Annotated in this window: 220 protein-coding genes, 2 tRNA genes and 1 pseudogene (2 of these 223 only partly in view); 129 read left to right on the top strand and 94 right to left on the bottom strand. The window is 63.6% G+C overall.

The window, feature by feature from the left end:
- The 16 genes from K5607_RS05110 to K5607_RS05035 all read left to right on the top strand — a co-directional run.
- On the top strand, positions 1 to 177 hold the 3' end of the coding sequence (locus K5607_RS05110; RefSeq protein ID WP_221048398.1) for a CmpA/NrtA family ABC transporter substrate-binding protein. 1,086 nt of this gene lie to the left of the window's left edge; only the last 177 of its 1,263 coding nucleotides appear in the window; its start codon lies beyond the left edge, outside the window; it ends in the stop codon at positions 175 to 177.
- A 650-nt stretch (positions 178 to 827) separates the two neighbouring features.
- Complete coding sequence (locus tag K5607_RS05105) at positions 828 to 2,111, top strand: CmpA/NrtA family ABC transporter substrate-binding protein (RefSeq protein WP_221048397.1); 1,284 nt, start codon at positions 828 to 830, stop codon at positions 2,109 to 2,111.
- Between the two features lie 34 nt (positions 2,112 to 2,145).
- Entirely contained in the window at positions 2,146 to 3,051 is a 906-nt protein-coding gene (ntrB, locus tag K5607_RS05100) for a nitrate ABC transporter permease (protein ID WP_221048396.1), read from the top strand.
- 211 nt (positions 3,052 to 3,262) lie between these two features.
- On the top strand, positions 3,263 to 4,054 hold the full coding sequence (locus tag K5607_RS05095) for an ABC transporter ATP-binding protein (RefSeq protein ID WP_221048395.1): 792 nt from the start codon (positions 3,263 to 3,265) through the stop codon (positions 4,052 to 4,054).
- A gap of 42 nt (positions 4,055 to 4,096) precedes the next feature.
- A complete protein-coding gene (locus K5607_RS05090) occupies positions 4,097 to 5,449 on the top strand; it encodes an alginate export family protein (protein WP_221048394.1) in 1,353 nt (450 codons plus the stop codon).
- A gap of 256 nt (positions 5,450 to 5,705) precedes the next feature.
- Positions 5,706 to 6,980 carry a nitrate/nitrite transporter gene (locus tag K5607_RS05085; protein ID WP_054774849.1) on the top strand — a complete coding sequence of 425 codons (1,275 nt, stop codon included), beginning with the start codon at positions 5,706 to 5,708 and terminating at the stop codon, positions 6,978 to 6,980.
- A gap of 229 nt (positions 6,981 to 7,209) precedes the next feature.
- Positions 7,210 to 8,904 carry a bifunctional protein-serine/threonine kinase/phosphatase gene (locus K5607_RS05080; RefSeq protein ID WP_246598957.1) on the top strand — a complete coding sequence of 565 codons (1,695 nt, stop codon included), beginning with the start codon at positions 7,210 to 7,212 and terminating at the stop codon, positions 8,902 to 8,904.
- 730 nt (positions 8,905 to 9,634) lie between these two features.
- Positions 9,635 to 12,070 (top strand): nitrite reductase large subunit NirB, encoded by a 2,436-nt coding sequence (gene nirB, locus K5607_RS05075; protein WP_221048392.1) that lies wholly within the window; start codon positions 9,635 to 9,637, stop codon positions 12,068 to 12,070.
- A 9-nt stretch (positions 12,071 to 12,079) separates the two neighbouring features.
- The gene (locus K5607_RS05070) at positions 12,080 to 12,568 is read left to right on the top strand and encodes a hypothetical protein (RefSeq protein WP_221048391.1); all 489 of its coding nucleotides are present in this window, start codon (positions 12,080 to 12,082) and stop codon (positions 12,566 to 12,568) included.
- Between the two features lie 60 nt (positions 12,569 to 12,628).
- Entirely contained in the window at positions 12,629 to 12,940 is a 312-nt protein-coding gene (nirD, locus tag K5607_RS05065) for a nitrite reductase small subunit NirD (protein ID WP_221048390.1), read from the top strand.
- A 19-nt stretch (positions 12,941 to 12,959) separates the two neighbouring features.
- A complete protein-coding gene (locus K5607_RS05060; RefSeq protein ID WP_221048389.1) occupies positions 12,960 to 15,725 on the top strand; it encodes a nitrate reductase in 2,766 nt (921 codons plus the stop codon).
- A gap of 6 nt (positions 15,726 to 15,731) precedes the next feature.
- Positions 15,732 to 16,307 (top strand): ANTAR domain-containing response regulator, encoded by a 576-nt coding sequence (locus K5607_RS05055; RefSeq protein ID WP_054774900.1) that lies wholly within the window; start codon positions 15,732 to 15,734, stop codon positions 16,305 to 16,307.
- 350 nt (positions 16,308 to 16,657) lie between these two features.
- On the top strand, positions 16,658 to 18,694 hold the full coding sequence (locus tag K5607_RS05050) for a methyl-accepting chemotaxis protein (protein ID WP_221048388.1): 2,037 nt from the start codon (positions 16,658 to 16,660) through the stop codon (positions 18,692 to 18,694).
- A gap of 2 nt (positions 18,695 to 18,696) precedes the next feature.
- Entirely contained in the window at positions 18,697 to 19,623 is a 927-nt protein-coding gene (locus K5607_RS05045) for a nitrate- and nitrite sensing domain-containing protein (RefSeq protein WP_221048387.1), read from the top strand.
- Positions 19,624 to 19,836: 213 nt separating this feature from the next.
- The gene (locus K5607_RS05040; RefSeq protein ID WP_246598956.1) at positions 19,837 to 22,419 is read left to right on the top strand and encodes a chemotaxis protein CheW; all 2,583 of its coding nucleotides are present in this window, start codon (positions 19,837 to 19,839) and stop codon (positions 22,417 to 22,419) included.
- 200 nt (positions 22,420 to 22,619) lie between these two features.
- On the top strand, positions 22,620 to 22,838 hold the full coding sequence (locus tag K5607_RS05035; protein ID WP_054773931.1) for a Nif11-like leader peptide family natural product precursor: 219 nt from the start codon (positions 22,620 to 22,622) through the stop codon (positions 22,836 to 22,838).
- A 148-nt stretch (positions 22,839 to 22,986) separates the two neighbouring features.
- On the opposite strand, the gene ftsH is transcribed toward K5607_RS05035, so the two are convergent.
- Positions 22,987 to 24,924, bottom strand: coding sequence for an ATP-dependent zinc metalloprotease FtsH (gene ftsH, locus K5607_RS05030; RefSeq protein ID WP_425515789.1), 1,938 nt, complete (start codon positions 24,922 to 24,924; stop codon positions 22,987 to 22,989).
- Between the two features lie 174 nt (positions 24,925 to 25,098).
- Positions 25,099 to 25,878: a bacterial ammonia monooxygenase, subunit AmoC gene (amoC, locus tag K5607_RS05025; protein ID WP_221047484.1), complete on the bottom strand. Its 780-nt coding sequence runs from the start codon at positions 25,876 to 25,878 to the stop codon at positions 25,099 to 25,101.
- Between the two features lie 321 nt (positions 25,879 to 26,199).
- On the opposite strand from amoC, the gene K5607_RS05020 reads away from it, so the two are divergent.
- Positions 26,200 to 26,616, top strand: coding sequence for a hypothetical protein (locus tag K5607_RS05020; RefSeq protein WP_221048386.1), 417 nt, complete (start codon positions 26,200 to 26,202; stop codon positions 26,614 to 26,616).
- A gap of 909 nt (positions 26,617 to 27,525) precedes the next feature.
- On the opposite strand, the gene K5607_RS05015 is transcribed toward K5607_RS05020, so the two are convergent.
- Together K5607_RS05015 and K5607_RS05010 are read right to left on the bottom strand one after the other, a co-directional pair.
- Positions 27,526 to 28,158: a hypothetical protein gene (locus tag K5607_RS05015; protein ID WP_156302741.1), complete on the bottom strand. Its 633-nt coding sequence runs from the start codon at positions 28,156 to 28,158 to the stop codon at positions 27,526 to 27,528.
- 9 nt (positions 28,159 to 28,167) lie between these two features.
- Positions 28,168 to 28,695 carry a helix-turn-helix domain-containing protein gene (locus K5607_RS05010; RefSeq protein ID WP_156302742.1) on the bottom strand — a complete coding sequence of 176 codons (528 nt, stop codon included), beginning with the start codon at positions 28,693 to 28,695 and terminating at the stop codon, positions 28,168 to 28,170.
- A 218-nt stretch (positions 28,696 to 28,913) separates the two neighbouring features.
- Between K5607_RS05010 and K5607_RS05005 the strand changes: the two genes are divergently transcribed.
- Together K5607_RS05005 and K5607_RS05000 are read left to right on the top strand one after the other, a co-directional pair.
- On the top strand, positions 28,914 to 29,198 hold the full coding sequence (locus K5607_RS05005; RefSeq protein WP_173586067.1) for a DNA-binding protein: 285 nt from the start codon (positions 28,914 to 28,916) through the stop codon (positions 29,196 to 29,198).
- 44 nt (positions 29,199 to 29,242) lie between these two features.
- Positions 29,243 to 29,761, top strand: a complete 519-nt coding sequence (locus K5607_RS05000) for a hypothetical protein (protein WP_221048385.1) — start codon at positions 29,243 to 29,245, stop codon at positions 29,759 to 29,761.
- Here K5607_RS05000 and K5607_RS04995 read toward each other — a convergent pair.
- Positions 29,742 to 30,089: a hypothetical protein gene (locus K5607_RS04995; RefSeq protein ID WP_221048384.1), complete on the bottom strand. Its 348-nt coding sequence runs from the start codon at positions 30,087 to 30,089 to the stop codon at positions 29,742 to 29,744. The two genes, K5607_RS05000 and K5607_RS04995, sit on opposite strands and share 20 nt — an antisense overlap.
- Before the next feature lie 102 nt (positions 30,090 to 30,191).
- Here K5607_RS04995 and K5607_RS04990 point away from each other — a divergent pair, with 102 nt between their 5' ends.
- The 49 genes and pseudogenes from K5607_RS04990 to K5607_RS04750 all read left to right on the top strand — a co-directional run bounded on the left by K5607_RS04990 (position 30,192) and on the right by K5607_RS04750 (position 64,163).
- The gene (locus K5607_RS04990; protein WP_221048383.1) at positions 30,192 to 32,240 is read left to right on the top strand and encodes a Mu transposase C-terminal domain-containing protein; all 2,049 of its coding nucleotides are present in this window, start codon (positions 30,192 to 30,194) and stop codon (positions 32,238 to 32,240) included.
- A gap of 46 nt (positions 32,241 to 32,286) precedes the next feature.
- Entirely contained in the window at positions 32,287 to 33,015 is a 729-nt protein-coding gene (locus K5607_RS04985; protein ID WP_054774301.1) for an AAA family ATPase, read from the top strand.
- On the top strand, positions 33,015 to 33,344 hold the full coding sequence (locus K5607_RS04980; protein ID WP_156302784.1) for a VVA0879 family protein: 330 nt from the start codon (positions 33,015 to 33,017) through the stop codon (positions 33,342 to 33,344). Before K5607_RS04985 ends, K5607_RS04980 begins: the two co-directional genes overlap by 1 nt.
- Positions 33,344 to 33,712 (top strand): hypothetical protein, encoded by a 369-nt coding sequence (locus tag K5607_RS04975; protein WP_221048382.1) that lies wholly within the window; start codon positions 33,344 to 33,346, stop codon positions 33,710 to 33,712. Before K5607_RS04980 ends, K5607_RS04975 begins: the two co-directional genes overlap by 1 nt.
- Positions 33,705 to 34,022, top strand: a complete 318-nt coding sequence (locus tag K5607_RS04970; protein ID WP_221048381.1) for a hypothetical protein — start codon at positions 33,705 to 33,707, stop codon at positions 34,020 to 34,022. Before K5607_RS04975 ends, K5607_RS04970 begins: the two co-directional genes overlap by 8 nt.
- Complete coding sequence (locus K5607_RS04965; protein WP_054774304.1) at positions 34,015 to 34,284, top strand: hypothetical protein; 270 nt, start codon at positions 34,015 to 34,017, stop codon at positions 34,282 to 34,284. Before K5607_RS04970 ends, K5607_RS04965 begins: the two co-directional genes overlap by 8 nt.
- Positions 34,281 to 34,601, top strand: a complete 321-nt coding sequence (locus tag K5607_RS04960; RefSeq protein ID WP_054774305.1) for a hypothetical protein — start codon at positions 34,281 to 34,283, stop codon at positions 34,599 to 34,601. Before K5607_RS04965 ends, K5607_RS04960 begins: the two co-directional genes overlap by 4 nt.
- Before the next feature lie 112 nt (positions 34,602 to 34,713).
- On the top strand, positions 34,714 to 35,025 hold the full coding sequence (locus K5607_RS04955; RefSeq protein ID WP_054774306.1) for a hypothetical protein: 312 nt from the start codon (positions 34,714 to 34,716) through the stop codon (positions 35,023 to 35,025).
- Positions 35,025 to 35,357 carry a hypothetical protein gene (locus tag K5607_RS04950; RefSeq protein ID WP_221048380.1) on the top strand — a complete coding sequence of 111 codons (333 nt, stop codon included), beginning with the start codon at positions 35,025 to 35,027 and terminating at the stop codon, positions 35,355 to 35,357. Before K5607_RS04955 ends, K5607_RS04950 begins: the two co-directional genes overlap by 1 nt.
- 14 nt (positions 35,358 to 35,371) lie before the next feature.
- Positions 35,372 to 35,986: a DUF3164 family protein gene (locus K5607_RS04945; RefSeq protein ID WP_054774702.1), complete on the top strand. Its 615-nt coding sequence runs from the start codon at positions 35,372 to 35,374 to the stop codon at positions 35,984 to 35,986.
- Positions 35,983 to 36,174 carry a hypothetical protein gene (locus tag K5607_RS04940; protein ID WP_054774701.1) on the top strand — a complete coding sequence of 64 codons (192 nt, stop codon included), beginning with the start codon at positions 35,983 to 35,985 and terminating at the stop codon, positions 36,172 to 36,174. Before K5607_RS04945 ends, K5607_RS04940 begins: the two co-directional genes overlap by 4 nt.
- Before the next feature lie 46 nt (positions 36,175 to 36,220).
- Entirely contained in the window at positions 36,221 to 36,496 is a 276-nt protein-coding gene (locus tag K5607_RS04935) for an HU family DNA-binding protein (RefSeq protein WP_054774700.1), read from the top strand.
- Between the two features lie 164 nt (positions 36,497 to 36,660).
- Positions 36,661 to 36,828: a hypothetical protein gene (locus tag K5607_RS04930; RefSeq protein ID WP_156302904.1), complete on the top strand. Its 168-nt coding sequence runs from the start codon at positions 36,661 to 36,663 to the stop codon at positions 36,826 to 36,828.
- Between the two features lie 58 nt (positions 36,829 to 36,886).
- Complete coding sequence (locus tag K5607_RS04925) at positions 36,887 to 37,042, top strand: hypothetical protein (RefSeq protein WP_156302903.1); 156 nt, start codon at positions 36,887 to 36,889, stop codon at positions 37,040 to 37,042.
- Between the two features lie 6 nt (positions 37,043 to 37,048).
- Positions 37,049 to 37,732, top strand: coding sequence for a DUF2786 domain-containing protein (locus tag K5607_RS04920; protein ID WP_221048379.1), 684 nt, complete (start codon positions 37,049 to 37,051; stop codon positions 37,730 to 37,732).
- Complete coding sequence (locus tag K5607_RS04915; RefSeq protein WP_343222974.1) at positions 37,632 to 37,970, top strand: DUF3850 domain-containing protein; 339 nt, start codon at positions 37,632 to 37,634, stop codon at positions 37,968 to 37,970. The genes K5607_RS04920 and K5607_RS04915 overlap by 101 nt, the downstream gene beginning before the upstream one ends.
- On the top strand, positions 37,967 to 38,404 hold the full coding sequence (locus K5607_RS04910; RefSeq protein ID WP_054774893.1) for a regulatory protein GemA: 438 nt from the start codon (positions 37,967 to 37,969) through the stop codon (positions 38,402 to 38,404). Before K5607_RS04915 ends, K5607_RS04910 begins: the two co-directional genes overlap by 4 nt.
- Positions 38,404 to 38,610: a hypothetical protein gene (locus K5607_RS04905; protein WP_221048377.1), complete on the top strand. Its 207-nt coding sequence runs from the start codon at positions 38,404 to 38,406 to the stop codon at positions 38,608 to 38,610. Before K5607_RS04910 ends, K5607_RS04905 begins: the two co-directional genes overlap by 1 nt.
- Positions 38,607 to 39,197: a hypothetical protein gene (locus K5607_RS04900; RefSeq protein WP_221048376.1), complete on the top strand. Its 591-nt coding sequence runs from the start codon at positions 38,607 to 38,609 to the stop codon at positions 39,195 to 39,197. Before K5607_RS04905 ends, K5607_RS04900 begins: the two co-directional genes overlap by 4 nt.
- Positions 39,190 to 39,594: a hypothetical protein gene (locus K5607_RS04895; protein WP_221048375.1), complete on the top strand. Its 405-nt coding sequence runs from the start codon at positions 39,190 to 39,192 to the stop codon at positions 39,592 to 39,594. Before K5607_RS04900 ends, K5607_RS04895 begins: the two co-directional genes overlap by 8 nt.
- Before the next feature lie 75 nt (positions 39,595 to 39,669).
- Positions 39,670 to 40,287, top strand: coding sequence for a hypothetical protein (locus tag K5607_RS04890; RefSeq protein WP_221048374.1), 618 nt, complete (start codon positions 39,670 to 39,672; stop codon positions 40,285 to 40,287).
- 10 nt (positions 40,288 to 40,297) lie between these two features.
- Positions 40,298 to 40,915, top strand: coding sequence for a hypothetical protein (locus tag K5607_RS04885; protein WP_221048373.1), 618 nt, complete (start codon positions 40,298 to 40,300; stop codon positions 40,913 to 40,915).
- Between the two features lie 144 nt (positions 40,916 to 41,059).
- On the top strand, positions 41,060 to 41,620 hold the full coding sequence (locus K5607_RS04880) for a lysozyme family protein (RefSeq protein ID WP_221048372.1): 561 nt from the start codon (positions 41,060 to 41,062) through the stop codon (positions 41,618 to 41,620).
- Positions 41,617 to 41,796, top strand: coding sequence for a hypothetical protein (locus K5607_RS04875; protein ID WP_221048371.1), 180 nt, complete (start codon positions 41,617 to 41,619; stop codon positions 41,794 to 41,796). Before K5607_RS04880 ends, K5607_RS04875 begins: the two co-directional genes overlap by 4 nt.
- On the top strand, positions 41,796 to 41,960 hold the full coding sequence (locus tag K5607_RS04870) for a hypothetical protein (protein ID WP_221048370.1): 165 nt from the start codon (positions 41,796 to 41,798) through the stop codon (positions 41,958 to 41,960). The genes K5607_RS04875 and K5607_RS04870 overlap by 1 nt, the downstream gene beginning before the upstream one ends.
- A complete protein-coding gene (locus tag K5607_RS04865) occupies positions 41,954 to 42,154 on the top strand; it encodes a hypothetical protein (RefSeq protein WP_054774884.1) in 201 nt (66 codons plus the stop codon). The genes K5607_RS04870 and K5607_RS04865 overlap by 7 nt, the downstream gene beginning before the upstream one ends.
- Before the next feature lie 13 nt (positions 42,155 to 42,167).
- A complete protein-coding gene (locus K5607_RS04860; RefSeq protein ID WP_221048369.1) occupies positions 42,168 to 42,533 on the top strand; it encodes a hypothetical protein in 366 nt (121 codons plus the stop codon).
- Entirely contained in the window at positions 42,530 to 42,826 is a 297-nt protein-coding gene (locus K5607_RS04855) for a hypothetical protein (RefSeq protein ID WP_054774886.1), read from the top strand. The genes K5607_RS04860 and K5607_RS04855 overlap by 4 nt, the downstream gene beginning before the upstream one ends.
- Positions 42,827 to 43,321 carry a DUF1804 family protein gene (locus K5607_RS04850; protein WP_221048368.1) on the top strand — a complete coding sequence of 165 codons (495 nt, stop codon included), beginning with the start codon at positions 42,827 to 42,829 and terminating at the stop codon, positions 43,319 to 43,321.
- A 158-nt stretch (positions 43,322 to 43,479) separates the two neighbouring features.
- The gene (locus K5607_RS04845) at positions 43,480 to 43,764 is read left to right on the top strand and encodes a hypothetical protein (protein ID WP_221048367.1); all 285 of its coding nucleotides are present in this window, start codon (positions 43,480 to 43,482) and stop codon (positions 43,762 to 43,764) included.
- Positions 43,754 to 45,403, top strand: coding sequence for a phage terminase large subunit (gene terL / locus K5607_RS04840; protein ID WP_246598955.1), 1,650 nt, complete (start codon positions 43,754 to 43,756; stop codon positions 45,401 to 45,403). Before K5607_RS04845 ends, terL begins: the two co-directional genes overlap by 11 nt.
- Positions 45,404 to 45,405: 2 nt before the next feature.
- Positions 45,406 to 46,998 (top strand): DUF935 domain-containing protein, encoded by a 1,593-nt coding sequence (locus tag K5607_RS04835; RefSeq protein ID WP_221048365.1) that lies wholly within the window; start codon positions 45,406 to 45,408, stop codon positions 46,996 to 46,998.
- Positions 46,998 to 48,266, top strand: a complete 1,269-nt coding sequence (locus K5607_RS04830; RefSeq protein WP_054774666.1) for a phage head morphogenesis protein — start codon at positions 46,998 to 47,000, stop codon at positions 48,264 to 48,266. The genes K5607_RS04835 and K5607_RS04830 overlap by 1 nt, the downstream gene beginning before the upstream one ends.
- A 111-nt stretch (positions 48,267 to 48,377) precedes the next feature.
- Complete coding sequence (locus K5607_RS04825; protein ID WP_221048364.1) at positions 48,378 to 48,911, top strand: phage virion morphogenesis protein; 534 nt, start codon at positions 48,378 to 48,380, stop codon at positions 48,909 to 48,911.
- A 224-nt stretch (positions 48,912 to 49,135) separates the two neighbouring features.
- A complete protein-coding gene (locus tag K5607_RS04820) occupies positions 49,136 to 50,209 on the top strand; it encodes a phage protease (protein WP_221048363.1) in 1,074 nt (357 codons plus the stop codon).
- 32 nt (positions 50,210 to 50,241) lie between these two features.
- Positions 50,242 to 50,640 (top strand): hypothetical protein, encoded by a 399-nt coding sequence (locus K5607_RS04815; RefSeq protein WP_054774473.1) that lies wholly within the window; start codon positions 50,242 to 50,244, stop codon positions 50,638 to 50,640.
- A 41-nt stretch (positions 50,641 to 50,681) separates the two neighbouring features.
- Entirely contained in the window at positions 50,682 to 51,722 is a 1,041-nt protein-coding gene (locus tag K5607_RS04810; protein ID WP_221048362.1) for a Mu-like prophage major head subunit gpT family protein, read from the top strand.
- A 72-nt stretch (positions 51,723 to 51,794) separates the two neighbouring features.
- A complete protein-coding gene (locus tag K5607_RS04805; protein WP_221048361.1) occupies positions 51,795 to 52,010 on the top strand; it encodes an HI1506-related protein in 216 nt (71 codons plus the stop codon).
- 3 nt (positions 52,011 to 52,013) lie between these two features.
- Positions 52,014 to 52,421, top strand: a complete 408-nt coding sequence (locus K5607_RS04800) for a gp436 family protein (protein ID WP_054774474.1) — start codon at positions 52,014 to 52,016, stop codon at positions 52,419 to 52,421.
- Between the two features lie 4 nt (positions 52,422 to 52,425).
- Entirely contained in the window at positions 52,426 to 52,857 is a 432-nt protein-coding gene (locus tag K5607_RS04795) for a phage tail terminator protein (RefSeq protein WP_221048360.1), read from the top strand.
- Positions 52,850 to 53,089, top strand: a complete 240-nt coding sequence (locus K5607_RS04790; protein ID WP_054774685.1) for a hypothetical protein — start codon at positions 52,850 to 52,852, stop codon at positions 53,087 to 53,089. Before K5607_RS04795 ends, K5607_RS04790 begins: the two co-directional genes overlap by 8 nt.
- A gap of 189 nt (positions 53,090 to 53,278) precedes the next feature.
- On the top strand, positions 53,279 to 54,247 hold the full coding sequence (locus tag K5607_RS04785) for a phage tail tube protein (RefSeq protein WP_054774684.1): 969 nt from the start codon (positions 53,279 to 53,281) through the stop codon (positions 54,245 to 54,247).
- A gap of 64 nt (positions 54,248 to 54,311) precedes the next feature.
- Positions 54,312 to 54,692 (top strand): phage tail assembly chaperone, encoded by a 381-nt coding sequence (locus K5607_RS04780; RefSeq protein WP_054774683.1) that lies wholly within the window; start codon positions 54,312 to 54,314, stop codon positions 54,690 to 54,692.
- 107 nt (positions 54,693 to 54,799) lie between these two features.
- Positions 54,800 to 55,027: pseudogene (locus K5607_RS04775) on the top strand (DUF1799 domain-containing protein); the annotation flags it as partial.
- A 38-nt stretch (positions 55,028 to 55,065) separates the two neighbouring features.
- On the top strand, positions 55,066 to 59,784 hold the full coding sequence (locus K5607_RS04770; protein ID WP_221048359.1) for a tape measure protein: 4,719 nt from the start codon (positions 55,066 to 55,068) through the stop codon (positions 59,782 to 59,784).
- Positions 59,784 to 61,316 carry a hypothetical protein gene (locus tag K5607_RS04765; RefSeq protein ID WP_221048358.1) on the top strand — a complete coding sequence of 511 codons (1,533 nt, stop codon included), beginning with the start codon at positions 59,784 to 59,786 and terminating at the stop codon, positions 61,314 to 61,316. Before K5607_RS04770 ends, K5607_RS04765 begins: the two co-directional genes overlap by 1 nt.
- A gap of 3 nt (positions 61,317 to 61,319) precedes the next feature.
- Complete coding sequence (locus K5607_RS04760) at positions 61,320 to 62,183, top strand: hypothetical protein (RefSeq protein ID WP_054773224.1); 864 nt, start codon at positions 61,320 to 61,322, stop codon at positions 62,181 to 62,183.
- Positions 62,180 to 63,454, top strand: coding sequence for a phage tail protein (locus tag K5607_RS04755; protein ID WP_054773223.1), 1,275 nt, complete (start codon positions 62,180 to 62,182; stop codon positions 63,452 to 63,454). Before K5607_RS04760 ends, K5607_RS04755 begins: the two co-directional genes overlap by 4 nt.
- 13 nt (positions 63,455 to 63,467) lie before the next feature.
- A complete protein-coding gene (locus K5607_RS04750) occupies positions 63,468 to 64,163 on the top strand; it encodes a DUF4376 domain-containing protein (protein WP_054773222.1) in 696 nt (231 codons plus the stop codon).
- 187 nt (positions 64,164 to 64,350) lie between these two features.
- On the opposite strand, the gene K5607_RS04745 is transcribed toward K5607_RS04750, so the two are convergent.
- Positions 64,351 to 64,426 (bottom strand) — tRNA-Lys (locus K5607_RS04745).
- A gap of 178 nt (positions 64,427 to 64,604) precedes the next feature.
- Here K5607_RS04745 and K5607_RS04740 point away from each other — a divergent pair.
- On the top strand, positions 64,605 to 65,024 hold the full coding sequence (locus tag K5607_RS04740) for a hypothetical protein (RefSeq protein ID WP_054773221.1): 420 nt from the start codon (positions 64,605 to 64,607) through the stop codon (positions 65,022 to 65,024).
- Between the two features lie 52 nt (positions 65,025 to 65,076).
- Here the strand turns inward: K5607_RS04740 and rluB are convergent, their stop codons facing one another.
- Genes rluB through K5607_RS04720 form a run of 4 tightly spaced genes read right to left on the bottom strand, consistent with a single transcriptional unit; the run spans position 65,077 to position 68,190 of the window.
- Positions 65,077 to 66,015: a 23S rRNA pseudouridine(2605) synthase RluB gene (gene rluB, locus K5607_RS04735; protein ID WP_221048357.1), complete on the bottom strand. Its 939-nt coding sequence runs from the start codon at positions 66,013 to 66,015 to the stop codon at positions 65,077 to 65,079.
- Complete coding sequence (gene scpB, locus K5607_RS04730) at positions 65,957 to 66,676, bottom strand: SMC-Scp complex subunit ScpB (protein ID WP_082411438.1); 720 nt, start codon at positions 66,674 to 66,676, stop codon at positions 65,957 to 65,959. The genes rluB and scpB overlap by 59 nt, the downstream gene beginning before the upstream one ends.
- 7 nt (positions 66,677 to 66,683) lie before the next feature.
- On the bottom strand, positions 66,684 to 67,496 hold the full coding sequence (locus tag K5607_RS04725) for a segregation and condensation protein A (RefSeq protein WP_221048356.1): 813 nt from the start codon (positions 67,494 to 67,496) through the stop codon (positions 66,684 to 66,686).
- A 28-nt stretch (positions 67,497 to 67,524) separates the two neighbouring features.
- Positions 67,525 to 68,190 carry a site-2 protease family protein gene (locus K5607_RS04720; protein WP_054773226.1) on the bottom strand — a complete coding sequence of 222 codons (666 nt, stop codon included), beginning with the start codon at positions 68,188 to 68,190 and terminating at the stop codon, positions 67,525 to 67,527.
- Positions 68,191 to 68,406: 216 nt separating this feature from the next.
- Here K5607_RS04720 and K5607_RS04715 point away from each other — a divergent pair, with 216 nt between their 5' ends.
- Entirely contained in the window at positions 68,407 to 68,784 is a 378-nt protein-coding gene (locus K5607_RS04715) for a hypothetical protein (RefSeq protein WP_156302353.1), read from the top strand.
- Here the strand turns inward: K5607_RS04715 and K5607_RS04710 are convergent.
- The 6 genes from K5607_RS04710 to tsaB form a co-directional block, all read right to left on the bottom strand.
- Positions 68,774 to 69,625 carry a hypothetical protein gene (locus tag K5607_RS04710; RefSeq protein ID WP_054773218.1) on the bottom strand — a complete coding sequence of 284 codons (852 nt, stop codon included), beginning with the start codon at positions 69,623 to 69,625 and terminating at the stop codon, positions 68,774 to 68,776. The genes K5607_RS04715 and K5607_RS04710 overlap by 11 nt on opposite strands.
- Before the next feature lie 5 nt (positions 69,626 to 69,630).
- Positions 69,631 to 70,716 carry a toxic anion resistance protein gene (locus tag K5607_RS04705; RefSeq protein ID WP_054773217.1) on the bottom strand — a complete coding sequence of 362 codons (1,086 nt, stop codon included), beginning with the start codon at positions 70,714 to 70,716 and terminating at the stop codon, positions 69,631 to 69,633.
- A gap of 12 nt (positions 70,717 to 70,728) precedes the next feature.
- The gene (locus tag K5607_RS04700; RefSeq protein ID WP_221048355.1) at positions 70,729 to 71,418 is read right to left on the bottom strand and encodes a hypothetical protein; all 690 of its coding nucleotides are present in this window, start codon (positions 71,416 to 71,418) and stop codon (positions 70,729 to 70,731) included.
- The gene (locus K5607_RS04695) at positions 71,405 to 72,700 is read right to left on the bottom strand and encodes a hypothetical protein (protein WP_221048354.1); all 1,296 of its coding nucleotides are present in this window, start codon (positions 72,698 to 72,700) and stop codon (positions 71,405 to 71,407) included. Before K5607_RS04695 ends, K5607_RS04700 begins: the two co-directional genes overlap by 14 nt.
- Before the next feature lie 126 nt (positions 72,701 to 72,826).
- Complete coding sequence (locus tag K5607_RS04690) at positions 72,827 to 73,444, bottom strand: L-threonylcarbamoyladenylate synthase (RefSeq protein WP_221048353.1); 618 nt, start codon at positions 73,442 to 73,444, stop codon at positions 72,827 to 72,829.
- A 10-nt stretch (positions 73,445 to 73,454) separates the two neighbouring features.
- Complete coding sequence (gene tsaB / locus K5607_RS04685) at positions 73,455 to 74,141, bottom strand: tRNA (adenosine(37)-N6)-threonylcarbamoyltransferase complex dimerization subunit type 1 TsaB (protein WP_221048352.1); 687 nt, start codon at positions 74,139 to 74,141, stop codon at positions 73,455 to 73,457.
- Positions 74,142 to 74,291: 150 nt separating this feature from the next.
- Here tsaB and K5607_RS04680 point away from each other — a divergent pair, with 150 nt between their 5' ends.
- The 3 genes from K5607_RS04680 to K5607_RS04670 all read left to right on the top strand — a co-directional run bounded on the left by K5607_RS04680 (position 74,292) and on the right by K5607_RS04670 (position 77,267).
- Complete coding sequence (locus K5607_RS04680) at positions 74,292 to 74,621, top strand: ASCH domain-containing protein (protein ID WP_054774563.1); 330 nt, start codon at positions 74,292 to 74,294, stop codon at positions 74,619 to 74,621.
- A 137-nt stretch (positions 74,622 to 74,758) separates the two neighbouring features.
- The gene (gene lgt / locus K5607_RS04675; protein WP_221048351.1) at positions 74,759 to 75,568 is read left to right on the top strand and encodes a prolipoprotein diacylglyceryl transferase; all 810 of its coding nucleotides are present in this window, start codon (positions 74,759 to 74,761) and stop codon (positions 75,566 to 75,568) included.
- Between the two features lie 61 nt (positions 75,569 to 75,629).
- Positions 75,630 to 77,267: a SagB/ThcOx family dehydrogenase gene (locus K5607_RS04670; protein ID WP_221048350.1), complete on the top strand. Its 1,638-nt coding sequence runs from the start codon at positions 75,630 to 75,632 to the stop codon at positions 77,265 to 77,267.
- Positions 77,268 to 77,275: 8 nt separating this feature from the next.
- Here K5607_RS04670 and cydB read toward each other — a convergent pair whose 3' ends face one another.
- Positions 77,276 to 78,292 (bottom strand): cytochrome d ubiquinol oxidase subunit II, encoded by a 1,017-nt coding sequence (gene cydB, locus K5607_RS04665; protein WP_221048349.1) that lies wholly within the window; start codon positions 78,290 to 78,292, stop codon positions 77,276 to 77,278.
- On the bottom strand, positions 78,282 to 79,712 hold the full coding sequence (locus K5607_RS04660; protein ID WP_221048348.1) for a cytochrome ubiquinol oxidase subunit I: 1,431 nt from the start codon (positions 79,710 to 79,712) through the stop codon (positions 78,282 to 78,284). The genes cydB and K5607_RS04660 overlap by 11 nt, the downstream gene beginning before the upstream one ends.
- A gap of 319 nt (positions 79,713 to 80,031) precedes the next feature.
- On the opposite strand from K5607_RS04660, the gene K5607_RS04655 reads away from it, so the two are divergent.
- The gene (locus K5607_RS04655; RefSeq protein WP_221048347.1) at positions 80,032 to 80,403 is read left to right on the top strand and encodes a hypothetical protein; all 372 of its coding nucleotides are present in this window, start codon (positions 80,032 to 80,034) and stop codon (positions 80,401 to 80,403) included.
- A gap of 129 nt (positions 80,404 to 80,532) precedes the next feature.
- Here K5607_RS04655 and K5607_RS04650 read toward each other — a convergent pair whose 3' ends face one another.
- Positions 80,533 to 81,384, bottom strand: coding sequence for a GNAT family N-acetyltransferase (locus K5607_RS04650; protein ID WP_054774344.1), 852 nt, complete (start codon positions 81,382 to 81,384; stop codon positions 80,533 to 80,535).
- Between the two features lie 288 nt (positions 81,385 to 81,672).
- Between K5607_RS04650 and K5607_RS04645 the strand changes: the two genes are divergently transcribed.
- Complete coding sequence (locus K5607_RS04645) at positions 81,673 to 82,179, top strand: YybH family protein (RefSeq protein WP_221048346.1); 507 nt, start codon at positions 81,673 to 81,675, stop codon at positions 82,177 to 82,179.
- Between the two features lie 65 nt (positions 82,180 to 82,244).
- Here K5607_RS04645 and K5607_RS04640 read toward each other — a convergent pair whose 3' ends face one another.
- Positions 82,245 to 84,308: a multicopper oxidase family protein gene (locus K5607_RS04640; protein ID WP_221048345.1), complete on the bottom strand. Its 2,064-nt coding sequence runs from the start codon at positions 84,306 to 84,308 to the stop codon at positions 82,245 to 82,247.
- A 110-nt stretch (positions 84,309 to 84,418) separates the two neighbouring features.
- Positions 84,419 to 86,563: a metallophosphoesterase family protein gene (locus K5607_RS04635; protein ID WP_054774091.1), complete on the bottom strand. Its 2,145-nt coding sequence runs from the start codon at positions 86,561 to 86,563 to the stop codon at positions 84,419 to 84,421.
- Between the two features lie 531 nt (positions 86,564 to 87,094).
- On the opposite strand from K5607_RS04635, the gene K5607_RS04630 reads away from it, so the two are divergent.
- The 4 genes from K5607_RS04630 to K5607_RS04615 all read left to right on the top strand — a co-directional run bounded on the left by K5607_RS04630 (position 87,095) and on the right by K5607_RS04615 (position 91,566).
- Positions 87,095 to 89,128, top strand: a complete 2,034-nt coding sequence (locus tag K5607_RS04630) for a sensor domain-containing diguanylate cyclase (RefSeq protein WP_221048344.1) — start codon at positions 87,095 to 87,097, stop codon at positions 89,126 to 89,128.
- Between the two features lie 79 nt (positions 89,129 to 89,207).
- Positions 89,208 to 90,257 carry a DUF2817 domain-containing protein gene (locus tag K5607_RS04625; RefSeq protein WP_221048343.1) on the top strand — a complete coding sequence of 350 codons (1,050 nt, stop codon included), beginning with the start codon at positions 89,208 to 89,210 and terminating at the stop codon, positions 90,255 to 90,257.
- Positions 90,247 to 91,044, top strand: coding sequence for an alpha/beta fold hydrolase (locus tag K5607_RS04620; protein ID WP_221048342.1), 798 nt, complete (start codon positions 90,247 to 90,249; stop codon positions 91,042 to 91,044). The genes K5607_RS04625 and K5607_RS04620 overlap by 11 nt, the downstream gene beginning before the upstream one ends.
- A 120-nt stretch (positions 91,045 to 91,164) precedes the next feature.
- On the top strand, positions 91,165 to 91,566 hold the full coding sequence (locus K5607_RS04615) for a hypothetical protein (RefSeq protein ID WP_054774757.1): 402 nt from the start codon (positions 91,165 to 91,167) through the stop codon (positions 91,564 to 91,566).
- Between the two features lie 73 nt (positions 91,567 to 91,639).
- Here K5607_RS04615 and K5607_RS04610 read toward each other — a convergent pair whose 3' ends face one another.
- Positions 91,640 to 93,625: a RiPP maturation radical SAM C-methyltransferase gene (locus K5607_RS04610; protein ID WP_221048341.1), complete on the bottom strand. Its 1,986-nt coding sequence runs from the start codon at positions 93,623 to 93,625 to the stop codon at positions 91,640 to 91,642.
- A gap of 371 nt (positions 93,626 to 93,996) precedes the next feature.
- Here K5607_RS04610 and K5607_RS04605 point away from each other — a divergent pair, with 371 nt between their 5' ends.
- Positions 93,997 to 94,518, top strand: coding sequence for a copper resistance protein NlpE N-terminal domain-containing protein (locus K5607_RS04605; RefSeq protein WP_246598954.1), 522 nt, complete (start codon positions 93,997 to 93,999; stop codon positions 94,516 to 94,518).
- A gap of 128 nt (positions 94,519 to 94,646) precedes the next feature.
- Positions 94,647 to 95,321: a transaldolase family protein gene (locus K5607_RS04600; protein ID WP_054772554.1), complete on the top strand. Its 675-nt coding sequence runs from the start codon at positions 94,647 to 94,649 to the stop codon at positions 95,319 to 95,321.
- A gap of 120 nt (positions 95,322 to 95,441) precedes the next feature.
- On the opposite strand, the gene K5607_RS04595 is transcribed toward K5607_RS04600, so the two are convergent.
- The 6 genes from K5607_RS04595 to K5607_RS04570 all read right to left on the bottom strand — a co-directional run bounded on the left by K5607_RS04595 (position 95,442) and on the right by K5607_RS04570 (position 101,255).
- Positions 95,442 to 96,482 (bottom strand): PD40 domain-containing protein, encoded by a 1,041-nt coding sequence (locus K5607_RS04595; RefSeq protein ID WP_054772555.1) that lies wholly within the window; start codon positions 96,480 to 96,482, stop codon positions 95,442 to 95,444.
- 434 nt (positions 96,483 to 96,916) lie between these two features.
- On the bottom strand, positions 96,917 to 97,486 hold the full coding sequence (locus K5607_RS04590) for a hypothetical protein (RefSeq protein WP_221048340.1): 570 nt from the start codon (positions 97,484 to 97,486) through the stop codon (positions 96,917 to 96,919).
- 272 nt (positions 97,487 to 97,758) lie between these two features.
- On the bottom strand, positions 97,759 to 98,028 hold the full coding sequence (locus K5607_RS04585) for a hypothetical protein (protein ID WP_221048339.1): 270 nt from the start codon (positions 98,026 to 98,028) through the stop codon (positions 97,759 to 97,761).
- A gap of 121 nt (positions 98,029 to 98,149) precedes the next feature.
- Positions 98,150 to 98,392 (bottom strand): DUF2442 domain-containing protein, encoded by a 243-nt coding sequence (locus K5607_RS04580; RefSeq protein WP_054772558.1) that lies wholly within the window; start codon positions 98,390 to 98,392, stop codon positions 98,150 to 98,152.
- Positions 98,393 to 98,498: 106 nt separating this feature from the next.
- Positions 98,499 to 100,583, bottom strand: a complete 2,085-nt coding sequence (gene uvrB / locus K5607_RS04575) for an excinuclease ABC subunit UvrB (protein ID WP_221048338.1) — start codon at positions 100,581 to 100,583, stop codon at positions 98,499 to 98,501.
- A 102-nt stretch (positions 100,584 to 100,685) separates the two neighbouring features.
- Positions 100,686 to 101,255, bottom strand: coding sequence for a DUF3782 domain-containing protein (locus tag K5607_RS04570; protein ID WP_054772559.1), 570 nt, complete (start codon positions 101,253 to 101,255; stop codon positions 100,686 to 100,688).
- Between the two features lie 117 nt (positions 101,256 to 101,372).
- Here K5607_RS04570 and K5607_RS04565 point away from each other — a divergent pair, with 117 nt between their 5' ends.
- Complete coding sequence (locus K5607_RS04565) at positions 101,373 to 102,551, top strand: pyridoxal phosphate-dependent aminotransferase (protein ID WP_054772560.1); 1,179 nt, start codon at positions 101,373 to 101,375, stop codon at positions 102,549 to 102,551.
- A gap of 239 nt (positions 102,552 to 102,790) precedes the next feature.
- Here the strand turns inward: K5607_RS04565 and K5607_RS04560 are convergent, their stop codons facing one another.
- The 17 genes from K5607_RS04560 to K5607_RS04480 form a co-directional block, all read right to left on the bottom strand.
- Positions 102,791 to 104,377 (bottom strand): B12-binding domain-containing radical SAM protein, encoded by a 1,587-nt coding sequence (locus tag K5607_RS04560; protein ID WP_221048337.1) that lies wholly within the window; start codon positions 104,375 to 104,377, stop codon positions 102,791 to 102,793.
- Positions 104,370 to 105,398 carry a 6-hydroxymethylpterin diphosphokinase MptE-like protein gene (locus K5607_RS04555; protein WP_221048336.1) on the bottom strand — a complete coding sequence of 343 codons (1,029 nt, stop codon included), beginning with the start codon at positions 105,396 to 105,398 and terminating at the stop codon, positions 104,370 to 104,372. Before K5607_RS04555 ends, K5607_RS04560 begins: the two co-directional genes overlap by 8 nt.
- 1 nt (position 105,399) lies before the next feature.
- Positions 105,400 to 105,576, bottom strand: a complete 177-nt coding sequence (locus K5607_RS04550; RefSeq protein WP_221048335.1) for a hypothetical protein — start codon at positions 105,574 to 105,576, stop codon at positions 105,400 to 105,402.
- Between the two features lie 104 nt (positions 105,577 to 105,680).
- Entirely contained in the window at positions 105,681 to 106,361 is a 681-nt protein-coding gene (locus K5607_RS04545; protein WP_221048334.1) for an acylneuraminate cytidylyltransferase family protein, read from the bottom strand.
- A gap of 288 nt (positions 106,362 to 106,649) precedes the next feature.
- Positions 106,650 to 109,544, bottom strand: coding sequence for a VCBS domain-containing protein (locus K5607_RS04540; RefSeq protein WP_221048333.1), 2,895 nt, complete (start codon positions 109,542 to 109,544; stop codon positions 106,650 to 106,652).
- 175 nt (positions 109,545 to 109,719) lie between these two features.
- Positions 109,720 to 110,430, bottom strand: a complete 711-nt coding sequence (locus tag K5607_RS04535; protein WP_054772568.1) for a helix-turn-helix transcriptional regulator — start codon at positions 110,428 to 110,430, stop codon at positions 109,720 to 109,722.
- Between the two features lie 537 nt (positions 110,431 to 110,967).
- Positions 110,968 to 112,323, bottom strand: a complete 1,356-nt coding sequence (locus tag K5607_RS04530; RefSeq protein WP_054772569.1) for a TolC family protein — start codon at positions 112,321 to 112,323, stop codon at positions 110,968 to 110,970.
- A 4-nt stretch (positions 112,324 to 112,327) separates the two neighbouring features.
- Positions 112,328 to 113,659 (bottom strand): HlyD family type I secretion periplasmic adaptor subunit, encoded by a 1,332-nt coding sequence (locus K5607_RS04525; RefSeq protein WP_221048332.1) that lies wholly within the window; start codon positions 113,657 to 113,659, stop codon positions 112,328 to 112,330.
- Between the two features lie 27 nt (positions 113,660 to 113,686).
- Positions 113,687 to 115,411: a type I secretion system permease/ATPase gene (locus tag K5607_RS04520; protein WP_221048331.1), complete on the bottom strand. Its 1,725-nt coding sequence runs from the start codon at positions 115,409 to 115,411 to the stop codon at positions 113,687 to 113,689.
- A 248-nt stretch (positions 115,412 to 115,659) separates the two neighbouring features.
- On the bottom strand, positions 115,660 to 116,712 hold the full coding sequence (locus K5607_RS04515) for a nucleotidyltransferase family protein (RefSeq protein WP_246598953.1): 1,053 nt from the start codon (positions 116,710 to 116,712) through the stop codon (positions 115,660 to 115,662).
- Positions 116,709 to 117,380: an acetyltransferase gene (locus tag K5607_RS04510; protein ID WP_221048330.1), complete on the bottom strand. Its 672-nt coding sequence runs from the start codon at positions 117,378 to 117,380 to the stop codon at positions 116,709 to 116,711. The genes K5607_RS04515 and K5607_RS04510 overlap by 4 nt, the downstream gene beginning before the upstream one ends.
- Complete coding sequence (gene neuB, locus K5607_RS04505) at positions 117,377 to 118,450, bottom strand: N-acetylneuraminate synthase (protein ID WP_221048329.1); 1,074 nt, start codon at positions 118,448 to 118,450, stop codon at positions 117,377 to 117,379. The genes K5607_RS04510 and neuB overlap by 4 nt, the downstream gene beginning before the upstream one ends.
- Positions 118,447 to 119,670 carry a UDP-N-acetylglucosamine 2-epimerase gene (neuC, locus tag K5607_RS04500; RefSeq protein ID WP_221048328.1) on the bottom strand — a complete coding sequence of 408 codons (1,224 nt, stop codon included), beginning with the start codon at positions 119,668 to 119,670 and terminating at the stop codon, positions 118,447 to 118,449. Before neuC ends, neuB begins: the two co-directional genes overlap by 4 nt.
- Positions 119,667 to 120,839, bottom strand: a complete 1,173-nt coding sequence (locus K5607_RS04495) for a LegC family aminotransferase (protein ID WP_246598952.1) — start codon at positions 120,837 to 120,839, stop codon at positions 119,667 to 119,669. The genes neuC and K5607_RS04495 overlap by 4 nt, the downstream gene beginning before the upstream one ends.
- Positions 120,836 to 121,189, bottom strand: coding sequence for a hypothetical protein (locus K5607_RS04490; RefSeq protein ID WP_054773821.1), 354 nt, complete (start codon positions 121,187 to 121,189; stop codon positions 120,836 to 120,838). The genes K5607_RS04495 and K5607_RS04490 overlap by 4 nt, the downstream gene beginning before the upstream one ends.
- A complete protein-coding gene (locus K5607_RS04485) occupies positions 121,186 to 121,467 on the bottom strand; it encodes a nucleotidyltransferase family protein (protein ID WP_054773820.1) in 282 nt (93 codons plus the stop codon). The genes K5607_RS04490 and K5607_RS04485 overlap by 4 nt, the downstream gene beginning before the upstream one ends.
- 10 nt (positions 121,468 to 121,477) lie before the next feature.
- Positions 121,478 to 122,401: a GDP-mannose 4,6-dehydratase gene (locus tag K5607_RS04480; protein ID WP_246598951.1), complete on the bottom strand. Its 924-nt coding sequence runs from the start codon at positions 122,399 to 122,401 to the stop codon at positions 121,478 to 121,480.
- A gap of 197 nt (positions 122,402 to 122,598) precedes the next feature.
- On the opposite strand from K5607_RS04480, the gene K5607_RS04475 reads away from it, so the two are divergent.
- Positions 122,599 to 125,109 carry a 6-hydroxymethylpterin diphosphokinase MptE-like protein gene (locus tag K5607_RS04475; RefSeq protein WP_221048327.1) on the top strand — a complete coding sequence of 837 codons (2,511 nt, stop codon included), beginning with the start codon at positions 122,599 to 122,601 and terminating at the stop codon, positions 125,107 to 125,109.
- Here K5607_RS04475 and K5607_RS04470 read toward each other — a convergent pair.
- The 3 genes from K5607_RS04470 to K5607_RS04460 form a co-directional block, all read right to left on the bottom strand.
- Positions 125,106 to 125,876, bottom strand: a complete 771-nt coding sequence (locus tag K5607_RS04470) for a hydroxypyruvate isomerase family protein (protein ID WP_173586106.1) — start codon at positions 125,874 to 125,876, stop codon at positions 125,106 to 125,108. The two genes, K5607_RS04475 and K5607_RS04470, sit on opposite strands and share 4 nt — an antisense overlap.
- The gene (locus K5607_RS04465) at positions 125,870 to 126,769 is read right to left on the bottom strand and encodes an NAD(P)-dependent oxidoreductase (RefSeq protein WP_221048326.1); all 900 of its coding nucleotides are present in this window, start codon (positions 126,767 to 126,769) and stop codon (positions 125,870 to 125,872) included. The genes K5607_RS04470 and K5607_RS04465 overlap by 7 nt, the downstream gene beginning before the upstream one ends.
- Before the next feature lie 72 nt (positions 126,770 to 126,841).
- On the bottom strand, positions 126,842 to 127,696 hold the full coding sequence (locus K5607_RS04460; protein WP_221048325.1) for a sulfotransferase: 855 nt from the start codon (positions 127,694 to 127,696) through the stop codon (positions 126,842 to 126,844).
- Between the two features lie 24 nt (positions 127,697 to 127,720).
- On the opposite strand from K5607_RS04460, the gene K5607_RS04455 reads away from it, so the two are divergent.
- Positions 127,721 to 128,881, top strand: a complete 1,161-nt coding sequence (locus K5607_RS04455) for a glycosyltransferase (protein ID WP_221048324.1) — start codon at positions 127,721 to 127,723, stop codon at positions 128,879 to 128,881.
- A 69-nt stretch (positions 128,882 to 128,950) separates the two neighbouring features.
- Here the strand turns inward: K5607_RS04455 and K5607_RS04450 are convergent, their stop codons facing one another.
- The 5 genes from K5607_RS04450 to K5607_RS04430 all read right to left on the bottom strand — a co-directional run bounded on the left by K5607_RS04450 (position 128,951) and on the right by K5607_RS04430 (position 133,972).
- Positions 128,951 to 130,276 carry a replication-associated recombination protein A gene (locus K5607_RS04450; RefSeq protein ID WP_221048323.1) on the bottom strand — a complete coding sequence of 442 codons (1,326 nt, stop codon included), beginning with the start codon at positions 130,274 to 130,276 and terminating at the stop codon, positions 128,951 to 128,953.
- A gap of 13 nt (positions 130,277 to 130,289) precedes the next feature.
- Positions 130,290 to 130,595, bottom strand: a complete 306-nt coding sequence (locus K5607_RS04445; RefSeq protein WP_054773803.1) for a type II toxin-antitoxin system RelE/ParE family toxin — start codon at positions 130,593 to 130,595, stop codon at positions 130,290 to 130,292.
- Complete coding sequence (locus K5607_RS04440) at positions 130,592 to 130,816, bottom strand: addiction module protein (RefSeq protein ID WP_054773804.1); 225 nt, start codon at positions 130,814 to 130,816, stop codon at positions 130,592 to 130,594. Before K5607_RS04440 ends, K5607_RS04445 begins: the two co-directional genes overlap by 4 nt.
- Positions 130,817 to 130,841: 25 nt before the next feature.
- Complete coding sequence (lolA, locus tag K5607_RS04435; protein ID WP_054773805.1) at positions 130,842 to 131,459, bottom strand: outer membrane lipoprotein periplasmic chaperone LolA; 618 nt, start codon at positions 131,457 to 131,459, stop codon at positions 130,842 to 130,844.
- A 134-nt stretch (positions 131,460 to 131,593) separates the two neighbouring features.
- Positions 131,594 to 133,972 (bottom strand): DNA translocase FtsK, encoded by a 2,379-nt coding sequence (locus K5607_RS04430; RefSeq protein ID WP_246598950.1) that lies wholly within the window; start codon positions 133,970 to 133,972, stop codon positions 131,594 to 131,596.
- Positions 133,973 to 134,121: 149 nt separating this feature from the next.
- On the opposite strand from K5607_RS04430, the gene trxB reads away from it, so the two are divergent.
- The 4 genes from trxB to infA are packed head-to-tail and all read left to right on the top strand — an operon-like array spanning position 134,122 to position 136,817.
- Complete coding sequence (trxB, locus tag K5607_RS04425; RefSeq protein WP_221048322.1) at positions 134,122 to 135,081, top strand: thioredoxin-disulfide reductase; 960 nt, start codon at positions 134,122 to 134,124, stop codon at positions 135,079 to 135,081.
- A gap of 30 nt (positions 135,082 to 135,111) precedes the next feature.
- Positions 135,112 to 135,837, top strand: a complete 726-nt coding sequence (gene aat, locus K5607_RS04420) for a leucyl/phenylalanyl-tRNA--protein transferase (RefSeq protein WP_054772631.1) — start codon at positions 135,112 to 135,114, stop codon at positions 135,835 to 135,837.
- A complete protein-coding gene (locus K5607_RS04415) occupies positions 135,806 to 136,561 on the top strand; it encodes an arginyltransferase (RefSeq protein ID WP_054772630.1) in 756 nt (251 codons plus the stop codon). The genes aat and K5607_RS04415 overlap by 32 nt, the downstream gene beginning before the upstream one ends.
- Positions 136,562 to 136,598: 37 nt before the next feature.
- The gene (gene infA, locus K5607_RS04410) at positions 136,599 to 136,817 is read left to right on the top strand and encodes a translation initiation factor IF-1 (protein ID WP_054772629.1); all 219 of its coding nucleotides are present in this window, start codon (positions 136,599 to 136,601) and stop codon (positions 136,815 to 136,817) included.
- 10 nt (positions 136,818 to 136,827) lie between these two features.
- Here the strand turns inward: infA and clpA are convergent, their stop codons facing one another.
- From clpA to K5607_RS04395, 3 genes are all read right to left on the bottom strand, one after another.
- Positions 136,828 to 139,110: an ATP-dependent Clp protease ATP-binding subunit ClpA gene (gene clpA / locus K5607_RS04405; protein WP_221048321.1), complete on the bottom strand. Its 2,283-nt coding sequence runs from the start codon at positions 139,108 to 139,110 to the stop codon at positions 136,828 to 136,830.
- A 17-nt stretch (positions 139,111 to 139,127) separates the two neighbouring features.
- The gene (clpS, locus tag K5607_RS04400; RefSeq protein WP_054772628.1) at positions 139,128 to 139,448 is read right to left on the bottom strand and encodes an ATP-dependent Clp protease adapter ClpS; all 321 of its coding nucleotides are present in this window, start codon (positions 139,446 to 139,448) and stop codon (positions 139,128 to 139,130) included.
- 85 nt (positions 139,449 to 139,533) lie between these two features.
- Complete coding sequence (locus K5607_RS04395) at positions 139,534 to 140,286, bottom strand: elongation factor-1 alpha (RefSeq protein ID WP_221048320.1); 753 nt, start codon at positions 140,284 to 140,286, stop codon at positions 139,534 to 139,536.
- 160 nt (positions 140,287 to 140,446) lie between these two features.
- Here K5607_RS04395 and K5607_RS04390 point away from each other — a divergent pair, with 160 nt between their 5' ends.
- From K5607_RS04390 to K5607_RS04375, 4 genes are all read left to right on the top strand, one after another.
- Positions 140,447 to 140,914, top strand: a complete 468-nt coding sequence (locus tag K5607_RS04390) for an NUDIX hydrolase (protein WP_221048319.1) — start codon at positions 140,447 to 140,449, stop codon at positions 140,912 to 140,914.
- 5 nt (positions 140,915 to 140,919) lie between these two features.
- Positions 140,920 to 142,014 (top strand): tRNA 2-thiouridine(34) synthase MnmA, encoded by a 1,095-nt coding sequence (gene mnmA, locus K5607_RS04385; RefSeq protein ID WP_221048318.1) that lies wholly within the window; start codon positions 140,920 to 140,922, stop codon positions 142,012 to 142,014.
- Positions 142,015 to 142,073: 59 nt separating this feature from the next.
- A complete protein-coding gene (gene purB, locus K5607_RS04380) occupies positions 142,074 to 143,435 on the top strand; it encodes an adenylosuccinate lyase (protein ID WP_221048317.1) in 1,362 nt (453 codons plus the stop codon).
- 168 nt (positions 143,436 to 143,603) lie between these two features.
- Entirely contained in the window at positions 143,604 to 143,921 is a 318-nt protein-coding gene (locus K5607_RS04375; protein ID WP_054772627.1) for a hypothetical protein, read from the top strand.
- Between the two features lie 84 nt (positions 143,922 to 144,005).
- Here K5607_RS04375 and K5607_RS04370 read toward each other — a convergent pair.
- The 19 genes from K5607_RS04370 to K5607_RS04280 form a co-directional block, all read right to left on the bottom strand.
- Positions 144,006 to 144,090: transfer RNA gene (locus tag K5607_RS04370), tRNA-Leu, on the bottom strand.
- 47 nt (positions 144,091 to 144,137) lie between these two features.
- Positions 144,138 to 144,479 (bottom strand): preprotein translocase subunit SecG, encoded by a 342-nt coding sequence (secG, locus tag K5607_RS04365; protein WP_054772626.1) that lies wholly within the window; start codon positions 144,477 to 144,479, stop codon positions 144,138 to 144,140.
- Between the two features lie 4 nt (positions 144,480 to 144,483).
- Positions 144,484 to 145,236 (bottom strand): triose-phosphate isomerase, encoded by a 753-nt coding sequence (tpiA, locus tag K5607_RS04360; protein WP_054772625.1) that lies wholly within the window; start codon positions 145,234 to 145,236, stop codon positions 144,484 to 144,486.
- Between the two features lie 78 nt (positions 145,237 to 145,314).
- A complete protein-coding gene (waaA, locus tag K5607_RS04355; RefSeq protein ID WP_221048316.1) occupies positions 145,315 to 146,580 on the bottom strand; it encodes a lipid IV(A) 3-deoxy-D-manno-octulosonic acid transferase in 1,266 nt (421 codons plus the stop codon).
- A gap of 14 nt (positions 146,581 to 146,594) precedes the next feature.
- Complete coding sequence (rfaD, locus tag K5607_RS04350; RefSeq protein WP_054772624.1) at positions 146,595 to 147,545, bottom strand: ADP-glyceromanno-heptose 6-epimerase; 951 nt, start codon at positions 147,543 to 147,545, stop codon at positions 146,595 to 146,597.
- 36 nt (positions 147,546 to 147,581) lie between these two features.
- Complete coding sequence (gene rplI / locus K5607_RS04345; RefSeq protein ID WP_054772623.1) at positions 147,582 to 148,028, bottom strand: 50S ribosomal protein L9; 447 nt, start codon at positions 148,026 to 148,028, stop codon at positions 147,582 to 147,584.
- A 59-nt stretch (positions 148,029 to 148,087) separates the two neighbouring features.
- Entirely contained in the window at positions 148,088 to 148,999 is a 912-nt protein-coding gene (locus tag K5607_RS04340) for a hypothetical protein (RefSeq protein WP_221048315.1), read from the bottom strand.
- 42 nt (positions 149,000 to 149,041) lie between these two features.
- On the bottom strand, positions 149,042 to 149,272 hold the full coding sequence (gene rpsR, locus K5607_RS04335; RefSeq protein ID WP_054772621.1) for a 30S ribosomal protein S18: 231 nt from the start codon (positions 149,270 to 149,272) through the stop codon (positions 149,042 to 149,044).
- A gap of 26 nt (positions 149,273 to 149,298) precedes the next feature.
- The gene (gene rpsF, locus K5607_RS04330; protein ID WP_054772620.1) at positions 149,299 to 149,706 is read right to left on the bottom strand and encodes a 30S ribosomal protein S6; all 408 of its coding nucleotides are present in this window, start codon (positions 149,704 to 149,706) and stop codon (positions 149,299 to 149,301) included.
- Between the two features lie 166 nt (positions 149,707 to 149,872).
- The gene (locus K5607_RS04325) at positions 149,873 to 151,192 is read right to left on the bottom strand and encodes a flagellar hook-length control protein FliK (RefSeq protein WP_221048314.1); all 1,320 of its coding nucleotides are present in this window, start codon (positions 151,190 to 151,192) and stop codon (positions 149,873 to 149,875) included.
- A gap of 63 nt (positions 151,193 to 151,255) precedes the next feature.
- Positions 151,256 to 151,708, bottom strand: a complete 453-nt coding sequence (gene fliJ, locus K5607_RS04320) for a flagellar export protein FliJ (RefSeq protein WP_054772617.1) — start codon at positions 151,706 to 151,708, stop codon at positions 151,256 to 151,258.
- Between the two features lie 52 nt (positions 151,709 to 151,760).
- Positions 151,761 to 153,125, bottom strand: a complete 1,365-nt coding sequence (gene fliI, locus K5607_RS04315) for a flagellar protein export ATPase FliI (RefSeq protein ID WP_425515788.1) — start codon at positions 153,123 to 153,125, stop codon at positions 151,761 to 151,763.
- Positions 153,122 to 153,871 carry a flagellar assembly protein FliH gene (locus tag K5607_RS04310; RefSeq protein ID WP_082411310.1) on the bottom strand — a complete coding sequence of 250 codons (750 nt, stop codon included), beginning with the start codon at positions 153,869 to 153,871 and terminating at the stop codon, positions 153,122 to 153,124. The genes fliI and K5607_RS04310 overlap by 4 nt, the downstream gene beginning before the upstream one ends.
- Positions 153,858 to 154,868 (bottom strand): flagellar motor switch protein FliG, encoded by a 1,011-nt coding sequence (fliG, locus tag K5607_RS04305; protein WP_054772615.1) that lies wholly within the window; start codon positions 154,866 to 154,868, stop codon positions 153,858 to 153,860. Before fliG ends, K5607_RS04310 begins: the two co-directional genes overlap by 14 nt.
- Positions 154,861 to 156,447: a flagellar basal-body MS-ring/collar protein FliF gene (fliF, locus tag K5607_RS04300; RefSeq protein WP_246598949.1), complete on the bottom strand. Its 1,587-nt coding sequence runs from the start codon at positions 156,445 to 156,447 to the stop codon at positions 154,861 to 154,863. The genes fliG and fliF overlap by 8 nt, the downstream gene beginning before the upstream one ends.
- 158 nt (positions 156,448 to 156,605) lie before the next feature.
- Positions 156,606 to 156,917: a flagellar hook-basal body complex protein FliE gene (gene fliE / locus K5607_RS04295; RefSeq protein ID WP_054773753.1), complete on the bottom strand. Its 312-nt coding sequence runs from the start codon at positions 156,915 to 156,917 to the stop codon at positions 156,606 to 156,608.
- A gap of 64 nt (positions 156,918 to 156,981) precedes the next feature.
- Positions 156,982 to 158,349 (bottom strand): sigma-54-dependent transcriptional regulator, encoded by a 1,368-nt coding sequence (locus K5607_RS04290; RefSeq protein ID WP_054773754.1) that lies wholly within the window; start codon positions 158,347 to 158,349, stop codon positions 156,982 to 156,984.
- A gap of 11 nt (positions 158,350 to 158,360) precedes the next feature.
- Entirely contained in the window at positions 158,361 to 159,566 is a 1,206-nt protein-coding gene (locus K5607_RS04285; protein ID WP_221048312.1) for a sensor histidine kinase, read from the bottom strand.
- 14 nt (positions 159,567 to 159,580) lie between these two features.
- A complete protein-coding gene (locus tag K5607_RS04280; RefSeq protein ID WP_221048311.1) occupies positions 159,581 to 160,990 on the bottom strand; it encodes a sigma-54 dependent transcriptional regulator in 1,410 nt (469 codons plus the stop codon).
- A gap of 195 nt (positions 160,991 to 161,185) precedes the next feature.
- On the opposite strand from K5607_RS04280, the gene K5607_RS04275 reads away from it, so the two are divergent.
- The 4 genes from K5607_RS04275 to K5607_RS04260 all read left to right on the top strand — a co-directional run bounded on the left by K5607_RS04275 (position 161,186) and on the right by K5607_RS04260 (position 166,558).
- The gene (locus K5607_RS04275; protein WP_221048310.1) at positions 161,186 to 162,436 is read left to right on the top strand and encodes an HlyC/CorC family transporter; all 1,251 of its coding nucleotides are present in this window, start codon (positions 161,186 to 161,188) and stop codon (positions 162,434 to 162,436) included.
- 127 nt (positions 162,437 to 162,563) lie between these two features.
- Positions 162,564 to 163,175, top strand: coding sequence for an FHA domain-containing protein (locus K5607_RS04270; protein WP_221048309.1), 612 nt, complete (start codon positions 162,564 to 162,566; stop codon positions 163,173 to 163,175).
- Between the two features lie 2 nt (positions 163,176 to 163,177).
- Positions 163,178 to 163,570, top strand: coding sequence for a PilZ domain-containing protein (locus K5607_RS04265; RefSeq protein WP_221048308.1), 393 nt, complete (start codon positions 163,178 to 163,180; stop codon positions 163,568 to 163,570).
- A gap of 24 nt (positions 163,571 to 163,594) precedes the next feature.
- The gene (locus tag K5607_RS04260) at positions 163,595 to 166,558 is read left to right on the top strand and encodes a mechanosensitive ion channel domain-containing protein (RefSeq protein ID WP_221048307.1); all 2,964 of its coding nucleotides are present in this window, start codon (positions 163,595 to 163,597) and stop codon (positions 166,556 to 166,558) included.
- A 37-nt stretch (positions 166,559 to 166,595) separates the two neighbouring features.
- Here K5607_RS04260 and radA read toward each other — a convergent pair whose 3' ends face one another.
- Positions 166,596 to 167,957, bottom strand: a complete 1,362-nt coding sequence (gene radA, locus K5607_RS04255) for a DNA repair protein RadA (RefSeq protein ID WP_221048306.1) — start codon at positions 167,955 to 167,957, stop codon at positions 166,596 to 166,598.
- Between the two features lie 35 nt (positions 167,958 to 167,992).
- Entirely contained in the window at positions 167,993 to 168,697 is a 705-nt protein-coding gene (gene budA / locus K5607_RS04250) for an acetolactate decarboxylase (RefSeq protein ID WP_054774465.1), read from the bottom strand.
- Positions 168,698 to 168,878: 181 nt separating this feature from the next.
- Between budA and K5607_RS04245 the strand changes: the two genes are divergently transcribed.
- Together K5607_RS04245 and K5607_RS04240 are read left to right on the top strand one after the other, a co-directional pair.
- Entirely contained in the window at positions 168,879 to 169,940 is a 1,062-nt protein-coding gene (locus K5607_RS04245; RefSeq protein ID WP_221048305.1) for a nitrate- and nitrite sensing domain-containing protein, read from the top strand.
- Positions 169,941 to 169,995: 55 nt separating this feature from the next.
- Positions 169,996 to 170,364: a DUF167 domain-containing protein gene (locus K5607_RS04240; protein ID WP_246598948.1), complete on the top strand. Its 369-nt coding sequence runs from the start codon at positions 169,996 to 169,998 to the stop codon at positions 170,362 to 170,364.
- A 37-nt stretch (positions 170,365 to 170,401) separates the two neighbouring features.
- On the opposite strand, the gene K5607_RS04235 is transcribed toward K5607_RS04240, so the two are convergent.
- On the bottom strand, positions 170,402 to 171,337 hold the full coding sequence (locus K5607_RS04235) for an alpha/beta fold hydrolase (protein ID WP_221048304.1): 936 nt from the start codon (positions 171,335 to 171,337) through the stop codon (positions 170,402 to 170,404).
- A gap of 134 nt (positions 171,338 to 171,471) precedes the next feature.
- On the opposite strand from K5607_RS04235, the gene K5607_RS04230 reads away from it, so the two are divergent.
- The 6 genes from K5607_RS04230 to sufT all read left to right on the top strand — a co-directional run bounded on the left by K5607_RS04230 (position 171,472) and on the right by sufT (position 176,564).
- Positions 171,472 to 172,416 (top strand): Nudix family hydrolase, encoded by a 945-nt coding sequence (locus tag K5607_RS04230; protein ID WP_221048303.1) that lies wholly within the window; start codon positions 171,472 to 171,474, stop codon positions 172,414 to 172,416.
- 118 nt (positions 172,417 to 172,534) lie between these two features.
- Positions 172,535 to 173,869 (top strand): TRZ/ATZ family hydrolase, encoded by a 1,335-nt coding sequence (locus K5607_RS04225; protein ID WP_221048302.1) that lies wholly within the window; start codon positions 172,535 to 172,537, stop codon positions 173,867 to 173,869.
- On the top strand, positions 173,866 to 174,567 hold the full coding sequence (gene ubiG / locus K5607_RS04220; RefSeq protein WP_221048301.1) for a bifunctional 2-polyprenyl-6-hydroxyphenol methylase/3-demethylubiquinol 3-O-methyltransferase UbiG: 702 nt from the start codon (positions 173,866 to 173,868) through the stop codon (positions 174,565 to 174,567). The genes K5607_RS04225 and ubiG overlap by 4 nt, the downstream gene beginning before the upstream one ends.
- 4 nt (positions 174,568 to 174,571) lie before the next feature.
- Entirely contained in the window at positions 174,572 to 175,249 is a 678-nt protein-coding gene (gene gph / locus K5607_RS04215) for a phosphoglycolate phosphatase (protein WP_221048300.1), read from the top strand.
- Positions 175,246 to 175,995, top strand: coding sequence for an SDR family NAD(P)-dependent oxidoreductase (locus tag K5607_RS04210; protein ID WP_221048299.1), 750 nt, complete (start codon positions 175,246 to 175,248; stop codon positions 175,993 to 175,995). The genes gph and K5607_RS04210 overlap by 4 nt, the downstream gene beginning before the upstream one ends.
- Before the next feature lie 8 nt (positions 175,996 to 176,003).
- A complete protein-coding gene (sufT, locus tag K5607_RS04205; protein ID WP_054773743.1) occupies positions 176,004 to 176,564 on the top strand; it encodes a putative Fe-S cluster assembly protein SufT in 561 nt (186 codons plus the stop codon).
- Positions 176,565 to 176,677: 113 nt separating this feature from the next.
- On the opposite strand, the gene K5607_RS04200 is transcribed toward sufT, so the two are convergent.
- From K5607_RS04200 to K5607_RS04185, 4 genes are all read right to left on the bottom strand, one after another.
- Positions 176,678 to 177,226: an REP-associated tyrosine transposase gene (locus tag K5607_RS04200; RefSeq protein WP_221048875.1), complete on the bottom strand. Its 549-nt coding sequence runs from the start codon at positions 177,224 to 177,226 to the stop codon at positions 176,678 to 176,680.
- Positions 177,227 to 177,459: 233 nt separating this feature from the next.
- Positions 177,460 to 178,056, bottom strand: coding sequence for a hypothetical protein (locus K5607_RS04195; RefSeq protein WP_156302505.1), 597 nt, complete (start codon positions 178,054 to 178,056; stop codon positions 177,460 to 177,462).
- 726 nt (positions 178,057 to 178,782) lie between these two features.
- Entirely contained in the window at positions 178,783 to 180,942 is a 2,160-nt protein-coding gene (locus K5607_RS04190; protein WP_221048298.1) for a methyl-accepting chemotaxis protein, read from the bottom strand.
- A 128-nt stretch (positions 180,943 to 181,070) separates the two neighbouring features.
- Positions 181,071 to 181,358, bottom strand: a complete 288-nt coding sequence (locus tag K5607_RS04185; protein WP_221048297.1) for a hypothetical protein — start codon at positions 181,356 to 181,358, stop codon at positions 181,071 to 181,073.
- Between K5607_RS04185 and K5607_RS04180 the strand changes: the two genes are divergently transcribed.
- From K5607_RS04180 to recN, 9 genes are all read left to right on the top strand, one after another.
- Positions 181,339 to 181,869 (top strand): GbsR/MarR family transcriptional regulator, encoded by a 531-nt coding sequence (locus K5607_RS04180; protein WP_054773744.1) that lies wholly within the window; start codon positions 181,339 to 181,341, stop codon positions 181,867 to 181,869. The two genes, K5607_RS04185 and K5607_RS04180, sit on opposite strands and share 20 nt — an antisense overlap.
- A 196-nt stretch (positions 181,870 to 182,065) precedes the next feature.
- The gene (locus K5607_RS04175; RefSeq protein ID WP_054773745.1) at positions 182,066 to 182,602 is read left to right on the top strand and encodes a hypothetical protein; all 537 of its coding nucleotides are present in this window, start codon (positions 182,066 to 182,068) and stop codon (positions 182,600 to 182,602) included.
- Positions 182,590 to 183,870 (top strand): SDR family oxidoreductase, encoded by a 1,281-nt coding sequence (locus K5607_RS04170; RefSeq protein WP_221048296.1) that lies wholly within the window; start codon positions 182,590 to 182,592, stop codon positions 183,868 to 183,870. Before K5607_RS04175 ends, K5607_RS04170 begins: the two co-directional genes overlap by 13 nt.
- Positions 183,870 to 184,343, top strand: coding sequence for a DUF2269 family protein (locus K5607_RS04165; RefSeq protein WP_221048295.1), 474 nt, complete (start codon positions 183,870 to 183,872; stop codon positions 184,341 to 184,343). The genes K5607_RS04170 and K5607_RS04165 overlap by 1 nt, the downstream gene beginning before the upstream one ends.
- A 12-nt stretch (positions 184,344 to 184,355) precedes the next feature.
- Positions 184,356 to 184,967, top strand: a complete 612-nt coding sequence (locus K5607_RS04160) for a DUF4166 domain-containing protein (RefSeq protein ID WP_221048294.1) — start codon at positions 184,356 to 184,358, stop codon at positions 184,965 to 184,967.
- A 224-nt stretch (positions 184,968 to 185,191) separates the two neighbouring features.
- Entirely contained in the window at positions 185,192 to 186,067 is an 876-nt protein-coding gene (locus tag K5607_RS04155) for a GGDEF domain-containing protein (RefSeq protein WP_162232323.1), read from the top strand.
- A gap of 331 nt (positions 186,068 to 186,398) precedes the next feature.
- Complete coding sequence (gene bfr, locus K5607_RS04150; protein ID WP_054773122.1) at positions 186,399 to 186,863, top strand: bacterioferritin; 465 nt, start codon at positions 186,399 to 186,401, stop codon at positions 186,861 to 186,863.
- 16 nt (positions 186,864 to 186,879) lie between these two features.
- Complete coding sequence (locus K5607_RS04145; protein WP_221048293.1) at positions 186,880 to 187,770, top strand: NAD(+)/NADH kinase; 891 nt, start codon at positions 186,880 to 186,882, stop codon at positions 187,768 to 187,770.
- A gap of 54 nt (positions 187,771 to 187,824) precedes the next feature.
- Entirely contained in the window at positions 187,825 to 189,495 is a 1,671-nt protein-coding gene (recN, locus tag K5607_RS04140; RefSeq protein ID WP_221048292.1) for a DNA repair protein RecN, read from the top strand.
- Between the two features lie 15 nt (positions 189,496 to 189,510).
- On the opposite strand, the gene ppk2 is transcribed toward recN, so the two are convergent.
- A complete protein-coding gene (gene ppk2, locus K5607_RS04135; protein ID WP_054773121.1) occupies positions 189,511 to 190,533 on the bottom strand; it encodes a polyphosphate kinase 2 in 1,023 nt (340 codons plus the stop codon).
- Positions 190,534 to 190,753: 220 nt separating this feature from the next.
- Between ppk2 and K5607_RS04130 the strand changes: the two genes are divergently transcribed.
- The gene (locus K5607_RS04130; protein WP_221048291.1) at positions 190,754 to 191,959 is read left to right on the top strand and encodes an acyltransferase family protein; all 1,206 of its coding nucleotides are present in this window, start codon (positions 190,754 to 190,756) and stop codon (positions 191,957 to 191,959) included.
- 103 nt (positions 191,960 to 192,062) lie between these two features.
- Here the strand turns inward: K5607_RS04130 and K5607_RS04125 are convergent, their stop codons facing one another.
- The 4 genes from K5607_RS04125 to K5607_RS04110 form a co-directional block, all read right to left on the bottom strand.
- Entirely contained in the window at positions 192,063 to 193,082 is a 1,020-nt protein-coding gene (locus K5607_RS04125) for an alpha/beta hydrolase family protein (RefSeq protein WP_054773119.1), read from the bottom strand.
- A 183-nt stretch (positions 193,083 to 193,265) separates the two neighbouring features.
- Positions 193,266 to 194,273, bottom strand: coding sequence for a dihydroorotate dehydrogenase-like protein (locus K5607_RS04120; protein WP_054773125.1), 1,008 nt, complete (start codon positions 194,271 to 194,273; stop codon positions 193,266 to 193,268).
- 11 nt (positions 194,274 to 194,284) lie between these two features.
- Positions 194,285 to 197,965, bottom strand: a complete 3,681-nt coding sequence (nifJ, locus tag K5607_RS04115; protein ID WP_221048290.1) for a pyruvate:ferredoxin (flavodoxin) oxidoreductase — start codon at positions 197,963 to 197,965, stop codon at positions 194,285 to 194,287.
- A gap of 3 nt (positions 197,966 to 197,968) precedes the next feature.
- A complete protein-coding gene (locus tag K5607_RS04110) occupies positions 197,969 to 199,609 on the bottom strand; it encodes an NAD(P)-binding protein (protein ID WP_221048289.1) in 1,641 nt (546 codons plus the stop codon).
- Between the two features lie 253 nt (positions 199,610 to 199,862).
- On the opposite strand from K5607_RS04110, the gene K5607_RS04105 reads away from it, so the two are divergent.
- Positions 199,863 to 201,107, top strand: a complete 1,245-nt coding sequence (locus tag K5607_RS04105; RefSeq protein WP_221048288.1) for a response regulator — start codon at positions 199,863 to 199,865, stop codon at positions 201,105 to 201,107.
- A gap of 125 nt (positions 201,108 to 201,232) precedes the next feature.
- On the opposite strand, the gene ppdK is transcribed toward K5607_RS04105, so the two are convergent.
- The 3 genes from ppdK to K5607_RS04090 all read right to left on the bottom strand — a co-directional run bounded on the left by ppdK (position 201,233) and on the right by K5607_RS04090 (position 209,098).
- Entirely contained in the window at positions 201,233 to 203,953 is a 2,721-nt protein-coding gene (gene ppdK, locus K5607_RS04100; protein WP_221048287.1) for a pyruvate, phosphate dikinase, read from the bottom strand.
- Positions 203,954 to 204,141: 188 nt separating this feature from the next.
- Entirely contained in the window at positions 204,142 to 206,292 is a 2,151-nt protein-coding gene (locus tag K5607_RS04095; RefSeq protein ID WP_221048286.1) for a sodium-translocating pyrophosphatase, read from the bottom strand.
- 124 nt (positions 206,293 to 206,416) lie between these two features.
- Entirely contained in the window at positions 206,417 to 209,098 is a 2,682-nt protein-coding gene (locus K5607_RS04090; RefSeq protein ID WP_221048285.1) for a bifunctional acetate--CoA ligase family protein/GNAT family N-acetyltransferase, read from the bottom strand.
- A gap of 129 nt (positions 209,099 to 209,227) precedes the next feature.
- Between K5607_RS04090 and K5607_RS04085 the strand changes: the two genes are divergently transcribed.
- From K5607_RS04085 to K5607_RS04060, 6 genes are all read left to right on the top strand, one after another.
- Positions 209,228 to 210,148 (top strand): histone deacetylase family protein, encoded by a 921-nt coding sequence (locus K5607_RS04085; RefSeq protein ID WP_054773434.1) that lies wholly within the window; start codon positions 209,228 to 209,230, stop codon positions 210,146 to 210,148.
- Between the two features lie 194 nt (positions 210,149 to 210,342).
- Positions 210,343 to 212,139: an NAD(P)H-dependent oxidoreductase subunit E gene (locus K5607_RS04080; protein ID WP_221048284.1), complete on the top strand. Its 1,797-nt coding sequence runs from the start codon at positions 210,343 to 210,345 to the stop codon at positions 212,137 to 212,139.
- Complete coding sequence (locus tag K5607_RS04075; protein ID WP_054773433.1) at positions 212,136 to 212,852, top strand: 2Fe-2S iron-sulfur cluster-binding protein; 717 nt, start codon at positions 212,136 to 212,138, stop codon at positions 212,850 to 212,852. Before K5607_RS04080 ends, K5607_RS04075 begins: the two co-directional genes overlap by 4 nt.
- 1 nt (position 212,853) lies before the next feature.
- On the top strand, positions 212,854 to 213,405 hold the full coding sequence (locus K5607_RS04070) for an NADH-quinone oxidoreductase subunit B family protein (protein ID WP_281427736.1): 552 nt from the start codon (positions 212,854 to 212,856) through the stop codon (positions 213,403 to 213,405).
- A 105-nt stretch (positions 213,406 to 213,510) separates the two neighbouring features.
- Positions 213,511 to 214,977, top strand: coding sequence for a Ni/Fe hydrogenase subunit alpha (locus K5607_RS04065; protein ID WP_221048283.1), 1,467 nt, complete (start codon positions 213,511 to 213,513; stop codon positions 214,975 to 214,977).
- Positions 214,978 to 215,048: 71 nt separating this feature from the next.
- A complete protein-coding gene (locus K5607_RS04060) occupies positions 215,049 to 215,543 on the top strand; it encodes a hydrogenase maturation protease (protein ID WP_054773432.1) in 495 nt (164 codons plus the stop codon).
- 16 nt (positions 215,544 to 215,559) lie between these two features.
- On the opposite strand, the gene K5607_RS04055 is transcribed toward K5607_RS04060, so the two are convergent.
- Genes K5607_RS04055 through K5607_RS04040 form a run of 4 tightly spaced genes read right to left on the bottom strand, consistent with a single transcriptional unit; the run spans position 215,560 to position 221,113 of the window.
- Positions 215,560 to 218,178, bottom strand: a complete 2,619-nt coding sequence (locus tag K5607_RS04055; protein ID WP_221048282.1) for a putative bifunctional diguanylate cyclase/phosphodiesterase — start codon at positions 218,176 to 218,178, stop codon at positions 215,560 to 215,562.
- A complete protein-coding gene (locus K5607_RS04050) occupies positions 218,175 to 218,639 on the bottom strand; it encodes a hydrogenase maturation protease (protein ID WP_221048281.1) in 465 nt (154 codons plus the stop codon). Before K5607_RS04050 ends, K5607_RS04055 begins: the two co-directional genes overlap by 4 nt.
- Positions 218,640 to 218,643: 4 nt before the next feature.
- The gene (locus tag K5607_RS04045) at positions 218,644 to 220,170 is read right to left on the bottom strand and encodes a nickel-dependent hydrogenase large subunit (RefSeq protein ID WP_221048280.1); all 1,527 of its coding nucleotides are present in this window, start codon (positions 220,168 to 220,170) and stop codon (positions 218,644 to 218,646) included.
- Position 220,171: 1 nt separating this feature from the next.
- Positions 220,172 to 221,113: an NADH-quinone oxidoreductase subunit B family protein gene (locus K5607_RS04040; RefSeq protein ID WP_054774049.1), complete on the bottom strand. Its 942-nt coding sequence runs from the start codon at positions 221,111 to 221,113 to the stop codon at positions 220,172 to 220,174.
- A gap of 318 nt (positions 221,114 to 221,431) precedes the next feature.
- Here K5607_RS04040 and K5607_RS04035 point away from each other — a divergent pair, with 318 nt between their 5' ends.
- The 8 genes from K5607_RS04035 to K5607_RS04000 form a co-directional block, all read left to right on the top strand.
- Entirely contained in the window at positions 221,432 to 222,502 is a 1,071-nt protein-coding gene (locus K5607_RS04035) for a hydrogenase small subunit (RefSeq protein WP_221048279.1), read from the top strand.
- A gap of 88 nt (positions 222,503 to 222,590) precedes the next feature.
- Positions 222,591 to 224,378, top strand: coding sequence for a nickel-dependent hydrogenase large subunit (locus tag K5607_RS04030; protein ID WP_221048278.1), 1,788 nt, complete (start codon positions 222,591 to 222,593; stop codon positions 224,376 to 224,378).
- A gap of 251 nt (positions 224,379 to 224,629) precedes the next feature.
- Complete coding sequence (locus K5607_RS04025; protein ID WP_221048277.1) at positions 224,630 to 225,202, top strand: HupE/UreJ family protein; 573 nt, start codon at positions 224,630 to 224,632, stop codon at positions 225,200 to 225,202.
- Positions 225,203 to 225,293: 91 nt separating this feature from the next.
- Positions 225,294 to 225,974 carry a Ni/Fe-hydrogenase, b-type cytochrome subunit gene (gene cybH, locus K5607_RS04020; RefSeq protein ID WP_054774753.1) on the top strand — a complete coding sequence of 227 codons (681 nt, stop codon included), beginning with the start codon at positions 225,294 to 225,296 and terminating at the stop codon, positions 225,972 to 225,974.
- Positions 225,975 to 226,077: 103 nt separating this feature from the next.
- Positions 226,078 to 226,671 (top strand): HyaD/HybD family hydrogenase maturation endopeptidase, encoded by a 594-nt coding sequence (locus K5607_RS04015; protein WP_221048276.1) that lies wholly within the window; start codon positions 226,078 to 226,080, stop codon positions 226,669 to 226,671.
- A 2-nt stretch (positions 226,672 to 226,673) separates the two neighbouring features.
- Entirely contained in the window at positions 226,674 to 226,982 is a 309-nt protein-coding gene (locus tag K5607_RS04010; protein WP_221048275.1) for a HypC/HybG/HupF family hydrogenase formation chaperone, read from the top strand.
- Positions 226,979 to 227,818 carry a hydrogenase expression/formation protein gene (locus K5607_RS04005; RefSeq protein ID WP_221048274.1) on the top strand — a complete coding sequence of 280 codons (840 nt, stop codon included), beginning with the start codon at positions 226,979 to 226,981 and terminating at the stop codon, positions 227,816 to 227,818. The genes K5607_RS04010 and K5607_RS04005 overlap by 4 nt, the downstream gene beginning before the upstream one ends.
- 19 nt (positions 227,819 to 227,837) lie before the next feature.
- On the top strand, positions 227,838 to 228,129 hold the 5' portion of the coding sequence (locus tag K5607_RS04000) for a YybH family protein (RefSeq protein ID WP_054775056.1). 179 nt of this gene lie beyond the right edge of the window; only the first 292 of its 471 coding nucleotides appear in the window; the start codon lies at positions 227,838 to 227,840; its stop codon lies beyond the right edge, outside the window.

The following is a 228,129-nucleotide window of genomic DNA, read 5'->3' as shown; positions in this document are numbered from 1 at the left end:
GCCGCGGCGAAACTGGGCCTGCCGTGCCCGCCGCCGGACCACAACGCCGCCGGAGCCCACGACCAACCCTGGTTGTTGGCCACCGCCACCCACAGTTTCGACATGGGGCCGGACCGCTTCTTCGACGGCAGCGTGTTCGAACCCTCCTCCGCCCCGATGCCGGCGAAACGGCCTTAATCCCGCCACGACGGGGCAAGGACGCCCTTTCCCCTTCCGTCCCCGGCCGCCATGCCGGGAACCCCAGTCCAACTCGCGCTCCCCTTACCGCCTAAGACACGGCCTACTCGCCCATCGCTCCGGCCAGCACTGTTCGTTCCCGGTGCGCCGTGCACCCGGATGGGCGACAAAACCTCGAAATGTCCGGCATAACGCGGCCCAATGCGCTTTGCAGCGAACGCAACAATCGTCACGGCGGCATCGCCCCCTGCCCGGCCCCAGCGGGCGGGCGCCGCCGAGACACGACGTTCCGCACGCACGCCGCACCGACGCTATTTCCGCTGGCGTGGCAAGCGGTTGAGCGGAATCCGGCGCCATATCCTGCCCCATGGGAGCGCCCTTCCGGCATCGGTTCCCCTTGTACGGATTGCGACAACGGCGCCGCCGTTGTCGTAATCCTCTCCGACAACCAAACCGTGTCCCGCCCCTGCTCGCCGGTTTGCCGGCGTGCCGAATGCCGGTTGGCATATCGCATGCTTGGTAATCGGCAAAGCACTCGCAGGCCAATGGCGGCCGGCGGGACTTGGACAAAGGCGTCCGACAACGGCCAGCGCAACCGCGCTGCCGTTGGCGGACGCTTTTTTTTGTGCGCGTTTTTTCGAGGACTTGCCATGAGCGACAGCAACGACACCCCAACCAGCACCGACGGCCCGCAATCGCCTTCCCGGCGCAAATTTTTCCAGACCAGTGGTACCGTGCTGGGCGCTTCCGCCCTGCTGGGCCTGGCCCCCTTAAGCCTCAGTCCGGGCGTTTGGGCCGCCGGCAGCGACGCGCCGGAAAAAACCGAAGTCAAAGTGGGCTTCATTCCGCTGACCGACTGCGCTTCCGTGGTGATGGCGGCGGAACTGGGCCTGGACAAGAAATACGGCATCAAGATCGTCCCCAGCAAGGAAGCCTCCTGGGCCGGCGTGCGCGACAAGCTGGTCAACGGCGAGTTGGACGCCGCCCACGTGCTGTACGGCCTGGTGTACGGCGTGCACCTCGGCATCGGCGGGCCGAAGAAGGACATGGCGGTGCTGATGACCCTCAACAACAACGGCCAGGCCATCACCCTGGCCGACCAGGTCAACCAGAAAGGCGTCACCGACGGCGAATCCCTCGCCACCCTGCTCAAGGGCGAACCGCGCCAATACACGTTCGCCCAGACCTTCCCCACCGGCACCCACGCCATGTGGCTGAACTACTGGCTGGCGGCCTACGGCATCAATCCCATCAAGGACGTGAAAACCGTGGTGGTGCCGCCGCCGCAGATGGTGGCCAACATGCGCGTCGGCAACATGGACGGCTTTTGCGTGGGCGAACCGTGGAACGCCCGCGCCATCTACGACAAGATCGGCTTCACCGCCGCCACCACCCAGGACATCTGGAAGGATCACCCGGAAAAAGTGCTGGGCGCCACCGCCGACTGGGTCAAGGCCAACCCCAACACCGCCCGCGCCCTGCTCATGGCGGTGCTGGAAGCCTCCCAGTACATCGACGATCCGAAGAACCGCCCGCAAGTGGCCAAGCTCATCGCCGGCAAGGCCTACGTCAACGCGCCGGAAGAAGTCATCGAGGGCCGCATGCTGGGCCATTACGACAACGGCATCGGCAAGAGCTGGGAAGACCCCAACTACATGAAGTTCCACAACGGCGGGACAGTCAACTTCCCCTATCTGTCCGACGGCATGTGGTTCCTCACCCAGCACCGCCGCTGGGGCCTGTTGGACAAGGACCCGGACTACCTGGCGGTGGCCAAGCAGATCAACCAGATCGATTTGTACAAGGAGGCCGCCGCCCAACTCAAAGTGCCGCTGCCGGCCAGCCCCATGCGCAGCTCCACCCTGATCGACGGCGTGAAGTGGGACGGCTCCAACCCGGCCGCCTACGCCGCCGGCTTCGCCGTCAAAGCCTGATTCGCCACGGCCTGTTATGAGTGAGGAAACCGCTATGAACGCAGTCATTGTTCCCGAATCCGCCACGACGCCGCTGGTGATCGCCGTCGAAACGGCGGCGATCAAGGCCCCGGCGTCCGTCGACCCAGCCGCTCCATCGGACGCCTTGCCCGGGCGGCTGTCCCAGGCCGTGGAAAACGCCGCCAAAGCCCTGCTGCCGCCGCTGCTCGGCATCGGCCTGTTCGTGTTGGCCTGGGCGCTGGTGTCCCAGCAAAGCGGAGAGCGGCTGCCGGGTCCGGTGAAAACCTGGGCTTCGGCCGTGGAGCTGTTCAGCGATCCGTTCTACGACAAAGGCCCCAACGACCAGGGCATCGGTTGGAACATCCTCAAGTCCTTGCAGCGCGTGGGCCTGGGCTTCGGCCTGGCGGCGGCGGTGGGCGTGCCCTGCGGCTTCCTCATCGGCCGCTTCCGTTTCCTGGAGCGCATGGCCGCGCCGGTCATCGGCCTGCTGCGCCCGGTCAGCCCCCTGGCCTGGCTGCCCATCGGCCTGTTGGTGTTCAACGCCGCCCACCCGGCCGCCATCTGGGTGATCTTCATCTCCAGCATCTGGCCCATGATCATCAACACCGCCGTCGGCGTCGCCAAGGTGCCGGAGGACTACATGAACGTGGCGCGGGTGCTGAACCTGTCGGAATGGAAAATCTTCACCAAGATACTGCTGCCCTCGGCCCTGCCCTACATGATGACCGGCGTGCGCCTGTCCATCGGTGTGGCCTGGCTGGTGATCGTGGCAGCGGAAATGCTCACCGGCGGCGTCGGCTTGGGCTTCTGGGTGTGGGACGAGTGGAACAACCTCAACGTCGAGCACATCCTCATCGCCATCTTCGTGGTGGGCATCATCGGCTTCGCCCTGGAACACCTGCTGCTGTTCCTGGCCGGCAAGCTCACCCATGGCGCCTGAACATCGTCCCCACGCGCACGTGGGAACGATAAAAAAACGATGATCGTTCCCACGCTCCGCGTGGGAACGCCGCCCCGGACGCTCTGCGTCCCGTAACCGGCAAGGTGGCAGAAATTCGGAAGGCATTTCGCCAACCGGGACGCACAGCGTCCCCGGATGCATTCCCACGCAGAGCGTGGGAACGATCACTCATCCAACGAGGAGCAACCCCATGAAAACCCCATTCGTCCAACTCGAACACGTCGACATGGTGTTCGAAACCCGCCGGGGGCGTTTCCCGGTCCTGCGGGACGTCAGCCTGTCCATCGCCCAAGGCGAATTCGTCTCCATCATCGGCCACTCCGGTTGCGGCAAGTCCACCGTGCTCAACATCGTCGCCGGCCTGCTGGACATCAGCCGCGGCGCCGCCCTGTGCGCCAACAGGGAAATCGCCGGCCCCGGCCCGGAGCGGGCGGTGGTGTTCCAAAACCACTCCCTGCTGCCGTGGATGACCTGCCAGGAAAACGTCCACCTGGCGGTGGAGCGGGTGTTCGGCGCCAAGGAGAAAAAGGAAAAGCTGCAACGGCGGGCAGCCGACGCCCTGGAACTGGTGCACATGGCCCACGCCGCCCACAAATATCCCCACGAAATCTCCGGCGGCATGAAGCAGCGCGTCGGCATCGCCCGCGCCCTGTCCATGGAACCCAAGGTGCTGCTGCTGGACGAGCCCTTCGGCGCCCTGGACGCCCTCACCCGCGCCCACCTGCAGGACGAGCTGCTGCGCATCACCGCCGCCACCGGCTCCACCGTCGTCATGGTCACCCACGACGTGGACGAAGCGGTGCTGCTGTCCGACCGCATCGTCATGATGACCAACGGCCCGGCCGCCACGGTGGGCGACATCCTGGCCGTCGAACTGCCGCGCCCGCGCGACCGCCTGGAGCTGGCGGACAACCCGCAATACAACCACTACCGGGCGGAAGTGCTGCGTTTCCTGCACCAACGCCACGCCAAGGCCGCTTGATCCCCCAGGCAACGCTTTTCCCCAACCTACGGAGAGAAACCCATGAAACCGCAGCACGACCAACCCACGTTTGGTTCATCCCGCCACACCAACCGAATCCGATACAGCCCCCCCCCCTCCACCTGGCTGGCGTCCCTGGGACTGCTGGCGGCCGGCCTGGCCGGCCCGGCCCACGGCGGCCTGGACGAGGAGGTGGAAAACGCCCTGAAGCTGGGCGGCGGCAAATACGGCCGGGTCAACTTCGACGCCCGCTACCGCTACGAGTACGTGGACCAGGAACGCGTCCTCAGCACCGGCCGGGCCACCGCCATCAAGCACCCGGCCGACGCCTCCACCCTGCGCATTCGCCTCGGCTACCTGACGCCCTCTTTCGCCGGCTTCACCGGCTTCGCCGAATACGAAGGCAACCAGGACATCGGCTTCAACGACTACAACAGCACCCGCAACGGCCGCACCGCCTACCCCATCGTCGCCGATCCCCAGGCCAACGAAGTCAACCAGCTGTGGGTCAACTACGCCGGCCTGCCGGACAGCAACGTCAAAGTCGGCCGCCAGCGCATCGTGTTCGACAACCACCGCTTCATCGGCAACGTCGGCTGGCGGCAAATGGAACAAACCTTCGACGCCGCCACCGTCACCAACAAGTCGCTGCCGGACACCACCATCACCGCCGGCTACATCTGGAAAGTGCAGGACATCACTTCCCGCTCCATCGGCATGAACTCGCCCATTTTCAACATCGCCTACACCGGCCTGCCCTACGGCAAGATCGTCGCCCACGGCGAATGGCTGGACTACGACACCGCCGACGAACTGCGCAACCTCGGCACGGCCAACTCCTTCACCAAATCGACCAAAACGGTGGGCCTGCGCTTCGACGGCTCGACGCCCGTCACCGACGACATCAAAGCGCTGTACACGGCGGAATACGCCCACCAGTCCGACTACAAGAACAATCCCATCCACTATCACGCCGACTACTGGCTGGCAGAAGGCGGCCTGGACCTCTACGGCGTCACCGTGAAAGCCGCCTACGAAGAGCTGGGTTCGGACAACGGCGCGGCCTTCCAAACGCCGCTGGCGACCCTGCACGCCTTCCAGGGCTGGGCGGACAAGTTCCTCACCACGCCGGCCTCCGGCATCCGCGACATGTACGGCACCGTCAAGACGACCCAGCTCGGCATCGAGTGGACCGCCATGTACCACGAGTTCAGCGACGCCAGCAGCAAGGTGGACCTGGGCCACGAAATCGACCTGATGGCGGAAAAGAAATTCGGCAAGCACTATTCCGTCATGGTCAAGTACGCCGACTACGTGGCCGACCCCAACAAAAGCGCCGTCAACGCCTATTCCGACACCCAGAAAATCTGGCTGCAAGGCTCCATCAGCTTCTAACCGGCGGCGCCCGAAAACGTGCCGCCATGCCCCGTCTTGGCGCGCGCGTCCCTCCCTCCGCCGTCCCTCCGGGCGGCGGCCACCGGCCGGCCGCGGCCCGCGAGCGGTTGGCACAAGTGATGCTGTTCTCCTGGCAAAGAACCGGCCGATGCGGGCCGGTTCCAGGACAAAGGCGTCCCGCGGCGAACGGTGCTTGGCACCGCCGTCCGCCGGACGCTTTTTTTTTTGCATTCCCCAACCTTGCGAGAACCTGGCGATGAACCTCAAGCAATTCAAACAAGCCGGCCACTGGCCCACCTTGCTGTCGGCCTTCCTCTATTTCGACGTGTCCTTCATGGTGTGGGTGATGCTGGGTCCCCTGGCTCTCTACATCACCAAGGAGCTGAACATTCCGGTGGCGGAAAAATTCACCATCGTCGCCATTCCCATCCTGTCCGGCGCGTTTTTCCGCCTCGTCCTCGGCTCCATGGCGGACCATCTGGGCGCCAAACTCACCGGCATCCTGGCCCAGTTATTGGTGATCCTCGGGCTGGCCTACGTGTTCGTCTTCGGCCTGCATAGCAAGCTGGAGGTGGAACTGCTCGGCGCCCTGCTGGGCGTGGCGGGCGCCAGCTTCGCCGTGGCCCTGCCCCAGGCCAGCCGCTGGTACCCGCCCCAGTACCAGGGCGTGGTCATGGGCATCGCCGGGGCCGGCAACATGGGCGTGGTGCTGGATTCCATGATCGTGCCCTGGCTGGCGGAACGCTTCGGCTGGCAGTCGGTGTTCGGCTTTTTGCTGATCCCGCTGTTCCTGGTGCTGGCGATCTATGTCTGGCTGGTGAAAGACGCACCGGGCAAACGCAAGCCGGTCACTCTCGCCAACTACGCCGCCGTGCTGAAGGATGCCGACGCCTGGTGGTTCATGTTTTTCTATTCCATCACTTTCGGCGGCTTCGTCGGCCTGGGCAACGCCCTGCCGCTGTATTTCACCAACTGGTACCACGTGTCGGGCATCGCCGCCGGCATGATGGTCGCCATCATCGTTTTCGCCGGCTCCATGTTCCGCCCGGTGGGCGGCTACCTGGCCGACCGGGTCGGCGGCATCCGTTCGTTGCAGTTCCTATTCCTGCTGGTGTCGCTGGCCTATTTGGCCATCTCCTTCATGCCGGAAGGCCCGGCCCCCGCGCTGGCCGGCGCAGCCAAAGTGGCCGGCTGGGGACTGTTCGAACTGCCGCCCGTCGCCTGGGGCGCGGTGGCGATCTTCTTCTTCGGCACTTTGGCCTTGGGCATGGGCAACGGCGCGGTGTTCCAGCTGGTGCCGCAACGCTTCCGCGAGGAAATCGGCGTGGTCACCGGCCTGGTGGGCTGCGCCGGCGGCGTCGGCGGCTTCTTCCTGGCCAAGACGCTGGGCGTCTCCTGGGAAATGCAGCACGGCTTCGCCGCCGGTTTCAGCGTGTTCGCCGGCTTGCCTCTGTTAGGATTGATGGGCCTGGTGAAGGTGAAAAGCCGCTGGCGCACCACCTGGGGAGCCGTGTCGGGAGCGCGCGTCTAGCCGCTGCCGGTCCCGCTTCTGGTCCCCTCTCCCTGCGGGAGAGGGCTAGGGTGAGGGAATTGAATGGCCGTGGCTCTTTTCCCTGCAAGTTGGGCCTATAGATAAAACTGGGCCAAGCATCATAAAAGCCGCGGCCTTTTGCCCCCTCACCCCAACCCTCTCCCTTAGGGAGAGGAAGTTTGAGGCCAAGGCGATACGGCCGTGCATACGGACCAACAGCGTGCAGAATGTGAGCGAACCCAAACTGTCGGTGCTGGCCGGCCTCTACACCGCCACCGGCCGCCGCGAGCGCAACGAGGATTACGCCGGCTATGCCGAGACGGACAGCCGGGAAACGGCGCTGCGCGGCCTGGCGTTCGCCCTGGCCGACGGCGTGGGCGGCATGAAGGGCGGCCGGGTGGCGGCGGAAACCTGCGTGCGGGCGTTCCTGGACGGCTATTACAGCCTGCCGGAAACCCTCGGCGTGGAGGCGCTCGCGGCGCGTTTGCTGTCCTCCAGCAACGCCTGGATACACGCCGTCGGCCGGCGCGATCCGGCGCTGGCCGGCATGTCCTGCACTTTCAGCGCCCTGATCCTGCGCGGCCGATCGGCCCACGTGGCGCACGTGGGCGACTCCCGCGTCTACCGCCTGCGCGGCGAGCGGCTGGAACGGCTCACGCAAGACCACACCCTACAGGGGCCTGACGTATCCCACATCCTCTACCGGGCGGTCGGCATCGAGCAGGACCTGCGCGCCGACTACGCCGCCCACCTGCTGGAAGCCCACGACCGCTTTTTGCTCTGCTCCGACGGCGTCCACGGCGCCCTGCGGGAGACCGACATCCGCCGGCTGCTGGCCCGGCGCGCATCGCCGGCCGCCAGCGCCGAAGCACTGGTGGAACAGGCCTTGGCGCAGGGCTCCAACGACAACGCCACCGCCCTGGTGGTGGACGTGCTGGCCGTGCCGCCCGCCGACCGCTCCCTGCTCAGCGGCCACATCCGCCGCTTGCCCATCCTGCCGCTACCCAAAGCCGGCCAATCGGTGGACGGTTTCGACTTGCACGGCGTGCTGTCCGACGGCCGCTACAGCCGCTTGTTCCTGGCCGAAGACCGGCTCACCGGCCAAACCGTGGCGCTGAAGTTCCCTCACCCCCGCGTCGCCAGCGAGCGGGAATACCGCGAGGCGTTCCTGCGCGAAGCCTGGATCGGCGCGAGGGTGAAAAGTCCCTGGGTAGCGGAGGTGCTGGAACAGCCCCCCGGCCGGCAAACCCGGCTGTATTCGGTGCTGGCCTACTATCGGGGAGAAACCCTGGAGCGGCGCCTGCAGCGGCGCTTCGGCCTGGACGCGGGCGTCGCCGTCGCCCTGACGCTGTGCAAAGCCGTACACGCCCTGCACCGCCAGCGCATCGTCCACCGCGACATCAAACCGGACAACGTCCTCGTCACCGAAGACGGCGGCCTCAAGCTGCTGGACCTGGGCGTGGCGCGCCTTCCGGCCTGGGACGAAGACACCGCCGCCCCCATTCCCGGCACCCCCAGCTACATGGCGCCGGAACTGTGGCAAGGCGAACGCGGCAGCGTCGCCAGCGACGTGTTCGCCTTAGGGGTCACCCTGTACCGCACGTTCAGCGGCGGCGCCTACCCCTACGGCGAAATCGAACCCTTCACCACCCCCCGCTTCCACCGCCCGCGCCCCCTGTCCAACCACCGCCCGGACCTGCCCGCCTGGCTGGACGCCGCCCTGGCCCGCGCCGTGGCGGTCAACCCCAAGGAACGCTATGCCGACGCCATGGAACTGGCCTACGACCTGGAAAACGGCGCCACCAACGGCGCCCCCACCCCGCTGCGCCGCCGCTCCCTGTACGAACGCAACCCGCTGCGCTTCTGGCAAGTGCTGTCGCTGGCACTGCTGGGCGCGTTGCTGGCGTGTTTGGCGAACCACTAAACGCACCGAAGCGGCCGACGCGCCGGACTATCGAGTGGCCTTACTCCCGCGAGGCTGGAAACACAGGTCCGCGTTTTCGGTGGAGAGGGTCAGGGGGGCATCCCCACGAGCGCGGGGAACACAACCAGCCAGCCCATCACGGTGATCGAGCCGTACATCGGTTCATCCCCATAAGCGTGGGGAACACGAATCCGCCGCACAGCTGCCGGACGAGATCGTCGGTTCATCCCCACAAGCGTGGGGAACACTCGGCGACGAATTGCACCAGCCAAACCGCCGGCGGTTCATCCCCACAAGCGTGAGGAATACACCAATCGTAACCGATTGTTCTTCATAACAAAATTCAGCGAGAACAATTCCGCCGCGCGAACCGGCCTCCGCAGGCCGGGGCCGACGGCCGATTTCCGGTTTGTTAACGAGCGCCGCCGCCGATCGGCGCAAGCTTCGAACAGTATGCGCCCGCGCGCCGAACTCCCTAAGCATGCCTTGGCTTTGTGCGCCGCGCGCCATTTTGGTGCCGCCCCTTCGCCGCGCCGCGCCGCGCCCCCTCTAAATGCGGCGTTTGCAGCCCTGGCACGTCCTGTGCTGGTAACCAACCAAACCGGTGCGCCAACGGTGGCGCGCTTAGCGGACAACGGCGTCCTTCGCAGTCAGCAACGGCTGTGGCGGGCGTTTTTTATCGCCCGAACGAAGCCGATACAAACCGACGCTTTCCGACAGGGTGATGGCGATGAAACAGAAATTGGTACTGGTGGGCAACGGCATGGCCGGCGTGCGCACTTTGGAAGAACTCTTGAAACTGGCGCCGGAGCGTTACGACATCGCCGTGTTCGGCGCCGAGCCCCACGTCAACTACAACCGTATCCTGCTGTCGCCGGTGCTGGCGGGGGAAAAAACCTTCGCCGACACCGTGCTCAACAGCGCGGAATGGTACGCCCAGCACGACATCACGCTGCACGCGGGCAAAACCGTCACCGCCATCGACCGCGTCAAGCGGCGGGTGATCGCCGCCGACGGCACCGAAGAGGCCTACGACCGGCTGATCCTGGCCACCGGCTCCAACCCGGTGGTGCTGCCCCTGCCCGGCGCGGACCTGGCCGGCGTGGTGGGCTTCCGCGACATCAAGGACGTGGAAACCATGCTGGCGGCGGCCAGCACCGGCAAGCACGCCGTGGTCGTCGGCGGCGGTCTGCTGGGCCTGGAAGCCGCCAACGGCTTGCGCAAGCGGGGCATGGACGTGACGGTGGTGCACCTGGTGGACATGCTCATGAACCGCCAGCTGGACGGTCCGGCCGCCGCCTTGCTGAAGCGCTCCCTGGAGCAGACCGGCCTCAAGTTCAAAATGCCGGCGCAAACCGAGGCCATCCTGGGAGACGAGCGGGTGCGGTCGGTGCGTTTCAAGGACGGCGAGGAAATCCCCGCCGATTTGGTGGTGATGGCGGTGGGCATCCGACCCAACGTCGACTTGGCCAAATCGGCCGGCTTGCACTGCGAACGCGGCATCGTCGTCAACGACACCTTGCAAACCTACGATCCCCGCGTCTACGCCGTGGGCGAATGCGTGCAGCATCGCGGCAACCTGTTCGGCCTGGTGGCGCCGTTGTTCGAGCAGGCCAAGGTGTGCGCCAACCACCTGGCGGAATACGGCATCGCCCGCTACCAGCCGTCGGCCACCGCCACCAAGCTGAAAGTGACCGGTATCGACTTGTTTTCCGCCGGCGATTTCGAGGGCGGCGAAGGCTGCGAAGAGTTGCTGTTCCAGGACCCGGCGCGCGGCGTCTACAAAAAGGTGGTACTGAAGGATAACCGCATCGCCGGCTCGGTGATGTACGGCGACACGGGCGACGGCGCCTGGTACTTCCAGTTGCTGCGGGAAGGCACCGACGTGTCGGCGCTGCGGGAAAACCTGTTGTTCGGCCAGGCCCATCTGGGCGACTCCGGCCACGGCGCGGAAACGCAGGCGGCCAAGCTGCCGGACACGGCGGAAGTGTGCGGCTGCAACGGCGTGTGCAAAAAGACCATCGTCGACGCCATCGTGCAAAAGAAATTGTTCACCCTGGACGAGGTGCGCGCCCACACCAAGGCTTCCGCCTCCTGCGGCTCCTGCACCGGGCTGGTGGAACAGATCATCGCCAGCACCCTGGGCAGCGATTATTCGCAAACGCCCAGCAAAAAACCGCTGTGCGGCTGCACGCCCCACACCCACGACGAAGTGCGGGACTTCATCGCCCACCACGAACACAGGACCATCCCGGACCTGATGGCGGCCATGGAATGGAACAAGCCGGACGGCTGCCACCAGTGCCGCCCCGCCCTCAACTATTACCTGCTGTGCCGCTGGCCCGGCGAGTACCGGGACGATCCGCAGTCGCGCTTCATCAACGAGCGGGTGCACGCCAACATCCAGAAGGACGGCACCTATTCCGTGGTGCCGCGCATCTGGGGCGGCGTCACCACGCCGGGCGAGCTGCGCGCCATCGCCGACGTGGCGGAGAAATACCAAGTGCCCACGGTGAAGATCACCGGCGGCCAGCGCATCGACCTGTTGGGCGTGCCGAAAGAGCAACTGCCTGCCATGTGGGCCGACCTCAACGCTCGCGGCATGGTGTCCGGCCACGCCTACGGCAAGTCCCTGCGCACGGTGAAGACCTGCGTCGGCAAGGAGTGGTGCCGCTTCGGCACCCAGGACGCCATGGGCATGGGCATCGACCTGGAAAAAATGACCTGGGGTTCCTGGACCCCGGCCAAGGTCAAGCTGGCGGTGTCCGGCTGCCCGCGCAACTGCGCGGAAGCCACCATCAAGGACTTCGGCGTGGTGGCGGTGGACTCCGGCTGGGAACTGCACGTGGGCGGCAACGGCGGCGTGAAAGTGCGCGCCACCGACCTATTATGCAAAGTGGAAACGGCGGACGAGGTGAAGGAATACTGCGGCGCCTACATGCAGCTGTACCGCGAGGAAGCCCGCTACCTGGAACGCACCGCCCACTGGATCGAGCGGGTCGGCCTGGCCTACGTCAAGCAGCGCATCGTCGAGGACGCGGCCGGCCGCTTGGCGCTGCACCAGCGCTTTTTGGAATCCCAGCGCAGCGCCCAGGACGACCCCTGGGCGGCGCTGGCCAAACCCGAGTGCGGCGGCGAATTCCAGCCGCTGCGAGCGGCCGGGTAGGAGCGCGCCATGGGCGCGATAGCGGCGTCGGGTGTCGCACCGGTCGCGGGCAATGCCCGCTCCTACGAGGTCTATGCCGTAGGAAGCGCCGGCCGTTGGGCCGGGGCCGTTGCCGCGGCCGTGGGTTTGGCGCTGCTGGGCTGGTGCGGCTGGCCGGGCGTGGCGGCGGGACTGCCGCTGGCGGCGGCGGGATCGGCCCGCTGGCTATGGCGGGAACAACTGACCGTCACCGACGGCAACTACCGGCTGCGGCGCGGCTGGCCCGGGCGGATGGAGCAACGCCAAGGCCGGTTGGCGGACCTGCGCTGGCGCTGCGCCACTCAACGGGACGAATGCGGCTTCCGCTGGTTCGCCTTGCAGCTGGCGCCTACGGACGCCGGCTGGGCAGCGCTGGTCCTGGGCCATTACGCCTCCCGCCGGCAAGCCGTGGCGGCGGCGCGGCGCTGGACAGGACGGGTAGGAGCGCGCCCTGCCCACGGCAGCGGCGCCCAACCCTAAACCGCTCGCGGGCATGGCCCGCTCCTACAGCCATCACACGAACATAGAGACCTGACGACAATGAACAACTGGATAGAAGTGGCACGGCTGCAAGACATTCCCCCGCTGGGATCGCGGGTGGTGCGCACCCCCGGCGGCGACGTGGCGCTGTTCCGCACCACGGACGACAAAGTTTACGCCGTGCGCGACCACTGCCCCCACAAAGGCGGCCCGCTGTCGCAAGGCATCGTCCACGGCCAGGCGGTGACCTGCCCGCTGCACAACTGGGTGATCGAACTGGACTCCGGCCAGGCGCGGGCACCGGACGAAGGCACGGTCGCCTGCTTTGCCGTGGAAGTGCGGGAGGGGGCGGTATGGCTGGCGCTGGCTTAAAGCGATTCGGCACTGCGCCATGACCACCTTGATCCATTCGCAAACCCACGTTTGCACCACCTGCCCCTACTGCGGCGTCGGCTGCGGCGTATTGGCCGGCGACGGCGGCGCCAGCATCCAGGGCGATCCGCAGCACCCGTCCAACTTCGGCCGGCTGTGCTCCAAGGGCTCGGCGCTGGGCGACACGCTGGCGCTGGAAAACCGTTTGCTTTATCCGGAGGTGGCCGGCCGCCGCGCGGGTTGGGACGAAGCCCTGGAGGTGGTGGCCGCCCATTTCGCCGCCGCGGCCCACGATCACGGCCCGGATGCGGTGGCGTTCTACGTGTCCGGCCAGTTGCTGACCGAGGATTACTACGTCGCCAACAAGCTGATGAAGGGCTACCTGGGCTCGGCCAACATCGACACCAACTCCCGGCTGTGCATGTCTTCCACCGTGGCCGGCCACAAGCGCGCTTTCGGCTTCGACACGGTGCCCGGTTGTTACGAGGATTTGGAGCAGGCCGACCTCATCGTGCTGGCCGGTTCCAATACCGCCTGGTGCCATCCGGTGCTGTTCCAGCGCATCGCCCAGCGCAAGAAGACCCACCCCAAGCTGCGCATCGTCAACATCGACCCGCGCGCCACCGCCACGGCGGAGTCGGCGGATTTGCAGCTGGCGCTGCAGCCCGGCAGCGACGTGCTGCTGTTCAACGGCCTGCTCAACTACCTGCGCCAGCACGATCGCCTAGACTTCCGCTTTCTGGAACAATGCGCCGAAGGCTACGCCGACGCCCTGGAAATGGCCCGGCAGACCGCCCCGTCGATTCCCGCCGTGGCGGCCGGCTGCGGCCTGGCGGAAAGCGACGTCGCCACCTTCTACCGCTGGTTCGCCGACACGGAAAAAACCGTCACCGCCTGGTCGCAAGGGGTGAACCAGTCCTCGTCCGGCAGCGACAAGGTCAACGCCATCATCAACGTGCACTTGGCCACCGGCCGCATCGGCAAGCCGGGCATGGGGCCGTTTTCCCTCACCGGCCAGCCCAACGCCATGGGCGGCCGGGAAGTGGGCGGCCTGGCCAACCAGGTAGCTGCCCACCTGGACTGGAACGACCGCGACCTGAACCTGCTGGCGGATTTCTGGCAAGCGCCCAACCTGGCGCGCCGGCCCGGCCTGAAAGCGGTGGAGCTGTTCCAAGCCCTGAAGGAAGGCCGCATCAAGGCCCTGTGGGTGATGGCCACCAACCCGGCGGTGAGCCTGCCGGACAGCAACGCGGTGCGCCGGGCGCTGGAAAACTGCCCGTTCCTGGTGGTGTCCGACTGCTGCGACGCCACGGATCTCGCCCCCTACGCCCACGTGCGTTTGCCGGCCCTGGCCTGGGGCGAGAAAAACGGCACGGTGACCAATTCGGAACGGCGCATTTCCCGCCAGCGGCCGTTCCTGCCGGCGCCGGGCGAGGCCCAGCCGGACTGGTGGATCGTCAGCCAAGTGGCGCAGCACCTGGGCTTCGGCGACGCGTTCGCCTACCGATCGCCGGCGGAAATCTTCGACGAGCACGCCCGCTTGTCCGGCCACGGCAACGGCGGCTCCCGGCCCTTCGACATTTCCGGCTTGGCCGGGCTGGGCGAGGACGGCTACGACGCCTTGCAACCGGTGCAATGGCCGGTGACGGCGCAAGCGCCCAACGGCACCGCCCGCCTGTGGAGCGCAGAGGACTTCGCCGCCCACGGCCGCCGCGCCAATCTGCTGGCGCTCGCCCCCAAACCGCCGGCGGAAGCGGCCAGCGCCGAATATCCCCTCATCCTCAACACCGGCCGGGTGCGCGACCACTGGCATACCATGAGCCGCACCGCCTTGAGCCCGCGCTTGTGCCGCCACCAGGGCGAACCCTACGCCGAACTGAACCCCGCCGACGCGGAACCCCTGGGGATCACCGACGGCGCCCTGGTGCGCCTGTCCAGCCGCCACGGCATGGCATTGGCGCGCGCCAAGGTCACCGGCGGCCAACGCCCCGGCAGCGTGTTCATGCCCATGCACTGGAACGGACAGCACGCCCGGCAGGCGTTGGTGAACAGCCTGGTCAGCCCGGTGGTGGACCCCCTCTCCGGCGAACCGGAATCCAAAGCCGCGCCGGTGGCGGTGCAATCCTTCCCCGCCGCCTGGCACGGCTTCGTGTTGTCCCGCCAGCCGTTGTCCCTGCCGGAAAGCGCGCAATACGCCGTGCAAATCCGCGGTGCCGACTGCTGGCTGTACGAGTTGGCCGGCCTGGAAGCGGCGGCCGATTGGCCGGCCTGGGTGCGGGCTTTAACCGAAGCGGCGGGCGGCCATCCGCCCTCCGCATCCGCTCCATGCGAAGCGGCAAACGTAGGGTGCGCATCGCGCACCAAAACAACGCCGACGGTGTGCGATGCGCACCCTACCATGGACGCCGAGTGGCTGGACTTCCACGACCCGCGCGCCGGCCGCTACCGCGCCGCCTGCCTGGACGATAACCGGCTGCTGCTGTGCGCCTTCATCGGCCCGGACCACCGACTGCCGAGCCGCGACTGGCTGGAAAGCCTGTTCGCCAAGGAAACCCTGGCCGCCGAAGACCGCACCAACCTGCTGGCCGGGCGCCCGCGCCGCGCCGAAGACGACGGCGGCCCCACGGTGTGCGCCTGCTTCGGCGTGGGCCGCGATACCCTGAAGCGCGCCATCGCCGTGCAAGGATTGGACAACACCGACGACATCGGCGCGGCGCTCAAAGCCGGTACCGGCTGCGGCTCCTGCCTGCCGGAGCTGCGCGCGTTGCTGGCTGAAACGAGGTAAGCCGCCATGGGCCTGAAAGTCATGCTGGTGGACCGCGACGCCGAACGCAGCGCCGTGTTGGAACAAACGCTCAAGGAGGCCGGCCACCGCATCGTCGCCAAACTGCGGGAAGGCGAAGACCTGGCCGCCCAGGTGCAGCGCCACCAGCCGGACATCATCATCATCGACATGGAAGACCCCGGCCGCGACACCCTGGAACACATGCGGGAAATCGGCCGCGACCAGCCCAAGCCCATCATCCTGTTTTCCGACCGCCGCGACAGCGATTACATCCAGCAAGCGGTGCAGGCCGGCGTCAGCGCCTATGTGGTGGACGGCCTGGCGCGCGAACGCATCATGCCCATCGTCGAGGTGGCCGTGGCCCGGTTCCGCGAATTGCAGGCGCTGCGCGACGAACTGGTGGAAGCGAAAACCCAGTTGGCCGACCGCAAGGCCATCGACCAGGCCAAGGGCCTGCTGATGCAGCGCAAGGGCCTGACCGAAGCCCAGGCCTACCAGCTGCTGCGCAAAACCGCCATGGACCGCAATGCCCGCATCGGCGAAGTCGCGCGGCTGTTGCTGTCCCTGGAAAACGTGCTGTAACGGCCGGGCCCTGCTTCATGGCGGGGCAATCCCCGCCTCCCTGCACCACACTAGACAGGGAAACGAACGGACCGGCCGGGTGCCAAACGGCGCCGCCGCGCCTTGTCTCCGCGCACCGTCCCCGGCCCTGCCGCACGGAAACAACCGCCATCGGTAACGAAACAGCCCATAAACCACGCATAAAACGCGGAATTTTGGTGGCTGGCACCCTACTTGCGTAGCAACTCGCAGCGGCGCAACGGCGCGCCACCAACTCAGACCGGGACAACGAAGTCCTCTCCGGCCCGCCAGGGGCCGGGAGGGCTTTTTTTGTGCCCGGCACGCAGCGATACAGGACCGAGGAAGCAGCCATGCAAAACTTTTTTCATCCCACCATCCTGCTGATGGAAAAGCTCAACTACCCGCAAAAAATGGGCTTGGTTGCCCTGGCGTTCGCGGTGCCGCTGGCCATGGCCCTGTACATGACCAGCGCCCAGATCGGCGATGAACTACGCACCGCCCGCCTGGAAAAATCCGGCATGGACGCGGAAAACGCCTTGGTGCAGCTGTTGCTGCACGTACAAGAGCATCGCGGCCTCACTTATGCCTGGCTCAACGGCGACAACGGCGTCGCCGCGAAATTGCAGGAAAAAAGCCGGCGGGTGGAAGGGGATTTGGCGGCCCTGGAGGCCTTCCCCCCGGATGCGGCGCAGGCGCTTGACATAGCGGCGAAGCGGAAAAACCTGCGCGAGGCGTGGACGCCCCTGGCCGAACCCCGCGCCGGGGCCGAACCGGCCGCTAATTTCGCCGCCCACAGCCGCCTGGTCGCCGCGGTACTGGCACTGATGGCGCAGGTGGCAGACCGCGCCAGGCTGGTGCTGGAACCGCGCCTGGACAGCCATTACCTGGTGAACGCCGCCCTGCTGCATTTGCCCGCCCAGGTGGAAAACGTCGCCCGCTTGCGCGGCCTGGGCAGCGGCGCCGCGGCGCGCGGCGGCCCGGATGGGGAGGAGAAAAGCCGATTGCTCGCCCTCATGGCGCAAATCCGCCAAGGAAACGGCGAACTGGCGCGGGAACAGGACGCCATCGCCGCCGCCAACCCGAACCTGGCGACGCGGCTGGCGGAACCCTGGCGCGCACAGGGCGGCGAACTTGCCGCCCTGCTGGAACTCGCCCAAACGCGGCTGATCGACCCGCCGGCGGCGAACATCGCGCCGGCCGAATTCTTCGCCGCCGGCACCCGCGCCGTGGAAGCGCAAAAAACCCTCTACCAGGCCGCCATGGCCGAATTGGACCAGGCCGTCACCGCCCGGGTGGACGCCGGCGAGCGACAAAAACGGCTGCTGGAAATCACCGTGGTGGCGGGCTTGCTGGCCGTGGCCTATTTGTTCGCCGGTTTTTACCTGTCGGTGATGCGGGCGCTCAACGCCCTCACCCAGACGGTGCGGCAAACCGCCCGCGGCGACTTGAACTCCCACGCCGCCATCGCCAGCCAGGACGAAGTGGCGCTGGTGGCCGACGCCTTCAACGACATGACGCGGGAATTCGGCCGGGTCATCCGCAGCGTGTCCAGCGCCTCCGCCGAGGTGGCCCAATCGGCCACCGAACTGTCGGTGGTCACCGAGCAAACCAGCCAAGGCGTATTGAAACAGCAGGCCGGCACCGAACAGGTCGCCAGCGCCATGGAACAAATGCTGCTCTCGGTGCAGGACATCGCCCGCAACGCCCAGCAAGCCGCCAGCAGCGCGCAAACCGCCGACGCCAAGGCGGAGCTGGGCAAAAACGTGGTGGAGCAGTCCATCGCCGCCATCCGCCAACTGGCGGAAGAGGTGGAAACCGCCGCCGCCGTCATCGTCGCCCTGGGCGACGAAGCCAAGCAGGTGGGCGGCATCCTAGACGTCATCAAGGACGTCACCGAGCAAACCAACCTGCTGGCCCTCAACGCCGCCATCGAAGCGGCGCGGGCCGGCGAACACGGCCGCGGCTTCGCCGTGGTGGCCGACGAGGTGCGCAAGCTGGCCAGCCGCACCCAGCATTCCACCGTGGAAGTGCGGCGGATCATCGAACGCTTGCAGCACAACACCCGGTCCGCCGTGCAGGTGATGGAAAACGGCCGGAACCAGGCCCGCTTCGGCATGGAACAGGCGGAACAGGCCAACGTGGCCCTGCAATCCATCATCCAGGCGGTGGAGGGCATCAACCACATCAATGCCCAGATCGCCGTGGCGACGGAACAACAAAGCGCGGTGGCCGAGGAAATCAACCGCAACATCCATTCTTTCAGCCTGGTGGCGGAGGAAACCGCCGAAGGCGCCCGCCGCAACGCCGAGCGCAGCGAATACATGGCGCGCCTGGCGGCCCAGTTGCAGGGCCTGGTGCGGCAATTCCGCTTGCAAGAGGAGCATTGACCATGAACGCGTTGACCATCGCCCTACTGCCGATGAGCTGCCTGCTGGCGCTGCTGGTGCTCGACCGCCTGTTCAAGATGCGCCAATTGGGCGGCGAAGCACGCGGCCTGCCGGTGGAGCAGGCGCTGATGGAGCTGCTGCTCGCCATCCAACAGCACCGCGGCCTATCCGTGGCCTACCTGAACGGCGACTCGGCTTTTCGCAGCAAAATGCTCTCGACCCAGGAAAAAATCGACGAGCGAATCGCCGCCGCCCAGCGCAAGCACCCGCAACTCGCCGCGGCGGCCAAGCCGCAGTGGAAGCAGGTGCGCGAGCAATGGCAAACCCTGCGCGACAGCGTCGCGCAGTTGAGCGCGGCGGAGAGTTTCGCCCGCCACAGCGCCCTCATCGCCCGGCTGCTGGAGCTGAAAAGCCACTACGCCGACGCCTGCGGCATGACGCTGGACCCCCACGCGGCCAGCTATAGCCTGCTGGACGCCCTCATCGCCAAGGTGCCGGCCACCCTGGAACACGTTGCCCAGGCGCGCGGCATGGGCACCGGCATCGCCGCCCGCGGCAGCATGAGCTTCGAGGAGCGCATGCGCATGGTGGCCCTCTCCACCCTCATCCGCCATTCCCTGTCCGGCCTGCGCCAGGCCTTAAATTCCGCCGGACAGCAGAACGACGCGCTGCGGGAAATTGACGACTTCCTGCGGCAGATGGACCACAGCCTGGTGAACAGCGCCGACGTGCGCCTCAATCCGGCAAGTTACTTCGCCCAAGGCACCCAGGCCATCGAGGCCGGCCACCGCTTGTACGCCGACATCAGCCAAGCCCTGGCCGAACAATTCCGACGGCGCGCCGACGGCTACCGCCTGCATCTGCGCCTCGCCGCCTTGGGCACGACGGCCCTGTCGCTGACCGGCCTTTACCTCCATCAAGTGGCGTAAGGCCGGCGCCATGGGTACGCCTAAACGCGCGACCTTCGCCCTGTCGGTGTTTCGACAACCGCCGCCCCATTGTCGCGAATCGCCCCACAGCCGCTACGGGCGCTTATGTGACCCAGCGCACATCAGAGGCCACCCGGCCGCCGCCCGCCCCATGGAACGCTAGTTGCTTCCGATGTCCGAACAATAACCACACGAATTATAAGGAGGCAGGATATGCCCGCCGTCGTCAGCAAACCGGAAATGCTATCGGCCGATGATTTCATCCCGTCCATGCGCAATGTGGCCAAGTGCGCCCGCCAGTTGAGCGATCTCAATTTCACCTGGGGACTGATCGAATCCACGGCGAAAATGAACTGCCCCACCGAGGCCAAAACCATCCTGCCCACCATGGCCGCCACCCGCGAGGGCTTCGGCAAGCTGGAACAGCAACTCATCGCCAACCTGGTGGAGGAGAACATCAACAAGGTGGTGCTGGAAATCGCCTCCAAGGCCCAGGTGGTGGTGGACATCGTCATCCGCAACCTGTACGAACGCACCGCCGACGTGGACTTTCTCGCCACCGACGACGACATCCGCCGCTTCATACTCCACAGCGCCCAAGAGTCCGCCCCCGGCGAAGCGGTGGTGGAACTGCGCCGCATCACCCGGCGGCTGGCCGAGTACCGCGACAAATACAGCGTGTACGAGGAAATCATGATTCTCGACACTGCCGGCAACGTGCTGGCCCACCTGGATGAAGCCAACCCGGTGAACCGCAGCGCCGATCCCCTGATCCAGCGCACCCTGCAAACGGACAACTACGTGGAGACTTTCCACGCCACGGATCTGCGGCCGCACCTGACGCGCGCCCTGATCTACTCGCGCAAAATCGAGGATGCCGACGGCGGCCGGCCCATCGGCGTGTTGTGCCTGTGCTTCCGTTTCGAAAACGAGATGGCGGGGATTTTCCACAGCCTGAAAGGCAAGGACGACAAGTCGGTGATGCTGCTATTGGACAAGGGCGGCACGGTGGTCGCCAGCAGCGACGAGGACCACGTGCACCTGGGCCGCAAGCTGGAAATGGTGCTGGACGAGCCCTACCGCATCGTCGATTTCGCCGGGCGCGAATACCTGGCGAAAACCTGCGCCACCACCGGCTATCAGGGCTATATGGGGCCGGGCTGGTACGGCCACGTCATGGTGCCGGTGGCTTCCGCCTTCCGCCAGGCCAACGGCCATTCCCTGGACGCCATCGACAAGGACGTGCTGGCCGGCGTCATGGCCCATACCGGCACCTTCTGCCCGGCCCTCAACGACATCGCCAAAGGCGCCGACACCATCAACCTGTCCCTGCGGCGGGTGGTGTGGAACGGCCAGATCATGGCGGCGGGCAAGCGCGGCGATCTGCTCAAGCTCAAATCCATCCTGCAGCAAATCAGCGAAACCGGCGACCGCACCAGCAACGTGTTCGCCAACTCCATCCGCGATCTGTACGAGACGGTCATTTCTTCCAGCCTGCAAGACGTGCAATTCATCTCCCGCCTGATGATCGACATCATGGACCGCAACCTCTACGAGCGGGCCAACGACTGCCGCTGGTGGGCCCTGGCGTCGGACATCCGCCGCATCATGGCCAAGGGCGCCGATAGCGATGAGGACCGGCGCAAAATGGGCGGCATCCTGGAATACATCAACGGGCTGTACACCGTCTACACCCGGCTGTTCGTCTACGACACCGCCGGCACCATCGTCGCCGCCTCCAACCTGCACCGGGACGGCGTCGCGGCGGTCGGCAAAAAAATCGACAGCGCTTTCCTGCCCCAGGTGCTGTCCCTGCAAACCACCCAACACTATTGCGTCTCCCCTTTCGAGGAAACCTGGCTGTACGGCGGCCGGCCCACCTACATCTACAACGCCGCCATCCGCCACCCGGAAGAAGGCGCCAAGGTGGTCGGCGGCATCGGCATCGTGTTCGACGCCGCGCCGGAGTTCAACGCCATGCTGGCCGGCGCCTTGCCGAAAAAAGACGGCGCTTTCGCCCTGTTCGCCGAGCGCGGCGGGCGCATCATCGCCTCCACCGCCGAAGACTACCCCATCGGCAGCCGCCTGCGGTTGGAACGAGAGTTCTTCTCCCTGCCTAACGGCGAAGGCATGTCTCGAATCGTCACCCTGAACGGGCACTATTACGTGGTCGGCTGCACCACGTCTTTCGGCTACCGCGAATACAAAAACTCCGGCGATTACCAAAACGACGTGCTGGCCTTCGTGTTTGTGCCGCTGGGGAAAGAAGTCGGCGAGCGGGGCGACTCCCCGGCCGTGCCGCCGGACCTCAGCCAATCCAACGGCAAGGGCGGCGACGTGGTGGAACTGGCGACGTTCATGGTGGCCGGCAAGCTGTACGGCATACCCGCCGCCGACGTGGTGGAAGCGGTCGATCCCGGCCGGCTGGCGCCCATGACCGGCTCGCGCCGCTACCTGTGCGGCATGATCACCTTCCAGGGCAGCAATAGGGAAGACAGCGGCATCGTGCCGGTCATCAACCTGCGCGTGCTGTTCGACGCGGAGCACCGGGAACCGGACCAGCATAGCCAGATCGTCATCATCCGCTCCGACGACGGCCTGCTGGGCCTGATGGTGGACGACCTTTACGCCGTGCCGGAATTCGAAGCCTCCCGCCTGGAAACGCTGCCCGACTCGTTCAAATCCGACGCCGGCTACATCAGCGCCATCATCAAGCCGGCCGCCGACGACAAAGACCGCATCCTGCCCATCATCGACCCGCGCCGGGTGTTTCAGGCAGCGCAGAAGAAAGCTTAAGACGTAAGCCTAAACCGGCCGGCCTTGTCGCATTTGTCCGGCTCGTCCACGCCCTGTCGTGCTTGCGACAAACGCCGACAACTCCCAAGGGGCGATTTAGCCTTATTCAGCGCGCGAGCTCCGCTGGCACCGTTTTTGTATCGGCTGGCAGGCCCCTGCTGACAGGGTTTCTATCAACCGCCCTTTTTGGTGAGAAAACAATGGCGATCGCACAAATCAAAGCTTTTTCCGACAAAGCGCAATCCGATACGGAGCTCAAAGAAAAACTGCGGGCCTGCATGAAAATCCGGGAGCTACTCGCCCTGGCCAAGGAATACGGCTTCGACATCGACGAAGTGGAGCTGTATCCCCCCAACGAACCCCAGTTCAGCGAAGAACAGCTATCGGAAAAACTGGGCAAGGCCTTGTTGCGGGCCTAACCCCCTCCCCCGCCCCAAACGAAAAAGGCCTGCATCGCTGCAAGCCTTCCATCGATCAAGCGAGCCGCCCCCCAAAGCCGGGGGCGTCGGCTCATCAGCGCCGCCGGCTCAGATCCGACTCAAGCCATCCAAACGGACCCAAGGCGGCTCAATGCTGCGGGGCGGCATCGCTGATGTTGGGCGTTCCCACCGCCACATCCCCCTTCCTCGGTTCGCTGCTCACCGAACTGCCGTCGCCGGGAGGATTGATGTCGCCCCAGTCCCTGGGAGCGCCCGGCGCCCGGCCGGCCATGATCTCGTCGATCTGGTAACGATCGATGGTTTCGTATTTGATCAACGCTTCCGCCATGAGGTGCAGCTTGTCCATGTTTTCCTTCAGTATCCGCTCGGCGCGCTCGAAGTTGACGTCGATCACCGAGCGGATTTCTTCGTCGATCAAGCGGGCCGTCTCACCGGAAACCGACTTGCTCTGCGTCACCGAACGTCCCAGAAACACCTCTCCCTCTTCTTCGCTGTAAGCCAGCGGGCCGAGCCGGCCGGACAAGCCCCAGCGCGTCACCATGTTGCGTGCGAGGTTGGTGGCCCGTTCGATGTCGTTGGACGCGCCGGTGGTCACCCGCTCCTTGCCGACGATGAGCTCCTCGGCGATGCGCCCGCCGAACAAGCTGGAAATCTGGCTTTCCAATTTCCGCTTGCTGGCGCTGTACTGGTCGCGCTCCGGCAGGAACATGGTGATGCCCAAGGCGCGGCCGCGCGGCATGATGCTCACCTTGTAGACCGGATCGTGCTCCGGCACGAGGCGGCCGACGATGGCGTGGCCGGCCTCGTGATAAGCGGTCAGACGCTTCTCGTCGTCGCTCATCACCATGGTGCGGCGCTCGGCGCCCATGAGGATCTTGTCCTTGGCTTTCTCGAAGTCGGCCATTTCCACCACTTTTTTGTTGGCGCGGGCGGCGAACAAAGCCGCTTCATTCACCAGGTTGGCCAGATCCGCCCCGGAAAAGCCGGGCGTGCCGCGGGCGATGTATTTGATCTCCACATCGTCCGCCGCCGGCACCCGCTTGGCGTGCACCGCCAAAATCTGCTCGCGGCCGCGCACGTCGGGCAAGCCCACCTGGATCTGGCGATCGAAGCGGCCGGGCCGCAGCAAGGCCGGGTCGAGCACATCGGGACGGTTGGTGGCGGCGATGACGATGATGCCCTCGTTGCCGGCGAAACCGTCCATTTCCACCAGCAGCTGGTTGAGGGTCTGCTCCCGCTCGTCGTTGCCGCCGCCCAGGCCGGCGCCGCGATGACGGCCCACGGCGTCGATTTCGTCGATGAAGATAATGCACGGCGCCCGCTTCTTGGCCTGCGCGAACATATCGCGCACCCGGGAAGCCCCGACGCCGACGAACATTTCCACGAAGTCGGAACCGGAGATGGTGAAAAACGGCACTTTGGCTTCGCCGGCGATGGCGCGCGCCAGCAGCGTTTTACCGGTGCCGGGTGGGCCCACCATCAGCGCGCCGCGGGGTATCTTGCCGCCCAGCTTTTGGAACTTGCCGGGATCGCGCAGGAAATCGACCATTTCCACCACGTCTTCCTTGGCCTCCTCGACGCCGGCCACGTCGGCGAAAGTCACCTTGACCTGGTCCTCCTCCAGCAGCCGCGCTTTGCTTTTGCCGAAGTTCATGCCGGCCCCGCCGCCGAGGCCGCCGCCGGCTTGGCGGCGCATGAAATAGACCCACACGCCGATCAGCAGCAGCATGGGGAACCAGGACACGAAAATCTGCATCAGCATCGAATGCTGTTCCGGCGGCTGGGTTTTGATCTCCACGCGGTTCTTCAGCAGATCGTCCACCAGATGGGGATCGGTCGGAGTGTACGCGGTGAAGGTTTCACCGCTTTTCATCAAGCCATGCGCCATCTGGCCATCCAGAGTGACCTGCCTGACTTGGCCCTCGTTCACCGCCGCGATAAAGCGCGAATAGGGCATGGAGGAATCCGTCGCGGAGCCGGTCCGCGAAGTGAAATAGTTGAGCGCCGTCAGCGTTAACACGGCGACGCCCACGTACATCAAGACATTCTTTATCACGCCATTCACTTGATATGCCCCTTATCAGGTTTCAGGAAACTCATCACCAAGTCGAGATAGATGGATGATGGGTAAAAAAAGGGCGGTAGATACGCTAGCAGCGACCTCCGCCCCCATGGTCGTTACTTAGACCACACCCACGTGCTTAGCGTGAATGCGTAATTCAAGCTCTGCCGAGATCACTTAGACCTTGCAAGCGCCGGAATCGATAGCGGAGCAAACTTCGCGGCCGATCAGCGGGTTCAGGCTGTCCATGATCTGCAGCACAACGCCCATCACAGCCAGAGCCAGCCAGCCGAAGATCACGAAGCCGTAGTGCAGCGGAGCTACGAACAGCTCTTCCATGAACCAGAAGGTGTGACCCCATTCGTTCAGACCTACGTTCGGCAGAATCATGAACGGACCTACCACGGTGATCAGGTACGGCAGGGACATGCCCTTGTTCCAGTGCGGAAGACGGGTCTTCGCGTACAGGAAGGAAGCAAAACCCGTGATGATGTAGATCGGGTAGGTCAGGTAGAACTCAATGATGTGCGACGGCGTGAAGTCGGTGTCGCGCACCACGGTCTGGTGCCAGGTGCCGTCCTGTTCGGTGAAGTAGGAAGCACCCCAGTAGATGGCCCATGCGTAGGCGAACAGCCATACCAGGTGGGTCATGTTGCGGCGCAGCTCTTCACGCGGGGTGATAGCAGCCAGGTTACGGTCGCGGCTCTTCCACAGGTAGCCCCACAGGATGGAAGCCGTGGTGATTTCCAGCACGATTTCGATGTACAGGAAGTTCATCCAGTACGTTTCGAATTCCGGTGCGAATGCGTCCAGGCCAGCGGACCAGCCGTAAACACCTTCGTACCAGCGAACCCAAAAGTAGAACACCGTGTACAGCATAAATGCGAACGTCAGCCAGCCCTTGTCCAACAGGGGCTTGTCCTGAGCGCCAGCAACCGAAAGAGACGTTGCAGCCATTTTTTGGTTACCTCTAGGTTTGAAGCCATACTCGCTATGGCAACGACTCGCTGAAGGCGAGTGCTCAGTTGGACAGTTCGCTCCACGGAAGTTCCCAAGAAAAACGCTGGGTGATCGCGCCGCGGCGGGCGGCAGAGGACGGCTACGAGCCGGGCGCGGCCGGCGCATCCCCGGAGCTCGCCGGAGCGCCACCGTCTGGCGTGCTCAGTTCTCTTATAATTAGCGACGGGAAATAGGGCGAGCCGCGGGAAAACACCAGTCCCAACGGCTCGCATAACTTGGCTATCGTCTAGCCTAGAATCGGCTCAGGAGGAAAGGCTGTTGCCATACAAGATCAACTGGGAGGCCAACGGGCTACACTGCGAATTCAGCGGTGTTTGCTCCGCCGCCGACGTCATCAAGGCATTTGAGGAGATAGGCGCCGATCACCGTTTTGACGACCTGCGCTATCAAATTTTCGACTACATGGCGGTGGAAGACCAAAACGTAACCACGTCGGAGGTCGACGCGATCGCCGCCCTGGACCACGCGCATTTCCTTAGCAATCCCAAAACGTTATACGCCTCTGTCGCGACGGATCGGCGCGTCGTCGATCTTATAAGGCACTATATTTCCGTCAACATCGCGCCCAGCCGGCAAAAAATCTGCTCCACCGTTGCCGAAGCGAGAGAATGGATAGCCGTCGCCGAAGTCAGCCAACGCCTGGTCTTTTCGGCAATTCTTCAGCTGCACAAGTAACCCCCAGCCCCCTCCAGGGAACGACAAGGCGGTGCTAAAACCTGGCGACAGGATCCGGGTAACAAAGTGCCCGGGTACAAAGCGCTGGATCACCTTTTCACGCTGGGATGGCTACTGGATCGTCTCGAAGTCCGGCATTAACGATTACACCGCCTCGAGCATCGACCGACTCAACGGAAAGCCCGTTGATTTCGGCGCCTAGTTCAAGGCCAAGGCGCCGCCCTAACCGGACGCCCCGTCGCATCCATCCCAACGCCTGGCCCAAACGCATTCGGCCGAATCGGCCCCAGCAGCGCCCCGCCACCCCCGTCCGCCGGCACAAACTGCCGAGGCCGCCCATAGGCGTCATAAACAGGAATCCCCGGCGTATATGACGCCCGCGCCGGCCTGGCCGCATCGATGTAATAGCCACCCCCGATAGGAATCCGCCCGGATTCAAGGGCAGAACACCCGGTCAATATCCCGGCCAGCAAAAACACGATACCTTTCATGACCGCTCCTTTTTGACGACGCCCGACGTACTGATACCATCGCGCCACGGCCAGAACAAGAAGGAATTGATCTATGGCGCGCGTAATCATGCCCCTGCTGATTTCGGCAACGTCTGCCGCCTACCCCGTCATCATGTACGCCAAATCACCGGCGCCTACGAAAACTAGACCCACAAAAGACACAAAAGGCCCGGTTATCCGAGCCTTTTGTGGGGAGGTGATTGATTTGGCACAGTGAGGAAGAACAAAAATTTGCGCCGAAAGCTTTGTGCGGCACGGGGTTGAGGCGCTTTTGGCGCCTTTTTTGTTTTTGGCACTTTTTAACGGGAAGCGAGTAAAAAACGCGCGATTTTGCGAGCGATTTGGCATAGAACCGGTAGCGGTCAGCGCGAAGCCGCGCCGACGCGACCATCGATGACTACACCTTCTTGCTCATGATGTACGCATAGGTGCGTTGAAGCTGGTCCGTTGCCAGCGCACTGAGAGACGATTGCCCGAAATTCTTTTTTATATAGTCCACGTATGCTTTGTCATCACCGAGCTGGTTTTTGCACCGAGCCTTGATCGCCCCGATCTTCGCGGCTCTCCAGCCATCGTCCTTTGCCGCCGCAGAAGGCATATTGCGCAAACGTCCCATCTGCTGCTTGATCCACCTCACCAAGCCATCATATTGATTAGCCGGTATCAGGTGATACGAGGTCACCAGCGCCTTGTCATTGATGCGTTTCTGCGCGGCTGCTTGCGTGAGCGGCCTTTTCTTAATCGCGTTGTGTAGATCAATCCACTCATCCCGTAGCTGGCGTAAGGCAACCTTCTGTGCCTCGGTAATCACGTCACCCGCCGGAGTGACAACCACCTTTGGCGCTCTCGGCGTCGCTGGATAATGGTGGTTATGGACATCACCCCCAACGATTTGGCCGACAGCGTTGCCGTTGCCGCTTATGTTCACTGTATTGCCGGAAGACGTTGCTTTGCGCCGCCGTGGTGCTTTTGATTTGCTGTGTTCCTTGAAAAGGTTCACTACGCGGTTCTTCTTGTCTTCATTTTCCATGCTGCTCTCCTAAGCCGCTGATTTAACAAGCCTCAAAACCCTCTCTTTCATAGCCGGCGTGCGTTCTTCCTCGAAGAGGTCATAGACCGCCGCCACCAGTTCCGCTTTCTTATCCGACGCCATAGTGCGTTTGGTGACGCGCAAGCCTTCCTCCACCGTTTCGATAGCCAGCGCCAAGCGCTCCATGTCTAGTTGGCCATGGGCCGCCCGGTATTCCAAGTTCCTATCGCTGTTCAGACCGCCTTCCTTTGCCGTATAGGCGACAGGCACGGATTCGCCCAGCGGTTGCTCGATTCGCTGCCGCACCGCCGGTGGCGGCTCGCCAAGGCCATGCAAGAGCCAATCAGGCGAAGCGCCGGTGGCGGTTTCTATCTTCGCCAGCGTCTTTTTCTGCGGCATTGAGGCGCCCGACCAAATCGCCCAGAAGCCGCTCTTCGGTATCCCGGTGCGTCTCGCCCAGGCGTAAGGCTCTTCGTCGCCGATGAGCAGCGCCAGTCGTTCGAGGAACGGCGTCTTCAGTTCGTTATTCGTCGGCATCAATTACTAACTCCAATTACGAACCCGCCAAGTAGGTTCGTTATTTCTAAGCCTTTGTTTCTGCGACGGTTCGTTTGCCCTCGCGCAAATGGCCGGTTTCTCTAATAACGAACTCATAAAAACCGGCCGTTTGTGCTTGACAGCATCGGAAATAACGAACTAAGCTATGTCCAACAACGCAGCAAACACAGACATAACAACGCCACAGGAAAGCAGCGATGTCGAAAGCAAACCCAGCCGCCACGGCGGCGCAAACGGACCCGCTCCGCGCCTTTATCAACACGCACGGCGGAGCGATTACGCCCGATCAGTTCCGAGCCTTTATCGCCAGCCAGGGCGTCACCATGGCCGACTGGGCCAGGGAGCGAGGCTACACGCCGCGCGAGGTGTCCCAGGTGTTGAACGGCCAGATCAAGGGGCGCTACGGCAAGAGTTTCGCCATTGCCGTGGCGATGGGGTTGAAACCGGCTCCCGCCCGCGCCCTGGAACAGTGCGCCGCCTGACGAGTACAGATTAGCCCGGCAGCGTTAAAAAAATAGTCGCGATTTTGGACGATCCCTTACGGAAACGCCAGTTTCAGGAATTTACAGCAACCACGGAAGCGATGGGAGGAGAGATGAACGCAAAACAGACTGACCTATTCGGAGGCGGGGCCTTGGAGTTACCGCAGCCGATTCCGGTAGCGCCGGGACGGTTCGCTTTGGGATTGCAGGTGGCCGTGGCGATGTCACGGGCGATGAAGGAAAGCGGAATCCCGCGCAAGGAGATTGCCGCCAGGGTCGCGGCCCTGTCGGGTAAGCGGTTGACCGAATCGGTGCTGGACAACATGGCGGCGCCATCGCGGCCGGACACCAGTCCGCAATTTTTGCAGGCCATGGCGTTCGACGCGGTGACGGAACGGCACGCGCTGCTGGATTTGTATGCCGGAGCGCTGGGCGGTCGGGTGATTTTTGGGGACGACATCCTCGCGCTGGAAGAAGGCCGGCTAGTGCTGGCGCAGCGAGCGCTACGCCAGAAAGGCGCCCAATTGAAGCGTGTCGCGAGTATTACCAGCGCCGGGCGATGACTAGCCCAACCAGGAACAGCAGCATGGACTGGACGATGTCTGACGCCTCTTTGACGGTCAACGGCTGATTCCGGTCCGGTCCATATTCGAGGAAATACAACATGGCAAGCGATGACAACATAACCAGAGAGCCGAAAGCGGGGGCTGATCTTTCAAGCCAAGCGCCCAAGTCAAATGGTTGCGAGTGCTGCGGATGCGATTGCGACAGCTCGGTCATTATCTTCTTGGTACTGGCGTTGACGTTTTTGATTTTCGAGAAGGAAAACCAGACGGCTAACAGCATCAGCACGATCTTGAGCACGTTGGAGAGAGTCGAAAAAAAGTCCATTGAGGGTTCTCCTGAAAAACGGGGTAGTGAAAAGCAGATTGAGAGCCTGCCGATTCATTCTACCGGCCGAGAAAACCCTCGCCATATTCAGGGCGAGCTGGCATGAGCCCCAAAACCCACTATTCCTGCGCGGAGCTGGCGGCGTTGCGGCTGCCGGGGTATCCGGGCACGCCCGAGGGTTGGTCTAAGCAGGCAGAACGCGAAAGCTGGCCTTTCCGCAAGGCGAAAAGCAAAGGCCGGAACGGCCTGCGCCGCGAATACCAGCCCCCCGCCGCCGTGCAAAAACTAATTCAGCGGCAGGCGCTGGAGGCCGCTGTTTCCCAGGTTGTTACCTCTGCCGAAGACCTCTCCTCCTCGGCACTTTTGACCGGCGGTGTCCCCGCCGCCGGCTCTTTTTATTCCGTACCGGTCGCGGCGGCTCCCGCCGCGCCGGTGCCGCTGACCACCGCCGAGCAGACCGTGGCCGACGCACGGGCCGCCGTGCTGGCGTTGATCGTGCGGCTGCAACAGCAAGCCGGATGCAGCCAAGAGGCGGCCATGCAAACCTTCGTCGCCAAGGCTGCCTTGGGCGAGCTGGACGCCGACACGCAAGCCTTGTTGATCCAGGCGCGGGATGCACGCGGCAAGAAAGGCGGCAGCCTGCTGTCGGTGCGCACGCTCAAGCGCTGGCTGGCGGAGAAGTCCAAGGGCGGAAGGCTGGCGCCGAAGCATGTGCAAAAAGACCACTCCATCCCCGCTTGGGGGCCGGCAGTGCTGGCGCGTTACCGCGTGCCGCAGCGCATCAGCGTGGCGGCGGCGGTGAAGCAGGCTTGCGCGGACCTTGCCGCCGCCGGCTGGATGGAGGCCGACCTGCCCAGCGAATTCCAGGCGCGCCGCTGGTTCGACAAGCTGCCGGTATCGGTGCTGGAACGCGGCCGGGCCACCGGCGCCGCTTGGCGGGCCATCATGCCCTGCACGCGGCGAGACTGGGCCGGGCTGTCCCCCATGGACGTATGGGTGGGCGACGGCCACACCTTCAAAGCCAAGGTGCAGCACCCCGACCACGGCCGGCCCTTTGCGCCGGAAGTCACCCTGGTGATGGACTGCGCCAGCCGCAAAGTGGTGGGCTGGGCGGTGTCGCTGTCGGAAAACCAGATCGCCGTCTCCGAAGCCCTGAGCCACGGCTTCAAGCAGTACGGCCGGCCGCTGATCTACTACTCCGACAACGGCGCCGGCCAGACCGCCAAGCTGCTGGACGCCCCCGTGACGGGCTTGTTGGCCCGGCTGGGCATCGACCACCAGACCGGCATCCCCGGCAACCCGCAAGGGCGCGGCATCATCGAACGGGTATGGCAGACGCTGACCATCCCCCTGGCGCGGACTTTCCCCACCTGCCAGACGAAGACCATGGACCGCGACACCCTGCGCAAGTTGACCGGCGAAATCGACAAAGCCCAGCGCAAGGGCCAGGTGCCGGCCTTCGTGCCGAGCTGGAAGCAGTTTATCGACGAGCTGGAGGCCGCCATCAACGACTACAACGCCAATCACCCGCACCGCGCGTTAAAGGGCATGACGCCGGACGCCTACTTTAACAAGCACCTTCCCGCCGACGCGCACCTGGCGCTGGACGAATCCGAACTGCTCAGCCTGTACCGGCCGGAAGTGGTACGCACACCGCAGCGCGGCGAAGTGAGCCTGTTCAACAACCGCTATTTCCTGCGCGAACTGGCGGAACTGAAACCGGGCACAACGGTGCGGGTGGCCTTCGATATCCACGATGCCGCAAAAGTGTGGATCAAGGACATGCACGGTCGCTGGATCGGCGAGGCCGAGTGGGAAGGCAATACCAAGGACGCCTTTCCCAAAGCCTACACGGACCAGCTCAAGGAAAAGCGCGTGGAACAGACGGTCAAGCGCCGCCAGGCGCAAATCCAAACCGCCAGGGACGAACTGGGCAACACCCTGGAACACCTGGGCGACAACGTGCTGACTCTTGCGGATTTTCTGCCAGCGCAAGAGCCCATCGCGGCGGAGCCGGAAAAAACCCTGCTCGATTTTCTTCCGGCGGAGACGGAAGAGACGGAAACCGGCAGCTATGCGGACACGGTGATGTGGCTGTATGGGCCGAATGGCGGCGAGGAACTCGCCGAAGACGAAGCGGCCGTCGGGTAACTGCCATTACCTGACGGCCTGAACAAGCAACGAAAAGAGAGTCTACATGAAACTGCAATACGTCGAAACCTCCAACCACGCCCGCTTCATGGCCGGCGTTGGCGCCGTGGAAAACCGAGGCAGCCGCGAGGCCTGCATCCTGTTGCTAAACGGCGAGCCGGGTACCGGCAAAAGCTGCACGGTGGACAACTGGGGCAGCAAGCGCAACGCCGTCTACCTGGAAGGCATGCCGGGCATGAGCTCCGCCTTTGTGCGGGACTACCTGGCCGACCAGACCGGCGTGGTGGCGACCAGCAAATTCGCCCAATACAAAGAGCTGGTGTCCCACTTTCAGGAAAGCCGCCAGCCCATCATTTTGGACGAAGCCCACCACGGCCTGCCCAACAAAGCCGAATGCATCGAATACCTGCGGCGCATCGCCGAACAGGCCAACGTCATCCTGGTGCTGGTGTGCCACAGCTCGGAACGGCACCGCTTCGGCAAAAGCCACGTCGCCCACATTGCCACCCGCATCACGGCGGCGCCGGAGCTGAAGGAAGCCAGCGAAGCGGACTGCGGCGTCTACCTCAACACCCTCTGCGAAGTGGCGGTGGACGCCGGCATCGTCAAAGCGGTGCACAGCCAAACCGGCGGCCGTTACCGCCTGATTTCCAACGCCTGCCGCACCCTGGAAGCCATCGCGCAAAAGAAAGGCGCCACGGCGTTGGCAGCGGCGGATGTGAAGGGCGTGCGGTTGTGCGAAGACGCGATGGCCGCGTTGCGGAAGGGGGCGTGATGGAACAAAGAGCCCCTATCGCGCTTGCCGACTGGTTCGCTCATGGCGAGGCACGATTCGGTAAAGACCATAAACACTGGCGATTTGTGTGTCCGTCTTGCGGGCACGTGCAAACCCCCGGGGACTTCGAGCGTTATGGAGCCGATCAGAATTTGGCATACCTCAACTGCATCGGACGCTACGACGGCAAGCATGCGGATGTACGCATGGGGACAAAACCAGGGCCGTGCAATTACACCAGCGGCGGCTTATTCAACATCAATCCCGTTCCTGTAAGCGGTACGGACGGGAACGTTATACGCGTCTTTGAGTTCGAGGAGATTCCCTAATGCCCCGCCGCCCAGGCCAAACCGCGCCGCGCACCAAGTCGGTTGGGCTACGCGCCCGCGCCTGGTGGGTCATCCGCAAGAACAAGGTCACGACCATGGCCGGCCTGTTGCTGACCCTGGCGGACGGCAGCCAGAAGGACGCCAAGTCCAACCTGACCCACTACCTGCGGGCGCTCAGCCGCAGCGGCGTGTTGTCCCGCGAGCGGATACCGGACGGCAAGCTGACCAGCAACGGCGTTTACCGCTACCGGCTGGAGAAAGACTTCGGCGCCAAACCGCCTGTAGTGCGCCAAGACGGCGTTTACGACCCCAACAGCGGCGCGCTCCATCCCTTTGGCACCGAGGACACGGAGGCCGGCCATGAATGACGCCATGGACGTGTTGAAAAAAAAACGCGCCGAGCTGGGCACGCGGGCGGTTGCCGAAGCGCTGGACTACTCCGAGGCCACCATCCGCTCCATTTGCACCGGCCACTATCCCGGCGACCCCGGCAAGGTACTGACCAAGGCGGCCCTGTTGTGGATCGACGTGGTGCCGTGCCCGTTCACGGGCGAATCCATCGGCCGCAGCGACTGCCAACAGCGCGCCAACGCCCCCCGGCCCTTCGGCGGCGCGGCCAAACTGCGCTGGTGGGAGGCCTGCCAGAGCTGCCAACACAAAGGAGGCTCCCATGGCTGAACGAATCAATCCCCAGCGCGAGTTCGACACCGCCGGCCGACTGGTGAGCAAGGTGTGCATGAAGTGCGGCCAGCGCAAAGCCGCAGACGAGTATTGGAAGAACTCGTCGGTCAAGGACGGTCGGTGGAGTTACTGCATGCCGTGCGACGCCAGGCGCCGGCGGGCGCGCGACCCGACCCAATGGAGCTGCCTGCACCACGTTTGGCCCATCACCAACCATGACGCGCCTGGCGCGCTCCTACAGCAAGGGGGAAACCCATGAAATCGACGATGCCGACACGACACGACCGCAACCAGGCGGTCGCCGACAAAATCCTGGTGGCCATGCAAGCAGTCGACGAGCTGGGGCGGCGCGGTTTCGCCATCGCCGACGACGGCGTGGACGTCACCGGCAACACGCCCATCATCCGCGTGCGTCATAGCCGGCACTGCGACAGCCTGCCGGGCGAATGCCTGGCCCGCAGCGACGGCCCCAAGGAGCACTGGTCGGCGCCATTCAAGGGCTGCACGGTGGTCTGGACGGTGCGGTTTGGCCAGGGCGAGGTGGTGGCGTTCCCGACGCGGCGGGTGGCGCTATGACGGGGCTGATGATTTTGGGCGGCCTCATCGGCTGCATCATCGCGGCCTGTCAGACCCTGGGCTGGTTGCTGGACCGCTTGGGCATCAATCTCAACGACGAGGAGTATTAACCATGACAGTGGAAATCGTTCCCGACGCGCCGAAAGACCGCGGCTACGTCATTTTCGACATGCCCGCGCTGCGCGACCCGGCCGCCATCCAGGGAGAGGATGCCTTGCGGAAGGCATTGAAGGCCGCTCAAGACGAGCTGATTTTGAAAGTGGCCCTGTGCGCTGACGCCCAACAGCAGGTGCGCGATCTGTCCCGCGACGTCGCCGCGCTGGCCGTGGCTTGGCGGGACGGCGACACCGGCTACGTGCAGGCCTTTTTCGACAGGCTGTGGCAGGCGGCCGGGGAGTCATGCGATAGCCGGAGGGTGCAGTGATGGACCTCTCGACCCGATTGCGCAAAACCGCCGGACACGCCACAAACGGCGCCCTGACCCGCTTGCTGCTGGACGCGGCCGAAGCGCTGGAATCCCTCACGGCGCGACCGACGGCGGACGAACGGCAGTTGCGGAACGCCGTAGAAGCCCTGGCCGCCGCCGACGAATGCGGCGCCATCGTCCGCACCCTGGCGCGGGGCGGCCTGGGCGACGGCCACCCGCTCACCGACCGCCTGGCCGCCCTGGCCGCATCGCTGGCGGAGTACGCAGACACCTATCAACACCCGCTGGCGGTCGACGGACACACCGACCACCGCTACGAACTGGTTTAGCCACAGGAGCCCCCATGAACACCACCATCCCCGCCGGATTCCGGCAAAACAGCGCCGGGCACCTGGTGCCGGAAGAGTCCATCAGCGAGATGGACAAAACCCGCGACGCCCTGGTGGGCGAACTGATCGACAAGGCCCGCGACCTCAACGGCCTGATCCGCGACTTCAAGACCGATTCCATGGGCGACGTGCAAGCCTTCATCGCGTTAGCCGCCGAAAAGTACGGCGCCAAAGTGGGCGGAGCCAAGGGCAACATCAGCCTGCTGTCCTTCGACGGCCGCCGCAAGGTGGAAGTGAACGTGCAGGACTCCATCGCCTTCGGTGAAGAGCTGCACGCCGCCAAGGCGCTGATCGACAACTGCATCCACCGCTGGACCGAAGGCGGCCGGCCCGAGGTGAAAGCGCTGGTGGAGCACGCCTTCCAGACCGACAAGCAAGGCAAACTCAACTACGGCCGCATCTTCACCCTGATGCGCCTACAGATCGAGGACGAGGAATGGCGCCGCGCCATGCAGGCGCTGAAGGACAGCATTAAGACCGTCGGCAGCAAAACCTACATCCGCTTTTACGAGCGGCGAGGCGCCGACCAACCCTTTACGCAAATCGCCGTCGATTCGGCGGCAGCATGAAGCCCGTAACTCTGCACATGCTGCTACTGCGTTTGGCGGGTATCCGGCGCAATACCGACGATGGGGACGATCTCGAAAGCGAGCCGATGGCCGCCGAGATCGACGGCCGGCGCATTGTGCTGACCACGGAGAACTTCCAGGTCGACGATGACGGCACGCTGCTCATCACCACCGGCAAAACCGAATAGGGACACACCGCCAGGACGGCACCACCAACCACAACCGGAGTAAACCATGACCAAGAAAGACCTGATCGAAGCGATCCACGGCCACCTGGGCGACGAAATCAACAAGCGCCAGATCGACGACGTACTGGAAGCCATCGGCACCGCCGTCACCAATGCCCTAGCCAAGGGCGACGAAGTGCCGCTGCCCGGCCTGGGCAAGCTGACCGTCAAGGAGCGCGCCGCCCGTCAGGGCCGCAACCCGCAAACGGGCGAGGCCATCACCATTCCGGCCGGCAAGAAGGTGCATTTCGCCCCGGCCAAGGCGTTGAAGGACGCGGTTTAAGCAGCGAAACGGGACCATTTTCCTGACCCCAAGGAAATGGTCCCGTCTGCCCGGCGTGGCGGCCGGGTATTCATGCCCCCCCATCCATGGGGCGGCCCCCTTCGGGCGGACGAGCCGTGCAAATCGGCTGTCCTGCCGATTTGTGATGAGCAGCAGGAGACAAAATGAAAAACCCAGCTCTTGAGGAAATTAAGGCCTTCGCACAGCAACGCCTGTCGCGGGAATACGGGTATTGCGGCGTCGCCGACTCCGACGACTTCGCAATGCTTAACTCCGGCGGCGATGGCGAGAACATCAAAATCGTCATCGAGCATAAGAAAGACGAAGGTTAGAGCCACTCAGGCGGCGGATCGCCCTAACGGGCATCCGCCCTACATCGACGAGGAACCCATGGACAAAGAAGAACTTGAAAACGAGTTGCGGACGCTGATGCGGAAATACTGGACCAGTAATGCGCCAGGGTCGCTGGAGTTCGAGGTTTTCAGCTTCGCGCAGGAAGACGGCATGACGATCTCGATTGAAACCGAAGTTCGTTTTTACGAGTAGACGACCATGGACAAAGACAAAGCCCTAGCCAAGATCAAGAAGTGCCTAGCCCTGGCCAAATCCGCCAACGCCCACGAATCCGCCACGGCCATGCGGCAGGCGCAGGCGCTGATGGAGCAATACGGCATCGAGCACAGCGACGTGCTGGCGTCGGAGGCTGCCGAGGCCGGCGCCAAATCGGGCGCCACCAAACAGCCTTCGAACTGGGAGGCGACTCTCGCCGGAGTGGTTGGGCGCGCCTTTGGCTGCGATCTGGTTTTCTCCGGGGTGCCCGGAATTGCCGCCCAGTGGCTGTTTATCGGCATCGGCCCCAAAGCGGAAATCGCCGCCTACGCCTTCACCGTCTTGCTGCGCCAGTGCAAGGCGGCGCGAACCGAGCACATCAAAACCCATCTCAAGCGCTGCAAGCCCGCCGGAAAAACCCGGCGAGCGGACGAATTCTGCCAGGGCTGGGTGTTTGCCGTGGCCTCGACCGTCCGCGCCTTCGCCCGTAGCGAGGAAGACACCACCGCCATCGACGCCTACAAAGCCAAGCGGTTTAAGAATCTGGACAAGCTGGACGCCCGCGACCGCAGCGGCGGCCGCGACTATGGCGATTCCATGCGCGGCCACCGCGCCGGCCGCAACGCCAGGCTGGACCACGGCGTCGGCGCCGTGGGCGGGGCGCAGGGGAGGATTGGGCATGGCTAACCACGATCTGAAAATACTACGGACCTATTTTGAACCTGTGGTGAGCGGTAAAAAGCCGTTCGAAATTAGGCGCAATGATCGCGGATTCCAGGAGGGCGACACGGTGCGCCTGCAGGAAGTACTCATGGATGTTGGGGGTTATTCGTACACCGGCCGCGAGGTCAGCAAGCGCATCACCTACGTGACCGATTTCGAGCAGCGCGACGACTTCGTGGTGTTCGGCTTGGGCGATCTATGAGCACCAGGACACCCGACCTCCGCCAGCGCGAGCTGGGAAAAATCCACCTGCTGGCCAAGCGGGCCGGCATGGACCGCGACGCCTACGAGCACATGCTGCGCGAGGTTTCCGGCATACCCGGCCTGACATCGTCCAAACAATTAACGCCCCTCGGCCGCGGCAAAGTGCTGGATCACCTGGCGCGGATTACGGGCGCCGTAGACCCCAACGCCGGCCGCCCCAACAACCTGGCCGAGCGGCCCCTGTTGCGCAAGATCGGCGCCTTGTTGGCCGACTCCGGCCGGCCCTGGGCCTATGTCACCAAAGCCGGGAAGAGCGGCACGAGCATGGTCCAGCGCCTGGCCGGCGTGGACGCGCTGGAGTTCGCCACCGACGAGGGGCTGCTGCGGATCGTGGCGGCGTTGGAGATTGACAAGAAGCGGAGGGCGCGGTGATGAGTGAATCAGTCGTACATGTGGCGTTTTATATCGGCTATATCGCCATGGTCCTGGGCGGAATCTGCCTGTTGATGGCGCTGTTATGCTGGGCCGCCATCCTAAGCAACCGCGCGCAGCACGCACTAATCGACACGCTGGGCGGCTGGAAGGTCTTCATGGAATACCGCGAATGGTTCCATAGCCGGGAAGACAAAAAGCCGTGAGCCACACCAAACGCTCCTTCATCCAAGCCAAATTCGAGCCGCTGCGCATCAAGCCAGAGCAATGGCCGGAGGCGCTGGAGCGCCTGGAGCAGGGTTGGGACTTTCTCTCGGCCGCCGGCTACGGCGCCGCGAAACCCCACGAACCGCGCGAAACCGGCGTGGACTGGTACGGCCGCCTGTCCGGCGCCGAGCGCGCGGCGTTCGACCGATTCTGGAAGGCCTATGGCTACAAGAAAGGCAAGAACAACGCCGCCATGGTCTGGCACCGCTTGGGCGAGATCGATGCCGCCACGGCCGAGATCATCATCCAGGCCGCCACCGCCGAAAAACGCCAGTGGGGCAAGGAGGAAACCCGCGACGGCATCGCCAGAAAGTGGCCGCAGGGCTGGTTATCCGAGCGGCGTTGGGAGGATCACGAGCCGTCCGCCGATACCGCCAAAACCGCGCCCGGCGCCGCCGTTAAACGCGCCAATCTGGTCAACGAGATTAACGGCCTCAAAACCCTCATCGCCAGCGCCAAACCCGGCCCAGGCCGCGAGGCGATGGAAGCCAAGCTGGCGGCCCTGGAGGCCCAGCTCCGTGGCTGATATCCCCCTGCACCTCCTACCGGCCAGCACGCGCCGGCTGGTGGACTGGATCGGCCTGCCGGCCACGCTGCGGCTGGTGGAGGCGCGCGGGGGCGCCTATGTGTACGTGCCCAAGCCCGGCGACCTCAACGCCGATTGCGCCCTGGTCGGCATCGTCGGCCACGACGCCGCCCTGCTCCTGGCCAGGGAGTTCCCCGGCGCCGAACTGCCTGTCGCCAAGGCCAGCGCCGCCATGCGCGCCGTGCGCGACGCCGCCATCTGCCACGACTACTACGTGCTGCACAAATCCCAGGCCACCCTGGCGCTGGCCTACCGCCTGGACGTGCGCACCATCCGCAACATCGTCAACCGCACCGCGCTGCACGACCAGCTGGACATGTTCGGCGAGACGGCGTAGGCCAGGGTATACTCCGACTCCAACGGCGCGGAGCGCGGTTTGGTTGGCAGGACATCTATTCAACAAGGAGACATCATGAAGATCGTTGCACTGATTCTTTTGGCCGCCAGCCTTTCCGGCTGCGCCGGCCAATCGGCCATCGGCCAGAAATACAACTACGCGGGCGCGTCGCTCACGTTGCCGTATACCGGCGCACCGCTAGTCGTCGGTGTGCAAGATCGCCGGCCCTACATCGTCAGCCACAACAAAAGCCCCGATTTTGTCGGGCTACAGCGCGCCGCTGTAGGGATTCCGTACGATATTCATACCGCGTCGGGCGCTCCGCTGGCGGACGACATGGCCAAAACCCTGGCCGGCGCATTACGCGGCGCCACTCCGGTGTCGATCGGCTCCAATCTGAGCCGCGCCGACGCAATCCGTACGCTGCACGCCGACGGAAAACGCGCCGTGCTGCTGACGCTAAACGAGTGGCGATCGGACGCCTACGTCGGGGCAACGCTGCACTACGACATGGAAATGGAAGCGCTGGGCGCGGACGGCCATACGTTGGCCTCCGCGCGGATTCACGGTAGCGAGGCGGTCGACGACACGGCACCGCACCCGACCGGCTATCCGGGATTCAACGCACCGTCCGCCGTGCCGCGCCATTTGGAGGCACTGTTCGGGCAGATTTCACCGGCGCTGACGCAATAAGGAGACAATCATGAAGATGATTGCATTGCTTTTTCTGGCCGCAAGCCTTGCCGGCTGCGCCTTCGGCCAAAAACACGACTACACGCTGGCCTCGCCGGCGCTATCGTCTTCAAGCCATAAGCCTTTGGCGGTGGGCGTGCAGGATCGCCGGCCCTACGTTCTCGACCACGATAAGGCCGAAAGCTTCGTGGGCATACAACGGGGCGGCTATGGCAACCCATTCGACGTCAGTACGCAGTCTGGTCAGCCGTTGGCGGCCGATATGGCCAAAACGCTGGCAAGCGCCCTTGGCGACGCGACCACCGTGCCTATCAGCCCGAACCAGAGCCGTGCCGACGCAGTCCGCGCCTTGCAGTCCTTCGGGAAGCCGGCATCCTTGTTGCTGACGCTGCGGGAGTGGAAAGTCGACACGATGATTGGCGCAACCCTTCATTACGATGTGACCATGGAGGCTATTGCCGCCGATGGTAGCGTTTTGGCCGAAAAGTCGACACGCGGCAAAGACGACATAGGATCGAGCGCCTGGAACCCCACCGGCATGGCCGAAAAAGCAGCCCCAGCCGCTTTTAAGCGTAAAATCGAGGAGCTGTTCAACGGCCAGATTTCCCAAGCACTTCAGGCCCCATAGGGCGCGCCACCCAAGCGAATCAAAGCCCCGCCCGTCGGGGCTTTTTTGTGCCCATCGGAAACTCATCCGGGTTAATCGCCGTCCCCCTCGCTCCTATCCTGTCGGCTACCGAATCGCGCAGCCATCCACCAGACAGGGGCCGTCATGTCAGGCATCAGCCAGCAACTCGCCGACGCCATCCGCGTCAAAGCGGCCACGCATCACATCCCGGAAAGCCTGCTGAGGGCGTTTGTCCTTACCGAATCCAGCGGCGATATGGCTGCCACCCGTTACGAGCCGGTCTACCGCTGGATCGTCGATCCGCTCACCGGTAAGCCGTTCCGCCGGCTGACAACCGACGAAGCGGCGTCCGCGATGCCGCCGGCCGATTTCTACCCCCAAGCGCCGGACGCGGCGGCCCGCGCCGGCGAATGGCGCGGCCAGCGCACCTCCTGGGGGCCGATGCAAGTGATGGGCGCCGTGGCGCGGGAGCGGGGGTTTCGCGGCCCGTTCGAGCAGCTCAACGGCGTGTGGGGCCTGTACTGCGGCTGCCTGCTGCTTGAACGGCTGCGCGAGCGGTTTCTATCGGGGTTCGGTTGGCAAGGCGTGGCAGCGGCCTACAACGCCGGCACGCCGCGCCGCACGGGTAACGGACGCTGGGAGAACCAGCAATACATCGACAAATTGCGCCGCAACGGCGCGCGTTTTGAGGAGTACGACCGATGAGCGATTTCATTGCCGCCCGGCTGCGCGAGGCCAGCACGTACCGCGCATTGATTCAATTGGGGGCAGCATTCGGCCTGTTCGCGTTTTCGCCGGAGCAGTCGGACGCCGTTACTGCCGTCGCCATGGCGTTCGCCGGCGCCGGCGCCACCGGGCTGTTGCCGGATCGGGTGCGTTGATGCGGGCGTCGCCCCTACGTCATTTGGGCTCGCTGTTCGCCGGCCTGGCCGTGCCGAGCATGATGCTGCTGATGGCCAATCCGGCGCCGCCGGCAGGCATGCCGGTGATCCGCCGCAGTAAGAGCAAGCGCCGCCGTAGCCGCTACGAGGTACGCGGTTGGTAGTAACCGAAGCCGAACGCCTGGCCTGCCTGCAACGCCTGCGCGACAGCACCGAGCCGGACCAGTCCCAGTTGCATGACGCCATCGGCGTCATCTGCCGGGAGTGTTTCGACCCGGTGCAGCCGGAGATTTTGCAGGCCAACCCTCGGGCGGTGCGGTGTTTGGATTGCGCCATGGAATATCAACTGACGGAATAACAAGCGAGGACGTATGGGCGATTTAGACGCGGCATTTTGGGTGGACGTGATTTGGAAGGGGGCCACGGTGCTGGCCGTGGCGTTTTATTGGCCGGTCGTTCGCGGACTGGACCGGCTCGATAGGCGGATAGCCAAAGCGGAAGACGATATGGGTGGGTTGCGCAACCGCCAATCAGAAATCGAGGGCCAATTCCATAGCGCGCCGAAAGAGAAGCACATTTCCGACCTACACGAACGCATCAACCAGACCACCATCAACCTGACCAACCAGATCGGCGACGTGAGCCGCGAGCTGGGCGAGGTCATCGGCAAACTGGACTCCAGCAACGACCTGCTGAAATCGATCCACACCGCGATTATCAACGGCAATAGAAAATGACTACGAGCGCCGCCCAAAAGCTGGCCGAACGAAACCGCCGTCTGGCCATCCTCATCGCGTTAACCCTGGCGCCACGCTACAGGCTGCCGGTGGCCGATTTGCGCGCGCACCTGGACGACATCGGCTATCCGTGCAGCCTCGACCTGCTGCGGTGCGAATGCGCGTGGCTAGTGGAAACCCGCCTTGCGCGCTGGCACAACCACGACGTGGTGGAGTTGACCGAGCGCGGCCAGGACGTGGCCACCGGCAACAGCGAAGTGCCGGGCGTGGGCAAGCCGGGGCCGGGGGCGTAGATGGCCCACGACAAAACCGTCGTCAGCGCGGTACGCAAAGCCTACATCTATGAGGGGCTGGCGCTGCCCGCCGCCGCCAAGGCGAAAAAAGTATCGGAGGCCACGGCCCGGCGCTGGAAAACCGAAGCAGCGGCGGCCGGCGACGACTGGGACAAGGCGCGCGGCGCGCAGCTTTTGGCCGGCGGCAGCGTGGAAGAGGTGCTGCGGCAAACGCTGGCGGTGATGATCCGCCAGGTGCAGGCCACCATCCAGGCCATCGAGGCCGACGAGGAAATGGCACCGGCCGTCAAGGTGCAGCTGCTGGGCAGCAGCGCCGACGCCAGCGCCAAGCTGGTGGCGTCCATGCGCCGCATGATGCCGGAAACCGACGCCCTGGCCGTGCGCATGGACACCCTGAAAAAGCTGGCCGAGTTCGTCCGCGTCCACTACCCGCAGCACGTCGCGGCCTTCGCCGAGCTGCTGCAACCGTTTGGGGAGGAGTTGGCGCGTGGGTAAACCAACCAGCAAATGGGCGCAGGCGTCAGGGCTACGCAAGCGGATCGAAGGTTTCTTGTGCTATCAGTTGGCGGCATTCGTGACGCTTGTCAGCCCCGAGTGGGCCGATAGGTCAATGTACAAGACGCTTCGCTATCAGTTCGGTGAGGAGTCGGAACGTGGCTAACCTTCGCTCGGGCATCATCCTGTTCGAATGGGCGCCGCCGTTTCGCTGGCGGCCCAAGCGCGAGCATTACGGTCCCATGCGCCGCTTCATTTGGGGCTGGTGGTCGGTCGCCTGGTTCGAAGGCTGCGGGATCAACCAGCTGCTGGCCGCCTATCGTGCCGATGAGCGGCAGCGTTGCGCCGACGAAGTCCAGGCGTTGGCCGAACTCCGCAACCCCGCTTCCTGGGAAGCGCAAGCGTTGCGCGAGGCGGCCGAGGAGTTGGCACGTGGTCGCTAAAACCTCCGCCAAGACCTTCCTGAAAGAGCTGTCCCAATTCACGGACAGCTTCCGCCAGCGCATCGAAGCCGAGTGCGACGGCTTCGATGCGGATCCGTCCGCCAGCTTGGCCAGGCGCGAGACGGCCGTTAAAAATTTCGAGTTTTTCGCGCGCACCTACTTCCCGCACTACGTCAAAAAGCCCAACAGCCGGCTGCACGACTACCTGTACGCGCGCCTCCCCGAGATCGCCGATTCCGGCAAGGCCGAGACCGACGCCATCGCGGCGCCGCGCGGCGAGGCGAAGTCCACCATCACCAGCCAGCTGTTCCTGCTGTGGTGCGTCGCCACCGGCCGCAAGCGCTATCCCATCATCGGCATGGACGCCTTCGACCAGGCCGCCATCATGTTGGAGGCCATCAAGGCCGAGCTGGAGTTCAACCCGCGCTTAAGTCTGGACTTCCCGGAAGTCGCGGGGCAAGGCCGCGTGTGGCAGGCAGGCGTCATCGTCACCAAGAACAACGCCAAAGTGGAGGCGGTCGGCAGCGGCAAGCGCATCCGTGGCCGCCGCCACGGCCCTTACCGGCCGGACCTGTTTATCGGCGACGACCTGGAAAACGACGACAACGTGCGCACGCCGGAACAGCGCGACAAGCTGCAAGCCTGGCTGACCAAGGCGGTGTTGAAACTGGGCGGCGCCGGCGACAAGTTCGACGTCATCATCATCGGCACCGTGCTGCACTACGACTCGGTGCTGGCGCGGCTGCTGAAAAACCCGCTGTGGAAGTCGGCCAAGTTCAAAGCGGTGATCGCCTGGCCCGCCCGCATGGACCTATGGGACCGCTGGGAAGAAATCCTGCTCGCCCGTGGCGAGCCGGACGCCGACGAGTTCTACACCCTGCGCGAGAAGGAAATGCTCCAGGGCAGCGAGGTCAGCTGGCCCGCCGGCCGCCCGCTGGTGGCGCTGATGAAGATCCGCGCCCGCGATGGCCACGCTTCCTTCGACTCCGAGCTGCAAAACGACCCGCTGTCCGACGACGACGCGCCCTTCGCCAAGGCCATCACCTTCTGGGTCAACCGCCTGGCCGAATGGGTGTTCTACGGCGCCTGCGACCCGTCCCTGGGCAAGCACGGCGCCAGCCGCGACCCTTCGGCCCTGCTGGTGGGCGGCTTCAACCGCCAGACCGGTGTCCTGGACGTGGTGGAGGCCGCCATCCGCAAGCGCTTGCCGGACCGCATCATCGAAGACGTGATCGCCTTCCAGGCCGAATACCACTGCCTGTTGTGGGTGGTGGAAACCGTGCAGTTCCAGGAGTTCCTACGCTCCGAGCTGGTCAAGCGCTCCGCCGCCCGCGGCATCCCGGTACCCGCCCGCGCCGTCACGCCCAGCACCGACAAGCTGCTGCGCATCGAAAGCCTGCAACCGCACATGGTCAACGGCCTGATCCGCCTGCACCCCAGCCAACACACCCTCATCGAGCAGCTGCGCCACTTCCCTAAAGCGGATCACGACGACGGCCCGGACGCGCTGCATATGCTGTGGATGGCGGCGGTGTCGGGCTTTGGCGCTATCGAATTCACCGCGCTCCCCGGTCGCCACGGCTCTGCTGGTAGTGGCGGCCGTCATGACGACCTTCCCGACTACAGCCGCCGATACTAACCATGGCCATCCTCGACCAACACGGCAACCCCATCAAAACCGCCGACATCCAGGCGCCGCAGACTGCTCGCACCGCTTGGCTGCAACGGCAATGGGCCGACCATCCCGGCCGCAGGCTGACGCCGGCCCGTCTCAAGCAGATACTGGACGAAGCCGAGCGCGGCGACATCCAGGCGCAGAGCGAGCTGTTTGCCGACATGGAGGAACAGGACGGCCACATCGCCAGCGAAATGGCCAAGCGCATCCTGCCCATCCCGGCCCTGGACTGGGATATTCAACCGCCGGCGGACGCCAGCGCGGACGAAGAGGCCGACGCGGCCCTGGCCAAGGCGTTGATCGAGCAGCTGCCGGGCTTCCCGCAATTGCTGGCGAACCTCGCCACCGGCATCGGCCACGGCTTCGCTTGCGCGGAAATCGAGTGGGACAACAGCGAGGGCCAATGGTTGCCGGTATCGCTGGACCTCCAGCCCCACGACTGGTTTGTGGTGGCGCCGGATCGCAAGACCCTACTGCTGCGCTCCACCAACGTACAGAGCTGGCCGGACGGCCAAGCGGTGGCCGGCGACACCTTGCAGCCCTTCGGCTGGATCGTCCACCGCCATCAGGCCAAGCCGGGCATGCTGGCGCGGCGCGGCCTGTTCCGAGCGTTGGCAGTGACCTTCCTGCTGAAGCAGTACGCGCTGGGCGACTTGGCGGAGTTGTTGGAAATCTTCGGCATTCCGATGCGGCTGGGCAAATACCGCAGCGGCGCCAGCGAGGAAGAAAAGCGCACGCTGCTGAACGCCATCATGTCCATCGGCCACAACGCCGGCGGCATCATCCCCGAGGGCATGGAGATCGCCTTCGAGGCCGCCGCCGAGGGCAACGCGGACCCGTTCATGGCCATGGTGGAGTATTGCGACAAGACCGCGTCCAAGCTCATCACCGGCGGCACGCTCAACAGCCAGGCGGACGGCAAGAGCAGCACCAATGCCCTGGGGCGTGTCCACGCCGACGCCCTGCAAAAGCTCACCTCCTCGGACGCGCCGCAGATCGCCGCCAGCCTCACCCGCGACCTGGTGTTCCCGCTGCTGCAACTGAACAGCCGGCGCCCCGTCACCCTGCGCCGCTGCCCGCGCTTCGTCTTCGACACCTCCGAAGCGGAAGATTTGTCACTGTTCGCCGACGCCTTGCCAAAGCTGGCGCCGATCATGCAAATCCCGACGAATTGGGCGCACAGCCGGCTGAAGATTCCGCAGCCAAAAGACGGCGAGGCGGTGCTGCAAGCGCCGGGCACCGCTCAGCCTAAACCACCGCAAGACACGGCCACCGCCACGGCCGCGCTGTCGGCCGCGCCCACAACCGAGGTCGATGGCGATCCTACGCCGGTGACGGCCCTGTCCGAGCAGCTGCAAACCGGCGCCGCCGATCCGCTCAAGGCCATGCTGGACCGCATCCGCCAGGCGGTGGACGGCGCCGAAAGCCTGGCGGCGTTACGCGACGATCTGCTGGGGCTGTATGGCGACCTGCCGTCCGAAGACTTGACCAAGGTGCTGCAAACCGCCTTCGCCTGCGCCGACCTGGCCGGGCGGTTTGACGTATCGCGGGGCGAATAATGCCGTTAAAGCTCGGGCAGGATGGAGCGGGCTTCAACGCGCGGGGCGACGGGCCGTTCAATCTGCCGTTCCAAGAACAGATCGCCTTTTTCCAGCAAAAGCTCGACCTGCCCACCCGCCATTACGACGATATCCTCCAGGCCCAGCACGACCGCTCCTTCGTCGTCGCCGGCGCCATGAAGGCGGACCTGTTGGCCGACCTGCGCGGCGCCGTGGACCGGGCCATCAGCGAGGGCAAGAGCATCCAGTGGTTCCGGGAGCAGTTCGACGGCATCGTCGAAAAGCACGGCTGGGCCTACAAGGGCGAGCGCGACTGGCGCACCCGCGTGATCTACAAGACCAACATGTCCGCCAGCTATGCCGCCGGCCGCTGGGCGCAGCTGAACGACCCGGACTTGCTGAAAAGCCGGCCCTATTGGAAATACGTCCACAACGACACGGTGACGCATCCCAGGCCGTTGCACGTGGCCTGGTCCGGGTTAACGCTGCGCCATGACGATCCCTGGTGGCTGGCGCATTTCCCGCCCTGCGGCTGGGGCTGCCGCTGCCGCGTCACCGCCGTGGCGGAGTCAACGCCGGGGCGCGATACTGCGCCGGATGACGGCACCTGGGAGAAGGTGGACCGCTGGGGCGAGGTGCACAGCATTCCCCGCGGCGTGGACTACGGCTGGGACTATGCGCCCGGCCAGTCCATCGCCCATTTGCTGAGGGCGGTCATCGACAAACAGGACGCGGCGCCGTGGCAATTGGCGCGGGCGAATACCCAGGCGCTGGTCAACAGCGAGGTTTTCACCCATTGGCATAACCGCATCGTCCAGGCGGCGTTGGCGGAAGCGGACAAATACACGGGCCGTTCGGCCAAGCAGGAGGCGGCGCGGGCTGTGGCCGCAAAAGGCGAGCGGTTCCCCGTGGCCGTACTCGACGACGACGCCAAGGCGCTTTTAGGCGCCACGACAGCCACGGTAACGCTGTCGGATTACGACCTGGCCAAGCAAGCGGTGTCCCGCCAGGGGCAGGACTTTACCGCCGCTGAATACGCCAAGGCCCAGACGACCATCGAAGAAGCGCAGCGCATCTTGCGCGATCAGGACGAATACACCCTATTCATTCACCGGGGCAGCAAGGTGTACGTTGCCATTCTGCAACGGACCAAGAGCGGCAAGGCGGTTTTCTTGAAATCGTTCCGGCGCAGCAACGAATCCGACGCGGCAAGCCAGCTACGGAAGGTAACGCGCGCGGGCGGGGAAATTCTGAAGGATGAGTGGTGAAGCCGTCCGGGTGGGACTCCCGGTTTCCCACTTCCGGTCTGTTTTCCCTTGCGGGAACACCTACGGCGGGGAGATTCACCGTTCGCGGACGGCCTGCATAAAGTATAAGCCATGATCAGCATAGAGATCGACAACCGCCAGGTGCAAGAGGCGCTCCGCGAGCTGGAGCGCCGCGCCACGAATATGGCGCCGGCGTTGAAGCAGATCGGCGAAGCCTTGGCGGATTCCACCAAGCGCCGCTTCGAAACCACCACGGCGCCGGATGGAACCCCGTGGGAAGCGAATCGTCCAACAACCCTGGCCCGCAAGAAAGGCACACGGCCGTTGACCGGCGAGACCGGCAACTTGATGGATACCATTGATTGGCAGTTGATCGGCGACGACGCCGTGGAAATCGGCTCGCCCATGGAATACGCCGCCACCCAGCAGTTCGGCGCCAAGATGGGCGAGTTCGGCCGCTATTCGCAGATCGGCCGCGTCAGGAAGCACGGCCTGGGGACGTTCCAGGGCAGCGCCGGCACGCAGAAAGGCTTCCCCATCCCCTGGGGCAACATCCCGGCGAGACCGTTCCTGGGCATCTCCGATGCCGACGAGCGAGAGGTGCTGGAAATCGTGCAGACGTATCTGTCCACGCCTGCTGCATGATTCTTCCCTTAGACGGCCGTGACGCCGGCTATGTCATCAAGGCGCGGCAAGCGGGCCGGGCAAAACGGGAAAATCGACTGACGGGCGTTTTAACGCGGGTTTAACGCCAGACTCGTTATATGCCATGAGGGGATTCTCCCCGGACGGCATCGCTACCCTCCATCATCGGCACCGGAACCCCTTCCGGGTTAACCCCGCCGCGCCGCATCCCCAGAATGCGGCCCATGGCAAAAACTAAATCCCAAGCCGCTTCCCCCGTAGCTGTCTGCACCGTCGCGTTGCAGCAGGTGGACGGCGCTATTCAGATTTTTCCCGCCGGCACCTTCGACGCGCCGCGCGGCGCCCTGGCCGGCGCCGGGCCGTGGACCCTGAACGACCAGGCCGCCGCCGCGTTGATCGCCCTGGCCGCCCAGCGCATCAACCCGCTGGTGGTGGACTACGAGCACCAGACCCTGCTGGCCGCGCAAAACGGCCAGCCGGCCCCGGCCGCCGGTTGGATCGCCGCCGCCAGCTTGGAATGGCGCGCCGACGGCCTATGGGCGACGACCTGCGAATGGACCGAGCGCGCCGCCGCCATGATCGCCGCCGGCGAATACCGCTACCTGTCCCCCGTGTTCCGCTACGACCGCACCACCGGCGCCCCGCTGGAGCTGTTGATCGTCGCCTTGACCAATAACCCGGCCATCGACGGCATGGCCGCCGTTGCCGCCGCCACCGCCGCCCTTTCCACTTCAACCCCGGAGACCGCTATGGACGCTGATGATTTGATGCAGGCGCTTTGCTACCTGCTCAACCTACCGCTGACGAGCACCAAACAAGAAGTGCTGGCCCAGATCGACAAGATGAAGGCCATCATCGCCAACGCGCCCGCAGAGGCCGCCGCTTCCGGCCTGCTCGGCGTGTTCAACGCCCAGTCCGCCGAGATCGCTGCCCTCAAGAGCGCCAGCCCGGACCCGGCCAAGTACGTGCCCATGGAACAGCACGCCCAGGTGCAAAACGAACTGGCCGCGCTCACCGCGAAAGTGGAAGGCGGCGAGCGCGACCGGTTGATGACGGCGGCGTTGTCCGACGGCCGCATCCTGGCGGCCCAGGAGGCCTACTGGCGCGCCCAGCCCTTGGCGGCGCTCACGGCTTACCTGGACGTGGCCCAGCCCATCGCCGCTCTGACCGGCACGCAAACCGGCGGCAAGCCGCCCGAAGGCAAGGCCGACGCGCTGAGCGCCGACCAGCTGGCGATTTGTTCCCAGCTGGGTATCTCCGCCGAGGACTACCAGGCAACCCTGGCCGCCCAGGCTTAACCCCATCGCGTTAACCACTTAGGGAGAATCCCATGGCACTTGCAGCCGACCGCGACACCCCCATGAAGGACGGCGAACTGATCCAGGTTCCCGTCGCCACCGCCGTCCACATCTACGCCGGCGCCCTGGTGGCCGCCAATGCCACCGGCTACGCCACCCCCGGCGCCACCTCCACCACGCTGACCTACCTGGGCCGTGCCGAGGAGAACGTCAACAACACCGGCGCCGACGGTGCCAAGACCGTGAAAGTCCGCCGCCGCAAGGCGTTCAAGTGGCTGAACTCCGGCGCCGACGCCGTCACCCAGGCCAGCCTGGGCAAGACCTGCTACATCGTCGACGACCAGACCGTGGCCGCCACCAACGGCACCAACACGCGCTCCGCCGCCGGCATCGTGGTCGGCGTGGATAGCGACGGCGTCTGGGTTTACTAAACAGACCCGGCCAAGATCAACCTCCTAAACAGGATCACACCATGAAGAAGTCCGTCACGCTGCTGCTACTCTTCGCCGCCAGCCTTTTCGCCATCGCTGGCTTCGGCGCCGTCCCCGACTGGCACATGTCGCCGGATTCGGGCGAACTGATCGCCCCCAACATAGCCCTGGCCGGGCTGATCGTGAACCGGGATAACCTGAACACCCTGTTCATCAGCCTCAAGACGACGTTCAACAACGCGTTCAGCGCGACGACCGGCCAGTGGCAGAAGATCGCCATGAAGGTGCCGTCTACCTCCGGCCAGAACGATTACAAGTGGCTGTCCACCTTCCCGAGGATGCGCAAGTGGATCGGCGAAAAGGCCATCAAATCCCTGGCGGGCTTCACCTATACCATCGTCAACGACGACTGGGAGGCCACCGTCGAGGTCAACCGCAACGATATGGAGGACGACAACTTGGGGATTTACGGTCCCCAGGCGCAGATGGCCGGCTTCTCCGCCGCCCAGCTGCCGGACGAGATCGTCTTCGACTTGGTCAACAACGGCTTTACGTCGCCCTGCTTCGACGGTCAATACTTCTTCGATACCGATCATCTGGTAGCCGGGGCCAGCGTCGCCAACAAGGGCACCAAGGCGCTGAGCGCGGCCACCCTGGCGGCGGCCCAGGCCAGCTATGGCGCCTATCGCACGGCCATGAAGAAGTTCAAGGACGACGAAGGCCGCCCGCTGAACATCACGCCCAACATTCTGTTGGTCCCGCCCGCTCTGGAAGACACCGCCAACGCCCTGATGACCGTGGACCGCCTGGAAGACGGCAAGCCGAACCCCTACAAGGGAACGGCCACCGTAGTGGTGGACGCTCGTCTGAGTTCCGACACCGCCTGGTTCCTGTTGGATACCACCAAACCGGTGAAGCCCTTCTTGTACCAGGAGCGCAAGGCGCCGGTATTCGTGCAGCAGACCGACCCGCAAGCCGACGACGTGTTCACCCGCAAGATGTTCAAGTTCGGCGCCGAGGCCCGCGCGGCTGGCGGATACGGCTTCTGGCAGCTGGCCTTCGGTTCCGACGGCACGACCTAATAACCCTTCGACGATAGGCAGGCCTGGCGCGCTGATCCGCGCCGGGTAAGCACGAACCCACAGGACACGATCATGGCAGAACAGAAAGACCCCAAACCCAAGGCCGCCGAAAAAGCTCCCGGCCTGCGCGTCACCGCCAAGCGGGAAGGCTTCCGCCGCGCCGGCTGGAACTGGTCAACCGCGCCCATCGAACTGCCCGCCGCCAACTTCAGCAAGGAAGAGATCGCCGCGCTCAGGGCCGAACCGATGTTGGTGGTGGAAGATATCGAAATCGCTGCCGAGGTCTAAGCCGTGGCCTACGCCGTCAAGCAAGACCTGATCGACCGCTACGGTGAGGCCGAGCTGATCCAGCTCACCGACCGGGCCAGCCTGGGCATCATCGACGACACCGTGCTCGGCCAGGCCATCGGCGATGCGGCGGCCGAAATCGACGGCTACCTGTCCGGGCGCTATCAGTTGCCGCTGGCCAGCGTGCCGTCGGTGTTGGTGCGCATCGCCTGCGACATCGCCCGCTATCGACTGTACGACCAGGCGGCGGCCGAGCAGGTAACCAAACGCTATGACGACGCTGTGGCGATGCTGCGCAGCATTGCCAAGGGCGAGCTGAGCCTGGGCACGGACGGCGCCAGCGCGCCGACCGTCGCCAATACGGCGCAGATCGAGTCCGCCGGCAGCGTTTTCAGTCGGGACAAGCGGTAAGGCTATGCAACTCGCCCCCATCGTCAGTCGCCTCAAGTCGCAAGTACCGTCCCTGCAAAATCGCGTCGCCGTGGCCGCCAGTCTCCCCGCCGCCATACAGGACGCGAAAGTCTCGCACAGCGCTTGGCTGTTGGCGCCGAGGGAAAAGGCGGGCAACAACGAAACCATTGGCCAGATCAAGCAGGATGTGGAATCCCGCTTCTCGGTGCTGGTGGCGGTGCGCAATGTGGCGGACGCTACGGGCGCCGCCGGCCTGGCTGCACTGGACTCCCTGCGCGCGTCGGTCGATCCGGCGTTGCTGGGCTGGCGACCGGCGGCGGGCTATGACCCGCTGACCTATGCGGGCGGTCAATTGGTCCATGCCGGCGACGGATGGCTGCTGTGGGCCGACGAGTACAAAACCAACCATTCCATCAAGGGAGCCATCAGTGGCTAAAAAAGACACCCAGCAAACCCGTTTCGTCCGCTTGGACGCCCCTGGCGTCATTGCCTGCGGCACCTATCGGGCCGGCCAGGTATACGAGGTGGACGCAGCCGAAGGAGCGCGGCTGATCGACTGCAAAGGGTTTGTGGAAGTTGAGCCACCGCCCGCTGTGCCCGACGAGCATAGCGAAGAGGCCAGTATGTCCGACCTGCCGTCGAGCGGCGATCCCGCCGGCGGCGAATAGCATTACCCCATGACGCCTACGCCACGGAAGGACCGGTCGCGCTCTCTCTCCGAAGCAGCCGAACTCGCCCCCCACTCGCGGGGGCTTTCTTTTTTGGTAACACCGGAACGCCGTCCGGGTTAACCGTCGCATAGCCCCTCCCTAAACTGTCGGCAAAGGCGAATCCCTCGCCGGTTTAGGAGTTCTCCCATGCCCCAGGCACGCGGCTCGCAAGCGGCCCTCACGCTGTTCGAGGAAACCACCTACGGCACCGATCCCGGTACGCCGGACGGCAAAAAACTGTATTTCGTCAGCGCGGACTTGTCGTCCGATCAGAACCTGATGGATTCGGAGACGATCACCGGATTGCGCGAACGCGCCCGGCCCGTGCAGGGCAATATCACGGTGAGCGGCAACGTGGATATGGAAATCGGCGCGGAGAGCATCGGCACGCTGCTCAAGCATGCACTCGGGCAGCACACCACCACCGGCACCGGGCCGTATGTGCACACCATCACCCTGGGCGATCTGCCGGTGGGGATGACGCTGGAAAAGGATTTCGGCGCGAACATCTCCGGCACCGGCCGTTATGAGAAATTCAACGGTTGCCGCGTCAAGAGTCTCGCGCTGGATTTGCCATCCGAGGGTTTCCCCAAGGCCCAGTTCGCCATCGTCGGCGCCAGCTCCACGCTGGCCTCCGCGCCGTTGGACGCCTCCATTACCGATTACGGACACACCTCGTTTTCCGCGTTCGAGGCCAGCATTCAGGAAGGCGGCGCGGCCATCGCCGTGGTGACGGCGGCCAAGATCAATCTGGACAACGGCCTGGACGAGTCCGTCTACGTCGTCGGCGGCCAAGGGAAACGGCGCGCGTTGCCGGAGCAGTTCAGCACGGTGACGGGCGAAATCACGGCGTTGTTCGAAGACCCCACGCTGCTGAACAAGGCCATCAACCGCACGGCGTCCAGCCTCAAGATCACCTTAAGCCGCGGTACGGCGGACGGCTCCGCCGGCAACGAAAGCATCGAGTTCTTCGTGCAGAACCTGGACTACCAGCGCAAAAGCCCCGGCATCCAGGGGCCGAAGGGCATCCTGATTACGCTGTCGTTCAAGGCCTATCGCGTCAACACAACTACGGCGTTCCAGATCACGCTGAAGAACGCCGTCGCAACCATCTAACGAACGCCCTCAGGGGTTTGGGGTGAGGGCGACTCATCCCTGTTTTCTCAAACCGGAGATTCCCATGCTCAAAACCACCCGCACTACCGATTCGTTCCTCTGGCCCGTCCGAATTCCCCAGGCCGTCGACGGCGGTCGAGTCGAGCACAGCGCCATCCAGATGCAGTTCCGCCGATTCAGCCGCGAGGAATTGGCCACGCTGCGCGATGACGCCACGCCCGGACCGGACGACGCGCCCATCTCCCAAGAGGAAGCGCTGGAGCGCGACACGGACTACATCCTGAAAATCGCTACGAATTGGAAGGACGTTGACGTAGATGGCGACACGGAGTTCACCCGCGACAACCTGCGCGCGGTGTTGAACGCTTATCCCATGGCCACCGCCCGCATCGTGGAGGCCTTCTGGCAAGCACATAACGGCGAGGCCGCGAGAAAAAACTCGTAGACCTCGCCGAGTGGCTCTGCGGCGGCGGGCCGGAATACTGCCGGGCCTGCCGCAAGGCGCGCGGCGAGGACGACGATTGCGACGATTGCAACCGGCCGGAGCCGTGGCCGGAAAACGCAGCGACGGTCGCGGTGTTTAGCGCTTGCCATACGCAATGGCGCCGCACCGTGGCGGCCGGCCCGTCCGGCGCGGTGGTGACGTTCGACGGATTGGATTATCCGGGCGTGGCCACGGTCATTCGTGCGCACGGGCATCGTGGCGTTAAAGCGGCGGCGGTTTTCAACAGCGTGCAGATCATGGAGGAAGCCGCGCTGGAAGTGCTGAACAAATCGTAGAGGAACCGGTTGTGTTCCGACCAACCTAAAACAGGCTCATGAGCGGCGACATCAAACTCGGCATTACCATTTCGGCCAACGCCCAACAGGCGCGGGCCGAGGTGCGCGTAACCGAGGGCGATCTGGCTAAGCTGGGCGCGGCCGGGGCGAAGGCCGGCGGCGATGCGGCCGGCGGGCTGAATAAGCTCGGCGACGCGGCCAAGCGAACCGGCGGCGACATGACGCGGCTGGGGACGGATGCCAGCCGGGCGATGGATCGCCTGGGCGCCTCGGGTACGGCGGGAAGCCAGTCTCTCGTCCTGCTGGAAGCAAGGACTAGGGCGCAGGCCGCCGCCACGGCTGCACTGTCGTCGACATGGGCGAAGCTCGGTGCCGACGCCAGCCGGGCGATGGACGCATACAGCCGAGCCGGACAACAAGGGTCGGCCGCCCTGGCCAGGATGGAGGTGTCCGCCGTCGGCGCGGCACAGGGCGCCGCCGGACTTGCCGGCTGGCTTAGCAAAGCGGCAGCCGCCGGGACGTTATTTTTTGCGGTGATCGGTGGCGGCAACGCGCTGCTACAAACCGCTACTCAATTCGACAAAATCGACAAGGCGCTAACCAGCGTCACCGGCTCCGCCGGCGCATCTGCCGCGCAAATGGCATTTGTGCAGGACACGGCGAAGCGGCTAGGGATAGGGCTGGTTAGTACCGCCGATGGCTATGTAAAACTCACTGCCGCAGCTCAGGGAACCGAGCTGCAAGGCGAAAAAACCCAGCAGATTTTTACGGCCGTTGCCAAAGCGTCGGCCGCGCTGGGCCTATCCAGCGAAGACACCAGCGGCGCGCTGCTGGCCATCGGCCAGATGATGAGCAAGGGCAACGTCCAGGCGGAAGAGCTGCGCGGTCAGCTCGGCGAACGCCTGCCCGGTGCGTTCCAAATCGCTGCCCGCGCCATGGGCGTGTCCACCGCCGAACTGCAAAAGATGCTGGAGCAGGGGCAAGTCGTTGCAACGGACTTCCTTCCCCGGTTCGCCGCCGAGCTGGATAAAACCTACGCCAACGCCCGCTTCGACGGCATCCAAAACAACATCAACCGCATCGGCACCGAGTGGGATTTGCTGAAAGCGCGGATGGCCGACACGCTGCCGATCAAGGCCGGCGTTGAGGCGCTGGCGGGCGCCCTGGCGGCGCTGAATAAGGAGCTGGACAAGACGCCGCTGGAAGCGGCCCAGGGCCGGTTGGCCGAGGCCAATGCGCTGGGCCTTTCGGGAGGCCCCAACGAAAAACGGGTCGCTCAGTTGCAGGCCGAGCAGTCCGCGCTGTTCCGGCGCATCGGCGGGTCCGGTTCGCGGTTCAATGATTCGGTGCCCGATATCGCCTCCGTCAATCTCGCCGGGTCGTTGTCCGCCGGATCGTTCAACGTGGGTGCGAGCGATTCGTTTTCGCCAGGCGCCGCATTCAACCGCGCAGTCGGCTTGCAAAATACCCAACAGGCCATGGCCGGCGCGCTGCAAACCTATGAGCAGCTGCATGCCGCGACCGAGCGCGCCGCCCAAGGCACCCAGAAGCTGGCCGGTGCCGAACTGGCAATGGCCAAGGCCACGCTGGCCGCCGACGAAGCCCACGCGCGCCGCACCCACAACACCCAGGCGCTGGTCGATATTCTGGCCAAGCAGCAAATGGCCGAGCATGGCTATACCGAGGAGCAGGCCCGCGCTATCGCGCAAAACAAGGTGCGCGAGGAACAGGAAAAGGCAGGGCTCTCCACCAGCAACAAAGCCGCCACGGCCGCGCAAACCCTCTCCGAAAAAATCAACGACATCGTTGCAGGCTATACCAAAGAAGCCGGCGCGGTAGGTTTGAGCGCTCGCGAGGCGGCGGTTTACGAGGCCGAGCAGAAAGCGATCATTGGGTTAACGGCCCAGCAGATCGAGCAACTGAAGGCACAGCCGGAATACTGGAACCGGTTACGCGATGCCGCCGGGCAGGCCTTCGACGCGCGCCAGGCGCAAGAGCTGGACAAGTACGTCAAACAGCTCAACGGCTCCATCGAGGACAGCGTAGCACTGGACCAGCAGCGCATGGCGCTGATGCAAAGCGGTGTGGTGGGCGATGCGTTGGAGAGCGAGCTGGCGCTGCGCAAAAAAATCGCCGACGTTACCCGCGAGATGCAGGACAAGGGGGCCGGCGCTGACGCCATCGCCGAGGAGGTATCGAAAATACGCTCATCCTGGTCGGCGATTTCCGGCGCGGCGGCGGATGCGGCCAGGAAGGCCCAGGATGACTGGAAGCAAACCTCGCAGGCCATCGAGCAGGGGTTGATCAATGCCCTGATGGCCGGATTTGAAAAGGGGAAAAGCTTCGGCCAGAACCTAAAGGACACGTTAAAAGCCCTTTTCAAAACGTTAATCCTGGAGCCGGTCATCCGTCCGATTGCTAACGGCATTTCGCAGGCGGTGAGCGGCGTGGTCAGCAATGTGGTCGGTAGTGCGCTGGGGAATAGCGTGTCCGGCCTGTTCGGCAATGGGCTCTCGGGGATCGTGGGCAATGTCGCCGGATCGGCGCTGGGCAGCGTGGTGTCGGACGCCGGCGGCGGTTCGCCGATGGTGTCGTCCGGCGGTGGCGGGATGGGCACCATCGGCAATATCGCGAGCATCGGGTCGCTGGTCAATAACGCCACCGGCTGGGGCACGCAAGCGCTGAACAGCGCGGGCAGTACCGTCAGCGGGTGGTTGGGCGGTTCGTCGGCCGGCGCGGTGGGCGCTACGCAGGCGGCGGGCGTACAGGCCAGCGGCGCGGTAACGTCGGCGTATACGGCTTCGTCCGGCGCCGGCAGTGCGGCCGCCGGCGCGGCGGCGGGCGGCGCCAGTACGCTGGCCGGTGCGGCGGGTGTGGTCGGAGCAGGATACGGCGCCTATAACGCCTACAAAGATTTTTCCCATGGCAACATCGCCGGCGGCGCGCTGAATAGCGCCAGTGCGATCGGCGCCGGCGCGGCGGCCTATGCGGCACTGACCGTAGGGCTGGCCGCTATCCCCATCGCTGGATGGATCGCATTGATCGGTCTGGCGATCGCCCAGGCTCTCGGCGCCGGCAAGCCGAAGCCGCCGCAAAGCAGCGCCCGCGTCCACTTCGACGGCTCTACCAATCCCGGCGAAGTCCTGGCCGCCGATTCCAAATACGGCGGCAGCAAGAAAGGCGCTATCTCGCTGGCCTCCAACACCGGCGCCAACGCCATCAACGCCTTCAACGCGACGCTGGGCTACAACCCCGGCGAATTCGACGTGCTGTCGAAGATCGTCGGAACCAAAGGCCAGGTCACCGGGCTTGACGGTAACGAGGCGTTTTTCAAGTCGAACCGATTCAAATTGAAGAAGGTCGACTTAGCTAAGCTCGGCGAGGATTTCGCGCTGGCGCTGGCGAAACACCGGGTAGACCGAGCGCCGGACATTTACACGAAAAACGCCATTCTTCAGTCGGGCACCTGGGAGCAGTTGAAGGGCGAGTTGGCATTCATCGGGCAGGTGAAAAACTTTTTGCATCCGGTGACGCAATGGGAAACCGATCTGGGCAAGATCAACTCCCAAATCGATGCATTGATTCCCCACGCGGTGCAGCTGGGGTTCGACCAGGCCGAGTTCGAGAAGAAGCGCCAGGCGGCAATACACGGGCTGCAAAATCAGTTCCGAGATCAGCTGGACCAGTTGGCCGGCCGGCCGGCCGACGTGGGGCGGCAGATGGAGGCGCTGACCCAGCGATTCGACGATTTGCGCCAGGGGGCGGCGGCTCTTGGGATTCCGCTGTCGGAAGTGGACGCCGCCTTTACGGCCGCGCAGCGCAATCTGCGAAATCAATTCCTCGACCAGTTGGACCAGTTCGCCGGCCGGCCCGCCGACATGGGGCGGCAGATGGAAGCGCTCGCGCTGAAATTCGAAGACTTGCGTAGAGGCGCGGCGGCCCTTGGGATTCCGCTGTCGGAAGTGGACGCCGCCTTTACGGCCGCGCAGCGCAATCTGCGAAATCAATTCCTCGACCAGCTGGACCAGTTGGCCGGACGCCCGGCGGATATCGGGCGGCAGATGGAAGCGTTAAGCCTCCGGTTCTCCGAAATGCGCGATGGCGCGGCGGCGCTGGGCATTTCCGTTGGTGAGGTAGAGGTCGCGTTTTCCAAGGCCAAGGACAGCCTGGTGAACAACGTGCTGGGCGGTATCCGCCAATTCCTCGCGGGGCTGGACTCCGGCAGTTTAAGCACGCTGTCGCCGGAACAGATATTCCGCAATGCTCAGGGCGATTATGGTGCGACGCTGCTTAAGGCTCAGGCGGGGGACGTTACCGCCATCGGCGAACTGGCCGGCAAGGCGCAGACGTATCTTGAGCAAGCGCGGGCGTATTACGCCAGCAGCGCGGGTTACTCGGCCGCCCACGACAGCGTCGTCTCCGGGCTGCAAATGGTGGATAGCAGTTACACGGCCAGGTTGCCGCAGTTCGCGGCGGGCGGGCTAGCCAGCGGCTGGGCGATTGTCGGCGAAAACGGGCCGGAGGTCGTGAATTTCACATCGCCCGGCCGTGTGTACACCGCCGAGCAAACGCGCGCGGCGCTAAACGGGGACGGCGGGGGCGAGACGGTCGCCGAGTTGCGGGCTCAAACGGCCGAGTTGAAGGCCATGGTGCGGGTGCTGTCCGCCGGCATGCAGGCATTGGAAAAACGGCTGGCTTCGGTGGACGCCAACACCGCCAGCATCGATACGCGCCAGCGGCGCGAGGCGGCGGGCTGATGGCCGATCACGTTTACTTGGCCGAGATTACCGCCGCCATCGATGGCGCCGGCACGACCACCGTGCTGCGATATGGTACGGAAGGCCATATCACCGCGCCCGGCGAAACGCCCCCCAACGCGTTCTACGATCCCCGGCTGCGCCAGCCTGGCAGCCTCGCCCGCAATCTATTCTCCGACCGGACCACCAGCGGCGCCAGCCGGATCGGCTACGGCGAGATTACGCTCATCAATAACGACGGCGCACTGGACGCACTGGCCGGCTATGGCTTCGACGGCCAGCCGCTGGTGGTGCTGACCGGCCCGCGCGGCGCGCCGTACCCTTCCGGCTGGACGGTAGCGTTCACCGGCACCATGGAATCGGCCGAGTTCACTGCCACCGAAGTCATCATCCGTCTGCGGGATCGGCTGGCCGAGCTGGATAAGCCCGTGCTGCAAACCCTCTACGCGGGCAACAACAGCCTGCCGAACGGGCTGGAAGGCACGGCGGACAATATCAAGGGGCAGCCGAAGCCGCGCGCCTATGGCTCAGTGTTTAACGTGTCGCCGCCGCTGGTTAACACCTCGCGATTGATTTATGAAACGGGAAGCTGCAAAAGCGTGGACGCGGTATACGACCGCGGCGCCGCTCTCACCAAGGGCGCGGACTATTCCAGCCAGTCGGATATGGAAAGCAATGCGCCGGCCGCCGGCAATTTCCGCGTTTGGCCGGCGGGCGGCTATTTTCGGCTGGGATCGTCGCCTGCCGGGCAGATCACGGCGGACGTGACCCAGGGCGCGGCGGCGGGTAACCGTACGGCGGCGCAGCTGCTGAAGCAGATCGCGCTGGACGCCGGTATTGCTGCCGGCGACATCGTCGCCGCCGATGTGGCGGCGCTGGATGCACTCAACAGTGCGGCGGTCGGCGTGTGGGTCAGCGATACCAGTACCGCCGTGCAGATCATGGATGCGGTGGCCGCCAGCGTGGGCGCTTGGTACGGCTTCGACCGCTCGGGGCGCTTGCGCATGGGCCGCCTGGACGCGCCGGCGGGTACGCCCGCCGGCGCATTGGATCAGCACGATACGATCGGTCTGGAACGGGTCACCGCCAGCGATGGGACGGCGCTGCCGATCTGGCGCGCCATCGTCAACCATGCACGCAACTGGACGCCGCAGTCGTCCGACCTGGCCGGGTCGGTGGGCGATGCCCGAAAGGCGTGGTTGACCGAAGGCACCCGCGTGTCGAAAGCCGAGAACAGCAGCGTGAAGGCCAAGCATAAGTTGGCCGGCGAACTGACCCGCGACACCCTGCTGGTAGCGTCCGCCGACGCCGACACCGAGGCCGCGCGGCTGTTGGCCCTCTATGCCGTGGATCGGGAGGTCTACCGCTGCAAGGTCGAGGCGTCGCCGGCGCTTTGTTCCGCCATCGATCTGGGCGCGGTCGTGTCGTTGACCCATAACCGGTTTGGTCTAACCGGCGGCAAGCTATTCAGGGTTATCGGTGTCACGACCGATTACCGCACTAACCGCCTGGAACTGACGTTATGGGGATAGGCCATGGCTAACGTGATCCTGGGGTGGCCGAACCGGGCGGACGAGTGCGTTTTGAGCGGCGGCAGTTGGACCGCGCAGCTGCCGTTGGCGAATTTGCAAAATCGGCAGATCGCCAGGGTGGCGCGCACAACCAACGCCGCGACGGCCAGTACGCAATTCGTGGCGGCGTTGGCTACCAGCCGGTTGGTCCGCAGCGTGGCGCTGGTCGGTCATAACCTCGGCACCTCGGCGAAGTATCGCATTCGGGGCGGGCAATCGCCGACCGATTTCTCCGCGCCGGGCGTCGATACCGGATGGGTGGACGCGTGGCCTCGCATATACAGCTATGGCAGCGTGCCGTGGGGCGACCCGCGTTTTTGGGGCGGCCGTTATACGCCGGGCGACTTGGGTAGCGACACCTGGCACCTGATCCACGTGTTCCCGACGAACATCGCGGCGCGCTATTGGCTGATCGAACTCGACGACAGCGCCAACGGTGCCGGATATCTTCAAATCGGGCGGCTGTTTATCGGTGAGATATTCCAGCCGGCTCTCAATATGGCGTACGGCGCATCCATCGGCTATGAGCCGCGCACGACCGTGGAGGAGTCGCCGTCCGGCGCGGAGTTTTTCAACGTGCTGCGCGGGTACCGCGTCGCGAAATTCACCTTGAAGTGGCTGGACGAATCGGAGGCGATGGCCGGCGCGCTGGATATGCAACGGCTGTGCGGTGTGCATGGCGAGGTGCTGTTCGTCTGGGATGCGGACGACGCCAACCACAAGCTGCGGCGGTCGTTCCTGGGGCGCATGCGCCAACTCAGTCCCATCGAAGTGCCGTACATCAACAACTATTCCATCGGCTACGAAATAAAGGAGCTACTGGCATGACGGCTGTTAATTTCCCAGTCGCTCTCGGCGGCGACGGTAATACCTACTCCGACGACGGCTCCAGCAGCCGCGACATGAACAATGGCGGCTACGAAAGTTATCTGCTCGCGGCCATGCAACAAACCGTGGCCATGGCCGGGTCTGCCGCATCCAGCGCCGTGTCGGCTGTCAACGCTCCCGGCAGCAATGGGACCAGCACCAATTCGCTCAACGTGGCGCTGGGGCCGCAGACCTTCACGACGCAGACCGGGAAGGCCTGGGTTGTCGGGCAGTCGGTGAAGGTCGCGGCAACCGCTGCGCCCGGCACGTGGATGCATGGCGACATCACCGCCTACAACGGCGGCACGGGGTCGATGACGGTCAATGTGACGACCATCAACGGTAGCGGGTCGGCGGCCGCGTGGACGATTTCGCTATCGGGTCCGGTGTTGATAGTCGGGGCCGTAACCAGCCAAATCGCCGATGGGAGCGTGTCGACGCCGAAGCTGGCGGCAAGCGTCATCAGTGGGGCGACGGTATGCGCCGATCCCGACCCGACGGCCGATAGCCTGTTGATGCACGACGCGAGCGCCGGGGCGCCGCGTCGGGTGCCGATATCCCGCGTGTTGCCCGCTGGGCTGCTGCTCCCCTACGCCGGTCATACACCACCGCCGTACACGCTGCTATGCGACGGCGCGAGCTACAGCGCCGCCAGTTATGCGCAGCTGTTCGCGGCGTTGGTTAAATCGGCGGCGGTTACGATCAGCGTTGCGTCGCCCGGCGTAGTGACGTGGACCGGACACAACTTGGGAGGAAACTACCCGGTCAAATTCTCGACGACCGGTGCGCTTCCGACCGGCTTGGCTGTGAATACCGTTTACTACGTCGTCCCGGCGTCGATCACCGCCAATACATTCCAGGTGTCAGCAACGCCCGGCGGCGCCGCCATCAATACGAGCGGCACGCAAGCCGGCGCGCATACCGGCATTTGTGCACCGTGGGGCTGCGCGCTTGATTTGTCGACGTTCCAGGTGCCGGATACTCGCGGCCGGCATTTGCGCGGCCTGGACATGGGCGCCGGCAACGACCCTAGCCGAGCGATGGGCAGCTATCAGGGGGACGCCATGCCATCCCACGCGCACGGAAGTGGCGCGTGGGCGCTGGGCGGTGGCGGGAGCGCTTCGTACTATGCCATCGGGTTCCCTGGCTCCAACTGGAATACGGAATACGCCGGCTCCGGCAACGAAACCCGCGTCAAGAACGTGGCGGCGACGTTCGTAATCACGTACTGAAGAGGAGGCAATAATGGACGTATTCCTGTACCACTACGACGGCGAGACCGGGGAGTTTCTATCGGTCTCCAACGCAAAACCGGCCCCCATTCAGCCTGAGCCGGGGCCGCCTGAGTACATCGTTCCGGCAAACGCCACGCTACAGGCGCCGCCGGACGTTCCGCAAAACAAGGCGGCTATTTTCAGCAACGACGACGGCTGGTCGCTGGTCGATGACTACCGTGGGCTGGTCTACTGGCTGCCGGATCGCAGTAAGCACGAAATCGAGGAGCTGGGGATCGCGCCGCCGCAAAACGCCATGTTGTCGGAGCCGGCAAAGACCGTCGGCGAGTTGAAATCCGAGAAGGAGAAGGAGTTAAGCCTGGATTGCCGGACTGCGATTACTGGCGGAGTGGATTGTGCGGCGCTGGGCAACATGCACCGCTACCCGACGCAGAATTCGCCGGAGGCGCCGGATCAGGCTAACCTCACGGCCACCTATACGAGAGCCGTGCTGCACGGCGAGGCCGGCGCCCCGCATGTAATCACGTGCTGCGACGGCGCCGGCGTGTGGGACGCAAGGCCGCACACCGCCGCTCAAGTGATCCAGGTGGGCGACACCGTGTACGCGCATATCGTAGAGTGCCGCGCACGTTTACGGGCTCGCCTGGCGGCGCTGAACGCCGCAACGGTAACCACAGCGGACCAAGTCGCCGCGATTACCTGGTAAGGACTCTAACGGCTGTGCCAAACGTCGCGCGAAATAGTGCCAAATGTCGCGCCGCCGTACACTTTTCTTGCAATCAGCGAATCAAAAACAACCCCAGCCAGCGCCACACAAAAAATAAACGCGGCACAAATCGGACACTAACGCGCAAAAAAAAAAGGCCTAGCCGAAGCTAAGCCTTTGTTTTGTTTGGTGGGCCATCAAGGATTCGAACCTTGGACCACCGGATTAAGAGTCCGCTGCTCTACCAACTGAGCTAATGGCCCAAACGATTGGTAAATGATATCAGGGCTTCGTTCCGAATTCAACCATGCCGAGCGGCGAAAACGCGTGTTTGCCGTTGCATGAGCCCCTTTCGACCAGCCGGCCGCATTGCGCGGCCGGCCGGGTCTGGTCTAAGATTCGGGATTGACCCCATGGCTGATACGAAGAGCGACATCGACGATGAACAAGCACAAACTTTCCCTGATCCCCTTGGCCGCCGCGCTGCTGGCCGGCTTGCTCGGCGGTTGCGCCGGCCAGCAGGCCAAGCCGGTGGACGCCAACACGGAAAACTGGGCGAAGAACGACTACCCGACCCAGGCGCGGGTGGAATACGTGTTCCAGTGCATGCAGAAAAAGGGCGCGCAGAATTACGACACCATGTATTCCTGCGTGTGCAGCGCCGACAAGTTGGCGGAAAAGATGAGCTATGCGGACTATTCCGAAGCGCAGACTTTCGCCAATCTGGGCGGCCTGACCGGCGACCGGGCCGGCGTGGTACGCGACGCGCCGCAATCGCGCAAGCTGAAGAAGCAGTTGCAGGAAGCGCTGGCCTACGCCCAGGAAGCCTGCACGGTGGGCAAACCCACGGCGAGCAAATAGCGCCAAAGCACGCCGGACGCGCGGCCTGCCGCCGCCGTCCGGGTTCCGACGCTTAGAATTTGTTCCTACCGCCCCCCGGACGTTGCGGTCTGCCGTTACGGCGTGTGGGGCGCTCCGGGGACTCCTGCCGAGGAAGCGCCGTCTTGGACGGCTTCGGCGCGCGGGCCGGCGCCGCCGCCGGTTCCGGCGTCAATCCCACCTGAGTCATCAGGTCGGCCACTTCCTTTTCCGTCATCTCGTAGAACGTGCAGGCTTTCAGCCTGGGCGGCAAGGCGATCGAGCCGTAACGAATGCGGATGAGGCGGCTGACGGTGACGCCCAGCGCCTCGAACAAGCGCCGCACGATACGGTTGCGCCCTTCCTTGAGGGTGACGTGGTACCAATGATTTGCCCCCTCGCCGCCCGCCTCCACGATGGTTTCGAAGCGGGCCGGTCCGTCTTCCAACGCAATGCCTCGGCGCAACCGCTCCAGCATTTCATCCGACACGTTGCCCAACACGCGCACGGCGTATTCCCGCTCCATCTCGAAGGAAGGATGCATGAGGCGATTGGCCAGTTCGCCGTGGTTGGTCACCAGCAGCAGGCCTTGGGTGTTGACGTCCAAGCGGCCAACGGCGATCCAGCGGCCTTCCTTCATGCGCGGCAACTGGGTAAAAACCACCGGGCGCCCTTCCGGGTCGCGCCGCGTCACCAGCTCGCCGGTGGGCTTGTGGTACAGCAATACGCGCGGCGTCTGCTCCAAGCGCCGCGCGTAGTTGACCGGACGGCCGTTGACGGTGAGCAGGTCGCCGTCGCGCAGCCTGTCGCCCAGCTTGACCGGCTGGCCGTTGATGCGCAGGGCGCCGTCGGCGATCCATTGTTCGATTTCGCGGCGCGAACCGAGTCCGGCGCGGGACAGCACTTTTTGAATGCGTTCGCCGTCGCCGGCCAGTTCAGTCGCCGGCTGGCGCGGCGTCGGGTTGTTCGGACGGGGTGTTTTCGGGGGTCTCATCGGTTCTCGTTAAAGCTTCGTCAGCTTGGTGGTCCGCATCCTGCGGCAGTGGGGCGCCGAGCATGGCTTCGGCGTCGTGATCGGCCAGTTCCAGGGTGGTTTGCGCGCTTTCGGCGATGCCGTCCAGGTCGGCGATTTCCTTTAGCGTAGGCAATTGATCCAGACTTTGCAGGTTGAAGTAGTCCAAAAAGTGCTTGGTGGTGGCGTACAGGCCGGGGCGGCCGGGAACTTCCTTGTGGCCCACCACCTGCACCCATTCCCGCTCCAGCAGGGTGCGCATCACCGATTGGCTGACGGCGACGCCGCGTATCTGTTCGATTTCGCCGCGGGTCACCGGCTGGCGGTAGGCGACGATGGCCAGCGTCTCCAACACGGCGCGGGAATAGCGCCCGGGCTTTTCCTCGAACAAGCGCGACACCCAGGGCGAATATTCGGCGCGCACCTGGAAGCGCCAGCCGCTGGAGACGTGCACCAGTTCCAATGGGCGCTGGCGATAGTCTTCCGCCAGCTCCACCAGGGCCGCTTGCAGCTCGGCGCGGTCCGGTTGCTCGCCCTCGTCGAACAGCCCCTGCAACTGGGCCGTCGGCACCGGCTGCTGGGCGGCGAACAAGGCTGCTTCCAGGATGGTTTTGAGTTCTACCGTCGCTCGAGTGAGTTCCATAACGTCATCACGCGGTCCGCTGCCGCACCTCGACATGCCCCAATAATTCTTCCTGCACGATTTCTATCAGCCCTTCCTTAGCCAATTCCAGAATGGCCAGCAGCGATACCACCGCGCCGTGGCGGCCTTCCTCGTAGACGAACAACTGGGAAAAAGCCAGGCTTCCCGCGCTGCTGACCCGTTGCAACACCGTGCTCATGCGCTCGCGCACCGACAAAGGCTCGCGCTGGATGTGGTGATGGCTGGTCTGGTCGACACGCTTCAGCACGTCGCGGAACGCCCGAATCACCTCGCCCAGCTCCAGCTCGGGATACACTTTTTTCACCGTGATGCGGCTGCTGTCCGTGTCCACCTCGAACACGTCCCGGTCCATGCGCGGCAGGGCGTCCAGGTCCTGCGCCGCTTGCTTGAACACTTCGTATTCCTGCAAGCGCCGCACCAGCTCGGCGCGGGGATCCTCCTCCTCCGCCTCGGCCTCGGCCGAACGGGGCAGCAGCAAGCGCGATTTGATTTCCGCCAGGTAAGCCGCCATCAGCAGGTACTCCGCCGCCAGCTCCATGCGCATCTCGCCCATCATGCCGATGTAGTCGATGTATTGGCGCGTCACCACCGCCATGGGAATATCGAGGATGTCGATGTTCTGCCGCTTGATGAGGTACAGCAGCAAGTCCAGCGGCCCCTCGAAGGTTTCCAGAAACACTTCCAGGGCATCGGGCGGAATGTACAGGTCGGCGGGCAGTTCCGTCAGCGGCGCGCCCCGAACCACGGCCAAGGGCGCGGCGACGGCCGGTTGCTCCGCGGGTGCGGCGTCTTGCGTCATAGCCACCGCTTACGGCGCGGCAATCCGGCTAGACACCGGCAATGGCGATGAACAGGCCTTGCAGCAAGGTCACCGGCACGGCCAACAAATAAGACAAAAGGTTGGTCGCCACCAAGGCCAGCAGAATGTAAAAACCGTAAGGTTCGATCTGCGCGTACTTGTACGCCAGGCGCGGCGGCAACAGGCTGGTCATGATGCGGCCGCCGTCCAAGGGCGGCAGCGGCAGCAGGTTCAACGCCGCCAAAACCACGTTGATGGCGATGCCGGCAACGCCCATATAAGCCAGCGGGCCGGTGATGAAGTCCACGTGTATCCAGACGGCCAGGCGGATCGCCATGGCCCACAGCAAGGCCATGAGCAAGTTGGCGACGGGACCGGCCACGGCCACCAGGGCGACGTCGCGGCGGGTATTGCGCAGCCGGTTCCAGGACACCGGCACCGGCTTGGCCCAACCGAAAATAAAACCGCCGCCCGGCAAAAAGCTGCCCAGCAGCAGCAAAAACCCCGGCACCAGCAGCGTACCCACCGGGTCGACGTGATGCAGGGGATTGAGGGACAGCCGGCCCATGCGCCTGGCGGTGTCGTCGCCGCACAGCTTCGCCACCCAGCCGTGGGCCACCTCGTGCAAGGTCACCGCGAACAGCACGGGCAACGCCCAGATGGCGATTTTCTGAATCAGGTTAAGCTCTTCCATGGCGGCATTATACCCGAAACGGAGAGCCGTATTCGGCGGGCGGCCACCGGCCGCCGCCGCTGCCAAATCGAACCCCAGGGCCATGGAGGCGGTTCGGCCGGCTTGGCTTTTGGCGTTTTTTTGCTATAGCCGGCGCTTCAGGCGTTAATATGGGCCGTGGCCGAACCAAACCGTTAATTCGACAAAGCGGTGCGGAAAAATAATCAGGAGGATTCGATGAACGGTCTAATGCCTTTTCTCCGGTTGCTGATGGTGCCCTTGTCCATCAGCCTGGTCGGAGCCCTGTTGGTATCCGTTTGGGCGAACTCGGACATGCTGGATTGGAGCGAGGTCGCCAATATGTCCCGCATGTTGTTTGTGTGGCATGCCATTTGGGCGATGGTGTTGACCTTGATCGTCGGCATGCCGTTCATTCGCTACCACACCAATCGCCAAACCATGGGCGGAAAGAACTGGCTGATTGCCTGGGCGCTGGTGTTCGCCCTGCCGGCGTTGCTGCAGAACTGGCTGTTGCTGCCTGTCGCGGTAGGCCTGGCCTGGCTGTGGTGGAAGCTCTATTACGGCCGCGAGCAACAAAGCGCCGCTACGCCGTAAGGGCTGCCTCGATGCGGCTGATGCGCTGACGCATGGCGTTCCAAATCAGCAGCGCGCCGCCGCCGAGGAACGCCATGAACAGCGACAACAGGCCCCGCGTCAGGAATTCCAGCCAATAGGCCAATTTTTCGCCGTCGCCGCTGCGCTGCTCCCACGCGATGCCGACCTGAGTTTCCGGCTGTCCGTGCAAAGCCCTGTCGACGGCGTAGACCACCTCGGGCGCGTATTCGGGAATTTGCGGTGCCCCCACGGGATCGTTGCCGCGGTCGATTTGGTACACGTAGTCGTCGGCCTTGGCCAGCAGCGGTTCGCCCAACTTCCGCAAAGCTGCTGTATCGCCGACCCGCAGCGCTATCTGCGCGCGCAGATAACCGTCGCTGTCCCGGGCCAAATTCAGCGTGCCGATGATGTGCTCGGCTTCGTCGTAGCGGGCTTGCCGCACGTAGCGGTCGAGCGTGCTGGGCAGCAGATGCAGCCAGCGGCTGGCCGGCGGCGTCCACCACGCCGTCACGGCCAGTAAAACCGCCGGCAAAAGAAAGACCCAGCGGGCGCGATGGCGCGGAAAAGCGCCCAGGGAAAAGCCGGCGATGGCCGCCACCAGCAGGAACAGGGTGATGAGTTGCAGGACTTCGTAAACGAACTGCACCGACACGGACAGCGGAATGTCGAAAGGCGGCAGGCCCTCTTGCCGCATCCAGGTTTCGTACGCGCCGTTCAACACCAAGGCAATCTGGATAAACGCGCCGCTGCACGCCGCCAATCCGGCAAATCCGCTGCCCAAAGCGCGGGCTTTCAGACCGCGCAAACGGCGTGCAAACTGGGCGGCGGTTTGAACCTCCATGGCCCTTAAACCCCGCCGGCTTCATCCAGTTGCGGCGCCAGTTGCCGGCGCAGGGTTTGCAACTGGCTGGTGACCGCTTCCCGCTGGCGGATGCCTTCTTCGTTGATGCGCGCGACTTCCTGCACCGTGTTCATCAAGGTGTCGTGCACCTCCTGCAAGGTGGCGACATCGATCACCAGCCGCTGGTTGGCGCGGGCGGTGGACAGCGTGTTGTCTTGCAGCAGGCGCGCGTTGGCTTTCAGGAAATCGTTGGTGGCGTCGTCGATGGAATTGGCCAGCTGCACCGCGTTTTGCTGTTCGGAAAGGGACAACGCCAGGGTGAACTGCCGCTTCCAGGCCGGTATCGTCAGTTCCTTGATGGTGTAGAACTTCTCGATCAGCATGCGATTGTTGGCCTGCACCATGCGGATCATGGGCAGTTGCTGCAGAGCAGAATGTTGCAGCAACTGCAAGTCGGCCACGCGTTTTTGCAACGCTGCCATGGCGGCGCGCAGGTCTTGCTGGCTTTGCATTTCCAGGGCGTCGCCATCGCTATTGGCCGCAGCCATCGCCAGGCGTTGCTGTAGATTCTTCGCCACGCTTTCGCCGGCCGTGATATGGGCGCTCAACTGCCGGTGCTCCTGCTTGATGGTTTCGAAAGCCTCGTCCAGCGCTTGCACGCGCAAGGCCAGCGCCCCCTGCATTTCCTGGACTTCGGCGACCAGTTGGTCGACCTGCTCCCGCACGCTGTGGAACTGGCCGGCGATATCGGCGCCCTTAAGCCGCATTTTGTCGATGAAGCCCCCGATCAAAGGAACTTTGGAGCGCTTGCCGGCCAGGCTGTGCAAATTGATGGTCTGGGCCGACACGACGATTTCGTTGAGTTTTCCGCCGATGCAATCCAGTTCCTTGGGCTTGACCTGCTCCAACAGGCTGTCCGCGTAGCTGGAAGCCTGGCTGCCCAGCTCCCGCCCGAAACTGTAGATGGCTGCCAAGGAACCGTTTTCCAGCTGCGCGGCCAGGGCCTTTGCCCGTTCTTCGTCCGTGGCGGGCAGTTCCACGGGGAGGTTGTCGGCTTCGGCAACGGCGGTGGTCTGAATATCGTGGGACACGTTGGCAACTCCTTATTCTGCGGCTTGGGTGACGCGTTGGGAAAACAGTTCGAATCCCATGCGCTGTTTCCATATCGGCAATAGCAGGACACGCACTTCCTTGAAGCGATCGGACACGGCTTGGGCGTGCTCCACCGCCACCTTGAACTGGGCCTGGGTCAGCCGCAAAGCCGTGGCCATGGCCTCCAGATTGCCCAGCCGGCGGGACAAGCGGGCGTGTTCGTGCGGGTCGAATCCCGCTGCCTCGCGCCGCTGCGTCGCCTCGGGCGACAGCATTAAGCGGCCGGCTTCGATATCCAGTTCGAGCTGCCGTATGTGTTCCTCCATGGCTACGGCGTGTTCGAGCAGCAGCCGACTTTGGTCGGCCAATTCCAAGTCGCCGCTTTCGCCTTGTCCGGCCAGTTGTTCGATTTGCCCGCACACCGTCGGGAAAAACACCTCGCGCTCCAGCAGTTCGCCGGTGAACCACTGCCATAGCCGGCGCAAACCGGACACGGTGCGGAACTTGGTCATCAGGGGCATCAAGGCGGTGCTGACCTGTTGCAGATTGGCGGTGGAAGCGCTGATGCCGTCCAGCAGTTTGAGCGCATCGGCGGACTGTTCTCCGGCTTGCTTACCCAGTTCGTCGATGGCGCGGGTACCCATGGCCAGCAGCGTCTCGGCCCGGGTTTTCGCGGCTGTGCCGGCTTCAAAGGTTTGCATCGCCGATCCTGATGGCGGAGCCCGCCGAGAGGGATTCGTCGGGTTTAGCGACAATGGCGGTGTCCTTGGCAAGCAGGTGGTTGACGCGGGCGTCGTCCGGGTGCAGCGCAGCCCGCAGTGTTTCTCCCCGCTGGTAGGCGGAAAGCCGGCGCCAATCGTCCGGCCGCACCGGCATGCCGCGGGCTCCCGTTCTTTCGGTAACCAGCACGTCGCCGTCGATCAGCCCCAGCGCCCTCACCCACACCGGCAAGGCGAAGCCCTTGATTTCCCGCCAGACGAAGGCATCGTCGCCGCGCCGCGCCAATGCGGCGGCCGGTATGCGCAGCACCTGCCCTTCGGCGCGGCCGTAGTGTGGCGTGAATTCCACCATGATGGTGGACGGAAAAGCGATTTGGCCGCGCTTGCGCTGCGCTTGCACGCGCCACGCCAGCAGGCCGAGGGAATGTTGCGGATCGCCGATTTTCACCGTGACGCCGGCCTTTTGATCCGCCGTCGCGCCGGAAACCTCGGTGATTTCCACCGGCAATACGTCGCCGGGCTTTTCACCATCGCGGCCTGGCGGCGGAAGGTGGCTCACATCGAACAGCAAGCGCGCCGTTTCCCCAACCGCCAGCGGGGCGGGCGGCGGCTCGGGCAGGCTCAGGCGCAGGTTGAATTCCAAGGGTTGGACTTCGATTTCCGAGAAACGCCTGTTCAGAAGATCGGGAGGCGGTATGCCCGCATCCGGCACCGCGTCCAGCCGTATCCGGTCGCCGCTTTCCGCTTCGAGGGCGCTCAAGGCATAGGCCGGCGTTTCCACCGCCAGGGGGGGATAGTTGGATGGCGAGGGGTAGCCCGTCTCTTTTGCCAGCGATGTGGTCAGGCCGATGACGTAGCCCTTGCCCGGCAGCGGCCAAGTGAAGCCGTCGTTGCGCATCCAGACGGTTTCCAGCACGATGAAGCGGCCTTCCGGCGCGGCCAGGGTGGTGGCCGGCGGCGCGGCGTAGTTCGCCGGCGCCACGAACACAGGCCGCGCCTCGCGGGCGGCGGCGACCGGGTAGGTGCAGGCGGCGGAACGGCACACCGGGTGGTCGGCCGGCGTTTCTTCCACCACATAAGCCCGCAGGGAACCTTGCGCGCCGAACCAGGCGCTCAGCGTGCCGGGAGCGCTGTTGGAGCACCAGGCCACCAGGTAGAGGCCGACGATAACGGCCAGCGCCTGCAAACCGCCGATGTCCTGCCTGAACAAATCGTTCAAGGACATGCTTTCCATCGATTCCGTGTCCCGTTGCAGCCGATTCATGCCGCCCATCCCTGTCTTTTTAAGAATCGTTTTGGGGTTTTCCTTGGTCTGCCGCTTGCCCCCAGGAGCGGGACGGTCGCGGCGTGGGGTACATTACCGCAAAGCCGGCTTAGCGCGCAAAGCCCGTCACAGCCCCGGCACCACACCCTTGCCCTGGCGCACGATGCTGGGGGAGTCCTCGGTCAAGTCCACCACCGTGGTCGGCTCCGTGTCCAAGGTGCCGCCGTCCACCACCATATCCACCTGGTTGGCGAGGCGCTCGCGGATATCGTAGGGATCGGACAGGGGCTCGTCGTCGCCGGGCAGCAGCAGAGTGGCGGTGACCAACGGCTCGCCCAGGGCGGCCACCAGGGCCAGGGCGATGGGATTGTCGGGCAGGCGGATGCCGATGGTTTTGCGTTTGGGCTGCTGCAAGCGGCGCGGGACTTCCTTGCTAGCCTTGAGGATGAAGGTGAACGGCCCCGGCACCAGGGACTTCATCAAGCGAAACGCCGCGTTGGGAATTTGCGCGAAGCGGGCCGCTTGGGCCAGATCGGCGCAACACAGGCTGAACTGATGGCGGTCGTCCAACTGCCGCAGCCGCTTGAAACGCTCCAGCGCGTCCTTGTCGTCCAATTGGCAAGCCAAGGCATAGGACGAATCGGTGGGGTAAACGATCAGGGCGCCTTGGCGCAACTTTTCCACCGCTTTCTCGATCAAGCGCGGCTGGGGATCGTCCGGATGGACCTGCAGAAATTGAGCCATGTCTCGCCTCTCACGCCCTCGCGGGCTTTTTTGCCACGTTGTCGCGCAGGTAAACCGGCTGGGCCAATTCCGCCGCCACTTGCAGCCCTTGCGCGAAGCCGTCCGCCGCCAAACGGGCCACGGCGCCGGCCCTGGGGAAACGTTCCGATAATTCAGCGCCGACCCGGCCGGCCCCGTTGTGCCGCAGCAACTCGCCGTAAGTCGCCCATCCGCTGCCCGAGGCCACGCCCAAGCCAGCATCGGCAAAATCCACCGCGTCCGGCGGGCAGACGCGCTCTGCGCCCATCGGCTGCGGCATCCCGCCCGGCCCGCGGCGGTATACGCCCCAATAAACCTCGCCCATGCGGGCATCCAGGCAAGGGTAAGCATAGTCCATGGCGCTTTCGTCCAAGGCTTCCAGGGCCAAAGCCGCCAAGGTGGAGACCGCCACCACCGGCAAATCGGCGCCGAAAGCGATGCCTTGCGCCACGCCGGCGGCGATGCGCAAGCCGGTGAAAGCGCCGGGCCCACGGCCGAAACCGATGCCGTCCATTGCCTCGAGCGTATAGCCGGCTTCCGCCAGCAACTCGTCCAGCATGGGCAGGATCAGCACCGTGTGCTCGCGCGGCGCCAGCCGGTAGCGTTCCAGTATCCGGCCGTCGTCGTAGAGGGCGGCGGAGCAAGCTTCGGTGGCGGTATCGAGGGCGAGGATTTTCATGGAACGAGGAAACGGCGGCGACGGAGCGTGAAGGCGCAATTCTCCCCGTTTCCGCCGAACAACACCACCCCGTCGCCGGCCGCCGGCGCGGGCCAGCCGGGCGGACGAGTGGTAAAATGGCGCCCTTGCCCATCACCACCGGATACCGCCGTGACCGATTACCCCGAAAAAACCTGCGACATCGACCGCCTGATCCGCCACCCCAAACTGGTGGAAGCCGCCATCGCCGGACGCAAAACCCAGCAGCGCCGCGACGGCGTTTACGCCTATCCCGGCGAAACCTTCCAACTGGAAGGCGTGACTTTCACCGTTACCGCGCTGGAGCGGCGCAGCCTGGGCGACATGACCGACGCCGACGCCCAAGCGGAAGGCTATCCCAGCCTGGAGGCCTACAAAGATTTGATCCTGAAAATGCACGCCGGCATGGAATGGAACGACAGCCACCAAGTCTGGGTGCACCATTTCCAACGCAGCGCCTAAATCCGCGCGGCGGCCCCGAGCCGGGCCGCCCCTTCCTTGACAAGCGGGCGCAGGCTTAAAAAAATAGCCGCCTTAACGACGGCCCGGCCCACGGCTGGCTCCCGCCATCATCACAGAGACAAGCATCGGGGATCGCCATGCTCTGGGACGCAACACCCATCGCTTTTACCCTCGCCTGGGGCGGATTCCAGTGGCCTGTGCACTGGTACGGCCTGATGTTCGCCGGAGCGTTCATCTACGGCATCGTGTTTTTTCAATACCTTTACCGCCGCGAAGGCCGCTCGCCGGACGAGGTCCACGACCTGGCGCTGTATTTCATGCTCGGCACGGTGATCGGAGCGCGGCTGGGCCACGTGCTGCTGTATAACCCGGCGTTCTATCTGTCCCACCCGGCGGAAATCCTGAAAATCTGGCAGGGCGGCATGGCCAGCCACGGCGCGCTGGTCGGCATACTCGTCGGCATCTATTGGTATTCCCGCCAGGCGGAAGGCGTTTCCTTCCTCTGGATCGCCGACCGCATCGGCATGGCCGTGCCCATTTCCGGGGTGTTGATCCGCATCGGCAATTTCATCAACTCGGAGATTCTCGGCAGGCCCACCGACATGCCCTGGGGCGTGGTATTCGCCCGCGTCGACATGATGCCGCGCCATCCGGTGCAGCTGTACGAATCGTTCTGCTATCTGTTGATTTTCCTGATCCTATTCCGCGATTACCGCCTCAATCTCAAAGACCGCGCGGACGGCTGGCTGCTGGGACGCAGCTTGATCCTGATTTTCAGCGCCCGCTTCGTGCTGGAAGCCTTCAAGGAAGGACAAGCGGTGTTCGAATCCGGCTGGCCGCTCACCATGGGGCAGTTGCTCAGCGTTCCCGCCGTGCTGGCGGGACTTTATTTGACGCGCCGCGCAGGAAGCGTGAACCGATGCGAACAACCGGCGAGCCGGCTTTGAACGCGGCGGCGAGTCATGGTAAAAGCGTGGGATTAGCAACGCGCAACCCGACTTGCTTGGCATGACTGATCCATTAACCACCGTATTCGAGTACCACCAGCTCACCAAGCACCAGTTCAACCGCTATGCGCCCTCCCTGGGCTATACCGATTGGGCCTGCCAGCCTGACGCCTTTCGCCGCTATAAAAGCGCGCCGCTAAAACGGCTATCGCGACCGGAGCCGCAAGAAACACCGCTGTTCGACGAGCTGCATATGGCGGGCGCCGTGCCGCCGCAGATGGCGGGCGTCGATGAGTTGAGCCGGCTGCTCTACCACAGTTTCGCTCTTTCCGGCTGGGTCACCAGCAACGGCAAGCACTGGCCCCTGCGCTGCGTCCCCTCCGCCGGCGGCATGCATCCCGTCGAGGCTTACCTGTGGTGCGACGCCTTGACCGGACTGACGCCCGCCCCCGCCCTGCTCCACTACAACGCCTACGAGCACGGCTTGGAATTGCGCGCCACCTTGGGCGAGCAGCAATGGCGGCAACTGCTCGGAACATTGCCTGCCAACGCCCTGTTATTCGGCTTCACCAATATCCACTGGCGCAGCTCCTGGAAATTCGGCGCCCGGGCCTACCGCTTTTGCCAACACGATCTAGGCCACGCACTGGGCGCATTGGCCTATGCCGCCGCCACGCTGGGCTGGCACTGCACCCTGTTGCCCATCACCGATCCGAACCTGGCGAAGCTGCTCGGCGTCGCGGCGCAGGAAGGCCCGGAAGCGGAACAGCCCGGCTGCCTGGTGGCGGTGACCCCCGGTCCGCTGCCCCCGAACCTTGCCGCCTCTTGGCGCTTGGACCCGTCCGTGCTGGAGCACGTGCAGGAAAAGCTGCTGACCCACAAGCCGGCCCCTCTGAGCAATCGCTATCACCCCTGGCCAGCCATCGACGAGGTGGCTGTCGCCTGTTTGGAACAGGAAATCGTCGAACGCCCCCGCGTTCCCCCGTTCGCCGGCGAACAAGCTTCCACGCCGCGCCCCGCCGGCGCGGACAAGCTGTTCCGCCGGCGCCGCAGCGCCGGCCGCATGGACGGCGCCCACAACATCGAGCTAGAGGACTTCCTGCGCATCTGCCGCCGGCTGGGGCCGAGCCGGCTGCCTTTCAGCATCCTGCCGGACGAACCCGCCATACACCTGGTGTTCTTCGTCCACCGGGTCAAAGGGCTGGCGCCGGGCATGTACGTCATGCCCCGTTCCAAGGAAGGCATGGCCTTGCTGAGAACGGAGCTCAAGCGCATGACCGACTGGCAACGCACCGAAGGCATCCCGGAACGGCTGCCGCTGTTCCAAATCCAACCGGGCGATGCGCAGATACCCTCCCGGGTGCTTAGCTGCAACCAAGCGCTGGCCTCGGGCGGCGCCTTCATGGTCTGCATGCTGGCCGACTTCGAAGGACGCCTGAACCGCTACGGCCCCGGCGAATACCGGCGGCTGCACTGGGAGGCCGGCTTGCTGGGCCAGGCCCTATACATGGAAGCAGAAGCGATCGGCCTGAACGGGTGCGGCATCGGCTGCTTCATCGACGACGCCGTGCACCAGCAATTCGGCATCCACGGCAACAAACTGCAAGTCCTCTACCACTTTTCCGTGGGCGGCGGCGTGGAAGACAACGCCATCGAGCGCCATCCGGCCTATTCCCACCTGGAAAACAAAGGGCTATAGGCTGCACCTCAGGCCTCGTCCGCAGCGGGACGCTTGCGCAACCGCACTTTGCCGCGGAATACCAAGTACTGGTAACCGTTGTAGATCAGCATGACGGGAAACAACATGCCGATGCCGGTGAGCATGAATATCAGGGTTTTGCTGGGCGACGCGGCCTCCTGAGCGGTCACGGCGGCGGGGACGATGTAGGGATAATGGCTCAGCACCATCAGCCCCGCCGAGGCCAGAAAGACAACCACGCTCCAAAAGAACGGGCTTAATTCGCGGCGCAAACGCAAGGATCGCAGCAGCATGGCAAACGCCAACGCCAGCAGGCCCGCCAGGTAATAAAACGCCGGCAAGCGGGCCCAGCGCTCGGCGACGTAGGGATAGAGCCGGACGGTCCAGGGAATGACGACCAGCGCCGCGAATATCAGGAACACGCCCGCTTGTTGCGCCCGGCGGAAACTAACGGACTGGATATCCCCCTCCGACTTAATGATGAGATAGGTGGCGCCGAACAGCACATAGGCGGCGACCACCCCCGCCGCGCCGAACGCCGCATAGGGCGTCAGCCAGCTCCACGCGCCGTCGGCGGAACCTCCGTGCGCCACCGACAAACCGCCCAACAGCCCGCCCAGGGCGAAGCCTTGCGCGGCCGCCGCCACCAGGCTGCCGCCGCCGAACACCAGGTTCCACGGCCGCTTGCGCCGCGCCAGGCTGCGGAACTCCAGCGCCACGCCACGGAAAATCAGGCCGAACAACATCGCCATCACCGGGATATACAAGGCGTGCAGCACCGCCGCGTAAACCAGCGGAAAAGCGCCGAACAAAGCCCCGCCCAGCAACACCAGCCAGGTTTCGTTGGCGTCCCACACGCTGCCCAGGGTGGTCATCATCACGCTGCGCTGCTCCTCCTCGTCGGTGAACAAGGTGAGGATGCCGACGCCCAGATCGAAGCCGTCCAGGATCACGTACAAGACCAGGATCAGGCCGATAATGGCGTACCAAATCGTGGCCAGCAGCAGTTGGATTTCAGCTTCCATGACGCGCCTCCCCCTCGCCGGCTTCGCGCCGCCCGTGGCTCGCAGGGTGGCCGGCGGCGGAATGGGCCGGCGCCAGCCCCATGTCCGGCCCCTTGCGCACGATGCGTGCGGCGAAAACCAGGAACACCACCAGCAATACCGCGTACACGGCGACGAATCCGGCCAGGCTGGCCGCCACGACGGCCGGCTGGAGTTGCGAGGCCGCCTCCTGCGTGCGCAGCAATCCATACACCACCCAGGGCTGGCGGCCCACCTCCCGCACGATCCAGCCGCACTCGGTGGCGACGTAACCGAGCGGAATAGCCGCCACCCAAGCCAGCAGCAACCCGCGTTGCCGAACGACCCGCCCCGGTTCCAGCCCCCCGCGGCTCCAAGCCCACGCCGTCCACGCCATCAGCCCGAACAAGGCGAAGCCGATGCCGGCCATGATGCGGAAGGCGTAGAAAATCAGCCCTATGGCGGGCGGCCGGTCCGCGGCAGGAAACGCCTTGAGCCCGGCCACCCGCCCATCCCACGTGGTGGTGGCCAGCAGGCTGAGCACCTGGGGCAACCGAATGGCCCAGACATTGGCCTCCGCTTGCCGGTCCGGCCAGGCCAACACGTTCCACGACGCGCCTTGGCCGGGGGGATTGGTTTCCCAGTGCGCCTCGATGGCGGCCATTTTTACCGGCTGGGTCTTGTATACCTCGCGCCCCTTGATGTCGCCGAGGATCACTTGCAACGGCGCCACCAGCACGGCGGCCAACAGCGCCGCCTTGAAGGATTTGAGAAAAAACGCCGGATGCCGGTTACGGACGATATACCAGGCGGAAAGCCCGCCGATGACGAACAAGCTGGTCTCCAGGCAGGCGCCCCACATATGGGCGAAGGCCAGGGGCATGTCCGGATTGAAAATGGCGTCGGCGTAGCTGTCCACGCGGAAACGGCCGTTTTCCACATGGCCGCCGGCCGGCGTCTGCATCCAGGAGTTGGCCACCAATATCCAGAAAGCCGACAGGGATGCGCCCAGCGCCACCATGGCGGAAGCGAACAAATGGATCGCCGGCGTCACCCGCGTCCAGCCGAACAGCATGATGCCGAGGAAGCCGGCTTCCAGCATGAAAGCCATGGCGCCCTCGAATCCCAGCGCGTTGCCGAAGAATTCCCCGGCGAAGCCGGAGAAGCGGTCCCAGTTGGCGCCGAACTCGAACTCCATGGGAATGCCGCTGACCACGCCCATGGTGAAATTGAGCAGGAACAGCTTGCTCCAGAAGCGCACGTGGCGGTAATAGTCCTCGTCGCGGGTTTTCAGCCACAACACCTCCATGGCGACCAGGAACAGCGACAAGCCGATGGTCAGCAACGGCCACAGGATGTGGAAAATCGCCGTGACGGCGAACTGGAGGCGGGATAGCAGCACCGGATCGGACAGGGTATCCATGGCGGGCCACTCCTTGGTCGAAAGACGCGAGTGCACGGCATGGCCGCGTCGCCGCGGCTAAACGAGACCATTCGATCCATGCCGAATGGCGGTTAGACCAACGGGAAAGGAGATGGTTGCCTCCGCAACAACTCCCGCACAAATTATATGGATTTACCCCGGAAACTTCGGTAAGCTGAATTCGACTCTTCGAGAGCTGCAGTGACCGTCGAGCCAACCGTTGTAAATGATGGGGCGTGGCTTTGGCTTAGGGCCCAAGCGGAAGCCGTCGACGCCTTTCCTGTTCGTCGCAAGACACTATCAACAACAAGGAACATAAATGAACTTTAAACGAGCTTTGGCCGCGTTACTGCTTTCCGTATTGCCGTTGGGCGCCGCGATGGCCGCCGGCAGCCCCATCAACGAAGACTACACGGCGATCATCAAGCTGTCCCAGCAGGCGCTGGAATCCGCCAAGCAAGGCAACGCGGACGCTTTTGTCAAAGCAGTCGGCGAAGCGCAATCGCTCGCCAAAGAGCAGAACAGCACGGGTAACTCCGTCACGTTGGGCCGCGTCGGCGGCAAATTCCGGGCCGCCGTCGGCGCGGCCAAGGCCGGCAACCTGACCGAAGGCGGCCAAGCGGTGGAAGCCGCCCTGGCGGAGCTGACCAAGAAGAAAGGCCCTATCGGCAGAGCCGAAGGCACCCAGTAAGCGAGCCATAGAGAGCCGGCTGTCGCTGACCACGCCGGCTCCCCGCACAACGGTTTGCGGATCGCCGCAAGCCGGCAAGCCCCGCCCTTACCAGCGGGGCTTTTTTATTGCGCGGCCAAGCCGCCCCCGTCAGCCGATTTCGAACGACGCCACGCCGAACAGGCGCTCCAGATCGATCACCGGCGCTTCCCCCTTGTACATGCGCGCGGTCTCGAACATCGCTTGCATGTCATGGCGCCGGGCCAGCGCCACGGCGGCCCGGTTGACTTCCGGCACGTCCAAATAAACGCGGTCGGCGGCGGGGGCTTCGGCTTTGAGCGCCAGAAACAGCGTTTCCGCCAATTCCGGACTGTCCGCGTAAAGTGGGCCGATTTTGCTGCCCGAACGGCACGGCCGCATCACGCCGTAACCGACCAGCTTGCCGTCACGCAGTATCCCCAGGGCGTTGGCGCCCGGCTGGGCAATCCAGGAGCGGGTGAAATAGGAGCGCTCGGCCGGAAAAAAAGGCCGCTCGTAGGACTCGACTGCATCCATGGGCACACTCGCCAAGTCCACCAGTCCGGCGTGCTGCGGAGCCCGCCCGCCGCCGCAGCCTTCGTAGCGGACGTTGCGGTAAGCGAAGGAAAAACCGGAGCGCTTGTAATTCTCCTGCTGGGCCAGCACGCCGTCCAAGCCGATGGTGCGCCCTTCCAGGTAGCGCAAGCCGGCGTCCCAAATGCGTTTACCGTAGCCATTGCCGCGATGACCCGGCTTGACGATGTAGAACCCCAGAAAGCCGAAAGCGTCGCCGTACTTCACCACGGAAATCGTGGCGATGGGCTCGTCGCCGAGCAGGCCGATGAGGAAGCCGTTGGAATCGACCGCATAATAGCTCTCGGCATCGTGCAGCCCCGGATTCCAGCCCTCTTGCGCCGTCCACTCGACGGCGAGATCAACATCCTCCCGCGTCATGGTCCGGATAGTGTAATTTTTCGCGTGCATTGACCCTCCTCGCAGGCCTAGTAACCCGTTTCGTCCATCCAACGGCAACGCAGCGTATAGCCGCGTCCCGGACTTCGCAAACGATAGGTGAAATTCCGCGGCCGGCAATATGCGCCACAATGGTGCGTCGCGCCCGTCACCGATGGCCCGCAAACCGGCGAACGCCCGGAAAACCCGGCGTTTTTTGACAAGGCACGCATTCTGCTTGGCAAAAGGCGTCACCCCTGCGATAGCGAAACGCGCCGGGGGACATCCATTGCCGCGAGGCGAAGTAGCGGAGTTCGAGCCATGAAACCTATCCTCATCCCATTAGCCGTGACGGCCGGCTTGCTGTTTGCCCGCCCGGCCCTCGCCACCCCCGACGAAACGGGCTACGCCATCGCCGAAGCGGATGTGAACCAATGGAACACCGCCGTCGCCCAAGGCAACCTGGACGGCATCGCCTCGCTGTTCACTCAACAAAGCGCCATGCTGATCCAACCCAACGGCCAAGCGGTGCAAAGCCGCGAAGCAATCCGGGCGTTTTGGAAAAGCCTGCTGGAATCGCCCCAGGGCGCGTCGCGTTTCCGGCTGGTCAAGGCCCGCCGCGAAAACGGCGACACGGTGGTGACCCGCATGGAGCTGATCGCCAGCAAATCGTTGGGAAATGCGCCGCAAGGCAGCATCAGCTACCACTATCAGGGCTTGGTCAACCACGTGCTCAAGCATCAGGCCGACGGCAGCTGGAAAGTCCAGGTGCAGCGCTGGAATGACGGTACCCGCCTGACGGAGGAAAAGGACTCGCCTACCCCGTAAAGGGAAAGCGCAGGGGAAACGGCCGTTCGGGGCGGCGTGGAGCCGTCCCGAACGGCGAGTGCAGGTTACGGGGCGTGACCCTGGTGCGTTGCCGTGCCGCCCTGGCCCGGTTGGGTGGCGGGCGCGGGCGCGGGCGCTGCCGTCACCAATTCCATCATGCCCTGGTCCTCGTGGGAAACGTTGTGGCAATGCTGGACAAAGGCGCCGGCGAAATCCACGGGCTTCTGCAGAAACTGCACGATTTCGCCAAATTGATTGGCGTTTTTACCCCCTGGCGAAAATTGATCGCCCGTCAGGCTGCCGGCATAGGAGCAATTGCCTTGGCCGAGAATGCTGGGGCAATTGATCAGCACCGTGTCGCGCCATACCGGGAACGGGTATTGCACCTGGCCTCGCGATACCAACTGGAAGGGATTGATGTGGATGTGGAACATATGGGTATCCACCGCGCTTTGCACCGACCAGCGATCCACTTGGTTCAAGACCAGATCGCGCTGGCTGCGCAGCGGATTGAACACCCGCGCGTTGACCACCGCCGCGCCGCCCTCCCTGACCGCGTAAGTGTTGGTGGTGAAACCGTACACCACCCCCTGGGTCGGCAGCGCCGGGATTTCCGCCGCGGTGATGGTCGCCGGCGCGATAAGCTTGTTCAAGGCCGCCTGGTGAGGCAGGCTGGTGTTGTAAGGCGCGATGTCCGTCGGCTCCACCACATTGACCGTCAGTATCGGCTTCTTGTTTTGGTAGACGGCGGATTTGGGGTTGCACAGCTGCTTCATGGAGGTCTGGTTGCCGGCCTCGTATAAGGCATACACGCCCGCCTGGGCCGGCGCTTTCACCATCAAATCCAGCCTTTGCCCGGCCGCCAGGAACAGCAACTCGTTGTTCAGCAGGTCGTCGCCGTTGGCGGGATTGACCACGGGGGCGGTGATTTGCACCGGTCGCGCGTCCTCGGCCACACCGGGTTTTTGCAAAGGCACGCCGTCCACCGCCAACACATAGGCTTCGGGAGCCGGCGCGGCGGTACCGGCCAAAGGCATCAGGCACATGGGCACCACTTTATCGATGGTGCCGTTGACGACCCGCCACAGCTGCACCTCTTTCGATTTCATGGTGATGGACGGTTGGAACTGGCCGTTGACCGACAAGGTGGCCTTGGTGCTGTTGTTTCTAAAGGCCGGCGCCGGCGGATGGGAATGGTTGAAGTCGCATCCCTGGTCGCCCGGAAAGCCGTAAACGCTCATGCAGTCGATCAAATAAGGATCGCTGGCCGTACCGCTGCCGACGGGCTTGCCGCCGTTGGGCGCCGGATACTGCCCGCCGTAGGCGATTTGCTGGAACATGAGCACCTGCTCCGTTGCCGCCTGCACTTCCGGCAGGCTGTCCAGGCCGTGTTGCGGATCCTCGACGATCAACGCGCCGGCGAAACCGTCGGCCAAGTGCATGGACACCGCGCCGTGCTTGTGGGCGTGATACCAATAGGTGCCGGCGGGGTGGTTGGCGGGGATGTTGTAGGAATAGGCGAACTGCCCCGTCACGCAATCGGCCGCGTTGGTTTCCTTGGCGCAAGCCGCCACCACGTCCGTCGGCGTATCCTGCGGAAAAATGCTCAGCAATACGTTGTCGCCGGGGCTTTGCGGCGACACGTGCAGGCCGTGGGTGTGCAGGTTGATGACATCGAAGCCGTGCGGAATCGTCATGCTGTGGCTGGCGTCTCCGGCGAACACATCGTAGTTCAGGCTGTTTTTCAACGTGATGCCCAACTGGTCGCCGGGGCGCACGCGCAAGGTCGGCCCCATCAGCAGCGCGTTGGCGGGCGCCGGGGTGGCGGCCGGCGCGCTGGCGGTCAATTGCACGCCGCGCGCCTTCACCACCGGATTCACCAGCGCCTGGCCCTTCGCGGCGGCCGCCGTCGGCGAGGGGCCGTACAGCGTGTAATCGCCGGATTTGAGCTCCAGCCCCACCTGCAAGGACTTGGTGTCCCCCGAGCTCGCGGACTGCGGCAGCTGCAAAGGCGCGGCGACCGGCGGCGCGCTTTTGGCGCAAACGCCGACCGGAATCGCGGCGACGCCCGCCGCCAGCACGCTGGCCAAAACTCCCCCGGATTTTTTACTTATTCTTCTTTCGATCATTAGATATGGCTTCCTCTTGTATTCCAAACAGCCGGCCATTGCCCCGGCCGGCCACCTCCGCAATCCCCCCGACCTGACGGCGCGACTGGCCCGGCAGACCGGAGCGATAGTCAAGCGGCGGGCAATTCGCCGCTTGAAACGTTGCCGGCGAACGGGGGGACGGTATATTCCACCGCCGTGTCGTCCCCGTGCCAAAGAATGTGCCGGGTCGGCTTGCCGTTCTCGAACAGCACCTGGCCCAGATTGCATTTGGGCGTCACCAGCCTGCCGCCACCGCTGGCGGGCTTCAGCAAGGTATGCTCCATACGCCATTGGTCGGCGTAAAACCGCCACCAATTGCTCTTGCTGGAGCTGCCTTTTTCCAGTTTCGCCAACGCCTTCAGGGCGCGTTCCTGGGAAAGGCTGGGCTCGTTGCGCAGCGCCGAGCTGGTCAGCTGGCGGCAGCGCAACACCTTTTCCTCGCCGGTATAGCCGGCGCTGCTTTTGTACCAACCGTGCGCAGTGAAGGAGTAATGCACGTCCCCGGACAGGAACACGCATTGCTCGATACCCATTTTGTGCAGCAAAGTGTCCATCAGATCGGTGAAGCCGCTGAGATTGGCCGACCAGGCTTCGGCGTCCAGCCAATCGACGATTTTCCCCGCCAAATAGCCGGACTCGTCCGCCAAATCCTCCAGGAAACGCACCGCCGGCATGTCTTCCACATAGCCCACCCCCCACAGAACGATCTGCACCAGATTCTCCAAGGGCGAAAAGCCCATCACCGGCGTGGCGGCGATCAACACGGGGCAGGTGTCGCCGCCGATGGCGCGGCCGACATCGTGGCAGCTTTTCCGGCAGGTTTTCAGCTTGGTCCACTCCACCCGCAGCCAATCCAGCGCGTAGCGGTCCATCAGGCGCGGCGGGTAAAAAGGGTTGTCCGGCTGGCGCTGGGTTCTGGAATCCATGGCGATGATGGGCGGCTCGGTGGGCACGGAAAATCCCCACCCCCGATGCTTCCAGGTAAACAAGTCGTAACACTCGTCGCCGTCGAGATCGTCGCCGGTTTTGTTCAAATGGCGGGGCACGGACTCGATCATGTCGCTATCGAAGTTGTCCGGGTCGTTGCCCCAGGCCTGGAACGCCCAGTAAGCCGCCAGGGCGTTGGAGACGATGCGGCGGCCCAGCGGCGACGAGCGCACTTTGTCGTACCAATGGCCGGTGATGTTCCAGTCGTCGGTCACATCGTGGTCGTCGAAGATCATGTAGGTGGGGATATTGGCCAGCAGACGCCGAACCTTGGGCAGGGTTTTGGCGAACTCCGCCACAGCGGTAGTGTGTTTTTGCGCTTCGGCCAGCGCTTTGTCCGTCACCTGCGCATGATCGCTGCGGATGTCTTCCCAGCCGGGAACCGACCAATCGCTCGCGTTGCCGAACACGTAGAGATACATGGCGGCGAACTCGCCGAAACTCATCAGATGATTGCCCGACTCGCCGGAACTGAAGCCGGAATGGTAACGATGCAACACATCCTTGCGGCCGCCCAGGAGGATGTCGTTGGGATCCAACTCGGCGGGCCGGACGCCCGTATCCTGTTGCTCCAGGCCGCGCAACCGCTTGATTTTCGCCTTCAGCGCCGACTTCAGGCTGTCTCGCGCGATGCCCGGCTCGCCGCCCGCCTCCCGCAACGGCAGGAGGCCTTTCCTGCCGGTCAGCGCCACGGCTTGGGTGCGCAAAGTCGCCAGCAGGGACGCCGCCACGTCGTCGGCATAAATCTGATCGCCCGTCAGCAGCAAGACGTCGGGCCGGTCGGCTTGGCTAAGGCCCGCATGGAAGCTTTCCAAAAGCGCATCGCCCGCCGCCAGGGCGTCCGCCCCCATGTCGCCGTGGGGCTTGCGGCAACTGCCGTGCAGCACGGACCGCAACTGGTCGGGAATATGGAACACCGGGTGGGCATGATCGGCGTAGGTCAACCGCGCCAGGCTCAGGTCCAACGGCCCCTGGCTGTTATGCAGCAAACGGTAGTACAAGGAAACGCCGGTCGGAAAGTGGGCGCCTTGCGTGGGATAAGCCTGCAGCAAATAGACGAACAGCTTTTCCCCCAACTGAAAACAGCTGGCGGCGAAGTCGTCCGGACTGCTCCGTCCCACCGTCTGCTCGTCCATGCCCAGGATTTCCAGCGACAAATCCTGCCGGCTGTCCATCGCCAGCCAGACACACACGCGATCCTGCGTCGTGCGGCGCAGAATGGGGCCGGCCAAGAGGTGATCCAACATGCCAAAGATCCTTTTTGCTTATATTTGCGAGGCTGGAGACACTACACTGCATCCCCGTGATCGTCTGTAATCCCAGGATTACAAACCGATAAGAAAGCCCGCGCATTCGGCCGGGGCCTGGCAGGGCTGTCTTATGAACCTCCGGCGCCGCCGGCAAACGCCGCGCGTCGCCATGCTTGTCGGTTATTCCGCCTAAGCTATGGACGACACGCAGCGCAACGGCCCAGGGCGAGCGGAAGGACGGAACGCGGCGGAAAAGCGACGAGGTTCACGCAGCGGGGCGTCCACATTAGGGCAAGATGCCGTTGTCGATGCGCGGGTCGCGGCGAAGGGAACCGCCCCGGAAGCAAGGCCGGAAAAGCGCGCCCGCGCGCGACGGCAAACCATCCCCCAGCGCGGGGATTTCGCTTAACCTTCACAACGCGTGACCACCGGCTTTGGACAACGAAAGGATGCCCAGCATGAATCACCGCCCCCGCCCCGGTTTCTCCCAGCACAGAGCCGGCTGCGACTATCGGCCGCTGTTCGATCATGCCGTTGCATGACGCCGCGCTCATACCCGACACGGCGTCGGTTAACGCCGTCCTGGCGCGGGAGGTCGATCACCTGCCCAGCGTTTCGGTGGTGCTGGCGCGCCTGCTGCAACTCACCCGCGACGACGCCACCTCCATCGACGACCTGGTCAAACTGGTGGAAACGGACCCGGCCATGGGGGCGGCGGTATTGCGCAGAGCCAACTCCGCCGCCTACGGGCTGCGCTACAAGATAGCCACCCTCAAGCAAGCGGTGGTTGTGCTGGGGTTCACCAACGTCCGCTCCATCGCGCTGGAAGTGCTGCTTTACGAACGGCTGATACGGCGCGTCAACAGCGATTTCGACTACCTGTCCTATTGGCGCCACAGCCTGGCCGTGGCCTATTTGTGCCGGGCCATGGCCCGGCAACTGGGCTATCCGGACGCCGACATCGCCCATAGCGCCGGCCTGCTGCACGACATCGGCAAAATCATCATGCAAGTCTATGGCCGCATCAGCTACAGCGCCATCCTGCCCCAATTGCAGGAAAACGCGTGCAGCGCCCACGAAGCGGAACGGCGCCTGGTCGGCATAGGGCACGATGCGCTGGGAGCCTACTTCTGCAAGCGCTGGGAGTTCCCGCGCCCGATCACCCTCGCCGTCAGCCTGCACCACCAGCGCTTCGCCTCCCTGACGCTGGAATCGCACGAACGCCTGCTGGCCGCCATCGTGGCGCTCGCCAACTTCATGGCCTGGACGCAAGGCCTGGGCTCCTTCAAGGCGCCGCAACCGCCGGCGCTGCAGCCGGAAGTCTATGAAAGCATCGATACCGGCAAGCTCGATTTGAACGAGATGCTGCGCGCCATGGACTCCGAGCTGCAGGCAACGGCCGTGTTCTACAACTTCCGCTTTCCGTCCCTGCCGGCGGTGCGGGAAACCCTGCTGCGCACCAATCTCGACCTGGGACGCCTCAATGCCGATTACGTTTATCTGGAACGGCAGAACCCGCGGAACAACGCCGCCGTGTCCCACATCAAGGAAAACCTGGTGTTGCCCCATCAGAGCCTGGTGCCGGAGGAGATTATCGAAAACACCTTCCGCGCCATCCGCCAGGACTTTTCCTTCGACCGGCTTTACCTGCTGGAAAACGAACCGAAAAGCCGCCACCTGAAGCCGGTTTATGCGCATTGCGCCGAGGGAGCCGCGCCGTTGCCGGCCGGCCTGGAGTGGGAGCTCAATCCGTTTTTCGAACCGATTCTGGAATCCTTGCGCCACAGGGTTCCCGTCGTCGTCGCCGGGGCCACGCCGCAGGAGGAAAAACTGCTGCGGGACCTGGGCGTCGACGAACTGGGCCTGGTTCCCGTGACCCGCAACGGCCAAAGCGCCGGGCTGATCGGCATGGACAATTGCCGCAGCAAACAGCCCGTGCAGCTGGCGAACCTGTCGGTGGTAAGCATCATCGCCAGCGAAATGGCCTTGGCGCTGGAGCACGCCCGCCTGTTCGAAAGCTACCGCAAGCGGGCGCTGTTCGACCCGTTGACCCAGGTCTACAACCGGGGAGCCATGGAAGACACGCTCAACGCCTTGTTCGAGCAGGCCAAGCGCGGCGAGCGCACCCTGGCGATCGCCATGGTCGACATCGATTTCTTCAAGAAATTCAACGACGCCTTCGGCCACCTGGTGGGCGACGACGTGCTCAAAATGGTGGCCGGCCTGATGCAGAAAACTTGCCGTCCCACCGACCACGTCGGCCGCTTCGGCGGCGAGGAATTCATCTTCATCCTGCCCGACACCTCCTTCGTGGCGGCCCTGCATTTCGCCGAACGTTTCCGCCTGCGGGTGGAGCAACTGGGACAACTGCTGGAAAAGCGCTTCGCCGGCCGCCCGCTGACGGTCAGCATGGGGGTCGCCGCGTACGAAACCGGCTGCCCCGGCGGAAAAACGCTGATCTCCCGCGCCGACCAAGCCCTGTATGCCGCCAAGGACTCGGGACGGAACTGCATACGCGGTTATTGCAAGGGCCAGCTTGTGGAGCCAAAGCCCACCGTGTAATTTGGCGTCGTCGGCGAGGCGGCGCCGACCCGACACGATGCAAACGCCCAATAAAACCGCCGCAGGGAATCATGGCGCCATGAAGCTGACGGAAACACATCACCCCGCCTGGCGGCTGCTGCCCGAACTGCGGGAACTCCTCTTTCTCGCGCGGCGAGCCCAGGGCCTGGCGCGGGTGGAAACCCTGGCGCGGCTCGAATGCGACGGCCACCACTTTCCCCTGCTGGCTTTCCGCTTCGGCCCCAGCGACCCGACCGCGCCGGTCCTGGCCCTGTTCGGCGGCGTTCACGGCTTGGAACGCATCGGCACCCGGGTGGTGACCTCCTACCTGCAAACCGTCCTGTCGTTGGCGCGATGGGACCGCAGCACCCAGCGCCTGCTCGAGGAAACGCGCCTGCTGGTGGTGCCGCTGGTCAATCCGGTAGGCATGTATTGGCAACGGCGCTCCAACGGCAACTTCGTTGACATCATGCGCAACGCGCCGGTGGAGGCCGAGGGCGTGGCCGGCTGGCAGATTTTCGGCGGCCATCGCCTGTCGCCCCGGCTGCCCTGGTACCGGGGCCAGGAAGGCGCGCCGCTGGAAACGGAGACGCAAGCGGTTTGCGACCTCGTGCGACGGGAGGTTTTCCCGGCCAAAGTGGCGCTCAGCATCGACGTGCATTCGGGATACGGCAAAGTGGACCGCTTGTGGTTTCCCTACGCCAAGACCAAAACCCCGTTCGCCTCCGTGCCGCAAGCGATGGCGCTGAAGCATTTGCTGGACAAGGCATACGGCAACCATATCTACCGCGTCGAGCCGCAATGCCGGGAATACCTGGCCCACGGCGACCTATGGGACTATCTCTACGACGACTACCGGCAACGGCAACCGCAGGGCGACTACATTCCCTTCACCCTGGAAATGGGCTCTTGGCTGTGGGTCAAGAAAAACTGGCGCCAGCTGTTTTCCCTGCCCGGCATCTTCAACCCGCGCTTGCCGCACCGGGAACGGCGCATCCTGCGGCGCCACACGCCGCTGCTGGACCTGCTGCTGCGCGCGGTGCAATCGCCGGAGCCGTGGACCCAGCTCAATCACGCCAAACGGCAACGCTTGCTGCGACACGGCCACGATCTCTGGTATGGCGGTTAAGCCTTCCTCGCGCTGGATTTTCCTGCGCGGCCTGGTGCGGGAAAGCGAGCACTGGGACGATTTCCCCCAGCGCTTCGCCCAAGCGTTGCCCGGCGCCGAGGTGCGCTGCCTGGATCTGCCGGGCAACGGCGAGCACTGGCGCTTGAACAGCCCGCCGAACCTGCGGGAAGCCATGGAATTTGCCCGCCGCGAAGCCTGGGAAACGGCGGACGGCCCGACGGCGCCGCAAACGCCGGTTTACCTGCTCTCCATTTCCATGGGCTCCATGGCCGCCCTGGAATGGGCAAGCCGATACCCGCAGGAAATCGCCGGCGCGGTGTTGATCAACACCAGCCTCAGCGGGCTCAATCCCCTCTACCGCCGCCTGTCCTGGCGCAGCTGGCCGCTGCTGCTGCGCATTCTCGCCACCACCGACGCGGCCGCCCGCGAACGGCTGATTCTGCGGCTGACGTCCAACCGCGCGGCGGACGCCGCCTTGATCGCGGCGCGGGTGGCGACCTACCAGCGGCGGCCGGTGCGCTGGTCGAACGTGCTGCGTCAACTGTGGGCCGCGGCACGCTACCGCCCTCCGCCCGCGAAACCCGCCGTGCCGCTGCTACTGCTGAACAGCCTGGGCGACCGCATGGTGGCCCCCTCCTGCACCACCGAAATCGCCGCCCTGTGGACCGTCCCCTGCCTGACCCACCCCTGGGCCGGCCACGACCTGCCCCTGAACCATCCCGCGTGGGTCATCGCCGCCGTGCGGGAGTGGATGGCCGCCAATATCGACCGGCCGCACGCCGCCTAGGGCCGTTCCGTCTAGAGCGAAACGCCCATTCGGTGCTACCTTGGTATAGGGTCGCCGATTCGCCGTCGAGGAATCGACCCGCCGTCTCCGTTGTCCGCAAACCACAGGAGGTTCACCGCCATGAGACGCTTGACCAACACAACCGCGGCGCTGATCTGCAGCGCCTTGATGGCCCTGCCCGCTTTCGCCGAAGAAAAACCCGCCGCGCCGCCGGCGCCACCGCCGGGTCCGGGCGGCATGGGCGAGATGAAGCACGAACAGGGAATGGGCATGATGAGGGGCATGGACCAGAAACCGATGGATGCCATGCTGCGGCAGATGCAAGAGCACCAGATCAAAATGCACGACCTGCTGCATCAGATTCGCGAAGCGAAAGACGAAAAACAGCGCGAACGCCTGAAAGAAGAGCAGCGCAATCTCATGAAGGACCATATGGAGAACATGCGCGGCCATGGCCCCATGATGCAGCAACACCCTCCGATGCAAGGGATGCCGCCGCCCGGCGACAAGCCTTCCAACTGATCCGTTTGGCGCAGACGCCCGGGGCCGCTTCGCTCGGCGAAGCGCCCCCCGGCCCTAGGGCTAGCCCCCGCCGCTAGACCGACGAATCGCCCAGGGGCTCGGCCTGCTCCAAAGCTTCCGGGGCGATGCGCCCTCCGGGAAAATCCGACAACCCGACCAGCACGTTGTCCGACCGCCTCACCGCCAGACCGAGGAATTTGCCGGAAACCTCGGCGATCAGCTTGCTTTGCAGCAGATCGTTGAGCACCGCGCGAACCGCGTCCTCATCGGCCGCGTCCCCCTGCTGCCGCAAAGTGCGGATCAGCCCGTTCACCGATTGCGCGCTGTCGCAGGCCTCGTAGATCGTCCGGGCCAAGCCGGACAGCAAGTGCTGCGGTTTTTCCGCGCAAGAACGGGTATCGGCAATGGCTAGGGCCGCCCCCGCGTCGCTCATTTCCAGCACCGGCCGGGACGCCTTGTCGTCATATAGCCCCCACCACTCGCGCAGCGCCACGGTCAGCCGGTCGAAACCCGGGCGAGCGACGGCGGCCGGAGCGCCCGCTTTGAGTTCGAAGAAATAAACCAAGTCCGACAATACCTGTTCGGAAACCGGGTAGATGTATTTGTAAATATCCAGCGGCTTCAACTCCACGCCATAACTCTCGGGATCGGCGTGGTATCGGCTGAAGCGATGGTATTGCAACGGCGTTATGCTCAACGGCGGCTGGAGGTGGACAATATACGGGATAATATCCGCCATCTCCGCGTACCACTCGTCCCGCTCATGCGGAAGGTTGACCAGAAATATCCAAAATATGCAAACCCCGAACTCCTCGGCCCATTTCAGCAACTGAATATTGATCGCCGCGCTGCACCCTTTGGCGATCAGTTTCAGCATGCCGTCGTGGATGCTTTCGATACCGGGCTGTATCCATTTTATGCCGGCCTCGGCCAGCGACTTCACGTGCCGGCGACTAAGATTCGACTTGGTTTCGAAAAAAATCGTGTAGCCTCTCTCCGCAAGCGCCGGCAATACATTATTGAAATAATCCATATCCAAAATATTGTCGACAAACTCGAAGCTCTTGATAGCGTATTTTTCCGACAATACCGACAACTCTTCCAACACGCGTTCGGGAGACTTGGAACGATAGCCGATGCTGGAGCCGTTCAAGCCGCAGAAAGTGCATTGCGAGCGCGCACCCCACCAGCAACCGCGGGACGACTCGTACAGCAGGCCCGGCTTGATGAACTTGCCGACGGCCATCCGCTCGATGGCCGCAAAATAATCGTCGAAATCCGGTATGGCGACCCGGTCCATATCGCTGACCGCCGCCCTCGGCGCCCGCGCCTTGCCGCAAGCAGCGGCGTCCGGCGGGGCGGCGCCGATAACGCCGGCGGGCAGCGCGCGAACGTCGATATTCCTGCCGTTTTGCAGCAAGGCGCGGCACAAAGGCACGATAATCTCGTCACCCTCACCGGAAACCACAAAATCCACCCAGTCGAAAGCGGTCTTGGTGGCCACGCCCATTTCGCCTTCGCAATTGGCCCCGCCCATGAGGGTGATAATGTCGGGATCCAGCCGGCGAATCTCGCGCAGCAAGGCCAAGCTGGCGCAATGCTGATTGAAGGAAGAACCGCAGCCGACGATGGCCGGCTTGCGCTTGACGATATCGCTCGCCAACTCGCGGACAAACTCGCGCCCCTGGGCGCGTACCCGCCTCAGCGTCGCGGCGATATCGTCGGATTTGAGCCTCTGCTTGAAACCGGTACGCTGCGTTTCCGCTTCGGCATAACGGAACATCTCGGCGACATCCGGGTTGAAATCGGGAAAAGCCGCCCCGGCGAACGTCCATTCCCCCAGGAAAAACTCGACGAAACCGTTGCCTAAGGCCTGATAAACCGGCACGCCGATTTTTTCGGCGAACCGCAAATTGGCATACACAATATCGCTATTGAGGCCGGCCGAGGCCAGGGCGGATTTCAACATGCCGAGGCCGATGGCGGGACGTTCCAGCGCGCCATAAGGCATGGTGACGAAAACGATCTTGCTGTCCTCCGTCATTCCCAGATTATCCATAAAATCTCTTTAGCGTCGGCATCATAGAGGCAGGCCCATCACGTTCGATATTCGAATAAACCCGAAACCCAAAACCGAATCGCGACGTTCAAAGCGTCGTCCCATGCGGCATTTTTGCGGTTATCGGCTGCGGCAATTAATACCGCCTGCGGTTCTTCTTGTCCATCGCCCCGTGCCCGGCGGCGGTCCCCGCCGCCGACGCCAAGGCGCCCCCTCGCCCAGGTCTTGGCGTTGCGGCGCCACAATGGCCTTGCTAATCTACGCGGCACGTAATGTCGTGCGGAAACCCGCCCGGCTCGGCCACGCGGGCTTCATACATAGCCATAGAGAACTCCTACATGCGAACGCTAAACACAAAGCTTAGAAAAAATGTGTCGTTGGTTTTTTGCGGCGTCTTGCTGGCGCTGTCCGGCGCCGCCTGGGCCGAAACCGACAAGGAAATCCAGGAAAAAGCCCTCATGCAGCGCGACGCGCTCAAACACGGCGGCGGCGCGATGGAGCACGCGGAGCATGGCGGCAGCGCCGACGAATCCGCCAACAAGTACCGCGGCGTGTTTTACGGCTATCTGCCCTGCACCGAGTCGCCGGACTGCGCCGGCCTGAAAATGACCTTGTCGCTGAAACACAACGGCAGCTACCTGTTGATCATCCAACCGGCCAGGCCCCGCAACCGGGAAACCTTCGAAAAAGGCACCTACACCTGGGACGACAAAAACGCCACGGTCATGCTGACCCCCTACAACAAAGACAAGCCGCAGCGCCGTTTGACCGTCAAGAGTGAAACCAGCCTGCTGTACGTCAACAACGACGGCACCGCCATGCCCGGCAGCCAGTCCGCGTATATGCTGGAAAGAAGCGATGCGGCCGGCAACCGGGAAATGCATATCCATTGACGCCGCTGCAATCCCCGCGGCGAAACACCGTAAGCCGGGTTGAGCGAAAGCCCGGCGCGGGGATTTCGCCGTAACCCCATGAGGATGCGCCGCCTTCGTCAGCGCCTCCTTCGCCATCGAAGCCTGCCATGCTGGAACTCTACCTAGACAGCGCGAACCTGGACGAAATCCGCCGGCTAGCGCCCATTCTGCCTTTGGCGGGCGTCACCACCAACCCCACCATCATGGCGGCCGGCGGCCTGGGCCTCCAGCGGCTGCTGCCGGAGCTGGCGGCAATCCTCGGCCCGCATGCCCGCATCCATGTACAGGTGATCGGCAACACGGTGGAGGACATCGTCGCCGAAGCCCGGCAACTGCACGCCCTGCCCTACAACATCGTCGTCAAAATCCCCGCCCACGCCGCTGGCCTTGCCGCCATCAAACAGGTCAAGCAGCAGGGCATTCCGGTGCTGGCCACAGCCATTTACAACGTGCAGCAGGGCTTTTTGGCCGCCTTGAACGGCGCGGATTACCTGGCGCCCTATCTCAACCGCATCGACAATCTCGGCTGCGACGGCCTGGGCGCGGTCGCCGATCTGCAAACGCTGATCACCCACTATCGACTGCCGACCAAGCTGCTGGTGGCCAGTTTCAAGAACGTTCAGCAGGTTTTGCAGGTATTGAAGCTCGGCGTGGGCGCCGTGACGGTGCCCTTGGACATCGCCGGCCAGATGCTCAACGCCCCGGCCACCGACGCCGCCGTGGACAAGTTCGGCGAGGACTGGCGGACGGCGTTCGGCGAACGGCGATCGTTTGAAACTTGATGGCTTCGCCGCCGCGGGAGAATCCCGCGTCGGGCCGCTTTTTGTCGGAGCCTCATCGCGGGCGGTTAGGGTACGCGATGCGTACCCTACATGGCGGAAGGTCGGCGGACCCAGCCCGCCCTACCGCTTGACGGAAAGCAGATTGGGCGGCGGCCCCATGGGCTCGAAGTTCCTCAACAGCGGCACGTCGTCCTTGGCGACCCAGCGGATAGCCAGGTTGTAGCTGCCTTGCGGCCCCCAGCCCCCGGTGAATTTCTTGCCATCGGGCGTAAAGGTCCAACACATGTCCTCCCCGACGGTGTTGATGGTGTCGCCCAGGTTCAAGGGTTCCTGCCATTCGCCTTTCGGGTTCTGGTAAGCGATCCATTCGTCGTGCCCGCCCCGCGAAGCGAGGTCGGGCCGGTTGCTGGTGACGATGAGGCTTTTGCCGTCTTTGGACAGCCCCGTCCAGTGCAAATGATCCCGGTAGGGCGAATTGATCCTCGGCCCCAGGCTCTGCGGTTTCTGCCAAACGCCGTCCTTCTTCTCGACCTTCCAGATGTCGCTGTCCTGGGTGACGCCGGGCTGCTGGTAGTTGAAGTAGATCAGGCTGTCGGAGGCGATGATCGGGCAGTGCTCTTCGCCGGTCGCGGTGTTGATCGGCGGCAATTCCGGCACGTCGTTCCAATTTCTGGCGGGTTGCCAGACGCCATCGACTTTCTGGGCGACGTAAAGGTCGCCGGTGGACAGGTTGCCCGGTTGGTAGCGGGTGAAATAGATGACGTTGCCGTCGTCGGACAGGCTAGGCTCCAGCTCCCAGGCGGAAGTGTTGATGTTCGGCCCCACGGTGGGATCGACGCCCGGCCCCAGGTGGACGGGCGCCTGCCAAACGCCGCCCACGTTACGGGCCATCCAGATGTCGAAGTTGTAAGGCGTCCCCGACTCGATGCTGCCCGGCCGGGTCGAGGTGAAAATGGCGGTTTTGCCGTCGGCGCTGTAGGTGATTTCGAAGTTGGAGCCGGGGGAATCGAGCCCGCCGCCCATGGGATGGGACGTGGGCGGCGCCTCCGCCCCTTCCCCGCCCGGCATGGACATGCCCGGCATCGCGTGGGAAACGCCTTGTACCCCCAGCACCGCCGACAGCGCCAAGAAAAAGCTTGAAATAGGCTGCTTCACTTTCATTTTTCCAACTCTTTGGGTATTAGCTCATAAGACGCAAACGGGATAGGCCGGATTGCGCGGGACGAAATCGCTGAGAGACCGTACGGATTAGCACGATAGCTTGGACTGGCGACAGGAAGCCCGACAAAAACTCCCTCGGCGTCCTGGGCACTGATCATCCGGCCCCGCTCCAGTTTACATCCACCGTGGGGCGCGCTGAAATCCAACAGCCGAAAGGGAGAGGAAGGGTGAGCAGCAGCAAACCGCATCCATCGCGAAAGCCGCCGTGAAGCGGAAATGCCAAGGCTTCCTGAGCGGCGCGGTTCGCCGGCTCACCGCGCACCCTACCGCGCTGAAATGATTTTTCCTAGGGGCGGCCTTTTGTCCCTCGATTGCCCCCCGTTTTAATTGGTAGGCTGGGTTGAAGCGACAGCGAAAACCCAGCATTCGGGCTTCTACATTTCAACAGCATGCAGCAGCTTTGTGACCTCATCCATCGCCTCCATGCGCCTTTTTAGGGAGGTTTCTAGCGCCTCCGTCATATTTTTCTGCAGTACGCGTGCCTCTTCGATATTAATGCTGTGTCCGATTGGGGAGTATATTGGCCCGCTTTGGCTCAGTTGGTTGCTTAGAAACTCCATGTTGCTTCGCAGATTAGATATATCGTTATTGTGTGCATTAATCAGCGTACTCAGGGCGTTAACTTTTGCGGTCTTGCTCGCGTGCTGCTCTTGTTTTTCCTGAGATTTAGCGCTTTCCTCAAGGGCTTTCTTTGTGGCTGAAAGCTCATCTCTTTGCAAGAGAATTGACTGCGTTAACCAGTAAAACGCCAGATAGGCAATGATCGGGTTTAGCAATCCGCCAACGTAATCACCAAACTGACCCCATGCTTCCGGGCTTCCTGATATGTTTGCGCCAGTCAAAAGCCAGAATTTAATTACGTATGCAGAGCATATGGCGACTATTAGTGTCCTGGCGAATGTTTTTGATCTATTTATGCGTTTTCCTAGTTCATCTTGCGTCATAAAACCCATCCAGAAATCATACCAAGAGGAATTTTGGTCAGGTCTTGAGTTTTGCCTTTCCAATTACCACACCCGACATCCACGCCCCACCGGCCATAACCCTATTGCGCCCTACGAATGACGGTTGCGAGTTTAACGGGCAAAACACAAGACCTGCCCCTGAAACCCCTCTTCCCCTAGCCGTTGTCCTCACAGGCGACACCCGTCCCAAGCGCAGCCGAAGGGTCAAGGAATCGACAGTTCGTCAGTCATTGTCGACGTTTTGCGAAAGCTCAGGGGTGTTCTGCACAATAGCCTTCCTCATCTAATTGGCCTTTAGCAAAAGACGGGAGAAACTTGCCATCACCATCCTCGACACTGACTTTTATGAAATAGTCAAAGCAGCAAGAGCATTCTCCTCTGCCATCTTCAAAGGCATGTCGCTGGCAGTAAACCTCAACATCACCGTCGGCGTCATATGTAAAGTTATGATGGTAGTCCACCACAATATATTTGGCCGGCTCGTCGCAGCCTGAATGCACGCATTTAAATAGGTGACTCATCTTTACCTCTCATTATACGTAAACATTCAACAAAATCCGCTTATCGTGGAATCGCCGATTTTATTCGCCTCCTCGGTTTCTGGGTCAGGGCTTGCCTTTTTCCTCTGGCCCGCCCTATATCCTAGGCAGCGTCCTTGTAGCCATGCGTCTTCGCAAAGTGATAAAGCGTCTTTGGCTCGATATCCACCGCCCCACAATTGAACTCCAAGCATCCCCACTCAGGATCGATTCGAGCGGTATGCACGCCATCGGGTGTCACATGCGCGCCAATCAGTTTTTGCAGATCAACCTCTGTCGACTCGCCGTTCTCAAAGGTGAGAAGAAACCGATAGCCTTCCCTATGTTCAAACCGTTTGAGTTTCATCGCTTACTCCAGCTCGTAGGGCGCAATAGGCGATAGCCGTATTGCGCCGGATGAAAGCGGTGACATGCGGCGCAATACGCGGAGAACCGCTATTGCGCCCTACGGCCTATTCTGGACTAAAAAACGTCTCCCGCAACTGGTGTATCTCGTCGCGCAGTTTGGCGGCTTCCTCGAATTCCAAATCCTTGGCGTGCTTGTACATTTTCTCTTCCAGCTGTTTGATGAGCTTGGCCGCTTCGGCGGGTTTGCGGACTTTGTATTCGGCTTGCGGTTCGGCCACTTTACGGGCTTTGCGCGGGGCGTCGGCCGGGCCTTGGCCGGGGATGGCCAGTTCCAGGATGTCGCTGACGTTGCGGGTGGCGCTGGTCGGAACGATGCCGTGGGTTTGGTTGTGCTCGATCTGCTTGTGGCGGCGGCGTTCGGTTTCCTCTAGTGCCCGTTCGATCGAGCCGGTGAGTTTGTCGGCGTAGAGGATGGCGCGGCCGTGGACGTTGCGGGCGGCGCGGCCGATGGTTTGGATCAGCGATACGGTGGAGCGCAAAAAGCCCTCCTTGTCGGCATCGAGGATCGCCACCAGCGACACTTCCGGTATGTCCAGGCCTTCGCGCAGCAGGTTGATGCCCACCAGCACGTCGAACTTGCCCAGTCTTAAATCCCGAATAATTTCCACCCGCTCGACGGTTTCCACGTCCGAATGGAGATAGCGCACTTTCACGTCGTGGTCCATGAGGTATTCGGTGAGGTCTTCCGCCATGCGCTTGGTCAGGGTGGTCACCAGCACGCGCTGGTCCTTGGCAACGCGCTGGCGCACTTCGCCCAGCAGGTCCTGCACCTGGCTGCTGGCGGGGCGGATTTCCACTTCCGGGTCCACCAAGCCGGTGGGCCTTACCACCTGCTCCACCACCGCGCCGCCGGAGTGCTCCAGCTCGTATTTGGCCGGGGTGGCGGAAATGTAGATGCGCTGGTGGCCTCTGTCTTCGAATTCCTCGAACTTGAGCGGGCGGTTGTCCAGGGCGGAAGGCAGGCGGAAGCCGTAGTTGACCAGGGTTTCCTTGCGCGAGCGGTCGCCTTTGTACATGGCGCCCACCTGGGGCACGGTGACGTGGCTTTCGTCGACGAAGATCAGGGCGTCGTCGGGCAGGTAGTCGAACAGGGTGGGCGGCGGCTGGCCGGGGCCGCGGCTGGACAGATGGCGGGAGTAGTTTTCGATGCCGGAGCAGTAGCCCACTTCCAGGATCATTTCGATGTCGAACAGGGTGCGCTGCTCCAGGCGCTGGGCTTCCACCAGTTTGTTCTCGGCGTAGAGCTGCTCCAGCCGCTGGCGCAGCTCCACCTTGATGTTTTCCACCGCGTCCAGCAGCTTGTCGCGCGGGGTGACGTAGTGGGTTTTCGGGTAGACGGTGAAGCGGGCGATGCGGGAGAGGATTTCGCCCGTTAAAGGATCGAACAGCGACAGGCGCTCGATTTCGTCGTCGAACAGTTCGATGCGCACGGCTTCCTTTTCCGATTCGGCCGGGAATACGTCGATCACTTCGCCCCTGACGCGGAAGGTGCCGCGCTTCAGCTCCGTGTCGTTGCGGGCGTATTGCAGCTCCGTCAGGCGTCGCAGCAAAGTGCGCTGCTCGATCATTTCGCCGCGCATCAAATGCAGCACCATCTCGAAATAGGAAGCCGGTTCGCCCAGGCCGTAGATGGCGGAGACGGTGGCGACGATGACCGTGTCGTGGCGTTCCAGGATGGCTTTGGTGGCGGACAAGCGCATCTGCTCGATGTGCTCGTTGAGGGAGGAATCCTTTTCGATATAAGTGTCCGACGAAGGGACGTAGGCTTCCGGCTGGTAGTAGTCGTAGTAGGAGACGAAATACTCCACGGAATTTTCCGGGAAGAACTCCTTCATTTCGCCGTAAAGCTGCGCCGCCAGGGTCTTGTTGGGCGCCAGCACCAGGGCCGGGCGCTGCACCCGCTCGATGACGTTGGCCATGGTGAAAGTCTTGCCGGAACCGGTGACGCCCAGCAGGGTCTGGTGGGCTTCGCCGTGGCTCAGCCCTTCCACCAGTTTGGCTATGGCCGCGGGCTGGTCGCCGGCCGGCGTGTAGCGGCTTTGCAGCTTGAAGGGTTTGCCGGTGTAGGCCTGTTGGAAGGGGCCGTCCTCGGTGATGATGGTGCGGCTGACGATGAAGCGTTTGTCCATGGTAAAGCAGAATTGAGGGCTGTTTTAGCTCCCTCTCCCTGAGGGAGAGCGAAGCGAGGGAGCCGGGGACCAAAGGCTACGGCTTGGGTGCCGGAGTAGGCGTCAGTTGTTGAAACAGCGCGGTTGAAAATCGTCGGGCGTTTCCAGTTCGAATACGTCGTCGTGGATGCGCGCCAGGTACAGGCCGTGGCGCAATACTTTTTCCTTGAGGCCGGCGGGCGCGTCCACCGCCGCCAGGATGCCGTAGAGCTTTTTGTGTTTATGCTCGGGGAAGAAATGGCCGAAACGGGCCAGGATGGACAGCAGTTGCTCGACGGCTTCCTCGCGCAGATGGCTTTTCACTTCCACCACATACACGGCGTTGACCGCGCCGTTGGCATAGGCCAGCACGTCGATTTCCAAATGCTCGCCGCCTTTGCTGGCCCGCACGCTGGGGCTGACCACTTCCATGCCGAAACGCTCGCGCAGCCGCTTTTCCATGGACGGCAGCGCCAAGCCTTCGGTAAAGCTGCCGAATTTGTTGCCCAGGCCGCCGATTTGCTGTTTCAGCTCTTTGATTTGCCGGTCGGTTTCCTTTTGCGCCTGCGAGGTTTCTTGCTGGGTCCTCATCAAGTCCGCCAGCAGCGCCCGCAAATCGGCCATGCTGGTATCGCGTGCCGTGGTTTCCGCCATGGTGTTATCCTCCTGATTAAACCTTGTAGCCGTAGAGCCGCATGGCCCATTGGGTTATGATAAACCGTCGGCGCCGGGGGCGACGCCCCCTGTCTTTTCCACCCACTCCCAAGGCACATGAACATCCAACTTTCCGACCGCGTCCAGGCCATCAAGCCCTCCCCCACCCTGGCTATCACCGCCCGCGCCAACGCCTTGAAGGCGGCCGGCAAGGACATCATCGGCCTCGGCGCCGGCGAGCCGGATTTCGATACGCCGCAGCACATCAAAGACGCGGCCATCAAAGCCATCGAAAACGGCTTCACCAAATACACGGCGGTGGGCGGAACGCCTGGCCTGAAACAGGCCATCGTGGACAAGTTCCAGCGGGAAAACGGTTTCAGCTACCAGACCAACCAGGTGCTGGTTTCCTGCGGCGGCAAGCAGAGCTTCTACAATCTGGCCCAGGCCTACATCAATCCGGGCGACGAGGTGATCGTGCCGGCGCCCTATTGGGTGTCCTACCCGGACATGGTGCTGCTGGCCGGCGGCGTGCCGGTGATTATAGCGGCCCCGCAAAGCCAGGGTTTCAAAATCACGCCGGATCAGCTGCGCGCGGCCATCACGCCGAAGACCAAGCTGTTCGTCATCAACAGCCCGTCCAACCCCTCCGGCGCGGCCTACAGCTTGGACGAACTCAAAGCGCTGGGCGCGGTGCTGAAGGACTTCCCCCACGTGCTCATCGCCACCGACGACATGTACGAGCACATCGTCTGGAAGGAAGGCGGCTTCTGCAACATCCTCAACGCCTGCCCGGAACTGTACGACCGGATGATGGTGTTGAACGGCGTGTCCAAAGCCTATTCCATGACCGGCTGGCGCATCGGCTATTGCGCCGGTCCCAAGGACTTGATCGCCGCCATGGAGAACATCCAGTCGCAGAGCACCTCCAACCCCACCTCCATTTCCCAGGTGGCGGCGGAAACGGCCCTCAACGGCGACCAGGGCTTCATCCGCGACATGGTGAAGGCGTTCAAGGAACGCCACGACTACGTGGTGAGCGAACTGAACAGCATCGACGGCCTGGAATGCCTGGAAACCGACGGCACCTTCTACGCCTTCCCCAGCGCCCACCGCCTGATGGAACGGCTGGGGCTGGAGAACGACCTGGCGCTGACCGAGCTGTTGATCGAAAACGGCGTCGCCATCGTGCCCGGCTCCGCCTTCGGCTGCGACGGCAACATCCGTTTGTCCATCGCCACCAGCATGAGCAATCTGCAAAAGGCCATGGAACGCATGAAGAAGGCGCTGGCGTAGCAACACGCCGCAGCGACCCGATCCCCCTCTCCCTGCGGGAGAGGGTTTGGGGTGAGGGAGCAAAACGAAAAAGGGCCGGTGCTACCGGCCCTTTGCTTTTGGCGCATGCCCATCGTAGGAAGGGGCTTCGGCCCCGATGGCTAGGGCGGTGGGCTCGCAACTCCCCCTCGCTTCGTAACCATCCCGCCGGACCTTCGCGGCGAGTAGCCGTCCCTACCCCTCGCTATCGCCCTCCCCCGCTACGACGCGACTTCGTCGGTCGTCGCCAGCGGCGTCGCCGCCGTGGAGCGCTGGAAGTTGAAGGATTGGCGCGGCACGGCCACCGGGTGGGTCACTTGGTCCGCCGTGGCCCAATGCTTTTCCGCCTGGTCCAGCAGGCGCAAATCCTTCTGGTGCACGATTTGCTGCAAGCCCAGCAGCTCCATGGCGGAGAACTTGTGGCAGATGACGGCGGAAATTTTGCTGGCGTCGCCCAGGTCCTCGATAAAGGCTTCCAAATTGCCGTCGTACTGCTCGATGATGGAATCCTTGTAGGTGTAATACCACTCCGAACCGGGATAAGGCGTGGCGAAATGGGGCTTGCAAGTGATGCCCAGCTTTTTCAGCGCGACGATGGTGTTGCGCACGCTGTCGAAGCTTTCCTCGGGGAAGCCGATGATGATGTTGGGGATGGGCTTGATGCCCGATTGCAGGCAGATGTCCACGCTGTCGGCGTTCTTTTGCGGATTGGAGCCCTTGCCCAGGTTTTTCATGATCAGCGGGTCGAAGGATTCCAGGCCGTACACCAGATGGGAACAGCCCGCCTGGTGCATGATGCGCAGGGTTTCCAGGTTGTGCAGGCCGGCGTGGCTGGTGCCGTTCCAGTGCACGCCGCGGCAGTGCTCGTCGTGGGGCACGCCGTCGCGGCGGCAGGTGGGCTGCAGGCCTTCGGCGATCCACAGGGCGCACAGTTCCTTCAACCAGGTGCCGCGGCTGGCGGCATCCATGGTCATGAGGTTTTCGTCGATGAAGGAGGCGTAGTCGATGTCGTAGGTCTGCTTCAGGTGCTTGACCATGTCGACGATATAGCGCGGCGAGTGGTAGCGGATGTTGCGGCCGTAGGTGAACACCACATCGTTGGCCCCGCTGTCGGTCTTCTCGATGAGCATGTCGCCGGTGGTGCCCAGGTGCCAGCAGTAACGGCAAACCATGCGGCAACCGAAGCTGCCGTTCACGTCGATGCGGCGCTTGGAAGTGAAGGCCTCTTCGCTGAACAGATTGGCGGAGTTCTTGAAGTAGATTTCGTCCAGGGGGAACAAGTCCCAGGCCGGCCAGGGCAATACGTCGATGTCCGGGATATTGGGCCTGACGCCGGTTAGGACGCCTTTCCCCTGGGCATTGCGATAGGCCACGCCCAAGGTGTTGGAAAAGTCGAAATCGCCCGCGTCCACCTTGCGCAGGATTTCCGGGAAAGTGACGAAAGCCTCTCCCACCACGCCCACGTCGATCTGCGGCATCCACTCCATGATCTCCAGCGGCATGCTGGTGAAAAAGCCGCCGCCCGCCACCAGGCGGACTTTCGGCAGCTTGGCGCGGATGATGCGGCAGGCCTTCTTGATGTAGCGGTAGGTGGTGGTGAGGCCGCCGATGGCCACCACGTCCCAGTCGTCCGCATCGCACACCTGCTCCAGCACATCCCAACCCTGGCGCCAGGCGTTGGCGTCGTAAACCTGCACGAGGTGGCCGTCGCGCTGGGCGATGGCCGCCAGCAGGGCGATACCGTAGGGAATGTGACGGGGCACGTCTTCTTCCCGCACCACCGGGTTGATGAACAGCACTTTAGCCATGGGCGTGTCGCTCCAGGTATTCGGACAAACGGAGGCAGGCGATTTTCGGCCCGAACAGGGTACCGCCTTCAGAACAATTGACCGTGGTGGCGGAAGATTGTTCGAGCAATTCCAGCAGGTTTTTGCGATACCAGAAATAAGTGGGATCGGTGTAGTAGTGGTCGCCGTTCAGGGGGAAGGTAAAGCGGGGGAACAGCTTTTCCAGCTCCTCCGGCGATTCCACGTGATCGTGCAGCTCGTAATAGGTCTGCGTCATGTGGATGGGCGTATCGCCCGGATACCCCAGATCCATGCCGATCACCGCCAGTTCGGGAATGCGCAGGATGGCGTCGGCGAACACCCAGGCGGCCGTGCCCACGGTGCCGCCGGTGTTCATGCAGGGCAGCCGGTTGATGCCGTGCAGCTGGCGGGTGACGCTGTCGGGGCTGCGCGGATCGTCCACCAGTGGGTTCCACCAATAGGCGTCGAAGCCGGCCTGCTCCGCCCGTTCCACCACTGTTTGCGAGGAAGAGGTGCAGATCACCAGCTTGGACAAGGCCGCGTGGCGGTCGATCAGTTCGATGTTTTCGTTGTTGTGGCGGATGGAATTGGCGCGGAAATCCACGTCCAAGTCCTGCCGCGCGAAATAGTCGTCGTGGCGGGCGTTTTCCTCGAAATTGGGATCGCCGAACCAGCGCACCACCCGGGTGGGATGGGGATCCAGGGTCACGACATAGTCGGGGACGAGGCCGGCCTTGAGGCATTTGACGTAGGCGCCGTCCACCGCGATGAGGGCGCCGGGATAGCCGGACGCCTTGATCTTGTGCAGCGCGTCGGTGCGATGCAGGCTAGGGCCGGCGCTGATGACGATGCCGCTGCGCGCCTTGGCGCCTTCCAGCGGCGGCAGATCCTTGAGGCTCTTGCGGCAGTAAGGCAGGTTGCGGCGGGCGTTTTCCAGCAGGCTGTCGCCATGCCACTGTTTGCCGATATCCGGGATGTTCGAGACCAGCGCCTCGAACTCCCGGCTCACGGAAGAACTCACCTCATTCACTGTCACCGTCCCACGCCAACGGCGTGCGCTCCACATACACCATGCTGCCGCCGATGGAACTCAGGGCGCGGGCGCGCAGCTCTTGCTCCAGGGAGGCCGGCTTTTCGCCGTTTTCCTCGACACGCACGCTGTTCTTCACCTGGAAATTGCCTTTCAGTACGTCGATCATGAGCTTAACCTCCAAAAGATGGATGCCGGCATCGCATTGTAACGATTTCCGGCGGGACCGCGATGCGGCGCCTACCCCCTTTATCGACTTGAAGCGGGATTTTCTTAAGCGATCAAAGCCTCGGCCAGCTTGAAATCCATCGCCGTGTCGATGTCCACCGAACGTTCGCGCGGCATGACATAGGCCACCGTTTCCGCCGTCAGGAACGACCGCTCGCGTTCCAGCCAGTCGATGCGCGCCACGTACACCGCGCCGTTGAGCGCATAAGCCTCCGGCAACGCCTGGCGCAAAGCCGGCAGCCGGCCGGCGTCCACCACCGGCGCCATGTGGCCGGCTTCGTCCACAAAGTACATCCAGTAGGGAGACTTCTCCGGCTTGGTGACGCTGACGCACACCGGCGCGCCGGCATCGCGGCATAGCTCGATGGCCCGGTCGATGTCTTCCGCGCTGCGCAAGGGCGAAGTGGGCTGCAACAGCACCACGTAATCGTAGCCGGGCACGGCGCGGCAAGCGTGCAGCACCACGTCGATGCCCGGCGTGCCGTCCTCCGCCAGCTCCTGCGGACGCACGAACGGCACGTCTGCTCCCCACCGGCGGCCCACGGACAGAATGCCCTCGTCTTCCGACGAGACGATCACCTTATCCAGGTAGCGGGAAGCCGAGGCCGCTTCAATGCTCCAGGCGATCATGGGCTTGCCGCCCAGCGGCAGCAAGTTCTTGCCCGGCAAGCCCTTGCTGCCGGCGCGGGCCGGAATGACGGCCAGATAGCGTTTATCGTCCAACATGCCATACCTATCGATTGAAACACGCCGTGATTTCGCCGCCGATTTGGCCGACGACACCCAGGCCATCATTCAAGCCTCAAAATCGCGGGGTGACAAGCGGTGCCTGTCGATTACGCCGTCGCCGGCCGCGATAGAACTCGATAAAGCGGGAGACTGGGCAGCGCGACCTGCCGCCCAATCGCAAAAAATAAGGCCGCTAATGCGGCCTTAAATCTGGAACAGCGATGCATAACGAACCGCTCTCCGCCCCCAAGCCGACGGCCCGGAAGCGGACGCGGATCAACCCCTTTAGAAGGTTGTGCTCTGCACCAAGTGGCTAGCGATATCGGCGGTTTGCTCGTAGCCCAACAGCACGACTTCCGTCGTCGCGGCTCTGCCGTTGGTAACGTCGAAATGCGTGACCAGGTCTTGCTTGCCGTCGCCGTTCACGTCTTGCAACGACACATCGCCGCGCCAAGCCAGGCTCTTGGAGTACTGGACGAAGTCGTTGTTATCGAACCCGGAGATCATCACTTGCTGGCTGTTGCCGTTGCCGTTCGACACTCTGAACGTATCGCTCGTCACGTCGTCGGTGCCGCCCACGGTCACGTCGATCAGCGTGGATGCGCTGAGGTCTGCCGACTGCACCAGCAGCGTGTCGTGGTAGAACTCGCCGGATTTCAAGTTTTGCACGTTCGCATCGGCGTTGCGCAGGGAATAGGTCCACGCGCCGGTGCCCGAATTGAACGTGAAGTTGCCGTAGGTGCCGTGCAGCGCCGTATCGCTGACCGCAGCGAACGTGCTTTGGCCGCTGTCCACGTCGGTCACGTCCAAGTCGCCCGCGGCGGTGAGCGTGACATCTTCTTTAACCGCACCGGTGTTGGTGCCGGTAATCGTCGCGACGTCGTTGGTGCCGTTGACGTCGACGGTGATCACCTTGCTGGCGCTACCGTCCAGCGAAGTCACCGTCAACGAATCGTGAACCACCGTACCGGCGCCCAACGCCTGGACATTGGCATCGCCGTTGCGCAGAGCGTAGGTCCATTCGCCGGTGCCGGCGTCGAACGTGAAGTTGCCGTAATCGCCGTGCAGTTGGCTGCCGCTAACGCCGGCAAACGTGCTTTGACCGGCGTCCTTGTCCAATACGCCCAAAGTGCCGCTGGCCAGGGTCGTGCCGTCTTCGATCACCGAGCCGGCATTCGTGCCGCTGATCGCCGCCGCGTCGTTGCTGCCGGTTACGGTAACGTTGACCGTCTGGTCGGAATAAGCGCCGTGTTCGTCGGCCACCCGCACCGTGAAGGTTTCGGTGTGGCTCTCGCCGGCCGCCAAAGCCTGCACGTTGGCTGCGCTGTTGTGAAGGGTGTAAGTCCATTGGCCGGTGCCGTCCACCGCCAGGCTGCCGTAGGTGCCGTCGGCGGAACCCTGCACGCTCCAGCTCTGGGTCGCGCCGTTATCCACGTCGGTCGCCGTCAGCTGGCCGCTGACCGCGGTCTTCACATCCTCCTGCACACTGCCCGTCGCCACGCTACCGGCGTCAATCACCGGTGCGTCGTTGGTGCCCGTCACCGTCCAGCTTGCCGTGGCCGGCGTGCTGGTGATGCCGTCGCTCACGCTGTAGTTCACCGTCACCGTGGTCGTTTCGCCTTGCGCCAGGGACTGGTACGCCGCGTTGCCCGGGTTCAGGGTGAAGGTGTTGGTTTGCGCGTCGAAGCTGACGCCCGCCGGCAGCGTGGACGGCACGTCCGTCACGCTCAGCGTCGTGTTGTTGTCCACGTCGCTGGCGTTGGCCAGGGCGTTCAGGCTGGAGCTAGCGCCGTCTTCCGTCGCCGTGCCCGTCACTGCGCCGCTCACCACCGGCGCGTCGTTGGTGCCCGTCACCGTCCAGCTCGCCGTGGCCGGCGTGCTGGTGATGCCGTCGCTCACGCTGTAGTTCACCGTCACCGTGGTCGTTTCGCCTTGCGCCAGGGACTGGTACGCCGCGTTGCCCGGGTTCAGGGTGAAGGTGTTGGTTTGCGCGTCGAAGCTGACGCCCGCCGGCAGCGTGGACGGCACGTCCGTCACGCTCAGCGTCGTGTTGTTGTCCACGTCGCTGGCGTTGGCCAGGGCGTTCAGGCTGGAGCTAGCGCCGTCTTCCGTCGCCGTGCCCGTCACTGCGCCGCTCACCACCGGCGCGTCGTTGGTGCCCGTCACCGTCCAGCTTGCCGTGGCCGGCGTGCTGGTGATGCCGTCGCTCACGCTGTAGTTCACCGTCACCGTGGTCGTTTCGCCTTGCGCCAGGGACTGGTACGCCGCGTTGCCCGGGTTCAGGGTGAAGGTGTGGGTGCCGGCGTCGTAGCTGACGCCTGCCGGCAAAGTCGTCGGCACATTCGTCACATTCAGCGTCGTGTTGTGGTCCACGTCACTGGCGTTGGCCAGGGCGTTCAGGCTGGAGCTGGCGCCGTCTTCCGTCGCTGCGCCCGTCACCGCGCCGCTGACCACCGGCGCGTCGTTGGTGCCGTTGACGGTAACAGTAACCGTCTGGTCCACGAAAGCGCCTTTGTCGTCGGTGACACGCACCGTGAAGCTTTCGGTGTGGTGCTCGCCTGCCGCCAGGGACTGTACGTTGGAGGAATCGTTGTTGAGGCTATAGGTCCACTTGCCGGTGCTGTCCACGGCCAAGTTGCCGTAGGTGCCCGCGGCGGAGCCTTGTACGCTCCAGGTTTGGGTGGCGCCGTGGTCCACGTCGGTGGCGGAAAGCTGGCCGCTGACCGAGGTTTTGTTGTCTTCTTGCACGCTGCCCACCAGCTCGCTGGTGGCGTTGGTGATGACCGGCGCATCGTTCTCGCCCACGATGGTGACGGTGGCGGTGGCGGTGCTCAGCGCGCCGTTCGCCATGCGGATCGTGTAGGTGAACGTATCGGTGTACGTTTCGCCTGCGGCGAGGCTCTGCAGCCCCTTGATGCCGGCCGCGTCGTAATGAATGGTGCCGTCCGGGTTGATGCTGATGGAGGCGCCGCTGGCCAGGGTCAGGCTATTGACGACCGGATACTGGCTGGTGGAGGTCAGGCCGGAAGTGTTTTGCGCCAGCGAATAGATTTTGGCGGAACCCGGATCGTTGCTCAGCACATTGAGGTTGGAAACGTTGGAGTCCTCAGTCAGCGAAAAGGAGTCGTCCTTGGCTGCGCCGGTGATCGTAGCGACTTTGATGGTAGTTTGAGCGGCCATGGTGGTGTACCTCTTGTTATCTATATTCGTTTAGGACCTAGAACCTGCTCTTCCAGCGCTTTGCGGCGACCTGTGAAAGCAAATCGATCCGGTGTCGGACCTTGGCAGAAAGATTAGCTGCCGAATAGTGTTAACCGCATCACCCATTTGGGGGGCAATTTCGGCTTTTTTCGTTTTATCCACGGGTGAACAGAAAAATCAGCCGGGTCAGGTCCACCTGGCGCCGCGTGGACGTCTTGGCGAAAATGTCCTTAAGCTGGCTGCGGGCCGTGTTGGCGGTGACGCGCCATTGCTCGCAGTAGCCGCTGAGCGTCAACCCGTCCGCCAAGGCACGGCACAGGCGGGCCTCCGCCGAAGTCAGCTGGAATTGATCGATGAACAGCTGCCATTGCTGTTGCGGGAAGCGGGACGAGTCGCGCAACAGGATCAAAAAGCTCGCTACGTTGCCGAGGTCGGGCGTTTTGGGCTTGGGCAAGCGAAACACCGTCAACAGCAAGGGAATGGGGCTCCCCCCCTCGTGCAGCATCAAGCAGGGCTTTTCGTTGTCCTGGGAGGGCGCGGACAAAAGCTCCGCCAGGCGCCTGGCGTCGGCGGGATCGCGCAAACCGAATTTCGGCGCCAATACGAACAGCTCATCGGGCGTTTGCACCATGGAGCGGAACGACGGCGACATAAATAAAACCCGCATTTCGCTGTCCAGCAACAGCGCGGCGTCGCTCATGCGCTCCAGGCACGTATGGCAATGGGAACTGGAAAACGTCGAATGCAGGTCGTCGATCACGCGGTCTTGCGCGCGCCGCGACTGGCCGCGCCGATCGACAACAGGAATCGCGACCGGGCCTTGACCCGAGGCGGCGCTGACTATGGGGGGGAATTTATCGGGCATCGGTAACCGTGGCGGCGTTCGCTGCGCCAGTCGTCGAGCGACTCGCGCAAGTGAAGAATCCAAATGGGTCCCGCCATGGCGAAACCCTGTGCGAGGCAGTCTACGCACACGGTCACGAAAACAATAATCACTTTGTTTTATTCAGGCGCAAAACCCACACCCGACAAAATAAGAAGAAATTAACCTAAAAATAACAAAGTCTTAATGTTTGATATCCAAACCGCGCCTAAGCATGGGCGCCCGCACTAAGCCGGTGCTCGATTGGAACCGCCCAACCGCCGAACGACTCCCAGCACCGGGCGCGATTTATGTCGGCGACATCCTCGCCTAAGCTATTCCTTATGCCTTGCCCGCACGCGCCCTTTCGATGCGAAATATCTCCGGGCATGTATCCGCTTTCCCTTATCGAATCGATGAGGAAACGGGAAAAACCGTGCGGGGAACAACAGCGCCGCCCCCCCCTGCCCGGGTCGCGGCTTGAAGACGTCAAGTAAGTCGAGGAAGTTCCGGCCCGACGCGCGGCGGGCCTAGCCGGCTTCAGCGCGCGGAAACCGCCACGTTGCGCCGGTCCAGCCAAGCGTTGATTTCTTCGATATCCGGCCGGTCCAGTGTTCCGCGCCAGAGCTTCAAAGCCACCAGGGAGCGGATAAATTCGTAGCGGGCCTTGGCGTGCTCGAACAACGCCTTCAGCCAATTCTTCTTGGACTCCAGCACGTCCACGATGGTGGTCACGCCCAATTCGTAGCTTCTCTGCTGCGCGTCCCTGGCTTTTTCGCGGGCTTTCACCTCTTGCTCGCTGGATTCGATGCGCGCCCGCCAAGTGCGCGCCTGCACGTAGGCGGTGCGGGTCTCGCGCTCGATCTCGCGCAATTTTTCCGTGCGTTTTTCCAGGCTTTGATGGTAGTTGGCGACCGCGTTCCTCGCGCCGGCCTCGACCGCGCCGCCCGAATAGATGGGCACGTTCAACTGCAATCCCACGGTGCCGACGTTGTAGTGCGGCAATTGCCGGTTATCGTAACCGCCGTTGTCGGCATAGGTTTCGGACACCTGCAAAGCCACCTGCGGCGCGTGTTCCATATGGGCGCCGTAGATGAGCTTTTGCGCCGCCTCGATGGAATGGCTCAAGGCCAGTACGCTAGGATGGCCGCTGAGCGCATCCGCCACCCACTGGTTGACGTCGCCGGACAGCGGCGGCAACAGCGCTTCGTTCAGCGGCTGTATGGCGGTAACCGGCGTACCGCTGGTTTCGTGGAGTTTTTCCAACGCGATTTCGCGGACCCCGGCCGCCTCCAACTCTTTGCTCAGCAAGGATTGGTAATAGGCTTCGACCTCGTATAGATCGGTCACCTGCACCAATTTCAGCTCGTGCATGCGACGGATGCGCTTCATGTCGCCTTCGGTCAGCGCCTTTTCCCCTTGCAGGTAACGCAGCTCGTCTTCCGCCTGCAGCGTATCCAGGTAACGGACGACCAGATCCGCGCTGACGCTCATGCGGGCGGCTTCCAGTTCCTGTTCCGATTGCAGCACTACCGATTTGGCGCCCTGCCAACGCAAAAAAGACGGCAGGTCGAACAGCGCCTGCTTGGCCTGAACGATGCCGCGCGTGCCTTCGTACTGGTTGGTTTGGGAAGACGTTTGCCGGGTGGTCGTATTGGTCTGGGGTTGCGTCATCTCGTTCCACGACAAATTGCCGACGGCCGACACTTGCGGCAGCAATTTGCTGAGCGCCTGGTCTTTTTCGGCCTCGGCTTTTTCGATGGAGAACTCGTGCCCCTTGATGAGCGGATGGGTGGCCAGGGTTTGCTCGTACAGTTCCAACAAATCCGTGGCCCAAACGTTATCCCCGGCAACGGCCGACAACGATACGACCAATACAATACGCCGCAACCACATACGCTTAGTCTTCGATAAAGGAGCGCGCAAAACTGTCGCTCAACGGTTGAGTCAAATACTGCAACAAAGTGCGCGAGCCCGTGCCGATCAATACTTCGGCGGGCATACCGGGCACCAATTCCAAGCCTTGTTTCCGTAATTTCTCAAGGCTCTCCGGCGCCACCTCGACGCGGGCAAGATAATAAGGCGGCACGTCTTTGTTGCGCTGGTCGACGATACGGTCGGCCGACAGGCTGATGAGCCGGCCCTCGGTTTTCGGCGTTTCCCTCGCCTTGAACGCGCTGAAGCGCACCTCCGCAGGCTGGCCCAGTTTAACCCGGTCGATGTCGGTCAGCGACACTTGCGCCTCGACAATCAGCTTTTCCCTTTGCGGCACGATGTCCAAGATATTGCCTCCCGGCGGAATGACCGCGCCGAGGGTGTGCACGGACAAGCCCAGGACCATGCCGGACTCCGGGGCGGTGACCACGGTGCGGTTGACGGTCGACTCCAGGGATTGGATTTTTTCTTTCAGCTCGAACAAATGTTCCTGCACTTCGCCCAGTTCCTTGGCGACCTCGCGCTGCAACTCCTTCTCCAACTGCGTGATTTTCAACTCGGTTTCGCCGATTTCCAACTCCGTGGCGGCGATATCCGACTGCAAGCCGCCCATTTGGCCTTCGTTGTCCGCCAAGTTGCGCTCCAGCTCGCGCACTTTTTGCTTTTCCGTGAAGCCTTCTTCCAGCAAGCTGCGGAAATCCTGCAACTCGCTGCGGTAAGAGTTCACCAGGCGCTCGCGGCCGCGTTTCTGCGCGCGCAAGCCCTGCAATTTGGCCTGCAACTGCTCGATCTGGCGGCGGTAAACGGCTTTTTCGTTTTCGTGCGCGGTCTTGCGCCCTAGAAACGTTTGGTTTTGCACCTGCATGGCCTCGCCGGCGCGAGGATCGCCGGACTCCAGCCACTCGCTCGGGTAAACGACCCGATCCAGCCCGTCGCGCAAAGCCGCCAAGCGCGCTTCGCGGGCGGCGTCGATGTAGTACTGGCCGCGGAATACCTCCAACTGGGCGCGGGACGCGGTGTCGTCCAGCTCCGCCAGGACCTGGCCCTTGACGACCAAATCGCCGTCGTGCACGGCGATGGAGCGGATGATGCCCCCTTCCAAGTGCTGCACCGTCTTGCGATAAGACTCGACGGCGATCACGCCGGGCGCCAGCGCGGCGCTGTTTAAAGGCGCCAGCGCGGCCCAAATGCCGAACACGCCGAAAACCCAGAACACCAGCCATAGCCCCAGGCGCCGGAAAGCGCGATCGTCTCCGCTGGACAGCGGCTTTTGCAAATCATCCAACCAAGCGAACATGGGGCTATTCTCCTGCCGCGGCAAATATCATTGGGTTCGCCGGAATACCGTCGGGTTGACCTGCGCCATCACCTTCAGCACCTCTTCGCAAGGACCGAGCGCGGCGATGCGGCCGTCCACCAGCAGGAGTATCTTGTCCACGGCCTCCAAGGTATGGGTGCGGTGGGTGACGATGACGACGGTTTTTCCCTGTTGCTTCAAGGTGGACAGCGTATCCAGCAAGGCGATGTCGCCGGCCTGATCCAGGTTGGAATTGGGTTCGTCCAACACGATCAAGGCGGGCGCGCCGTAGAGGGCGCGCGCGATGCCCAAACGCTGCTGCTGCCCGGCCGACAGGGCCGTATGCCCCGCCAGGCGGGTGTCGTAGCCCTGCGGCAGGCGCAAAATCAGCTCGTGCACGCCGGCCCATTGGGCGGCCGTCACCACCCGCTGCGGATCGATGTCGCCGAAACGGGCGATATTTTCACTCACCGTGCCGTCCAGCAACTCCACGTCCTGCGGCAAATAGCCGATGTGATCGCCGAGCTGGGCGCGGTCCCAGCGATGAATATCGGCGCCGTCGAGCCGCACCGAACCCCTGGTCGGCTCATAGATCCCCAGCAAAGCCCGAACGAGGGTGGATTTTCCCGCCGCGCTCGGTCCGATGATCGCCATGGATTGCCCCGGTTCCAGGGCGAAGCTGACGTCCTTGATGATGGGATCGCTCGCCCCCGGCGGCACGACCACCAAGTTCTCCACGCTGAAATGCCCCAGCGGCGCCGGCAATGGCATGGGCGCCTCGCGCGCGGGAAAGGCGGCCAGCAAACCGTTGAGCCTGCCGTAGGCCTCCCGCGCCTGGGAAAAGCCGCGCCAGGTATTGACCATCAAATCCAAAGGCGCCAAGGCGCGGCCCAGGAGAATGGAGCCGGCGATGACCATGCCGGGGGAAATTTGCTTATTGATGGCGAGATAGGCGCCCAGTCCCAAAACGAGGGACTGGATGGCCAAACGATAAATCTTCACCAGGGAGCTGATAAACCCGCCTTTGGCGCTCGCCCGGCTTTGCAACGCCAGCAGGCTCTCCTGCTTTTGCCGCCATCGCTCGCGCAAACGGGGCAGCATGCCCATGGTTTCGATGGCTTCCGCGTTGCGCAGATTCTGCTGGGCGAATTGGTTGGCCTCGATGGATTCCTGGTTGGCGCGCGCCAAGTCGCTGCGGGTGGCCAATTCGTTGCAGACCGCCAGCGCCGCCAGGATCAACCCCGACACCAGCGCCACCACGCCGAACGCCCAATGGAAAAGAAACAGCAAGACGATGTACAGCGGCATCCACGGGGCGTCGAAAAAAGCGAACAAGCCGGTGCCGGTGAGAAATTGGCGAAGTTGCAACAGATCCTGCAGGGCCTGGCTGGAGCCGCCGCGTCCGCCGTTGGACAGGCTTTGGGCGAAGATGGAATCGAAAACCCGCGCGCCCAGCATGCCGTCCAACCGCACGCTGGTGGCGATGAGTATCTGTGCCCGTATCCATTCCAGCAAGCCCATGACGCCGAACAGGAACAGCGTGATGAGCGTCAGCATCAACAGCGTGGACTCGCTGCCGCTGACCATCACTTTGTCGTACACGGCCAGCATGTACAGGGAGGGCACCAGCAACAGCAGGTTGACGAAAAAGCTGAAAAATCCCGCGTACAGGAAGGAAGTCCGGCACGCCTCCAGCGCCTGCCCCAATTCGGAGTTGGAGGCGAATCGACGAAGCTTGTCTGCGATCAACATTCAGGCGGGTCCAACGGAGAAACGAGGCCGCGCCTTGCGCGGATTGCCCCGCGACGGCCGAGCCGGCGATGAGGGCGCGCCAACCGCCTGCCGTCGGTTGAGATTGGTCGTTGCGAAAAGGGGCATGATTACGTCGAGTGTATTTTTGCAAACCCCCTCACAATATCACGGTTTCCCGGCGCCCCCGCATAGACGAATCATAAGGATAGGTTATACCGCAACGCCCCTCGACGACGGACGACGACCGTTCACGGCCCTTCCCAAATCTCGCCGTAATCGGTCTGCGCCTGCTCGAAATCGCCCATGCGGCCGATATCGATCCAGTATTCGCGCAAGGGAAAACTGAACACCGGCTGCCTCCCGGCCAACAGGTCGTTGAGCAGGGTCGGCATGTCGTAATAGCTGTCGCCGGGGATGCGTCCCAGCACGTCGGGGTTGAGCACGTAGATGCCGGCGTTGACGTAATAACGCTGGGTCGGCTTCTCCACCAGGCCGGTCACGGCGTAGCCGTCCATCTCCACCACGCCGTAGGGCACCGTATGGCTGTGCTCCCGCACGCACAAGGTGGCGGCGGCCTGGTTGCGCCGGTGGAATTGCAGCAGGCGAACGAAGTCCACCTTGGTGAGCAAATCGCCGTTCATGACGATCAGCGGCAGTTGCGGCGCTTCCGGCAACAGGCTCAAGGCGCCGGCCGTGCCCATGCGGCGGTTTTCCTCCACGTAGGTGATTTCCGCGTCCCAGCGGCTGCCGTCGCCGAAATAATCGCGGATCATCTGGCCTTTGTAATTGATGCAGATGTAGAAGCGGTAAAAGCCCTGGGCCAGGAAATTTTCGATGATGGTTTCCAGGATGGGCTTCTCGCCCACTTTCAGCAGCGGCTTGGGCTGATGCTGGGTGAGCGGGCCCAGGCGGCTGCCCAGCCCTCCGGCCATGAGCACCACCCAGTTGGGGCGACGCGGCTCGGCCGGCGGCACGTAGGTGGCCAGTCCGCGCACCCGGCCGGTGGAATCCAGCAGCGGCAAGTGCTTGAGGCTGTAGCGCTGCATGGTGCGCTGCCAAATGTCCTCGTCCTCCTCCAGCAGGCCGGTATAGGGGTTGGCGCTCATGAACCGGCTTACCGGCGTGTCCAGCGGCTCGCCGCGCAGCAGGGCGCGGCGGATGTCGCCGTCGGTGACGGTGCCCAACAGGTGTTCTTCACCGTCCACCACCAGGGCGATCTGCATGGCGCCCTTGTCGATCACGGCCAAAGCCTCTTTCATGCTGGCTTCGGCGGCAAGGGCGACGATTTTCCAATCTTTCATAATTCGATGGTCCGTTTGCTGCGGGCCGGCACGCCCGCCACCAGGGTGGCGGGCGGCACGTCCTCGATTACCGCGGCTCCCGCAGCAATGATCGCGCCATCGCCCACAACCACACCCTGGATAACCGTCGCCCCCGCCCCCACGTGCACGCCCCGCCCCAGCCGCACGCCGCCGCACAGCACGGCGCCGCTGGCGATATGGCAATGGTCGCCCACCACGCAGTCGTGCTCCACCACCGCGCGGCTGTTGACCAGCACGTTATCGCCCAATTTTGCCGCCGGCCCCACCACCGCACCGGCAAGAATTTGCACCCCCTGCCCCAGCGCCACGTCCAAGCGGCTGACCAAGGCGCCCGGATGGGTCAGGCCGGCGAAACGGTAGCCGCGGCCGGCGAAACGCTCGAAGACGTTGCGCCGCACCGCCGTGCTATCGACGGAGCCGACGCCGTTGACCAGCTCCACCGCCGCGGCCTCAAACCCCAGCACCGCCGCGTCCCCGCCCAGCCAACGGCCGTGACGGAACAAGGCCAATTGCTCCGGCGGCGCCGGATCGACAAAACCGCATACCTCGCGTTTCCCCATGGCCAGCACCTCCCACAGCACCAGGGCATGGCCGCCGCCGCCCAGCAGCAGCACCGGCGCCCGCTCGGAACGGTTAGGCTCGTTCATGGGTCGATGACTTCGTCGTCGCCGTAGTCGCGGCCGGCGGCCGTGCCCAGCACGTCCCAATAATCCATGGGCGAACGGCCGCTGCCGGGGCGCTTGACGGTGAGGTTGGCGGCGTCGAAGACTTCGCCCAGCCTGAGGGGCCGCGCCGCCACCAGGCTCTTGCGCGCCACCGGGGCGTTGCGCAGCTCGCAAGGCGCCGGCACTTTCACGCCGTCGCCCAAGGCCTGTTCCACCTCGCGGATGCCCGCCACCATGGCGGCGAATTCGGCCGGCGCCAGGGAGGCCTTGTGGTCCGGCCCCGGCAGGTTCTGGTCGAGGGTCAGATGCTTTTCGACGATGCGCGCCCCGCGCGCCACGGCGGCGATGGGCACGGCGATGCCCGGCGTGTGGTCGGAATAGCCCACCGGCAGGCCAAAGGCGGCCAAGGCGTCCATGGCGCGCAGGTTCACCTGCCCAGGCGGGCTGGGATATTCGGTGACGCAGTGCAGCAGGGAAACCTTGCCGCGCAAAGCGGCCCTGGCTTCCGCCTCCGTCCAGGCGGCGGCGAAAGCGCGGCGGCTGGGCGGCGCGGTTTGGCCGGAATAGCCGTAAGCCAAAACGCCCAGCGCCTCTTCCACCTCCCCCAGGCGGCTCATGCCGGTGGAGAGGATCAGCCTGGCGCCGCTGCGGGCGATTTCCAGCAACAACGGCGCGTTGGTGATTTCGCCGGAACCCAGCTTGATGGTGTCCATGCCCAGGCCATCCAACAGCCAGCGCGCGCTGTCCAAGTCGAAGGGCGAGGACAGGAAATCGATGCCGATCTGTCCGCAATAGTCTTTCAGCGCTTGTTGCACGCCTTCCGGCAAGGCCAGTTTTTGCAGCATGCGCAACTGCGATTCGTCCTTGCCGGTGGTCTGCTGCTGGTAATCCGCCTTGGGCGCATGGCGACTGACCAGGGCTTCCGGCTTGAACGACTGGAACTTCACCGCGTCGGCACCGACGGCCTTGGCGGCGTCCACCAGCTGCCGCGCCAGGTCCTCCGAGCCGTTGTGGTTGACGCCCGCTTCGGCGATGACGTAGACGCTTGTCATGGTGTTTTGTCTCCCCCCTCACTCCAACCCTCTCCCTGAGGGAGAGGGGGAACAAGGTTGCCGCGGTTTTCCTGCCAGTCGTGGAAATGTTTTTGCAACAAACGCCGCGGTTCGTTGACAGCGCGCAGCACTTCAAGGATGCGGCCGGCCGCCTGGCCGTCGCCGTAAGGATTGACCGCTTCGGAACAATCCAGGCTCCAGGCGGCGGCGATGGCGGCGGCGATGGCCTCGCGCCGCGCCGGGCAGTCGATGACGGAAGCGGCGCGCAAGCGGCCTTTCTGGCGGTCGCCGATGTTGACCGTGGGCAGGCCGAAGCTGGGCGCCTCGTACAAGCCGCTGGAAGAGTTGCCCACCACCGCGTCCACCTGCGCCATGAGGCTGTAATAGCGCTGTTGACCCAGGGAGGTATGCGCCACTGCATTGGGATGGGCGGCGACGAAAGCGTCGATGGCAGCGGCGATGGCCTGGCCGCCGGCATCGGCGTTGGGCTTGGTGAAGATCAGGCCGACCTCCTGCCCCAGGCCCTCCAGGGCGGCGAACAATTCGGCCATGGCCTCTTCGTTGCCCTCGGACAGGGTTTCCGGATGGTACGTCACCAGCAGGTTGCGCGGCCGCAGGCGGAACGCCAGGGACAGCTCCAATTGCCCGCGCCCCCAAAACGTCATGTCCCTCAGCAAATCCAGCGCCGGGCTGCCGACGTTGTGCACGTTGGCCGGGTCCTCGCCCATCTGCCGCAAACGGCGGGCGGCGTCGGCGTTGGTGACGAAATGCAGCTGGGCCATTTTGCTGATGCCGTGGCGCAAGGCCTCGTCATACGCCCCTTCGGTCACATCGCCCCCGGCGATATGGGCGATGGGCAAACGCGCCAGCAAGGCGGCCTGGGCGGCGGCGAAAATCTCGAAGCGGTCGCCCAGCAGCAGCACCCAGTCCGGCTGCAGCCGCTCGAAGGCGTCGGCGAAGCCGATGACGCCCAGCCCCACCGACTTGCTGTTGCCCGCCGCCGTGTCGCTGGACACCAGCACGTCAACGCGGGCGTCGATGGCGAAGCCGTCGGCCTCGACGATCTTGTAGGTCAAACCGTATTCCGGCGCCAGATGCATACCGGTCACGGCGACCTGCAACCGGAACGCCGGATCGGCCTGCAAGGCGCGCATCACCGGCAGCAGCAGGCCGTAATCGGCCCGCGATCCGCTGACGACGCAGACGCTGCGCGGCGTCATCCCAGCACCACGCTGCTGGGCAGGCAGACGACGCGGCGGTGCAAGTCCTCGGTGACAACCAAGTCCATCCGGGGACAGTTTTGGTACATGGACAGCCGATGCATGGGCGTCCAGATGGGGCGGGTGAGGAAGCCGGCGTCGTGGGTGGCTTGCAGGACCGTATCGCGGCTGGCGGCCTGCGCCGGGTCCAACAGCAGCACGTTCAACCAATAATTGCTGCGGGCATGGGCCTGCTCGGTGAAGAAACGCGCGCCCGCCAGGCCGGCGAAAGCCTCGGCGTAACGTTCGGCCAGCCGCCGCTTGGCGGCGAGAAAGCCTTCCATCTGCTCCAGCTGGGCGCAGCCCAGGGCGGCGTTGAGGTTGGGCAGGCGGTAGTTGTAGCCGACTTCGTCGTGGACGAACTCCCAGGCGTGGGGCAGCTTGGCGGTGGTGGTGAGATGCTTGGCGCGCTTGGCCAACGCGCTGTCGTTGGTGAGCAGCGCGCCGCCGCCGCCGGTGGTGGCGATCTTGTTGCCGTTGAAGCTCACCGCGCTCAAAAGGCCCCACTGGCCGGTATGGCGGCCGCGGTAATAGGAACCGAGGGATTCCGCCGCGTCCTCGATCAGCGTCAGCCGGTAGCGTTCGCACAGTTCGGCCAGGCCGTCCAAGTCCGCCGGATGGCCGAAGGCGTGCATCACCAACAGGGCTTTGATGGGCCGGCCCGTCAGCCGGTTGCGGCAACCTTGCGCCGTGACTTCCGCGATGCCCGCCAGGTAATCGGCCAGCTTGGCCGGCGCCACGCCCAGGCTGGCTTCGTCGCTGTCGACGAAGTGCGGCGTGGCGCCGCAATAGGCCACGGCGTTGGCCGTGGCGATAAAGGTCAGGCTGGGCACCAGCACCTCATCGTCGGCGGCAATGCCCGCCAACAGCAGGCACACGTGCAGAGCCGCCGTGCCGTTGACCGTGGCGACCGCATGTTTCACGCCCATGTAGGCGGCCAAGTCGGCCTCGAAACGGTCGACGAACTTGCCCACCGAGGACACCCAGCCGGTGTCCAGGCATTCCTTCACATACTCCCACTCGCGGCCGGCGAAGCGCGGTTCGTGCAGGGCCACCGGGTGCGGGGTTTCCGGCAGGGCCGTGCGCAGCGCGGCCAGGATTTTCGCTTCCAAAGCAGCTTCGGCCATCATCCCCCCATCAGCCTGCCATAACGCCGCAAAGCGTCGTCGCCATAAGCCGCCGTGCGTTCGACCACGTCCAGCAGCACCGGCGCAAGCCGCGCCACCGCTCGGTAGATTTCCGCCAGCTTGTCGCCGGCATATTCGTGGGCGATCAGGTTGCGCAATTCGCGGATGCGCACCAAGTCCGCCAAGCGGGCGAAGCGGCTGGCGAGGGATTCCAGGCGCTCCAGCGCCGCATCGTCCCAATCGTCGCGCGCCAGCACCTCGTCGCTGCGTTGCCAGGAATAGCGCAAATGCTGGGCCGCGCCGCGCAAACCGGCGAGCTCCTCCCGCAGCAGGGCGGCCTTATCCCGGCTCACAGCGGCACCCCGTTTTGCCTGGCGATGCGGGCGAAGGGCGCGGACAAGTCGGGATACACGGCCAGGTCGATGCGACGCTCGCCCAGGCGGCTGTGCAGCTCGCCGAGGATATCCAGCTTGGCCATCAAATCGATGGAGCGCGACAGCACCAGCAAATCGATGTCGCCGCCCTTGGCGGCGTCGTCCGCCCGCGAACCGAACAGGAACACGGTAGCGACGGGGTCGCGTGCCGCGACGGCGCTGCGGATGGCTTGGCGTTCCGTCTCGCTCAAACGCATGGAACGTATCCTAAACGTTGTAGATGTCGGCCTTGTAGGCTTTGAGATTGTCCGGCTCGGTGAACCAGGCGATGGTGCGAGACAGCCCTTCCCGCAGGTCCACTTGCGACTGGAATCCGGTCAGCTCGCGCAGCTTGCGGCTGTCGCAGCGCAGGCGGAATACTTCCGAGCCGGCCGGGCGCACCCGCTGCGCGTCATGGGCCAGTTCGGCGTCGCCGCCCATCAGCTCGTTGATGAGGGCGAAGGTGTCGCCGATGGAAATTTCCGTGTCCGAGCCGATGTTGAGCACTTCGCCCGCCGCGCCGTCCGCCCCGGCGATGGCGAGGAAGCCGCGACAGGTGTCTTCCACGTAGTTGAAGTCCCGCGTCGGCGTGGTGTCGCCCAGGCTGATGCTGCGGCGGCCGGCGGCGATCTGGCTGATGATGGTGGGGATCACCGCCCTTGCCGACTGGCGCGGGCCATAGGTGTTGAACGGCCGCGCCACGGTCACGGGCAGGCCGAAGGCGTGGTGAAAGCTCAAGGCGATCTGGTCGGCGCCGATTTTCGAGGCGCTGTAGGGCGATTGCGGCTGCAACGGATGTTTTTCGTCGATGGGCACATACTGCGCCGTGCCGTAAACCTCGCTGGTGGAGGTATGGATCACCCGCTTGACGCCCGCGTCCAGCGCCGCCTGGCAGATGTTCAACGTGCCCTTGACGTTGGTGTCGATGTAACTGTCGGGCGCCACGTAAGAGTATGGAATGGCGATCAGCGCCGCCAGGTGAAACACCGTGTCCACGTCGCGCATCAGTTGCCGGCAGAAATGCGGGTCGCGCACGTCGCCGGCCACCACGTCCATGTCTTTGGCGCGGGGCGAGCGGTCCAGCCAGCCCCAGGAGTTGAAGGAGTTGTATTGCACCAGGGCGCGCACCCGCCGCCCCCGCGCCGCCAGCATTTAGGTCAAGTGAGAGCCGATGAAGCCGTCCGCCCCCGTCACCAAAACCAAGCCGTCTCCCATGCAAGCCTCCTCGTCCCGCTCCGCCATGCCAGGCGGCGAGTCTAGCCTATTATCCTAGCCGTGCCTATAATGCCTTAGCGATTAGATGCTTAGAGCACCGCGCCCCCTCCCACCCCTGCAAGGCGCCCCCATTCGTGGATACCGCAACCGCCCCCCTCGAGTTTTGCGTCAACGTCTTCGGCGACGAATATATTTACGACATCAACCGCGAAGCCTTCGCCCGAATCGGTTCGGCGGCGGTGTTCGACGGCTACTTCGGCGCCGAGCTGTTCGAGGAACACCGCCTCAACGTCGTCGTCGGCACGGACTCCGGCCTGCTGATCCGCCACATCCTGCGCAAGGGCCTGCCCAAAGGCACGCGCTACCTCTTCATCGAACCGCCCCACGTGCTGGCGAAGCTGGAAGAGGCCGGCCTGCTGGCCGAAGACCACGAGGAAATCGCCTGCGTCAGCCACGACAACTGGCGGATGGCGGCGGAGCGATTCAAGATCACCGAATATTTCTATATCAACGGCGTTTCCTTGCAGCTTTCCATCGCCGCCAGGGACGCCAATCTGAGCGAATATGTGGAGCTGTCCTGGAAACTGGACGACGAGCTGACGCAACTGCGCTGGGAAACCATCGCCAACATCGGCGGCGAAAACTTCATCGCCTGCACCGTGCAGAACTGCGCGGACAACGTCGTCTCGGCCACCCTGCTGCGCGACGCCTACCAAGGCCGCACCGCCGTCTTGATGGGCGGCGGCCCGTCCTTGGACGAAGCGCTGCCGTGGATCGCGGCCAACCGGGATCGGCTGGTGCTGCTGGCCGTCTCCCGCATCGCCCGCCGCCTGCTGGAAGTGGGGCTGACGCCGGACTTCGTGTTTTCCGTGGATCCCACCGATCTCAGCTTCGACATCAGCCGGGAAATGATGAAATACCCGGACAATGTGGTGTTCGTCTGCGCCGACCACGCCAATCCGCTGCTGCTGGGGCAATGGCACGGCCCCAGCCTGTACCTGGGCGCGCTGTTGCCCTGGGACTCCGAACTCAACCCGGCCACCCTGCCCCACCCCGGCCCCACCGTCACCAACACCGCCCTGGCGGTGGCCACCGCCATGGGGTTCAACCGCGTCATCCTGACGGGCATCGACCTGTGCTTCAGCGCCGAAGGCTATACCCACGCCAAAGGCAGCAACGAGCGGGCCGCCGGCCCCCGCTTCACCCTGTCCGGCATGCGCACCCAGACCAACGGCGGCTGGTACGCCAACACCACGGCCGACTTGGCCAACGCCATCCTCTCCATGGGCGTGCAAGCGGGCAAAGCCAAAGAAGCCGGCATGGAAGTCATCAACCCGTCGCCCAACGCGGCGCGCGTCGCCAATGTGGAACACCGGCCCCTGGACGAAATCGAATTGCCGGCGCCGGCCGCCGCCGGGCTGCGCATCGCCATCCCCGGCGCAGACGAGAAACGCCGCCACTACGACGCGCTGGAAGCGGACCTGCGCAACGCCAAACGCCACTCCGACGCCGTCAAGGCGCTGGCGGAAGAAGCGCTGGACTGCAACGGCCGCATGTATTCGGAAGACGGCCTTTCCATCGTCGACGTGGCGGCCAAGGAACGCATGGACCGGATCGAGGAGCAGCTCGACGCCGATCATCCGCTGTTCAGCCAGCTCATCAAGACGCTCGGCATCCGCGACCTCATCAAGCTGGCCAAGCCTTTCGACGCGGAAGAAATGGACGAAACCGAAGCGAAAAGCACCGGCGAGGCTTACTACAAAGCTTACCGGGACGGCGCGGACAAACTGGTGAAGCTGGTGGACGCCGCCCTGGACCGGTTGGAATGCCGCCGTCAGGAAGAATCCGACACGCCGGACTGGGACAAGGTGTTGCCCCGCTGGAAAGACGACCGCCATTTCCGCCGCGCCGCCCTCTGGCTGGCCCGGCACCCGGCCGCCGCCGAGCGACTGACGGCCGAGCAGCGCGCCGCCTTGGACGAATTGACGCAACAATACGAAACGCTGCTGCACCAAACCGACACCACCCACCTCAACGACGCCAAGCGCAACAGCGCCCTGTCCGCCTCACGCCACCGGGCCCGCTCCCTGCTGAAGAACCAGCAGCCCGACGAACTGAAAAAACTGGCCATGGCCCTGGAGGAACACCCGGCCAAAGAAGAAGCGCAACCTTACCGGCTGCTGGTGGACGGCTACCTGGCCGAACTGAACAACGATCCGCAGGCGGCGCTGCAATCCTACATCGCCATCATCGACTTGAAGGACCAAGCCGAAACCATTCTGGAAGACACCCTGCTGCGCGTCGCGCAAATCTGCCTGGAACGAGCCGACGGCGACAATGCGCTATTCGCCCTGGAAGGATTGGCCCAGCTCTCGCCCATCTACCACCCGCAATACGCCGAACTGCTGAAGCTCACCGGCCAACCCCAAGCCGCCGTCGGCGTCTACCGCGACTTCCTGGAACGCTTCCCCACCAATCTCTTCGTGCAGCTGCGGCTGGCGCGACTGTACCTGGAGCTGGGCGCCAACGACAGCGCCAAGCAGCTCTTGGAAAGCGTGCTGGAAAAGCACCCGGACAACGAAGCGGCGCAGCGCCTGTTGGCGGAGACGCGCCAAATCCGCTGGAACTTTTCCGGGGTTCCCTAGCCGGCCAGCCAGCCCAGGCTCTGCTCGGTAGAGCCCACCGGCCGGTACTCCGCCCCCACGTAGCCGCGGTAACCGGAAGCCGCCACCGCCGCGAACAGCGCGGCGAAATCCAAGTCGCCGGTTCCCGGCTGGCCCCGCCCCGGCGCGTCGGCGAATTGGATGTGGCCGATTTTGCCGGCGTGGGCGGCGATAAACCCCGCCGGATCTTCGCCCATGCGCGCCATGTGGTAGATGTCGTACTGCAAGGCCAGATTGGGGTGATTCAGTTCCGCCAACAAATCCAGCATCTGCTGCCCCCGGTTCACCAGGAAACCGGGCATGTCGAAAGTATTGATGCCCTCGAACACCGTCCGCACGCCCAGCTCGGCAAAGGCATCGGCGGCCAGGCGCAAATTGGCCCCGAGGGTTTGCAGGTATTCGCCGGCGCGTTCGTTATGCAGACAGCGGCCCGGCAGCACGTTGACGGCCTTGGGTTTGAGCACGCGGGCATAATCCAGCGCCAACGCCACCCCCTGGCGGAACTCGCCGCATCGCTCCGGCACCGCCGCCAGGCCTTCGCCGCCGCTCATCAAATCGCCGGCCGGCAGGTTGAACAGCACCAGCTCCACCTTCGCGGCGGCGGTCAGTTCGGCGATCCGTTCGGCGGGCAATTCGTAGGGAAACTGGATTTCCACCGCGCCGAACCCCGCCCGGGCGGCGGCGGCGAAACGCTCTTCCAAAGGCCGTTCGGTGAACAGCAGGCTCAGGTTGGCGGAGAACTTCAGCATGCCTCGCCCTCCCCGCCCAGATACAGCTTGATGAGGGTGGCGGGATCGGCTTCCAGGTGGCCGTTGCCGCCGTGGCACTGCATCAGCTGCGCCGCCAGCCCCGACATGGGAACGGCGCTGCCGTTGCCCCGCGCCAGGTCCACCGCCATGTTGAGGTCTTTCAGCAGGGTCTTTACCCGCCACTTCACCGGCTCGAAACGCCGCTCGGCCATTTCCGGCCCGAGGATCTGCAAAGGCTTGGAATCGGCGAAGCCGCCGGCCAGGGCCTCGGGAATCTTCGCCGCGTCCACCCCGGCGCGCTGGGCCAGGGCGATCATTTCGGCGATCACCAGGGCGTTGCAGCTGACGATCATCTGGTTGCAGATTTTGGTGATCTGGCCCGCGCCGACCTCGCCCATGCGCGTCACTTGCCGACTGAAAGCCGCCAGCGCCGGCCGGGCGCGGTCCACCTCCGCCGCCGCACCGCCGGCCATGATGGCCAGCGTGCCCTGCTCCGCCCCCGGCACGCCGCCGGACACCGGCGCGTCCACCCAAGCCATGCCGCAAGTCTCCCGCAAGCGGGCGGCGAACCGCCGGGTAGCCTGGGGCTCGATGCTGGACAAATCTACCAGCAGCTTGCCCGGCGCCGCCGCCGCGGCGAGGCCGTTGGGGCCGAACACCACGTCCTCCACCGCCGCCGTGTCAGCCAGGCACAACATCACCACGTCGGAGGCTCGCGCCAAATCGGCGATGCCGGCCGCCTCCACAGCGCCCTCCGCCAGCACCGGCGCAAGCTTCGCGGGGCTGCGGTTCCACACCGTCACGGCGTAACCGGCCTGCAACAAGCGCAAAACCATGGGCCGGCCCATGAGACCGATGCCGATAAATCCGATGCTGTCTGTTTTCTCTGTCATGCCGCTCAACCCGTATGGGAACCGAAACGGCCATTGTCCCAGCAGCGGCGGGCCCGCCTCAACCGAATCGCGCTAACCCGGCGCCAGGGAGAGGAAGCGCTCTCGCCAGGCGCAGCGGCTGTAAGGCGCTTGACGCAGCAACGCCAGGTAGCCGTCGGGCAGCCGCGCCAATACCGCCCGGGCCTGACGCTCCTGCTCCGCGCCGATGCGCGTCGGCTGAAACGGATTGAGGTTGCGGCGGCGGGGACGCCGCAGCGGGCCGGGTCGGCGCGTCAAGCCATGGAAGGCCAACAACCGCTCGATTTGCTCGGCATCGTTCAAATCCTCCGGCACCCGCAGGGTGAAACAGCGCGACGCCAAGCCGTGTTCCGCCAGGAAAGCCATGGCGCGGTTCTCGATTTCCAGCCATTGCAGCAAATACCACTGCAGGGGCGTCAGCGCCTCGTCCCGAAAAGCGCCGAAAATCGCTTCCTTACCGGTCAACGCCCAGCGAAAATACGTTTGTCCGTCACCGCCGCGGTAGTGCCGGCCCGGCAAGCGCAAGCGCCGCACCAAGGCCTCGCGGTTGGCCTCGCTCTGCGCCACTTTGAGCGGATCGCGGATCAGGTGAATCAAACGCAGGTTGGGAAAAACCTCCGCCGCGGCCGTGTAGGCGGATTTCAGAAAGGCGTGGCTGGTTTCCAAATAATGGCCTGTGCCGTAGCGAGCGATGGCGGCGCGCTTATCCGTCAGCAACGCGCGAATGCGAGCCACGTCGCCTGCGGCCGCCCAGTCGATGGGCGGCCCGAACAGGGTAGGATTGCCCCGATCGAAATAGGGCTCGTGGCGACAGGCGCAATCCACGGTATTGAGCGCCATGAGACGCGCCAGATGCAGGGTGCCGGAACGGCCGCTGGCGAGGGCGAAAATGGGAATCGGCTCGGACATGGTCGGGCAATTAAGAGAGACTTGATGGATACAATAAACGTCATCGTAACAGCCCTGGGCTGGCTGGCCGCGGGATTTTGGCTATGGTTCGGCCTGCGTACCGCGCGCTTTCTGCGCGGCGCCGTGCTGACGCGACGGGTCTCAGCCAGCCCGACGCCCGCCGCATGGCCCAAGGTCAGCGTAATCGTGCCGGCGCGCAATGAAGCCGCGGCCATCGGCCCTTGCCTGCAATCCCTGCTGGCCCTGGATTATCCGGCCTTGGAAGTGGTCGCCGTGAACGACCGCTCCAACGACGGCACCGGCGAGCAAATGGACCGGCTTGCCGCCCGCGACCCGCGCCTGCGCTGCATTCACGTCCAGGATTTGCCGGCCGGCTGGCTGGGCAAGACCCACGCCATGCACCAGGGCGCCAGCCAAGCCTCGGGCGAATACCTGGTGTTCACCGACGGCGACGTGCTGTTCGCGCCGCAAACCCTCCGCATCGCCTTGCGCCACACGCTGGGACGGGAACTGGACCACCTGTGCCTGCTGCCCAAGGCCCTGCCCGGCGGTTATTGGGAAAACGCCCTCACCTATTTCATGGGCATGCTGTTCATCCTGTCGGTGCGCCCCTGGGCCATGGCCAGCAACGCCCGCAGCGCCTATGCCGGCGTCGGCGCCTTCAATCTGGTGCGAACCGGCGCCTATCGAGCCGTGGGCGGATACGAAGCCCTGCGCACCGAAATCATCGACGATATGCGCCTGGGCCGCGCCGTGAAGGCGGCCGGCGGCCGCAGCGAATTGCTGATGGGCGACGACTTGTTGCAAGTGCGTTGGCAAGTGGGCGTCGCCGGTTTGATTAACGGCGTGGAAAAAAACAGCTTCGCCGCCATGGAGTTCTCCTGGCCCTATCTGCTCGGCTTCAGCGCGCTGTACCTGGGATTGCTGGCGGCGCCCTACGTCGCCGTCGTCCAGAGCCAAGGCGCGACCGGTTGGCTCGCGGCCCTGGCCGCGCTCAATGTCTTGTACGCCTATTGGAATCAGCGCGCCGGCACCGGCGCCCATGCGGTTTTCGCCCTGCCCGCCGCCATCGTGCTGTGCCTGTGGGCGCTGTGGCGCTCGGCCGTGCTGATCACCTGGCGCGGCGGCATACGCTGGCGCGACACGTTCTACCCCTTGAGTTTTTTCAAGCCGGAGCGGCGCTGAAGCATCGGCGCTGCTGGAGACGCGTCTATTGGCCCCCGATGGGGGCAGCATCGGGGCGAACCGAGCCCGCTATGTCGCGCCTGCCTGCCCTTCTCCGTCCAACCCCCGCAACCGCGCCAGCTTTTCGGCGATCTTGATTTCCAACCCGCGCGGTACCGGCTGGTAATACTGGCGCTGGCCCATTTCTTCCGGGAAATAATTCTCCCCGGCGGCGTAGGCGTCCGGTTCGTCGTGGGCGTAGCGGTATTCCTTGCCGTAATCCAACTGTTTCATCAGTTTGGTGGGGGCGTTACGTAGGTGCAGGGGCACACCCAGGCTGCCGGTGTTGGCAGCGTCGTCGCGGGCCAGTTTATAGGCCACGTAGACGGCGTTGCTTTTCGGCGCACAGGCCAAATACACCACGGCCTGAGCCAGGGCCAGCTCGCCTTCCGGGCTGCCCAGGCGTTCCTGCACGTCCCAGGCGTTGAGGCACAGTTCCAGGGCGCGGGGGTCGGCGTTGCCGATGTCCTCCGAAGCGATGCGCACGATGCGGCGGGCCAGGTAGACGGGGTCGCAGCCGCCGTCCAGCATGCGGCATAGCCAGTAGAGGGCGGCGTCCGGCGCCGAGCCGCGCACGGATTTGTGCAGGGCGGAAATCTGGTTGTAGAACTCTTCGCCTTGCTTGTCGAAGCGGCGCAGGGTGCCGCCGGCCAGCACTTCCTGGGCGATGGCGTCGGTGACCAGCCTACGCCCGCCCTGCGCTTCCGCCAGTTCCACGGCGATTTCTATGAGGTTGAGCAAGCGCCGCGCGTCACCGTCGGCGGCCTTGACGAACCAGCCACGCAGCTCTTGGGGAAAGTCGATGATTTCCTCGCCGGCCAGGCCGCGGTCCTCGTCGCTGATGGCCTGCTCCAGCACCTCCAACAAATCGGCTTCGGTGAGGGACTTCAGCACATAGACGCGGGCGCGGGACAACAGCGCGTTGTTCACCTCGAAGGAGGGATTTTCCGTGGTGGCGCCGATGAACCAGAAGGTGCCGTCCTCCACGTGGGGCAGGAAAGCGTCCTGCTGGGACTTGTTGAAGCGGTGCACTTCGTCCACGAACAGGATAGTGCGGCGGTTTTTCTGCAGGCGGTTGGCCTTGGCCTGGGCCACCGCCTCGCGGATTTCCTTGACGCCGGACAGCACGGCGGAGAGGGTGATGAATTCGGCGTCGGCGTGGGCCGCCACCAGTCGCGCCAGGGTAGTCTTGCCGGTGCCCGGCGGTCCCCACAGGATCATGGAATGCAGCCGGCCGGCCAGGATGGCCTGGTACAACGGCTTGCCGGTTGCCAGCAGGTGCTTTTGGCCGATGTATTCTTCCAGCCGGCGCGGCCGCATGCGGTCGGCCAGGGGTTTTTCCAGGTTGTCGAACATCGTCTATGCGCCGTCAGCCCTTTGGCGTTCGGGACTTCCACAAGCGGGGATTGCGTGCGGTATGAAGTACGGCAACGATGACAACATCGTCCCGCACGATACGGTAGTAGATGACATAAGGAAAACGACGCAGCAATACCCGTCGAATGTCGCGGTACGTCGCCGAATACATGGAAGGTATGCGTCCAATACGCTCCAGAGCCTCTTCCACACTCAACAAGAACTCCGCCGCCAAACCCTTCCGTTGCGCCTCATACCACGCCTGCGCATCGGCCAAGTCAGCCTCCGCCTCCGGGCGGATAATCAAGCGGTTAATCACGGCGCGTTTTGCAACCGCGCCTTGACGTCCTCCCAACTGGAGCCGGTCTGGGGATTGTCTTGATAAGCCGCCAGCCTGCGGTCCAGCTCCTCCTTATGCGCCTCGGGTATGGGCATCGCCGCCGATTCCGCGGCAATGCTGTCCCAAATCTCCTCCACCAACAGGATGCGTTCGGCAACGCTGAGCCGATCGATGCCCAAATCTTTAACGCTGGCATACATAAGCGTCTCTCCTACTGCGAGTTGCTTACTGATCCTCGAACACATCCACCCCCTTCGGCGCGGTGAATTCGAACAGGGCCGGGTCCAGCTTGCCGCCGGATTTGACGTTGCTGAAATAGATGCGGGTGAGCTGGCCGAAGTTGTCCGCCAGTTCCATGCCGCTGAGCACGTCGCCTTGCAGGCCGATGGTGACGTATTTGAAGGTGCTTTCCTCGCCTTTGGGCAGCAGCTTGACCCAGGTGATGCCTTCGTCCTCGCCCTGCTGTTCCAGGGTGAAATTGTCCTTGAGGGACACCTGGCCGGTGAGCAGCAGCGCCGGGGTGGAGCCGATGGCCTTGTCCATGCGTTTCACCGTGACCTGCTCCAGGTCCACATCGTAAAACCACACCTTGCCGTTGCTGGTGATCACCTGCTGTTTGTATGGCTTGGCGTAGTCCCAACGGAATTTGCCGGGCTTTTGCAAATAGAACACGCCGGTGGCTTTGTGGCGCGGGCTGCCCAGTTCGTCCACGGAAACCTGGGTGAAATCCGCTTGCAGGGTTTTACTGCTGTCGATGGAGCGCATGAGGCGATCCACCGGGGATTCGGCGGCGCCGGCGATGGCGGCGGTCAACAACAGAGCGAGAGTCAGAAAAACGCGCATGGTGAGGGGCTTTGGCGAATGGCTGGGCGGCTATTCTAACAAGGAAGCGCGGATTGAGCCGCGCTTGCCTCAGAGTGTAGCCCGGATGCCGTCCGGGATGTTCGACAACGTCCCTCCCCGGACAAGGGCGGCTATCAATAGGCCGGCGGTGGCGGCGGGGCCAGGACCGTGCGGTTGCCGTTGCGTTCGGCGGGGCCGACGATGCCGGCCATTTCCATCTGCTCGATCATGCGGGCGGCGCGGTTGTAGCCGATTTGCAGCTTGCGCTGCACGCTGGAGATGGAGGCCTTGCGCGTTTCCGTCACGAAGCGCACCGCCTCGTCGTAAAGGGCGTCGCCCTCGCCGTTGCCGTCCTCGCCGGTATAGGTGCCGCCGCCTCCTCCGCCGCCGTTTTCGCTGCCTTCCACGGAGAAGTTGACGATGTCCTCCAGGTAGTCGGCCGGTCCCGTCTGCTTGAGGAACTCCACCACCCGGTGCACTTCCGCGTCGGAGACGAAAGCGCCGTGCACGCGCATGGGCAGGCCGCTGCCGGGCGGCAGATAGAGCATGTCGCCGTTGCCCAGCAGGGCTTCGGCGCCGCCCTGGTCGATGATGGTGCGCGAGTCGATTTTCGACGACACCTGGAACGCCACGCGGGTGGGGATGTTGGCCTTGATCAGGCCGGTGATGACGTCCACCGACGGACGCTGGGTGGCGAGGATCAGGTGCACGCCGGCGGCGCGGGCTTTTTGCGCCAAACGGGCGATGAGTTCTTCCACCTTCTTGCCGACGATCATCATCATGTCGGCGAATTCGTCGATGACGATGACGATGTAGGGCAGAGGCGCCAGGGTGGGATAATCCATACCCTCGTCCAGCACGTAGCCGGGCGGAATCAAGGGGTCGCGAATCGGCGCGCCGTTGGCGATGGCCTCCTGGACTTTCTCGTTGTAGCCGATGATGTTGCGCACGCCCAGCTTGGACATGAGCTTGTAGCGCCGTTCCATTTCCGCCACGCACCAGCGCAAGGCGTTGGCGGCTTCCTTCATGTCGGTGACCACCGGCGTGAGTAGGTGGGGAATTTCCTCGTAAACCGACAGCTCCAGCATCTTGGGGTCGATCATGATGAGCCGCACCTGTTCCGGCGTGGCCTTGTACAGCAGGCTCAAGATCATCACGTTGACCGCCACCGACTTGCCGGAACCGGTGGTGCCGGCCACCAGCAGGTGGGGCATTTTCGCCAGATTGGCGACGGACGGACGGCCGCTGATGTCTTTGCCCAGCACCAGGGTCAGGGGCGTATCCAGGTTGGCGTATTCCGAGGAGCCCAGCACGTCGCGCATCAGCACGATCTCCCGCTCCTGGTTGGGGATCTCGATGCCCACGTAGCTCTTGCCGGGGATGATCTCCACGATGCGGACGCTGGGCACCAATAACGCGCGGGCCAGGTCCTTGGCCAGGCCGGAAATGCGGCTCACCTTGATGCCGGCGGCGGGCTGGATTTCGAAGCGGGTGATGACCGGGCCGGGGTGGATTTCGATCACTTCCACGCTGACGCCGAAATCGGCCAGGATGGTTTCCAGCTGCCGCGCCATGTGCTCCAGGTCGGCTTCGCTGTAGGCCTTGACCTTGACTTTGCCCTTGCTGTCGCTGAGCAGAGTCAGGCTGGGCAACTCGCCCTTGCCGACCTTGGAGAAATCCACCGGCTTCAGCTTGGCGGGCGGAGCGCTGCGCTGCAAGGCGGGTTCAGGAAGCTCGTCGTCCACCACCGTTTGGTTGAAAGCCGGAGCCGGGGCAGGCGCAGGCGGCGGCTCGCGCCGCGGGGCGGGAGCTTTGCGCTTGACCGGGGCCGGTGGGGCGTAGGGGGGATCCTCCGCTTCCTCGCCGCCGTATTCCGCGCGACGCGGCCGGCGCAAGCGGCCGAACAAGCGCATGAAGCCGTTGACCGCCGTCTGGCCGGCCCAGTCCACGACGGCGATCCAGGAAATGCCGCCGGCCAGGGTCAACCCGCCGAGAAAAGCCGCCCAGAGCAAGAGCTTGGCCCCGTGGGAGCCGAAGCTGCCCAATAGCCAGGAAGCCAGTCCCATGCCGAGAACGCCGCCGCTGTCGCCGGGCAGGGACAAGCCGGCGTGGGGCCAAAGGATCTGCACCATGGCGGCGGCCACCACCAAGGTCGCCAGGGCCGCACCATAGCGCAGCCACTTCAGCCAAGGCGCGGCCAGGACCGGGGCCGACAGGCCGCGATAAGCGCGATAGCCACGGCTGGCCACCGCCAGCGGCAGCAAATAGGACGCGATGCCGAACAGATACAAACACAAATCCGCCATCCAGGCGCCCACCGCCCCGGCCGTGTTGCGGATGGGCTCGTCGCCGCCGCTGTGGGACCAGCCGCCGTCGGCCAAGTCGTAACTGATCAAGGCAATCAGCAAAAAGACCGCCAAGGCGCCATAGCCGAGAAATGCCAATTCGCGCAGTCCCCGGTTCCACACCGACGGAGTCGGCGTCTCGATGATGTTGTCGTTGTCCAACTGCACAAAAACCTAAGAATAATTCGAAAAAAGCGCGCTATCTCATTAACTTTTCGAGTAATTGCGCGAAGACCTAGCATACACTTTACGAAAACCCGTGTCATCGCCATACTAGCGCCCTTCCCGACCCATCCATAGCCCGCCGGAGGCGCTGAATGAGCCAAACCAAGCATTGCCGACTTCTCATCCTAGGTTCCGGCCCAGCCGGATACACCGCCGCCGTGTATGCCGCACGGGCCAATTTGAATCCGGTCATAGTCACCGGCATCCAACAAGGCGGACAGCTGACCACCACCACGGAGGTGGACAACTGGCCCGGCGATGCGGACGGCGTGCAAGGCCCGGAACTGATGGAGCGCATGCTGCGCCACGCGCAGCGCTTCAACACGGAAATCGTTTTCGACCACATCCACACGGCGGAGCTGTCGAAAAAGCCGTTCACCCTGACCGGCGACGCCGGCGTCTACACCTGCGACGCCCTCATCATCGCCACCGGCGCCTCGGCCAAGTACCTGGGCCTGCCGTCGGAAGAGGCCTTCCAGGGCCGCGGCGTGTCCGCCTGCGCCACTTGCGACGGCTTCTTCTACCGCAACAAGCCGGTGGCGGTCATCGGCGGCGGCAACACAGCGGTGGAAGAAGCGCTGTACCTGTCGAACATCGCCTCCCACGTCACCGTGGTGCACCGTCGCGACGCCTTCCGCTCCGAGAAAATCCTGGCGGACAAGCTGAAAGCCAAAGCCGCCGGCGGCAACGTCACCATCGAATGGAACCACACCCTGGAAGAGGTGCTGGGCGACAACAGCGGCGTCACCGGCATTCGCATCAAGAACGTGCAGGACGGCAAAAGCAAGGACCTCACCCTGGACGGCGTGTTCATCGCCATCGGCCACAGCCCCAACACCGGCATCTTCGACGGCCAACTGGACATGCGCAACGGCTACTTGACCGTCAAAGGCGCCGGCAGCGGCGATGGCAACGCCACCGCCACCAGCGTGCCGGGCGTGTTCGCCGCCGGCGATGTGGCCGACTCGGTCTACCGCCAAGCCATCACGTCGGCCGGCGCGGGCTGCATGGCCGCCCTCGACGCGGAACGCTATCTGGATCAACTGGCTTAAGCCGCCGCCCGGCTTTGATTCGTCGCGGCCATGCTCACCGTACTGCACGCCGGCCGCGTCGGCGAAGCCTTTCCCCCGCTGGATCGGGCTTTAACGGAACCGGACGGCCTGCTGGCCATGGGCGGCGACCTGTCGCCGGAGCGCTTGCAGCGCGCTTATCGCCAAGGCATTTTCCCCTGGTACAGCGCAGGCCAGCCCATCCTGTGGTGGTCGCCCGATCCGCGCACGGTGTTGTTTCCGGAAAAAGCCGTGATTTCCCGCAGCATGGCTAAAGTGCTGCGGCGCGGCCGATTCGAATTAAGCTGGAACCGGGCTTTCGGCGAAGTCGTCGAAGCCTGCGCGGACCCGAGTTGCCGAGCTGACGCGGCCGGCACCTGGATCACCCCCGAAATGCAAAGCGCCTATAACGAGTTGCACCGGCTCGGCCTCGCCCATTCCGCCGAAGCTTGGGAAGACGGCCGGCTGGTGGGCGGACTCTATGGAGTCGCCATCGGCCGAGTGTTTTTCGGCGAATCCATGTTCCACCGCGTCAGCAACGCCTCCAAAGCCGCCTTTTTGTATTTGATGGGCCGGTTGCGCGACTGGAACTACGCCCTGGTGGACTGCCAAGCACATACGCCGCACTTGGAAAGCCTGGGAGCCGAATCCATACCCCGCAGCCGTTTCGCCTGGCTGCTGGAAAGCCACTGCGACGAACTCCCGGCCCCCGACGCCTGGCAAGAACATGACCGGCCTGCCGCTGCTGCTCTCCGCTGAGCACGACTGCTCCTATTTGCCGGAACGGCGGGCCCGCTCGCTGGTCGCCACGCCGGAGCGCCCCATGGACGGCAACTTATACAGCCAACTGGTGAAACACGGCTTCCGCCGTTCCGGCGATCTGGTCTACCGCCCCCACTGCCATGGCTGTTCCGCCTGCATCGCGCTACGAGTGCCGGTGGCGGCTTTTCGGCCGAACCGCGCGCAACGGCGCTGCGTCAAGGACAACGCGGATTTAAGCGCAACGCCGCTGCCGGCGGAATTCAACCAGGAACACTACAGGCTCTACCGGCGTTATCTCGGCTGGCGCCACCCGGACGGCCAAATGGCCGACACCACCCCGGAAAGTTACATCGAATTTCTCGCCAACGACTGGTGCGATACCTATTTCGTAGAATTCCGCGACCAGGGCCGCCTGGCGGCGGTCGCCGTGGTGGATTTATTGACGGACGGCTTGTCCGCCGTCTACACCTTCTACGAACCCGAGCTGGAGCGGCGCGGCCTCGGCGCTTACGCCGTGTTGTGGCAAATCGCCCAGGCCCACGCCTTGGGGCTGGACTATCTGTACCTGGGATATTGGATCGAGGAATGCAGAAAAATGGCTTACAAAAGCCGCTACAGGCCGTTTGAAATCTATCGAAACGGACGCTGGCTGGCCGTGAACCCCTCCCAGCGGCAGGGCGGCGCAGCGACGCAGGCGGAATTTACGCGCACTGTGGTATAGTACGGGGAGTTTTAACCCTGTGGAACCACACCGCTTTATGGCGAAAGAAGACGTCATCGAAATGGAGGGCAAGATTGTCGAAGCCCTTCCCAACACCACTTTCCGCGTCGAACTGGACAACGGCCACGTCATTACGGCCCACATTTCCGGCAAAATGCGCAAAAACTATATCCGCATCCTCAACGGGGACCGCGTCAAGGTCGAAATGACGCCTTACGACCTCACCAAAGGCCGCATCACTTTCCGCCTCAAGTAACTCTGCCCCGCTACGCCGGAACGGCGCGCTCTTGGCTGGCTTCGATCGCAAACGCCAGCGCGTCGTCGTCCACGTATATCCGCAGCCGCCCGCCGCCGGCCAAGCGCCCGAACAGCAGTTCTTCGGCCAGAGGCTTTTTGATGTTTTCCTGAATGACCCGCGCCATGGGCCGCGCGCCCATTTGCGGATCGTAGCCGCGCTCGGCCAGCCAAGCGCGCGCCTCCGGCTCCAGTACCAGGAATACGCCCCGTTCCGCCAGCTGGGTTTCCAGTTCGAACATGAACTTGTCCACCACTTGGCCGATCACCTCGAAGTCCAGCGGCTTGAATTGGATGACCGAATCCAAGCGGTTGCGGAATTCCGGCGAGAACAGCTTCTCGATGGCTTTCATGCTGTCCGTGGCGTGGTCCTGGCGCGTGAAGCCGATGGAGGCCCGGTTACCCTCGCCGGCACCGGCGTTGGTGGTCATCACCAGGATGACGTTGCGGAAATCCGCCTTGCGGCCGTTGTTGTCGGTTAGCGTGCCGTGGTCCATCACCTGCAGCAACAGGTTGAACACGTCGCCGTGGGCTTTTTCGATTTCGTCCAGCAACAACACCGCGTGGGGACGCTTGTTGATCTCCTCCGTGAGCAAGCCGCCCTGGTCGAAGCCCACATAGCCCGGCGGCGCGCCGATCAGGCGCGACACGGTGTGGCGCTCCATGTATTCGGACATGTCGAAGCGGATTAGGTCGATGCCCATCACCTTGGCCAGTTGGCGCGTCACCTCGGTCTTGCCGACGCCGGTGGGGCCGGCGAACAGGAAACAGCCGATGGGCTTGTCGCCTTCCCGCAGGCCGGCGCGGGCCAGTTTGATGGCCGAGGCCAAAGCGCCGATCGCCTCGTCCTGCCCGAACACCAGCATTTTCAAATTGCGCTCCAGGTCGCGCAGCTTGTCCTTGTCGTTGGACGACACGCTCTTGGGCGGAATGCGGGCGATCTTGGCCACCACCTGTTCGATATCGGCCGCGCCGATCACCTTGCGGCGTTTGGACGCCGGCAGCAGGTGCTGGCTGGCGCCCGCTTCGTCGATCACGTCGATGGCCTTGTCCGGCAAATGGCGGTCGTTGATGTAGCGGCCGGACAATTCCGCCGCACTGCGCAGGGCCGCCACCGTGTACTTAACGTGGTGGTGGGCTTCGAAACGGGATTTGAGCCCCTTCAGTATCTGGAACGTGTCGTCGATGCTGGGCTCGTTCACGTCCACTTTCTGGAAACGGCGCGCCAGCGCCCGATCCTTCTCGAAAATGCCGCGATATTCCTGGTAAGTGGTGGAACCGATGCAGCGCAGGTCGCCGGAAGCCAACACCGGCTTGATGAGGTTGGAAGCATCCATGACGCCGCCGGAAGCGGAACCGGCACCGATGATGGTGTGGATTTCGTCGATGAAGAGGATGGAGTTGGGCTCTTTCTTCAGTTGCGCCAGCAAAGCCTTGAGGCGCTTCTCGAAATCGCCGCGGTATTTGGTGCCGGCCACCAGGCTGCCCAAATCCAGCGCGTAAATCACCGCGCTGAGCAGCACCTCCGGCACTTCGCCTTCGACGATTTTCTTCGCCAAGCCTTCGGCGATGGCCGTTTTCCCCACGCCGGCGTCGCCCACCAGCAAAGGATTGTTCTTGCGCCGCCGGCACAATATCTGGATGGTGCGCTCCACTTCCTCCTGGCGGCCGATGAGCGGATCGATGCGTCCCTGGCTGGCTTCTTCGTTGAGATTGGTGGCGTATTTGGACAGCGGATTTTCCGCCGCGCCGCCTTCTCCCGCTTCCCATTCGGAACCCGGCTGGCTGCGGGGAGACGCTCCGCCGCTCTCGGCCTCGTCCCGGGTCTTGGAAATGCCGTGGGAAATGTAGTTGACCACATCCAGGCGGGTGACGTCCTCCTGGCCGAGCAAATAGACCGCGTGGGAATCCTGCTCGCCGAAAATCGCCACCAGGATATTGGCGCCGGTCACTTCCTTCTTGCCGGAAGCCTGCACGTTGAACACGGCTCGCTGCAAAACGCGCTGGAAGCCCAAAGTGGGCTGCGTTTCCCGCGTCACCCCGGCCGGAATGGTGGGCATGGTGTCGGCGATGAAATCGTCCAACTCCTTGCGCAAGCGCTCCAAGTTGACGCCGCAGGCGCGCAGGATACCGGAACCGGTGGGATCGTCCAGCATGGCGAGCAGCAAATGCTCCACGGTGACGAACTCGTGCTTGTGCATGTAGGCGTTGCGAAACGCCGAATTCAGGGAATGCTCCAGCTCTTTGCTCAACATAGTCTTACGCTCACGGCTTAGGCCTCTTCCATCGCGCACAGCAACGGATGCTGATGCTCGCGCGAATACGTGTTAACCAAGCGAACTTTGGTCTCTGCCACGTCCCTGGTAAACACGCCGCACACGCCGACGCCGCGGGTATGCACGTGCAACATCACCTGAGTGGCTTGTTCGTCGCCCATGCCGAAAAACGACTTGAGCACTTCGACGACGAAATCCATGGGAGTGAAATCGTCGTTCAACAAAACCACTTTGAACAGCGGTGGCCGCTTCAGCTTCGGCTTGGCCTCATCGACCGCCAGGCCACCGTCCCTATCGTCTTTACCGTCCGCCGACATTACCAAAACACCTTGGGAATTTCCCGGTTAGCACTAGCGCTCAATATAGCACCATCCACCATCGTCCGCAGACGCAACACGGCGCTCAAGAGCGGTGCAGGCTGTGGCGCCGGTCCATGCCGACCTTCCGCGGCAACACCCACATTTCGTAGAGGGATACGATCCACATGAAGACGAAAGCCATGCCCAAACCGGCGCCGCCGATTACCACCAACAGGGCGAAATGGGGGTTGAGCTTGGTCAACCACCAGGAGGTGATGTCCAGCAAAAGGAAGATGTAAGGCATGACGATGGCGGCGCACTTCGGCTTCAGCGGCACGCCGGTGGAAAAGGCGAAGATGATGCCGACGAACATGAAGATAAACGAGATGCCGAACAAATGGATGTGCGACACCCGGGTCAGGGAAGCAAAAGTGGCCCCCTGATCCGATTCGGCGCGCTTGGCGATTTCCTCGAACTTGGTGAAATCGGGGATGGCTCCGCCGGCGTCGGCGTTGTGGCACGCCACACAGCGCTGCTCGACGATGGGCTTGATGGTCGCCTCGTATTCTTTTTTCGACGCCCCGTCACGCACCCATTGCACTATCTGGAAACGTTCCGCGTCCGGCGCATTGGCCTTCATGGAACCGTTCATCTTGCTTTCCAGCACCGAACCGGAACGGTTGCCGTAATAGCTGTACACGATGTCTTCCAGGGACAGGCCCGCCTTGCCGTCCGCCATGCCGTGAGTGAACAGTATCTGCACCAACGCCATACCGTAGCCCATGGCGACCGCCAACAGATAACCGGTGAACAGCAGCTTGACCGGCATGCTGAAATTACTCAGGTTGTAAGGCATGCAAACGCTCCCAATAACAGTCAGAGTGGAGATAAGGAACCCCCGAAAAGACGAGGGGCTCGCCCGCCGCCGCGCGTATCGGGCGCGATCCTGCTAACATATTGTCGCATTTTGTGCGGCCCATACGCGCCAATATTCCCCCATCCAGCCCTAACTCGACATGAATCAAACGCTTGCCAAACGGCCCGCCGTCACCGTAGCCGCCGTCGCCGAACGAGACGGCCGTTTCCTGGTGGTGGAGGAGCACGATTCCGCCGGCCGCCTGGTCATCAACCAGCCCGCCGGCCACCTGGAGCCGGGCGAAGACATCCTGTCCGCCGTCATGCGCGAAGCCCTAGAAGAAACCGGCTGGACCTTCCGCCCGGAGTTTTTGCTGGGCGTCTACCTGTGGGAACACCCGTCGAAAACCCACAGCTATTTGCGCCTGGCTTTCGGCGGCAAAGCCCTGGAGCACGACCCCGCCCGCCCCTTGGACGACGGCATCGTCCACGCCCTGTGGCTGACGCCGGACGAACTGGCGGCGCGCGGCCCGCAGCTGCGCAGCCCCCTGGTGCTGCAATGCGTGCACGACTACTTGGCCGGCGGGCGCTATCCCCTGGAACTGATCAAAGCCTACGGCGGGTTTTAACCCCCATGCCCGGCAAAATCATCGTCGGCATGTCCGGCGGCGTGGATTCTTCGGTAACCGCCCTGCTGCTGCTTGAACAAGGCTATGAAGTCACCGGCCTGTTCATGAAGAACTGGGAGGAAGACGACCACACCGGCCTGTGCACCGCACCGCAAGACCACGCCGACGCCCAGGCGGTGTGCGACCGACTCGGCATCGAACTGAAAACCGTCAATTTCGCCGCCGAATACTGGGACCACGTGTTCGAAATCTTCCTGGCGGAATACGCCGCCGGCCGCACGCCCAACCCGGACATCCTCTGCAACAAATACATCAAGTTCCGCGCCTTCCTGGACTACGCCATGGACCTGGGCGGCGAGCGGATCGCCACAGGCCACTACGCCCGCGTCGCCAAGGACGACCACGGCTTCCACATGCTGAAAGGCCTGGACCCCGGCAAGGACCAGACCTATTTCCTCTACACCCTGGGCCAGGAAGCCTTGAGCCGCACCCTGTTCCCCATCGGCCACTTGGAAAAAAGCGAAGTACGCGACCTGGCCATCAAAGCCGGCTTCGTCAACGCCAAGAAGAAGGACTCCACCGGCATTTGCTTCATCGGCGAGCGCCGCTTCCGCGAATTCCTGCAGCGCTACCTGCCTGCCCAGCCGGGCGACATGGAAACGCCCGAAGGCGAAGTAATCGGCCGCCACGAAGGCCTGATGTACTACACCCTGGGGCAACGCCAAGGGCTGAACATCGGCGGACGGCGCGGCGCCTCGCCCGAGCCCTGGTACGCGCTGAAAAAAGACCTGGAGCGCAACGTGCTCATCGTCGGCCAGGGCCACGACCACCCCGTCCTGTTCCACAACACACTGGAAGCCGGCCAGCTGGACTGGTGCGCCGGCCGCGCCCCGCCCTTACAATCCCTGCGCTGCGCCGCAAAAACCCGCTACCGCCAGCCCGACCAGGACTGCGCCGTGGAATTGCTGGAGGGCGGCCGCTGCCGCGTGCTGTTCGACCAGCCCCAACGCGCCATCACGCCGGGACAATCGGTGGTGTTCTACCAAGGCGAGGAATGCCTGGGTGGCGGCATCATCGAATTGGCCACCGATTCGGCCTGAAAGGCTAAGACGAAGACCGCTCAGCGGATTAATCGATTTCAACTGACGAGCAACACCCCATGAACCCACTCACCGCCCTCTCCCCCATCGACGGCCGCTACGCCGGCAAAGTGGACGCCCTGCGCCCTATCTTCAGCGAATTCGGCCTCATGCGCTTCCGCGTGCTGGTGGAAGTGCGCTGGCTGCAAGCCCTGGCGGCGGAGCCGGCCATCGCCGAAGTGCCGGCCCTAAGCGCCGACGCCCACTCCCTGCTGGACCAGATCGCCGCCGGGTTTTCCGAGGCCGATGCCGAACGCATCAAGGCCATCGAGAAAACCACCAACCACGACGTGAAAGCGGTGGAGTATTTCCTCAAGGAAAAAACCGCCGGCAACGCCGAAATCGCCAAGGTCAGTGAATTCTTCCACTTCGCCTGCACCTCCGAGGACATCAACAACCTGTCCCACGCCCTCATGCTGCAAGAAGGCCGCAACGCCGTGCTGCTGCCGCTGGTGGACAAACTCATCGCCGGCGTCAAAGCCCTGGCCCATGAGCACGCCGCCCTGCCCATGCTGTCCCGCACCCACGGCCAGCCGGCCACGCCCAGCACCTTGGGCAAGGAAATGGCCAACGTCGCCCACCGCCTGGAGCGGCAAAGACAGCAAATCGCCGCCGTGGAATTCCTCGGCAAAATCAACGGCGCCACCGGCAACTACAACGCCCACATCGTCGCCTACCCGGAAGTGGACTGGCCGGCCTTCTCGCGCCGCTTCGTGGAAGGCTTAGGGCTCAGCTGGAACCCCTACACCATCCAGATCGAACCCCACGACTACATGGCCGAACTGTTCCAGGCGGTAAGCCGCTTCAACACCATCCTCATCGACTTCGACCGCGACGTGTGGGGCTATATCTCCCTGGGCTTCTTCAAGCAGCGCACCGTGGCCGGCGAGGTGGGCTCCTCCACCATGCCCCACAAGGTCAATCCCATTGATTTTGAAAACTCCGAAGGCAATCTGGGCATCGCCAACGCCCTATTCGGCCACCTGGCGGAAAAGCTGCCCATCAGCCGCTGGCAGCGCGACCTCACCGATTCCACCGTGCTGCGCAACATGGGCGTCGGCTTCGCCCACACCGTCATCGCCCTGGACTCTACTTTAAAGGGCATGAGCAAGCTGCAAGCCGACCCGGCTCGCTTGGCGGCCGACCTGGACGCCAACTGGGAAGTGCTGGCCGAACCCATCCAAACCGTCATGCGCCGCTACGGCATCGAAAAGCCCTACGAAAAGCTGAAGGACCTGACCCGCGGCAACAAAATCGACGCGGCGGCCATGCGGGAATTCATCGAAAAGCTGGAGATACCGGCGGAAGCCAAGGCAAGATTATTGGAACTGACGCCGGGCGGTTATATCGGTTGCGCGGAAACGCTGGCGAAAACGATTTGACCACAGGATGGGGCAAGCCATAGTGAACCGCATCGACGCCATCGGGTCGTCACGGAAACGTTCAGGCCGCTGGAACCGCGAAGGGTGCGATTCACCGGCCCTGCCCTCACGGCAACGACACTCATCACGCAACGCCGATCCCAAGCTCACCACCGAGGAGAAACAGCCATGACACAGCAAGTCGTCAAAATCGCCGCCATCGCCGCCGCACTGGTTTGGACACCGGCGGCACTGTCCGCCCAACTGCAAAACGCTGCCGCGCGGGAAGAAATCACCGCCCACGGGCACGAAGCCGCCGCCCGCGCCAACGAAGAGGCCGCCAAACTGCACGAAGAAGCCGCCAAGTTGCACCGAGCCGCTGCGGAACACCACCGCCAGGCGGAACACTCCCCCACCAGCCAGCACGCCATCGAAGCCGGCAAAGCCGCCATGCAGGCCCACGAGCTAAGCCAGCGCGCGGTGCACGACAGCCAATTGGCCAAATAGCGAAAGGCCGCCGACAGCAAAAAGCCCGCAGCGTCTGGGACGTTGCGGGCTTTTTTAGCTTCCTGCGAAAATCGGAAGCGTAATTGGTGCCGATGGTCGGATTTGAACCGACACGACTTGCGTCACCACCCCCTCAAGATGGCGTGTCTACCAATTTCACCACATCGGCGAATATGCTCAGTTTGGAATAACTCCAGCGCTTCGCCTGAAGCGGGGTTACTTCCCGGTCGCCGGCTTGGCCGGTTCCGGCAAATCCTGCTTCACTTGGGGAAGATCACCGCCCTGCACCGCGGCGGGAGCGTCCATGATATCCTGCTTATTATCCTGTCTGGAGCCAAGATAGGCAAGCAGCAGACTCGTGGAAAAGAAGATTACCGCCAGCAACGACGTGGTGCGGCTCAGGAAGGACGCAGAGCCCCGCGCGCCGAAAACCGAAGCCGCCGAACCGCCGCCGAAGCCGCCCGCGCCGGCTTCGGCGCCTTTGCCTTTCTGGATGAGCACCAGGCCGACAATGGCCATGGCGATCAACACGTGAATAATGGTGATTACCTGATACATGGAGTTACCCTGCCGCGTTGCAGATGGAAATAAAAGAGTTTGCGTCCAAGGAAGCGCCGCCGATCAATCCACCGTCGATATCCGGTTTACCGAACAATTCAACGGCATTGTCCGCTTTGACGCTGCCGCCGTACAGGATACGCACCCCGGCCGCCACATTGGCGTCCTGCTTGGCGATGCGGGCACGAATATAGGCGTGGGCATCCTGAGCCTGCTCGCCGGTGGCGGTACGGCCGGTGCCGATAGCCCAAACCGGTTCGTAAGCGATGATGGCCTTCGCCAAACTGGCGACGCCGCAACGGTTGATAACGGCATCCAGCTGGGTGTCCAGCACGGCGTAGGTTTCGTCGTTTTCGCGCTGTTCCAGCGTTTCGCCCACGCACAGAATCGGCGTCACGCCGCCGGCGATGGCTTGTTCGTAGCGGGCGGCCACCAATTCGTCGGTTTCGCCGTAAACCACTCGGCGCTCGGAGTGGCCGACGATAGCGTATCCGCAGCCGAACTCGCGCAGCATGGCAGGCGATACCTCGCCGGTGTAGGCGCCTTCGGCCTTATTGGCGACGTTCTGGGAACCCAGCTGGATGGTGCTGCCGGCCAGCAGATCGGCCGCTTCCGGCAGGAAGATGAACGAGGGGCATACGGCGACATCGCAGGGCGTCTGTGCATTCAGACCGGCCTTCAAGGCCCCCAGCAGAGCGCGGACGCTGTCACGCGTACCGTTCATTTTCCAGTTACCAACTACAATCGGACGCCGCATTGTTAATGCCCTCGGTTTGAAAATAACAAAAAATAGTAACGGCTTACAGAGGCCAAATCAACGAAAGTCGTTTGGCGTTCACACAAGCCATCGTTCCAGCAATGTGATATGGCGCGCCAACGCGCCGCGATTTTGCGCCACGAACGACCGCGCCGTCTCGCCCAGAGCGGCCCGCGCAGACGCATCCCGCAACAACTGGCCGACCCGCTCGGCCAACTGGGAACCATCTTCCACCTGGATGGCGCCACGCGCCTGCAACAGCCGGCCGGCGATGTCCTTGAAATTGAACATATGCGGGCCGAACAATACCGGCACGCCCAGCGTAGCCGGTTCCAACACATTATGGCCGCCCGTGGGCGCCAGGCTGCCGCCGACAAAAGCCACGTCGGCCGTCGCGTAGAACAAATTCAGCTCCCCCAAGGTGTCCAACAGGAACACCCGGCAACCGGGGTCGCACGCCCTGGCCTCGCTGCGGCTGACATAATCGTGGCCGCGCCCCGCCAGCAGCGCTTTTACCTTAACGCACCGCTCCGGATGCCTGGGGGCCAGCACCAACAGCGCGTCCGGGAACTCCGCCAACAGTCGCTCATGGGCGGCCAACACCTGTTCTTCTTCGCCTTCATGGGTGCTGGCGGCGATCCAAACCGGCCGATCGCCCAGCAGCTCAGCCCGCAAGGCCCGCCCTTGATCCGCCAACCCCGGCGGCGATGCACGGTCGAATTTGAGATTGCCAAGGACATGCAGACGGTGCTCCGGCACGCCCAGGCTGGCGAAACGGGCCGCGTCTTCCGCCGTCTGCGCCGCCACCGCCGCCACCGCGCCCATGGTGCGCGCCATAACATTCCTTATCCGGGAATAGCCACGGCACGAACGCTCCGACAAGCGCGCGTTGACGATCGCCAGCGGAACCTGATGCGCCGCGCAAGCCGCGAACAAATTGGGCCAAATTTCGGTTTCCATGAAAACCGCCAAACGCGGGCGGTAACCGCCGAGGAAGCGCCCCAGCGCATCCGGCAAATCGTAAGGCAGATAAACGTGCTGCACGCCGTCGCCGAACAAGGCCGCCACGCGCGCCGAACCCGTGGGGGTGGTGGTGGTCACCAATATCGGCAGGTCCGGATGGCTGACGCGCCACGCCTGCACCAAAGGCGCCGCGGCTTCCGCCTCCCCCACCGAGACGGCGTGCAGCCAAACGCAGCCTTGGACCGCCGAAGAGAAATCCTGCAAGGCGAAACGTTCGCGCCAGCGCTGGCGATAGGCGGGATTGGCGCGGCCCTTCAGCCAAAGGCGAAGGATTAACAGCGGCGTCGCGAGGTAAAACAGCGCCGTATAGATCAAGCGCACGCTAACACCGCCGCTCAGGCATTCCGCGCTAGCCAGTCCATGTAGAGAGCCACGCCCTCCTCCACGGTTTTAAATGCCACATCGCAACCGGCGGCGCGCAGCGCCTCGAGGTCGGCCTCGGTGAAGCTTTGGTAGCAACCTTTCAGATGCTCGGGAAACGGGATGTACTCGATCTCTCCCCGGCCATGGTAGGCGACAACGGCGCGGGCCACGTCGTTGAAGGGCTGGCTGCGGCCGGTCCCCACGTTGAAGATGCCGTTGGCCGTCGGGTTATCCAAAAACCACAGGTTCACCGCGACCACATCGTCCACGTAGACGAAATCGCGCCGCTGCTCGCCGTCGCCATATCCGTCGCACCCCTGGAACAACCTTACCTTGCCGCTTTCCGCCAACTGATTGCGCATATGGAACGCCACACTGGCCATGGAACCCTTATGCGATTCGCGCGGCCCGTAAACGTTGAAGTAGCGCAAGCCCACCACCTGGTTGCGCAGGGACGGCCGGTGCAACCGGACGTATTGGTCGAACTGTAGTTTTGAATAACCGTAGACGTTGAGCGGGGCCTCGTTGGCGCGCTGCTCGCCGAACACCCGTCCGCCGCCGTAGACGGAGGCGCTGGAGGCGTAGATGAAGGGAATGTCGTGTTCCGCGCAGAAGTGCAACAGCTGCTTGGAGTATTCGTAGTTGTTCGCCATCATGTAGCGCCCGTCCCACTCCGTTGTCGCGGAACAGGCGCCCTGATGGAACACGGCCTGGATGCCGGGATGGCGAAAATCGCCCTGCCTCAGGCCGGCGGCGAAAACTTCCTTGTCCACGTAGTCGGCGATATCGCAGTCGACTAAGTTGCGGAACTTTCTCCCATCCTTGAGGTTATCCACCACCAACACGTCACGGCGGCCGCGCTCGTTGAGCGCCTTCACCAGATTGCTGCCGATAAAGCCGGCACCGCCGGTTACCACAATCATGGCCGCCTCCGCCGTGAGGGGTTGAGAAACGCGGAGTTATTCCGCCGCCACCTTGACAGCCAAGCTGGCCACTACGTCGCCGTGCAGGTGCACTTCGATCTGATAGTCGCCGACCTGACGAATCGGGCCGCCGGGCAGACGGATATGCTGCTTGTCCAACTCGATGCCCTGCGCCTTAGCCGCGTCGGCGATATCGCGGGTGCCCACGGAGCCGAACAGCTTGCCTTCGTCGCCAGCCTTGCTGGTGATGGTCAGGCTCAATTTGCCGATTTCCTCGGCGCGCGCCTGAGCGGCGGCCAACGCTTCGGCCGCAGCCTTTTCCAGTTCCGCTCGACGTGCTTCGAATTCGGCAATCTTGGTCGCCGTCGCCGGCACCGCCTTGCCCTGGGGAATCAGGTAGTTTCTGCCGTAACCGGCCCGCACCGCCACCTTGTCGCCCAAATTACCCAATTTGCCAACTTTTTCCAGAAGAATGACGTCCATCGCTATACCTCAACCTTTCTCGAATACTTACAAAAAAATGATTAAATGCTAAGCCCGGCCTAAGCCCCGGCCGACCGGCCCCAGCGGCGCAAATCGAGCCATACGTCCGCGAGCCCCGCCAACGCCACCGGTGCCAGTACATGCGGCACCACCAGCAAGGCGCCATACAAAACGACCAGCAAGAATCGCTTTGCCGCCAACCCGGCACAGAGGCTGTGCAGAACAGCCACGCCAGCCACGACGTAAAAGCCCAGCGCCACCGCCAACAGATTACCGGCGACTTCCGCCGCCAGGCCTTGTGCGGCCAACGCGGCAACCAGTAGGGCGATCGTCCCGAGCGCCAAAGGGCTATGCCCTCGCAACGCCAGATATTCTTGGCCGAATCCGCCGGGGTTGAACAATTGGGCCTGCCACCAACGCGCCAAAAACAGCGACGCGGTGACGCCCAACAGGCTTCCCGCAGCGACAACGCCGGTCATGTAACCCGCCAGCCAATCCAGCCGCTCGCGCAGCTGCTCCACTGAAAACCCCGGAGGCGGGTTGTCCAGCAATGGCCGCAACATGAGTTCCAGGCTGCCGCGCCAAAGGTCGGACGGCGTATCGGTAAAAACATACACACCGACAACCCCGGCGGCGGCCACGACCACGCCCGCTTCCAAAGCCAGCGCCAGATCCACCCGTTCGCGCAAAACGTAGGCCACGATCCAAGCGGGAACCCACAAAACGGCGCCGTATGAAGCGAAACTCGCCGGACTGCCGACGAAAAATCCGCCCAACAACGCGGACAGCAACGCCGAAATGCCGATGACTGTAGCGCCTTCCGCCCCCCCCAACCTGAGGGTGACCAGCGCGACGGCCGCACTGCTCAGCAAACCGACCGGCGGCAAAACCAGCGACAGGCCAAGCAGCGCCGAAACGGCACCGATGGCCTGTACCCTACCCGTTAATACGTAGGACGCTAGAAAGCGCATCTTGCGAACACGCCCGCCGCACAACCGAACGTGAGCGCGGCTCTATTTCCTGTGCGAATCGCAGAAGGCCAACAGGGACAAGAAGCGCGCGCGCTTAATGGCCGTTGCCAACTGGCGCTGATAACGTGCGCTGGTGCCGGTGATGCGGCTGGGCACGATTTTCCCGGTTTCGCTGACAAACTCCCTCAGCATTTCGATGTCTTTGTAATCGATTTCTTTCACGCCTTCGGCGGTGAAACGGCAATATTTCTTCTTTCTGAACTGACGCGCCATTGTGCTATACCTCGTGAACTTGACGGTTAGGCGGATTGCTCGGCTGCTGCCGGCTCGCTCGCTTCGCTGCTTTCCGCTGCCGATTCGGCGTCGGCCGCTTCGGAAGCGCCGGAGTATTCGCCCCGAGCCAGCGGCGACGGCTCGGTGATCGCTTCTTCGCGGCGAACGGTCAGGTTGCGCAAGATGGCGTCGTTGAAACGGAAGCCGCTTTCAAGCTCTTCCAAGGTTTTCTGATCGCACTCGATGTTCATCAACACATAATGCGCTTTGTGCATTTTGTTGATGGGATAAGCCAACTGGCGGCGGCCCCAGTCTTCCAGGCGGTGAATACGGCCCGAAGCGCCCTCGATGATGGTGCGGTAACGATCCACCATGGCCGGTACCTGGGCGCTCTGATCCGGATGGACCAGAAAGACGATTTCGTAATGTCGCATGATTGCTCCTTTCGGTTTTTGTCAGTCTCCCGATGCCTCGGTAAGACAAGGAGTTGAAGGAAGTCGGGAATTCTAACGTTTAAACATAGGTTTAAGCAAATCCGCAAATAAAACGAAAGGCCGGGAGCAAATCGCCCCCGGCCTCATCGCCGATGCCGGTATGGGATTAGGCGTACAGACTCAGCACTCCGCTGCTGGTACGAACCACCCGTTGCGGATCGACAAGCGCGGCGTCATCCGAATCTCCGTCTTGCCGCGATAGGGAAAAAGACGGCTGTTGCGGATTTTGCGAGCGGCTTTCGTCCCGCTGGGCGGATTGTTGCTGCGACGGCTGATTGGAGACATTGACGTCCGCCAGGTTGACCTGCTGGCCGCCCATCATTTCCCGCAAGCGCGGAACCGCCGCTTCGATCGCCTCGCGCACCGCGGCGTGTTCGGAAACGAATTGAATGCTGGCCTGCTGGTCGTGATTCATGGTGATACGCACTTCCACCGGCCCCAGGTGCGGCGGATTCAAGTGGATCGACGCGGAATCCATCGACTTACCCGTCATCCAAACGATGCGATCGCCGAACTCCTGGTGCCATCCCTGCTCCCCGACGGGCGTCGCAACCGGCGGCGGCGCGACAGGAGCGGAGCCCCTGAAATCGGGCGGGCTAGGCAGGTTGATGCCTCCTCCCGCCGCCACGGAAGCCAACGTATTGGCGAAGGCCTCTCCTCGCCCCCCCACCAGAACCTCGGTGTCGCGCGTCATATCCGCCAACGCCTCGGGACCCACCGGCCCAGGCGCCCGTTTCGCCGCGGAAGCCTCCAGGGACTCCATCAAAACGCCGGACTGGGGCGTATGCGCTTGTTGCGCCGCGCCTCGAATGACGGCGCCTTGCAAAGCCAAGGCCGCTGCATCGGCATGCTCTGCGCCACCTCCCGTCGCTGCCGGTGGCGGAGATAACGGTTGCGGCGGCGGTGGCGGAACGACCATTACGACGGGCATAGGTATCGACGCCTGCCCATCCACCACTGCGGGCGCAGCTTGATCCTGCTTGCCCGGCGCCGCCGCCGATGGGCCGTCCGTCGAAGCGTTTTCGGCCGCGCACTCCCGCGCGCCACAGCCCTGCGCCCCATTCAGCAACACCGCGACCCCTTCCGGCAATTCCGTACCGACGGCAGCCCCGTCAACCGGCAAATTCTTGCCGCCCTCCGGGGGATTCGTCCCTTTGCCGGACTGCAAAGCGGCCAGTGCGGCCTTCAACGCATCCATCGCGCCCCCTCCTTCGGGCTTGTCGCCCGCGGGAGCGTTTTTCAACATGGCCTGCAAATCCGTCGGCAATGCCTCCTGCTGACCGCCGGTCAAATTTTGCAGCTGGGCCAACAACTGCTGAAGAAACAGCAAGGGGTTGCTCTGCGCATCGCCCGTGGCGGCCCCCGCTCCCTCCGCATTCTGCGTCAGCGGAATACCGGCACTGAAATTGATGTTTTCTAGCCCCATGGCTCGCACTCCAACGTTATGCATCCCAAACCAGGGTTTGCAATTGCGATGCCAATATGTGAATCAATCCGCAAACGAAGTCTTGCGCGCCGCCTTGCGCGCCGAGCGCTCGTCGGACTCCGCCTGCTCCTGCTTGGACGCCAACGCCTGTTCCTCGCGATTGGCCTGCTGCACGAGCTTGGCGACGCCTTCCAGGTGCTGACGCGCCTGATCCCACGCACGACGGCAAACCTCGAGCATTTCCTCGGCTTGCCGCAAGGATGAGGCCTGCTCTTCAATGGCGTTGTTGATCTTGGCCAGGAAGGCTCGGTACTCCATCAATTGCTTGACGGTGAACCCTTCCTCGCCGGCACTTTGGTAACGGGCGTGATAGTTGTCGAGAAATCCTCGCAAGCTATCCGCGCCCTGACTGGCGGCTTGAACTTTTTTTAATTGCTGGGCGAAAAGCTGGGCGGCCTCCCGCTCCTTCTTTTCCGCCAACTCGAGAATCGGCGCCAAGCGCCGGGAACGGTTCATCGCCAATTATCCGGCCCGCTTCGAGAAACATTCCCGCACGAAGGAGCAACCGTCACGCGGCACCGGGGAACAGCGCCGACAACTGCTGCAAGCTGGTTTTAAAATCGACGGCCTCGTCCATGCCTTGTTGCAAAAAGTCGGCAATGGGCCGGTGCATGGCGATAGCCTCGTCAATACGCGGATCCGACCCTCGTTGATAAGCGCCGATACTGATCAGATCGCGATTTTGCCGATAAGTGGAGTTTGTGCGCCGCAATTGCCGAGCCAATTCCAAATGCCCCGGATCGGCGATATCGGTCATCACGCGGCTGATGGAGGCCTCCACGTCGATGGCAGGATAATGGCCCGCCTCGGCCAGATCGCGGGACAACACGATATGTCCGTCCAAAATACCCCGGGCGGCGTCGGCCACAGGATCGTTGGTGTCGTCGCCCTCCGTCAACACGGTATAAAAAGCGGTGATCGATCCTTCGCCATGGTCGCCATTACCGGCCCTCTCCACCAATCCCGGCAGCTTGGCGAACACCGAGGGGGGATAACCCTTGGTCGCCGGCGGTTCGTCGATGGCCAAGGCTATTTCTCGCTGCGCTTGCGCAAACCGCGTGAGAGAATCCACCAGCAGCAACACGTCCAGCCCCTGATCGCGGAAATACTCCGCCACGCTGGTAGCCACCATGGCGCCGTGCACCCGCATGAGAGGGGGATAGTCCGCCGGAGTCGCCACGACCACGGCGCGGCGCAGCCCCTCCTCGCCGAGGATTTTTTGCACGAATTCGTTTACTTCGCGGCCACGCTCGCCGATGAGCCCCACCACCACCACATCGGCCTTGGTGTATTTGGTCATCATGCCCAGCAGAATACTTTTGCCCACGCCGGTGCCGGCGAACAGGCCGATACGCTGCCCCTTGCCGATGGTCAGGAGAGCGTTGATCGCCCGGATACCTACATCCAAAGGCGCGCGAATCGGCGCGCGCGCCAACGGGTTGATGGGAGTACCGATGAGGGAGCGGAATTGCTCGACACCTAAACCCCCCTTGCCGTCCAAGGGATAGCCCGCGCCGTCGATGACGCGTCCCAGCAACTGCACACCGACCCCCACGCTGCAGGTTCGACCACTGGGAATCACCCGACAATCGGGCTCCAAGCCCTGTATTTCGCCCGTGGGCATGAGGAATAGCCGTTCGTTGGAGAACCCCACCACTTCGGCTTCGATCTGCTTGCCGTCGGAACTTTCCACCAAACAACGGCTCCCCACGGCGGCGCGGCAGCCGACCGCCTCCAGCGTCAGGCCAACCATGCGCACCAGGCGGCCTTCCACCTGCCAAGGCTGCGGAACGTTTAGCCGTTCGCGATAAGCGCGCAATCGCTCCGCCCAGCGCGCCCCCCCATGAACCGGAGCGGCGGCCGCGTCGCTCACGCGGGAGACTCCCGGTCATCGCCCAGCACCTTGGCGATGGCTTGCGCCAAACGGCTTTCCACCGTGGCATCCACCACGGAAAACTCGCTGGTGACGCGGCAACCGCCGCGCGTGATAAGCGGATCGTCCACAATTTTCCATTGTGCGCCGCCATCGGCCAACGACAGCGCCGACCTCGCCAACTCGCCGTCCTCCGGATGCAAAAGCAGCGAGATATCGCGGGATGCCGACGGCAACGCGCCCACCGCCGAGCGGATGGTCGCAACGATCTGTCCAGGCTCGGTTTTCAACTCCCGGCGCACCACCTGCTTGGCAATGGCGATGGCCAACAATACCAGCTCCCCCTCCACCTGCTCGTCCAAGTCGGCCAAGGGCTGGTCCAGGGAGGACAGCAGTTGCTGCAAGCGCTCTCCGGCCTCCTTCTGCAACGCCTGCAACTCGGCCTCGCCGGCCGCCCGCCCCTCTTCGTAGCCTTTCTGGTAACCCTCTTCGTGGCCCTTTTGGCTGCCTTCCTCGTAGCCCTTTTGCTGGCCGTCGCGATAACCGTCCTGACGCCCCTGCTCGGCAGCCTCCTCATAGGCCTGTTTTTGGATGGCTTCCACCGCCTCGGCGGTAATCGAAGGAGGATGCTCCATTTCATCATCCTCCACCCGCGCTTCCAGCCGCTGCGACAAACCGATATCGGGAAGCTGCCACAGAGTGGCGTTTTGCAGTTCCTCGGGACTAAACGCTCTAGAGATAGACATCGCCGCCACCGCCGCCTAAGCTGATTTCCCCGGCATCGGCCATGCGTCTGGCGATGGCCAGGATTTCTTTCTGAGCCGCCTCCACGTCGCTGAGCTTGGCAGGGGCCGCCACTTCGAGGTCGTCCCGCAGCATTTCCGCCGCGCGCCGCGACATATTGCGGAAAACTTTTTCCTTGAGCGCCTCGTCCGCTCCCTTGAGGGCCATCAAGAGGTTCTCGGTGGTCACTTCGCGCAGCAACGTCTGGATGCCGCGATCGTCCACGTCGATCAAGTCTTCGAAAATGAACATCTTGTCCTGGATCTGCTCGCCCACTTCGGCGTCGATTTCCATGACCTGCTCCATGATCGCCGTCTCGTTGGTGCCGTCCATATAGTTGAGGATGTTCGCCACCGCCTCGATGCCGCCCACCGCCGACTGCTTGGACTGAGCGCTGCCGCTCAACTGGGCGGCCATGATCTTGTTCAACTCCCGCAAGGCGGCGGGTTGCACGCCTTCCAAAGTCGCGATGCGCATGACGATGTCCGCGCGCATTTTTTCCGGCAAAGCGGCCAGCACCAGCGCGGCCTGGTCGGCTTCCAACAAGCAAATGACGATGGCGATGATCTGCGGATGCTCCAGGCGAATCAGGTCGGCGATGCTGCGCGCATCCATCCACTTCAACTGATCCAAACCCGCGCTATCCGCACCGCTGAGAATGCGATCGATAACGTTGCTGGCCTTTTCCTGGCCCAGCGCCTTGGTCAATGCGCCTTTGACGAACTCGCCGGTATCCATGCCCAGCGAGGTGTTGCCGCGCACGCCCATGATGAAGCTTTTCATCACGTCATCCAGCGTGTCGCGGGTAATGTTGTACAGGCCGCTGACGGCGCTGCCGACCAGCTGCACTTCCTTCGGCGTGAGCACTTTCAGCACTTCAGCGGCATAATCCTGCCCCAAAGCCAACAACAATATGGCCGACCGGTCTACGCCATTGAGCTTGCTGCCTTCTTCAGCCATCGGATGCCAACCATGTCTTGATTAATTGAGCCACTCGCTTGGGATCTTCTTCCACCATCTTCTTGGCGAAATCCAAGCGCATCTTGTAATCCGCTTCCGACCCCAGCAAGGTCTGTAAATCCTCGCCTTTTTGCTCCGTCAAGGTCAGCTGGTCCTCCGCCAACTGTTCTTCCAGAGCGCCGACTTCGACCGTCTCCGCCGGAGCGCCCTTCACCATCAACTTGAGCATAGGACGCAGGAAGCCGAACACAATAGCCAGCAACACCAACGCCGCCAGCACCTGCCGCGCCAACGGCCAGAACCAGGGGCGATCCCACAGGTCGACAGCCGGCTCGGCCTCTTCCATGACCTCGCGGAAGGCCGCGTTGGTCACCGTCACCCGATCGTTGCGGGTCGCATCGAAACCGACCGCCTCCTTCACCAGATCGGTGAAGCGAGCCAACTCTTCCTCAGAATAAGGCTTGCTGACCACCGTGCCGTCTTCCTGCAGCACCTTGCGGTTATCCAATACCACCGCCGCACTCACACGGCGCAAACCGCCCAACCCCACTTTGGTGTGGCTGACGGTGCGGTCCAACTCGAAATTGCGCGTGGCGCTGCGGCTTGAGTTGATTTTCTCGGTAACCGCTTGCCCGGCTTGGCCGGTCGCCACCTCCGGCGCGGTGCCGGCGGCCGGCGGCTGGTTGGTCAAAGCGCCCGGCACGCCCTGGGCGCCGGCGCCGCGGTTTTGATCCTCGGAAGTCTGCTCGCTGCGCAGCGCGGGGGCTTCCGGATTGTACATTTCTTGCGTGCGCTCGGTAACGCTGAAGTCGATATCGGCGCTCACCTGGGTACGCAAGCTCTCCCCGCCCACCACCGGGCTGAGAATATTGGTGATGCGTCCCATCAGGTGCTCTTCGACCTGTTTTTTATAGTCGAACTGTTTGCCGGTGAGCGACAGTTCGCCGGAACGCTCCTTGGAATTGAGCAGGTGGCCTTCTTGATCGACCACCGTCACCTGTTCCGGTTCCAACTGGGCAACGCTGGACGCCACCAGGTAAACGATGGCCTCCACCTGATCCTTGGCCAGTTCATGACCGGAACTCAGGCGCACGACTACCGAGGCGCTGGGTTTTTTCTTTTCGCGGACGAATACGGTTTCCTTGGGCAGCGCCAAGTGGACGCGGGCGGATTTGACGTGCTGCAGGGTGGCGATGGAGCGAGCGATTTCCCCTTCCAGGGCGCGCTGATACCGAGCGGTTTCCATCATCTGGCTGGTGCCGAAGCCACGCTCCTGGTCCATCAGCTCGAAACCCTGGGTTCCGTCCTTGGGCATGCCCTGGGCGGCCAGCTTCAAACGGACTTCGTGCAGCCGGTCGGACGGAACCTGCAGGCTGCCGGTGCGGGAGTCTACCTTGTGGGGGATATTGAGCTTGGTCAGCGCATCCATCACCTCGCCCACTTCCTTATCCGGCAGGCTGCTGAACAATACGCTGTAATCGGAAGACTGGGACCACAACACTACGGCCACGGCAAGCGCTATGGCCAAGGCAACGCCGCCGAGGACGGCGATTTGCTGGTTGCGCGGCAGCAGGGCCAAGCCCTTAAAAAATGCCGGCCGCGTTCCCGCCGCGCCGGCATCGTCTAAAGCGGCAGGCGCAGCGGCACCTGCCGCCGCACGTGTCGCCAGCCCCTGATTGTCTGTTCCGCCGGCTTCCATGGATCAGGCTGTCATTCGATTAGATGGCCTCATCCCGCTCATATGGACATATTCATCACGTCCTTATAAGCATCCACCAATTTGTTGCGTACCTGCACCATGCCCTGGAACGACACATTGGCCTTCTGCAAAGACACCATGACTTCAGCTAAGCTGGCATCGGTCTGGCCTGCCTCGAAAGATTCGGCCAGCTTTCCCGCCTGCTGCTGCACTTCGTTGACCTGATCGACGGACTGCTTCAACAGCGCCGAAAAATCGACACCGTTGCCGGCTTCCGCCGCCGGCCCGCTGGCTTGGTCGCGCAATACGCGCATTTGCGCCAGCACTTGGTCGATACTCATATTGCTCATTGCTGTATCCTCGTCACACCATCCTCATGCAGCCATCTTTATCTTAGCAAGATCGATGCCGCAACTAAACCGGCACTGAAACACCCGCTTCGCGAAGGCGGGCGATCTTGTAACGCAAGGTACGCTCGCTGAGGCCCAGACGCTCGGCCGTGGCTTTGCGGCTGCCGCATTCTTCCTTCAAGACGTCCAGAATGATCTTTTCCTCAAGGGAACGCAAGCCGCTTTCCAAGGGGGAGGCGCTGTCCGCAGCCGGCGCGGGCGCTGGCGCGAACGCCTCTCCACCGCCGCCCGACAGCAAGGGATGCTCGAATACGATAGCGGCGGCGCCGATCCGTCCCCCTTCCTGCAGAATAATGGCCCGTTGCATCACGTTTTCAAGTTCCCGCACGTTACCCGGCCAATGATAAGCGGTCAAACGTTGCCGCGCTTCGTCGTCCAAGACCGGCAATGTTTTGCCGCTTTTCCAATGACGCTGCAATAATCCGACCGCGAGCGGCAAAATATCGCCGCGTCGCTCGCGCAAGGGCGGCAGGGTCAGAGGAAAGACGTTAAGGCGATAATACAAATCTTCACGGAAATCGCCCTTGGACACCTGCTCCGTCAAGGTCCGGTTGGTGGTCGCCAGCACTCTCACATCCAAGGCCATGGGCTTGCGCGCCCCCAAACGCTCCACTTCCTTTTCCTGCAATACGCGCAGGAGCTTGGCCTGCAAAGCCAGAGGCATCTCCGTGATTTCGTCCAGCAACAGCGTGCCGCCCTGAGCCTGCTCGAACTTGCCCGGCGTGGATTGATGGGCGCCGGTGAAAGCGCCTTTCTCGTAGCCGAATAATATGGCTTCCAGCATGTTTTCCGGAATAGCCGCGCAATTGATGGCGATAAACGGCTTATCGCGCCGCGCCGACGCCTCGTGTATGTAGCGAGCCAAAACTTCCTTTCCTGTCCCGCTTTCGCCCTGGATCAACACCGTGGCGTCGCTGGCCGCCACTTTGGCCGCCAAGGCGAACAGCTGTTTCATGGCTACGTCTTCAACCACCCGCGTCATCGCGCCGCCTTCGTCCTCGTCCAACGGCTCGGCGATATAGCGCGCCACCTGCTCCAGCAACACGCCGGCCTCGAAGGGCTTGACCAAATAATTGCAAGCGCCGCCCTGCATGGCCTGCACCGCTTTTTCGATCGTGCCGTAGGCGGTCATCAACAGAACCGGGATATGCCCGTAACGGCTATGCATATGCTCCAAGAGCGCAAAGCCGTCCATTTGATCCATTTGCACGTCGCTCAGCACCAGTCGCACTTCGTTCTGCGCCAACTGGGCCAAGGCGTCCACGCCATTGACGGCGCAGGCCACGCTATAGCCGGCCAACTCCAGGGTATCGCACAAAGCCTCGCGCAAAGAGGCGTCGTCTTCCACCAGTAAAATATCGGTTCCCGCCATGGTTCTCACGCTCAATCGGGTAAATCGTTGGCCGAAATCCCCGCCGGCAGTGGCGTGGGTTCGGTCACCAGGGGCAAATCAATGTGAAAGGCCGTTCCCTGCCCAAGCTTGGTTTCGCACAACACGGTGCCGCCATGGGCGCGCACCACGCTCTCCACTACCGCCAACCCCAAGCCCGTTCCGCTGGTGCGCGTAGTATAAAAAGGTTGAAACACCCGCTGCCGCACTTCTTCGCTCATGCCCGGCCCGTCGTCGATCACGCTGATGCGCACCGAAGCCGCCGCCGGACGGCTCAGCCGCAACGTCACCGTACCGGCCTCGCCCATGGCCTCCACGGCGTTGGACATCAAGTTGGTCAACGCGCCCAGGAAAGCATCTTCACTAATATAGAGTTCCGGGCAAGCGGCGTCTTCCGCGACTTTAAATTCCACCCGGCGATTCTTCACCAGCGCCTCCATGGCATGCACCGCCCGATCCAGCACCCCCCGTACCGCCACCTTTTCCATGGTATAGCGGCCGGCGCGGGCGAAAACCAGCATATCGTTCACTTGGCGTTCCAAATGGCGCAAGCGCTCCAGCAGCTTTTCCGAGAAACGTTCGCGCTGCGGCAGGGGCAACTCTCCGCCCAGGTGAGAGGCATACAACACCGCCGCCGCCAACGGCGTGCGAATTTGGTGGGCCATGCCGGCCAACATCTCGCCCATAGCGGTCAAGCGCTGCTGCTGCTCCACCAATCCCTGCAAGGCATGCATTTCCGACACGTCGGTCAGCAGTATGATTTGCCCCGGCTCATCGCCCAAGGAACTGGAGGAAAAACTGACGTAACGGCCGTTGGCCAGCCGTCGCTGATGGGGATTGCCGGCTCCCACCGCCAAAACCTCGGCCAACACCTCGCTCCAGGGGCGGTGCAACGGCGCGGTGCCCAACAACTCCGACGCGCCTCGATTGCATTCGGCCACCAGGCCTTCGCCATCCAGCACCACCACGCCGCCGGGCAAAGCCTCCAACAGGCGTTGCAGGCGGTTGGCCAGCACCTCTTTTTCCATCAAGGTTTGCAGCCGTTCGCTGCGAGCCGCGGCCAGCTCCTCGGTCAACCCCACCACCTTGCTTTCCAGTTCCTGGTAGGACTGGGCCAAGGCCTGCGACATCTCGTTGAACAGCTGGAAAGCGTCTTCCAGCTTGGCCGCTTCGGACGAGGGCGCCTTATCGAACTCCATCGAACCCGCCGCTGTCACGCTTCGTCACCGCGCAAACCGTATTTACGCAATTTTTCCACCAACGTGGTGCGGCGCATGCGCAACATATTGGCGGCGTGAGCCACCACGCCGCGGCACTCGTCCAAGGCTTGCTGGATCAGCTGCGACTCCAAGCTGCTCAAATGCTCCTTCAAATCCATGCCGTCTTTGGGCAAACCGACCATCGCCAAGCCGAACGGCTGCATATCCGACCGCCCCATCGCCGAAGGAAACGCCTCCACGGGCCGAGGCCGGGGACGGCCGCTGTACTGCTGGAACTTGTCGGGCAAATCGTCCACGTCCACCGTGCCCTCGGGATAAAGTATCGCCAAGCGTTCCACCAAATTGGCCAGCTCGCGCACATTGCCCGGCCAATGATGCTGCTGCAGCACCCCCATGGCCGCCGGCGTGAACCGCACGGAACCGCGCCGTTCGTTTTCGATGCGCCGCACCAGCTCGTCCACCAATAGCGGCAAATCTTCCACCCTCTCGCGCAAAGGCGGTATTTCTATGGGAAAGACGTTGAGGCGGTAGAACAAATCCTCGCGGAAGCGGTTCTGACGGATCTCGTCTTCCAAGTTGCGGTGCGTGGCGGCCACCACGCGCACGTCGCACTGGATAGTCTTGTTGCTGCCGACCCGCTCGAAGCTGCGCTCCTGCAACACGCGCAACAGCTTTACCTGCATGGACAGGGGCATATCCCCTATTTCATCCAGGAACAACGTGCCGCCGTCGGCCAACTCGAAGCGGCCTTGGCGCGACGTCAGCGCGCCGGTGAACGCGCCTTTTTCGTGACCGAACAACTCGCTTTCCAGCAAGTCGCCGGGAATCGCGCCGCAGTTGACCGGCACGAACAGGCGTTCCCGGCGCGGCGAATTGTAATGCAAGGCACGGGCGACCACCTCCTTGCCCGTGCCCGACTCGCCCAGAACCAGCACCGTGGCATCGGTGCCGGCCACCTGCTCCACCAAACGGCGGACGCGGCGGATGGCGGGCGTTTCCCCTCCCACCAGCCAGCGGCCCAAATCCGGCGCGCTTCGCGCGCCCCGCTCATCGGCGGACTTGAACACGCGCTGCAACAGATCGGCTAAGACGGAGTGAGTGGTAGGCCAGTCGAGAAAATGGGAAACGGCGAGATTTCCCGGCGGCGCGGCCGCTGCGTCCCGGGTCCTGACCATGACCAAGGGCGCTTTCGTCCCCATGCCGGTGAACGCGCCCACCAGCGATTCCGGCGCGCTGCCCGGCGTCAGAAACGCGACGGACGGCGCTTCGTCGGCGCAAGCATCGGCCAAGGCGCGCAAATCGCCCGCCACCGCCACGGCGTGTTCCATGAACTCCAGCACCGCGCGCAATTCGCGCTGCAGTGCCGTGTCTTCTCCGATTAACAGTATGCGTTGCGCGGCCATGCTTTTATCCAAAAATTTTCTTGGTCGCCAGTCGGTTACACGCGATATTAAACGTGATTGTGAAGAAATGTCAAAATTATGGCGCGCCATTCGCCGTCTGCCCGCTACCGGGCCGAATCCCCCTATCGCCTTGACATTCAAAGTCTTGCGCCGTAGAACACGTGACCAAGTCCACACCATGGAGATTTGGCCTCCTTGAACGAAATCCCTTCCGCCCTGCTGCTTTCCGCGCTCTTTGCCTTATTGTTGCTGTCGGCTTTCTTCGCCGGCGCGGAGACCGCGCTGATGACGCTGAACCGCTACCGCCTGCAGCACTTGGCCAAGGAGAAACACCCCGGAGCCCTCAGATCGCAGAAGCTATTGCAGCGTCCGGACCGGTTGATCGGCTTTATCTTATTGGGCAACATCTTCGCCAACATCTTGGCGTCGTCCCTCACCACCATCCTAGCCTTGCGCTGGTTCGGCGAAAGCGGCGTGGCGCCGGCCGCCGGCGCGCTCACCCTCGTCGTGCTGATTTTTTCCGAAGTGGCCCCCAAAACGATGGCCGCCCTGCACCCGGAAAAACTCGCCTTTCCGGCCTCCTGGCTGATCCTGCCCCTGCTCAAGCTGTGCTATCCCATGGTGTGGGTGGTGAACGCCATCGCCAACTTTCTGCTGCGCATTTTCGGCTTCCGGCCGGAAGCCGGCGCCCACTCCCCGCTCAGCAAGGAAGAGTTGCGCACCGTGGTGGCGGAGGCCGGCGCCATGATCCCGGAGCGCTACCAAAATATGCTGCTGGGCATCCTCGACCTGGAAACCGCCACGGTGGAAGACATCATGGTGCCGCGCAATCAAATCGTCGGCATCGACCTGGAAGACTCCATCGAGGCCATCCAGGCGCAGATCGTCGCCAGCCGCTACACGCGGCTGCCGGTCTACCAGAAAAGCATCGACAAAGTCACCGGCATCCTGCACCTGCGCAAGGCGCTGATCGCCATGAAGCAAGGGGCCTTCGACAAGGGCATGCTGAAAAAGCAAACCGAAGCGGTCACCTTCGTGCCGGAAAACACCCCTTTACACCGTTTGCTGATCAACTTCCGCCGCGACAACCGCCGCATCGGCCTGGTGGTGGACGAATACGGCGACGTGCGCGGCCTGGTGACCCTGTCGGATTTGCTGGAAGAAATCATCGGCGAATTCACCACCGACCCGCAGGATATCCAGAAACAGCGCGACGGCAGTTTCCTGGTGCATGCCGGCGTGACGGTGCGCGAGCTGAACCGGGTCGCCGGCTACTCGCTGCCCACGGAAGGACCGAAAACCCTCAACGGCTTAATCATCGAGTATCTGGAAACCATTCCCGCGCCCGGCGTCAGCCTCAAGCTGTTCGGACATCAGGTGGAAATCACCCATATGGAAGGCAACGCCGTTAAGCAAGTGCGGCTATCGGCGCCCCTGGAGACCTGACAAACCGGCGCGTCCCCCGAAAAGGACACGCCGGCCACCCTTCCTCTATACTTGGACCCTTGCAGACAGCCGGCGCCAAACGAAAAACCGCGACGAAGCGGAACACACCAAGGCTTCTTGAAACATCATGGCAACACTCACCCTTATTCATAAAGGCCGCGTCCAGGGTTCGCACCAGTTCAGCAGCGGCACCGTCACCATCGGCAGCGATCCCTCCAACGACATCGTCCTCGCCGCCAGCGACATCGCTCCGCTGCACGCGGCGTTGCAGTTCGGACCAGGCACCAGCGTGTTGCGGCAAGGCGACGGCAGTTTCCCCGTCACGGTCAACGACCAACCGGCGCGAGAACACCGCCTCAAGGACGGCGACCGCATCGGCATCGGCGGTTACATGCTGTTTTACGTGGAGGACGCCGCCGCCGAAACCGCCCCACCGGCGGGCGGCGCCAGCGGCCAAGGGACCAGCGCCGACGGTGAAGCCTTCCTGCAATGGATGTCCGGCGACCACATCGGGCGCGTCACGCCCTTGCGCAACTCCCTCACCCGCCTGGGCAAACCCGGCCAAGACGGCGCCGCCGTGGTCGCCAAACGCCAGGGCGGCTATTTTTTCAGCGCCATCGACCAGGACGGCGTGGTCAAAATCAACGGCCGTCCGGTGGGGGAACACACCATCCAGCTCAACCACGGCGACTTGCTGGAAATCGGCCAGCAGAAACTGCAATTTTTTCGGGAATCCTGACCATGGCCAAGCAGCACAGCGACGACAAGCGCGGCTTCCATCGCATCGTCTACCATGCCGACGCCTTCGCATACGGCGGCACCGCGTTCACGCCCTGCAAAGTGGCGGACATTTCGCTTAAAGGCTGCCTGGTCGAGCTGCCGGAGGAATGGCTGGCCAAGGCGCAGACCGTGGACCGCGTCGAAATCCTGTTGGCCGGCGGCCTGTCCATCAACATGCAGGTTTCGCTCACCCATACCCAGGACGCCATGGCCGGCTACCGCTGCGACCACATTGACCTGGACAGCGTGACCACGCTGCGCCGCATGATCGAGCTCAACCTGGGCGACAGCGATTTGCTGGACCGCGACATCAAAGCCCTGGTGCACCCCTCGCCCCCCGCCCGAAAAACCTAAGCCTTAGCCCGCCCCGCCCCGCCCATGTCCAAAGCTCGCCTGTGCAGCCTCTGCTGCTTGCTGTTCCTGTTGCTGCCGTGCGTTTTATCCGCCGCCCCGCCGGCGGCAAAAGCCGACTTGGTGGAATCGCGCCGCCACGACCTGGAGGAACAGCAAAGCGTCGTCGCCCGCCTGCAAGCGGAAGTGGATAAAAAGCGCGGCGACCTGCAAAAGCTGCGCGACCAAGACGACGCCTCGCCAACCACCATCAACGCCGCCATGGTGGAAGAAGCCCGCGTGGAAAAAGAGGGCGCAGAAATCGAGCTGCAATCCATCGGCCTGGATACCCTGGCGTCGCAGAACCACCAAAACGACCTCACCGCCGCGGTAGAGCAGCTGCATCGCAAAATCAAGGAAATGCGCGGCTCCAAGTCGCCGGCGGTGGAACAGCAACTGGCGGAAAAGCAAAGCCTGCTGGAGCTGGAAAGCGTCCAGCAAAACCTGCTCGACCAGCGCACCCAGTTGATCAAGGAAAAGCTGCAGCTGGCCAAGGACTATTGGAGCCTGCTGAGCGAACGCTACGAAATCGTCCAATCGAGCCAACGCGAAGAAGCCTTGGCCGACCTGGAAAAGCACCTGAAACAAGAAACCGACCGCTTGCAGTCCCTGTCGGCGCAGCTCAACGAGCGTTTGAGCGAGATCGAGAGCAACCGCCCCGAGGCGGAGGTCGACAAAAGCCTGCTGCAAACCCAGATCAAGGAGGCGGAGGAATCCAGTTACCTGCTGAAAATGCAGTTACAGGCAGAGAAGTCGGCCTATACCCTGAAGCAGTTGGACACGGCGCTCCGCGACAAGGAACTGGAAACCGCCAGGCTGGCGGCCATCGTCGCCGAAGCGGACCAAATCCACGAGGAGCTGCAGGCGGCGGTGGGCCTAACGCAAAGCAAGGCGGCAATACTGCAGCAAACCCTGGAAGTAAAGCAAAAACGCCAACCCACCGGCGCGGCGGCGCAACAGAAACTGCGCCGCGAACAGCAAATCATCGCCAACCTCATCGACCAATTCGGCCGCCAACTGGGCGCCCTGCAGCGGGTCACGGAACAAGCGGGCAAAGTGTCCGAGGCGGCCCATCAAGCCCACCTGGAAAACGTCAAAAAGGGCCTGACGGCGCGCCACCAGCTGCCCAGCGAGCTGTTCGAATGGAAAGCGCTGGCGCAGGAGATACTCTCCATGCCGCAAACCCTGGCCGAAGGCGTCCTGCGAGCCGCCGGCCAATACTGGGGGGCGTTTGTCCAGGCCAGCCCTTCCCTGTGGGCCGAATTGCTGGGGCTGGAAGCCTTGTGGCTGCTGTTGTGGCGCCAAATGGCGCGGCTGCCGCCGCTGCAAGCCATCGCCCAATCGCGGCGCAGCGCCAGTTTCTCCGAAACCGCCGTGGACGTTGCCCTGGCGCTGCTGCGCGACAACCGCTGGGGCTTGCTGTTTTGCGGACTCATTTTGCTGGCCGGCTGGGCCGTCGAAGTGGAATTCCGCACCCTGCTGCTGCTGGGCCTGATCTGCGCATTGTGGTTCGGCGCGCGCCTATCCCTGGGCTTGGCCCGTTGGGTGCTGCTTTCGCCGCTGGTGGCGCGGGCCGACTGGAAACAGCACATCTACCGCATCGCCGTGTGGTTCGTGGTGCTCAGCGCCCTGCTGGCGCTGTTCCTCGTGCTCGGTCAAATGGACATCATCACCGGCGAACTCGGCGCCCTGGCGGAACGCGCCTTCATGCTGTTCATCGCCTGCTCCTTTCTCGCCGCCCTGCGCATCAGGCCCCGGGTGCTGGTCTGGCTGGAACAGCACATGGCCTCGCGCCGCTGGTTCAAAATCACCCGGCTGGCCGGCTTCCTGTTTCTCGCTTTCATGCTGGGCGCCTCGGTGCTGGGCGTGGCCGGCTACCTCAACCTGGCCTGGGCCATGGCCGCCCACTTGGCCTGGGTGCTGCTGGTCGTCATGGGCTGGTACATGGTGCGCGGCGTCTTGCACGACTTGATCAAGCTGCTGAAAAACCAGGCGTTCCAGCACTCGGCCCAAGGCGCGCTGTGGGCCCAGGACATCATCGACCCCCTGCACCAGCTGGCGCGCCTGCTGCTGGCCGTGGCCGCCGCCGCCGTGCTGTTCCGCATTTTCGGCTGGGACACCGAATCGCCCATCGTCCTGGCCATCGCCCAGGCATTGACCTATCCCCTGTTCAACATCGGCGACCAAAGCTTCGACGCGACGCGCCTGCTGCTCACCGCCCTCTTCGTCGCGGTGCTGCTGAGTTCCACCCGCTGGGTCCGCAAATTCAGCTTCCGCTGGCTCTACGCCCGCATCGCCGACATCGGCCTGCGCAACAGCCTGGCCGCCTTCACCCAGTACGCCTATTTCCTGATCGGACTGCTTATCGCCCTGAAAACCCTGGGGCTGGACCTGACCAGCCTGGCGATATTCACCGGCGCCGTGGGCGTCGGCATCGGCCTGGGGTTGCAAAGCATCGCCAACAACTTCATCAGCGGCATCATCCTGCTGATCGAACGCCCCCTGCGCACCAAGGACATCGTCACCGTGGCCGGCGTGGAAGGGGAAGTGAAATACCTGGGCGTACGCGCGGTAACGGTAAAAACCGGCGACAACCAGGAAGTCATCATTCCCAACGCCGACATCGTCGGCCACCCGCTCATCAACTGGACCCGCAGCGACCGGGTGCTCCGCACCACCTTCGCCGTCGCGGTCAGCTACCACGACGACCCGCACCGGGCGCGGGACATCATCCACGCCACGGTCGACCAGCACCCCGCCGTGCTCAAGACGCCGGCGGCCACCGTTTGGCTCAACGAATTCGCCGCCAACGGCATCAGCTTCCAAGTGCAGTACTTCGTCAATATCGAAGAAAACGGCCGCGCCGAAGTGAAATCCCAACTGCTGCTGGCCATCTGGGACGCCCTGAACGCCGCCGGCATGACCATCCCGGCGCCGGCGATAAAGAACTAACCGGGAACAGCACTCCCATTCCGCGCAACGCGAGGCGTCAAAACGCCTCCAGCGCCTCCCGCAGCGTCTTCACCGCGATCACTTCCAGGCCGGGAATCGCCACGCGCGGGGCGTTTTTGTGGGGCACCAGGGCGGTCTTGAAACCGTGTTTTGACACTTCCTTGAGCCGCTCGTCGCCGTTGGGCACCGGGCGCACTTCCCCGGTCAGGCCCAGTTCGCCGAACAGCACCCAATCCCGCGGCACCGGCTTGTCGCGGTAGCTGGACAGCACCGAGAACACCACCGCCAAGTCGCCGGCCGTTTCGGTCAGGCGCACGCCGCCCACCAGATTGATGAACACGTCCTGGTTGCCCATGGGCACGCCGCCGTGGCGGTGCAGCACGGCCAGCAGCATGGCCAGTCGGTTTTGCTCCATGCCTAAGGTCACGCGGCGCGGCGCGGCCAGCTGGCTTTCGTCCACCAGGGACTGCACTTCCACCAGCATGGGGCGGCTGCCTTCGCGGGTGACCGTGACCACGCTGCCCGGCGTTTCGCCGTCGTGGCGCGACAGAAAAATGGCCGAGGGGTTTTTCACTTCCTTCAAGCCGCCCTCGGTCATGGCGAACACGCCCAGCTCGTTCACCGCGCCGAAGCGGTTCTTGAACGCGCGCACCACGCGGAAGCGGCTGCCGGGATCGCCCTCGAAGTACAGCACCGTGTCCACCATGTGCTCCAGCACGCGCGGGCCGGCCAGGGCGCCTTCCTTGGTGACGTGGCCGACGAGGAACACCACCGTCCCCGTCTGCTTGACCAGCCGCACCAATTGCGCCGCGCATTCGCGCACCTGGGCCACCGAGCCGGGGGCCGACTGCATCAGCTCCGTGTAGACGGTCTGGATCGAATCCACCACCAGCACCTGCGGCTTGCGCTCCTGGGCGGTGGCGACGATGCGCTCCAGCGACGTTTCCGCCAGGGCGTACACCCGCTCCACTCCCAATTCCAGCCGCTTGGCTCGCAAGCTCACCTGCTGCACCGACTCCTCGCCGGTGATGTACAGGGTGGACAGGCTGCCGCTCAATGCCGCCACCGTCTGCAGCAGCAAGGTGGACTTGCCGATGCCGGGATCGCCGCCCAGCAGCACCGCCGAGCCCGGCACCAGGCCGCCGCCCAGCACCCGGTCCAGCTCCTCCATGCCCGACAGCACCCGCCGCACGTCCTGCGCCTCCACCGTGGACAGCGGCACCACTTCGCCGCCGGCGGCGCCGGCGTAACCGCCGTGGCGCGCCGGCGCGCGCTCTTCCAGGGACTCCACCAGGGTGTTCCAACCGCCGCAGCCGGGACATTGGCCGCCCCACTTGGGCTGGGCGTGGCCGCACTCGGTGCAGCGGTACAAAACGCGGGCGTCTTTATTGCGGGCCATGGATGGTTAAACCTCCGAACGCACGGGAAACATCCTCACTTTTCCGCCTTGTCCAAATCCTGCGCGGTGTTGCGCCGGAAATCCCAGGTCAGGTAGTCCAAGCTCATGGGCAGCGCCATTTCCAGGGTGCTGACGCATTGGATGCCGGCGCGGATTTTAACGGGACGGCAATTCATCAAATGGCCGCCGTGCTGCAAATCCGCCGAGAGAAAATGCAGGTGCAGGCCGGGCACGCTCAAGGACGACATATAAGACGGCGTGAAAAAACCGGCCAGGGTGCCCTCGATCTGGGAAAACTCGAACACCGGCTGCTCCTCCGCCACGTCCACCAGCGGGCGGTAGTTCTCCTGCTTAGGCACCGAGCGCACTTTCACGTAGTTGAACAGCCCTTCGATGCGGATGGCGTAGAAAATATTCGGCGACGGCAGCAGGTTTTGCAGCCATTGCAGAAAGGCGGGGTAATCCATTTCCTCTTCCAACTCGTCGTGGGTCAACGGCTGGTAGAACGTCACGCAGGCGAAGGGCGTCAAGGCGTTTTCGTCGACCTGATGGACGCGGCCATCGGCGGTCATTTGATAGATATTGCCGTCGAGCATGATCATCTCGCCGTCCAAATTGTCGAAGGTTCCCAGGCCGAAATCGCCGTGTTTCTTGATTTCGGTGAAGGGGATCTTTTCTTCGTAAATGCCCTCCACCAAGGCGTTTACCGGAGCGCACAAATAGATCTTGTTGTTGTTCATAGGATGATTTTCTCGTTGATACGGGTATGTCGTGCCGGTAGGCGCAGCCAGTCCCGGCGCGGGTGTAGAATGGCGAAGCCGTTCGTCGGCGCCGGGAGCCGGATGCAATCGTCAGCCATGGTTGCTGCACGCGGCCGCCCGCGCCTCGCAAGGTTTGCCTCAATCGCCGGAGACTCGCGCCATGTCGATCAAATACCGTCTGTTGCTGATGCTGCTCATCCCCACGCTCTGGGTGATGGTACTCGCCGGCTGGCTGGCGCAACACCGCTACACGGTCTACGACGAAACGCGCGCCATCGTGACGCTGAGCCGCTACGCCACGGTGTCCAGCGAACTGATCCACGAACTGCAAAAGGAACGGGGCCGCAGCTCCGGCTATTTCAACAGCCAAGGCCATAAATTCGGCAACGAATTGCACGAGCAGCGCCAGCTTACCGACGCCAAGCTGGCCGCCTACAACGCCCTGGCCGACAGCGACCCCCGCTACGCCAAACTCGATGCCAGCCGCAAAGCCGTGGCCGAACAGCTGTCCCGCTTGAGCGCCAACCGCAGCGCCATCGACAGCTTGCAGGGCAGCGCGGACGGCGCCGTCGGCTATTACACGGACAGCATCGCCACCCTGGTGGACAGCATACGCCGCATCGGCGAGCTGGTGGCCAACAACCCGGCCATCAACCAAGCCATCGGCAGCTACATCAACCTGATCGAGCTGAAGGAACGCACCGGCATCACGCGCGCCGTTTTCGCCGGGGTGTTCGGCCGCGACAGCTTCAACGAATCCCTCTACCGCCGCGCCCTGGAACTGCAAGCCGAAGCGCGCATATTCAACCAGTTATTCCGCTTCGGCGCACCGGCGGCCTATTTGAGCGATTACGACCGGACCCTGGACAACCCGGCGGTGCAGGAGGCGGAATCCGTCGTGCATACCGCCTTGAGCAACCACCAAGCCGGCTCCCTGGGCGTCAGCCCGGAAAAATGGTTCGGCCTCATCACGGAAAAAATCGAGCTGCAAAAACAAGTCGAAAACCACATTGCCGCGGACATTCTCGACCAGGCCAGCGCCGCCATGGAGCGAGAACAAAAGACCCTGGCCTGGCTGGGCGGCTTTTTCGTCCTGTTCGCCACGATATCCGCCTGGATCTACGTCCGCGTCCATCGCGGCATCGTCAATCCGCTGCGCGCCGCCTCCTGGATGCTGACCAAGATGGCCAGCGGCGATTTCGATTTCGAGATGCCGCGCTAAAGGCGCCTTAAACGCCGATCCCACCAAGCAAACATCGACGCACGCCGGAGGCAATGTGGCGCGTAAAAAGCCGTCCATGAGTTCGTTCTGTGCCTGGGATGGCGAAACGTTGGTGCTCAATATCCTGGGCTCCCCCAATTCAAAGCAGGACGCCATCGGCAAGGTGAAAGGCAACCAGCTCAAAGTCAGTGTCACCGCCGCGCCGGTGGCAGGCAGGGCGACCGACCATATGGTGCGATTCCTGGCGGAAAACTTTGGCGTTACACCCAACGACATTGAAGTCGTGTTCGGCAGATTCAACGTCAACAAACAATTACGCATCAAATCGCCGAAAAATCTGCCGGCCATAATCGGCAAACACTTGTCCAAAAACTTGATCGAAGCCCCTACAACAGCACCCGGCGCGTACTCGAGCTGTTCCTGAGCGGGCAACCTTAACGAACGCCAAACACCGCAGCCGTTTAAAACCAATCCTCCTGTGCCGGCGCAACCGGCGCCGCCGTTTGCAGCAAGCGCTTCAACGCGTCCACCACAATCTCCGGCTGATCCTGCGGAATGGCATGGGCGCTTTGCGGCGCTACCACGACGCGGCCGTCGCGGTAGCGGGCCGCCAGCTCGCGTTGCAGCCGCATCCAGTCCCGTTCCATGCCGTCGCCCAAAGCACCGTCCGGCATGATGCGCAAACCGTGCATGACGATGACTAACGGCGTATCGGGATGGATCGCCGCGGCGCGCAGCTGCTGGCTGCTGTCTTTGAACGCGGCCATTTCGGCCAGGATCGCTTGCAGATTTTTGGCGGGCAAGCCGAACGCCGGAGCAAACGCCGCGATGTCCGCCGCCGGGAGAAGGTCGAGCAATTGCGGCGACCAGATTTGCCGCAGTATGCCCTGGGGGTCAATCTGGCGCATGATCTGGCTCTGGAACAGGCCGTCCACCTGCCCTTCGTTGGGAGAATCCACCAGCAGCAGGCCGGCGACCTCGTCCGGGTAGCGACTGGCGTACAGACGCATGTTGTAGCCGCCGAAAGAATGGCCGCCCAGCACATAGGGCGGCCGCAGGCCCGCGCCTTGCAGCAGGGCGTGCAGTTCCTGGGCGATACGGGCACTGGTGCGAGGCGCCGGCCCGGCGTCGCTGGCACCGTAGCCGGCCCGGTCGTAAACGCACACCCGGGTGACGACGGCCAGGCTTTGCTGGACGCGGCTCCAGTCGTCGGCCGAGCCGCCCAGGCCGTGGTCCAAAATCACCGCCGGGCCGCCTTCGCCCTCGCAAGCGATGCGCAACCGATGGCCGCCCACGTCGACCAGGCGTTCCCAGGCCGGTTCGCGCCCACTGGCGCCGCCGGCCGCCAGCAAGGCGGTCAAGAACAGGCACAAACGAAGGATTGAGGGGACGAACATAGGCGATTCTCTCCGCTTTAAGGCCGAGCAAGGCCGAAACAAGGCGGTACTGTATCACCGCTGGGACGGCGCATTTCGCCTCCGGCGGCCGCTTCCGGCCGAAACGAGCGCTAAATCCGGGTAAAATCCCCGCCATGACCAGCCCTATCCACGTCGCCGTCGGCGTCGTCCGTAACCCCCAAGGCCAAATACTCATCGCCCGCCGCCCCCTCCACACGCACTTGGGCGGATTGTGGGAATTCCCCGGCGGCAAGCTGGAAGCCGGCGAAAACGCCGAACGCGCCCTGGCGCGGGAATTGGCGGAAGAGATCGGCATCCGGGTGCTAACCTGCCGCCCCCTCATCAAGCTACGCCACAGCTACCCGGAACGGCAGGTGCTGCTGGACGTTTGGCGGGTGGACGCTTTCGACGGCGCGCCCCACGGCCGGGAAAACCAGCCGGTGGCCTGGGTGTCGCCGGACGAACTGGGAAACTACGCTTTTCCCGACGGCAACCGCCCCATCGTCGCCGCCGTGCGCTTGCCGGATCGCTACGCCATCCTCGGTGCGCAGCCGCCGGCCGACGCCCCGGCCGCTCTGGAGCGGTTGGAACGCTTGGCGGCCAGCGGCATCGTCCTGGCGCAACTGCGCGCCCACGGCCTGGACGAAGCCGATTACCGCCGCCTGGCGCAACCGTTGCTGCGGCGCGCCGAAGCCTTGGGCCTGCGCCTGCTGCTCAACGCCGCGCCGGAGCTGGCGCAGGAACTGGGCGCGGCCGGCGTGCACCTGAACTCGACGCGGCTCATGGCGCTGCGACAACGGCCCTTGCCCGCCGGTTTATGGGTCGCCGCCTCCTGCCACGATGCCGAACAGCTGGCCCAAGCCCAGGCCATCGGCGCCGATTTCGCCGTGCTCAGCCCGGTGCAAACCACCGCCAGCCACCCCGAGGCAAAGCCCTTGGGCTGGCGGCGCTACGCCGAACTGGTGGACGGGGCCGGACTGCCGGTATACGCCCTGGGCGGGCTGACCCCGGCCGACATCGCCACCGCCCAGCGTCATGGCGGCCAAGGCATCGCCGCCATACGGGCGTTTCTCGCCTGACGCGCCGTTGCCGCCGCCGAACATCGGACCTTGAAACATCCACGCCTCCCCCCCGTTCGCGTTAAAATCGGCGGCTGAATGTGATAAAGTTTATTAAATTGCTAGGGAATTATTACCGATGAACGTCGACGCCATCCTGCTGGCCCGTTGGATCGTCCCGGTAGAACCGGACGGCACCGTGCTGGAGCGCCACGCCCTGGTGCTCGACGGCGGGCGCATCAAGGATTTGCTGCCCCAGGCCGAAGCCCTGGAACGCTACCAGGCCGCCAGCGTGGAGCATTTCGACGAGCACGTGCTGATTCCGGGCCTGGTCAACGCCCACACCCACGCCGCCATGACGCTGATGCGCGGCATCGCCGACGACCTGCCGTTGATGACCTGGCTCAACGACTACATCTGGCCGCTGGAAGCCCAGTGGGCCGGCGAGGCTTTCGTGGCGGACGGCACCGACCTGGCCATGGCGGAAATGCTGCGCGGCGGCGTCACTTGCTTCAGCGACATGTATTTCTTCCCGGAAATCGCCGCGCGGCGGGTGCTGCACAGCGGCATGCGCGCGGCCATCGGCCTGATCCTCATCGATTTTCCCACCGCCTGGGCGCAAAATCCCGACGAGTATTTCGCCAAAAACCTGGCCCTGTACGACGAGATCCGCCACGCGCCGCTGCTGCAAACGGCCTTCGCCCCCCACGCGCCCTATTCCGTATCCGACGGCCCGCTGCAACGGGTGCGCACCCTGGCCGGCGAAATCGAGCGGCCCATCCACATGCACGTGCACGAGACCCAGGACGAAATCCGGCAGGGCATGCAGTCCCACGGCATGCGGCCGCTGCAGCGGCTGGAGCAGCTGGACCTGATCGGCCCGCAGTTCATCGCCGTGCACATGACCCAGCTCACCGACGGCGAAATCGAACGCTACGCCGCCAGCGGCGCCCACGTGGTGCACTGCCCGGAATCCAACTTGAAGCTCGCCTCGGGCTTTTGCCCGGTGGACAAGCTGCTCAAGGCCGGCGTCAACGTCGCCTTAGGGACAGACGGCGCCGCCAGCAACAACGACCTGGACATGTTCGGCGAAATGCGCACGGCGGCCCTGTTGGGCAAGGCGGTGGCCGGCGATGCCAGCGCCCTGCCGGCCCACACCGTGCTGCGCATGGCCACCCTCAACGGCGCCAAGGCCCTGGGCCTGGACGGCGAAATCGGCTCCCTGCAAATCGGCAAGGCCGCCGACGTCGCCGCCGTGCGCCTCGACGCCCTGGAAACCCGCCCGCTGTTCGACCCGGTGTCCCATCTGGTCTATGCCGCCGGCCGCCACCAGGTGAGCGACGTGTGGGTGGCCGGCCGCCGCCTGCTGCGCCGGCGCGAACTGACCAGCCTCGACCTCGACGACATCCTGGCCCGCGCCGACCACTGGCAGGCCAAGCTTTCCAGCCACTCCCACCACACAGGACAGCCATGACCAACGTCCACGCCCACGAAATCCACAAATTCGGCAGCCAGGCGGATCGCTGGTGGGATCCCACCGGCGAATTCAAGACCCTGCACCAAGTCAACCCGCTGCGCCTGCAATACATCGAGAAGAACGCACCCCTGGCCGGCAAAAAGGCCGTGGACGTAGGCTGCGGCGGCGGCATCCTGTCCGAAGGCCTGGCCCGGCAAGGGGCCGATACGCTGGGCATCGACCTGGCGGCGGAGCTGTTGGACGTGGCTGATTTGCACGGCCTGGAATCCGGCGTAAAGGTTAGCTACCGCAAAATCAGCGCCGAAAGCCTGGCGGCGGAAATGCCGGGGGCCTTCGACGTGGTCACCTGCATGGAAATGCTGGAGCACGTGCCCAATCCGGAATCGGTGGTGCGCGCCTGCGCCAACCTGGCCAAGCCGGGCGGCATGGTGTTCTTCTCCACCCTCAACAAAACCCTGAAGGCCTATTTGCTGGCGGTGGTGGCGGCGGAATACCTGCTGCGCATGATCCCCAAGGGCACCCACGACTACGACACCTTCATCCGCCCTTCGCAACTGGAAGGCTGGGCGCGCCACGCCGGCCTGGAGCTGGTGAGCATGGCCGGCATCGGCTACAACCCGCTGACCCAAGGGTTCTTCCTGGGGGACGACGTGGGCATCAACTACCTGGCGGCGTTCCGCAAGCCGGAGGCTTAATCCCGTGCCGCGCACCGTCACGACGGTACTCTTCGACCTGGACGGCACCCTGCTGGACACGGCGCCCGACCTGGCGGCGGCCGTCAACCGCGTGTTGCGGGAAGAAGGCCGCGATGCCCTGCCGCTGGAATACCTGCGTCCGGTGGTCTCGGCGGGAGCGTCGGCCATGCTGGTGCGCGCCTTCGGCAACGACCAGGACGAAACCCTGTTCCAACAGCGCCTGCGGCTGATGCTGGACTTCTACCGCAACAACATCGCCCAACACACTCGCTTGTTCGACGGCATGGCCCAGGTGCTGGAGCGGCTGGAAGCCCTCGGCCGTCCCTGGGGCGTGGTCACCAACAAGCCGGCCTGGCTCACCGAGCCTTTGATGGAAGCCCTGCAACTGGCCCAGCGCAGCGGCTGCATCGTCAGCGGCGACACGGTGGCGGAGAAAAAGCCTCACCCCATGCCCATGCTGGAAGCCTGCCGCCGTATCAACAGCCGGCCGGAATGCTGCGTCTACGTGGGCGACGCCGATCGGGACATCGCGGCCGGCCGCGCCGCCGGCATGAAGACCCTGGCCGCCGCCTACGGCTATGTGCCGGAAGGCGACGATCCCAACGACTGGGGCGCCGACGCCCTGCTGCATTCGCCGCTGGACCTCTTGGCCTGGCTGGAACGTCACGGAGCAACGGCATGACGTCTACGCCCGCGCCGAAGCGCACCCTCCTCGTCACCGGCGCCGGCGGCTTCCTGGGCTCCGCCGTGGCCCTGGCCTGCGCCGCACAAGGCGCCGAACTGATCCTGCTCGGCCGCCGCCAGCAGCCGCTGGAAGCCATTTACGACCGCATCGCCGCCGCCGGCTTTACCCTGCCCCACCTGTTCCCCTGCGACTTGGCGCAATTGGACGAAGCCCAGGCGCAAGCCCTGGCCCAGGCGGTGGAACAGCAATTCGGCGCGCTCCACGGCTTGGTGCACTGCGCCGCCGACACCGGCCCGCTGATGCCGCTGGCCGACCTGCCAGGCAAGGATTGGCAGCGGCTGCTGCACCTCAACCTGACCGCGCCGTTCCTGCTCACCCAAGCGCTGCTGCCGGCCCTGGCCCGTAGCGACGACGCCGGCGTCCTGTTCGTCGACGACCCGGCCAGCCACAGCAAGGCGTATTGGGGCGCCTACGGCGTCGCCAAGGCCGGCTTGAGGCAAATGGCCCAGACCCTGGCCGAGGAATGGGACGCCGGCGGCCGCTTGCGCGTCGCCACCGTGGCGCCGGCACCGTTCCGCTCGGCCCTGCGCAGCCGCATCTTCCCCGGCGAGAACCCGGCGCAACTGCCGGGAGCGGAACCCATCGCCGCCTTCATCGCCCACTGGTTAACTCCCGAAGGAAGGACCCTCACAGCACGATGCTTCGGCCCTGCCGACATCGCTTCCAAGACTCAAAACAGGTAATCCGCTCCATGCACGGCACTCGTGAAACCCTCATTCTGCAACGGGACGTCGACGTCATCTACGTGCCGGACGGCACATCCGGCACCCTGCCCCAAGGCGAGGTGGTGCAGATGTACCAGGCCCTCGGCGGCAGCTACACCGTCATCGCCTCCGGCAGCGGCCGCATGGCGCGCATCGCCGCCGGCGACGCCGACGCCCTGGGCAAGGAACCGGAAACGCTGGACAACCTCAGCGACGACACCGACGCCGCCAGCGTGGAGAAAAACGTCTGGGAAGTGCTCAAGACCATCTACGACCCGGAAATCCCGGTGAACATCGTCGAACTGGGCCTGGTCTACCGCTGCGAAGTCACGCCGGTGGACGACGGCGACGGCCGCAACGACGTGCACGTGGTCATGACCCTCACCGCCCCCGGCTGCGGCATGGGCCCGGTGCTGCAATTCGACGCCGAGCGCGCCATCCGCCAACTGCCCGGCATCCGCCAAGTGAACGTGGAAGTGGTGTTCGACCCGCCCTGGTCGCGGGACATGATGTCCGAAGCGGCCAAGCTGGAATTGGGGATGTTGTAACCCAAAATTGCCGTAGGGTGCGCATGGCGCACCTTTGACAAAACCGGGTATGCTCGACGGGTTCGCCGAGAACCGTAGGGTGGGCGACCGGTAGGTTGCCCACCATTCCTTCCCTATTCACCGAACACGCCGTTTTCCGCACATTCCACGGCTCCGCCCCAATTCGCGGGATAAATCCCTTCGGCCACAAACCGGTGAAACGTGGAATGCGGCCAATCCGCGACCTGTGATACCAGCCCGTGTTTGGCCGGGTTGAAATGGATGTAATCCACATGCCGGCGCAGATCTTCCTCATCGCGGATTTGGTGTTCCCAATAACGGCGTTGCCAAATAGCAAGCTCCCGATGCCGCCTCCGCGATGCGCGCAACGCGTCCGGATCGTGCAGCCGATGTTTCATCAGGCGCGAAAACGTAGCCTTGATGACGTTCCAGCGGCGCGGATAATCCCCATCACCTTCCGGCAGGGACCAGAGGCAATGCAAATGGTCCGGCAGCAACACCCACGCTTCGATGTCGAACGGCGCAGCACGCCGCGCCGTTTGGATCGCCAAGCGCAACGAAGCGCGGCTCTCCGGCAGGGTCAGAATGGGGCGGCGGCGATGCGTGACCACCGTGAAGAAAAACAAGCCGCCGGCTCGGCGGGATCGCAGATAGTCAGGCATGCTGTCGTTCCTTGACGTGGATGCGAGCGCGGCGAGAGGTAGGGTGGGCGGCCGATAGGCTGCCCACCGCAGCGCTATAGTGCACACTTGGCGAATGGTGGGCAAGCTAACGCTCGCCCACCCTACTTGGCTGGTATGCATCCGTAAGCCCTAACGCCAAGCATCAGCGGCGCGCGTCTTTGGCGCGTCCGCTGGATGCGTATGTTAGGTTGTGAATTTTTTCATAAGCCATGTTAATCCCAGCAATCGCAATCTGCACCACACCCTCCAGGCATATAACAGGCTGGATCAACAGGAGGAGAACTTAAATCACTTGCTTGATATGGGCTGCGGGAAGTACCATGCAAAAATTGCTCGTTCTCCCATGAATATATGACACCCACACCTCTCTCAGAGCAGTGATAGCTATACATATCCCAGCTATATTCATCATAGAGAAATTCATGTACAAGTTCCCTCATGCCAAGGGGATTAGCATAAAACCACTCCGAAAGCCGGCCGGAGGTTTTATGAGGTATGCGTTCGTAGCGTTGACTCAATAAATTAATAACGGCACCTTCAATTTCAGCTACTTTTTCAGGTGTTACTCCTTCTTTAATTTTGAAGGCACAAAGCAAAACATAAAAAGGGTTTTGACTTCCGCTTGCTCTTGTGCCTAGCCGTCCTGTCGTGAGTCCAATTTTGGCCATGTTGTTAAAGCGAGTATCAAGACCGATATATATCCATCCATTAATGGAATTCTCCTGTCTCAACCTTTCGCTCTCGCACCATGCCATCTTGTAGTCGTCATAGTCGCTACAGCCGAAGTCATCTTTCCCATTTTTATTCATGATGTTAGTTACCCCCCTGAGAACCTAACAGTTGATTAAACGGAATCCGTATAGCACGACACCGGCCCGGTACATTGGGCCGGCGTTTTGCCGTGGCATAGGCGTGTGCGTTCATAAGGACAGTAGCTGGAAGCTGGACATGAGTAAAGGGGCAAACATGGAGCATGTAGCCGCGGTTTTGGAATCGCTATATAAAAGTTTGGAACGATCAGGGCATTAGGCGGCCATCGGACCGCTGGCATGTGGTTTGGGCGGAGCGGTACATCGACGCCTTTTCGGGGTTGCGCTTGGCCGATCAAACAGCGGAGACGGTATTCGGCTACCTGGAAGCGCCGGAGAAACAGGGGGATTTGGCGGCCTGGCGGCACCGCCAGGTAATCGTTGCTATACGAAATCTGTTTGGCATCGTTAAACCGGAATGGTGCCCGCGGTTCGATTGGGACTACTGGCTGAGTTCGGCGCGGACGCTGGAGCCCGAACATCCCACGGTGATGCGGAAGCCTCGGCAATCGGCAAAGGCCGCTGCGGACAAAGGAATGCCGGATTCGTTCGCTTGTCGGCTTCGAACAAGGAGCTGTTCGGCAGCGTAGAGAGGTAGGCTGCCCACCGCAGCGCGATAGTGCACACTTGGCAAACGGTGGGCAAGCTAGCGCTCGCCCACCCTACCTGGCTACGGCACCGCCGGCCGTGGAACCAATGCCCCAACCGGACGGCTGCCGTTCCCCGTCAGAAAGCCGGATTGCCCTGCATCTGCGTCACCTGGAACTGCCCTGCCAAGCGCCGCAGTTTTTCCGAGGTCTGCCGCGCCTGGGCCACGCTGAAGTTCAGCTCGTCCAGGGCGCTGCGCATGGATTCGGTCACGTCGGCCACGCCTCGCACCCGGTCGCCGTAGCTGTAGGCGCTTTGGGCGATTTCCTGGATCAGCACGAACATGCGTTCGAGGATTTCCTGCATGCCGCTGTTGTCAGACGCCGCCTCTTCCGCCAGGCGCAGGCCTTCCTCCATGCCCACCGCGCCGGTTTCCATGATGGTTACCGCTTCCCGCGCCTGGCCTTGCACGGTGGCGATCATTTGACTGATTTCCTTGGTCGCCTCGGCGGTGCGTTCGGCCAGTTTGCGCACTTCGTCCGCCACCACGGAAAAACCGCGTCCCGCTTCGCCGGCGCGGGCCGCTTCGATGGCGGCGTTGAGGGCCAGCAGGTTGGTCTGCTCGGCGATGCCGTTGATGACGTTGACGATCTTGCCGATCTGGTCGGTGCTCTCGCCCAGGCGGCGGATGGTCTGGGACGAGGCGTCGATGGAGACGCGGATATCCTGGGTGCGCTCCTGCACCAGGCTGAACTGCTGACGGGCGCTGTCCACCGCCTGGTGCATGGCGGCGCGGATTTCCGCCGTGGTTTGGGTGGCGCTGTCGATGTCGGCCATCTGCTTGGTCAACGACTCCAGGATGTCCTGCACCGCGTCCAGCACCTGGCCGGTGGCCAGGCTGGCTTCCTGATTGCGCCCCAGCATGTCGGCGTGGTTGTCCTGCATTTCCTCCGCCGCCAGGATGACCCGGCTCACCGTGCCGTCCAGGTTGTCGATGAAGCTGTTGACCCACTGCGCCATCACGGAAGGCTCGTCCACCGCGGCTTCGGTGCGTTCGAAGCGTTGCGCCAGGTTGCCGCCGCCTTCAGCCAGGGAACGGATGACCCGCGCCATGATGCGCAAGCGCTGGGTCATGGGATTCAGCCCGCGGCGGTAGAACACCGCGCCGCCGGCCAGCAGCAGCCCCAGGTTGAGCAGATCCAGCGCCTCGCCGGGCAGCGCCAGCAACCGTTCGCCGGCCACGCCGATCGCCCAGATGGACAACGCCAGCCACAGGTAAAAGCTCATCATGCGGTAGTTCACCGAACGGAAGCGGTAGGCCTCCTCTAGGTCGCCCTCGCACATCATGCCCCAGGTATCCAGGGAGCCGGGCATGCTGAACGTCACGCCCTTGCCGATCACCGGGATATGGCGGTAGTCGGAATAGCCGGGATAGGTAACGAATAGGTTGCTGCCGTGGCGGATGGTTTCCCGCACGCCGGGGTGCAGCCGTCCGGTGGCGGGGTCGGTGAACATCAGCTCCAACTCCGTGTGGTGTTTCACCTTCACCACGCCCCAGTCGGTGCGCACGCCTTGCTTGAGGTTGTCGCCCAGGCTGAAGGTAGTGTCCTCGAAGCGGGAACGGGACAAGGCGATGCCCGGTTGGATGGCGGGATCGAACACGGAGTCCACCATGAACAAATAGTTGTCCCCCGACTCGATAAACACGTGTCCCGCCTCGCGCTGGATCAAGTCGCCGAGGACGTCGTTGGGCACCCGACCGCACAGGCAGCCGACGGTTTCGCCGCCGCGCTGCAACGGCAGGTAGAACATCAGCGTCACCTGATCGTGGAAGCGGGAGGTGGAAGGCCCGATCTGCAAGGTGACGGAATCGGTATATGGCCCGTGCAGGAAGCGCTGTTTAAGGCCGAATGCCAGGGCTTGCGGCGACACGCAGGCCGCTCCTTTGCGGGCGGCGTGGGTGGACGCGATCACCCGGCCGTCGCTGCCGACCACGAACAATTCGGAAAAATCCCTGGCCAAGGCCCGCTTGTTTTGCAGCGCGGTGGCGTCGATGCGGGGAAAGTCCCGCGCCAGCTCCTCCGCCAAGCCGGCCAGAAAAGCCCATTGCTGCCCGGCCCAGCCGGTCAGGATTTTCACCCGGGTGGCGGCGATGCCTTCGAAAGTCTGCTCCAGCACCGGATAACGGCGGCGGTTGATGTAACAGGCCCAAGCCATGGCGAATTTGCCGGTTTTGCCGAACCAGGGCAGCCAACGGCGTTCGGCGTCGGACAACTGCATTAAACCGCTTTTCAGCATCAATGGCTCCTTACCTTTTAGCAACAGAAAGAGAGGGGGCGGCGATCGCCACGAATGCGGTATAGCAGCAACTGTTCCAATTTAACTTTAGGATTGCCGACGCTGCGGCGCATCGCCACCAAACGGCGCTATGCCATTGTTTTAAATGCATTTAATAGAAAACGCCCAGCGCATCCCCTGGGCGCGGGAGCCAAGCGTTGCCCCACATCGTCACAAATCGCGCGCATTGCTGGTGCGAAGCGACGGCGTCCGGCCAGATTCATAAGGCAAGACTTATCATAACCATTCAATGATCTGATCCACACCCCGGCGGTTGCACGCTTTTGGCGATGCGGCTTGACACTTTCCGAGACTTCCGCTATTTCTTCATCAACAGAAATTACGGAATACAACATCATGAAGTTAACGCCGGTCATGGAAAAATACATCCTCCACTGGGGCGAAATGGGTACCCGCTGGGGCGTCAACCGCACCGTGGCGCAAATCCACAGCCTGCTGTACCTGGCCGCGCGGCCCATGACGGCGGAGGAAATCGCCGAAACCCTGGGCGTGGCGCGTTCCAACGTCAGCACCAGCCTGAAGGAACTGCAAAGCTGGGGCTTGGTGAAACTGCTGCACGTTAAGGGGGATCGGCGCGATCATTTCGAGGCGTTGGCAGATTTGTGGGACACTTTTTTCGCCATCGCAGAGAACCGCAAGCGGCGCGAGTTGGATCCCACCCTGACCGTGCTGCGGGACTGCTGCCTGGAGTGCGAGGCGGACCAGGACACCGGCGCCGAAACCAAGCGCCGCATCGAAGCCGTGGCGCAATTCCTGGAGCGGCTGCTCAACTGGTACGGCCAAATGCGGCGCTTGCCGCAGCCGGCGTTGATCAAGATCCTCGAGCTCGGTGCCAAGGTGGAGCAGTTGCTGAAACCGGGGCGCTGAGAAGGTAGGGTGTGGTGAGTCGGCCAACCGCACCGTTCGCGATTCAAGCAGCCCGAGTATTTCCGCGAGGACGCGGCGGCTTTGATGCGACTCGCCGGCTCACCGCATCCTATAGGAGGGAATTTTTTGCCCGATGATTTCTCTTGCTACAGAAATATCCGCAGTTTTGTAAACAACAAACCGAGTAGTAACCGCCATGCAATGGGTCATCGACTTACTGATCGTCCAAGGGCTGCTGGGCGCCTTCGACGTGTTCTGGCATCACGAGTGGCAGGAGCGACTGCCCACACGGGCCAATGCCAAGCTGGAGCAAAAAATCCACGGTGCACGTGAACTGTTTTACGCGGTGGTTTTCCTCGGCTTGGCCTGGTGTGCCTGGCACGGCTGGTACGCTTGGCTACTGGCCGCCGTTATCGCGCTGGAAGTCGCGCTCACCGCCTGGGATTTCGTCGAGGAAGACCGGAGCCGCCGCTTGCGTCCGTCGGAGCGGGTCACTCATTTGATCCTGAGCATCAACGGCGGCGCTTATCTGGCGCTGCTGTTTCCCCATTGGCTGGTGTGGCGCGCTCAACCCACGGCCTTGGCGGGGGCAGACTTCGGCTGGCAATCCTGGCTGCTCAGCCTCATGGGAGTCGGCGTGTTCGTTTGGGGACTGCGCGACTTGTGGAGCGGCCTGCACACCCCAAAGCAACCCGCCGCGGCCGAAACGGAGGACATGCCATGCGCATACTGATTACCGGCGCGTCCGGTTTCATCGGCGGGCATGTGCTCCGCGCCCTGTTGCGGCAAGGGCATGAAGTCGTGGCGGCTACCCGCCGTCCCGAGGCGCTCATTGGCCTGCCCGGCTGCACGCCACTCGCCTTGGACTTCGCCAAACATACCGAACCGGAGCGATGGCTGCCCCACCTGCAAGGCGTGGATGCCGTGGTCAATTGCGTGGGCATCATCGCCGAGGACAAGCGCAACCGCTTCGACGACCTGCACCGGCGGGCGCCCGTCGCTTTGTTCCAGGCTTGCGTCCAGGCCGGCATCGAGAAGGTGGTGCAAATTTCCGCCCTGGGGGCGGACGAAACCGCATTCAGCCGTTATCACTTGAGCAAGAAGGCCGCCGACGATTATCTCGCCGGCACCCATCTCGATTGGGCCATCCTGCAACCGTCCCTGGTGTACGGGCCCGGCGGCGCCAGCCTGGCGCTGTTCAGCGCTATGGCGGCGCTGCCGCTGACGCCGTTGATCGGCGATGGCCGGCAGCCCTTGCAACCGGTATGCGTAGACGATCTGGTGGAAACGGTGCTGCGGCTGCTGCATAAGGACGCGCCGACCCGGCTGCGCCTGGTGGTGGTAGGGCCACGGCCTGTGACCATGGCGGAAATGCTGGCCGCCTTGCGCCGCTGGCTGGGCAAGCGAGCGGCGCCGACGCTATCCGCACCGTTCGGCTTGGTGGTGGCCATGGGCGAAATCATCGGCCGGCTGGCAGCATCGCCCCTCAATGGCGACGCCCTGCGCATGTTGCAGCGCGGCAATACCGGCGACGCATCCGGTTTGGCCGCCCTGCTCGGCCGGCCGCCGCGCAGCCTGGAACAAGCCTTGGCGGACAGGCCGGCGCGGCAGGCGGAGCGTCGGTACGCCGGGCTGTTTTTCCTGCTGCCGGCTTTGCGCTGCGCGCTGGGTTTCATGTGGCTCTGGTCCGGCTTTACTTCGGCTTTTCTCTACCCGCAAGCGGGCAGCTACGCCCTGCTGGCCGGCGTCGGCATCGCCGACGCGGCGGCGCCCTGGGCGCTGTACGGCGCGTCCTTGCTGGACGGGCTGCTGGGGCTGGCGTTCCTGTGCAATTACCGGGTGAAAACGGCGGGGCTGCTGCAGCTGGGCATGACGCTGGTGTATTCCCTGGTCATCGGCTGGTGCCTGCCGGAATTCCTCATCCACCCTTTCGCACCGCTAGTGAAAAACCTGCCGCTGATGGCGGCGACCTGCATGATTTTGGCTACGGAGGACACCTGATGGAAATCCCGATACTCAAATGGCTGCACGTGTGCAGCTCCATGCTGCTGTTCGGCACGGGACTCGGCACGGCTTTTTTCAAGTTCACCGCCGACCTGGGGCGCGATGTGCATGTAATGGCGGACACCAACCGCCGCGTGGTGCTGGCCGATTGGCTGTTCACCACGCCCACCGTCGTCATCCAGCCGTTGTCCGGTTTCGCCTTGATGCATCTGTACGGCTATCCCTGGAGCTCGCCCTGGCTGGTGGCGTCTTTTGCGCTCTACCTATTGGCCGGGCTGTGCTGGCTGCCGGTGGTTTACCTGCAAATCCGCATGCGCGACGATTGCGCCGCCGCACTCAACAGCGGCCAACCCCTCGACCCGCGCTATTGGCGCGACGCCCGCGCCTGGTTCTGGCTGGGCGTGCCCGCCTTCCTCGCCATGGTCGCCGTGCTGTTCCTGATGGTGGCCAAGCCCGCCCTGGATTTTTGAGGAGAACGCACCATGAATCAGCCCTTGTTCCGACTCGTCCTCGGCGAAGACGCCTGGCACCGATTGGCGCCGGCGATACGGCGCCACTACGACATGCCGCCCACCGTCGCCGCGACGCAAATCCTGCACGGCGTGATGGAGGAGGTGTACCACGCGCCCTGGATCAAACCCTGGCTGCTCCTGGCGCGATTCTTCGACGCGCTGGTGCCTTATGCCGGGCGCGACGTGCCGGTGGAGGTGGTGAACCGCACCGATCCCGCCCAGCCGGACAACTTGTTCTGGCACCGCACTTTCCGCTTCGCCGACGGCCGCACCGCCCTCTTTTCCTCGCGCATGGAACCCGGCCGGCCGGGGGAAATCGTCGAGCTGCTGCGTTTCGGCGTGGGCATCCGCATGGCGGTGGCCGAACGGGACGGCGCGCTGGTGTTCACCGCCCGCGACCACTGCTGGAAAATCGGCCCGCATATTATCGGCATCCCCAACTGGGCGTTGCTGGGCGATGCCGTCATCGTCGAACGCGCGCTTTCCGACGGGGAGTTGCGTCTGGATTTTGACATCGTCCACCCGTGGTTCGGGCGGACCTTCGCCTATCGCGGCCGTTTTACCCTTCCCTCTTCCCGCTGACCGCGCCGGCGGCTTCGGCCGCCGCTTGCCGCCTAAGCACGGCAAATCCTTGCCGCTCGCCGCATACAAGCGCGCAGAAAAACGCCGTCCTATCCCCCGGCAACGCGACGGCGCCGGGAAACACCGCCCGGCAAAACAAAATGGCACGATATTGGCTAACAGCAAGGCAACTCGCGTTAAGCAAGCTGAAGGCAGTCGCAATGAACCAGCAATATGGAAATATCGTGTCATTCCCCCGACGCAGCAAGTATGCCGAACTCACGCCGACACCGGCGAAAGCGGCGACGCCGGTAGACCTGTCCAGCGCCTTGCAAACCACGCTGATTACCGACCAGTTGGTGCCGCTGTTTTTCGACTTGGTCGCTCCCATCGGCTTGCTGGACGGCTTCGAATACAGCTTACCGCGCCTGAACATGCGGCTATCCGGCGGCCATGCCGGCACCTACCGGGCCAGTTACAACCTGCTGCTGGAAGGGGAATCGCTGGGCGAATTTACCGCCTCGCGGCAGTATCCCCATGCCGACTTCGAACTCAAACAGCTGGAAGGGCTGCTGACCCAGCTGATCTATCCCTTGCGCAACACCCTGCTATACCACCAAGCGCTGGTGGACGCCCATACCGACTCCCTCACCGGCGTCGGCAACCGCGCGGCGCTGCAATCGGGTCTGGCGCGGGAATGGAAAGTCGCCTGCCGCCAATTCGCGCCGCTGTCCCTGATCGCCGTGGACCTGGACCACTTCAAGCAGGTCAACGACGCCCACGGCCATCCCTGCGGCGACCAGGTATTGATCACCGTCACCCAATGCATCAAACACGTCGTGCGCGGCAGCGATCTCGTCTATCGCTACGGCGGAGAAGAATTCATGATACTGGCGCCCGACACCGCCACGGAGGGCGCCGCCACGCTGGCCGAACGCATCCGCCACCAAGTGGAAATCATGCCCTGCCCCACCGAACAGGGCGACGTGAACGTTACCGTGAGCGTCGGCGTGGCCACCTTGGCCTCGGGCGAATCGGAACGCCACCTGGTCGCCCGCGCCGACCAAGCCCTGTACCAAGCCAAGAACGAAGGCCGCAACCGGGTCGTGCTGGCGAAATAACTCCCTCGGACGCGCCTTCGGCCGGCGCTCCCCGTTCCAATTCGCCCCCGGCGAAATTGCGCACACGTGGCGCCTCAAACGCTCAACGGACATGGCGAAGCCGCCCGAACGACGGCGGACTGGACTCCCGCCATGACAAACCGGTAGGAAAGCCAATTTGTACGGCAAAGCCGCCCGAAAGACGGCGGACAGGTATCCCGCCATGACAAACCGGCAGGAAAGCCGGTTTGCACGGCGAAGCCGCCCGTAGGGTGGCGGGCAGGATGCCCGCCATGACAAATCCCCCCCACTCCTATAAATTAGTGCCACAGACCCTACCCCGAGGCACACCATGAAAGGCGACGAAAAAGTCATCGATCATCTCAACCACGCGCTGGCCAACGAGCTGATCGCCATCAACCAGTACTTTCTCCATGCCCGTATGTACAAAAACTGGGGCTTTGGACAGTTGGACTCCCACGAATACAAGGAGTCCATCCACGCCATGAAAGACGCCGACAAGCTCATCGAGCGCATCCTGTTCCTGGAAGGCCTGCCCAACGTGCAAAAGCTGGGCAAGCTGCACATCGGCGAGAATCCCGAAGAAATGCTGGGCTGCGACCTGACCCTGGCACTACAGTCCATCACCGTCCTCAAGGACGCCATCGCTTATTGCGAAACGGTGGGCGATTACGTTTCCCGCGAGCTTTTGGAAGACGTGCTTTCCGACGAGGAAGAACACGTGGACTGGCTGGAAACCCAGCAAGAACTCATCGGCAAACTCGGCCGCCAAAATTACCTGCAATCGCAGGTGTAGCCACCCGCCCGTTTCCATGGATCAGTCCTTCAGCGGCGGCGCCCCGCGCGTCCGCGCCGCCGCCCTTATCGGCAAACCGCAACACGAACGGGTGCCCTCCATGCTGGCGGACTTGCACCGGCTGCTGCGGCGGCGGGGCTGCCAAGTGCTGTTGGAACAAGGCTGCCGAGACCTCTTGTCCGGCGTGGAAACGCTCCCCATGGAGGAACTGGCGGCGCGTTGCGACCTAGCCATCGTCGTAGGCGGCGACGGCACTTTTCTCGCGACGGCCACTGCCATGGCCACCCACGACGTGCCGCTGATCGGCGTCAACTTGGGCCGGGTCGGCTTCCTGGTGGACATCGGCGCCGAGGAGGCCCTGGCGAAAATCGAGGAAATCCTCGACGGCCGCTACGAGGCGGAACCGCGCACCCAATTGCGCGCCACCCTGCTGCGCGACGGCCGGGCCCTGCACGAACACAGCGCGCTAAACGAAGTGGTGGTGCACCGCTGGGTCAGCGCCAGCATGATCGAGCTGTGCACCACCATCGACGGCGTGTTCCTCAACACTCAGCGCTGCGACGGCCTCATCGTCGCCACGCCGACCGGCTCGACGGCTTACGCCCTGTCCGGCGGCGGCCCTATCCTGCACCCGCGCCTGGCGGCCATGGCGCTGGTGCCCATCAACCCGTACACCCTCACCAACCGCCCCATCGTGCTGGACGATGCCAGCCAGCTGGAAATCACCTTCAGCGGCGGCAAGGAAGTCAACGCCCAACTCAGCTTCGACACGGTCGCCATCAACGACGTGCGGCTGGGCGATTGCATCCGCATCCGCAAAGACCCGAAACCGGTGACCATCCTGCACCCCATGGGTTACGATTTTTCGCAGATTTTGCGGGCCAAGCTGGGATGGAGCAGCGGCTAAATCACACGCCCCGTCGAGCCCGGCAACGATAAAAAGCGAACCTGAACATTCCCCATGCTAACCACCCTGCAAATCCGCGACCTAGCCGTGGTCGCAGCCCTGGATCTGGACCTGAACGGCGGCCTCACCGTGCTCACCGGCGAAACCGGGGCCGGCAAATCCATTCTGCTCACCGCCTTGGGGCTGGCCCTGGGCGGGCGGGCCGATTCCGGCTTCGTGCGGCCCGGCAGCCAAAGGGCGGAGGTATGCGCCGAATTCCAGCTGGGCAACGCCGACGAGCTGCGCCATTGGCTGGCCGACAACGAATTGGAAAGCGACGACACCTGCCTGATTCGCCGCACCGTGACCAGCGACGGCCGCTCCAAGGCCTACATCAACGACCGCCCCGTCACTTTGCAGGCCTTGCAGGAATTCGCCGCCAACCTGGTGGAAATCCACGGCCAACACGCCCACGTCAAACTGTTGCAAAGCAAGGAACAGCGCCGCTTGCTCGATGAAGCGGCCGGCAACGGCGCGTTGCTGCAAGAAACGGAAGCACTGTACAAACGCTGGCACAAGCTGCGCACGGAGCTGGAACAAGCCAGCGCCGCCGGCCGCGACCGCGGCGCCCGCGAAGAGCTGCTGCGCTACCAGGTGGACGAGTTGGAATCGGCCCAGGTGGAAAGCCTGGATTACCAAGCCCTGAGCGAGGAACACACGCGCCAGGCCAACCTGGGCAAAATCCTCGAAGTGGGCCAGGCGCAACTGGAATGCCTGGTGGACGACGACCGCCAATCCGCCGACGCCCTGCTCAAGCACGCCGTGCAAGCGCTGACCGACCTGAGCCGGGTGGACCCGGCCTTCGAGGAAACCGTCGCCCTATTGCAGGAAGCGCACATCCAGGTGAAAGAAGCCGGCCACGGCTTGCGCCGCCACCTGGACAGCCTGGAGGCCGATCCGGCCCATATGGAAAAACTGGAACAGCAGCTGGGCAGCCTGCACGACCTGGCGCGCAAGCACCAAGTGCGGCCGGAGCACCTGGCCGACCATCTGCAGGCCCTGCGCAGCGAACTGGCGGGCCTGGAAAGCGGCGGCGAACGGCTGGAAAAGCTGGCCCAGGAGCTGGGACAAGTGGAGAACGATTACCGCCGCGCCGCCCAGGCCTTGTCGCAACAACGCAAGGACAAGGCGCAGGGCCTGCAGGAACAAATTTCCGCCACCATCCGCGAACTGGGCATGCCGCAAGGCAACTTCGTGGTGGAGATCGCCCCGCTGGACGACGGCGAACCGCGCCCCCACGGCCTCGATCAAGTGGAGTTCCTGGTCAGCGCCAATCCCGGCCTGCCGCCCCGGCCGCTGAACAAATGCGCCTCCGGCGGCGAGCTGTCGCGCATCAGCCTAGCCATCCAGGTGGCCGTCATCGACGGCAAAACCACGCCCACGCTGATCTTCGACGAAGTGGACAGCGGCATCGGCGGCCGGGTGGCGGAAATCGTCGGACAGAAGCTGCGCGCCTTGGGCCAAACCAAGCAAGTGCTGTGCGTCACCCACCTGCCCCAGGTGGCCGCCCACGGCCATCAGCACCTATTGGTGGAAAAGTCCCAGCAGGGCGACGTGACCCAATCCAACGTGCGCCAGTTGGAACCGGACGAACGCGTCCAGGAAACCGCCCGCATGCTGGGCGGCATCCGCATCACCGAGCAAACCCTGGCTCATGCCAGGGAAATGCTGGGCTGGGTGGCGTAAGCGCCGCCCCGACGGTCAATAGTGGGTCACAGCCGTCTCCTCGTTGGCGAGGACTTCCGCGGCGGCCCCCACCAGCAGAGGGTCCGGCGGAACGGCGACGTGCTCGTCCTTGTTGGGATAGGGCAATTGATGCAGGAAATGGCGCATGCAGTTGAGGCGCGCGCGCTTCTTGTCGTCCGACTTGATCACCACCCACGGCGCGTCGGCGGTGTCGGTGTGGAAAAACATGGCGTTTTTCGCTTCCGTGTAATCGTCCCACATGTCCAGCGACTTGATGTCGATGGGCGACAGCTTCCAGTGCTTGAGCGGGTCGTCGCGGCGCGAAACGAAACGCCGTAGCTGCTCCTCCCGGCTCACCGAGAACCAATATTTGAACAGCCGAATGCCGCTGTTCACCAGCATGCGCTCCAGTTGCGGCGTTTGGCGCATGAACTCCAGATATTCCAGGGGCGTGCAGAAGCCCATCACGCGCTCCACCCCGGCGCGGTTGTACCAGGAGCGGTCGAAGAACACCATTTCGCCCGCGGTCGGCAGGTGTTGGATATAACGCTGGAAATACCACTCGCCGCGCTCGCGGTCTGACGGTTTTTCCAAGGCGACCACCCGCGCGCTGCGGGGATTCAAGTGCTCCATGTAGCGCTTGATGGTTCCGCCCTTGCCGGCGGCGTCCCGCCCTTCGAACAAGACGACGATCTTCTGCCCCGACTCCTTGACCCAGCTTTGCACCTTGAGCAGCTCGATTTGCAGCTTGGCTTTCTGCGCCTCGTAATCGCTGTTGCGCAATCGCGTACGGTACGGGTAATTGGCCGGCAGCTTGGCGTAATCGCTGTCCTCCGCCGAACCGTGCCGCGCCTTGGCAACGGCCATGGCGGCGGGTTCGTGGCTGACGGCTTGTATCTCCGCCGCGGCGGCGGGATTGGGATAAGCCACCGATGCCTGCGGGGCGGTTTCGGCCGCATCGGCGCCACCGTCGGCAGCGGCTGCTGGTTCTTGAGGAAGTGGCGAGGAAACCTGCCGGCCGCGTTTGTTTTCGGTCATGTAGCGTTCTCCGATGGAGGTTCAAAGCTTTTGAGTATAGCCAAGGGAAACGGATGGAACGCTTCCGGCGCTCCATCGGTCGAACGCACGAAAGACGATCTTGACTTCTAGCGGAATCGTTCCTATTTTGCTCTTCTTACAACACCAGTACGACACCCACTAGCCATCGGCGGTAATCAACTCAGCCATTATCCGAGCAGCATGTTGAAGGAGAATTGCCATGACCCTTTCAGCTAATTCCGTCCCGCAGCGGTTTTACTCGCTGGACGCCACGCGAGGCTTTTGCTCCCTCGCAGTCGTGATGTGGCATTGGAAGAACCTGTTCTACAACGGCACCACGCCGGGCGTCTTCGACGCCAAAGCCCAGCCGTTCTATGCGGTATTGTTCCCGTTCTACGAAAAAGGCTACCTCGCCGTGGACTTTTTCTTCTGCTTGTCCGGATTCCTGTTTTTCTGGCTTTACGGGACGCGCATCAGCCGCCTGGAAATCAGCATGAAGGAGTTTTTCTGGCTGCGCTTCACCAAGCTGTATCCGGTGCATCTGTGCATGCTGATCGCCGTGCTGCTGGGCCAGCAGTTGATGCTCAGTAAAACCGGCGACTTTTTCGTCAACCCCGGCAACGACGCCTATCATTTCGCGTTGAACGTATTTCTCGCCACCGGCTGGGGGCTGCAGAGAGCCGCGTCCTATAATCTGCCGGTGTGGTCCATTTCCGTCGAAGTGCTGTTGTACTCGCTGTTTTTCCTGATATGCCGGAAAAACGTCTTCCACTGGTGTTGGGCGGCTATCGGCGTCCTGACGCTGATGGTGCTCAGCGGACGCAATTCCGACCTTGGCCGCGGCCTGTTTTCGTTTTTTGCGGGCGGATTCGTCTACTACCTCTACGCCAAAATGGCGGCCCAGGGCCTGTGCCAACGCTGGAAAACGCCATTGAGCGCAGCCACGATCGCCGGCTTCGCCGTCGCCGTATTGGACATCAAACTGGGCTTCGTCACGCCGGCCATCAACCAACTGATGGAAGCCGTGCTGGCGCCGGCGGGTTATGGCTACGACACAGCCATGGGAGGACGCATCGCCTGGCTGCTGGTTACCGGCTGGCTGTTTCCCGTGGCCTTGTTGACCCTGGTGACCAATGAAACGGCCCGGGGCGCCATGGGGAAAACACTCTCTCCCCTGGGAGACCTCAGCTATTCCCTGTATCTCACCCATTTTCCCTTGCAGCTGTTCTTCGCTTACGGGGTTGCCGCCATGGGCTGGGACAAATCGTTTTATTACACCGATCTAGCCCTGCTGTGCTTCATGGGCCTGTTGCTCGCGCTGAGCTTCGCCAGCCACCATTACGTGGAATGCCCTATCCGCCGCTATTTGCGCAACGGCATTCCCGGCTGGAACAGCATTTTCAAGCCGGTACCGCAAACCACTTAAGCACCCCGCGCCTCCAGCCGTTCCCCGGGGACAGCCCCGGCGAACGGCTTACCGGCACCCGTTCCGGTTTCCCGCTCCACTCTGGCTTCCCCCGCCCCGCCGCCTACGGCGTGGCGGCCAACTCCTTGATCCTTTGGGCGCAGTAATCCGTCAGCATTTCGTGCCCGCCCTCGAAAATATTGATGGCGGTTTTGCCGGAAGACTTGGTGAAAATAATGCGCCCGTCCCCTTGCAACGCCCCCTTCGGCACGTCGATCTCCTTGGACAGCAAGCGCATCATCTGGCTCTCGGAAATGATGTCTTCCTTCTTGCCCTGCATTCTGGCGATTTTGTTGAAAAACAATAACGCGTGGGTGATCGGCACCGCCCCGGAATAACCGTCGTTGATGCCCGCGTATATTTCGACTATCGCCTCGCTGGGACGGGAGGAAATCCAATTGATGGGCGAACGCTTGGCCGCCTCGGCCTCGTCCAGCACCGCCCCGCTGGAAGTGCAGCGCAAAATGCTGTCGGCGTAATCGTCCTCGCGCTGGCGGGACTGCTTGTACCACGAATTCAAATCGCTGATCGGCACCCATACCAAAACCGCCTTCAAGCGGTGGCTGGTGCGCTGCGACACGCCGAGCGCCGTATAGCCGCCGCCGGAGACGCCCACGACGAAAATATTGTCCTTGTCGACAGAACCGTCCTGGATCGCAAAACTGATGGCGTCGTCGATGTCGGCGATGACCTTGTCGCTCAGGCAGGCCTCTTTCGTCCAGTTCGGACCGCGAAAGTCGGGATGGATATAGTTCCAGTTGTTTTCCTGCGCTTTCAACGCCAACGGATCGGCTTGCTCGTAGGTACCCGACCAAGTGTGCAGGGAAACCAGCAAAGGACGCTTTTTATCGCCGGTGCTGGGGCGAAAAAACGCCGGTTGCTTGGTGCCGTCGTTGGAGCTGACAAAGGCGATGCGGCGGAATCCCTTGGGATACTCCGCGATTTCGGGGCTATCCCAGGGGGTAACCAGCTTCAACACGCCGGAAACGATGGGGAAACGCTCGGAGGTTGCGCTGCCGAGAACGAAGGCGGCGATGGCGACTAGGCAAAAAATTAAAAATGCACTTCTTTTTCGTATATGCATTGCAAACAGCACAAACAACTGGAAACGCGGCGACGGCCGGATGTCCCGTACGACCGCGGCGTAACCCTTGGGTCACTTCCGATGTCCGAAAGCCGGTATTAATCCCGGCAGAAACAAAATACATGGCGAGCGAAACGCCGTAAAGCCATGCGTTGCGCGGCCGGCACCTCCGCCTCTCGCGCGTCAAGTGGACGCGTAGGGACTTTGATAACTCTCCAAAACCCGTATGTAGTTGGCCCGCTCGAAAGCGGCCGGATTTGCGGCGCGCCCGTGGCTCATGATTCCGCGCATTTGCTCGATGCAGCCAAACCCGCGTCCCTCCATCCAATGCTTTACCCCGTCCAGCAAAGTCGCCGCGTAGGCGGGACCGTGGCGCAACAGGGCGGAAGTGGTCATCACCACATCGGCGCCGGCCAACAAATATTTGACGACCTCGTCCGCCGTATCCACTCCCCGGGTAGCGGCAAGGGACGCCCGCAATTTTCCGTGCAACAGCGCGATCCACAGCAAGGGCAGACGAATTTCGCCGGGCGAGCTTAATTGCAGCGTCGGCGCCACCTCCAAAGCCTGGATGTCGATATCCGGCTGGTAGAAGCGATTGAACAGCACCAGCGCGTCGGCTCCGGCCCAATCCAAGCGCTTGGCCATGTGCCCCATGGCGCTGAAAAACGGGCTGAGTTTCAGCGACACCGGTATGCTCACCGCCCCTTTCACCGCCAACAGTATGTCCAGGTAGCGCTGCTCCACGGCGGCCCCGTCCATGTCCAGGTCGGCGGCCACGGAATAAACGTTCAATTCCAATCCGTGAGCGCCGGCCTGCTGCATCTGCTTGGCATAATCGGCCCAGCCCCGGTCGCTGACGCAATTGAGGCTGGCGATCACGGGAATATCCACCGTCTCGGTGGCCCGGCGAATCAAATCCAGGTAGCTTTCCGGCCCGATTTGGTAGGCGCCCATTTCAGGGAAATAACTCAAGGACTCGGCGAAGCTGTCGCTGCCCAATTCCATCAAATGGGAGAACGCCGCGTTTTCGTGGCGGATTTGCTCCTCGAACAGGGAAAACATCACCACCGCCGCCACCCCGCCGTCCTCGAGGCGTTTGATGCCGTCCAGGGTGCCCGACAGCGGCCCGGCGGACGCAACCAGCGGATTGCTCAGCGCCAACCCCATGTATTTCGTGCTCAGATCCATGGTCTTCCCCCTCAAGATTTAACCGCGACATCGGGATGGAAATGGCTGCCGCTGCGGCTGGCCATGTCTTCGTAGACATCCCATTTCTGTAATACCACCTGCTGCGCCATGGCCATCAGGTGCTCGCTTTCTTCCGGGTGGGCGCGGGCCAGCATTTTGTAGCGCAGCTCGTTGAAAGCGTAATCCTTCAATTTCATATGCGGCCGCGGCGAATCCAGCACGAAGGGATTTTTGTCCGACTGGCGCAGCGCCGGGTTGTAGCGCAGCAGCGGCCAGTGGCCGCTGGCCACCGCCAGGTCCTGCTGCTTCAAGCCGTGCTGCATGTTGATGCCGTGGGCGATGCAGTGGCTGTAGGCCAGCACCAGGGACGGTCCCGGGTAGGCCTCCGCTTCGCGCAGGGCCAGCAGGGTCTGCTGCGGGTTGGCGCCCATGGCGATGCGGGCGACGTAGACGTTGCCGTAGGAGATGGCCTGCAACGCCAAGTCCTTCTTGCCCACCTGCTTGCCGGCGGCGGCGAACTTGGCCACCGCGCCCAGGGGCGTGGACTTGGACATCTGCCCGCCGGTGTTGGAGTACACCTCGGTGTCCAGCACCAGCACGTTGATGTCGCGGCCGCTGGCCAGCACGTGGTCCACGCCGCCGGAGCCGATGTCGTAGGCCCAGCCGTCGCCGCCCATGATCCACACGCTGCGCCGCACGAAATGATCCACCACCGACAACAGGTCGCGGGCCTTGTCCGTACCCAGCTGGATGAGGGCGGCTTTCAATTCGGCGACGCGGATGCGCTGGCGGCGGATTTCCGATTCGCTGAGCTGAGGCGCGGCGATGATTTCGTCCACCAGTTCGGCATTCAACTGGCCTTTCAACTCCAGCGCCAATTGCTTGGCGAGGTCCAAATGCTTGTCGGCGCTCAAGCGGAAGCCCAAGCCGAATTCGGCGTTGTCCTCGAACAGCGAATTGGCCCAGGCCGGCCCGCGCCCTTCGTCGTTTTTGGTCCAGGGCGTGGTGGGCAGGTTGCCGCCGTAGATGGACGAGCAACCTGTGGCGTTGGCCATCAGCAAACGGTCGCCGAACAGCTGCGACAACAGCCGCACATAGGGCGTCTCGCCGCAGCCGGCGCAAGCGCCGGAGAACTCGAACAAGGGTTGCAGGAACTGGGCGCCGCGCACCGAGGAGAAATCCACCCGCGAGCGGTCGTTGACCGGCAGCGTCTCGAAGAAGCCGATGTTGGCCTGGGCTTGCTCGAGGATAGGCTCCTTGGACTTCATGTTGATGGCCTTCACCCCGCTTTCCTGCAAGCTCTTGGCCGGACAGACCTCCACGCACAAACCGCAGCCGGTGCAGTCTTCCACGTAAACCTGCAAGGTATAGCGGGTTTCCGGAAAGCCCCGCGCGGAAATGGGCGCCGACTTGAAGCCTCGCGGCGCCGCCTGTAGCCGGGTTTCCGGGTAGAACTTGGAACGGATCACGCTGTGCGGGCAGACGAAACTGCAATTGCCGCACTGGATGCAGATATCCGGTTCCCACTCCGGCACGAAAGCGGAAATGTTGCGTTTTTCCCACTGGGTCGTCCCCGAAGGATAAGTCCCGTCGATGGGCAACATGGACACCGGCAGGCTGTCGCCCTGGCCGGCCATCATCCTGGCCGTCACCTTCTGCACGAACTCCGGCGCGGCGGGCGGCACCACCGGCGGAATGGTGATGGCGCTGTCGGCGACCTTCGGCAACGCGACGGGGTACAGATGGGCCAAGGTGTGGTCCACGGCGGCGAAGTTCTTCTGCACCGCCTCCTCGCCTTTCTTGCCGTAGGTCTTCTTGATGGCCGCCTTGATCTTTTCGATGGCCTCCTCGCGCGGCAGCACGCCGGAAATGGCGAAGAAGCAGGTCTGCATGATGGTGTTGGTGCGGTTGCCCATGCCGGTGTCTTGCGCCACTTTGGCCGCGTCGATGACGTACAGGGCGATGTTTTTCGCGATGAGCTGCTCCTGCACCGAACGCGGCAGGTTGCGCCACACCTCGTCCGGCCCGTAAGGGCTGTTGAGCAACAGGGTGGCGCCGGCCTTGGCGTTTTCCAGCACGTCGATTTTTTCGATGAAGCCGAACTGGTGGCAGCCGATGAAGCCGGCCGACTGGATCAGATAGGGCGAGTCGATGGGATCGGGTCCGAAGCGCACATGGGACACCGTGCGCGAACCGGATTTCTTCGAGTCGTAGACGAAATAGCCCTGGGCGTACAAGGGCGTGGACTCGCCGATGATCTTGATGCTGTTCTTGTTGGCGCCCACCGTGCCGTCGGCCCCCAGGCCGAGGAACAGGGCGCGCACCACGCTGTCCGGCTCGATGTCGAAGCTCGCATCGTAGTCCAGGCTGGTAAAGCTGACGTCGTCCTGGATGCCCACGGTGAAGTGGTTTTTCGGCTGGGGTTTGGACAGCTCGTCCAGCACCGCCTTGGCCATGGCCGGGGTGAACTCCTTGGACGACAAGCCGTAGCGTCCGCCGACGATGCGCGGCATGGTCGCCTGCTGCGGCCAATCGCCCGCGCCCTGCTCGCCGCGCCACCACCCCAGCAGCGAGGGCTTCTGCCCCCCCTCTCCCGCCAGCGCGGTCGGGGCCGAAGGCAGCCGTCCGCCCGCAAAAGCCTCCATCAAGGTCGTCACCACGTCGTTGTACAAGGGCTCGCCGGTGGCGCCCGGCAGCTTGACCCGGTCCAGCACGGCGATGGCTTTGGTGGTGGCGGGCAGCACTTGCAGGAAGTGCTCGGCGGAAAACGGCAGGGCCAAACGCACCTGGATCACGCCGACTTTTTCGCCCTGCTTCTGCAGACTAGCCACCGTCTGCTTGAGAGTGGCGGCGCCGGAGCCCATCACCACCGCCACCCGCTCCGCTTCCGGATGGCCGTAGTAGTCGAACAAGCGGTAGTGCCGGCCGGTGAGGCCGGCGAAGCGGTCCATGGCCTCCTGCACAATGGCGGGCAGGCGCTCGTAAAACGGGTTGACGGTTTCCCGCGCTTGGAAATACACGTCCGGGTTCTGCGCCGTGCCGCGGATGAAGGGATTGTCCGGGTTCAATCCCCGGCCGCGATGGGCGCGCACCAGTTCGTCGGGAATCATGGCGCGGATGTGTTCGTCGGCGATCAGCTCCAGCTTGTTCACTTCGTGGGAAGTGCGGAAGCCGTCGAAAAAGTGCACGAAAGGAATGCGCGAAGCCAGGCTGGCCGCCTGGGCGATCAGCGCCATGTCGTGGGCCTCCTGCACGCCGCCCGCCGCCAGCTGGGCGAAACCGGTGCCGCGCACCGCCGCCACGTCGGAATGGTCGCCGAAAATGGACAACCCCTGGGCGGCCAGGGAGCGCGCCGCCACGTGGAACACCGCTGGGGTCAGTTCGCCGGCGATCTTGTACATATTGGGAATCATCAACAGCAGGCCTTGCGACGCGGTGAACGTCGTGGTCAAGGCGCCGGTCTGCAGGGCGCCGTGCACCGTGCCGGCGGCGCCGGCCTCGCTCTGCATTTCCACGATGGTGGGGATGTTGCCCCAGATGTTGGGCACACTCTCCGCCGCCCACTGGTCGGCCAGTTCCGCCATGGTGGAAGACGGGGTGATGGGGTAGATGGCACAGACTTCGTTGACGCGGTAGGCGATGTAAGCCACCGCCTCGTTGCCTTCCAGGGTCGTTACCTGCGGGGAATTCATGGCTTAGGCTCCAGCTTCCGGGATCATTTCGATGGCGTGGCAAGGGCATTGCTCGTAACACACGGCGCAGCCGGTGCACAAGCTGTAGTCGTAACGGTAACGCAGCCCCGGCCCCAGCTTGACGATGGCCTGTTCCGGGCAGGAACCGTAACAGCCGTCGCACTCGAAGCAGTTGCCGCAGGAAAAGCAGCGTTTGGCTTCGTAAGTGGCCTCGGCCTGGCTCAGGCCATGCACCACTTCGGCAAAGCCGTAGGCGCGCTGCTCCGCCTCCACGGAGCTTTGATGACGCTGCTCGGCCTCGGTGAGGTACCACGTGTGCAGCTTTTCGTAGCCGACGATGTCGTGCTTGGGCGGCTTGACGTACTGCGTGCCGCTTAGATAAGCGTCGATGCAGCGGGCGGCCTTTTTGCCGTGGCCCACGGCCACCGTCACCGTGCGCTCGCTGGGCACCATGTCGCCGCCGGCGAAAATGCCGGCGTGGCCGGTCATCATGTTGGCATCGACCATCACCGTGCCGTCGGACTTGAATTGGATGTCGGGAATAGCCTTGAGGAAGCCGCTGTCGGTGTCCTGGCCCAAGGCCAGGATCAGCGCATCGGCTTCCAGGGTTTCGAAGCGTCCGGTGGGCTTTGGATACCCCTGATCGTCGATCTCCATCACTTCGACCTGGATGTGGGTCTGGTCGATTTCCTTGATGGTGCGCAGCCAGTTGATCTTGACCCCTTCCTCCATCGCCTCGTCGGCTTCGAAACGGTGGGCCGGCATGTGCTCGGCGTCGCGCCGGTAGATAATCAGCGCTTCCTCCGCCCCCAGGCGTTTGGCAACGCGGGCCGCGTCCATGGCGGTGTTGCCGCCGCCGTAGATGGCAACGCGCCGGCCCAGGACCGGCGGCTCGCCGGAAGCGGCCTGGCGCAGGAAGCTCACCGCGTCGAGGATCTTGCCGGCGTCGCGGGCGGGTATCTCCACCCGCTTGCTGAGGTGCGCGCCCACGGCCACGAACACCGCGTCGAAGTCGCCCGCTTGTTTGGCCGCCAACAGGTCGTCCACCTTGCGGTTGAGCACGATGGTCACGCCCATGGCTTCGATGCGCGCCACCTCCTGGGCCAGTTCGTCGCGCGGCAAGCGATAGGCGGGAATGCCGAAGTGCATCATGCCGCCGGCCACCGGGCCCGCCTCGTGGATTTCCACCGCATGGCCCAGCCGCGCCAAATGGTAAGCGGCCGACAAGCCGCTAGGCCCGGCGCCCACCACCAACACCCGCTTGCCGCTGGCCGGCGCGTCGGGCTGCACCTGCCACCCCTCGCGCAAGGCCATGTCGCCGAGGAAACGCTCCACCGCGTGGATGCTCACCGGACTGTCCACCTGTCCCCGGTTGCAGCTATTTTCGCAAGGGTGGTAACACACCCGTCCATGCACCGACGGCATCGGGTTGTCCCGCACCAGCGCCCGCCAGGCTTTCTCGTATGCGCCGGCTTGGGCCAAAGCCAGCCACGCCTGGATGTTCTCGCCGGCCGGGCAAGCGTTGTTGCAGGGCGGCAACTGATCCACGTACACCGGCCGCCGGCTGCGCACCGGGCCGGTACCTTGGCCGTGCCGCGCCAGGTCGGCCGGATGGGTCATGTCATGGGGCTTGGGACTGGTCATGGGAAGCTCCGTCCTCGCTGTAGGGAAATTGGCTATTCATGTTAGCACCTGATTCACGCTGCGCATGATGGCGAAGCGACATGGAGCCGGCAATTCGATCCCGTCTAAAGAACGGGCCGCGGATGGTCGATACAGTCCTCCAGCGAACATCCATAATTAAAAAATATGCCAACAATTTCCGCGTTTATCCGATACTAACTGGGATGGCGCGCTATGATTGCTGCCACGAAACGCGTTTTGCCGGAGGATTTACGTGCGTTTTTTTGTCATTGACGATAACGAGACCATCGTAGCTCTCGTTACTCATGCGCTCCAGGCGGCGGGACATGAGGTGCAATCCACCCTTGCTCCGCAGAACGCGGTGGATGCGGTGCTCGCTTTCCAGCCGGATGCCATCCTATTGGACCTGATGATGCCGGTCATCGACGGCTTCGAGTTGTGCGTGCGTTTGCGCAAGCTCGCCGAGCTGAAAGACACCAAAATCATCATCCTCACGGCAAAAACCTACGAGTTCGACAAGCGGAGGGCGAGAGCGGTGGGCGCGGACGCGTTCCTGGTCAAGCAAGAGCTCTTGTCGAACCTGGACCAATTCCTCAAAGAAATATTCGCCGTCATGTCCAAAAACGCCGAATTGGCCTACTGGGGCACCCGGGGAACTTTGCCGGTTCCCGGCGAGCAAACCATACGTTACGGCGGCAATACCCTCTGCGTTTCCCTGGCGGTGGACAACGAGCCGCTGATCATTTTCGACGCGGGCACCGGCATCACCAGCCTGGCCAAACATTTGATGGCCCGCCCCACGGCGAGAGTCACCGCCAAATTGCTGATTTCCCACCCCCATTGGGACCACATCAACGCCATTCCGTTTTTTACCCCGCTCTATGTCAAGGGCAACGAAGTGGAGATCATCGGTCCCGCCCACGGCCACACCAGCTTCCGGGAAATCGTTTCCGCGCAGATGGACGACGTCTACTTTCCGGTAACGATCCGTGAATTCGGCGCACGGGTCTACTTCCGCGACATGCGCGAGGAAACCATGAATGTGGGCCACTTCGAAATCAAAAGCATGCTGCTCAACCACCCGGGCGCCTGCCTGGGCTACCGCGTCAATTACAGGGGGCAGTCCGTTTGCTACATCACCGATAACGAAATTTATCCGGCGGACAATGCCTATTACAACGCCGAGCTGCAAAAACGGCTGATCGATTTCGTGCGCGACACGGACATATTGATTACGGACTGCACCTACTTGGACGAGGAATACCCGGACAAGATAGGCTGGGGCCACTCCTGCACCCGCGAAGTCGCGCAGCTGGCGCACAGCGCCAACGTGCGCGCGCTCCATTTATTCCACCACGACCCGGGCCAGGACGACGAAGCCATCGACCGCAAGCTGGCGCAGGCCACCCAGCATTTGCGGGACCTCGACAGCAACGTCGTCTGCCTCTGCCCGCAGGAAGGCGATCGCTACATCCTCGGCGAAACGGCGGCCCCCTAGGCGCAAAGAAAAAGGGGACGGGGCGATTCCCCGTGCCGCCCGGACACCGGAAACGCCCCTCCCCTGGTCTTCCCGCCGGCGCTAAAACCTGTGCGGTTTTAGCGCCGTTTTCCGCAGGCTAGCCCTTACTTGGCCTTCAACTTGGCATGAGCCGCCGCCAAACGCGCCACAGGCACGCGGGGTGCGGAGCAGGACACGTAGCTCAAGCCGATTTTGTGGCAGAAGTTGATGGAGGCGGGGTGGCCGCCCTGCTCGCCGCAGATGCCCACTTTCAAAGCCGGGTTGGTCTTGCGGCCCTGTTCCACGGTCATTTGCATCAACATCCCGACGCCATTGACGTCCAGCACTTCGAACGGATTGTCGTGCAGGATGCCGTTGTCGGTATACAGCGGCAGGAACTTGTTCTCCGCGTCCTCCCGGGAGAAGGAGAAGGTCGCCTGCGTCAGGTCGTTGGTGCCGAAGGAGAAGAACTCGGCGACTTTGGCCAGCTCGCCGGCGCGGGTGCAAGCCCGTACCGTTTCCACCATGCTGCCGAACTTGAATTCCAGCTTCACGCCCGTCTGGCTCTCCACTTCCGCCTGGATGCGGTTCACTTCCCGATGCATGAAAGTCAGCTCCTGGGACGTGATCACCTGCGGGATCATGATTTCCGGCGTCACCGGAGTGCCCGCCTGGCGGCATTCGGCGGCGGCCTCCAGAATGGCGCGGATCTGCATGTCGTAGATTTCCGGATAGGTGATCCCCAAGCGCACGCCGCGATGGCCCAGCATGGGATTCACCTCGTACAGTTCGCGCACTTTGCGCAGCATGCGCTCCTTGCGGGCGATGATGGCGGACACCTGGTCCTCGGTGATGCTGTCCGGCGCGTGGTCCAAACGCATGGCGGCCACCGCCGCCGTGCGCCCCCGCACCGACATGCGGTATTGCTCCAGGGCTTGCAACTCGTCTTCCAACTGGTGCTCGCTGGGCAGGAACTCGTGCATGGGCGGATCGAGCAGTCGCACCGTCACCGGGCGCGGCGCCATGATGGTGAAGATGTCCTTGAAGTCCTGGCGCTGAATAGGCAGCAACTTATCCAAAGCGGCTTGCCGCTCTTCAACCGTGTGCGCCAGGATCATCTCCACCACGATGGGCAACCGTTCGACAGCGTTGAACATGCGTTCGGTGCGGCACAGGCCGATGCCCATGGCACCGTAATCCAGGGCCACTTTGGCGGTAGCCGGAGTGTCGGCGTTGGCCATCACTTTGAGCGTGGCGACTTCGTCGGCCCAGCCCAACAAGGTCCTCAGCTCCCGGGAGAACTCCGGCTTGATGGTGGGGATTTCTCCCAGGTAAACGTTGCCGTTGCTGCCGTCGATGGTGATGACGTCGCCTTCCCGCAGCACCACGTCGCCCACCGTGGCCAAGCGCGCCCGCGCGTCCACCTGGATGCCTTCCGCGCCGGCCACGCAGGCTTTACCCATGCCGCGGGCGACCACCGCCGCGTGGGAGGTCTTGCCGCCGCGGCTGGTCAGCACGCCTTCAGAGGCGAAAAAGCCATGGATGTCTTCCGGCTTGGTTTCCTCGCGCACCAGGATGACTTTGGTGCCGGCACGGCCGAGGATCACCGCCTGATCCGCGTCGAATACGCAACGGCCGCTGGCGGCACCGGGCGAGGCCGGCAGGCCCTGGGCCAACGGCGCTTGCTTGTGCTTGGGGTCCAAGCCCGGGTGCAGCAATTGTTCCAACTGTTCCGGATTGACGCGCAGCAGGGCTTGCTCCTTGCTGATCAGGCCTTCCTCGAACATTTCCACCGAACTGCGCACCATGGCGGCGGCGTTCATTTTGCCGTTGCGGGTTTGCAGGCAGTACAACACGCCTTTTTCAATGGTGTACTCGTAATCCTGCACTTCCTGGTAATGCCCTTCCAGCTTGTTGCGCAGGTCCACCAACTGCCGGTATAGGTCCGGCATCTCCTTTTCCATCTCCTGCACCGGCTTGGGGGTGCGGATGCCGGCCACCACGTCCTCGCCCTGGGCGTTGACCAGATATTCGCCGAACATTTCGTTTTCGCCGGTGCCGGGGTTGCGGGTGAAACCCACGCCGGTGGCGCAATCGTTGCCCATATTGCCGAACACCATGGCCACCACGTTGACGGCGGTGCCGTTGGCCATGTCCGGGGTGATGTGGAATTCGCGCCGGTAGTCCACCGCCCGCTTGCCCATCCATGAGTTGAACACCGCCTTGATGGCGATTTCCAGCTGTTCGTAGACGTCTTCCGGGAACGGCTTGCCGGTGTGCTGGAGCACCACGTCGAGGAAACGACGGCTGGCTTCTTTCAGATGTTCCGCGTTCAACGCCACGTCGGCTTTCACGCCGGCATCCCGCTTGATCTCGTCGAAAGCCTCGTCGAACGGTTCGTCCGGCACGCCCAGGGCGACTTTGCCGAACAACTGGATGAAGCGCCGATAAGCGTCATAGCCGAAGCGTTCGTTGCCGGTTTGCGCGATCAGGCCTTGCAAGGTCTGTTGGTTGAGGCCCAGATTGAGGATGGTGTCCATCATGCCCGGCATGGACATGGCGGAACCGGAACGCACCGACACCAGCAAGGGATTGGAGGCGTCGCCGAAACCCTTGCGGGCTTTGCCCTCCAAACGCCGCACATACTCCCGCACGGTGTCCATCAGGCCCGGCGGCAATCCCTTCAGGTCCTGGTACTCCAAACAAGCCTCGGTGCTGATGACGAATCCCGGCGGCACGTTCAAGCCGATCTGGGTCATTTCGCATAGATTGGCGCCCTTGCCGCCCAGCAAGTGCTTGTTCTTGCCGTCGCCCTCGTCGAAGGCGAATACGTATTGCTTGCTCATGGCTGTGATCTCCTAGGCTGATTACTCGAGTACGGATAGGCGCCCCGGACGGGGTGTCTGCAAATTCTTCGGGGTAACTACGCTGCCGACCGGTGTCCCCGATAGTCGCTGGGCGCGATGGCCCAACGGTCGGACTTGGGCGCGAAACCCGCCCCGACGGCGCGGGGCGGGCGGTTCGACACGACTGACTAGAAGCTCAGCCAACCGCTGCCGAAGGCGGAAGCGAATACCAGGCTGACGATGCTCATCAGTTTAATCAAGATGTTCAAGGCCGGGCCGCTGGTGTCCTTGAATGGATCGCCGACGGTGTCGCCCACCACGGCGGCTTTGTGGGCATCGGAGCCCTTGCCGCCGTATTCGCCGGTTTCGATCCACTTCTTGGCGTTGTCCCAAGCGCCGCCGGCGTTGGCCATCATCACCGCCAACAGGAAGCCGGAGGCGGTGGCGCCGATCAACAGGCCCGCCAACGCTTCCTTGCCCAGCACGAAACCGACCACCAGGGGCACCACCACGGCCAAGGCGCCGGGCAGGATCATCTGGTGCAAGGCGCTTTCCGTGCTGATGCCGACGCAAGCCTTGTAATCGGGCTTGCCGGTGCCTTCCATCAGGCCGGGAATTTCCCGGAACTGGCGGCGCACTTCCAGCACGATCTGGTGGGCGGCTCGGCCCACCGCCATCATGGTCAGGGCGGAGAACAGATAGGGCAGCATGGCGCCGATCAGCACGCCCGGCAGCATGGTCGGACTGAGCACGTTCAGGTTTTCCACCTTGGCGGCGGCCACATAGGCGGCCAACAAGGCCAGCGCGGTCAACACCGCCGAACCGATGGCGAAGCCCTTGCCGGTGGCGGCGGTGGTGTTGCCCAGGCTGTCCAGGGCGTCGGTGCGCAACCGCACTTCATGGGGCAGATGGCTCATTTCGGCAATGCCGCCGGCGTTGTCCGCCACCGGGCCATAAGCGTCGGTCGCCAGAGTCACGCCCAGGGTGCTCAACATGCCCACCCCGGACAAGGCCACGGCATACAAGCCGGCGGCGATGGTGCCGTCCGCCTTCATGCCCAACCAAATGCTGATGAGGATCGCCACGGCGACGATCAATACCGGCAACACGGTGCTCATCATGCCCACGGCCAAGCCCTGGATGATGGTGGTGGCGGCACCGGTTTGCGTCGCCTCGGAGATGCCCTGGGTCGGTTTTTCCGTGTAGGAAGTGTAGTACTCGGTGACATAGGCGATGGCGTTGCCGGCGATCAGGCCCGCCAGAATCACCAGCCAGTAGTAAATGCTGACGCCGGCCAGCAGCACCGCCAGCAGGGACAAGCCCAGCACCGCCACGGAAGCGCCCCACACCGAGCGGCGTAGGGTGGCCAAAAGCTCGGCCAAGGAAGCGTTTTCGTCGATCTGCGCCAAATGGCTCTTGATGAACTTGAAGCCTTGGGCAGCCACGCCGCCGATAGCGGCCGGCAGCTTGCCGATGAAGGTGTTGATGCCTTGGTCCCATTCCTCGCCGATGACGATGTAGATGCCGAACAGGGACGACAGCACGCCCACGGCGGCCACCAGGAACGGCAGGCCGATGAAGGCGCCGGCCGCGTCGCCGCCGAAGGCGGCGCCCAGGGTGGCGGCGGCGATGATGGAGCCGCTGTAGCTCTCGAACAGGTCGGCGCCCATGCCGGCCACGTCGCCCACGTTATCGCCGACGTTGTCGGCGATAACCGCCGGGTTGCGCGGATCGTCCTCGGGAATGCCCTGCTCCACCTTGCCCACCAAGTCGGCGCCCACGTCGGCCGCCTTGGTGTAGATGCCGCCGCCGACGCGGGCGAACAGCGCGATGCTGCTGGCGCCGAAGCCGAACCCCGTCACGTAGACCAGTTGGTTGGCATTGCCGCTGAACACCAGGTACAGCGTGGTCATGCCCAGCAAGCTGAAGCTGACCACCGACATGCCCATGATGGCGCCGCTGCCGAAGGCGACCCTCAGGCCCTCGTGCAGGCCGTGGCTGGCCGCCGCCGCGGTACGCACGTTGGCGCGCACCGCCACGTACATGCCCAGATAGCCGGCGCCCGCGGACGCCACCGCGCCCACGACGAAACACAGGGCGCTTTGCCATTGCAGGAATATGGTCATGATGACCGCAACGATGGCGACGAATACCGCCAGGATGCGGTATTCGCGGCCCAAAAACGCCGATGCGCCTTCCTGGATGGCCGCGGAAATCTCGCGCATGGTGTCGTTGCCCTGCTCGCAGCTAAGCACCTGCTTAAGCTGCCAAAGGACGTAAGCGCCCCCGGCGGCCCCCATCAACCACGCGATAACCACCGATGCGGATGCATGCAACATACTTTCTACCCCCTTATTGGGAAACCCTTAGTTGTTATTAACCGGCCGTTTAAACCCATGCGCCCACGGCGCGAGCCGTGCGCTATTGTTACCGACTTTTCCGCCGTTGCGGTCAAGCACCGCTTCAGCTTTTCAACATTTTCGCTGCGCGCCGGATATTGGGATCGTCGCTACTGACGGTAACATTGAACCCCAGGATGTCCATCAACTTCAGCATATTCTTGTTGCTGGCGAGCACCTCGCCCTCCATCAGCCTCAATCCGCGCGCGCGCGCCGCACCGATCAAGCCGCCCATCAGCCGCGAACCGATCCCCCTGCCCTGCCAGGCGTCGCTGACCACCAAGGCGAATTCGCAAGTCTCGCCGTCGGGATTGATGGCGTAGCGGCACACCCCCAGCTCCAGCTCCTTGCCGTTCTGCACCGTGACCGCGATCAGGGCCATTTCCCGGTCGTAATCGATCTGGGTGAAACGGGCCAGCATGGCCGGCGACAGCTCCTGCAAGGCGCTGAGGAAACGGAAAAACTTGGCTTCCTCGGACAAGCCGCGCACGAACTCCTGCTCCAAATCGGCGTCTTCCGGACGAATGGGGCGGATGGTCACATCGGTGCCGTCGGGCAACTGCCACTGGCTGATGAGATGGGAGGGATAAGGATGAATCGCCATGTGGTCGTAGGGCACGCTGGAGGCGGACACATAATCGACCACCACGCGGGCATCCACCGCCAGCGCGCCGTGCTCGTCGACGATCAGCGGGTTGATGTCCATTTCCTTGAGCCAAGGCAGCTCGCAAACCATTTCCGACACGCGCAGCAAGACGTTTTCCAATGCCTCGCGGTCCACCGGCGGCATATGGCGGAATTGGCCCAACAGTTTGGCCACGCGGGTACGGTCGATGAGGCTGCGCGCCAAATAAGCGTTGAGCGGCGGCAAAGCCACGGCCCGATCCCCCATCACCTCCACCATGATGCCGCCGGCGCCGAAAGTGATGATCGGGCCGAAAATCGGGTCGTTGGTCACGCCGATCATCAACTCCCGGCCGTTGGGCTTGCGGATCATGGGTTCCACGGCGATGCCGTCGATGCGCGCATTGGGGCGGTTTTTCCTGACCTCCGCCAGCATGTCGTTGTAGCCCGCGCGCACGGCATGGGCGTTGTCCAGGCCCAGCTTGACGCCGCCCGCATCGGTTTTATGGGTGATGTCCGGCGAATTGACCTTGAGCGCCACGGGAAAACCGAACTGCTCCGCCAGCAACAGCGCCTCGTTGGGGCTGCGGGCGATCATGGTGTGAGCCACGGGTATGTGGAAGGCCGACAGCAACGCCTTGGACTCCACTTCGTTAAGCACGTGGCGGCGATCGGCCAGCGCCGATTCGATCAGCATGCGGGCGCCTTCCACGTCGGGCTCGATCCGCTGGGACAAAGGCCCCGGCGTTTGCAACAGCAGTTTCTGGTTCTGGTGGTAAGCGGCGATGTAGGAAAACGCGTCCACCGCCGGCTCCGGCGTGCGGAAGGTGGGTATGCCCGCTAGGGCGAAGGCTTGCCGGCCGTCGCGAATCTGCGCGTCGCCCATCCAGCAGGCGAGCAGCGGCTTGGGGTGCTGGGCGGCCACGGACACCACCGCTTCGGCCACCGCCAGTGGCTGGGTCATGGCCTGCGGCGTAAGGATCACCAGCACGCCGTCCACATTGGGGTCCGCCATGCAGGCGTCCACCGCCTGGCGGTAACGCTCCGGCGGCGCGTCGCCGATGATGTCGGCCGGATTGCCGTGGGACCAGGTGGAAGGCAGGAAGCCGTCCAGCTTGGCCAAGGTTTCCGGCGCGAACTCCGCCAAGGGAATGCCCAGATCCGCCACCTGGTCGGCCGCCATGGCGCCGGGACCGCCGCCGTTGGTGATGATGGCCAGGCGGTTGCCGGCGGGCCGGTGGCGGTAAGCCAAGGCCTGCGCCGCCGTGAACATTTGCGCGATGGTCTTCACCCGCACCACGCCCGCGCGCCGCAAGGCCGCATCGAACACGTCGTCCGCGCCCACCAGGGCGCCGGTGTGGGACACGGCCGCTTTGGAGCCGGCCAAATGGCGTCCCACCTTGACGCCGATGACCGGTTTGACCCGCGAGGCGGCGCGCAAGGCCGACACGAAGCTGCGCGAATCGCGGATGCCTTCGACATAGAGCAGGATGCTGTCCGTCTTGGGATCGGACACCAGGTAATCGAGAATTTCGCCGAAGTCGATGTCGGCCGAGGTGCCCACCGACACTACGCTGGAAAACCCGACTCCCGCCGCGTGGGCCCAATCCAGGATGGCGGCGCACAACGCGCCCGACTGGGACACGAGGGCCAGATTGCCCGGCCGCGCATCGCCCCGGTAGAAAGTGGCGTTGAGTCCGGTGCCGGGGCGCATGATGCCCAGACAGTTGGGGCCGAGCAGGCGCACGCCGAACAGCTTGGCGGTATCGACCACGGCTTTTTGCAGCGCCGCGCCCTTGGGGCCGGTTTCGCTGAAGCCGGCGGACAGCACCACCGCCGCTTTCACGCCGCATTTGCCGCAGCTTTCGATGACGGCGGCGACGGACTCGGCCGGGGTGGCGATGACCGCCAACTCAACTGGCCGGCCGATTTCATCGATGGACGCGTAAGTGGAGCGGCCGTCGATTTCCGGCCGCTTGGGATTGATGCCGTACACTTCCCCCTGAAACCCCGCCAAGAGATTCCGGAAGATGATGCCGCCCACCGCCTCGGGTCGGCCGCTAGCCCCGAAGACGGCCACCGACTTGGGCGAAAACAACATGCTTAGGTAGTGTTGACTCATTCTTCCGAAGCTCTATCACTGAACGTCGCGGCTACCGCGAGCGGCGAGGGGCGGCGGCCCTAACTCTAGCGTTGGATTGTGACAGATTCTAGACTAGCCGCCACCATTCGCTGAATTTTCCCCGCGCCCATGACCACCGCGTTCATCAGCCATCCCGACTGCCGGCTCCACGCCATGGGCGCGGCGCACCCCGAGTGTCCCGAACGCTTGGACGCCGTCATGGCGGGCTTGCAGGCCGCGGGCCTGGATCGGCTGGTTCGGCGCTATGAAGCGCCCTTGGCCACGCGCGAGCAATTGCAACGGGTGCACGACGCCGGCTACATCGACCGCGTGGAAGCCTCGGCTCCCGAGGAAGGACTGGCATACCTGGATCCGGACACCGCCATGAATCCCCACACCTGGCCAGCCGCGCTGCGGGCCGCCGGCGCCGTGGTCCTGGCGGTGGATATGGTGATGGCCGGCGAGGTGGACAACGCCTTTTGCAGCGTTCGCCCGCCCGGCCACCATGCCGAACACGCCGTCGCCATGGGCTTTTGCTTTTTCGACAACGTGGCGGTGGGCGCGGCCCACGCCCTGGCCCGCCACGGCCTGCAAAGGGTCGCCGTCGTCGATTTCGATGTACACCACGGCAACGGCACGGAAGACATCTTCCGCAACGACCCCCGCGTCATGCTCTGCTCCACTTTCCAGCACCCGTTTTATCCGAACAAAGGCGCGGACTCGGGCAACGACCACATCATCAACGTGCCGCTGGCGGCCCACAGCGACGGAACCGTCTTCCGCGCCGCGGTGGAGCGCTGCTGGCTGCCGGCGCTGCGACGCTTCCAACCGCAATTGCTGTTGGTTTCCGCCGGTTTCGACGCCCACCGCGACGACGACATGGCCATGTTGGAATGGGTGGAGGACGACTACGTCTGGATCACCCGCGCCATCAAAGCCGTCGCCGCCGAACACGCCGGCGGCCGCATCGTCTCGGTGCTGGAAGGCGGCTACGACCTGGACGCGCTCGGCGCCAGCGCCGCCGCGCACATCGGCGAGTTGCTCGCCTAACGCATCGCCGAGCCGATCCTGTCGCAATCCGTCTGGCAAACAATCGCCCGGTAACCTAACCTTCATTTGGAAACACGCCGCCGCCGGGTTTATCATCCCGCCAGGCATCGAGCCGCCGGTCCGATCAGGCGGCCGGAAGCCGGAAGAACCGGCGTTTTCCCTCGTTTGTCCAGCCGACCCAAATAAGGACGCCTATGCACAGCGAATACATCGACCCGATCCTTGAGCGTTACGGGCACAATCCCACCAAGCTGATGCAGATACTGCGCGAAACGCAGGAGCATTTCGGCCATATCCACGCCGACGCCATCGACCATCTGGCGGCCAAGCTAGGCATCACCCGCGCCCAAATCGAAAGCACGGCAACCTTCTACTCGTTTTTCTACCTGGAGCCGGTAGGCCGCTACCGCATCCTGTTCTCCGACAACATCACCGACCGCATGCTGGGCAATATGGACTTGCTGGAGCGGTTGTGCCGCCAGTTGTGGATCGAGCGCGGCAAGGTTTCCGAAGACGGCTTGGTGAGCGTGGACACCACCTCCTGCACCGGCATGTGCGACCAGGGGCCGGCGCTGCTGGTCAACAACCGCGCCGCCACCCGCCTGACGGCGGAACGAGTGGACGCCATCGCCGAGCTGGTGAAGAACCAAACGCCGCTGGCCCAATGGCCGGCCGAATTTTTCCAGGTGGAAGACAACATCCGCCGCAAGGACAAGCTGCTGGGCAGCGAGCTGCAACCGGGCGAGGCCCTGCGCGCGGCCCTGAGCAAGCCCCCCGAAGCGCTGGTGGAAGAGGTCAAAGCCTCCAACCTGCGCGGCCGCGGCGGCGCCGGCTTCACCACCGGCCTGAAGTGGGAAGCCTGCCGCAACGCCCCGGGCGAAGCCCATTACGTGGTGTGTAACGCCGACGAAGGCGAGCCCGGCACTTTCAAGGATCGGGTGCTGCTCACCTCCTATGCCGACAAGGTATTCGAAGGCATGACCCTGTGCGGCTACGCCATCGGCGCCAAGCTGGGCATGCTGTATTTGCGCGGCGAGTACCGCTATCTGCTGGATCCGCTCAACGAAATCCTGCAGCGCCGCCGCAACGCCAATCTGCTGGGCAGCGGCATCCTCGGCAAAGCCGGCTTCGATTTCGACATCGAAATCCACCTGGGCGCCGGCGCCTACATCTGCGGCGAGGAGTCGGCCCTGATCGAATCCCTGGAAGGCAAGCGCGGCAACCCGCGCAACCGCCCGCCTTTCCCCGTCACCCACGGCTATTTGCAGCAGCCGACGGTGGTCAACAACGTGGAGACTTTCGCCGCCACCACCTTGATCGCCCTGCACGGCGGCGCCTGGTACCAAGCCATCGGCACGGAAAAATCCGCCGGCACCAAGCTGCTGTCGGTATCCGGCGATTGCGAGCGGCCCGGCATTTACGAATACCCCTTCGGCGTGACGGTGGCCCAGGTGCTGGAAGATTGCGGCGCGCGGGATACCCAGGCTGCCCAGGTGAGCGGACCTTCCGGGGTGTGCATTTCCTCCGCCGAATTCGGCCGGCGCATCGCTTTCGAGGACATCCCCACCGCCGGCGCCTTCATGGTGTTCGACCAGAGCCGGGACATGTTCGAAGTGGCGCGCAACTTCGCCCATTTCTTCGCCCACGAAAGTTGCGGCTTCTGCACGCCCTGCCGGGTCGGAACGTCCCTGCAGAGCAACCTGATGGACAAGCTGCACAACGGCCACGGCTCGCCCTACGACTTCGAGGAAATCAAAAAGCTCAACCAGCTGCTGTTGTCCATGAGCCACTGCGGCCTGGGCCACACCGCCTGCAACCCGGTGTTGGACACCATCGCCAAGTTCCCGGCGGCTTACGAAAAACGCTTGCAGCATAAAGACTTCACCCCCGCCTTCAACCTGGACTGGGCCTTGGGACCGGCGCGGCGCATGACCGGCCGCGACGACAGCGGCGCCCACTTCAAGGAAGAAGCCACCGGAGAAACCCCATGAGCAAAACCTTCACTCTGGACGGCAAGGAAATTCCTTTCGAGGACGGCCAAACCGTCATCCAGGCGGCCCTGGACGCCGGCGCTTACATTCCGCATCTGTGCCACCATCCGGAGTTCCCGCCCAGCGGCTCCTGCAAGCTGTGCACGGTGAAAATCGACGGCCGGCAAACCGCTTCCTGCACCCGCCGCGCCGAAGCCGGCATGACGGTGGAAAGCGATACCCAGGAGCTGAACGACGAGCGGCGCTCCTTGACGCAAATGCTGTTCGTGGAAGGCAACCATTTCTGCCCCTCCTGCGAGAAGAGCGGCGACTGCCAGCTGCAGGCCACTGCCTACCAGCTGCACATGCTGACGCCCCACTACGACCACTTTTTCCCCAACCGGCCGGTGGACGCCTCGCACCCGGACTATTTGCTGGAGTTCAACCGCTGCATCCTCTGCTCGCTGTGCGTACGCGCCAGCCGCGACGTGGACGGCAAGAACGTGTTCGCCCTGGGCGGACGCGGCATCGGCACCCACCTCACGGTCAACGCCGCCTCCCATCGCCTGGCCGACACGGACTTCTCCGCCGACGACATGGCCGCTAAGGTATGCCCCGTGGGGGTGATCCTGAAAAAGCGGGTCGGCTTCGCCGTGCCCATCGGCCAGCGGACGTTCGACAAGAAACCGGCGGCCGATTACGTCGATTCCCGCCTGCCCGCCAAGGAGGACTGACGTGAACGCACCGGAAAAGAAAAAGCTCAAAGTCGCCACCACCTCCCTGGCCGGCTGTTTCGGCTGCCATATGTCCTTCCTGGACATCGACGAACGGCTGTTCGACCTGGTGGAACTGGTGGAATTCGACCGCTCGCCCCTCACCGACATCAAGCATGCCGGCAAGTGCGACATCGGCCTCATCGAAGGCGGTTTGTGCAACGCGGAAAACGTCCACGTGCTGCGGGAATTCCGCCAGCAGTGCGACATCCTCATCGCCGTGGGCGCCTGCGCCATCAACGGCGGCCTGCCGGCGCAAAGAAACCCGTTGTCGCTGCCCATGATCCTGGAAGAGGTCTACCACACCAGCCCCGGCCTGCATAACGGCCTGATTCCCAACGACCCGGAATTACCCCTGCCGCTGGACAAGGTGCACCCCATCCACGAAGTGGTAAAGGTCGATTACTTCATGCCCGGCTGCCCGCCCTCCGGCGACACCATTTGGAAAGTGCTGACGGACCTTCTGGCCGGCAAGGAACCCAACCTGCCCCACGAACTGCTGCACTATGACTGAGGTTTCCCTTTAAATTCCCTGTAGGAGCAGGCCTTGCCCGCGACCAGTCTAAGCATCGCGGGAAAACCCGCTCCTACCCGTTAACGTATTAGTCGGACCACTGCCATGACTTACCACCTGGAAACCGCCGAACACCCCGAAACCCTGCGCCGCGTCGCCATCGACCCCGTTTCTCGGGTGGAAGGCCACGGCAAGGTCACCCTGCTGCTGGACGAGGACAACAAAATCCACCAGGTGCGCTTGCACATCGTGGAATTCCGCGGCTTCGAACGCTTCATCCAGGGCCGCCCCTACTGGGAGGTGCCGGTGATGGTGCAGCGTTTGTGCGGCATCTGCCCGGTGTCCCACCACCTGGCGGCCTCCAAGGCCATGGACCCCATCGTCGGCGCCCACCACCTGACGCCCACCGCGGAAAAAATCCGCCGGCTGATGCACTTCGGCCAGATCATGCAATCCCACGCCCTGCACTTCTTCCACCTGTGCTCGCCGGATTTGCTGTTCGGCTTCGACTCGGACGTGGCCAAGCGCAACATCGTCGGCGTGGCGGAAGCCCACCCGGAAACCGCCAAGCAGGGCGTGCTGCTGCGCAAGTTCGGCCAGGAAGTGATCCGCATGACCGCCGGCAAGCGCATCCACGGCACCGGCGCCATCCCCGGCGGCGTCAACAAATCCCTGACCGTCGCCGAGCGCGACGAGCTGCTGAAAGACGTTTACACCATGATCGCCTGGAGCCGCGACGCGGTGCACCTGGTGAAAAAACTGCACGACGCCAACCCCGCCCTCTACAACAGCTTCGGGCTATGCCGTTCCAACATGCTGTCCATCGTCGGCCACGAAGGCGCCATGGATTTGTACGACGGCAAGCTGCGCGCCCGCGACGCCGACGGCAAGCTGATTTTCGACGGGGTGGACTGCAACAACTACTACCAGACCATCGAAGAAGAAGTGCGTCCTTGGAGCTACATGAAGTTCCCCTTCATCAAAGCGCTGGGCAAGGAAGACGGCTGGTACAAAGTGGGGCCGCTGGCCCGCGTGCAAAACTGCGACAGCATCCCCACCGCTTTCGCCGACCACGAACGGCGCGATTTCATGGACTACGCCGGCGGCAGCCCGATCCACGCCTCCCTCGCCTTCCACTGGACGCGCATGATCGAAATGCTCCACGCCGTGGAAGGCATCAAGGAACTGCTGCACGACGACGACATCCTCGGCACCGAGCTCATGGCCACCGGCGAACGCAAGCGGGAAGGCATCGGCGTCATCGAAGCGCCGCGCGGCACCCTGTTCCACCACTACCGGGTGGACGATGACGACCTGGTCACCATGTGCAACCTGATCGTTTCCACCACCAACAACAACCAGGCCATGAACGAAGCCATCCGCCACGTGGCCAAGCGCTATCTGCACGGCCACGAAATCACCGAAGGCTTGCTCAACCACATCGAAGTGGCGATCCGCGCTTTCGATCCCTGCCTGTCCTGCGCCACCCACGCCCTGGGCAAAATGCCGCTCAAGGTGGAACTGGTGGATGCCGCCGGCCAACAGGTACACGAACTGTCGCGCGGCTTGTAACCCGCTCAGGAACCGACCGCCGCCAGGCGGAAAATATCAGCCTTCTCGAAAGCCGGGACCGCCCACCCGCCATGCCCCACGCTCCTTGTCTCATCTTCGCCGTCGGCAACGAAAGCCGCGGCGACGATGCCTTAGGCCCCTTGCTGCTGCGGGAAATCGCCCGCCGCCTGGAAGCGGGCGCCGCCTCCGACCGCTACGAGCTGATCGAAGATTTCCAGCTGCAAGTGGAAAACGTGCTGGACATGGCCGAGCGGCAGCTGGTGCTGTTCATCGACGCCGGCCACGGCACGCCGGCGCCCTTCAATTTCTACCGTCCCCAACCCCAGGCCATCGGCCACAGCACCCACGCCCTGCCGCCGGAAGCGCTGCTGCCGGTATTCGAGCAAGTCCTGCATCGCCCGCCGCCGCCGGCTTACGTGCTTTGCATACGGGGAGAGAGGTTTGAGCTGGGCGAGGAGGTTTCGCCGCAAGCCCGCCGCCATTACGAGGCGGCGCTGGCGTTTACCGAGCGGTTACTGGCAAATGCCACCGTCGAGTCGTGGGACGCACTGGCGGGCATGCCCTAAGGCAACGCCCCGGCTTTTAAGACACGGCCTTGGACCGCTGCGGGAAATCCGCGCAGTAGCATTCCAGTTGCTCCGCCGAGATGGCCGGCGACAGCAGATACCCTTGGATTTCGTCGCACGCATGGCGGCTCAATAGCTCCAACTGCTGCGCCGTTTCCACGCCTTCCGCCACCACCCGCATATTGAGGCTGCGCCCCATGGCGATGATCGCCTTGATCAGCGCGGCGCGCTCCACATCCTGCGGACCGGTGTATTCCTGGATGAAGGAACGGTCGATCTTGAGGATGTCGATGGGAAGCTTCTGCAAATAAGACAACGACGAATATCCGGTGCCGAAATCGTCCATGGCGATGCGGATGCCCTGTGCGGTGATGGACCGCAAGCGTCGCGTCGCCGTATCGATGTCGTGCATGACCAGGCTTTCGGTGATTTCCAGCTCGATGGATTGGGGCGATACGCCGGTTTCCCGCAGAATGTCGGCCAGGTCGGCGATAAATTCGTCCGCCAACAACTGCCGGGCCGACAGATTGATCGCCAGGCGGAATCCCGGAAAGCGCGCGGCCCAGGCCTTGGCCTGTAAAAAGGCGGTACGCAGTATCCAGTTGCCCAAGGGATAAATCAGCCCGGTTTCCTCCGCGACGGGAATGAACCGATCCGGCGCGATCATGCCGTCGGCGGGATGCCGCCAGCGCACCAAGGCCTCGGCTCCGGTGATGCCCGACAAGCCGACATCGGCTTTCGGCTGATAACACAGCACGAACTCCCCGTTTTCCAAAGCGCGGCGCAGCTTGGTTTCCAACTCGATGCGCCGCTGCGCCTCGACGTTCATGTGCGCTTCGAAATATTGGAACGTGCCCTTGCCTTTCGCCTTGGCGGCGTACATGGCGGCATCGGCGTGTTTGGTCAGCGTGGTGAAATCGGTGCCGTCTTCCGGCGCCAGGGCGATGCCGATGCTGGCGCTGATGTAGATTTGCTGGCGATTGATGTCCAACGGCACTTCCAAGGCACGAATGATTTTTTGCGCGACATCCGCCGCGTCGCCGGCCTCCTCGATGCCCGACAGAATGACGGTGAACTCGTCGCCGCCCAAGCGCGCCACCGTGTCGGACTGGCGCACGCAGACCTTGATCCGCCCCGCCACCTCCTGCAGCAAGCGGTCGCCGGCCCAATGGCCGAGGGTATCGTTAACGTTCTTGAAACGGTCCAGATCGATGAAGAACACCGCCAGGCGGGTGTGATTGCGCTGCGCCAGCAGGCATTCGTGTTCCAAACGGTCCTTGAACAGAAAGCGGTTGGGCAGCGATGTCAGGGCATCGTAATAAGCCAACTGCTCCAGCTTCTGCTCGGTTTGCTTGAGGCTGCTGATGTCGGAAAAAATGGCGACGTAGTGGCTCACCAAGCCCTCGTCGTCCATCAGCGCGTTGATGGTCAGCAGGATAGGGAAAGCCTGGCCGTTTTTGCGCCTATCCCAAATTTCGCCGCGCCAATTGCCCTTGGCAACCAGCTCCTGCCACATGCGCACATAAAAATCGTGGTCGTGGCGGCCCGATTTCAAAAAACGCACGTTGCGGCCGCGGGCCTCGCCTTTTTCATACCCCGTGATGGTGGTAAACGCGGTGTTGACGTCGAGGATATTGGCTTGGGCGTCGGTGATGAATATGGCTTCGCCGCTGTTTTCGAATACCTTGGCGCTCAAACGCAGCTTCATTTCGCGATCTTTGAGCAAGCTGATATTGCTGGCGGTGATAACGGCGCCTTCCAGCTTGCCTTGCTCGGAATGGAGCAAATTGCCCTTGAGCAGATAAATCCCCGCCATCGTCCCGCCCCGGCCGTGCAGGCTGTGCTCGGCGGCATAGCCGTTACCCAAGCGAACGGTTTCCAGCGCCACGGATCGTACCGCCCACGGCAGGGCCGGCAAACGGAGCGAGAGCTTTTCCCGGTCGGCGGCGGAAAGCAAATCGTCGAACGGCGATTCCAGCAATTCTTCCGCCGTAAAATCCAGCTCGCGCAGGGCGGCGGTGTTGGCTTGCTTGATGCGCCCCTCGGTGTCGATCACCAGCAGCACATCGTCCATGCCGTCCATAACCCGATTGACGAAACGGGCCAAGGCTTGCTGTTTGGACGCCACGTCCTTGAGTTGGAGCTTCTGCCGCTCAGCCTCCTCCAGCATCGCCTCCATGGTGCGGCTGATGGCGAGAATCTGCTTTTCCTTTTTGAAATTGGCCAGGGTCAATTGGCCGATTTCATTGTCGAGCTGCGCGATGGTGCCCGCCGCCGAATCGGAGTTCGAATGCTCGGCGATTTCGCATAGGGGCGACGGCAAAGCCGAGGCCGCGACGAAAAACGCCTCCCCTTGCCGATCAACCGGAAATCCCCTCGCTTGCAGGCCGACGCGCATGCCGTGAGCAGGACAAACCAAGGTATCGTCGCCTTGCAAAGGGCATTGGGCGAGGTTGTAACCCTCGTGGGGACAGGCGGCGGCCACCGCCGCGTAACCTTGGGCGGTGGCGAAAATCAACAAGTGCAGCGGACGCGCCTGCCCCAACAACGACACATGTCCCGACCAACGGGGCGGATCGGCGTCCTGCAGAAAAGCCAAGCCTTCGACGCGCACCCGGCTGACGGTGTCCCTCACGGCCCCACCCCGATCAAGCGCCGCCGGATCAGCCGCGCCACGCGCTCGGCCGCCCGCCTCAGAGCCGGCGTCAATCCGGGAGCGAAAGGCGTGACCGCCTCGACCTCGGCGCCGACCACCAGGATCTCCGGGGCCGTGCCGTGCAGGGCGGCGGCGGCCCTCAGCAAATAAGGCACGCCGGCGGCGTGTCCGGACAAATCCGCTTGCGGACTGTCGATTTGTTCCGGCCGGAACAGGCGCACCGTGCCGGGACGGCCGCCGCCGGCCAGGGCGTCCACCAGAATCGCCACGCGGCAGTCTTCCAGCCAGGGCAACGCATCCAGGCCGGCGACGGCGGCATTGAACAAACGCACATCGTCCGGCCAGGCGTGCTCCCGCAAGCGCTCGTAAACGTACGGCCCGAAACCGTCGTCGCCGTGCAGCGCGTTGCCGAAGCAGATGATATGTCGGCCGGCGGGCATAGAACTAAGGCCGCAGGGACAGGCGGCGATCCGAACCCAGAACGTGCACCGTGCACACCAGGCAAGGGTCGTGAGAGCGGATGATGTGGCCGATTTCCAAAGGATCGTCCGGATCCTGCAGGGTAACGCCCAACAGGCTTTGCTCCCAGTGCCCGTGGCGGCCGGCGCTGTCCTTGGGAGACGCGTTCCACGCCGTCGGCGTCACCACCTGATACTGGGCGATGACCCCGTCCTCCACCCGCAGCCAATGGCCCAAGCCGCCGCGGGCGGCGGTCACCAGGCCGTACCCTTCGCCGTCGGGCAAAGAGGCGTCGGGCGGCGCCAAATAATGGGGCTGGTCCAGCGCTGCCGCCAATTCCCGCAGGGTTTCGCGCATTTGCCCCAGCAATATACCGGTGCGCCGCAGGCGGGCGAACTGCCGCAGCCAAGTGCTGCCGCCTTCGTCCCGATACAGGGCGCTGACCAGCGGCTCGCCGTCGACCAGCAGTTCCGCCAAGGGTCCGGTTTGCACCACATGGTCGCGGTACCGCGGTGCCTTGGCCCAGGTATAACGGCCGGAATGGGGCTGATAGTCGGGCACGGTCTGTCCCTGCCAGGGATGGCGCCCGCCCGCGTACGGCAAAAACCAGGAATACGCCACGTGTTCGGCAATGGCCTGCTGGTCGAAGGGCACCACTTCGCCGACGTTGCCGTCGAGAAAACCGGAACGCCATAACTGCCGGCCGTCTTCCTGCCAATGCTGCGGGTCGCAATAGGCGCCGTAGCTGAGCATATGGGGCGTCCCCGGCGCCTGCCGGTGCAAGTCGAGGGACCGCGCCAGGCGCGTCAGCAAGCCGACGGCGGCGTCGGCGGCTTTGCTCCGCTCCAGCCAGCGCCACAGCTCGTCCGCCGTCGCCAGCGCCAGCCAGTCGTCCAAATCGCCGCCGATGATTTTGTCCTCGAACCAGCGGGTCAACGGGTTGAGCACCGCTTGGCAATCGACGATGCGCTTGGCGGTAGGCGGCGTCGTGACACCGCCGGGCAACATGTAGGACGAATGCGGCCACTGGCCGCCGAAGATGGCGACGATCTTGACCATGTGGCGCGAATGCTCCAGCGTGCCCCGGTGCGCCCAGCCCTGGAACGGTTGGAAGGCTTCCAGCGCCTGGGAATAAAGCGGGTGGCCGGCGTAACGGGCGTGGCAAAAATCGGCGGTGAAGAACAAAAACGACTGGCGCAGGTCGCTTTGCACCGTCTCCGCCATCAAACACAGGTTGCGGATGCGGCTGGCGTTGGGCGGCACCGCGATCTTGCCGATCTGCTCCAGGGCCAGCACCGCCGCATACAAATGCGCCGTGCCGCAAATGCCGCAGATGCGCGGCGTGATAACCAGGGAGTCTTTCGGCGCGCGGCCGATCATGATCTGCTCGAACCCCCGGTACATCGTGCCGATGCAGCGGGCATCCGCCACGGTGCTGCCTTCCAGCTCCAGTTGGAATTCCAGGTCGCCTTCCACCCGGTTCAAGTCGATGTTCACGATCCGGCGCGACATGTCAGGGCTCCATGGCCTTGTCCAGCACCCGTTGCGGCGCCGCTTCGTGAGCCAGGCTCTTGTAGGCCATGTAGCCGGCGCGCTGCACGTCCAAGGGCAGATCCAGCGGAATGGCGCCGATTTTCTCCGTGCGAAACAAATCGTGGCTGCGGGGGAAATCCGGCGAAGTGCAACCGAAACAGGGCACGCCGGCGCGGGTTTTGCTGTTGCTGCCGTTCCACAGCTCGGTATTGCATACCGCCAGGGTGGACGGGCCGCGACAGCCCAGGTTGAAGAACAAGCAGCCGCGCTCGCCGAACTCGGTGTCCTCCACGTCGTATTCGTGGTACTCGTTGCGAGTACAGCCCTGGTGCACCAGGCTGCTGAAAAACGCCTTCGGCCGGTTGAGGGCGTCCAACTCCAGCGGCAGGCCGGAAGCCAGCATGGCCAGCGTCTTGGTCATGGCATTGGGATGGGCGGGACAGCCGGCCACGTTGATGACCGGCAGGCCGCGGCCGGAGCGCCACTCCGGCGGCAACAGCCCCCCCGGCGCTTGGCCGTCGTATTGCAATCCCAGACAGTCGGTCGGATTGGGCGGCGCGGCGTGCACTCCGCCGAAAGCGGCGCAAGTGCCCATGGCGGCGACGAAGCCGGCTTGGTCCGCCAACTCGCGCACCAGGCTCATTTTGGAACGATCGCCGTAGGGATCGTACATGCCGGAACCGTTGGGTCCGGTCATGATGCTGCCTTCGACACACAGGATATCCAGCGCCAGCTCGCCGTCGAATATGCGCCGCAACACCCGGTCCAAATGCCCGGCCGGTTGCGCCGACAAGGACGGATGCCACAGCAACTCGATGCCGTAATCGGTGGCCAACTGCTCCACCGAAGGGCTGTCAGCGCACAACAAAGCCATGGTGTCTCCACCGCAAGCGCCGGTTTGCAGCCACAACAGGGAGGTCATCGCTATTCCCATCAGGTTTTATAGGAAATTCACTTTAGTGCAAATCGCGAGGTATTGGAAAGAAGTTTGCACCGATGCCGCTCTTTCCCCGCGCCCCGAACAAGCCGCCCAGGCGTATGGCACTGATTTTCCGGGGTAAGACCAACTGTAGCATGTATGACCAACGACACCATTTTGTAACAGTCCAGACACCGCCCTCCCCCGCCAATCCCGCATAAACCGCAAGGAATTGGCATGGCACGTTCTTTGTTCACTCGCCACCAACCGGTTCAAGCCGGCCGCCGCGACGACAAAAACAGCAATAACCCAGGGGGGAGAATGAGCGACCAGCAGGACAGTTTTTATGCCGTGATGCGCCGCCAGGGCATCACCCGGCGCAGTTTCCTCAAATATTGCAGTCTCACCGCCTCGGCCATGGCCTTGGGGCCGCAATTCGTCGGGCAAATCGCCCATGCCATGGAAACCAAGCCGCGCACGCCGGTGCTGTGGCTGCACGGGCTGGAATGCACCTGCTGCTCGGAATCCTTCATCCGTTCCGCCCATCCCCTGGCCAAGGACGTGGTACTGTCCATGCTGTCCCTGGACTACGACGACACCCTGATGGCCGCCGCCGGCCACCAGGCGGAAGCGGCGCTGGAAAACACCATCCGGAAGTACAAGGGCCGCTACATCCTGGCGGTGGAAGGCAACCCGCCCCTCAACGAGGACGGCATGTTCTGCATCGTCGGCGGCAAGCCCTTCGTGGAACAGCTGCGCTACGCCGCCAAGGACGCCATGGCGGTGATCGCCTGGGGCTCCTGCGCCTCCAACGGCTGCGTGCAGGCGGCCAAGCCCAATCCCACCCAGGCCACGCCCATCCACAAAGTCATCACCGACAAGCCCATCGTCAAGGTGCCGGGCTGCCCGCCCATCGCCGAAGTGATGACCGGCGTCATCACCTATCTGCTGACTTTCGACAAGCTGCCGGAACTGGACGCCCAGGGCCGGCCGAAGATGTTCTACGGCCAGCGCATCCACGACAAATGCTACCGCCGGCCCCACTTCGACGCCGGCCAGTTCGTCGAACACTGGGACGACGACGCGGCGCGCCAGGGCCACTGCTTGTACAAAGTCGGCTGCAAGGGACCGACCACCTACAACGCCTGCTCCACGGTGCGCTGGAACGAAGGCACCTCCTACCCCATCCAATCCGGCCACGGCTGCCTGGGCTGTTCCGAAGAAAACTTCTGGGACAAGGGCTCGTTCTACGACCGCGTCACCGACCTCAACCTGTTCGGCGTGGAAAGCAACGCCGACCAAGTGGGTTTGGCGGCGGCCGGCGCCATGGGCGCGGCCATAGCGGCGCACGCGGCGGCTTCGGTGCTGAAGAAGCCGGAGAAATCGCTGTAGTTGCGCCACTCTTCCGGCTCCCTCTCCCGAAAGGAGAGGGGACCGGAAAGGGGCGACAAATAATAATGAATAACGAAGAGAACAACCCATGACCGTCATCCAAACCCCCAACGGCTACACCCTCAACGACGAAGGCACACGCATCGTGGTGGACCCGGTGACCCGCATCGAAGGCCACCTGCGTTGCGAGGTCAACATCGACGAGAACAACGTCATCCGCAACGCCGTATCCAGCGGCACCATGTGGCGCGGCCTGGAAATCATCCTCAAGGGCCGCGATCCGCGCGACGCCTGGGCCTTCACCGAAAGGATCTGCGGCGTCTGCACCGGCACCCACGCCCTCACCTCGGTGCGGGCGGTGGAAGACGCGCTGGGCATACAGATACCGGAAAACGCCAACAGCATCCGCAACATCATGCAGTTGACGCTGCAGGCCCACGACCACTTGGTGCATTTCTACCATTTGCACGCCCTGGACTGGGTGGACGTGGTCAGCGCCCTCAAGGCCGATCCCAAGGCGACTTCCGCCCTGGCCCAGAGCATATCGCCCTGGCCCAATTCCTCGCCCGGCTATTTCCAGGACATCGCCAGCCGGTTGAAGAAGTTCGTGGAAAGCGGCCAGTTGGGGCCGTTCAGCAACGGCTACTGGGGCAACCCGGCCTACAAGCTGCCGCCGGAAGCCAACCTGATGGCCGTGGCTCATTACCTGGAAGCGCTGGATTTCCAGAAGGACATCGTCAAGATCCACGCCGTCTACGGCGGCAAAAACCCCCACCCCAACTGGCTGGTGGGCGGCGTGCCCTGCGCCATCAATGTGGACGGGGCCGGCGGCGCGGTGAACATGGAACGGTTGAATCTGGTGTCGTCCATCATCGACCGAACAATTGAGTTTATTGAGCAGGTGTATCTGCCCGACCTGAAAGCCATCGCTTCCTTCTACAAGGATTGGCAATACGGCGGCGGCCTGTCGGCCACCAACGTGCTCAGCTACGGCGACATTCCGGAAAAGGCCAACGACCGCTCGGCGGGCAATTTGATCCTGCCGCGCGGCGCCATCATCGGCGGCAACCTCAAGGAAGTGCACGAGGTAGACCTGAAGGACCCGGCGCAAATCCAGGAATTCGTCACCCATTCCTGGTACCGCTACAGCAACGACGACCAGGGCCTGCATCCTTTCGACGGCGTCACCGAGCCGCACTTCGCCCTGGGCCATAAAACCAAAGGCACCAAGACCCACATCGAAAACCTGGACGAAAGCGCCAAGTATTCCTGGATCAAGGCGCCGCGCTGGAAAGGCCACGCCATGGAAGTGGGCCCGTTGGCCCGCTACATCATCGGCTACGCCCAGGGGATGCCGGCCATAAAGGAGCCGGTGGACCAGCTCTTGGGCGAATTGGGCCTGCCGGTGACGGCGCTGTTCTCCACCCTGGGCCGCACCGCCGCCCGCGGCTTGGAAGCGCAGTACTGCGCCCACCAGATGAGGCACTTCCAGGACAAGCTGGTGAAAAACATCAAGGCCGGCGACTTGACCACCGCCAACGTGAGCCGTTGGGATCCCAGCACCTGGCCCAAGGAAGCCCAGGGCGTGGGCACCACGGAAGCGCCGCGCGGCGCCCTGGGCCACTGGATCAAGATCAAGGACGGCAAGATCGACAACTACCAGTGCATCGTGCCCACCACGTGGAACGGCTCGCCGCGCGACCCGAAAGGCAATATCGGCGCTTTCGAAGCCGCGCTGATGAACACCCAGGTGGCCAAGCCGGAAGAGCCCTTGGAAATTCTCCGCACCCTGCACAGCTTCGATCCCTGCCTGGCCTGCTCCACCCACGTGATGGACCAGGACGGCAAGGAGTTGTTGCAGGTGAAGGTGCGATAGGTTGGCTGTATTCCCGCGCGGGGCGCCACTGCCTAACTAAGGCGGCGCTGCCGGCTCCCTCTCCAGCGGGAGAGGGTTGGGGTGAGGGGGGGGATAAAAAGCCACGGCCTTTAATTCCCCTCACCCTGCCCTCTCCCTGAGGGAGAGGGAAACCGAACGGCAAGCTCAACCGATGACAGTGACTGTAGAGCATCCCGATAGCCGTTCCCAAACTCCAGCTTGGGAGCGAGCAAGCTAAAGATGAGGTATTTATGCGTTTGACTACTGCGTTCCTAGCCGGCCTGGCAGTGCTGGCCGCACCCGCCGCCCTGGCCCACACCGGCGTCCATCCGCTGGACGGATTCCTGGCTGGCTTCACCCACCCCTTTGCCGGCCTCGACCATCTGCTGGCCATGCTCGGCGTCGGCCTGTGGGCGGCGGCCGTGGCGCCGCGCCGGGCTTGGCTGCTGCCGCTGGTGTTCGTGGCGGTGATGGCGGCGGGTGCCGGTTTGGCGGTGGCCGGTTTGCCCTTGGCGGGCGAGGAAACCGGCATCGCCGCTTCCGTGCTGTTGCTGGGCCTGCTGATGGCGAGCATGGCGCGCTTGGGCATCGGCCATGCCGCCCTGCTGGTGGGTTTGTTCGCGTTGTTCCACGGCCACGCCCATGGCGCGGAAATGGCGGCGGGGGCCGATTTTTCGGCCTATGCCGCGGGTTTCGCCGCGGCCACCGCGTTGCTGCACATCGCCGGCATCGCGCTGGGCTGGTCGCTGCTGCGCGTGCCCGTGCTGTATCGCGGCCTGGGCGGACTGATGGGCGCCTGGGGCACATTCCTGTTGTTTGCGTAGGGTGCGATGAGTCCGCGAACCCCAGCGCACAACCACAGGCCGATGCTGGGGTTCCTTGCGTCACCCCGGCCGACAATTTGAAGGTATTGCCATGTCCAACGTGTTATCCCTGCCCGACCGCATTTACGTCTACGAAAAGCCGGTGCGTCTGTGGCACTGGCTCAACGCCGCCGCCATCGTCGCGCTAATGGCGACCGGCTGGCTGATCGCCCACCCGCCGCTAGCCGGCGGCGGCGAGGCCAGCGGCCACTTCCTCATGGGCTATATCCGCTTTGCGCATTTTTCCGCCGGCTACATCCTGGCGATAGGCTTGATCGGCCGTGCCTATTGGGCGCTAGTAGGCAACCGCTACGCCCGCGAATTGTTCGCCCCGGCCGTGCACGATCCCCGTTGGTGGAGCGGACTGTGGCACGAGCTGCTTTGGTATGCGTTCCTGGTGCAGGAGCCGCGCAAGCACGCCGGCCACAATCCCCTGGCGGGCTTGGCCATGTTCCTCTTCTACGTGTTGGGCGGCCTGTTCATGATCGCCAGCGGCTTCGCCCTCTACGGCGAAGGCGCCGGCGGCTGGGCGGCAACGGCTTTCGGCTGGCTGCTGCCGGCCCTGGGCGGCAGCCAGCAGGTGCACAGCCTGCACCATCTGGGCATGTGGTATTTGCTGGTGTTCACCCTCACCCACATCTACGTGGCCGTGCGCGAACAGCATCTGTCGCGGCAAACCGTCGCCAGCACCATGGTCGACGGCTGGCGGGTGTGGAAGGACGACAGGCCCTGACGGCCATGGCTGCCATGTTTCCGATACAACCAAAAGCGTGCTCGTCATGGCCCTCTCCCCAAGGGGGAGGGAAACCAAAGTTGCTGCGGATTTCGACTCGGCCATGCGCGTCCTGATCCTGGGCATAGGCAATCTGCTGTGGGCCGACGAAGGCTTCGGCGTGCGCGTGGTGCAGGCCCTGGAGCGGCGCTACGCGTTTCCGCCGAACGTCACCCTGTTGGACGGCGGCACCCAGGGCTTGGGCCTGATTCCCTACGTGCAGGCCTGCGATACCCTGGTGATCGCCGACGCGGTGGACTTCCGCCAAGAGCCCGGCAGCTTGCTGCAAGCAGTGGACGACGAGGTACCGCAGTACTTGTCCTCGGGCAAGCTGAGCCTGCACCAGGTCAGTTTCCAGGAAGTCCTGGCCTTGTGCCGGCTGATGGGCCAAGGCCCCAGCCGGCTGTGCGTGGTCGGCGTGCAGCCGGTGCTGCTGGAGGACTATGGCGGCAGCCTGACGCCCCAGGTCAAGGCACAACTGGAGCCGGCCATGGCGCGCATCCTCGCCTACCTGCAATCGCTGGGCATCGCCGCCGGCCCACGGGACGAAAGCCCTTCCGACGCGGCCCTGGACATGGACGTCTACGAACGGCTGCGCCCCAGCGCCCAACAGGCCTGCCGCATCGGCGACGCCCGCTTGCTCGACGGGAGCCGCTAGCCGTGTGCATCGGCATCCCCATGCAAATACTGGAAAGCGGCGAGCACAACGCCCTGTGCCAGGGTCCCGACGGCCCCCGCATCGTCGACACTCGTTTGGTGGGCCAGCCCCCCGCCGGCGCCTGGCTGCTGGTGTTCATGCACGCGGCCCGCGAAGTGATCGACGCCCAGCGGGCGCAGCAAATCCAGGACGCCTTGCTGGCCCTGCAACAGGCCATGGCCGGCGACGCCGACCTGGACCGCTGGTTTCCCGACCTGGCCGGACGGGAACCGCAATTGCCCGATTTCCTCCAGCCGCCGACCCGCCCATGAATAACGCCCTGCCCCTCTTTGCCGAATCCCCCCTGCCCGGCTGTGCCGATGCCGCGGATTGCGACTACCCGCCCCTGCCGCAGGGCATGCACACCTACCGGGCGCCGAACCTGCACGGCTGCGACCCGCAAGCCGCCGCCGGCGGACGCACGTTGCTGGCGGAAATCGCCCGGCATATGGCCGGCGCCGAGCCGGAAGGCCGCTGGGACCTCGCCGCGCTGGACGCCCCCAGCCGCCGCTTCGTCGGCGAAGTGCTGGGCCGGGGCGAAATCGGCATACGCATCGCCGCCGACCGCCGGCGCCTGGAAATGGAGGAATCGGTGTTCGCCGGCCTGTGGCAAATCCGCGCCCTGGGCGAGGACGGCACGGTGCAGGACTACCTGGAAACCGGCCCCCTGCCGGCCGCGGTGCTCCACTGGGCCGAACGCCTCACCGCCGGCCAGCCACCGTCCCTGCCGCAGCACTACCCGGCCGGCGTCATGAACGCCCCGGCGGTGCTGGCGGAAATCGCCGGCAAATCGCAGAAATATAGCCCCGGCCGGGAAAGCGTCGTCAACCTGTCCCTGCTGCCCATGACGCCGGAAGACGTGGCCGTGCTGAGCGATACCCTGGGCCTGGCCGGCCTGTCCCTGGTGTCCAAGGGCTACGGCGACTGCCGCATCCATCTCACCCGGCTGCCCGGGGTGTGGTGGGTGCAGTATTTCAATTCGCCCGGCCAGATGATCCTCAACACCCTGGAAATCACCCGCATGCCGTCGGTGGCCCTGGCGGCCGCGGAGGACCTGGCCGACTCCGCCGCCCGGCTGGCGGAAACCCTGGCCGAACTGGATCGATGACATACCCCGGAGAAACGCCATGAACCGCCGCCCGATTCGTTGCCTCGCCTGTGCCGTCGCTTTACTGGCCGCAACGCCGGCTGACGCAGAGGAGCCGGCCCAGCGCATCGCCGAGGCGGACTTGGCGGGCTGGAACAGCGCCATGTCCCGGGGGCGGCCGGACGATATCCCCAGTCTGCTGACCGGCGACGCCATGCTGATCGCACCGGACGGCGGTGCCTCCCACGGCGGCGACTCCATCCGCCGTTTTTGGGAAAGCCTGATGGCCATGCGCAACGGCCACTACCGCCTCAAACTGCTGACGGCGCGGC

It is taken from the genome of Methylogaea oryzae, from assembly GCF_019669985.1.
In the GTDB taxonomy this organism is placed as follows: domain Bacteria; phylum Pseudomonadota; class Gammaproteobacteria; order Methylococcales; family Methylococcaceae; genus Methylogaea; species Methylogaea oryzae.
The sequence above is the reverse complement of the archived record's forward strand: the minus strand, read 5'-3'. Positions and strand labels throughout refer to the sequence as shown.

Bases quoted from the DNA above. Each gene is read 5' to 3' on its own strand.
- K5607_RS04970 (WP_221048381.1), top strand. From the start codon at position 33,705: ATGAATGACGCCATGGACGTGTTGAAAAAAAAACGCGCCGAGCTGGGC.
- K5607_RS04600 (WP_054772554.1), top strand. From the start codon at position 94,647: ATGCTGGAACTCTACCTAGACAGCGCGAACCTGGACGAAATCCGCCGG.
- K5607_RS04265 (WP_221048308.1), top strand. From the start codon at position 163,178: ATGGCCAAGCAGCACAGCGACGACAAGCGCGGCTTCCATCGCATCGTC.
- K5607_RS04585 (WP_221048339.1), bottom strand. From the start codon at position 98,028: ATGAGTCACCTATTTAAATGCGTGCATTCAGGCTGCGACGAGCCGGCC.
- K5607_RS04545 (WP_221048334.1), bottom strand. From the start codon at position 106,361: ATGTTGGACGATAAACGCTATCTGGCCGTCATTCCGGCCCGCGCCGGC.
- nifJ (WP_221048290.1), bottom strand. From the start codon at position 197,965: ATGAATTCCCCGCAGGTAACGACCCTGGAAGGCAACGAGGCGGTGGCT.
- secG (WP_054772626.1), bottom strand. From the start codon at position 144,479: ATGTATCAGGTAATCACCATTATTCACGTGTTGATCGCCATGGCCATT.
- K5607_RS04720 (WP_054773226.1), bottom strand. From the start codon at position 68,190: ATGGAAGAGCTTAACCTGATTCAGAAAATCGCCATCTGGGCGTTGCCC.
- K5607_RS04390 (WP_221048319.1), top strand. From the start codon at position 140,447: ATGAATCAAACGCTTGCCAAACGGCCCGCCGTCACCGTAGCCGCCGTC.
- clpA (WP_221048321.1), bottom strand. From the start codon at position 139,110: ATGTTGAGCAAAGAGCTGGAGCATTCCCTGAATTCGGCGTTTCGCAAC.
- K5607_RS04630 (WP_221048344.1), top strand. From the start codon at position 87,095: ATGCCGTTGCATGACGCCGCGCTCATACCCGACACGGCGTCGGTTAAC.
- K5607_RS04470 (WP_173586106.1), bottom strand. From the start codon at position 125,876: ATGCTGAAGTTCTCCGCCAACCTGAGCCTGCTGTTCACCGAACGGCCT.
- K5607_RS04170 (WP_221048296.1), top strand. From the start codon at position 182,590: ATGCGCATACTGATTACCGGCGCGTCCGGTTTCATCGGCGGGCATGTG.
- K5607_RS04245 (WP_221048305.1), top strand. From the start codon at position 168,879: ATGTCGATCAAATACCGTCTGTTGCTGATGCTGCTCATCCCCACGCTC.
- clpS (WP_054772628.1), bottom strand. From the start codon at position 139,448: ATGTCGGCGGACGGTAAAGACGATAGGGACGGTGGCCTGGCGGTCGAT.
- K5607_RS04025 (WP_221048277.1), top strand. From the start codon at position 224,630: ATGCGTTTGACTACTGCGTTCCTAGCCGGCCTGGCAGTGCTGGCCGCA.
- K5607_RS04535 (WP_054772568.1), bottom strand. From the start codon at position 110,430: ATGCCCGATAAATTCCCCCCCATAGTCAGCGCCGCCTCGGGTCAAGGC.
- nirD (WP_221048390.1), top strand. From the start codon at position 12,629: ATGAACAACTGGATAGAAGTGGCACGGCTGCAAGACATTCCCCCGCTG.
- K5607_RS04030 (WP_221048278.1), top strand. From the start codon at position 222,591: ATGACCGTCATCCAAACCCCCAACGGCTACACCCTCAACGACGAAGGC.
- K5607_RS04670 (WP_221048350.1), top strand. From the start codon at position 75,630: ATGACTGATCCATTAACCACCGTATTCGAGTACCACCAGCTCACCAAG.
- K5607_RS04085 (WP_054773434.1), top strand. From the start codon at position 209,228: ATGACCACCGCGTTCATCAGCCATCCCGACTGCCGGCTCCACGCCATG.
- K5607_RS04185 (WP_221048297.1), bottom strand. From the start codon at position 181,358: ATGACCGGCGTTAACTTCATGATGTTGTATTCCGTAATTTCTGTTGAT.
- recN (WP_221048292.1), top strand. From the start codon at position 187,825: ATGCTAACCACCCTGCAAATCCGCGACCTAGCCGTGGTCGCAGCCCTG.
- K5607_RS04580 (WP_054772558.1), bottom strand. From the start codon at position 98,392: ATGAAACTCAAACGGTTTGAACATAGGGAAGGCTATCGGTTTCTTCTC.
- K5607_RS04805 (WP_221048361.1), top strand. From the start codon at position 51,795: ATGGCAGAACAGAAAGACCCCAAACCCAAGGCCGCCGAAAAAGCTCCC.
- cybH (WP_054774753.1), top strand. From the start codon at position 225,294: ATGTCCAACGTGTTATCCCTGCCCGACCGCATTTACGTCTACGAAAAG.
- fliJ (WP_054772617.1), bottom strand. From the start codon at position 151,708: ATGAACCGTTCCCGGCGCTTGGCGCCGATTCTCGAGTTGGCGGAAAAG.
- K5607_RS04920 (WP_221048379.1), top strand. From the start codon at position 37,049: ATGGACAAAGACAAAGCCCTAGCCAAGATCAAGAAGTGCCTAGCCCTG.
- K5607_RS04750 (WP_054773222.1), top strand. From the start codon at position 63,468: ATGGACGTATTCCTGTACCACTACGACGGCGAGACCGGGGAGTTTCTA.
- K5607_RS04565 (WP_054772560.1), top strand. From the start codon at position 101,373: ATGAACATCCAACTTTCCGACCGCGTCCAGGCCATCAAGCCCTCCCCC.
- K5607_RS04560 (WP_221048337.1), bottom strand. From the start codon at position 104,377: ATGGCTAAAGTGCTGTTCATCAACCCGGTGGTGCGGGAAGAAGACGTG.
- K5607_RS05090 (WP_221048394.1), top strand. From the start codon at position 4,097: ATGAAACCGCAGCACGACCAACCCACGTTTGGTTCATCCCGCCACACC.
- K5607_RS04770 (WP_221048359.1), top strand. From the start codon at position 55,066: ATGAGCGGCGACATCAAACTCGGCATTACCATTTCGGCCAACGCCCAA.
- K5607_RS04075 (WP_054773433.1), top strand. From the start codon at position 212,136: ATGAGCAAAACCTTCACTCTGGACGGCAAGGAAATTCCTTTCGAGGAC.
- radA (WP_221048306.1), bottom strand. From the start codon at position 167,957: ATGGCCCGCAATAAAGACGCCCGCGTTTTGTACCGCTGCACCGAGTGC.
- K5607_RS04270 (WP_221048309.1), top strand. From the start codon at position 162,564: ATGGCAACACTCACCCTTATTCATAAAGGCCGCGTCCAGGGTTCGCAC.
- K5607_RS04850 (WP_221048368.1), top strand. From the start codon at position 42,827: ATGGCCCACGACAAAACCGTCGTCAGCGCGGTACGCAAAGCCTACATC.
- K5607_RS04915 (WP_343222974.1), top strand. From the start codon at position 37,632: ATGGCGATTCCATGCGCGGCCACCGCGCCGGCCGCAACGCCAGGCTGG.
- K5607_RS04455 (WP_221048324.1), top strand. From the start codon at position 127,721: ATGGATACAATAAACGTCATCGTAACAGCCCTGGGCTGGCTGGCCGCG.
- K5607_RS04625 (WP_221048343.1), top strand. From the start codon at position 89,208: ATGAAGCTGACGGAAACACATCACCCCGCCTGGCGGCTGCTGCCCGAA.
- rluB (WP_221048357.1), bottom strand. From the start codon at position 66,015: ATGAGACCCCCGAAAACACCCCGTCCGAACAACCCGACGCCGCGCCAG.
- K5607_RS04660 (WP_221048348.1), bottom strand. From the start codon at position 79,712: ATGGATACCCTGTCCGATCCGGTGCTGCTATCCCGCCTCCAGTTCGCC.
- lgt (WP_221048351.1), top strand. From the start codon at position 74,759: ATGCTCTGGGACGCAACACCCATCGCTTTTACCCTCGCCTGGGGCGGA.
- K5607_RS05005 (WP_173586067.1), top strand. From the start codon at position 28,914: ATGTCGAAAGCAAACCCAGCCGCCACGGCGGCGCAAACGGACCCGCTC.
- K5607_RS04825 (WP_221048364.1), top strand. From the start codon at position 48,378: ATGATCAGCATAGAGATCGACAACCGCCAGGTGCAAGAGGCGCTCCGC.
- K5607_RS04110 (WP_221048289.1), bottom strand. From the start codon at position 199,609: ATGACCAGTCCCAAGCCCCATGACATGACCCATCCGGCCGACCTGGCG.
- K5607_RS04785 (WP_054774684.1), top strand. From the start codon at position 53,279: ATGCCCCAGGCACGCGGCTCGCAAGCGGCCCTCACGCTGTTCGAGGAA.
- infA (WP_054772629.1), top strand. From the start codon at position 136,599: ATGGCGAAAGAAGACGTCATCGAAATGGAGGGCAAGATTGTCGAAGCC.
- K5607_RS04570 (WP_054772559.1), bottom strand. From the start codon at position 101,255: ATGGCGGAAACCACGGCACGCGATACCAGCATGGCCGATTTGCGGGCG.
- K5607_RS05010 (WP_156302742.1), bottom strand. From the start codon at position 28,695: ATGCCGACGAATAACGAACTGAAGACGCCGTTCCTCGAACGACTGGCG.
- K5607_RS04200 (WP_221048875.1), bottom strand. From the start codon at position 177,226: ATGCCTGACTATCTGCGATCCCGCCGAGCCGGCGGCTTGTTTTTCTTC.
- K5607_RS04530 (WP_054772569.1), bottom strand. From the start codon at position 112,323: ATGTGGTTGCGGCGTATTGTATTGGTCGTATCGTTGTCGGCCGTTGCC.
- K5607_RS04815 (WP_054774473.1), top strand. From the start codon at position 50,242: ATGGCACTTGCAGCCGACCGCGACACCCCCATGAAGGACGGCGAACTG.
- K5607_RS05105 (WP_221048397.1), top strand. From the start codon at position 828: ATGAGCGACAGCAACGACACCCCAACCAGCACCGACGGCCCGCAATCG.
- K5607_RS05060 (WP_221048389.1), top strand. From the start codon at position 12,960: ATGACCACCTTGATCCATTCGCAAACCCACGTTTGCACCACCTGCCCC.
- ppdK (WP_221048287.1), bottom strand. From the start codon at position 203,953: ATGAGCAAGCAATACGTATTCGCCTTCGACGAGGGCGACGGCAAGAAC.
- K5607_RS04550 (WP_221048335.1), bottom strand. From the start codon at position 105,576: ATGATCGACGTACTGAAAGGCAATTTCCAGGTGAAGAACAGCGTGCGT.
- K5607_RS04820 (WP_221048363.1), top strand. From the start codon at position 49,136: ATGGCAAAAACTAAATCCCAAGCCGCTTCCCCCGTAGCTGTCTGCACC.
- neuC (WP_221048328.1), bottom strand. From the start codon at position 119,670: ATGACGCCGCGCAGCGTCTGCGTCGTCAGCGGATCGCGGGCCGATTAC.
- K5607_RS04515 (WP_246598953.1), bottom strand. From the start codon at position 116,712: ATGAAAGATTGGAAAATCGTCGCCCTTGCCGCCGAAGCCAGCATGAAA.
- lolA (WP_054773805.1), bottom strand. From the start codon at position 131,459: ATGCGCGTTTTTCTGACTCTCGCTCTGTTGTTGACCGCCGCCATCGCC.
- nirB (WP_221048392.1), top strand. From the start codon at position 9,635: ATGAAACAGAAATTGGTACTGGTGGGCAACGGCATGGCCGGCGTGCGC.
- K5607_RS04180 (WP_054773744.1), top strand. From the start codon at position 181,339: ATGAAGTTAACGCCGGTCATGGAAAAATACATCCTCCACTGGGGCGAA.
- K5607_RS04130 (WP_221048291.1), top strand. From the start codon at position 190,754: ATGACCCTTTCAGCTAATTCCGTCCCGCAGCGGTTTTACTCGCTGGAC.
- rplI (WP_054772623.1), bottom strand. From the start codon at position 148,028: ATGGACGTCATTCTTCTGGAAAAAGTTGGCAAATTGGGTAATTTGGGC.
- cydB (WP_221048349.1), bottom strand. From the start codon at position 78,292: ATGGAAGCTGAAATCCAACTGCTGCTGGCCACGATTTGGTACGCCATT.
- neuB (WP_221048329.1), bottom strand. From the start codon at position 118,450: ATGACAAGCGTCTACGTCATCGCCGAAGCGGGCGTCAACCACAACGGC.
- K5607_RS05035 (WP_054773931.1), top strand. From the start codon at position 22,620: ATGGCGATCGCACAAATCAAAGCTTTTTCCGACAAAGCGCAATCCGAT.
- K5607_RS05050 (WP_221048388.1), top strand. From the start codon at position 16,658: ATGCAAAACTTTTTTCATCCCACCATCCTGCTGATGGAAAAGCTCAAC.
- K5607_RS04005 (WP_221048274.1), top strand. From the start codon at position 226,979: ATGAATAACGCCCTGCCCCTCTTTGCCGAATCCCCCCTGCCCGGCTGT.
- K5607_RS04375 (WP_054772627.1), top strand. From the start codon at position 143,604: ATGACACAGCAAGTCGTCAAAATCGCCGCCATCGCCGCCGCACTGGTT.
- K5607_RS04995 (WP_221048384.1), bottom strand. From the start codon at position 30,089: ATGGACTTTTTTTCGACTCTCTCCAACGTGCTCAAGATCGTGCTGATG.
- rfaD (WP_054772624.1), bottom strand. From the start codon at position 147,545: ATGATTGTGGTAACCGGCGGTGCCGGCTTTATCGGCAGCAATCTGGTG.
- K5607_RS04060 (WP_054773432.1), top strand. From the start codon at position 215,049: ATGCCCCACGCTCCTTGTCTCATCTTCGCCGTCGGCAACGAAAGCCGC.
- tsaB (WP_221048352.1), bottom strand. From the start codon at position 74,141: ATGAAAATCCTCGCCCTCGATACCGCCACCGAAGCTTGCTCCGCCGCC.
- mnmA (WP_221048318.1), top strand. From the start codon at position 140,920: ATGCCCGGCAAAATCATCGTCGGCATGTCCGGCGGCGTGGATTCTTCG.
- K5607_RS04210 (WP_221048299.1), top strand. From the start codon at position 175,246: ATGACGTCTACGCCCGCGCCGAAGCGCACCCTCCTCGTCACCGGCGCC.
- K5607_RS04120 (WP_054773125.1), bottom strand. From the start codon at position 194,273: ATGGATCTGAGCACGAAATACATGGGGTTGGCGCTGAGCAATCCGCTG.
- K5607_RS04125 (WP_054773119.1), bottom strand. From the start codon at position 193,082: ATGCATATACGAAAAAGAAGTGCATTTTTAATTTTTTGCCTAGTCGCC.
- K5607_RS04165 (WP_221048295.1), top strand. From the start codon at position 183,870: ATGGAAATCCCGATACTCAAATGGCTGCACGTGTGCAGCTCCATGCTG.
- K5607_RS04980 (WP_156302784.1), top strand. From the start codon at position 33,015: ATGGAACAAAGAGCCCCTATCGCGCTTGCCGACTGGTTCGCTCATGGC.
- K5607_RS04990 (WP_221048383.1), top strand. From the start codon at position 30,192: ATGAGCCCCAAAACCCACTATTCCTGCGCGGAGCTGGCGGCGTTGCGG.
- K5607_RS05040 (WP_246598956.1), top strand. From the start codon at position 19,837: ATGCCCGCCGTCGTCAGCAAACCGGAAATGCTATCGGCCGATGATTTC.
- sufT (WP_054773743.1), top strand. From the start codon at position 176,004: ATGCACGGCACTCGTGAAACCCTCATTCTGCAACGGGACGTCGACGTC.
- tpiA (WP_054772625.1), bottom strand. From the start codon at position 145,236: ATGCGGCGTCCGATTGTAGTTGGTAACTGGAAAATGAACGGTACGCGT.
- K5607_RS04225 (WP_221048302.1), top strand. From the start codon at position 172,535: ATGAACGTCGACGCCATCCTGCTGGCCCGTTGGATCGTCCCGGTAGAA.
- K5607_RS04520 (WP_221048331.1), bottom strand. From the start codon at position 115,411: ATGTTGATCGCAGACAAGCTTCGTCGATTCGCCTCCAACTCCGAATTG.
- K5607_RS04310 (WP_082411310.1), bottom strand. From the start codon at position 153,871: ATGTCTATCTCTAGAGCGTTTAGTCCCGAGGAACTGCAAAACGCCACT.
- K5607_RS04495 (WP_246598952.1), bottom strand. From the start codon at position 120,839: ATGATGGCCGAAGCTGCTTTGGAAGCGAAAATCCTGGCCGCGCTGCGC.
- K5607_RS04695 (WP_221048354.1), bottom strand. From the start codon at position 72,700: ATGAATCGGCTGCAACGGGACACGGAATCGATGGAAAGCATGTCCTTG.
- K5607_RS04285 (WP_221048312.1), bottom strand. From the start codon at position 159,566: ATGGAGTTCGATAAGGCGCCCTCGTCCGAAGCGGCCAAGCTGGAAGAC.
- K5607_RS04440 (WP_054773804.1), bottom strand. From the start codon at position 130,816: ATGTATGCCAGCGTTAAAGATTTGGGCATCGATCGGCTCAGCGTTGCC.
- K5607_RS04795 (WP_221048360.1), top strand. From the start codon at position 52,426: ATGCAACTCGCCCCCATCGTCAGTCGCCTCAAGTCGCAAGTACCGTCC.
- K5607_RS04655 (WP_221048347.1), top strand. From the start codon at position 80,032: ATGAACTTTAAACGAGCTTTGGCCGCGTTACTGCTTTCCGTATTGCCG.
- K5607_RS04830 (WP_054774666.1), top strand. From the start codon at position 46,998: ATGCCGTTAAAGCTCGGGCAGGATGGAGCGGGCTTCAACGCGCGGGGC.
- K5607_RS04905 (WP_221048377.1), top strand. From the start codon at position 38,404: ATGAGTGAATCAGTCGTACATGTGGCGTTTTATATCGGCTATATCGCC.
- K5607_RS04965 (WP_054774304.1), top strand. From the start codon at position 34,015: ATGGCTGAACGAATCAATCCCCAGCGCGAGTTCGACACCGCCGGCCGA.
- K5607_RS04615 (WP_054774757.1), top strand. From the start codon at position 91,165: ATGAGACGCTTGACCAACACAACCGCGGCGCTGATCTGCAGCGCCTTG.
- K5607_RS04700 (WP_221048355.1), bottom strand. From the start codon at position 71,418: ATGCAAACCTTTGAAGCCGGCACAGCCGCGAAAACCCGGGCCGAGACG.
- K5607_RS04620 (WP_221048342.1), top strand. From the start codon at position 90,247: ATGGCGGTTAAGCCTTCCTCGCGCTGGATTTTCCTGCGCGGCCTGGTG.
- K5607_RS04710 (WP_054773218.1), bottom strand. From the start codon at position 69,625: ATGGAGGTTCAAACCGCCGCCCAGTTTGCACGCCGTTTGCGCGGTCTG.
- K5607_RS04080 (WP_221048284.1), top strand. From the start codon at position 210,343: ATGCACAGCGAATACATCGACCCGATCCTTGAGCGTTACGGGCACAAT.
- K5607_RS04485 (WP_054773820.1), bottom strand. From the start codon at position 121,467: ATGCGTTTGAGCGAGACGGAACGCCAAGCCATCCGCAGCGCCGTCGCG.
- K5607_RS04755 (WP_054773223.1), top strand. From the start codon at position 62,180: ATGACGGCTGTTAATTTCCCAGTCGCTCTCGGCGGCGACGGTAATACC.
- K5607_RS04595 (WP_054772555.1), bottom strand. From the start codon at position 96,482: ATGAAAGTGAAGCAGCCTATTTCAAGCTTTTTCTTGGCGCTGTCGGCG.
- scpB (WP_082411438.1), bottom strand. From the start codon at position 66,676: ATGGAACTCACTCGAGCGACGGTAGAACTCAAAACCATCCTGGAAGCA.
- K5607_RS05015 (WP_156302741.1), bottom strand. From the start codon at position 28,158: ATGGAAAATGAAGACAAGAAGAACCGCGTAGTGAACCTTTTCAAGGAA.
- K5607_RS04095 (WP_221048286.1), bottom strand. From the start codon at position 206,292: ATGTTGCATGCATCCGCATCGGTGGTTATCGCGTGGTTGATGGGGGCC.
- K5607_RS04040 (WP_054774049.1), bottom strand. From the start codon at position 221,113: ATGACCTCCCTGTTGTGGCTGCAAACCGGCGCTTGCGGTGGAGACACC.
- K5607_RS04450 (WP_221048323.1), bottom strand. From the start codon at position 130,276: ATGTTCGACAACCTGGAAAAACCCCTGGCCGACCGCATGCGGCCGCGC.
- bfr (WP_054773122.1), top strand. From the start codon at position 186,399: ATGAAAGGCGACGAAAAAGTCATCGATCATCTCAACCACGCGCTGGCC.
- K5607_RS04290 (WP_054773754.1), bottom strand. From the start codon at position 158,349: ATGGCGGGAACCGATATTTTACTGGTGGAAGACGACGCCTCTTTGCGC.
- fliG (WP_054772615.1), bottom strand. From the start codon at position 154,868: ATGGCTGAAGAAGGCAGCAAGCTCAATGGCGTAGACCGGTCGGCCATA.
- K5607_RS05095 (WP_221048395.1), top strand. From the start codon at position 3,263: ATGAAAACCCCATTCGTCCAACTCGAACACGTCGACATGGTGTTCGAA.
- K5607_RS04955 (WP_054774306.1), top strand. From the start codon at position 34,714: ATGACAGTGGAAATCGTTCCCGACGCGCCGAAAGACCGCGGCTACGTC.
- K5607_RS04870 (WP_221048370.1), top strand. From the start codon at position 41,796: ATGCGGGCGTCGCCCCTACGTCATTTGGGCTCGCTGTTCGCCGGCCTG.
- uvrB (WP_221048338.1), bottom strand. From the start codon at position 100,583: ATGGACAAACGCTTCATCGTCAGCCGCACCATCATCACCGAGGACGGC.
- K5607_RS04960 (WP_054774305.1), top strand. From the start codon at position 34,281: ATGAAATCGACGATGCCGACACGACACGACCGCAACCAGGCGGTCGCC.
- K5607_RS04145 (WP_221048293.1), top strand. From the start codon at position 186,880: ATGGATCAGTCCTTCAGCGGCGGCGCCCCGCGCGTCCGCGCCGCCGCC.
- K5607_RS04460 (WP_221048325.1), bottom strand. From the start codon at position 127,696: ATGTCCGAGCCGATTCCCATTTTCGCCCTCGCCAGCGGCCGTTCCGGC.
- K5607_RS04835 (WP_221048365.1), top strand. From the start codon at position 45,406: ATGGCCATCCTCGACCAACACGGCAACCCCATCAAAACCGCCGACATC.
- K5607_RS04325 (WP_221048314.1), bottom strand. From the start codon at position 151,192: ATGGGGCTAGAAAACATCAATTTCAGTGCCGGTATTCCGCTGACGCAG.
- purB (WP_221048317.1), top strand. From the start codon at position 142,074: ATGAACCCACTCACCGCCCTCTCCCCCATCGACGGCCGCTACGCCGGC.
- K5607_RS04065 (WP_221048283.1), top strand. From the start codon at position 213,511: ATGACTTACCACCTGGAAACCGCCGAACACCCCGAAACCCTGCGCCGC.
- K5607_RS04480 (WP_246598951.1), bottom strand. From the start codon at position 122,401: ATGCTGGCGGCGCGGGGGCGGCGGGTGCGCGCCCTGGTGCAATACAAC.
- K5607_RS04935 (WP_054774700.1), top strand. From the start codon at position 36,221: ATGACCAAGAAAGACCTGATCGAAGCGATCCACGGCCACCTGGGCGAC.
- K5607_RS04740 (WP_054773221.1), top strand. From the start codon at position 64,605: ATGAACAAGCACAAACTTTCCCTGATCCCCTTGGCCGCCGCGCTGCTG.
- ubiG (WP_221048301.1), top strand. From the start codon at position 173,866: ATGACCAACGTCCACGCCCACGAAATCCACAAATTCGGCAGCCAGGCG.
- K5607_RS04175 (WP_054773745.1), top strand. From the start codon at position 182,066: ATGCAATGGGTCATCGACTTACTGATCGTCCAAGGGCTGCTGGGCGCC.
- K5607_RS04230 (WP_221048303.1), top strand. From the start codon at position 171,472: ATGACCAGCCCTATCCACGTCGCCGTCGGCGTCGTCCGTAACCCCCAA.
- ntrB (WP_221048396.1), top strand. From the start codon at position 2,146: ATGAACGCAGTCATTGTTCCCGAATCCGCCACGACGCCGCTGGTGATC.
- K5607_RS04725 (WP_221048356.1), bottom strand. From the start codon at position 67,496: ATGACGCAAGACGCCGCACCCGCGGAGCAACCGGCCGTCGCCGCGCCC.
- K5607_RS04940 (WP_054774701.1), top strand. From the start codon at position 35,983: ATGAAGCCCGTAACTCTGCACATGCTGCTACTGCGTTTGGCGGGTATC.
- K5607_RS04950 (WP_221048380.1), top strand. From the start codon at position 35,025: ATGGACCTCTCGACCCGATTGCGCAAAACCGCCGGACACGCCACAAAC.
- K5607_RS04635 (WP_054774091.1), bottom strand. From the start codon at position 86,563: ATGTTGGATCACCTCTTGGCCGGCCCCATTCTGCGCCGCACGACGCAG.
- K5607_RS04765 (WP_221048358.1), top strand. From the start codon at position 59,784: ATGGCCGATCACGTTTACTTGGCCGAGATTACCGCCGCCATCGATGGC.
- ppk2 (WP_054773121.1), bottom strand. From the start codon at position 190,533: ATGACCGAAAACAAACGCGGCCGGCAGGTTTCCTCGCCACTTCCTCAA.
- K5607_RS04340 (WP_221048315.1), bottom strand. From the start codon at position 148,999: ATGCGCTTTCTAGCGTCCTACGTATTAACGGGTAGGGTACAGGCCATC.
- budA (WP_054774465.1), bottom strand. From the start codon at position 168,697: ATGAACAACAACAAGATCTATTTGTGCGCTCCGGTAAACGCCTTGGTG.
- K5607_RS04160 (WP_221048294.1), top strand. From the start codon at position 184,356: ATGAATCAGCCCTTGTTCCGACTCGTCCTCGGCGAAGACGCCTGGCAC.
- K5607_RS04280 (WP_221048311.1), bottom strand. From the start codon at position 160,990: ATGGCCGCGCAACGCATACTGTTAATCGGAGAAGACACGGCACTGCAG.
- K5607_RS04925 (WP_156302903.1), top strand. From the start codon at position 36,887: ATGGACAAAGAAGAACTTGAAAACGAGTTGCGGACGCTGATGCGGAAA.
- fliE (WP_054773753.1), bottom strand. From the start codon at position 156,917: ATGAGCAATATGAGTATCGACCAAGTGCTGGCGCAAATGCGCGTATTG.
- K5607_RS05055 (WP_054774900.1), top strand. From the start codon at position 15,732: ATGGGCCTGAAAGTCATGCTGGTGGACCGCGACGCCGAACGCAGCGCC.
- K5607_RS04945 (WP_054774702.1), top strand. From the start codon at position 35,372: ATGAACACCACCATCCCCGCCGGATTCCGGCAAAACAGCGCCGGGCAC.
- K5607_RS04880 (WP_221048372.1), top strand. From the start codon at position 41,060: ATGTCAGGCATCAGCCAGCAACTCGCCGACGCCATCCGCGTCAAAGCG.
- K5607_RS04910 (WP_054774893.1), top strand. From the start codon at position 37,967: ATGAGCACCAGGACACCCGACCTCCGCCAGCGCGAGCTGGGAAAAATC.
- K5607_RS04760 (WP_054773224.1), top strand. From the start codon at position 61,320: ATGGCTAACGTGATCCTGGGGTGGCCGAACCGGGCGGACGAGTGCGTT.
- K5607_RS04415 (WP_054772630.1), top strand. From the start codon at position 135,806: ATGACCGGCCTGCCGCTGCTGCTCTCCGCTGAGCACGACTGCTCCTAT.
- K5607_RS04190 (WP_221048298.1), bottom strand. From the start codon at position 180,942: ATGCTGAAAAGCGGTTTAATGCAGTTGTCCGACGCCGAACGCCGTTGG.
- K5607_RS04050 (WP_221048281.1), bottom strand. From the start codon at position 218,639: ATGCCCGCCGGCCGACATATCATCTGCTTCGGCAACGCGCTGCACGGC.
- K5607_RS04465 (WP_221048326.1), bottom strand. From the start codon at position 126,769: ATGACAGAGAAAACAGACAGCATCGGATTTATCGGCATCGGTCTCATG.
- K5607_RS04860 (WP_221048369.1), top strand. From the start codon at position 42,168: ATGGGCGATTTAGACGCGGCATTTTGGGTGGACGTGATTTGGAAGGGG.
- K5607_RS04090 (WP_221048285.1), bottom strand. From the start codon at position 209,098: ATGAGTCAACACTACCTAAGCATGTTGTTTTCGCCCAAGTCGGTGGCC.
- K5607_RS04885 (WP_221048373.1), top strand. From the start codon at position 40,298: ATGAAGATGATTGCATTGCTTTTTCTGGCCGCAAGCCTTGCCGGCTGC.
- K5607_RS04525 (WP_221048332.1), bottom strand. From the start codon at position 113,659: ATGTTCGCTTGGTTGGATGATTTGCAAAAGCCGCTGTCCAGCGGAGAC.
- K5607_RS04855 (WP_054774886.1), top strand. From the start codon at position 42,530: ATGACTACGAGCGCCGCCCAAAAGCTGGCCGAACGAAACCGCCGTCTG.
- K5607_RS04780 (WP_054774683.1), top strand. From the start codon at position 54,312: ATGCTCAAAACCACCCGCACTACCGATTCGTTCCTCTGGCCCGTCCGA.
- K5607_RS04195 (WP_156302505.1), bottom strand. From the start codon at position 178,056: ATGAATAAAAATGGGAAAGATGACTTCGGCTGTAGCGACTATGACGAC.
- K5607_RS04045 (WP_221048280.1), bottom strand. From the start codon at position 220,170: ATGTCGCGCCGGATCGTGAACATCGACTTGAACCGGGTGGAAGGCGAC.
- K5607_RS04715 (WP_156302353.1), top strand. From the start codon at position 68,407: ATGAACGGTCTAATGCCTTTTCTCCGGTTGCTGATGGTGCCCTTGTCC.
- K5607_RS04035 (WP_221048279.1), top strand. From the start codon at position 221,432: ATGAGCGACCAGCAGGACAGTTTTTATGCCGTGATGCGCCGCCAGGGC.
- rpsR (WP_054772621.1), bottom strand. From the start codon at position 149,272: ATGGCGCGTCAGTTCAGAAAGAAGAAATATTGCCGTTTCACCGCCGAA.
- amoC (WP_221047484.1), bottom strand. From the start codon at position 25,878: ATGGCTGCAACGTCTCTTTCGGTTGCTGGCGCTCAGGACAAGCCCCTG.
- K5607_RS04640 (WP_221048345.1), bottom strand. From the start codon at position 84,308: ATGATCGAAAGAAGAATAAGTAAAAAATCCGGGGGAGTTTTGGCCAGC.
- K5607_RS04235 (WP_221048304.1), bottom strand. From the start codon at position 171,337: ATGTTCGTCCCCTCAATCCTTCGTTTGTGCCTGTTCTTGACCGCCTTG.
- K5607_RS04810 (WP_221048362.1), top strand. From the start codon at position 50,682: ATGAAGAAGTCCGTCACGCTGCTGCTACTCTTCGCCGCCAGCCTTTTC.
- aat (WP_054772631.1), top strand. From the start codon at position 135,112: ATGCTCACCGTACTGCACGCCGGCCGCGTCGGCGAAGCCTTTCCCCCG.
- K5607_RS04875 (WP_221048371.1), top strand. From the start codon at position 41,617: ATGAGCGATTTCATTGCCGCCCGGCTGCGCGAGGCCAGCACGTACCGC.
- K5607_RS04015 (WP_221048276.1), top strand. From the start codon at position 226,078: ATGCGCGTCCTGATCCTGGGCATAGGCAATCTGCTGTGGGCCGACGAA.
- rpsF (WP_054772620.1), bottom strand. From the start codon at position 149,706: ATGCGACATTACGAAATCGTCTTTCTGGTCCATCCGGATCAGAGCGCC.
- K5607_RS05045 (WP_221048387.1), top strand. From the start codon at position 18,697: ATGAACGCGTTGACCATCGCCCTACTGCCGATGAGCTGCCTGCTGGCG.
- K5607_RS04690 (WP_221048353.1), bottom strand. From the start codon at position 73,444: ATGGCTCAATTTCTGCAGGTCCATCCGGACGATCCCCAGCCGCGCTTG.
- K5607_RS04590 (WP_221048340.1), bottom strand. From the start codon at position 97,486: ATGACGCAAGATGAACTAGGAAAACGCATAAATAGATCAAAAACATTC.
- K5607_RS05085 (WP_054774849.1), top strand. From the start codon at position 5,706: ATGAACCTCAAGCAATTCAAACAAGCCGGCCACTGGCCCACCTTGCTG.
- K5607_RS04650 (WP_054774344.1), bottom strand. From the start codon at position 81,384: ATGCACGCGAAAAATTACACTATCCGGACCATGACGCGGGAGGATGTT.
- K5607_RS04395 (WP_221048320.1), bottom strand. From the start codon at position 140,286: ATGCCTTACAACCTGAGTAATTTCAGCATGCCGGTCAAGCTGCTGTTC.
- K5607_RS05070 (WP_221048391.1), top strand. From the start codon at position 12,080: ATGGGCGCGATAGCGGCGTCGGGTGTCGCACCGGTCGCGGGCAATGCC.
- K5607_RS04540 (WP_221048333.1), bottom strand. From the start codon at position 109,544: ATGGCCGCTCAAACTACCATCAAAGTCGCTACGATCACCGGCGCAGCC.
- K5607_RS04930 (WP_156302904.1), top strand. From the start codon at position 36,661: ATGAAAAACCCAGCTCTTGAGGAAATTAAGGCCTTCGCACAGCAACGC.
- K5607_RS04610 (WP_221048341.1), bottom strand. From the start codon at position 93,625: ATGGATAATCTGGGAATGACGGAGGACAGCAAGATCGTTTTCGTCACC.
- trxB (WP_221048322.1), top strand. From the start codon at position 134,122: ATGAGCCAAACCAAGCATTGCCGACTTCTCATCCTAGGTTCCGGCCCA.
- K5607_RS04510 (WP_221048330.1), bottom strand. From the start codon at position 117,380: ATGAACGAGCCTAACCGTTCCGAGCGGGCGCCGGTGCTGCTGCTGGGC.
- K5607_RS04890 (WP_221048374.1), top strand. From the start codon at position 39,670: ATGAAGATCGTTGCACTGATTCTTTTGGCCGCCAGCCTTTCCGGCTGC.
- K5607_RS04975 (WP_221048382.1), top strand. From the start codon at position 33,344: ATGCCCCGCCGCCCAGGCCAAACCGCGCCGCGCACCAAGTCGGTTGGG.
- K5607_RS04260 (WP_221048307.1), top strand. From the start codon at position 163,595: ATGTCCAAAGCTCGCCTGTGCAGCCTCTGCTGCTTGCTGTTCCTGTTG.
- K5607_RS04645 (WP_221048346.1), top strand. From the start codon at position 81,673: ATGAAACCTATCCTCATCCCATTAGCCGTGACGGCCGGCTTGCTGTTT.
- K5607_RS04985 (WP_054774301.1), top strand. From the start codon at position 32,287: ATGAAACTGCAATACGTCGAAACCTCCAACCACGCCCGCTTCATGGCC.